The sequence below is a fragment of the Leisingera sp. XS_AS12 genome (assembly GCF_041224635.1).
Lineage (GTDB): Bacteria > Pseudomonadota > Alphaproteobacteria > Rhodobacterales > Rhodobacteraceae > Leisingera.
The window spans coordinates 1-180,293 of record NZ_JBGFGM010000079.1 but is presented as its reverse complement, the minus strand read 5'-3'; the positions used below and the strand labels follow the sequence as shown (position 1 = coordinate 180,293).

The 180,293-nt window shown below is 64.2% G+C and carries 163 protein-coding genes, 4 tRNA genes, 1 pseudogene and 2 riboswitches; of the genes and pseudogenes, 69 read left to right on the top strand and 99 right to left on the bottom strand.

Features of this window, described 5'->3' with window-relative positions:
- Positions 1 to 816 (bottom strand): NAD(P)(+) transhydrogenase (Re/Si-specific) subunit beta (locus tag AB9K35_RS07395; RefSeq protein ID WP_369925103.1); only part of this gene is annotated, 816 nt, incomplete at its 3' end.
- 13 nt (positions 817 to 829) lie between these two features.
- Entirely contained in the window at positions 830 to 2,401 is a 1,572-nt protein-coding gene (locus tag AB9K35_RS07390) for a Re/Si-specific NAD(P)(+) transhydrogenase subunit alpha (protein ID WP_369925102.1), read from the bottom strand.
- A gap of 240 nt (positions 2,402 to 2,641) precedes the next feature.
- Here AB9K35_RS07390 and cofG point away from each other — a divergent pair, with 240 nt between their 5' ends.
- From cofG to AB9K35_RS07350, 8 genes are all read left to right on the top strand, one after another.
- Positions 2,642 to 3,784: a 7,8-didemethyl-8-hydroxy-5-deazariboflavin synthase CofG gene (gene cofG, locus AB9K35_RS07385; RefSeq protein WP_369925101.1), complete on the top strand. Its 1,143-nt coding sequence runs from the start codon at positions 2,642 to 2,644 to the stop codon at positions 3,782 to 3,784.
- Entirely contained in the window at positions 3,781 to 5,064 is a 1,284-nt protein-coding gene (gene cofH / locus AB9K35_RS07380; protein WP_369925100.1) for a 5-amino-6-(D-ribitylamino)uracil--L-tyrosine 4-hydroxyphenyl transferase CofH, read from the top strand. Before cofG ends, cofH begins: the two co-directional genes overlap by 4 nt.
- Positions 5,061 to 6,029: a 2-phospho-L-lactate transferase gene (cofD, locus tag AB9K35_RS07375; RefSeq protein ID WP_369925099.1), complete on the top strand. Its 969-nt coding sequence runs from the start codon at positions 5,061 to 5,063 to the stop codon at positions 6,027 to 6,029. The genes cofH and cofD overlap by 4 nt, the downstream gene beginning before the upstream one ends.
- A complete protein-coding gene (gene cofC, locus AB9K35_RS07370) occupies positions 6,026 to 6,685 on the top strand; it encodes a 2-phospho-L-lactate guanylyltransferase (protein WP_369925098.1) in 660 nt (219 codons plus the stop codon). The genes cofD and cofC overlap by 4 nt, the downstream gene beginning before the upstream one ends.
- Entirely contained in the window at positions 6,682 to 7,455 is a 774-nt protein-coding gene (cofE, locus tag AB9K35_RS07365) for a coenzyme F420-0:L-glutamate ligase (RefSeq protein WP_369925097.1), read from the top strand. The genes cofC and cofE overlap by 4 nt, the downstream gene beginning before the upstream one ends.
- Positions 7,452 to 8,120, top strand: a complete 669-nt coding sequence (gene npdG, locus AB9K35_RS07360) for an NADPH-dependent F420 reductase (protein WP_369925096.1) — start codon at positions 7,452 to 7,454, stop codon at positions 8,118 to 8,120. The genes cofE and npdG overlap by 4 nt, the downstream gene beginning before the upstream one ends.
- 24 nt (positions 8,121 to 8,144) lie before the next feature.
- Complete coding sequence (locus tag AB9K35_RS07355; protein WP_369925095.1) at positions 8,145 to 9,146, top strand: TIGR03842 family LLM class F420-dependent oxidoreductase; 1,002 nt, start codon at positions 8,145 to 8,147, stop codon at positions 9,144 to 9,146.
- A 209-nt stretch (positions 9,147 to 9,355) separates the two neighbouring features.
- Positions 9,356 to 9,988, top strand: a complete 633-nt coding sequence (locus tag AB9K35_RS07350; protein ID WP_369925094.1) for a TetR family transcriptional regulator C-terminal domain-containing protein — start codon at positions 9,356 to 9,358, stop codon at positions 9,986 to 9,988.
- 28 nt (positions 9,989 to 10,016) lie between these two features.
- Here the strand turns inward: AB9K35_RS07350 and AB9K35_RS07345 are convergent, their stop codons facing one another.
- On the bottom strand, positions 10,017 to 10,481 hold the full coding sequence (locus AB9K35_RS07345) for an Lrp/AsnC family transcriptional regulator (protein ID WP_369925093.1): 465 nt from the start codon (positions 10,479 to 10,481) through the stop codon (positions 10,017 to 10,019).
- A gap of 162 nt (positions 10,482 to 10,643) precedes the next feature.
- Here AB9K35_RS07345 and AB9K35_RS07340 point away from each other — a divergent pair, with 162 nt between their 5' ends.
- Genes AB9K35_RS07340 through lpdA form a run of 4 tightly spaced genes read left to right on the top strand, consistent with a single transcriptional unit; the run spans position 10,644 to position 15,565 of the window.
- Entirely contained in the window at positions 10,644 to 11,879 is a 1,236-nt protein-coding gene (locus AB9K35_RS07340) for a 3-methyl-2-oxobutanoate dehydrogenase (2-methylpropanoyl-transferring) subunit alpha (protein ID WP_369925092.1), read from the top strand.
- Position 11,880: 1 nt separating this feature from the next.
- Positions 11,881 to 12,894, top strand: coding sequence for an alpha-ketoacid dehydrogenase subunit beta (locus AB9K35_RS07335; RefSeq protein WP_369925091.1), 1,014 nt, complete (start codon positions 11,881 to 11,883; stop codon positions 12,892 to 12,894).
- 4 nt (positions 12,895 to 12,898) lie between these two features.
- Positions 12,899 to 14,206 (top strand): dihydrolipoamide acetyltransferase family protein, encoded by a 1,308-nt coding sequence (locus tag AB9K35_RS07330; RefSeq protein WP_369925090.1) that lies wholly within the window; start codon positions 12,899 to 12,901, stop codon positions 14,204 to 14,206.
- The gene (gene lpdA, locus AB9K35_RS07325; RefSeq protein WP_369925089.1) at positions 14,207 to 15,565 is read left to right on the top strand and encodes a dihydrolipoyl dehydrogenase; all 1,359 of its coding nucleotides are present in this window, start codon (positions 14,207 to 14,209) and stop codon (positions 15,563 to 15,565) included. It begins immediately after the preceding gene.
- 84 nt (positions 15,566 to 15,649) lie between these two features.
- Here lpdA and AB9K35_RS07320 read toward each other — a convergent pair whose 3' ends face one another.
- The 3 genes from AB9K35_RS07320 to AB9K35_RS07310 form a co-directional block, all read right to left on the bottom strand.
- Entirely contained in the window at positions 15,650 to 17,371 is a 1,722-nt protein-coding gene (locus tag AB9K35_RS07320; RefSeq protein ID WP_369925088.1) for an OFA family MFS transporter, read from the bottom strand.
- 261 nt (positions 17,372 to 17,632) lie between these two features.
- The gene (locus AB9K35_RS07315; protein ID WP_369925087.1) at positions 17,633 to 19,582 is read right to left on the bottom strand and encodes a cache domain-containing protein; all 1,950 of its coding nucleotides are present in this window, start codon (positions 19,580 to 19,582) and stop codon (positions 17,633 to 17,635) included.
- A gap of 10 nt (positions 19,583 to 19,592) precedes the next feature.
- Positions 19,593 to 20,951 carry a sigma-54-dependent transcriptional regulator gene (locus AB9K35_RS07310; RefSeq protein ID WP_369925086.1) on the bottom strand — a complete coding sequence of 453 codons (1,359 nt, stop codon included), beginning with the start codon at positions 20,949 to 20,951 and terminating at the stop codon, positions 19,593 to 19,595.
- A 375-nt stretch (positions 20,952 to 21,326) separates the two neighbouring features.
- Between AB9K35_RS07310 and AB9K35_RS07305 the strand changes: the two genes are divergently transcribed.
- Positions 21,327 to 24,119: a bifunctional aconitate hydratase 2/2-methylisocitrate dehydratase gene (locus tag AB9K35_RS07305; protein ID WP_369925085.1), complete on the top strand. Its 2,793-nt coding sequence runs from the start codon at positions 21,327 to 21,329 to the stop codon at positions 24,117 to 24,119.
- Between the two features lie 169 nt (positions 24,120 to 24,288).
- Here the strand turns inward: AB9K35_RS07305 and uvrB are convergent, their stop codons facing one another.
- On the bottom strand, positions 24,289 to 26,487 hold the full coding sequence (uvrB, locus tag AB9K35_RS07300; RefSeq protein WP_369925083.1) for an excinuclease ABC subunit UvrB: 2,199 nt from the start codon (positions 26,485 to 26,487) through the stop codon (positions 24,289 to 24,291).
- A 205-nt stretch (positions 26,488 to 26,692) separates the two neighbouring features.
- Between uvrB and AB9K35_RS07295 the strand changes: the two genes are divergently transcribed.
- A complete protein-coding gene (locus tag AB9K35_RS07295; RefSeq protein ID WP_222456560.1) occupies positions 26,693 to 27,004 on the top strand; it encodes an ETC complex I subunit in 312 nt (103 codons plus the stop codon).
- 222 nt (positions 27,005 to 27,226) lie between these two features.
- Here the strand turns inward: AB9K35_RS07295 and AB9K35_RS07290 are convergent, their stop codons facing one another.
- The 3 genes from AB9K35_RS07290 to AB9K35_RS07280 all read right to left on the bottom strand — a co-directional run bounded on the left by AB9K35_RS07290 (position 27,227) and on the right by AB9K35_RS07280 (position 31,720).
- Positions 27,227 to 29,203, bottom strand: a complete 1,977-nt coding sequence (locus tag AB9K35_RS07290) for a tyramine oxidase (protein WP_369925082.1) — start codon at positions 29,201 to 29,203, stop codon at positions 27,227 to 27,229.
- A 26-nt stretch (positions 29,204 to 29,229) separates the two neighbouring features.
- On the bottom strand, positions 29,230 to 30,636 hold the full coding sequence (locus AB9K35_RS07285) for an aldehyde dehydrogenase family protein (RefSeq protein ID WP_369925081.1): 1,407 nt from the start codon (positions 30,634 to 30,636) through the stop codon (positions 29,230 to 29,232).
- Between the two features lie 109 nt (positions 30,637 to 30,745).
- Positions 30,746 to 31,720 carry a helix-turn-helix domain-containing protein gene (locus AB9K35_RS07280; RefSeq protein ID WP_369925080.1) on the bottom strand — a complete coding sequence of 325 codons (975 nt, stop codon included), beginning with the start codon at positions 31,718 to 31,720 and terminating at the stop codon, positions 30,746 to 30,748.
- A 325-nt stretch (positions 31,721 to 32,045) separates the two neighbouring features.
- Here AB9K35_RS07280 and AB9K35_RS07275 point away from each other — a divergent pair, with 325 nt between their 5' ends.
- Both AB9K35_RS07275 and AB9K35_RS07270 read left to right on the top strand, forming a co-directional pair.
- Positions 32,046 to 32,540: a GNAT family N-acetyltransferase gene (locus AB9K35_RS07275; protein ID WP_369925079.1), complete on the top strand. Its 495-nt coding sequence runs from the start codon at positions 32,046 to 32,048 to the stop codon at positions 32,538 to 32,540.
- 35 nt (positions 32,541 to 32,575) lie between these two features.
- Positions 32,576 to 32,652, top strand: a tRNA-Arg gene (locus tag AB9K35_RS07270).
- A gap of 50 nt (positions 32,653 to 32,702) precedes the next feature.
- On the opposite strand, the gene AB9K35_RS07265 is transcribed toward AB9K35_RS07270, so the two are convergent.
- From AB9K35_RS07265 to ectA, 5 genes are all read right to left on the bottom strand, one after another.
- The gene (locus AB9K35_RS07265) at positions 32,703 to 34,040 is read right to left on the bottom strand and encodes an adenylate/guanylate cyclase domain-containing protein (RefSeq protein ID WP_369925078.1); all 1,338 of its coding nucleotides are present in this window, start codon (positions 34,038 to 34,040) and stop codon (positions 32,703 to 32,705) included.
- A 209-nt stretch (positions 34,041 to 34,249) separates the two neighbouring features.
- On the bottom strand, positions 34,250 to 35,722 hold the full coding sequence (locus tag AB9K35_RS07260; RefSeq protein ID WP_369925077.1) for an aspartate kinase: 1,473 nt from the start codon (positions 35,720 to 35,722) through the stop codon (positions 34,250 to 34,252).
- Complete coding sequence (locus tag AB9K35_RS07255) at positions 35,723 to 36,115, bottom strand: ectoine synthase (protein ID WP_222456469.1); 393 nt, start codon at positions 36,113 to 36,115, stop codon at positions 35,723 to 35,725.
- A 7-nt stretch (positions 36,116 to 36,122) separates the two neighbouring features.
- Positions 36,123 to 37,418 carry a diaminobutyrate--2-oxoglutarate transaminase gene (gene ectB / locus AB9K35_RS07250; protein ID WP_369925076.1) on the bottom strand — a complete coding sequence of 432 codons (1,296 nt, stop codon included), beginning with the start codon at positions 37,416 to 37,418 and terminating at the stop codon, positions 36,123 to 36,125.
- A 99-nt stretch (positions 37,419 to 37,517) separates the two neighbouring features.
- A complete protein-coding gene (gene ectA, locus AB9K35_RS07245; RefSeq protein WP_222456467.1) occupies positions 37,518 to 38,048 on the bottom strand; it encodes a diaminobutyrate acetyltransferase in 531 nt (176 codons plus the stop codon).
- A gap of 215 nt (positions 38,049 to 38,263) precedes the next feature.
- On the opposite strand from ectA, the gene AB9K35_RS07240 reads away from it, so the two are divergent.
- Positions 38,264 to 38,740: a MarR family transcriptional regulator gene (locus AB9K35_RS07240; RefSeq protein ID WP_222456466.1), complete on the top strand. Its 477-nt coding sequence runs from the start codon at positions 38,264 to 38,266 to the stop codon at positions 38,738 to 38,740.
- Positions 38,741 to 38,963: 223 nt separating this feature from the next.
- Positions 38,964 to 39,431 carry an aminoacyl-tRNA deacylase gene (locus tag AB9K35_RS07235; protein WP_222456465.1) on the top strand — a complete coding sequence of 156 codons (468 nt, stop codon included), beginning with the start codon at positions 38,964 to 38,966 and terminating at the stop codon, positions 39,429 to 39,431.
- Between the two features lie 43 nt (positions 39,432 to 39,474).
- Here the strand turns inward: AB9K35_RS07235 and AB9K35_RS07230 are convergent, their stop codons facing one another.
- The 3 genes from AB9K35_RS07230 to AB9K35_RS07220 form a co-directional block, all read right to left on the bottom strand.
- A complete protein-coding gene (locus AB9K35_RS07230; RefSeq protein ID WP_222456464.1) occupies positions 39,475 to 39,738 on the bottom strand; it encodes a zf-TFIIB domain-containing protein in 264 nt (87 codons plus the stop codon).
- Between the two features lie 185 nt (positions 39,739 to 39,923).
- Positions 39,924 to 40,331, bottom strand: coding sequence for a universal stress protein (locus AB9K35_RS07225; RefSeq protein ID WP_222456463.1), 408 nt, complete (start codon positions 40,329 to 40,331; stop codon positions 39,924 to 39,926).
- Between the two features lie 130 nt (positions 40,332 to 40,461).
- Entirely contained in the window at positions 40,462 to 40,788 is a 327-nt protein-coding gene (locus AB9K35_RS07220; RefSeq protein WP_222456462.1) for an antibiotic biosynthesis monooxygenase family protein, read from the bottom strand.
- 201 nt (positions 40,789 to 40,989) lie between these two features.
- Between AB9K35_RS07220 and AB9K35_RS07215 the strand changes: the two genes are divergently transcribed.
- Complete coding sequence (locus tag AB9K35_RS07215; RefSeq protein WP_369925075.1) at positions 40,990 to 41,619, top strand: hypothetical protein; 630 nt, start codon at positions 40,990 to 40,992, stop codon at positions 41,617 to 41,619.
- Positions 41,620 to 41,642: 23 nt separating this feature from the next.
- Here AB9K35_RS07215 and AB9K35_RS07210 read toward each other — a convergent pair whose 3' ends face one another.
- Positions 41,643 to 43,931, bottom strand: coding sequence for a right-handed parallel beta-helix repeat-containing protein (locus AB9K35_RS07210; RefSeq protein ID WP_369925074.1), 2,289 nt, complete (start codon positions 43,929 to 43,931; stop codon positions 41,643 to 41,645).
- Between the two features lie 440 nt (positions 43,932 to 44,371).
- Complete coding sequence (locus tag AB9K35_RS07205) at positions 44,372 to 46,015, bottom strand: lysine--tRNA ligase (RefSeq protein ID WP_222456459.1); 1,644 nt, start codon at positions 46,013 to 46,015, stop codon at positions 44,372 to 44,374.
- 248 nt (positions 46,016 to 46,263) lie between these two features.
- Between AB9K35_RS07205 and AB9K35_RS07200 the strand changes: the two genes are divergently transcribed.
- Positions 46,264 to 46,686 (top strand): tellurite resistance TerB family protein, encoded by a 423-nt coding sequence (locus tag AB9K35_RS07200; protein WP_222456458.1) that lies wholly within the window; start codon positions 46,264 to 46,266, stop codon positions 46,684 to 46,686.
- Between the two features lie 142 nt (positions 46,687 to 46,828).
- On the opposite strand, the gene dacB is transcribed toward AB9K35_RS07200, so the two are convergent.
- Positions 46,829 to 48,316: a D-alanyl-D-alanine carboxypeptidase/D-alanyl-D-alanine-endopeptidase gene (gene dacB / locus AB9K35_RS07195; RefSeq protein WP_369925107.1), complete on the bottom strand. Its 1,488-nt coding sequence runs from the start codon at positions 48,314 to 48,316 to the stop codon at positions 46,829 to 46,831.
- A 133-nt stretch (positions 48,317 to 48,449) separates the two neighbouring features.
- Between dacB and AB9K35_RS07190 the strand changes: the two genes are divergently transcribed.
- On the top strand, positions 48,450 to 49,256 hold the full coding sequence (locus AB9K35_RS07190; protein ID WP_369925073.1) for a DMT family transporter: 807 nt from the start codon (positions 48,450 to 48,452) through the stop codon (positions 49,254 to 49,256).
- On the opposite strand, the gene AB9K35_RS07185 is transcribed toward AB9K35_RS07190, so the two are convergent.
- Positions 49,236 to 49,868: a nicotinate-nucleotide adenylyltransferase gene (locus AB9K35_RS07185; RefSeq protein WP_369925072.1), complete on the bottom strand. Its 633-nt coding sequence runs from the start codon at positions 49,866 to 49,868 to the stop codon at positions 49,236 to 49,238. The genes AB9K35_RS07190 and AB9K35_RS07185 overlap by 21 nt on opposite strands.
- A 183-nt stretch (positions 49,869 to 50,051) precedes the next feature.
- On the opposite strand from AB9K35_RS07185, the gene AB9K35_RS07180 reads away from it, so the two are divergent.
- The 3 genes from AB9K35_RS07180 to AB9K35_RS07170 all read left to right on the top strand — a co-directional run bounded on the left by AB9K35_RS07180 (position 50,052) and on the right by AB9K35_RS07170 (position 53,657).
- Positions 50,052 to 51,386 (top strand): P-loop NTPase fold protein, encoded by a 1,335-nt coding sequence (locus tag AB9K35_RS07180; RefSeq protein ID WP_369925071.1) that lies wholly within the window; start codon positions 50,052 to 50,054, stop codon positions 51,384 to 51,386.
- Positions 51,387 to 51,519: 133 nt separating this feature from the next.
- The gene (ettA, locus tag AB9K35_RS07175) at positions 51,520 to 53,175 is read left to right on the top strand and encodes an energy-dependent translational throttle protein EttA (RefSeq protein ID WP_222456454.1); all 1,656 of its coding nucleotides are present in this window, start codon (positions 51,520 to 51,522) and stop codon (positions 53,173 to 53,175) included.
- 260 nt (positions 53,176 to 53,435) lie between these two features.
- Positions 53,436 to 53,657 carry a hypothetical protein gene (locus AB9K35_RS07170; protein ID WP_369925070.1) on the top strand — a complete coding sequence of 74 codons (222 nt, stop codon included), beginning with the start codon at positions 53,436 to 53,438 and terminating at the stop codon, positions 53,655 to 53,657.
- Positions 53,658 to 53,800: 143 nt separating this feature from the next.
- On the opposite strand, the gene trxC is transcribed toward AB9K35_RS07170, so the two are convergent.
- Positions 53,801 to 54,226 (bottom strand): thioredoxin TrxC, encoded by a 426-nt coding sequence (gene trxC, locus AB9K35_RS07165; protein ID WP_369925069.1) that lies wholly within the window; start codon positions 54,224 to 54,226, stop codon positions 53,801 to 53,803.
- Positions 54,227 to 54,431: 205 nt separating this feature from the next.
- On the opposite strand from trxC, the gene AB9K35_RS07160 reads away from it, so the two are divergent.
- Together AB9K35_RS07160 and AB9K35_RS07155 are read left to right on the top strand one after the other, a co-directional pair.
- Complete coding sequence (locus AB9K35_RS07160; protein ID WP_222456451.1) at positions 54,432 to 54,998, top strand: L,D-transpeptidase; 567 nt, start codon at positions 54,432 to 54,434, stop codon at positions 54,996 to 54,998.
- A 227-nt stretch (positions 54,999 to 55,225) separates the two neighbouring features.
- Complete coding sequence (locus AB9K35_RS07155) at positions 55,226 to 55,435, top strand: cold-shock protein (RefSeq protein ID WP_222456450.1); 210 nt, start codon at positions 55,226 to 55,228, stop codon at positions 55,433 to 55,435.
- A 60-nt stretch (positions 55,436 to 55,495) separates the two neighbouring features.
- Here the strand turns inward: AB9K35_RS07155 and AB9K35_RS07150 are convergent, their stop codons facing one another.
- The gene (locus AB9K35_RS07150) at positions 55,496 to 56,137 is read right to left on the bottom strand and encodes an arylesterase (protein WP_369925068.1); all 642 of its coding nucleotides are present in this window, start codon (positions 56,135 to 56,137) and stop codon (positions 55,496 to 55,498) included.
- A gap of 49 nt (positions 56,138 to 56,186) precedes the next feature.
- Here AB9K35_RS07150 and AB9K35_RS07145 point away from each other — a divergent pair, with 49 nt between their 5' ends.
- Both AB9K35_RS07145 and AB9K35_RS07140 read left to right on the top strand, forming a co-directional pair.
- Positions 56,187 to 56,891, top strand: coding sequence for an ABC transporter ATP-binding protein (locus AB9K35_RS07145; RefSeq protein ID WP_369925067.1), 705 nt, complete (start codon positions 56,187 to 56,189; stop codon positions 56,889 to 56,891).
- A complete protein-coding gene (locus AB9K35_RS07140; protein WP_369925066.1) occupies positions 56,888 to 59,413 on the top strand; it encodes an ABC transporter permease in 2,526 nt (841 codons plus the stop codon). The genes AB9K35_RS07145 and AB9K35_RS07140 overlap by 4 nt, the downstream gene beginning before the upstream one ends.
- A gap of 27 nt (positions 59,414 to 59,440) precedes the next feature.
- Here AB9K35_RS07140 and AB9K35_RS07135 read toward each other — a convergent pair whose 3' ends face one another.
- Positions 59,441 to 59,890, bottom strand: a complete 450-nt coding sequence (locus AB9K35_RS07135; RefSeq protein ID WP_369925065.1) for an Rrf2 family transcriptional regulator — start codon at positions 59,888 to 59,890, stop codon at positions 59,441 to 59,443.
- 98 nt (positions 59,891 to 59,988) lie between these two features.
- On the opposite strand from AB9K35_RS07135, the gene AB9K35_RS07130 reads away from it, so the two are divergent.
- Positions 59,989 to 60,561, top strand: coding sequence for a gamma-glutamylcyclotransferase family protein (locus AB9K35_RS07130; RefSeq protein ID WP_369925064.1), 573 nt, complete (start codon positions 59,989 to 59,991; stop codon positions 60,559 to 60,561).
- Positions 60,558 to 61,751 carry a DUF2254 domain-containing protein gene (locus tag AB9K35_RS07125; protein WP_369925063.1) on the top strand — a complete coding sequence of 398 codons (1,194 nt, stop codon included), beginning with the start codon at positions 60,558 to 60,560 and terminating at the stop codon, positions 61,749 to 61,751. Before AB9K35_RS07130 ends, AB9K35_RS07125 begins: the two co-directional genes overlap by 4 nt.
- Positions 61,752 to 61,951: 200 nt before the next feature.
- Here the strand turns inward: AB9K35_RS07125 and gltX are convergent, their stop codons facing one another.
- Complete coding sequence (gene gltX, locus AB9K35_RS07120; protein WP_369925062.1) at positions 61,952 to 63,277, bottom strand: glutamate--tRNA ligase; 1,326 nt, start codon at positions 63,275 to 63,277, stop codon at positions 61,952 to 61,954.
- Positions 63,278 to 63,559: 282 nt separating this feature from the next.
- Here gltX and AB9K35_RS07115 point away from each other — a divergent pair, with 282 nt between their 5' ends.
- Both AB9K35_RS07115 and AB9K35_RS07110 read left to right on the top strand, forming a co-directional pair.
- Positions 63,560 to 64,501, top strand: coding sequence for an MBL fold metallo-hydrolase (locus tag AB9K35_RS07115; protein WP_369925061.1), 942 nt, complete (start codon positions 63,560 to 63,562; stop codon positions 64,499 to 64,501).
- Positions 64,502 to 64,613: 112 nt separating this feature from the next.
- Positions 64,614 to 66,164, top strand: a complete 1,551-nt coding sequence (locus AB9K35_RS07110) for a diguanylate cyclase (protein WP_369925060.1) — start codon at positions 64,614 to 64,616, stop codon at positions 66,162 to 66,164.
- Here the strand turns inward: AB9K35_RS07110 and AB9K35_RS07105 are convergent.
- Positions 66,140 to 67,471 (bottom strand): NAD(P)/FAD-dependent oxidoreductase, encoded by a 1,332-nt coding sequence (locus AB9K35_RS07105; RefSeq protein WP_369925059.1) that lies wholly within the window; start codon positions 67,469 to 67,471, stop codon positions 66,140 to 66,142. The genes AB9K35_RS07110 and AB9K35_RS07105 overlap by 25 nt on opposite strands.
- A 178-nt stretch (positions 67,472 to 67,649) precedes the next feature.
- Positions 67,650 to 69,308 carry an NAD+ synthase gene (locus tag AB9K35_RS07100; RefSeq protein ID WP_369925058.1) on the bottom strand — a complete coding sequence of 553 codons (1,659 nt, stop codon included), beginning with the start codon at positions 69,306 to 69,308 and terminating at the stop codon, positions 67,650 to 67,652.
- 183 nt (positions 69,309 to 69,491) lie between these two features.
- Here AB9K35_RS07100 and AB9K35_RS07095 point away from each other — a divergent pair, with 183 nt between their 5' ends.
- Positions 69,492 to 70,892: an MORN repeat-containing protein gene (locus tag AB9K35_RS07095; protein ID WP_369925057.1), complete on the top strand. Its 1,401-nt coding sequence runs from the start codon at positions 69,492 to 69,494 to the stop codon at positions 70,890 to 70,892.
- A gap of 103 nt (positions 70,893 to 70,995) precedes the next feature.
- Here the strand turns inward: AB9K35_RS07095 and AB9K35_RS07090 are convergent, their stop codons facing one another.
- Positions 70,996 to 71,676, bottom strand: coding sequence for a pyridoxamine 5'-phosphate oxidase family protein (locus tag AB9K35_RS07090; RefSeq protein WP_369925056.1), 681 nt, complete (start codon positions 71,674 to 71,676; stop codon positions 70,996 to 70,998).
- 105 nt (positions 71,677 to 71,781) lie between these two features.
- Between AB9K35_RS07090 and AB9K35_RS07085 the strand changes: the two genes are divergently transcribed.
- Together AB9K35_RS07085 and AB9K35_RS07080 are read left to right on the top strand one after the other, a co-directional pair.
- A complete protein-coding gene (locus AB9K35_RS07085; RefSeq protein ID WP_369925055.1) occupies positions 71,782 to 73,170 on the top strand; it encodes a PLP-dependent aminotransferase family protein in 1,389 nt (462 codons plus the stop codon).
- Between the two features lie 235 nt (positions 73,171 to 73,405).
- On the top strand, positions 73,406 to 74,992 hold the full coding sequence (locus AB9K35_RS07080) for a 2-isopropylmalate synthase (RefSeq protein WP_222456435.1): 1,587 nt from the start codon (positions 73,406 to 73,408) through the stop codon (positions 74,990 to 74,992).
- Between the two features lie 125 nt (positions 74,993 to 75,117).
- Here the strand turns inward: AB9K35_RS07080 and AB9K35_RS07075 are convergent, their stop codons facing one another.
- Positions 75,118 to 75,912, bottom strand: a complete 795-nt coding sequence (locus AB9K35_RS07075) for a 23S rRNA (adenine(2030)-N(6))-methyltransferase RlmJ (RefSeq protein ID WP_369925054.1) — start codon at positions 75,910 to 75,912, stop codon at positions 75,118 to 75,120.
- Positions 75,913 to 76,032: 120 nt separating this feature from the next.
- On the opposite strand from AB9K35_RS07075, the gene AB9K35_RS07070 reads away from it, so the two are divergent.
- The 7 genes from AB9K35_RS07070 (at position 76,033) to AB9K35_RS07040 (ending at position 83,681) form a co-directional block, all read left to right on the top strand.
- Positions 76,033 to 76,821 carry a hypothetical protein gene (locus tag AB9K35_RS07070; RefSeq protein WP_369925053.1) on the top strand — a complete coding sequence of 263 codons (789 nt, stop codon included), beginning with the start codon at positions 76,033 to 76,035 and terminating at the stop codon, positions 76,819 to 76,821.
- 242 nt (positions 76,822 to 77,063) lie between these two features.
- Complete coding sequence (locus tag AB9K35_RS07065) at positions 77,064 to 78,110, top strand: rod shape-determining protein (RefSeq protein WP_027257685.1); 1,047 nt, start codon at positions 77,064 to 77,066, stop codon at positions 78,108 to 78,110.
- Between the two features lie 59 nt (positions 78,111 to 78,169).
- Positions 78,170 to 79,111, top strand: a complete 942-nt coding sequence (gene mreC / locus AB9K35_RS07060) for a rod shape-determining protein MreC (protein WP_369925052.1) — start codon at positions 78,170 to 78,172, stop codon at positions 79,109 to 79,111.
- Positions 79,104 to 79,643 (top strand): hypothetical protein, encoded by a 540-nt coding sequence (locus AB9K35_RS07055; protein ID WP_222456431.1) that lies wholly within the window; start codon positions 79,104 to 79,106, stop codon positions 79,641 to 79,643. The genes mreC and AB9K35_RS07055 overlap by 8 nt, the downstream gene beginning before the upstream one ends.
- A complete protein-coding gene (gene mrdA, locus AB9K35_RS07050) occupies positions 79,640 to 81,586 on the top strand; it encodes a penicillin-binding protein 2 (RefSeq protein WP_222456430.1) in 1,947 nt (648 codons plus the stop codon). Before AB9K35_RS07055 ends, mrdA begins: the two co-directional genes overlap by 4 nt.
- On the top strand, positions 81,583 to 82,734 hold the full coding sequence (rodA, locus tag AB9K35_RS07045) for a rod shape-determining protein RodA (RefSeq protein WP_369925051.1): 1,152 nt from the start codon (positions 81,583 to 81,585) through the stop codon (positions 82,732 to 82,734). The genes mrdA and rodA overlap by 4 nt, the downstream gene beginning before the upstream one ends.
- 14 nt (positions 82,735 to 82,748) lie before the next feature.
- Entirely contained in the window at positions 82,749 to 83,681 is a 933-nt protein-coding gene (locus AB9K35_RS07040) for a 2-hydroxyacid dehydrogenase (protein WP_369925050.1), read from the top strand.
- 18 nt (positions 83,682 to 83,699) lie between these two features.
- On the opposite strand, the gene AB9K35_RS07035 is transcribed toward AB9K35_RS07040, so the two are convergent.
- From AB9K35_RS07035 to AB9K35_RS07010, 6 genes are all read right to left on the bottom strand, one after another.
- Positions 83,700 to 85,715 carry a M3 family metallopeptidase gene (locus AB9K35_RS07035; RefSeq protein ID WP_369925049.1) on the bottom strand — a complete coding sequence of 672 codons (2,016 nt, stop codon included), beginning with the start codon at positions 85,713 to 85,715 and terminating at the stop codon, positions 83,700 to 83,702.
- A 57-nt stretch (positions 85,716 to 85,772) separates the two neighbouring features.
- Positions 85,773 to 86,135: a hypothetical protein gene (locus tag AB9K35_RS07030; protein ID WP_369925048.1), complete on the bottom strand. Its 363-nt coding sequence runs from the start codon at positions 86,133 to 86,135 to the stop codon at positions 85,773 to 85,775.
- Between the two features lie 20 nt (positions 86,136 to 86,155).
- Positions 86,156 to 87,199: a ThiF family adenylyltransferase gene (locus AB9K35_RS07025; protein WP_369925047.1), complete on the bottom strand. Its 1,044-nt coding sequence runs from the start codon at positions 87,197 to 87,199 to the stop codon at positions 86,156 to 86,158.
- On the bottom strand, positions 87,199 to 87,654 hold the full coding sequence (gene dut, locus AB9K35_RS07020) for a dUTP diphosphatase (protein ID WP_369925046.1): 456 nt from the start codon (positions 87,652 to 87,654) through the stop codon (positions 87,199 to 87,201). The genes AB9K35_RS07025 and dut overlap by 1 nt, the downstream gene beginning before the upstream one ends.
- A 37-nt stretch (positions 87,655 to 87,691) precedes the next feature.
- On the bottom strand, positions 87,692 to 88,888 hold the full coding sequence (gene coaBC, locus AB9K35_RS07015) for a bifunctional phosphopantothenoylcysteine decarboxylase/phosphopantothenate--cysteine ligase CoaBC (RefSeq protein WP_369925045.1): 1,197 nt from the start codon (positions 88,886 to 88,888) through the stop codon (positions 87,692 to 87,694).
- A 233-nt stretch (positions 88,889 to 89,121) separates the two neighbouring features.
- Complete coding sequence (locus AB9K35_RS07010; RefSeq protein WP_222456422.1) at positions 89,122 to 90,000, bottom strand: RNA polymerase factor sigma-32; 879 nt, start codon at positions 89,998 to 90,000, stop codon at positions 89,122 to 89,124.
- Positions 90,001 to 90,277: 277 nt separating this feature from the next.
- Between AB9K35_RS07010 and cobU the strand changes: the two genes are divergently transcribed.
- The 4 genes and pseudogenes from cobU to AB9K35_RS06990 all read left to right on the top strand — a co-directional run bounded on the left by cobU (position 90,278) and on the right by AB9K35_RS06990 (position 93,751).
- Positions 90,278 to 90,796 (top strand): bifunctional adenosylcobinamide kinase/adenosylcobinamide-phosphate guanylyltransferase, encoded by a 519-nt coding sequence (cobU, locus tag AB9K35_RS07005; protein ID WP_369925044.1) that lies wholly within the window; start codon positions 90,278 to 90,280, stop codon positions 90,794 to 90,796.
- Complete coding sequence (locus AB9K35_RS07000; protein WP_369925043.1) at positions 90,793 to 91,374, top strand: histidine phosphatase family protein; 582 nt, start codon at positions 90,793 to 90,795, stop codon at positions 91,372 to 91,374. Before cobU ends, AB9K35_RS07000 begins: the two co-directional genes overlap by 4 nt.
- Before the next feature lie 58 nt (positions 91,375 to 91,432).
- Positions 91,433 to 92,116 (top strand): glutathione S-transferase, encoded by a 684-nt coding sequence (locus AB9K35_RS06995; protein WP_369925042.1) that lies wholly within the window; start codon positions 91,433 to 91,435, stop codon positions 92,114 to 92,116.
- 124 nt (positions 92,117 to 92,240) lie between these two features.
- Positions 92,241 to 93,751, top strand: a pseudogene (locus AB9K35_RS06990) (YifB family Mg chelatase-like AAA ATPase).
- Here the strand turns inward: AB9K35_RS06990 and AB9K35_RS06985 are convergent.
- From AB9K35_RS06985 to rsmI, 4 genes are all read right to left on the bottom strand, one after another.
- Positions 93,752 to 94,654, bottom strand: a complete 903-nt coding sequence (locus AB9K35_RS06985; RefSeq protein WP_369925041.1) for an alpha/beta hydrolase fold domain-containing protein — start codon at positions 94,652 to 94,654, stop codon at positions 93,752 to 93,754.
- Positions 94,654 to 95,589 (bottom strand): glutathione synthase, encoded by a 936-nt coding sequence (gene gshB, locus AB9K35_RS06980; protein WP_222456416.1) that lies wholly within the window; start codon positions 95,587 to 95,589, stop codon positions 94,654 to 94,656. The genes AB9K35_RS06985 and gshB overlap by 1 nt, the downstream gene beginning before the upstream one ends.
- 72 nt (positions 95,590 to 95,661) lie before the next feature.
- On the bottom strand, positions 95,662 to 96,036 hold the full coding sequence (locus AB9K35_RS06975; RefSeq protein WP_369925040.1) for a YraN family protein: 375 nt from the start codon (positions 96,034 to 96,036) through the stop codon (positions 95,662 to 95,664).
- A 3-nt stretch (positions 96,037 to 96,039) separates the two neighbouring features.
- Positions 96,040 to 96,897, bottom strand: a complete 858-nt coding sequence (rsmI, locus tag AB9K35_RS06970; RefSeq protein WP_369925038.1) for a 16S rRNA (cytidine(1402)-2'-O)-methyltransferase — start codon at positions 96,895 to 96,897, stop codon at positions 96,040 to 96,042.
- Between the two features lie 87 nt (positions 96,898 to 96,984).
- On the opposite strand from rsmI, the gene AB9K35_RS06965 reads away from it, so the two are divergent.
- Genes AB9K35_RS06965 through murJ form a run of 3 tightly spaced genes read left to right on the top strand, consistent with a single transcriptional unit; the run spans position 96,985 to position 102,498 of the window.
- The gene (locus tag AB9K35_RS06965; RefSeq protein WP_369925037.1) at positions 96,985 to 98,151 is read left to right on the top strand and encodes a penicillin-binding protein activator; all 1,167 of its coding nucleotides are present in this window, start codon (positions 96,985 to 96,987) and stop codon (positions 98,149 to 98,151) included.
- Positions 98,111 to 100,951: a [protein-PII] uridylyltransferase gene (locus AB9K35_RS06960; protein ID WP_369925036.1), complete on the top strand. Its 2,841-nt coding sequence runs from the start codon at positions 98,111 to 98,113 to the stop codon at positions 100,949 to 100,951. Before AB9K35_RS06965 ends, AB9K35_RS06960 begins: the two co-directional genes overlap by 41 nt.
- Positions 100,948 to 102,498: a murein biosynthesis integral membrane protein MurJ gene (gene murJ / locus AB9K35_RS06955; RefSeq protein ID WP_369925035.1), complete on the top strand. Its 1,551-nt coding sequence runs from the start codon at positions 100,948 to 100,950 to the stop codon at positions 102,496 to 102,498. The genes AB9K35_RS06960 and murJ overlap by 4 nt, the downstream gene beginning before the upstream one ends.
- A gap of 249 nt (positions 102,499 to 102,747) precedes the next feature.
- Here murJ and AB9K35_RS06950 read toward each other — a convergent pair whose 3' ends face one another.
- Entirely contained in the window at positions 102,748 to 103,434 is a 687-nt protein-coding gene (locus AB9K35_RS06950; RefSeq protein WP_369925034.1) for a rhomboid family intramembrane serine protease, read from the bottom strand.
- Positions 103,435 to 103,526: 92 nt separating this feature from the next.
- Between AB9K35_RS06950 and trpS the strand changes: the two genes are divergently transcribed.
- Both trpS and AB9K35_RS06940 read left to right on the top strand, forming a co-directional pair.
- Positions 103,527 to 104,555 carry a tryptophan--tRNA ligase gene (gene trpS, locus AB9K35_RS06945; protein WP_222456409.1) on the top strand — a complete coding sequence of 343 codons (1,029 nt, stop codon included), beginning with the start codon at positions 103,527 to 103,529 and terminating at the stop codon, positions 104,553 to 104,555.
- A gap of 295 nt (positions 104,556 to 104,850) precedes the next feature.
- Positions 104,851 to 106,266, top strand: coding sequence for a methyl-accepting chemotaxis protein (locus tag AB9K35_RS06940; RefSeq protein ID WP_369925033.1), 1,416 nt, complete (start codon positions 104,851 to 104,853; stop codon positions 106,264 to 106,266).
- A 55-nt stretch (positions 106,267 to 106,321) separates the two neighbouring features.
- On the opposite strand, the gene AB9K35_RS06935 is transcribed toward AB9K35_RS06940, so the two are convergent.
- The 4 genes from AB9K35_RS06935 to paaG are packed head-to-tail and all read right to left on the bottom strand — an operon-like array spanning position 106,322 to position 109,476.
- A complete protein-coding gene (locus AB9K35_RS06935) occupies positions 106,322 to 106,918 on the bottom strand; it encodes a TetR/AcrR family transcriptional regulator (protein ID WP_222456407.1) in 597 nt (198 codons plus the stop codon).
- Between the two features lie 18 nt (positions 106,919 to 106,936).
- On the bottom strand, positions 106,937 to 108,247 hold the full coding sequence (gene paaK, locus AB9K35_RS06930) for a phenylacetate--CoA ligase PaaK (protein WP_369925032.1): 1,311 nt from the start codon (positions 108,245 to 108,247) through the stop codon (positions 106,937 to 106,939).
- A 15-nt stretch (positions 108,248 to 108,262) separates the two neighbouring features.
- Positions 108,263 to 108,688 (bottom strand): hydroxyphenylacetyl-CoA thioesterase PaaI, encoded by a 426-nt coding sequence (paaI, locus tag AB9K35_RS06925; protein WP_369925031.1) that lies wholly within the window; start codon positions 108,686 to 108,688, stop codon positions 108,263 to 108,265.
- 2 nt (positions 108,689 to 108,690) lie between these two features.
- On the bottom strand, positions 108,691 to 109,476 hold the full coding sequence (gene paaG, locus AB9K35_RS06920) for a 2-(1,2-epoxy-1,2-dihydrophenyl)acetyl-CoA isomerase PaaG (protein WP_369925030.1): 786 nt from the start codon (positions 109,474 to 109,476) through the stop codon (positions 108,691 to 108,693).
- 127 nt (positions 109,477 to 109,603) lie between these two features.
- On the opposite strand from paaG, the gene paaZ reads away from it, so the two are divergent.
- The 3 genes from paaZ (at position 109,604) to AB9K35_RS06905 (ending at position 112,725) form a co-directional block, all read left to right on the top strand.
- Positions 109,604 to 111,634: a phenylacetic acid degradation bifunctional protein PaaZ gene (gene paaZ, locus AB9K35_RS06915; RefSeq protein ID WP_369925029.1), complete on the top strand. Its 2,031-nt coding sequence runs from the start codon at positions 109,604 to 109,606 to the stop codon at positions 111,632 to 111,634.
- A gap of 55 nt (positions 111,635 to 111,689) precedes the next feature.
- Positions 111,690 to 112,490: a PaaX family transcriptional regulator C-terminal domain-containing protein gene (locus AB9K35_RS06910; RefSeq protein ID WP_369925028.1), complete on the top strand. Its 801-nt coding sequence runs from the start codon at positions 111,690 to 111,692 to the stop codon at positions 112,488 to 112,490.
- A gap of 158 nt (positions 112,491 to 112,648) precedes the next feature.
- A tRNA-Met gene (locus AB9K35_RS06905) sits at positions 112,649 to 112,725 on the top strand.
- Between the two features lie 791 nt (positions 112,726 to 113,516).
- Here the strand turns inward: AB9K35_RS06905 and AB9K35_RS06900 are convergent.
- From AB9K35_RS06900 to AB9K35_RS06850, 11 genes are all read right to left on the bottom strand, one after another.
- Entirely contained in the window at positions 113,517 to 113,678 is a 162-nt protein-coding gene (locus tag AB9K35_RS06900; RefSeq protein WP_369925027.1) for a DUF6538 domain-containing protein, read from the bottom strand.
- Positions 113,679 to 113,739: 61 nt separating this feature from the next.
- Positions 113,740 to 113,814, bottom strand: a tRNA-Phe gene (locus AB9K35_RS06895).
- 81 nt (positions 113,815 to 113,895) lie between these two features.
- The gene (locus AB9K35_RS06890) at positions 113,896 to 114,099 is read right to left on the bottom strand and encodes a DNA gyrase inhibitor YacG (protein WP_369925026.1); all 204 of its coding nucleotides are present in this window, start codon (positions 114,097 to 114,099) and stop codon (positions 113,896 to 113,898) included.
- Positions 114,096 to 115,118, bottom strand: a complete 1,023-nt coding sequence (locus AB9K35_RS06885; protein WP_369925025.1) for a ribonuclease E/G — start codon at positions 115,116 to 115,118, stop codon at positions 114,096 to 114,098. The genes AB9K35_RS06890 and AB9K35_RS06885 overlap by 4 nt, the downstream gene beginning before the upstream one ends.
- Positions 115,115 to 115,696, bottom strand: coding sequence for a nucleoside triphosphate pyrophosphatase (locus AB9K35_RS06880; RefSeq protein WP_369925024.1), 582 nt, complete (start codon positions 115,694 to 115,696; stop codon positions 115,115 to 115,117). The genes AB9K35_RS06885 and AB9K35_RS06880 overlap by 4 nt, the downstream gene beginning before the upstream one ends.
- 190 nt (positions 115,697 to 115,886) lie before the next feature.
- Positions 115,887 to 116,105: a translation initiation factor IF-1 gene (gene infA / locus AB9K35_RS06875; RefSeq protein WP_005620785.1), complete on the bottom strand. Its 219-nt coding sequence runs from the start codon at positions 116,103 to 116,105 to the stop codon at positions 115,887 to 115,889.
- An 83-nt stretch (positions 116,106 to 116,188) separates the two neighbouring features.
- Positions 116,189 to 117,067, bottom strand: a complete 879-nt coding sequence (locus AB9K35_RS06870) for a carbon-nitrogen hydrolase family protein (RefSeq protein ID WP_369925023.1) — start codon at positions 117,065 to 117,067, stop codon at positions 116,189 to 116,191.
- A 76-nt stretch (positions 117,068 to 117,143) separates the two neighbouring features.
- Entirely contained in the window at positions 117,144 to 117,731 is a 588-nt protein-coding gene (locus AB9K35_RS06865) for a GNAT family N-acetyltransferase (protein ID WP_369925022.1), read from the bottom strand.
- A complete protein-coding gene (locus AB9K35_RS06860) occupies positions 117,731 to 118,141 on the bottom strand; it encodes a ketosteroid isomerase-related protein (protein WP_369925021.1) in 411 nt (136 codons plus the stop codon). The genes AB9K35_RS06865 and AB9K35_RS06860 overlap by 1 nt, the downstream gene beginning before the upstream one ends.
- Entirely contained in the window at positions 118,138 to 118,596 is a 459-nt protein-coding gene (locus AB9K35_RS06855; protein WP_222456485.1) for a low molecular weight phosphatase family protein, read from the bottom strand. Before AB9K35_RS06855 ends, AB9K35_RS06860 begins: the two co-directional genes overlap by 4 nt.
- Positions 118,597 to 118,599: 3 nt before the next feature.
- A complete protein-coding gene (locus tag AB9K35_RS06850; protein WP_222456486.1) occupies positions 118,600 to 119,079 on the bottom strand; it encodes a UPF0262 family protein in 480 nt (159 codons plus the stop codon).
- 125 nt (positions 119,080 to 119,204) lie between these two features.
- Here AB9K35_RS06850 and AB9K35_RS06845 point away from each other — a divergent pair, with 125 nt between their 5' ends.
- Positions 119,205 to 119,963 carry an SDR family oxidoreductase gene (locus tag AB9K35_RS06845; RefSeq protein WP_369925020.1) on the top strand — a complete coding sequence of 253 codons (759 nt, stop codon included), beginning with the start codon at positions 119,205 to 119,207 and terminating at the stop codon, positions 119,961 to 119,963.
- A 40-nt stretch (positions 119,964 to 120,003) separates the two neighbouring features.
- Here the strand turns inward: AB9K35_RS06845 and hisD are convergent, their stop codons facing one another.
- From hisD to murA, 3 genes are all read right to left on the bottom strand, one after another.
- The gene (gene hisD / locus AB9K35_RS06840) at positions 120,004 to 121,314 is read right to left on the bottom strand and encodes a histidinol dehydrogenase (RefSeq protein ID WP_369925019.1); all 1,311 of its coding nucleotides are present in this window, start codon (positions 121,312 to 121,314) and stop codon (positions 120,004 to 120,006) included.
- Positions 121,315 to 121,423: 109 nt separating this feature from the next.
- On the bottom strand, positions 121,424 to 121,900 hold the full coding sequence (locus tag AB9K35_RS06835; protein WP_222456489.1) for a DUF2948 family protein: 477 nt from the start codon (positions 121,898 to 121,900) through the stop codon (positions 121,424 to 121,426).
- Complete coding sequence (murA, locus tag AB9K35_RS06830; protein WP_369925018.1) at positions 121,900 to 123,168, bottom strand: UDP-N-acetylglucosamine 1-carboxyvinyltransferase; 1,269 nt, start codon at positions 123,166 to 123,168, stop codon at positions 121,900 to 121,902. The genes AB9K35_RS06835 and murA overlap by 1 nt, the downstream gene beginning before the upstream one ends.
- A 246-nt stretch (positions 123,169 to 123,414) precedes the next feature.
- Between murA and AB9K35_RS06825 the strand changes: the two genes are divergently transcribed.
- Positions 123,415 to 123,489: transfer RNA gene (locus AB9K35_RS06825), tRNA-Thr, on the top strand.
- A gap of 397 nt (positions 123,490 to 123,886) precedes the next feature.
- Here AB9K35_RS06825 and AB9K35_RS06820 read toward each other — a convergent pair.
- The 8 genes from AB9K35_RS06820 to AB9K35_RS06785 form a co-directional block, all read right to left on the bottom strand.
- Positions 123,887 to 125,413: a mannitol dehydrogenase family protein gene (locus tag AB9K35_RS06820; protein WP_369925017.1), complete on the bottom strand. Its 1,527-nt coding sequence runs from the start codon at positions 125,411 to 125,413 to the stop codon at positions 123,887 to 123,889.
- 34 nt (positions 125,414 to 125,447) lie between these two features.
- Positions 125,448 to 126,452: an ABC transporter ATP-binding protein gene (locus AB9K35_RS06815; protein ID WP_222456492.1), complete on the bottom strand. Its 1,005-nt coding sequence runs from the start codon at positions 126,450 to 126,452 to the stop codon at positions 125,448 to 125,450.
- Positions 126,453 to 126,464: 12 nt separating this feature from the next.
- On the bottom strand, positions 126,465 to 127,295 hold the full coding sequence (locus AB9K35_RS06810) for a carbohydrate ABC transporter permease (protein WP_222456493.1): 831 nt from the start codon (positions 127,293 to 127,295) through the stop codon (positions 126,465 to 126,467).
- A gap of 10 nt (positions 127,296 to 127,305) precedes the next feature.
- Entirely contained in the window at positions 127,306 to 128,136 is an 831-nt protein-coding gene (locus AB9K35_RS06805) for a carbohydrate ABC transporter permease (RefSeq protein ID WP_369925106.1), read from the bottom strand.
- A gap of 244 nt (positions 128,137 to 128,380) precedes the next feature.
- Complete coding sequence (locus AB9K35_RS06800) at positions 128,381 to 129,682, bottom strand: sugar ABC transporter substrate-binding protein (protein ID WP_369925016.1); 1,302 nt, start codon at positions 129,680 to 129,682, stop codon at positions 128,381 to 128,383.
- A 114-nt stretch (positions 129,683 to 129,796) separates the two neighbouring features.
- Positions 129,797 to 130,828, bottom strand: coding sequence for a LacI family DNA-binding transcriptional regulator (locus AB9K35_RS06795; protein ID WP_369925015.1), 1,032 nt, complete (start codon positions 130,826 to 130,828; stop codon positions 129,797 to 129,799).
- A 139-nt stretch (positions 130,829 to 130,967) separates the two neighbouring features.
- A complete protein-coding gene (gene adh, locus AB9K35_RS06790) occupies positions 130,968 to 132,488 on the bottom strand; it encodes an aldehyde dehydrogenase (RefSeq protein WP_369925014.1) in 1,521 nt (506 codons plus the stop codon).
- Positions 132,489 to 132,607: 119 nt separating this feature from the next.
- Positions 132,608 to 133,573 carry a GAF domain-containing protein gene (locus AB9K35_RS06785; RefSeq protein WP_369925013.1) on the bottom strand — a complete coding sequence of 322 codons (966 nt, stop codon included), beginning with the start codon at positions 133,571 to 133,573 and terminating at the stop codon, positions 132,608 to 132,610.
- Positions 133,574 to 133,748: 175 nt separating this feature from the next.
- On the opposite strand from AB9K35_RS06785, the gene AB9K35_RS06780 reads away from it, so the two are divergent.
- Positions 133,749 to 134,222: a DUF1348 family protein gene (locus AB9K35_RS06780; protein ID WP_369925012.1), complete on the top strand. Its 474-nt coding sequence runs from the start codon at positions 133,749 to 133,751 to the stop codon at positions 134,220 to 134,222.
- Between the two features lie 39 nt (positions 134,223 to 134,261).
- Here the strand turns inward: AB9K35_RS06780 and AB9K35_RS06775 are convergent, their stop codons facing one another.
- From AB9K35_RS06775 to miaB, 17 genes are all read right to left on the bottom strand, one after another.
- Positions 134,262 to 135,122: a metal ABC transporter permease gene (locus AB9K35_RS06775; protein WP_369925105.1), complete on the bottom strand. Its 861-nt coding sequence runs from the start codon at positions 135,120 to 135,122 to the stop codon at positions 134,262 to 134,264.
- Positions 135,122 to 136,000 (bottom strand): metal ABC transporter permease, encoded by an 879-nt coding sequence (locus AB9K35_RS06770; RefSeq protein WP_369925011.1) that lies wholly within the window; start codon positions 135,998 to 136,000, stop codon positions 135,122 to 135,124. The genes AB9K35_RS06775 and AB9K35_RS06770 overlap by 1 nt, the downstream gene beginning before the upstream one ends.
- Positions 136,000 to 136,911: a manganese/iron ABC transporter ATP-binding protein gene (locus AB9K35_RS06765; RefSeq protein ID WP_369925010.1), complete on the bottom strand. Its 912-nt coding sequence runs from the start codon at positions 136,909 to 136,911 to the stop codon at positions 136,000 to 136,002. The genes AB9K35_RS06770 and AB9K35_RS06765 overlap by 1 nt, the downstream gene beginning before the upstream one ends.
- Before the next feature lie 97 nt (positions 136,912 to 137,008).
- The gene (locus tag AB9K35_RS06760) at positions 137,009 to 137,911 is read right to left on the bottom strand and encodes a metal ABC transporter substrate-binding protein (protein ID WP_369925009.1); all 903 of its coding nucleotides are present in this window, start codon (positions 137,909 to 137,911) and stop codon (positions 137,009 to 137,011) included.
- A gap of 288 nt (positions 137,912 to 138,199) precedes the next feature.
- On the bottom strand, positions 138,200 to 139,759 hold the full coding sequence (locus AB9K35_RS06755; RefSeq protein ID WP_369925008.1) for an alkaline phosphatase family protein: 1,560 nt from the start codon (positions 139,757 to 139,759) through the stop codon (positions 138,200 to 138,202).
- A gap of 163 nt (positions 139,760 to 139,922) precedes the next feature.
- Complete coding sequence (locus AB9K35_RS06750; RefSeq protein WP_222456504.1) at positions 139,923 to 140,546, bottom strand: d(CMP) kinase; 624 nt, start codon at positions 140,544 to 140,546, stop codon at positions 139,923 to 139,925.
- Positions 140,543 to 141,889, bottom strand: coding sequence for a 3-phosphoshikimate 1-carboxyvinyltransferase (gene aroA / locus AB9K35_RS06745; RefSeq protein WP_222456505.1), 1,347 nt, complete (start codon positions 141,887 to 141,889; stop codon positions 140,543 to 140,545). The genes AB9K35_RS06750 and aroA overlap by 4 nt, the downstream gene beginning before the upstream one ends.
- A gap of 103 nt (positions 141,890 to 141,992) precedes the next feature.
- A complete protein-coding gene (locus AB9K35_RS06740; RefSeq protein ID WP_369925007.1) occupies positions 141,993 to 142,769 on the bottom strand; it encodes a tRNA (guanosine(46)-N(7))-methyltransferase TrmB in 777 nt (258 codons plus the stop codon).
- A gap of 149 nt (positions 142,770 to 142,918) precedes the next feature.
- Positions 142,919 to 143,611: an ATP-dependent Clp protease proteolytic subunit gene (locus AB9K35_RS06735; RefSeq protein ID WP_369925006.1), complete on the bottom strand. Its 693-nt coding sequence runs from the start codon at positions 143,609 to 143,611 to the stop codon at positions 142,919 to 142,921.
- Positions 143,612 to 143,782: 171 nt separating this feature from the next.
- Positions 143,783 to 144,964: a methionine adenosyltransferase gene (gene metK, locus AB9K35_RS06730; protein WP_369925005.1), complete on the bottom strand. Its 1,182-nt coding sequence runs from the start codon at positions 144,962 to 144,964 to the stop codon at positions 143,783 to 143,785.
- Positions 144,965 to 144,971: 7 nt separating this feature from the next.
- Positions 144,972 to 145,020, bottom strand: a riboswitch (SAM-SAH riboswitch).
- 61 nt (positions 145,021 to 145,081) lie between these two features.
- A complete protein-coding gene (lnt, locus tag AB9K35_RS06725) occupies positions 145,082 to 146,584 on the bottom strand; it encodes an apolipoprotein N-acyltransferase (RefSeq protein WP_369925004.1) in 1,503 nt (500 codons plus the stop codon).
- Positions 146,581 to 147,480 (bottom strand): hemolysin family protein, encoded by a 900-nt coding sequence (locus tag AB9K35_RS06720; protein WP_369925003.1) that lies wholly within the window; start codon positions 147,478 to 147,480, stop codon positions 146,581 to 146,583. The genes lnt and AB9K35_RS06720 overlap by 4 nt, the downstream gene beginning before the upstream one ends.
- Positions 147,481 to 147,502: 22 nt before the next feature.
- Complete coding sequence (ybeY, locus tag AB9K35_RS06715) at positions 147,503 to 148,018, bottom strand: rRNA maturation RNase YbeY (protein WP_369925002.1); 516 nt, start codon at positions 148,016 to 148,018, stop codon at positions 147,503 to 147,505.
- Between the two features lie 86 nt (positions 148,019 to 148,104).
- Complete coding sequence (locus tag AB9K35_RS06710; RefSeq protein ID WP_369925001.1) at positions 148,105 to 149,115, bottom strand: PhoH family protein; 1,011 nt, start codon at positions 149,113 to 149,115, stop codon at positions 148,105 to 148,107.
- 141 nt (positions 149,116 to 149,256) lie between these two features.
- Complete coding sequence (locus AB9K35_RS06705) at positions 149,257 to 149,562, bottom strand: hypothetical protein (RefSeq protein ID WP_222456512.1); 306 nt, start codon at positions 149,560 to 149,562, stop codon at positions 149,257 to 149,259.
- Between the two features lie 13 nt (positions 149,563 to 149,575).
- Positions 149,576 to 150,097, bottom strand: coding sequence for an OmpA family protein (locus tag AB9K35_RS06700; protein WP_369925104.1), 522 nt, complete (start codon positions 150,095 to 150,097; stop codon positions 149,576 to 149,578).
- Positions 150,098 to 150,445: 348 nt separating this feature from the next.
- Positions 150,446 to 151,768: a tRNA (N6-isopentenyl adenosine(37)-C2)-methylthiotransferase MiaB gene (gene miaB, locus AB9K35_RS06695; RefSeq protein ID WP_369925000.1), complete on the bottom strand. Its 1,323-nt coding sequence runs from the start codon at positions 151,766 to 151,768 to the stop codon at positions 150,446 to 150,448.
- Between the two features lie 128 nt (positions 151,769 to 151,896).
- Here miaB and AB9K35_RS06690 point away from each other — a divergent pair, with 128 nt between their 5' ends.
- Both AB9K35_RS06690 and AB9K35_RS06685 read left to right on the top strand, forming a co-directional pair.
- On the top strand, positions 151,897 to 152,766 hold the full coding sequence (locus AB9K35_RS06690) for a glycosyltransferase family 2 protein (RefSeq protein ID WP_369924999.1): 870 nt from the start codon (positions 151,897 to 151,899) through the stop codon (positions 152,764 to 152,766).
- Positions 152,767 to 152,864: 98 nt separating this feature from the next.
- Entirely contained in the window at positions 152,865 to 153,569 is a 705-nt protein-coding gene (locus tag AB9K35_RS06685) for a GntR family transcriptional regulator (protein WP_369924998.1), read from the top strand.
- A 32-nt stretch (positions 153,570 to 153,601) separates the two neighbouring features.
- Here the strand turns inward: AB9K35_RS06685 and AB9K35_RS06680 are convergent, their stop codons facing one another.
- Entirely contained in the window at positions 153,602 to 154,303 is a 702-nt protein-coding gene (locus AB9K35_RS06680; protein ID WP_369924997.1) for a GntR family transcriptional regulator, read from the bottom strand.
- 202 nt (positions 154,304 to 154,505) lie between these two features.
- On the opposite strand from AB9K35_RS06680, the gene AB9K35_RS06675 reads away from it, so the two are divergent.
- From AB9K35_RS06675 to AB9K35_RS06665, 3 genes are all read left to right on the top strand, one after another.
- Complete coding sequence (locus AB9K35_RS06675; RefSeq protein ID WP_222456518.1) at positions 154,506 to 155,591, top strand: TRAP transporter substrate-binding protein; 1,086 nt, start codon at positions 154,506 to 154,508, stop codon at positions 155,589 to 155,591.
- Between the two features lie 65 nt (positions 155,592 to 155,656).
- Positions 155,657 to 156,157, top strand: a complete 501-nt coding sequence (locus tag AB9K35_RS06670) for a TRAP transporter small permease subunit (protein WP_222456519.1) — start codon at positions 155,657 to 155,659, stop codon at positions 156,155 to 156,157.
- Positions 156,150 to 157,700 (top strand): TRAP transporter large permease subunit, encoded by a 1,551-nt coding sequence (locus AB9K35_RS06665; protein ID WP_369924995.1) that lies wholly within the window; start codon positions 156,150 to 156,152, stop codon positions 157,698 to 157,700. Before AB9K35_RS06670 ends, AB9K35_RS06665 begins: the two co-directional genes overlap by 8 nt.
- A gap of 53 nt (positions 157,701 to 157,753) precedes the next feature.
- Here the strand turns inward: AB9K35_RS06665 and AB9K35_RS06660 are convergent, their stop codons facing one another.
- On the bottom strand, positions 157,754 to 158,698 hold the full coding sequence (locus tag AB9K35_RS06660; protein ID WP_369924994.1) for a helix-turn-helix domain-containing protein: 945 nt from the start codon (positions 158,696 to 158,698) through the stop codon (positions 157,754 to 157,756).
- Between the two features lie 162 nt (positions 158,699 to 158,860).
- On the opposite strand from AB9K35_RS06660, the gene AB9K35_RS06655 reads away from it, so the two are divergent.
- The gene (locus AB9K35_RS06655; protein WP_369924992.1) at positions 158,861 to 160,831 is read left to right on the top strand and encodes a TonB-dependent receptor domain-containing protein; all 1,971 of its coding nucleotides are present in this window, start codon (positions 158,861 to 158,863) and stop codon (positions 160,829 to 160,831) included.
- A 74-nt stretch (positions 160,832 to 160,905) separates the two neighbouring features.
- Positions 160,906 to 161,202, top strand: coding sequence for a DUF2218 domain-containing protein (locus AB9K35_RS06650; RefSeq protein ID WP_222456523.1), 297 nt, complete (start codon positions 160,906 to 160,908; stop codon positions 161,200 to 161,202).
- A 25-nt stretch (positions 161,203 to 161,227) separates the two neighbouring features.
- Here the strand turns inward: AB9K35_RS06650 and AB9K35_RS06645 are convergent, their stop codons facing one another.
- The 9 genes from AB9K35_RS06645 to AB9K35_RS06605 form a co-directional block, all read right to left on the bottom strand.
- On the bottom strand, positions 161,228 to 162,004 hold the full coding sequence (locus AB9K35_RS06645; protein WP_369924991.1) for an ABC transporter ATP-binding protein: 777 nt from the start codon (positions 162,002 to 162,004) through the stop codon (positions 161,228 to 161,230).
- Positions 161,994 to 163,001 carry a FecCD family ABC transporter permease gene (locus tag AB9K35_RS06640; protein ID WP_369924990.1) on the bottom strand — a complete coding sequence of 336 codons (1,008 nt, stop codon included), beginning with the start codon at positions 162,999 to 163,001 and terminating at the stop codon, positions 161,994 to 161,996. The genes AB9K35_RS06645 and AB9K35_RS06640 overlap by 11 nt, the downstream gene beginning before the upstream one ends.
- On the bottom strand, positions 163,002 to 163,940 hold the full coding sequence (locus tag AB9K35_RS06635; protein ID WP_369924989.1) for an ABC transporter substrate-binding protein: 939 nt from the start codon (positions 163,938 to 163,940) through the stop codon (positions 163,002 to 163,004).
- Positions 163,927 to 164,646, bottom strand: coding sequence for a ferredoxin (locus AB9K35_RS06630; protein ID WP_369924988.1), 720 nt, complete (start codon positions 164,644 to 164,646; stop codon positions 163,927 to 163,929). Before AB9K35_RS06630 ends, AB9K35_RS06635 begins: the two co-directional genes overlap by 14 nt.
- A gap of 87 nt (positions 164,647 to 164,733) precedes the next feature.
- Positions 164,734 to 164,942: riboswitch (cobalamin riboswitch) on the bottom strand.
- 79 nt (positions 164,943 to 165,021) lie between these two features.
- Positions 165,022 to 166,278 (bottom strand): FAD-dependent oxidoreductase, encoded by a 1,257-nt coding sequence (locus tag AB9K35_RS06625; protein ID WP_369924987.1) that lies wholly within the window; start codon positions 166,276 to 166,278, stop codon positions 165,022 to 165,024.
- Positions 166,275 to 167,087 carry an ABC transporter permease gene (locus tag AB9K35_RS06620; RefSeq protein ID WP_369924986.1) on the bottom strand — a complete coding sequence of 271 codons (813 nt, stop codon included), beginning with the start codon at positions 167,085 to 167,087 and terminating at the stop codon, positions 166,275 to 166,277. The genes AB9K35_RS06625 and AB9K35_RS06620 overlap by 4 nt, the downstream gene beginning before the upstream one ends.
- Positions 167,080 to 167,847, bottom strand: a complete 768-nt coding sequence (locus AB9K35_RS06615) for an ABC transporter ATP-binding protein (protein ID WP_222456530.1) — start codon at positions 167,845 to 167,847, stop codon at positions 167,080 to 167,082. The genes AB9K35_RS06620 and AB9K35_RS06615 overlap by 8 nt, the downstream gene beginning before the upstream one ends.
- 59 nt (positions 167,848 to 167,906) lie before the next feature.
- Positions 167,907 to 168,923, bottom strand: a complete 1,017-nt coding sequence (locus AB9K35_RS06610) for an ABC transporter substrate-binding protein (RefSeq protein WP_222456531.1) — start codon at positions 168,921 to 168,923, stop codon at positions 167,907 to 167,909.
- Between the two features lie 49 nt (positions 168,924 to 168,972).
- On the bottom strand, positions 168,973 to 169,665 hold the full coding sequence (locus tag AB9K35_RS06605; RefSeq protein WP_369924985.1) for a GntR family transcriptional regulator: 693 nt from the start codon (positions 169,663 to 169,665) through the stop codon (positions 168,973 to 168,975).
- A 105-nt stretch (positions 169,666 to 169,770) separates the two neighbouring features.
- On the opposite strand from AB9K35_RS06605, the gene AB9K35_RS06600 reads away from it, so the two are divergent.
- The 3 genes from AB9K35_RS06600 to AB9K35_RS06590 all read left to right on the top strand — a co-directional run bounded on the left by AB9K35_RS06600 (position 169,771) and on the right by AB9K35_RS06590 (position 172,472).
- Complete coding sequence (locus AB9K35_RS06600; protein ID WP_369924984.1) at positions 169,771 to 170,562, top strand: shikimate dehydrogenase; 792 nt, start codon at positions 169,771 to 169,773, stop codon at positions 170,560 to 170,562.
- A 183-nt stretch (positions 170,563 to 170,745) separates the two neighbouring features.
- The gene (locus AB9K35_RS06595; protein ID WP_369924983.1) at positions 170,746 to 171,714 is read left to right on the top strand and encodes an NAD(P)-dependent oxidoreductase; all 969 of its coding nucleotides are present in this window, start codon (positions 170,746 to 170,748) and stop codon (positions 171,712 to 171,714) included.
- A gap of 5 nt (positions 171,715 to 171,719) precedes the next feature.
- Complete coding sequence (locus AB9K35_RS06590; RefSeq protein WP_369924982.1) at positions 171,720 to 172,472, top strand: class II aldolase and adducin N-terminal domain-containing protein; 753 nt, start codon at positions 171,720 to 171,722, stop codon at positions 172,470 to 172,472.
- 233 nt (positions 172,473 to 172,705) lie between these two features.
- Here the strand turns inward: AB9K35_RS06590 and AB9K35_RS06585 are convergent, their stop codons facing one another.
- Genes AB9K35_RS06585 through AB9K35_RS06575 form a run of 3 tightly spaced genes read right to left on the bottom strand, consistent with a single transcriptional unit; the run spans position 172,706 to position 177,006 of the window.
- The gene (locus AB9K35_RS06585; RefSeq protein ID WP_369924981.1) at positions 172,706 to 174,136 is read right to left on the bottom strand and encodes an aldehyde dehydrogenase family protein; all 1,431 of its coding nucleotides are present in this window, start codon (positions 174,134 to 174,136) and stop codon (positions 172,706 to 172,708) included.
- Between the two features lie 16 nt (positions 174,137 to 174,152).
- Positions 174,153 to 175,361: a mandelate racemase/muconate lactonizing enzyme family protein gene (locus tag AB9K35_RS06580; protein WP_369924980.1), complete on the bottom strand. Its 1,209-nt coding sequence runs from the start codon at positions 175,359 to 175,361 to the stop codon at positions 174,153 to 174,155.
- Complete coding sequence (locus AB9K35_RS06575; RefSeq protein ID WP_369924979.1) at positions 175,351 to 177,006, bottom strand: GMC family oxidoreductase; 1,656 nt, start codon at positions 177,004 to 177,006, stop codon at positions 175,351 to 175,353. Before AB9K35_RS06575 ends, AB9K35_RS06580 begins: the two co-directional genes overlap by 11 nt.
- Positions 177,007 to 177,174: 168 nt before the next feature.
- Between AB9K35_RS06575 and AB9K35_RS06570 the strand changes: the two genes are divergently transcribed.
- Together AB9K35_RS06570 and AB9K35_RS06565 are read left to right on the top strand one after the other, a co-directional pair.
- Positions 177,175 to 178,050: a LysR substrate-binding domain-containing protein gene (locus AB9K35_RS06570; RefSeq protein WP_369924978.1), complete on the top strand. Its 876-nt coding sequence runs from the start codon at positions 177,175 to 177,177 to the stop codon at positions 178,048 to 178,050.
- Between the two features lie 188 nt (positions 178,051 to 178,238).
- On the top strand, positions 178,239 to 180,068 hold the full coding sequence (locus AB9K35_RS06565; protein WP_369924977.1) for an OmpA family protein: 1,830 nt from the start codon (positions 178,239 to 178,241) through the stop codon (positions 180,066 to 180,068).
- A gap of 113 nt (positions 180,069 to 180,181) precedes the next feature.
- On the opposite strand, the gene AB9K35_RS06560 is transcribed toward AB9K35_RS06565, so the two are convergent.
- Complete coding sequence (locus tag AB9K35_RS06560; RefSeq protein ID WP_369923920.1) at positions 180,182 to 180,289, bottom strand: transposase domain-containing protein; 108 nt, start codon at positions 180,287 to 180,289, stop codon at positions 180,182 to 180,184.
- Positions 180,290 to 180,293 lie beyond the last annotated feature (4 nt).

Below are 180,293 nucleotides of genomic sequence, written 5' to 3'. Positions count from 1 at the left end.
GAGGATCGCACCGGAGGAGCCCACCAGCGCGCCGACCACGATGAGGAGGTCATTGCCAAGCGAGAAGCCGATCGCCGCCGCGGCCCAGCCCGAGTAGCTGTTCAGCATCGACACCACCACCGGCATGTCGGCGCCGCCGATGCCCATGATCAGGTGGTAGCCGATGAAGAGGGCTGCCAGCGTCATCAGCAACAGCGGCAGGAAGGTGCCGGAGTTGAAGTACCAGATCAGGCAGATGAAGGAGAGCGCCGCGGCACCTGCGTTCAGCGCGTGACCGCCCGGCAGTTTTGTGGCCGCCGAGGTGACCTTGCCCGCCAGCTTGCCAAAGGCAATCACCGAACCGGTGAAGGTGATGGCGCCGATGAAGATGCCGAGGAACAGCTCAACCCGCAAAAAGGCGATCTCGGCCGGGGTCTTCTTGGCGATCAGCTTGGCAAAGGTGCCGAGCTCGTCCGCCGTGCCCGCCGCCGCGGCGGCCGCCACATTGCCGATCTCGAAATGGGCGATGAAGCCGACAAACACCGCGGCGAGGCCGACCAGCGAGTGCATCGCCGCCACCAGCTGCGGCATCTCGGTCATCTGCACCTTCTTGGCGACATACATGCCGATGATGCCGCCGCCCGCGATCAGCAGGACCGACAGCAGCCACAGGCCCGAGCCGGGGCCGATGAGGGTGGCAAAGACCGCCAGCGCCATGCCCGCGATGCCGTACCAGACCGCGCGTTTGGCGCTTTCCTGGTTCGACAGGCCGCCCAGCGACAGGATGAAAAGAACAGCCGCAACGACATAGGCGGCGGTGGTGAAACCGTAATCCATGTGTCCGGCCTCCTTAGGATTTCTGGAACATGGCGAGCATGCGCCGGGTGACGAGGAAGCCGCCGAAGATGTTGATCCCGGCCATGAAGACGCTGAGCGCCGCCAGCAGGATCACCAGCCAGCTGCCCGAGCCGATCTGCATCAGCGCGCCGAGGATGATGATCGAGGAGATCGCGTTGGTCACCGCCATCAAGGGCGTGTGCAGGCTGTGCGCCACGCCCCAGATCACCTGGAAGCCCACGAAACAGGCCAGCGCAAAGACGATGAAATGCTGCATGAAGCTGACCGGCGCGAACAGCCCGACCAGCAGCAAGAGCGCGCCGCCGCCTGCCAGCATGGTGACCTGCGCCTTGGTCTGCGCCTTGAAGGCGGCCACTTCGGCGGCACGTTTTTCCTCCGGCGTCGGCTCCTTCACCTCGGGCTTCTTCTGCGCCGCGATCGCCTGCACCTTGGGCGGCGGCGGCGGGAAGGTGATCTCGCCCTGATACGCCACGGTGGCGCCGCGGATCACGTCATCCTCCATGTCATGCACGATCTGCCCGTCCTTGCCCGGCGTCAGATCACTCATCATGTGGCGGATGTTGGTGGCGTAAAGCGACGAGGCCTGCGCCGCCATGCGGCTGGGGAAATCGGTGTAGCCGATGATGGTGACGCCGTTGTCCGTGACGATCTTCTCATCCGCGACGGTCAGCTTGCAGTTGCCGCCCTTCTCGGCCGCGAGATCCACGATCACCGAGCCCGGCTTCATCGCCGCGACCATGTCCTCGGTCCACAGCTCCGGCGCTTCGCGGTTGGGGATCAGCGCGGTGGTGATAACGATGTCCATCTCCGGTGCCAGCTCGCGGAACTTGGCCAGCTGCGCTTCGCGGAATTCCGGGCTGGACACAGAGGCATAGCCGCCGGTGGCGGCCCCGTCCTGCTGCTCCTCCTCGAAATCGAGATAGACGAACTCGGCGCCCATCGATTCCACCTGTTCGGCCACCTCGGGGCGCACGTCGAAGGCGTAAGTGACCGCGCCCAGCGAGGTTGCAGTGCCGATCGCGGCGAGGCCCGCAACACCCGCGCCCACCACCAGCACCTTGGCCGGCGGCACCTTGCCCGCGGCGGTGATCTGGCCGGTGAAGAAGCGGCCGAAGTTGTTGCCCGCCTCGATCACCGCGCGGTAGCCCGCGATATTGGCCATCGAGGACAGCGCGTCCATCTTCTGCGCGCGGCTGATCCGCGGCACCATTTCCATCGCGATGACATTGGCGCCCTTGGCTTTGGCGGCCTCCATGCCCGCCTCGTTCCCGGCGGGATTGAAGAAGGAGATCAGCGTCTTGCCCTTGGTCAGCCGCTTCAGCTCGGTCTCATTGGGCTGGCGCACCTTGGCGATGATGTCGGCCGTCTTCCACAGCTGCGCCGCGGTCTTGACGATCTCGACGCCTGCCTCGGCGTAGGCGGCATCCGAAAACCCCGCCGCCGCCCCGGCCCCGGTCTCAATCGCGCAAGTGTAGCCCAGCTTCTGCAACTGACGCGCAGAGTCCGGCGTCAGCGCAACGCGCGCCTCTCCATTCGCCGTTTCCTTCGGCGTTCCAATAAGCACTTTGATGTCCTCCCGTTGCACGGTGTTCCCAGCGGGACCGGGACGCCGCGTTTGCCGGAAAGTATTTGAGCGTTTTACTTAGTAGTCAATATTTTTCCGAGATCGTATTTTTTGCAGTTTAAAAACAGCCAAGTAGTTAGGCGAATTTGCTGTTTGCGGTATTTTTTTTGATCTAGTGATAAAAAAATATTTGACAGCTGAGGCCCTCCTCCACAGTCTGAGAGCCACAGGGAGGACCCCATGAACACTGAAATGCTCAGCACAGGCACGGCCTGGGCGGAGACCGGAGATCTGCATGCCTTGATGCGGCGTGCCGCCCGGATCCGCGACGCCCACTGGGGGCGCACGGTCACCTATTCGCGCAAGGCCTTCGTGCCGCTGACCAACATGTGCCGCGACACCTGCGGCTACTGCACCTTCGTCAAGCACCCGGATTCGCCGGAGGCCAACATCATGACGCCGGAGCAGGTGCTGGCGACCGCCCGGAAGGGCGAGCGCGAGGGCTGCAAGGAGCTGCTGTTCAGCCTCGGCGAGAAGCCGGAACTGCGCTATGAGAAGGCGCGCAAAGGGCTGGAACGGCTGGGATATTCCCGACTGACGGACTACTTGCGCGACATGTGCGAGCTGGTGCTGGAGGAAACCAGCCTGCTGCCGCATGTGAACGCGGGCACCCTGACAGACGACGAGATCGACGTGCTGCGGCCGGTCTCGGCCTCGATGGGGATGATGCTAGAAACCGTCAGCCGCCGCCTGACCCGCAAGGGCCAGCCGCATTACGCCTGCCCCGACAAGGTGCCAGTGCAGCGGCTGCGCACGCTGGAGCGGGCGGGGCAGAAACAGGTGCCCTTTACCACCGGCCTCTTGATCGGCATCGGCGAGAGCTTTGCCGAGCGGATCGAGGCGCTGCATGCGATCAACGCGGCGCACGCCCGCCACGGCCATATACAAGAGGTCATCATCCAGAACTTCCAGCGCAAGCCGGATATCGAGATGGCCAACCACCCGGAGCCCTCGCTGGAGGACATGCTGCGCACCATCGCGGCGGCGCGGATCATCCTGGCGCCGGAGATCAGCCTGCAGGCGCCGCCGAACCTCAGCGCGCGCCACATCGCCTATCTGGAAGCGGGCATCAACGACTGGGGCGGGATTTCCCCGGTGACCATCGACTTCATCAATCCCCAGCATGAATGGCCGGAGATCCGCGCGCTGGCGCAGTCCAGCACCCAGGCCGGGTTCGAGCTGCGCGAGCGGCTGACCGTCTACCCCCGCTACCTGACCCGCGATCAGGACTTCATCAACCCCGCCATTCTGGCCCGTGCCGCAGGCATGGCCGGATCTGGCGGGCTGGCCCGCGATCAACGCCACATCGGAGAGACAGCATGACCCTTCAGCCCGCATCCGAGAAGTTTGCCGCCCCGCCTGCCGCTCTGCCCGCGGCCGTCGCCGGGGCCTCTGCTCCGATCCGCTCCATCCTGGAAATGGCGCTGGAAGGCGGCGAGGTGTCCGAGGCGGAGGGCGTCGAGCTGTTCCGCACCACCGGCGCCGATGCCGAGGCGGTCTATGCCACCGCGGATGAGCTGCGCCGCCGCGCCAATGGTGACCACGTCTCCTTTGTGGTGAACCGCAACATCAACTTCACCAACATCTGCTACATGGGCTGCCGTTTCTGCGGCTTTGCCAAGCGATCCGAGGACAAGGACGCCGAGTGGCTGGAGCCTGAGCAGATCGTCGAGCGCGCCCAGCAGGCCTGGGACCGCGGCGCGACCGAGGTCTGCATTCAGGGCGGGCTGCACCCCAAGATGGAAGGCACCTATTACCGGGACATCGTGCGCGCCATCAAGGCCGCACTCCCGGACATGCACATCCACGCGTTTTCACCGTTTGAGATCTGGTATGGCGCGTCCAAGACCAAGATGCCCTACCACGATTTCCTGGCGGATCTGAAGGAGGCGGGCCTTGGCTCGATGCCGGGCACCGCGGCGGAGATCCTCGATACCGAAGTGCGGATGCAGCTCACCAAGAACAAGCTGAGCGCCGAAAAATGGGTCGAGATCATCCGCGCCGCGCATGAGGTCGGCATCCCGACCACCGCCACCATCATGTACGGCCACATTGACGCGCCCGAGCATTGGGCCGCCCACATCCGGCTGCTGCGCGATATCCAGAAGGACACCGGCGGCTTTACCGAGCTGGTGCCGCTGTCCTTTGTACATACCGAATCGCCGCTCTGGGCCAAAAACCCGGACAAGGTGCGCCCCGGTCCCACCGCGCTGGAGGTCGACCTGATGCATGCGGTCTCGCGCATCATGCTGCACGGCTGGATCGACAACATTCAGGTCAGCTGGACCAAGCTGGGCGCGGCCCGCGCACAGCAGATGCTGTCACGCGGCGTCAACGATCTGGGCGGCACGCTGATGAACGAGAGCATTTCGCGCGCGGCAGGCTCGGACCACGGGCAGGAGATCACGGCGCGCGAGCTGACGCAGATCATCCGCGCCGCGGGCCGGGTGCCGGTGCGCCGCAACACCATCTATGAAATCCGCGACATCTATGATGACCACGACCCGGAGGAGCTGGCACCGCTGGTGGACCGTCGGGGCCGCAACCCGCTGGATTTCCTTGATATGTTCCCCGAACGCAGCGCGCTGGAGGCAGCGGAATGAGCGGCGCGGCGAAGCATAAGGTCACCCTGCTGGCGGGCGGCGTTGGCGGGGCCAAGATGGCCGAGGGGCTGGCGGCGCTGCCGGATGTGGAGCTGTCGGTGATCGGCAATGTCGCCGATGACGACGAATTTCACGGACTGTGGGTCTCGCCCGATATCGACACGCTGACCTACAGCTTGGCGGATGTGATTGACCGCAACCAGGGCTGGGGCGTGGCGGATGAAAGCCACCGGGCGCTGGACACGCTGACGAGGCTCGGCAATGACACCTGGATGTCGCTGGGCGACCGCGACTTTGGCCTGCATATCCACCGCACCATGCGGCGGCTGCGCGGCGAGCGGCCCAGCGTGATCGCCCGCGACGTGGCGCGCGCCTTCGGGGTCGCGGCAGAGATCCTGCTACCCACGGACGACCGGGTGCAGACCCGGGTGCGGACCGATGCGGGCTGGCTCAGCTTTCAGGAATATTTCGTGCGCGAACGCTGCGCGCCGGAGGTCCGCGAGCTGGCCTTTGACGGCATCGAACAGGCCCGCCCCACGCCCGAGGCGCTGGCGGCGATCGCCGGGGCGGATCTGATCGTGATCGCGCCCTCCAACCCGCTGGTCAGCATTGCGCCGCTGCTGGAGACCCCGGGCATCCGGGACGCGGTGCGCGCCGCGCCCGCCTTCAAGGTGGCGGTCAGCCCCTTCATCGCGGGCAAGGTGGTCAAGGGGCCGGCCGACCGGATGATGGCGGCTCTGGGGCTGCGCGCGGATGCGGCGGGCGTCGCCGAACGCTATGCCGGTGTCGCACAGACCTTGGTGATCGACCACCAGGACGAGGGTCTGGGTGATGAGATCCGCGCCCATGGCATGACGCCGATCTGCGCCCATATCCTGATGAAGGACAAGGCCGACAAGGCCCGGCTGGCGCGCGAGGTGGTGGACCTGTGCCTGGCCCCCGCAGCGGCGGAGGCCGTGGCATGAGCGCCGCGGCCCGCAGCGGCAAGCGGCTGGTGGTGATCCCGATGAAGGATCCCGCCCGCGCCAAGACCCGGCTGGACCCGACGCTGAGCCCCGAGCGGCGTGCAACCCTGGCGCTGACCCTGTTCCGCGCCACGGTGGCCCGTGCGCAGGAGGCGCTGGCGCTGCTGCCCGGCGGCGCGGTGGAGATCGCGGTCGTGACCTCCAGCCCGAAGATCACCCGGCTGGCCCGCGCCATGGGGCTGATCCTGATCGACGAGGGCGCCCCCCGCGGCCTCTCGGAGGCGCTGGAGACGGCGGCGGATTGGGCCGCGGGCCGCGGCTACGGCGCGATCTGCGTCCTGCCCGGCGATCTTGCGGCCCCGAAACCGGCCGAACTGGCCCGGCTGCTGGCACATGATCTGAGCGGCGGCCAGATGGTGCTGTGCCCGGCCGAGGATCTGGGCACCAACGCGCTGCTGGCGCCGCTGCCCTGCCCATTCCGCTTTGCCTACGGGGTGAAATCCGTGGTTGCCCACCGGCAGGCGGCCGAGGCCGCGGGCCTGTGTCCGGTGATGCTGCCGCTGGCCAGCCTGCGGGCGGACGTCGACACCGCCGATGACCTGCAGCACCTGCTGGCGGATCAGCCGCAGCTGCTGATGCAGGAGGCCGCACGATGAGCCTGTCCGTGTCCATCACCGCCATTCCCGGCATTCCCGACATCCAGAACGGCGACGATCTGGCTGCGGTGCTGGGCGACTGCATGGAACAGGCCGGGCTGGTGCCGCAGGCGGGCGACATCCTGTGCATCGCGCAAAAGGTCTTCTCCAAGGCCGAGGGCTGCATCATTCCGCTGTCCACGGTCACGCCCTCGACTGAAGCGATCAAATACGGCGAGGAGCTGAACAAGGATCCCCGCAAGGTCGAGATCGTGCTGCGCGAAAGCACCCGCGTGGTGCGCGCCTTCCGCCGCCCCGATCAGGTCAGCGGCACGATGATCTGCGAGCACCGGCTGGGGTTCATCTCCGCCAATGCGGCGGTGGATGAATCCAACTTCGGCGAGGAAGACGCCGCCATGGTGCTGCCCGCCGACCCGGACGCCAGCTGTGCGCGCATTCAGCAGGCCTTTGCCGAACGCTTTGGCGTGCAGACCGGCGTGGTGATGACCGATACCTTCGGCCGCCCCTGGCGGCTGGGCCAGATCAACGTCGCGATCGGCCTGTCGAAAGTGCCCGCCACCATCCACGAGCAGGGCAACCTGGACGCCTGGGGCCGCCCCCTGATGGTCACCGAACCGGCGCTGGCGGATGAGATCGCCGCCGCCTCGGGGCTGGTGGTGCGCAAGAACGGAAAAACACCGGCGGTGCTGCTGCGGGGGCTGGAGTGGCAGCCGACCGACAGCCGCGGCGCCGACATAATACGGAAAAAACAGGAGGATATGTTCAGATGAAAATCGCAATCATTGGCGGCACCGGGCCGCAGGGCCAGGGTCTGGCGCTGCGCTTTGCCCGCGCCGGGATCGCCGTGGCGCTGGGGTCGCGCGATGGCGCGCGCAGTGCAGGCATCGCCGCCGACCTGATGGCCAAGCTGCCCGAAGGCGCCGCGAAGATCGAGGGGCTGGACAATGAGGCCGCCACCAAGGCCGCCGATGAAATGGTGATCCTCGCGGTGCCGTTCTCGGCCCACAACGCAACGCTCACGGCGCTGAAGCCGCATCTGGCCGACAAGATACTGGTCGACATCGTGGTACCGCTGAAAGAGGGCGACCCCAAGAAGGTGGACATGCCGCCCGAAGGCTCCGCCACCGAGGCCGCGCAGGCGCTCTTGGGCGATGACATCCCGGTGATCGGCGCGCTGCACAATGTCTCGGCCACCACGCTGAACAATCTCGACTGGCCGATCAACTGCGACATTCTGATCTGCGGCAACAGCCTGCCCGCCCGCAAGAAGGTGATCGAGCTGGTCCGCGCGCTGGACGTCGAGGCCTACAACGCCGGCGACGCCGAGGCCGCCCGCTGCATCGAGGCGATCACCCCGATCCTGATCCGCCAGAACATTTCCAAGGCAGTGCCCTTTACCCACGCTGGTATCCGCATCTGTCCGCCCGAACACTAAAATTCCAACAGGGAGAAAACACACATGGAATTCGGTATTTGCTTCAAAGGCTTCGTTGAGCCCGACCGCGCCCGCGCCCTGGTCCGCCAGGCCGAGAACGCAGGCTTCACCCACTGCTGGTTCTACGACAGCCACATCCTGTGGCGCGAAAGCTTCGTCGCCATGGCGATGTGCATGGAACACACCAAGAAGATGCGCTTTGGCCCGCTGGTGACCAACCCGAACTCGCGCGAGTGGTCGGTGGCGGCCTCGCTGTTCGGCTCGCTGGCGAAACAGTCGAACGGCCGCTTCGACATCGGTTTGGGCCGCGGCGACAGCGCCGTGCGGGTGATGGGCAAGAAGCCCTCCACCATCAAGCGGATGGAAGAATTTACCCATGTGGTGAAATCGCTGATCCGCGGCGAGGAAGTGCAGTACGGCGAATGCCCCGAGCCGGTGAAATTCCCCTGGGCCCAGGGCTATGAGCTGCCGGTCTGGATCGGCGCCTACGGCCCCAAGGCGCTGGCCTCGGCGGGCAAGGTCGGCGATGGCGTGGTGCTGCAGATCGCAGAGCCCAAGATCGTCAAATGGCTGGCAGATCAGGCCAAGGCCGGCGGCGAAGCGGAAGGCCGCGACATGTCGAACTACCGCGTGATGGCGGCTGCTCCGGCGCACACCGGCCCGATCGAGGAAGGCATCGAGAAGACCAAGTGGTTCCCCGCCATGGTCGGCAACCATGTCGCTGACATCGTGGAGAAATACGGCACCGATGGCGATCACGTGCCGACCAGCCTGACCGACTATATCAAGAACCGCAAAGGCTACGACTACTCCAAGCACGGCCAGAGCGATAACCCCTACCTCGACTTCATCACCGAAGACATCGTCAAGAGCTTCTGTGTGCTGGGCACCCCGGACGAGCACATCGCCAAGATCCGCGATCTGGCCGATGCCGGCACCACCCAGTTCAACATCTATCTGGACAGCGGCGACGAGGAAAAGATCATCGCTGACTACGGCGAGAAGATCATCCCCGCTTTCCGCTGAAGTCTCTCCCTCCTGCCCGGACAGATCCCCGCCGGGCAGGGGCATCCGGCGGGCAGCCCCCACTGCCCGCCGCTTTTACCGGCCCCGGGACACCGGCAAAGATGATAGTTTAGTGATATCGCCCGCCTTCCCGGCGCAACCGCTGGCACTGGGATTTGACTTGTGCCAATAGGGCGCCACACTGATTTTTTGAAACTGGCGGATTTTGCATGGCGCGCATGGCAGCTGAAAAGCCCAAGACTCGGATCCAGCGGAAGAAGACCGAACAGATCCTCGCCTCTGCGCTGGAGGTATTTGCCCAGCACGGGTCGTCCGGCGCGTCGATCAACCTGATCGCCAAGAACGCCGGGCTGACGACGCCCAACCTGCTGTATTACTTCGAGAGCAAGGACGCGATCCGCCGCGAGCTGCTGTCGCGCACGCTGCAGCTGTGGATGGCACCCCTGAACATGCTGAGCCCGCATGGCGACCCGATCGACGAGATCCGCCAATACATCCGCCGCAAGCTGGAAATCTCCAAGAATTTCCCCAAGGAAAGCAAGTTTTTCGCCAACGAGGTGCTGAGCGGCCTGCCGCAGTCCCACAGCGAGATCTTCGGCCCGCTGAAAGAGCTGTACAACGCCAAGATCATGGTGCTGGAGGACTGGATGCGCGACGGACGGATCAACACCACCGACCCGCACCACCTGCTGTTTTCAATCTGGGCGACGACGCAGCACTATGCCGATTTCGATGTCCAGATCGAGGAAATCGCCCCCGCCAAGGCGCAGAACCGCTACGCCGAGGCCGAAAGCTTCCTGCTGGAAATGTACGGCAAGCTGCTGACGCCAACCGACACCTGACCCCCGACTGCCCCGCCCATGGGCCACGTCAGGGGATGCGGGCGCGGTCGATGAACTTGCGCAGCGCAAAGCGCGAGCGCACCGCGCGGATGCCGGAAATCCTGAGCAGCTTGGTCTGCAGGAAGATCTCGAATTCCTCCAGGCTTCCGACCACGATCTCCAGCAGGAAATCCTGCGCCCCGGTCATCAGCGTGCCGGTGATCACCTCGTCGAAGCGGCTGACTTTCTTCTGGAATTCGGCGATCTCGTCACCGTCCTGGCGCTCCAGTTCGACCGAGACAAAGGCGGTGATGCCAAAGCCCGCCGCCTTGCGGTCGATGCGCGCCATGTAGCCGGAAATCAGCCCGCTTTCCTCCAGCCGCTGCAGGCGCCGCTTGCAAGGCGTCTGCGACAGGCCGACCCGCGCCGCCAACTGCACGAGAGACATCCGCCCGTCGTCACGCAGGGCACGAAGTATCTCCCTGTCGACCTCATCCGTAGATATTTTCGCCACGCTTTTCACCTTTCGTGGTGATTTTCACTCTAATTTTGCTCTGCTACCCCCGGATTCGAGATTTTTCAACCAGCCGGGTTTGCTAATCTGAAAGGAACGGCGCAGGTGCGCGCGGTCCGCCGCGCGCCCGCCCCGGATGCATCCAGAGCAAAGAGGATCCGCATGAGTGATGACTTTCCGCCGCTATCGCTGAATGTGCCAGAGCCGGGCTGCCGTCCGGGCGACACGCCTGACTTTTCCGATTTCGAGATCCCGCGCGCCGGCGCCGTGAAGCGCCCGCCGGTCGATGTCGAACCCGACGAGATCCGCGAGATGGCCTTCTCCATCGTGCGGGTGCTGAACAAGGACGGCGAAGCGGTGGGCGACTGGGCCGGGGCGCTGACCCCCGAGGAGCTGCGCGAGGGCCTGCGCCACATGCTGACCCTGCGCGCCTTTGATGCGCGCATGCTGATCGCCCAGCGTCAGGGCAAGACCAGCTTCTACATGCAGCACCTAGGCGAGGAGGCGATCTCCTGTGCCTTTGCCACCGCGCTGCAGCCGGGGGACATGAACTTCCCCACCTACCGGCAGGCGGGGCTGCTGATCGCCGGCGGCTATCCGATGCTGACGATGATGAACCAGATCTACTCCAACGCCGAGGATCCGCTGCACGGCCGCCAGCTGCCGATCATGTATTCCTCCAAGGAGCACGGGTTCTTCTCGATCTCCGGCAACCTCGGCACCCAGTTCGTGCAGTCGGTGGGCTGGGCGATGGCCTCGGCCATTTCCGGCGACACCAAGATCGCCACCGGCTGGATCGGCGACGGCTCGACCGCGGAGAGCGATTTCCACTCTGCCATGGTCTTTGCCTCGACCTATGACGCGCCGGTGGTTCTGAACATCGTCAACAACCAGTGGGCCATCTCGACCTTCCAGGGCATTGCCCGCGGCGGCGTCGGCACCTTTGCGGCGCGCGGCCACGGTTTTGGCATCGCTTCGATCCGGGTCGATGGCAATGACTACCTGGCCGTGCATGCGGTGGCGAAATGGGCCGCCGAACGCGCCCGGCGCGGCCATGGGCCCACCCTGATCGAACACGTCACCTACCGCGCCGGCGGGCATTCCACCAGCGATGACCCTTCCGCCTACCGCGACAAGAACGAGGCCGCCGCCTGGCCGCTGGGCGATCCGATCGAGCGGCTGAAAAAGCACCTCGTCACCATCGGCGAGTGGAGCGAGGAGCGTCACAAGCAGGCCGAGGCAGAGGTGATGGACACGGTGATCGCCACCCAGAAAAAGGCCGAGGCCATCGGCACCCTGGGCGATGGCCAGGCCCCCAGCCCGCGCGACATGTTCGAGGGCGTATATGAAACCATGCCGCCGCATCTGATCCGGCAGCGCCAGGAAGCGGGGTACTGAGATGGCCAGCATGACCATGATCGAAGCCATCCGCGAGGCGCATGACGTCGCCATGGCAGCGGACGACCGGGTTGTCGTCTTTGGCGAGGACGTCGGCTTTTTCGGCGGCGTGTTCCGCTGCACCGCGGGCTTGCAGGCGAAATACGGCAAATCGCGCTGCTTTGACACGCCGATCAACGAATCCGGCATCGTCGGCACCGCCATCGGCATGGCCGCCTATGGGCTGAAGCCGGTGATCGAGATCCAGTTCGCCGACTATGTCTATCCCGCCTATGACCAGATCGTGTCGGAGGCGGCGCGGCTGCGGCATCGCTCCAACGCCGATTTCACCTGCCCGATCGTGATCCGCATGCCCACCGGCGGCGGCATCTTCGGCGGCCAGACCCACAGCCAGAGCCCGGAAGCGCTGTTCACCCATGTCTCCGGCCTGAAGGTGGTGGTGCCGTCCAACCCGCGCGACGCCAAGGGGCTGCTGCTGGCCTCGATTGAGGATCCCGACCCGGTGATCTTCCTCGAGCCCAAGCGACTCTATAACGGGCCGTTTGACGGCTACCACGACCGCCCCGTCACCAGCTGGAAGAAACACCCCAAGGGCGAGGTGCCGGAAGGAAACGAGATCGTGCCGCTGGGCAAGGCCAGCATCACCCGCGAGGGGTCGGATGTGACGGTTCTGGCCTATGGCACCATGGTGTACGTAGCCGAAGCCGCCGCCGAGGCCACCGGCGTCGACGCCGAGGTGATCGACCTGCGCACGCTGCTGCCCTTGGATCTGGACACCATCACCGCCTCGGTCGAGAAGACCGGCCGCTGCGTGATCGTGCATGAGGCGACGCGCACCTCCGGTTTCGGGGCCGAGCTGATGAGCCTGGTGCAGGAGAGCTGTTTTTACCACCTCGAGGCGCCGATGATCCGGGTGACCGGCTGGGACACGCCCTATCCGCACGCGCAGGAGTGGGAATATTTCCCCGGCCCGGCCCGCGTCGGCGAGGCCTTGAAAAAAGTGATGGAGGGCTGACACGATGGGTGTTTTTGCCATGCGCCTCCCCGATGTGGGGGAAGGCATTGCCGAGGCCGAGCTGACCGAATGGCACGTGAAGCCCGGCGACATCGTCCAGGAGGATGACATCCTTGCGGCGGTGATGACCGACAAGGCCGCGGTCGAGGTGCCCTCGGCCGTGGCGGGCAAGGTGCTGGAGCTGGGCGGCGAGATCGGCGAGATGATGGCGATCGGCTCGGTGCTGATCCGCATCGAGGTCGATGGCGACGGCAACGAAAGCGCCGATGCCGCCGCGGCGGCGCAGGCCGCCAAACCTGCCGCCGCCAAACCCGCCGACCCGGAAGAGGCCGAGGCAACTCCGGAGCCGGAGGACAAACCCGCTGCCGCACCCGCAGCCCCGGCCCCGGTTGCCGCCCCTGCGGCCAAGAAACCCGGCCACCGGCTGCCGCGCCCGGAAGGCGCCAAGCCGCTGGCGGCTCCCTCGGTGCGGGCGCGGGCGCGCTCGGAAGGGGTGGATCTGCGCCACGTGCCGGGCACCGGCCCCGGCGGGCGCATCAGCCACGAGGATCTCGACAACTGGATCGCCTCGGGCGGTATCCAGCAGGGCAGCGTCAAACGCGGCCGCAATACCGGCGTCGAGGAAATCCGCGTCATCGGCATGCGCCGCAAGATCGCCGAGAAGATGGCGCTGTCGAAACGGCAGATCCCGCATATCACCATCGTCGAAGAGGTCGAAATGGGCGCGCTGGAAGACCTGCGCGCGGCGTTGAACAAGAAGCACGCGGGCGACCGCCCCAAGCTGACGCTGCTGCCCTTCCTGATGCGCGCAATCGTCGAGGCGGTGCGCGAGCAGCCCGGCCTGAACGCGCGTTTTGACGACGAGGCCGGGGTGATCCACCGCCACGGCGGCGTGCACATCGGCATTGCCACCCAGACGCCGCAGGGGCTGAACGTGCCGGTCGTGCACCACGCCGAGGCGGGCAGCCTGTGGGACAACGCCGGTGAACTGGCCCGCCTGGCCGAGGCGGCGCGCGAAGGCTCCATCAAGCGCGAGGAGCTGACGGGCGGCACCATCACCATCACCTCGCTCGGGGCGTTGGGGGCGATTGCCACCACGCCGATCATCAACCACCCGGAGGTGGCGATCGTCGGTGTCAACAAGATGCAGATCCGCCCGGTCTGGGACGGTCAGCAGTTCCAGCCACGCAAGATGATGAACCTGTCCTGCTCCTTCGACCACCGCGTCGTCGATGGCTGGGATGCCGCGGTGTTCGTGCAGAAACTGAAAACCCTGCTGGAATCTCCGGCAATGCTGTTTGTCGAGGGCTGAATGACTGATCTGAAATGTAAACTGCTGATCATCGGTGCCGGGCCCGGCGGCTATGTCTGCGCCATCCGCGCAGGCCAGCTGGGCATCGACACCATCGTGGTGGACGAGGCCGCCCCTGGCGGCACTTGCCTGAACGTGGGCTGCATCCCCTCCAAGGCGCTGATCCACGCGGCGGATGAATTCCACAAGATCGCCCATGCGGGCAGCGGCCCGCTGGGCATCACCGCAGGCGCGCCGCAGATCGATCTGGGCAAGACGATGGCGTGGAAAGACAGCATCGTGCAGCGGCTGACCGGCGGCGTGGCCGGGCTGATGCGCAAGGCCGGCGCCAAGCTGGTCGAGGGCCGCGCGCGCTTCCTGGACGGCAAGACGGTGCTGGTGCGCAACGGCGAAACCGAGACCCGCATCCGCGCCGAGCGCATCGTGATTGCCTCCGGCTCAGCCCCGGTGGAACTGCCCTTCCTGCCCTTTGGCGGCGACATCCTGTCCTCCACCGCGGCGCTAGCGCTGACGGAGGTGCCCAAAACCCTCGCCGTGGTCGGTGCCGGCTATATCGGGCTGGAACTGGGCACGGTCTTTGCCAAGCTCGGCACCAAGGTCACCATCGTCGAGGCCGAGGGCAGCATCCTGCCCGCCTATGACAAGGCGCTGACCCGGCCTGTCGCCAAGCGGCTGGAAGAGCTGGGCGTCACCGTGCTGACCGGCGCCAAGGCCAGCGGCCATGCGGACGGCGTGCTCGCCACCAGCGCGGGCGAGGTCGCGGCGGAGAAGGTGCTGGTCACGGTCGGCCGTCGCCCCCGTACGGTCGGCATCGGCATCGATGAGCTGGCGCTGACCCTGAACGGGCCGTTCGTTCGCATCGACAAGACCTGCCAGACCTCGATGCGCGGGATCTACGCCATCGGCGACGTGACCGGCGAGCCGATGCTGGCCCACCGCGCCATGGCGCAGGGCGAGATGGTTGCGGAACATGTCGCGGGCCACGCGGTCGAATGGGACAAGCGCGCGATCCCCGCGGTCTGCTTCACCGACCCCGAAATCGTCACCTGCGGTGCGCTGCCGGGCGAGGTCGAAGGCACCAAGGCAACCGACTTCCCCTTTGCCGCCAATGGCCGCGCCATGACCACCGAGCGCGAGGATGGCTTCATCCGCGTCGTCTGGCGCGAGGCGGATCACGCGGTGCTGGGTATTCAGGCGGTTGGTGCCGGGATTTCCGAGATGTCGGCGGCCTTCTCGCTGGCCATCGAAATGGGCGCCTGCCTTGAGGACATCGGATCCACCATCCACGCGCACCCGACCCAGTCCGAAGGTCTGCAGGAAGCCTGCCTGCGCGCCTTGGGTCACGCGCTGCATATCTGACGGGGGCCGCCGCAGCCCGTCCATGATGGAAAGAGGCCGGGGCGCTGGACTGCGCCCCGGCCTTTCTTGCTTGCATAGACCCTGTTACTCGCCCGGAACCGCCTGCAGCTCCGGCTCGTCGTGATGGTGATGCGCCTTCACAGGCCGCATGAACAGGTTGGCGAAGAAGGCCACCACCAGCAGCGCCGCCATGCAGTACATGGTGGTGTTGTAGAGGCTCGGCGTCGGATCGACGGTGCCCGCGGGGGCGATCTCCATCAGCTTGGCGATGGTCACGGTCTTGGCCGCCACCAGCTGGTCCAGCTGCGTCACCGGGGCGCCGAACTTCTCGGCAAAGGCGGCGGGGTCGATCTTGGCCGCCAGGTCCTGCACCGCGCTGTTCACCGACATCTGCCGCAGCGAGGTGATCGCCAGCGGCCCCAACACGCCCGCGGTCGACCAGGCGGTCAGCAGGCGGCCGTGGATGCCGCCCACATGCATGGTGCCGAACATATCCGCCAAATAGGCCGGGATGGTGGCAAAGCCGCCGCCATACATCGAGAAGATCAGCATCGTCGCCAGGTAGAAACCGCCGAGATACAGCAGCGAGGGGTTGGCCGCCGCCGCCGAGGCGAAATAGGGGATCGACAGGTACAGCGCCGTGCCCAGCACGAAGAAGCACATGTAGGTCGCCTTGCGCCCGATGTAGTCCGAGGTCGAGGCCCAGAAGAACCGCCCGACCATGTTGAAGACCGAAATCATCAGCACGTAGGTCGAGGCAAAGGCCGCGGTCGCCACCAAAGGCATGACCGAGCCGAAGATCTCGGACATCATCGTCTTGGCGACGCCGATCACGCCGATGCCGGCGGTCACGTTGAAGCACAGCATCACCCACAGCTGCCAGAACTGCGGCGTCTTCAGCGCCTGGTCGATATGCACGTTGTTCTGGGTCACCAGCCCCGAGGCCGCGGGCTTTGGCGCCCAGCCTTCAGGGGCCCAGTCCTTGGCCGGAACCCGGTACTGGAAGGCGGCCAGGATCATCACCACGAAATAGACGATGCCCAGCGTCATGAAGGTCTGCGCCGCACCGGTGCTGCCGGTGCCGACCACATAGGCGCCCGCTTCGCCGCCGAAGGGGGCCGCCTGCGCGGCGCTGGCGATCACCACCTCGACCTTGCCTTGGGCGGTTTCGGCAAAGACCCGGCCGCCTTCGACCACGGTCTGCACCGCATCCTGCGCGCCCAGGTAGGTCGGCGCGGTGGAAAACAGGTCCAGCAGCCAGCCCTTGACCGGGGCCGCGATCATCGCCCCGCCGCCAAAGCCCATGATCGCCATGCCGGTGGCCATGCCGCGGCGGTCCGGGAACCAGCGGATCAGCGTCGACACCGGTGAGACATAGCCAAGGCCCAGCCCGCAGCCGCCCAGCACCCCGTAGCCGAGGTAGACCAGCCACAGCTGATGGCTGGAAATGCCGAAGGAGCCGACGATGAAGCCGCCGCCCCAGAGGATCGCCGCCACGACGCCGACCATGCGGGGGCCGACCTCCTCGAGCCACTTGCCCGCAAAGGCGGCCGCGAGGCCGAGGCAGACGATGGCGACCGAGAAGATCCAGACCACCGAGCCGAGGCTCCAGTCATCGGCGCTGGAGGCGACAACGCCCAGCTCGCGGGTCAGCGGCGGGTTGAACACCGACCATGCGTAGACCGAGCCGATGCACAGGTGGATGGCGATGGAAGCCGGCGGCACGCGCCAGCGGTTAAAGCCGGGTTCGGCGATGATGTGGCGTTTGTGCAGAATGCCCAGCCCGCCGGGTGATGGGTTGCTCATGTCGTGTCCTCCCTAGTGCTTGCAGCCGCCGCTGCCGTGCCCCGCGCTCTCCCAAAGCGGCATTTCAGGGACGACATGCGACAGCGTGCTGACGCTTGACAAAGGCGGGGAAGGCCCCAACATGTCAATAAATAATTTAGTTATAACAATGGCTTATCGTGACAATCCGTCCAGCGGCTAGGCCGCCGAACAGCCCCGATCGGGACATTCTGTCCCGCCGCGGATCAGCCGCCGTGCCGAATTTGCGTCAAAATGTCCGGATCAGCCCTGTTCGGGCTCTGGCAGAAAAATTTCGAAGCGACTGCCCTGTCCCGGCTCTGAACGCACGGTGATCTGGCCGCCGGCCCGACTCAGCAATTGCTGGCTGATCGACAGGCCCAGCCCGGTGCCGCGCGCCTGTTTGGTGGTGAAGAACGGATCGAAGATCCGCCCCAGCACATCCTTGGGAATGCCGGTGCCGCTGTCCTCGACCGCCATCAGTACGCCGCCACCTTCCGCGTCGCGGGCCTCCAGCCGCAGAGTGCCGCCGCCGGGCATCGCCTGCACCGCGTTGCGGATGAGGTTGACCAGAACCTGCTGCAGCTCGGTCCGCGACATCCGCACCTGCCGCTGGCTGGGCAGATCGGTTTCGACCTCGACCATTGCCTGTTCGATCTGGTGGCGGGTCAGCACTAGGCAGTCGGCCATGACCTTTGCCGGGGAGATCAGCGACGAGGCACCGGAGTATTCCTCGGGGCGGGCAAATTGCAGCAGTTTCGACACAATCACCCCGATCCGGTAGACCTGATCGTCGATCAGCCGGAACTCCTCTCCGACCGGTTTGGCGTGCTCGCCCAGCGTCATCCGCGCAACGTCCAGATTGCCCTGGATCACCGCCACCGGGTTGTTGATCTCATGCGCGACCGAGGCGGTGATTTCGCCCACCGCCGCCAGCTTTTCCGAGATCACCAGCCGCTCGGTGGTCTGTTCCAGCCGCCGGTTGGCCTCGCGCAGGTCGCGCGTGCGCTCCTCCACCTTGGCTTCCAGGCTCTCGCCCCAGTGGCGCAGCTGGCGGTCGCGCTCCTGCAGCTGGTCCAGCAGATCATCAAGATGCGCCGCCACCTGGGCGATCTCGCCGCCATCACGGGGCTGGGCATTGCGGGCGGTCAGATCGCCCTGCTCCACCCGCGCGATGGTGCGGGTCATCGCCTCCAGCGGCCGGAAGATGCGGCCCGCCCAGCGCAGGAAGATCGGCACCGACAGCGCCGCGATCAGCAGGAAGGCGGCGGTCAGGCTCAGCACCAGCTCCTGCCGGGCCTGGCGGAAGGGGGTTTCCAGAAATCCGACATAGAGCATGCCAACGCGCTCCCCCCGGCTGTCGAGGATCGGCTCATAGGCGGAGATGTACCAGTCGTTGACCACGAAGGCGCGGTCGAGCCAGATCTGCCCCTGCCCCAGCACCTGCGCGCGCACCGCGGCCGAGACCCGCGTGCCCAGCGCCCGGACGTTTTCGAACAGGCGCACATTGGTCGAGATCCGGACGTCCTCGAGGAACAGCGTGGCGGTGCCCTGGCTGCCCTCCGGCAGGCCCTGTTCGCGGTAGACCAGCGCGTTGATGGTGTCGATGAAGTCGAGGTTGCGGTTCAGAAGCTTGCCGCCCGCCAGCAGCCGCAGCTGCCCGTCCGGCAGGGTCACCGGCGCGGCGGAGTGGATCACCATGCCGCGGGTCTCTGCCGTGCGGTCCGTCGGCACCGCGGCCTCGGTCGGCACCAGCGAGATGGCGGCGCGGGCGGCAAGGCCCGGCGCCAGCGCGTCGAGCTGGGGGGCGGCAAAGATGTCCACCGCGCTGTGCCACTGCCCGTCCAAAGCGCGGCGCAGCACCGGCCAGTCCGCCGGATCAAAGCCCGCGCGGCCCTCCGGCCCGGCCAGGTACAGGAAATCCAGCCCCAGACGGAGCCGCTCCTGCTCCAGAAAGTCCTGCGCCTGGCCGGAGGCCAGCGCCGTGCGGAAACGCACCGACTGGGCCACCGCGTCCAGCTGCTCGCCCGAGGTGTCTACCAGCCGGGCCAGATACTGGTCGGCGATGGTCAGATCGCCGGTGACCTTGCTGACCAGCAGCCCGTCGACCTTGTCCGACCAGCGCCACATGGTGCCGCCCAGCAGCAAGGGCAGCAGCACCAGCATCGGCAGCAGCGCGATGACCAGCAGGCGCACCCGGACGGACCGCAGCATCTGCATGGGCCTAGAGCCCCCAGGCGGCGCATTTGCGGTCGATGGTCTTGCGCGAGACCCCCAGCTGCCGCGCCGCCTCGCTGCGGTTGCCTCCCAGCGCCTCCAGCGCCTGCAGGATCTCACGGCGCTCGACCTCCTCCAGCGGAGTGATGCCGGAGGGCGGCGGCGGGGGCGCCAGCGTGTCCAGCGGGAAGCTGCCGAAGATCAGCGAGCGTTCGATGAAATTGCGCAGCTCGCGGATGTTGCCCGGCCAGCCGTGGCGCAGCAGGGCCGATTTGACCGGCGCGGTCAGCTCCAGCGGCGGCAGCTGCATCTGGGCCGCCAGCTCGCCCAGAAACAGCTCCGCCAGCTCCAGCACATCGGTGTCGCGCTCGCACAGGGGCGGCATTTCGATCTCGACCACGTTGATGCGGAACAGCAGATCCTCGCGGAAGCGCCCCTGCGCTACCGCATCGGTCAGGGAACGGCTGGAGCTCATCGCGAAGCGCACGTCCAGCTGCACCAGCCGCTCGGTCCCGAGCGGGCGGATGCGACCGTCCTCCAGCACCCGCAAAAGCGCGGTCTGGGCGTTGGGGCTGAGCTCGCTGATCTCGTCAAAGAACACGGTGCCGCCCTGCGCCGAGGCCAGCAGCCCCTCGCGGCCCGCAGGCGCGCCGGGCACCGCGCCCGGCGCGTGGCCGAACAGCTCATACTCGATCATGTCGGCGGGGATGGCGCCGCATTGCACCGGCACGAACGGCCCGTCGGCGCGGGGGGAATGCGCGTGCAGATGCCGGGCCGCGACTTCCTTGCCGGTGCCGGAGGCGCCGGTGATCAGCACCGGCGTCATCAGCCCCTGCACCCGGCCCAGCAGATCGCGCACGCGGCCGATCGCCGCCGACTCGCCGATCAACTCCCGCCGCCGCCGCCGCCCGAGGCCGACGGTCTCCAGCTCGCGGCGCAGCAGCATGTTTTCCCGTTTCAGCCGGGCGGTTTCGATGCAGCGGCGCAGCGCGTTCAGGATCTGGTTGGAGCGGAACGGCTTGAGCACGAAGTCCGAGGCCCCGGCGCGCAGCGCATCGATCGCCGTCTGCAGGTCGGCATAAGCGGTGATCAGGATGGTGTCGGTGAACCCGCCCGCGCTGCGCTGCTCGGCCAGCCAGTCCAGCCCCTTCTGCCCCGGCATGATGTTGTCGAGTATCATCACGTCATACTGCTGCGCATCGAGGCAGGCACGGGCGGCTTCGGTGTTCTCGGCCTCGTCCACGCGCTGGCACAGGGGGTGCAGGGTCTTGACCAGGAAATTGCGCATGCCCGGCTCGTCATCGACGATCAGGATGCTGGCCTGCGCCAGCGGGTCGGTAAGCCGTGCCAAGTCTGCCTGTGTCATGCCTGTCGTTCTTTGATGGGACGACCGGGCCACGTGCCCCGCCTGCTGCGCATATTTATGAGAAGCCGAACCGGTTTCGTAAAGGTCGCACGTCACGGGCGCCCCAATAGCGTGCCGCGCCCGGAACTGGTCGCATTCGTTCAGTCCCTGTTCATCGCCACCTGCTAAGGCGGGCGGAACCGGTCCGAACAGGGCCGGACGTATCCAGCCTCTCCGCAGGTCGGCGGCCGACGCTGAGGCATCTTGCCACTGCAGGATGGCTTGCAACCCGGTCCACCATGGTATACAGCCGCATACAATCAGCTTCCCGGACCTGTCAGCCCGTCTGCGGTCCGGGGCTCAAGCTTCATCTAACGCTTACTCGCCGGGATAGCCATGAGCCTCTATACAGATTATTTGAACGAGATCGAAACGCGCAAGGAACAGGGGCTGAGCCCCAAGCCCATCGACGATGGCGCACTGCTGGAGGAACTGGTTGCCCAGATCAAAGACCAGAACAGCGAGCACCGCGACGACTGCCTGAAGTTCTTCATCTACAACACCCTGCCCGGCACCACCGGCGCGGCCGGTGTCAAGGCCGCCTTCCTCAAGGACATCATCCTGGGCAAGGAAGAGGTCGCCGAGATTTCCGTCGAGTTCGCTTTTGAACTGCTGTCGCACATGAAGGGCGGCCCCTCGGTTCGGGTGCTGCTGGACCTGGCCCTGGGCGAGGATCAGGAGATTGCCAAGCAGGCCGCCGATGTTCTGAAGACCCAGGTCTTCCTCTACGAGGCTGACACCGACCGCCTGGAAGAAGCCTTCAAGGCAGGCAACCCGATCGCCCGCGAGATCCTGGAAAGCTACGCCGAGGCCGAGTTCTTCACCAAGCTGCCCGACATCGAGGAAGAGATCAAAGTGGTCACCTATATCGCCGGCGAAGGCGATATTTCCACCGACCTCCTGTCGCCCGGCAACCAGGCGCATTCGCGCTCGGACCGCGAACTGCACGGCAAGTGCATGATTTCCGAGAAGGCGCAGCAGGAAATCGAGGCGCTGAAGCTGCAGCACCCCGACAAGCGCGTGATGCTGGTCGCCGAGAAAGGCACCATGGGCGTTGGCTCGTCGCGGATGTCGGGCGTCAACAACGTGGCGCTGTGGACCGGCAAGCAGGCCAGCCCCTATGTGCCCTTCGTGAACTACGCGCCGATCGTCGCGGGCACCAACGGTATTTCCCCCATCTTCCTAACCACCGTCGGCGTGACCGGCGGCATCGGTCTGGACCTGAAGAACTGGGTCAAGAAGACCGGCGAAGATGGCGCGCCGATCCTGAACAACGACGGCAACCCGATCCTCGAGCAGAAATACTCGGTCGAAACCGGCACCGTCCTGACCATCAACACCAAGACCAAGAAGCTGTACAACGAAGACGGCACCAAGGAACTGGTCGACGTGGCAGGCGCCTTCACGCCGCAGAAGATGGAGTTCATGAAGGCGGGTGGCTCCTACGCCATCGTCTTTGGCAAAAAGCTGCAAACATTCGCCTGCGAAACCCTCGGCATCGAACTGAAGTCGGCCTTCGCGCCGTCCAAGGAAGTCAGCCACGAGGGTCAGGGCCTGACCGCGGTCGAGAAGATCTTCAACCAGAACGCCCGCGGCACCACGCCGGGCAAGGTTCTGCACGCAGGCTCCGACGTGCGCGTCAAGGTCAACATCGTTGGCTCGCAGGACACCACCGGCCTGATGACCGCCCAGGAACTGGAAGCGATGGCCGCCACCGTGCTGTCGCCGACCGTCGACGGCGCCTATCAGTCCGGCTGCCACACCGCCTCGGTCTGGGACCAGAAGGCGCAGGCAAACACGCCGCGGCTGATGAAATTCATGAATGATTTCGGTCTGGTCACCGCCCGTGACCCCAAGGGCAAGTATCACGCGATGACCGACGTGATCCACAAGGTGCTGAACGACATCACCGTGGACGACTGGGCCATCATCATCGGTGGCGACAGCCACACCCGCATGTCCAAGGGCGTTGCCTTCGGCGCCGACTCCGGCACCGTGGCGCTGGCGCTGGCGACCGGCGAGGCGTCGATGCCGATCCCGGAATCGGTCAAGGTGACCTTCAAGGGCAAGATGGCCGACCACATGGACTTCCGCGACGTGGTGCATGCCACCCAGCTGCAGATGCTGGAACAGCACGGCGACAACGTCTTCCAGGGCCGCATCATCGAGGTGCACATCGGCACCCTCCTGGCCGACCAGGCCTTCACCTTCACCGACTGGACCGCAGAGATGAAGGCCAAGGCCTCGATCTGCATTTCCAACGATGAAACCCTGATCGAAAGCCTGGAGCTGGCCAAGCACCGCATCCAGATCATGATCGACAAGGGCATGGAGCATGAAAACGGCATGCTGCACCGCCTGATCGGCCTGGCCGACAAGCGCATCGCCGAGATCCACTCGGGTGAGAAGCCCGCGCTGGCGCCCGACGACAACGCCAAGTATTTCGCCGAAGTGGTGGTCGACCTCGACAAGATCAACGAGCCGATGATCGCCGACCCGGACGTCAACAACGCCGATGTCTCCAAGCGCTACACCCACGACACCATCCGCCCGATTTCCTACTACAAGGCGGAAAAGAAGGTCGACCTGGGCTTCGTCGGCTCCTGCATGGTCCACAAGGGCGACATCAAGATCGTCGCCCAGATGCTGAAGAACCTCGAAAAGGCCAACGGCAAGGTCGAGTTCAAGGCACCGCTGGTCGTGGCCGCGCCGACCTACAACATCATCGACGAGATGAAGGAAGAGGGCGACTGGGAAATCCTGCAGCGCTACTCCGGCTTTGAATTCGATGACTTCATGCCCAAGAGCAAGGCGCGTACCGAGTACGAGAACATCCTCTACCTCGAACGTCCGGGCTGTAACCTGTGCATGGGCAACCAGGAAAAGGCCGCCAAGGGCGACACCGTTCTGGCGACCTCGACCCGCCTGTTCCAGGGCCGCGTGGTGGAAGACAGCCCCGAGAAGAAAGGCGAGAGCCTGCTGGCCTCGACCCCGGTCGTGGTGCTGTCGGCGGTGCTTGGCCGCACCCCCACGCTGGAGGAGTACAAGGAGGCGGTCGAAGGGATCGACCTGACCAAATTCGCTCCGCCGCTGGAAATTCCGGGCACCACCCGCTCGGTCCACTTCTGATCCCGCGCGGCGGCGCCCCTGATGCGCCGCCCGCCAAGCGAACAAACGAAAACCGGGCAGGTGACACCACCTGCCCGGTTTTTTCTGCCCGTTTTTTTTCGTGCCTCGCGCCGCCGGTCGGAACCAGGTCTGAACCGGGAAGGACGCCGCGGACGGCGCCCCGGATCGCCTAGGAATACTTCTTCTGCGACTTGCCGCGGTAGGCGCGGGTGCCCGCCTTGCCCGCCGTGGAACGGCCGCGCGACTTGACCGCCGCGTCCGACGCGGCCTCGATCGCGGATTGCCGCGCCAAGGGGTCGTCGGAGATGGCGAGGTCCACCGCCTCCAGCCGCTTGATCTCGTCGCGCAGGCGGGCGGCTTCCTCGAATTCCAGGTTCTCGGCCGCCTTGCGCATCTCCTCGCGCAGCCCCGCCAGATGCGCCTCCAGGTTGGCACCATGCATCGGCTTGTCGACGGTCGCGGTGACGCGGTTCATGTCGACATCGCCCTCGTACAGGCCCGCCAGGACGTCCTCGACGTTCTTCTTCACCGTTTCCGGCGTGATGCCGTGCTCGAGGTTGTAGGCGATCTGCTTTTCGCGGCGTCGGTTGGTCTCGTTGATCGCACGCTCCATCGACCCCGTGATGCGATCGGCATACATGATGACCCGCCCCTCGGCGTTCCGCGCCGCGCGGCCGATGGTCTGGATCAGCGAGGTTTCCGAGCGCAGGAAGCCTTCCTTGTCGGCATCCAGAATGGCGACAAGCCCACATTCGGGAATGTCGAGCCCCTCGCGCAGCAGGTTGATGCCGATCAGCACGTCGAAGGCCCCAAGACGCAGGTCGCGCAGGATCTCGATCCGCTCCAGCGTGTCGATGTCGGAGTGCATGTAGCGCACCTTGATGCCCTGCTCGTGCAGGTACTCCGTCAGATCCTCGGCCATGCGCTTGGTCAGCGTGGTGACCAGCGTGCGGAAACCGTTGGCGGAGACCTTGCGGATCTCGTCCAGCAGATCATCCACCTGCATCTCAACCGGGCGGATCTCCACCTCCGGATCCAGAAGCCCGGTGGGCCGGATCACCTGTTCAGTGAACACGCCGCCCGCCTGCTCCAGCTCCCAGTCCGCCGGGGTGGCGGAGACAAAGACCGACTGCGGCCGCATCGCGTCCCATTCCTCGAACTTCAGGGGCCGGTTGTCCATGCAGCTGGGCAGGCGGAAACCGTGCTCCGCTAGGGTGAACTTGCGCCTGTGGTCGCCCTTGTACATGCCGCCGATCTGCGGCACGGAAACATGGGATTCATCCGCAAAAACAATGGCATTGTCGGGGATGAACTCGAACAGGGTCGGCGGCGGCTCCCCCGGGGCCCGTCCCGTCAGGTAGCGCGAGTAGTTCTCGATCCCGTTGCAGTGGCCGGTCGCTTCCAGCATCTCGATGTCGAAATTGCAGCGCTGCTCCAGCCGCTGCGCCTCCAGCAGCTTGCCTTCCGCGGTCAGCTGCTCGAGCCGCTGTTTCAACTCCTCCTTGATCGAGATGATCGCCTGCCGCAGGGTCGGCTTGGGCGTCACGTAGTGCGAATTCGCATAGACGCGGATCTGGTCGAAGCTGCCGGTCTTCTCCCCCGTGAGCGGGTCGAACTCGGTGATCGTCTCCAGCTCCTCGCCGAAGAACGACAGTTTCCACGCCCGGTCCTCAAGGTGGGCCGGGAAGATCTCCAGCGTATCGCCACGCACCCGGAAGGAGCCGCGCTGGAACGCCTGGTCGTTGCGCTTGTATTGCTGGGCAACCAGATCCGCCATGATCTGGCGCTGGTCGTACATCTCGCCCGCTTTCAGGTCCTGCGTCATCGCCGAGTAGGTCTCGACCGAGCCGATGCCATAGATGCAGGACACCGAGGCGATGATGATCACGTCGTCACGTTCCAAGAGCGCCCGGGTAGCCGAGTGGCGCATCCGGTCGATCTGTTCGTTGATCTGGCTTTCCTTCTCGATGAAGGTATCCGAGCGCGGCACATAGGCTTCGGGCTGGTAGTAGTCGTAGAAGGAGACAAAGTATTCCACCGCGTTGTCCGGGAAGAAGCCCTTGAACTCGCCGTACAATTGCGCCGCCAGCGTCTTGTTGGGGGCAAGGATGATCGCCGGGCGCTGGGTTTCCTCGATCACCTTGGCCATGGTGAAGGTCTTGCCGGTGCCGGTGGCCCCCAAGAGCACCTGGTTGCGCTCGCCCTCCAGCACGCCCTGCGACAGTTCGCGGATCGCGGTGGGCTGGTCGCCCGCCGGTTCAAAAGAGGTGTGCATCACGAAGCGTTTGCCGCCCTCCAGCTTGGGCCGCTGCTGCGGCGCGCGCTGGGTCATCATCGGCATCGACTTGTCGGAATGGGCATAGGGCATAAAGTGTCTCCGTGGGGCTGGCGCAGATTTTGGTCTGTTTTTGTTCCGGTTCAAGGGCCAAGTGAAGAAAACCCCGGCAAACAGCTGTGGCGCCGCTGCAAATCCCGCCAAACCGCGGCATTTGCCACCTTGCCGCAGGGCGGCTTCCAGCGCATAAATGCGCGGACATCAGGACTCACCGTTGCAGATCATCAGGAGACAGCCCATGCAAGCGCGGATCTACCGGCCAGCACGCAATGCCATGACCTCGGGCATGGCCAAGACGCGGAAATGGGTTCTGGAATTTGCCCCCACCTCGGCCCGCGAAGTCGACCCGCTGATGGGCTGGACCTCCTCCTCCGACACGCAAAGCCAGGTGCGGCTGCGCTTTGACACCAAGGAGGCGGCGCTGGAATATGCCGCCGATCACGGGATCGACGCCCAGGTGATCGAGCCGAAGACACGCAAGCCCAACATCCGCCCCGGCGGCTATGGCGACAACTTCGCCACCTCGCGCCGCGGTCCCTGGACGCACTGAGGGGCACACCCCCGGCACCGACCTGCGGCCGGATGGGCCAGAGCTCTCGGTCAGCGCAGGATCGGTCAGTGATGTCGGAATGACACGCAAGGGCGCCCAGCAGGGTGCCCTTTTTGCTGTGCAGTGCAGATCGGGCAATCCATGGCCTGACCAACGCCGCGGATGCACATACCGGAAAGGGCAGCACCGGGTGCCGCCCTTTCCTTCACGTTTCGTGGTGCCTCAGTTCCGCAGCGTGAGCGCCGGATTGTGAGCGAAGAAGTTGAACGGCATGATATGCACCGTCTTCCATTCGGTCGACATCACCGGCCAGTCCTCCATCCGCGGAATATGATGGAACCCGGCCGTGAACCACGAGACGATATCCTGCCCCATCAGCGACTTGTCTTCCTTCACCCACTCCGCCAGCGTATCGGACCCGTCGCTCTGCACCGCGTATTTGCCACCGGCATACCGCTGCTCGGGATCGTAGACCGTGGTCCAGGAGGAATACTCGATATAGGCGTTGCGCTTCATCGGCGGGTCGTTCTCGAAGTCGAAGGGACCATAGGCAAGCGAGCCGTGGTGGATCATCCAGCCCGGTGTCTGGCCCAGGTAACCTTCGCGCTGCGGGTTGGAGATATGGACATGCTTGGGTTTCATCGAGCTGAACCGGTAGCGGGCGTCCATTTCGCTGTCCGGCATCACGTGTTTCCACGTCCACATTGACCGGCGCGGGCTGTCTTCGGGCACTTCGGCGGGGACGATCTCCATTGTTCCGACCTGGTTGATCGGCTGGTCAATGTCGAAATCGATGCGGAAGTTGAAGTAGTGGTCGTGATTGGCCGCAACCAGATTGGGCGCGATCAGGGTCCCATACCGGGTGTCCTCGGCCGCGGTGGCGTCGTTCATCGAGGTCGAGGCCACGCCTTTGACAGCATCCAGACCGGTGGCTCCGATCTTGATGAAGATCTGCCCGTCCTGTTTCAGGCGGTAGTCGATGAGATAATCATAGTTGCCGACCTCCGACGCGGTGCGCACCACCAGTTCGGTTTCCGGCCGCCCCTCGGTCGGCACGAATTCCTCCGGGGTCTGGGCGAAGATCTCGAAATGCCGCCAGGCCGGGTCGCCAATGTTCCGCTCGAAGATGCAGATGGCGTCCGGGATCTCCAGCGGGTTGCCCGCGTCATCGGCAATCAAGGCAGGCAGGAAGGTGGCGTATTCGGGACAGTCCACCCCGGCCCGCAGCGGGGTCAGGAACAGGCCAAAGCCGTATTCGCCGCTGTCCATGTAGGTGCGCCAGTACCAGCCTTCGGTCGGGTCCATATAGGGCACGAAGACTTCGGACAGGTGGGTTTGGTAGATCACCGAGCGCCAGTTGCCCTGGTCGTTCACGTCCAAGTTGGAAAGCACCAGCCCGGGGCGCTTGTCGATCCGGTAGTTGAAACGCCAGATGTCCCATTCCACGTGGCTGCCGGTGATCTTGAAGTTCGGATCGCCCTCCTGAACCAGCTTGGCCGGGTTGCCTTCCGGGCGCAGCGGCAGGCGTTCCGCGACTTCCGCCTCGGTATAGCCCCAGGCGTCCTGTGGCACCGGAACAACCCCGGTGTCGACCACGTCGACCACCTCCTGCTTGCCGATGTCGTAGACCGCGAACAGACCTTCGAGGGGCTTGGCGTAGAAATTGGAGCCGGTCGGGTTCTGGTAGCAGGGTACCTTCATCAGGCGCGAGCCGTCGAACTCGGGCGTCAGGAAGTTCCCGGCGGTCAGCGGCAGGCAAAAGGCATCCTCGGGGGTGAGCCCGCGCGCGGACAGCGCTTCAGACATGTCCGGGTGGCCGAGCGCCCCTTCCAATGCGCCGATGAACTCCGCAAAGAGAACCATCGGCTGGCCGGATCCGGTGATGGCGGCATTGCTCTCGACCACGCCCTGGGTGATGTTCACGACCGCTTCGCTGAAGCCATCCTCTGTGGTGAATTGCACCGTCGCCTTACGGTCCAGCGCATCCCCCTCTTTCCACGCAAGAACCTCCGCCTTGGGCGGCTCTTTCAACTCGATGAGCGGGAACAGCGTCTCCTCGGTGACGGTGCCGCTCTCCTTCAGGATTTGATTGATCTTCTGATATTCTTCGCCGGTCAGCCCATCCAGCGGATGCGCCAGCGCGCCACCGGCGAGAAGCGCCGCCAGGGCGCTGGATGCAATAGTCTTGTTGAACGACATGTTGCCTCTCCTGTTTGAATTATTGTTCAGCTGAAAACCGTCTGAATGTCGGTGTATTCGGCCAGGCCTTCCTCCGCGAACTCGACCCCGAGCCCCGAGGATTTCACCCCGCCGAACGGCGCATTCGGCTGGATGGCACCATGCTTGTTGATCCAGACCGAGCCGCATTCCAGCTGCAGGGCCACCGCCTTCGCGGCCTCCGGGTCCGAGGACCAGACCGATCCGCCCAACCCGTTGGGACTGTCATTGGCAGCGGCAATCGCCGCGTCGACATCGCTGTAGCTGATCACCGGCAGCGCCGGTCCGAACTGCTCTTCATCGACCAGCGGATCGCCGTTCTTCAGGCCCGAGATGATGGTCGGCGGATAGAACAACCCCGCGCCCGGCGCACCCCCCAACAGCACGGTGCCGCGCTCCTTCGCATCGGCGACCAGGCGGCTCACCTTGTCGAACTGCATGCGGTTCTGCACCGGGCCGAGGATGGAAGTCTCGTCGCGCCCATCGCCAACCGGAATGTTGCGGGCAAATTCCACCAGCGCCGCGCACACCGCATCATGAATGCTTTCATGCACGTACAGCCGCTTCATCGCCGCGCAGGTCTGGCCATTGTTGATGAACGCGCCCCAGAACAACCCCTCGGCGATCGCCTGCGGGTCCGCATCCGGCAGGACGATGCCGGCATCATTGCCGCCCAGTTCCAGCGTCAGCCGTTTCATGGTCTGCGCCGCGGATGCCATGACCTTCTGTCCGGTGGCGCAAGAGCCCGTGAAGACGACCTTGCGGATGTCCGGATGCGCGGACATCGCAGCGCCGAGGTTCTCGGCCTGATCGTCGCCGGTCACCACGTTGACAACACCGGCCGGCAGCACCTCGTTGATGATCTGCACCAGCCGCAGGGTCGACAGCGGCGTGTTGGGGGAGGGTTTGATGACAACGGTGTTGCCGGTGCGCAGGGCCGGCATGATGTGCCAGATGGCGATCATTACCGGGAAGTTCCACGGCGTGATGGAGCCAACGACCCCCAGCGGCTTGCGATGCAGCTCGACCCTGCCCTCGGCATTGTCCTGCAACACCTTGACCGGCAGCGACAGGCCAGCGGTGTAACCAGCCCAGGCCGCCGCCCCTCCCATTTCCCAACGCGATCCAAGCCCGTTCAGGGGCTTGCCCTGCTCGGTGGTGATGATCTGCGCCAGTTCTTCGGCATGCTCCCCGATCTTGGCGGCGACGGCTTCGCACATGGCCTGCAACTCGGCATCGGGTTTGCGCGACCAGTCCCTGAAGGCCGTCTTTGCCGCGGCAACGGCCGCGTCCAGCTCGGCCAGTCCGGCATTCGGCGCCAATCCGGCGGCGGTGCCGGTTGCCGGGTTCATGACCTCGAAACGGCGCGCGGTCTTCACAGGCGCGCCGCCTATGGTCAGATCGAATTCGATCATCTTAGTCCTCCCTGGTGATCAGAGCCTGCGCTGTTGCAGGCGGCTCCTCAGGAGGCAGAATAACTGACCGCGCGGTCGAATCTTGAACGGGAACGCCAGAGGTTATGGCTCAGAGCGCCACGTTCTTCCGTACATCCCCCGGAGACGCGCCAAATCTTTCGCGGAAAGCCCGGTAGAAATAAGAGAGATCGTTGAAGCCGCAATCATAGGCCACTGCCGCGATGGTCTGTGTGCCCGGTCCGTCGCCGAGCGCATTCAACCGCGCCCGCGCGGTCTCGAGACGGACGGATAGAATGCGTTTGCTGGCCGTCTCGCCGATCTGGCCAAAGTGCCGCTGCAACGTCCGCGGCGAGACCTGCAACTGATCCGCAAGCTCCTGCGGGCCAAAAGCAGGATCATTGGCGTTGCGATCAATGACCGCCAGCGCGCGCGACAGGACCGAGTTGGCGGCGGCGGTGCTCTTGGCCTCCTGGTGTTCAACACAGTGGAAATAGGCACCCAGCAGGCTCAGGAAGGCGTCGCCCAGGCTGGGGGCCACGGCCGCGCTGTCCTCGGTGAAAATCTTTGCCAGCACCGCGCGCATCGACAGGAACAGGGGATCGGAGCGATCAATCCCGATCCCGCCAAGGCATACGTCACCGAATCGGTGCAGCATTTCCTCGCGCGGCAGATGGATCGAAATCTGCCGCGAATGCATGCCGTCATAGAAGAACTCGGAACTGCGCGAGCTATCCACCAGATACATGTCGCCCGGAGTCAGGAGCACGGTTTCATCGTTCTGGTGGATCCGGCACCGCCCCTTGTCCTGGATCAACAGGAACAGATGCTCGCCCGGGTCGGAACGGATCATCCGCCTGTCGCGAAAAACCCTTTGGGCGTCGAGGGATACGATCGCCGTCTCAAATCGTGACACGCGCATCGTCGAGACGTCTCCGTCCACCTGCCCCCGCGCCGCGGCAACCGGTTCAACCGCAAACCGGCCGCAAACGGTTTCGATGTCGCGCGCAAAAGACTCGACGGCGCGGGGCCTCGGGTCTGCCCGGCACAGCGGTGCATTGGAGAGGCCTGCTGTGGACTGATACATGTGGGCGTCTTCTCCTCCGCGAGCCGCTTCAGACCAAAGGTTAGCCAGCTTTTCGCCCAACGGTAAAGGATCGCGCGCGGCCACAGCGCCGCCCCTTGCATGACGCTGCCACCGGCTGCCGCCAGTTCCCGATCAAGGCTAGCGGCCTGTACTGGCGTGGTTTCCCGGCCGCGGGGGGCATGCCGGTTGATACCGCCGCCCCCAAGGCCACCGGCGGCTTCATGCCCGATCCAGGTCCGCTCGCGCCGCGGCTTGTTTCAAACCCCCATTTGCGATAGGATTTATCATTGAAAATCAATGGAAAACGCAGAAGATTGGCGCCACCTTGCCCCAGACACCCACGATGAACGGTTTCGAGATCCGCCGGGCCAGCCCGTCCGATCCCGCCGCCGCGGCGCTGATCCGACGGCACCTGTCGCAGATGGCGGCGCAATCGCCTGAAGACAGCTGCCACGCGCTGGACGCCAGCGGACTGGAAGGCCCGGATGTGCGGTTCTTCCTGCTCTACCGGGGCACCGAGGCAGTGGCCATGGGCGCGCTGAAACGGCTGGATGCCGCCAGTTTCGAGCTGAAGTCGATGCACACCGCCGCCGAGGCCCGCGGCAGCGGTGCCGGACGGGCGATGCTCACCCATCTTCTCGACCTTGCCCGCGCCGAAGGCGGCACCGACATCTATCTCGAGACCGGCTCCACCGCGGATTTCCTGCCATCTCGCAGTCTCTACGGCTCGATGGGGTTTCGCGAATGCGCGGCTTTTGGCGACTATGCGCCGGATCCGTGGTCCGTCTTTATGCACCTCGACCTGCGCGGCACCGCTTGACCCCCGCAACGCGCATGGCATAACAGGCTGCAAGCGGTCCCTTAGCTCAACTGGATAGAGCAGCTGACTTCTAATCAGCAGGTTGAGGGTTCGAGTCCTTCAGGGATCGCCAGGCTCCATTCAACTCTCAGGACGTGTGCGCCCCGACCGCATCAAGACACATCAGCCCACGGGTTTGGCTTCGGGGTCTGTGCGGATCTGCCGGGCGGGAATGTCTTCAAGATCGCCCGGATAGAGATCCGCAAACCGGGTGGAGACCACAATGTCGCTCTGCTCGGTCTTGCAAAAGCTTTCCAGCCGGGCCACCTCGTTCGCCGCGGGGCCGATGACGGTGAAATCGAGCCGCCGGTCGGTTCCGACGTTGCCGTACATCAGCGTACCCGCATGCAGCGCGACGCCGAATCTGATCTCGCTCTGCCCGTTCTGCCGCCGCGCGCGGTTTTCGCCAGAGGTGCGCGCATGCGCCTCCCGCGCCGCACAGAGGGCCGCGCGGCACATGTCCTCGGCCGGCCTCTGGCTGTCTTCAAACGGGAAAATTGCCAGCACGGCATCGCCGATGAACTTCAGCACCTCGCCTCCGTGATCCAGCACCGCCCCGGCGGTGCAATCGAAGTAGGTGTTGAGCAGCGACAGGTAGTCATCCATGCTCAGGGTTTCTGCAAGCCGGGTCGACTGGCGCAGATCGGACAGCCAGATCACGCAGTCGATCTTCCTGCCGCTGCCGCGTTCGATCAGCCCCTGCAGCACCCGCCGACTCGAATGCGCGCCGAGATAGGTCTGCAGCAGGGTGCCCGTCAGCATGTGGCGCGATTTGCTTTTGATGACCATGCTGAGCACGGTGGACAGATTGAACAGATGCGCGATCTCCCGGTCGTGAAAGCCGCTGGTGCGGCGGGTCGCGAAGGAACCGAGCGCGCCCTCCATCCCCTGCGGCAGCCCGTTCCACAGGCTGAGGTCGCGGCGCCCGAAATCCCGGTAGAACACCAGGTAATCGGTCACATTGGACGCGCGCAGCTGTTTCAGCAGAGGGTATTCCCCCGGGTCCGCCGCCTGGCTGAGACGGAAACGCTGGTATCTGATCCCGTGCAACGCGGCCTGGAAAAAGGGCGAGTTCCTGAATTCAGCCGAATCGAACTTGCTGCGCGGCTGCACCGTTTCCGTGACCCGGTCAGACTGCGAGTCCCAGGCGGTGTCAATCGCACCAAAAACCGGATGCAGAAACAGCCCGCCGGTGCTGATGCGGTGAACGGGCACGCCGCCGGCCAGCAGCCGCCGACCCAGCCCGCCAAGAATGTCGCCGAAAGCGGCATCGCCAAGGCCCTCTTCGATCAGCCAATTGGCGATCCCGTCGAACAGCTGCGACGGGGCGCAGGCCGCGGGCGCCGGAATTTCCGCGGCACGGACCTGGTCCGTCGCCGGTGCGCCCGAAAAACCGTCAGCCACGGTACCAGCCGCGCTGGCGCGGCCGTTCCCCGTCCCGATGTGTCTTTCCGCGGCCATCGGCGCCCCCGCACCTATCCGGCAGTCGTGCTGCCTCATTCTTCGGTGGGCCGCAGCGTCCGTGCGCCGCGACCTCCGCAAGCCAGCCTATCATGCAAAGGGGGATTTGTCGCCTCGTGCCCTCTCCCCGCGTTTACAGTGAGGCCGGGCCGCCGCCTGCCGCCGCGGGATGCGCCGGACGGCAGGGCAAGGACGGGACGAGTGCGGGCTCAGGCGGCCTGGTCCACCACCTGTTCCAGACCGGTGTCGACCAGCGCGCCATGCAGCACCTCAATCGCGCGGTCGGCGTCGTCGCGGGCCACCGCGAACTGGATATCGACGTTGCGCGGCGTCTGATGGGCGGCGATCACCTCGATGCCCGCGCGCTCCAGCGCCTGCAGGCCGCTGCTGAAGGCATGCAGCCCGGTCAGGTCGCGGCCGATGGCCGACACGATCGCCATGCTGCGCACGCTGATGTCGGCCGACGGATAGGTCTTCTCCAGCTCCGCCACCACGCGGCGCACTGATTTCAGCGGCGCCTCGACATAATGGGTAATGGTGTTCGCGTTCGAGGTCTTTGAGACGATCCGTACGTTGAAGCGGCGCAGCGCCTCCAGCGCGTTGGCGTCATAGCCCTTGACGCCGACCATGTCCTGCTCGAACAGCTCCAGCGCCACCACGTTGAGGCCGGTGACGATCTCCACCGCCGGGGTGTCCGCCGGGGCGTCATCGATCAGCGTGCCCGGATCATCCGGGTCAAAAGCATTGGTGACGCGCAGCGGGATATTCGCCTGGCGCAGGGTCTTGGCGGCATTCGGATGGATCGCCTCCATCCCCATGTTCGACAGCTGGTCCGCGACATCATAGTTCGTGTGGCCCAGCTTGCGCACCGCCCCCTCGCCCACCAGGCCGGGATCGGCCGAGGACAGGTGGAATTCCTTGTGGATGATCGCCTCTTTCGCGCCGGTGAAATCCGCCAGCGACGAGAAGGTGACCTCGGAATAGCCGCGGTCGTATTCCTGCATCAGCCCCTCGCGGCACTGCGCATAGCCGGTGACGATGGGCAGCTCGCGGGTCAGATCGATGCCGTCCATGGCGCCGGCGATGCGTTCCTGCAGGGTGCAGTCGGTCTCGTCGCGCCAGCCGGACAGGTCGACAAAACGCGCGTTCACGCCCTTGCGCTGCAGCAGCAGCGTGGTGACAAACGCGGAATGCGCCTCGCCCAGACCCGACAGCAGCTCGCGCACGATCTGCATATGCGCCGACAGGCGGAAATGCCCGTAGGAGCACAGGCGGCGCAGGTCGAACAGCACGCTGCGTGCGCCCTCGATGCGCTCGCGCACGAAATCCTCCGCCAGCGAGCGGTCGGCGGACTCGTCCAGCACCGCGTCATGCGCTTCGCACATGGCGGTGGCGACGCGGGTCAGCGCATCCAGCCAGGAATGGTCGTTGTCGTCGTTGTTGAACAGCGCAAAGACCCCCGGCTCGCCGGTTTTCTTGTGCTCCAGCAGCAGGTTGGTGATGCCACCAAAGGCGGAGACGACGAAGATCCGGTGATACAGATCCTCCCCCTTGCGGTCGCCGATGATCAGCGTGCCGGTCAGTTCCGACAGGCGGCTCATCGAGGTGCCGCCGATCTTTTCGACAGTATGGTCAGGTAATGTCACGGGATGTGTCCCCCGGGCCTTGCCCGGGGCCTCCATTCAGGTTTCGAGCAGCGCGTAGGAGCCGTCTTCCCGGTGCACTTCCTTGCCCGTCACCGGGGGGTTGAACACGCAGGCCATGACCAGCTGCTCTTCGGCGCGCAGGATGTGGCGGTCGTGCTCGTTCAGCGCGTACATGACGCCGGGGGTGATCTCGTGGGTCTCCCCGGTGGCCAGATCGGTGATCGAGCCTTTGCCCTGCATGCAATAGACGCTCTCGAAGTGGTTTTTGTACTCGAAGGTGTGCTCCGAGCCGCTCTCCAGCGTGGTGATGTGGAAGGAAAAGCCCATACCGTCATCGGCCAGCAGCATCCGCACCGAGGTCCACTGGGCGTCGGACACCACGCGGGACTTTTCGTTTTCCACGATCTTGTTGAAATCTCTCACGATCATCGGTCTGTTACTCCGCTGCGATTTTCTTGCTCTGGTCGGCCAGCACCTCGCGGGCGGCCTCCATCAGGATGTCGAAGCCCTTGGTGAAGGTCTCTGCCGGGGTCGTGATCGGTGCCAGCACCTTGACCACCTGGTCCTCGTTGCCCGAGGTCTCGATGATCAGCCCTTTCTGGAAGGCACGGGCGCAGATCTCGCCCGCCAGCTCGCCAGAGCCGACATCAACGCCCTGCATCAGGCCGCGGCCCTTCAGCCGCGCGCCGGGAACCAGGGCGGCCAGGTCGGACAGGCGCGTGCGCACCAGGGCTTCCTTTTCGACCAGCTCGGCCTGGAAGGCGCCGTCGGCCCAGAACTTCTCGATCGCCACGCGGGCGGTGACAAAGGCATGGGTGTTGCCGCGGAAGGTGCCGTTGTGCTCGGCGGGACCGAACACGTCATGCTCCGGGCGCACCAGCATCAGCGCCATCGGCAGGCCATAGCCCGACACCGATTTCGCCATCGTCACGATGTCCGGGGTGACGCCCATCTCCTCGAACGAGAAGAAGGTGCCGGTGCGGCCGCAGCCCGCCTGGATGTCGTCGATGATCAGCAGCGCGCCGTGGTCGCGGGCCAGCTTGGCGATGCGCTGCACCCATTCGGCGCTGGCGGCGTTCAGGCCGCCCTCGCCCTGCACGGTCTCCAACAGGATCGCGGCCGGTGCGTCGACACCGCTGGAGGCATCCGCCAGCATCGCCTCGAGGAAATCGGCCGTATCGCAACCGCCGGCCATGTAGCCGTCGAACGGCATCCGGGTCACGCCGTTCAGCGTAGTGCCCGCGCCGCCGCGGTGATAGCCGTTGCCGGTCGCGGCCAGCGCGCCCAAGGTGACGCCGTGGAAGCCGTTGGTGAAAGCCACCACGTTGTTGCGGCCGGTCACCTTGCGCGCGGTCTTGATCGCCGCCTCGACAGCATTGGCGCCGGTCGGGCCGGTGAACATGACCTTGTGGTCCATGCCGCGCGGTTCCAGGATGTGGCGCTCGAAGGCCGCCAGGAAATCGGCCTTGGTGTCGGTGTGCAGGTCCAGCCCGTGCGCCAGCCCGTCCCCGGAGATATGCTCGATCAGCGCGGCCTTCATGTCGGGGTCGTTGTGGCCGTAGTTCAGCGAGGAGCACCCCGCCAGGAAGTCGATGTAGCTGCGCCCGTCGGCGTCGGTCATTTCCGAGCCTTGCGCAGAGGTGAACACCGTGTCGAAGCCGCGGCAATAGCTGCGGGCCTCGGATTCGCGGCGTTTGAAAACAGAGATTTCGGCTGACGTGTCAGTCGGCATTTCAGATCCTTTTGGGATTGGTGAAAAGAAGGTGGGAGAGCAGGCGCCGCCGCAGCCCGGAGGGCCGCAGGCAGCACGCCGGCAGTCAGGCCACGGCCGTTACGCCGCTTTGCGCATCCGCTCGCCCAGGTCGATCGTGACCATGTGTTCGGTGTTGTGAAGTTCGCGGAAGTGCTCCGCCTTCTTGAAATGGGCCTCCGAGTCGATCGCCGCCTCGTGGCCCTTGGCAAACTTGCGGAACAACGCCCAGGAGGCGTCGTTATCGGCGGTGATGGTGGTCTGCATCCGCTTCACGTCGGCGCAGGCCTTGCGCTTGAGAAGCGCGTTCAGCATCTGCGTGCCCAGCCCCAGGCCACGGGCCTTCGGGGACACCGCGACCTGCCAGACAAACAGGGTTTCCGGGTCCTTGGGCACCAGGTAGGCGGAGATCCAGCCGACGATTTCCCCGTCCAGTTCAGCCACCACGCAGGTGTCGCTGAAATGGTCGCACTGCACCAGGTTGCAGTACATCGAGTTCTCATCAAGCGGTTTGCACGCACGCACCAGCTCCCAGATATCCGCGCCGTCTTCGGCCACGGGCGCCCTCAGGGCGGGTGCGGCTTTGCGGAACAACTCCAACGTCTTTGCCATTGGGCTATGAACCTCCAAATTGCTTTGGCTATCTAAGTAGCGAGCAATCTGAATGCTTTCAAGATCAAAGTAAAAAATATCCATAAATGGCAAAACAGGTGTGATATTTTCCTGTTTGCAAAATAAACTCAAGCATATACACATTCGATATTCAAACTACCCATATGGCGCGGCACATGTTGCCTTGCGCCCTGGCATCTGCCAATAAGACTCTCATGAACCGCGTGGACACCAGCCTGATCGCCCTCCGCCGCATCCTGCGTGCAACAGAACTGTTTGGCCGCGAGCTGGCGCAGTCGGTGAATCTGACCGCCGCGCAGTTCCGCGTGCTGCAGATCGTTGCCGATCGCGAGCACTGCACGGCCACCGTCATCTCGCAGCAGATGCGGATCACCCAGGCCACCGTCACCTCGGTGGTGGACAAGCTGGTGCGCAAGGAGCTGGTCGTGCGGGAACGCTCGCAGACCGACCGGCGGCAGACCAACATCCTGATCACCGAGAAGGGCCGCCAGACCATCGCCGAGGCACCGGATCCGCTCCAGCAGAAGTTCGTGCGCAAGTTCTCCGCCCTGCCCGACTGGGAACAGGCCGGGCTGATCGCCGCGCTGGAACGGGTTGCCGCGATGCTCGACGCCGAGGAAATCGACGCGGCCCCCGTGCTCGACACCGGCGAAATCCGCGATCCGCACTAAGGATCCGCACTGCGGCCGCCCGCGCCCACCGCCGCGACCACGACCCTTGCCCGACTCACCCCTCCTGCGTCACAGTGGAGGGACCAGACCCATCTGGGCGCCCGGCCTGCCGTCGGCTGCGCCCGTCTCCGCCGGGTCAGGGCGCACAGCCCGGTCAGGCGGCCCCGTGCGACGGGTCTCCCAGGCGGCCCTGCGGGCGCTCCGGCAATCGGAGGATCCTGCCATGATCGCCTCACGCCTGAAACATCACCTCGAGGCCCGCGGCCTGCCGTTCGAGACGGTGCGCCACCCCTATACCGCCACCGCATCGGAATGCGCCGAGGCCGCGCATGTGCCCGGTGACCACCTGGCCAAGTCGGTGCTGATCCACATGGAGGAAGGCCCGATGCTGGCCGTGATTCCCGCCAGCCACAGCGTCGACCTCCGGGCTCTTCAGTCCTTGGTCAAACGCCGCCTCGGGCTCGCCCCCGAGCAGGAGCTGACCCAGGTCTTCGACGATTGCGATCCCGGTGCCGCGCCCTGCGTCGGCGCCGCCTATCACGTGCCGACGGTGATCGACGACAGCCTGACCGGGCTGGACACCGTCTGGTTCGAGGCCGGTGACCACAAGACACTGGTGGAAATGAAAGGTAATGATTTCGACCGGCTGATGAAGGACGCCCGCCACGGCTCCTTCAGCACCCTGCACTGACCAGTTGCCGGTGACGGCCCTCAACGGGCCGTCCGCATCTGCGTCAGAAGTCGAACAGATCCTCGAGGAAGTTCTTCTTTTTCTTCCTGTAGGGTTTACCGCCAAACCGCGGGTCGTAGTCGCCGCCGCGGTCATCATAGCGGTGCGGCTGCGGCGGGACGGCCTGCACCGGCTGGGTGGAGCGCTCGATGATCTTGTCCAGCTCGCCCCGGTCCAGCCAGACCCCGCGGCACTTTGGGCAGTAGTCGATCTCGACCCCTGCGCGGTCCGCCATCACCAGCTCGCTGCCATCAACAGGACATTGCATCTGCACCTCCATTCGCGTTTCCACTCTCTCCTGCTGTTACAGGTGGGTAGGCGCGGCGGGCATCACAAGGCAGGCCGCCAAGCGGATCCGGCTCGCCGGCGGAAATCCCCCATTTGGGCACCCCCCCTGAGGCCGGACGAGGCCGGACGCCGCCCGGACCACACCGCCGGATCACACGTCAGTCGTCAGCGCACCACATGCACCGCGCAGGATGCGTGCCGCACCACGTGACCCGAGGTCGATCCCCACAGAAAATCCTGCATCGAGGGGCGATGCGAGGCGAGGATGATCAGGTCCGGGCCGTTCTGTTCCGCCCAGTCCAGAATGGTGCGGCCGGAATGCCCCTCAATCAGCTCACCCCGTGCATTGGGGAGGGTCTGCGCCAGCCCGTCCAGCTCTGCCTTCAGCGCCTTGCGCGTGTCCTTCATGAAATCGGCGGGGATGTAGGATATCGCATAGCTCGGCACTTGCTCGATCACATGCAGCAACGTCACCCTCGCACCCGGGGCCGACAGCAACCGCGCCACCTTCAGCGGGCCGGTCACATCGCGTTCGGGGTCAAAGGAAATAGGGACGAGAATGTTGTGATACATGGCTGACCTCCTTGGGGTTTTGCCCGGGCTGCGGTGACGTCACCAAACCTACGCGAGGCAGGAACCAGAAGTTCCCCCGGCCCCTGCCGCGCCTTGGCCAAACGCCCGATCCGCCCGTTCACAGCACCCGTTAGCCGTCGCCGAAAACCTCGGCGACGTCATACATCACCGGCTCGAAACTGCGGCACAACTCGTTGATCTTGCGGTTGCGGGCGCGCATCTCGGGGCTGCGCAGCATCGCCATGAAATCCTCGCGGCGACGCCACTGCGAGTAGTTCGCGATGCGGGTCTGCGCGTCATTGACGTGCAGGCCGGCGGCAATGAACCCGGGCTGCTTCGAGATGAATTCCGCATAGGCATCCTCCAGTGCTTCCAGCAGGTCCTGACAGGTGCCGGGCGTCATCTCGAATGTGGTGATAACGGTCTGAATATCAGCGGTTTTGGCGATTTGCGGCATTGGCTCCTCCGGTGACTCCCTTCCAGCCTACGCCCGATTGCGCGAAAATCGCACGATTTTTTACGCCAAGACCCTCGAAAGGTGATTTATGGAAAAATCAAATCAACCTATAATTTATTCATGCGGCGCAGATCCGACCCTTCGACACACCGCAGCGGGTGCGCAGCCTGCCGCCTCGCCCGTGGCGCCGCAGCGGCGCTGATGCTGGCGCCACCCGCCGCGGCAGGCGCCTGGCTGGAGCCGGTCGGAGCGGGTTTCACCTCGGCCAGCGCGACCTTTCGGACCCGGCAGGCGGACCCCGAACCGGAGTTGAGCTTTTACGGCGCCTACGGCCTCACGCCCGGGGTGACGCTGGGCGTGGACCTGAACAGCAACCGCGCCCTGTCCGGTCACGCAGTGCTCTTTGCGCGGCTGCCACTGCACCAGGGCCCCACGCACCGCGTGGCCGCCGAGCTTGGCCTTGGCGGCCACCGGGTGGAGGGCCGCTGGTACATGATGCAGAAAGCAACGCTGTCCTATGGTCGCGGCTTTCAGACCGGCGCGGGGCACAGCGGCTGGATCGCAGTGGATGCCAGCTATGAGCTGCGCAACAGCAGGGCGCAGCCCATATGGAAGCTGGATGGGACCCTCGGGCTGAACACCGGCGCAGCGTTCGCGCCGATGATCCAGCTGGAAACCGCCTGGCCGCAAGGGGGCCAGCCCAGCTACACCTTGACCCCGTCGCTGCGCTACCAGCTGCCCGAACGCCGCGAACTGCTGATCGGACTGGCCCTTGGCCACGAGGAGCGCAGCAGCTTCGGCCTGAAACTGGGGCTGTGGCAGAAATTCTGAGCCAGACACCTCGCGACACCGGATCAACTGTCCATGCGCAGCGTGACCTGCACCTCGCCGCGCACCGCCTCGGGCCAGCGCAACACGATCTGATCCCGCCCGGCCCCCTGCTCGACATCCGCATAGGGGGCGAGATAGCGGATGCTGTTGCTGGCACTGCGCAGGGCGCGCTGCGGCATCACGCTGTCGACATAGCGGGCATACCCCTGGAACGGCAGCTCAGCCGCCGTCTGCACCGTCCAGCTGGACGCGGCCGAGGACTGGTCATGCAGCACCCGCAGCGGGTTGGCCGATTGCACGGTGACGTTGTGGTACATGTTGCCGGTGAACAGCACGTTCTTGGCCCGCCCGTGATCGAGGTCGGAAAAGCTGGTATCGACCCGCTCGGCCCGGTCGATGTTGCCGTTGACGGAGCGGAACTTGTTGCCGGTGACCGACACGCCGTTGAGGTAATGCCCACTGCCGTAGGGTTTCACCACGATATAGCTGAACCAGGGCGCGACGTCGCCGGACAGGAACACATTGGCGTTGATCGACAGCGCGCTGAAGGAAAACCCGCCCGTGAAATCCGGCGAAGGATCACGCTCGTTGGTCCATTCGATGAAGCAATTGTCGATGTAGTTGTCGGACACGGTGGAGGTGCAATTGTTCGAGGTCAGCACCAGCCCGGCCGTGCGCACCCCGTTGGGCACGCTGTCGCCCTGAAAGAAATGGTTGCCGGTCACCGTGTTGTTGCCGCCCGCCAGAACCGCGAAATGGCGGAACCGCGTGGCGCGGTTGCTGCGCAGCTTGGCGTCATTGTTGTTGACGTTGAGACCGATGCTGACACGATCCGGCACGTCCAGCGGATCCTCGTGCGACAGGAACTGGCAGTTGTCCACCAGGAGCCCCTGGCAGCCAGTCCCGATCGAGGTGATGCCGCGATCCCTGGGGCGCGAGATGAAGCAGCTGTCGATGGAAAACACCGAGCCCGAAGGCGCCAGCCGCAGGGCGCTGCAACGGCCGTTGCACTGGAACTCGATGCCCTCGACGCAGAACTTGCTGAGCGAGCTGAAGCCGCTGAAATCCACCAGGTACTTGAAGTCGCGGAACGTGAAGACCTGGGTGCCCTCGGCGTCGTAAAGCGGCGCGTTCAACGTCAGCTCGCCCGCGCCGACGTTGCGCGATTTCACATAGATCTCGCGGCCCACGCCCGCACCCTCGACCAGCGCGCCGACGGGGATGTTGGCGACATTGGCGACATTGGTCAGCTTGCGCGAATCCGCGGCGCTGCTGTAGGTCGCCTGCGAGGTCACCACGTCGGTGTCCCAGGCGGTGCTGTCGGCGGCCTCCAGCTGGCCGTTGCGGATCAGGCGGCGGGTGGCATAGGAGCTCTTGTTGGGCACCGCCGCCGCCATGTCCAGCGGCGCGGTGATGCTGATCTTGCGCCCCTTCAGGTCCAGCGATTCATGGTCGACATTGTTGATCAGCGCCTGAAACGCCTTTTTGAACCCCAGCTCCTCGTCGCCGAAGGCCGCCGCATAGCTGGGAAAATCGAAGTTCTTGGTCATCAGCAGCATCTTGTCGTCGGGCATCGACACCGTGCCCTCGAAGCGTATCGGATTGTTCAGCGACACGGTGTCGGCCAGGTGGAATTCCCCGGCGGGCACCAGGATGCTGCGGCCATCGGCAGCGGCGTCGGCGGCCTCGAAGGCCTCGGTGCAGTCGGTGCTGCCGTTGCCGACGGCGCCATAGTCGGTGACATCCACCAGGCTCAGCATCTTGCGCAGGAAGACATGGGTTGCGTCGGTGATCTCGATATCGTCGATCCGCACCACGCCGCCATTTGCGCCGATCAGGTCGAGGCCGAAATGCCCGTAGGCCGCCAGCCGCCCCCAGGGCATCTGCACGCCGCTGCGGTAGCCGCTGCCGACCAGCGCGGTGATCTCGACCACGTCCCCATAGGTTTGCAACGCCGCCTCCGAGGCGGTCTGCGGTGCCCCCGGAATGTTGCTGCCAGTGGCATAGGCCGCGTAGCCCGCGATGCGCACCGTTGGCAGGGCGCCACTGACCGCCTTGATGCGCACCTTGATCTGCAGGTAGCAGCCCGGCTCCAGCGGCGTCTGCCCCATGAAGCGCAGCTTCTGGGTGTTGGCCGTCTTCTGCAATTCCAGACAGCTGCCGAAATCGGCATCGGCCGCCACCAGCACGGCATTAGCCGCACCATCATAGGTGTCGGAGCCGGGGGTGCCGTCGCCGCTGGACCACACATCCAACCCCTCTGCAAATGCGGGGGGCATCAGCTGCACGCCATCGGTAATCGCCTTGTTCATGGAAAACCCTTTCCTGCTACGCCTGTCGCGTTCGGGGATCAGGTTTTACCCAAGCGGCCTTAAGATCCGGCAAGAATAGCGTACGCTGCCCGCCTCAGGACGGCGGATAGCGCGCCGGGAACTCGCACCCAACCGCATGAAATTAAATGAAGATTACAGGATTAACCCTTTGCCAACCTGCCTGTTGCGGCGGCGGTTGCGCTGGCAATGGAGAGAGCCGGTACCAAAAAACACTCGTAACGGAACAAACGGCCTGCACGCCCGGCTCTCCCATGCCGTGGGAGTCAAGCTAGGCGAACATTACGCTACGTCAACAAAGTTTTTTCGCCGCCCCTGCGTGAAGCCATCATAAATTCGCGCCGCGAACAGGATGAGGAATGACAAAGGGGGCACGGTCGCCCGCGCCCCCAGAAGCGATTTCATTTCCGATGACTGGCGGATCAGGCCAGCTCGCCGGCCAGCGCCTTGTCGATCAGCGCGATGGTGTCCTCGACGCCGTAGAGCGCGATGAACCCGCCAAAGCGCGGACCCTGGCTGGCCCCCAGCAGCACTTCGTAGATCGCCGAGAACCAGGCCCGCAGCGGCTCGAACCCGTGGATCTTGCCGATCGCGAAGACCACCGATTGCAGGAACTCCTCGTCCGCGAAGTTGGCCTCGGGCAGCGGATCGTCGTTGCCGACGATCTCGTTCTTCCTGGCGATTGCAGCCAGTGCGGCCTCGGGCGATTTCAGCGCATCGGCCAGATCGGACAGCGCCGCACGCTCCTGATCGGTGGGCAGGCGGTAGGTCTTGGCCGGTTTCACGAAGTCGTTGAAATAGGCCACCGCGAAGCCCGCCGCCTGATCCATGCCCGGATGGGTCTCCGGGGTGGCGTCGGGAGCGTATTTGTTGATGAAGCCCCACATGGTCGCCTTGTCCTCGGCGCTGGAGGCAGAGGCGAGGTTCAGCAGCATCGAGAACGGCACCACCATGTCCGACTGCGGAACGTCGCCGCCGTGGATGTGCCAGACCGGGTTGTTCAGCTGCGCCTTCAGATCCTGGGTGTGATAGGCCCGCAGCTGCTGGTGGTATTCATCCACCGCCTTGGGGATCACGTCGAAGTGCATCCGCTTGGCGGTCTTGGGCTTCTGGTACATGAAATACGCCAGCGACTCGGTCGAGGCATAGGTCAGCCATTCGTCGATCGAGATGCCGTTGCCGGAGGTCTTGGAAATCTTCTGGCCATTGGCATCGAGGAACAGCTCATAGGTGAAATGCTCCGGCGGACGGTGCCCCAGCACCCGGCAGATACCGTCATAGATCGGCGTGTTGGTGGAGTGGTCCTTGCCGTACATCTCGAAGTCGACGCCCAGTGCCGCCCAGCGCGCGCCGAAGTCCGGCTTCCACTGCAGCTTCACGTTGCCGCCGGTGACCGGCAGGGTCCATTCCTTGCCGTCCTCGTCGTCGAAGGTGACGGTGTAGGTCTCGGCGCAGACCTTCTTCATCGGCACGTAGAGCACGCGGCCGGTTTCCGGATGGATCGGCAGGAAGATCGAATAGGTCTGCCGCCGCTCCTCGCGCAGGGACTTCAGCATGATCGCCATGACCTCGTCGTATTTCTCGACGGCGCGCTTGAGGATCTCGTCGAACTGACCGGATTCATAGAACTCCTTGGCCGAGTAGAACTCGTACTCGAACCCGAAGGTATCGAGGAAGCGGCGCAGCATGGCGTTGTTGTGGTGGCCGAAGCTTTCGTATTCGCCAAAGGGGTCGGGCACCGCGGTCAGCGGCTTTTGCAGATGCTCTTGCAGCGCTTCGGGGTTGGGCACGTTGCCCGGCACCTTGCGCATGCCATCGAGGTCATCGGAAAAGCAGATCAGCTTGGTCGGGATGTCCGAGATGGTCTCGAACGCCTTCTTGATCATGGTGGTGCGGGCCACCTCGCCAAAAGTGCCGATATGGGGCAGACCAGAGGGACCATAGCCGGTTTCGAACAGCACATAGCCCTTCTCCGGCGCGCCCTTGGCATAACGTTTGAGAACCCGGCGGGCTTCTTCAAACGGCCAGGCTTTGCTCTTGAGAGCTTCTTCGCGCAGATCAGACATGATGTTCTCCAACGGCGTCTGTTGTTTCGGGATCACCGGCAGGCGCAGGGGCGCGGACCGGCATGCCTCTCTATTGTGCTGATGCAGCACGAGTCAACATCACAAGCCCGGCGCCCGCTTGGTTTCACGGCGCGGCCCGACGCGGCATCGGCCGAAAAATGCCGCACTGCCGCAGCGGGTTATTGAACCGGGCGTCGGGGCCACCTATCCTGCGCAAAACCCGATTTGAACAAGCAAGGATTTCATCCATGAGTGAGCAAACCCCGCACCCGATGTCCCCGCAGGACTGCCTGGTGGCGCTGATGGTGGCGGTGTCTGCCTCTGATGAGAACATCCGCACCGCGGAACTGGTCAAGATCCAGTCGGCGGTCAACATGCTGCCGGTGTTCGCCGATTACGACATCGACCGGGTGGCGCGGATCTCGCAGACGGTGCTGGATCTGTTCGAACAGGAAGACGGGCTGGAGGCGCTGTTCGGCCTCATTCGCGGCGACCTGCCGGAGCGGCTGTTCGAAACCGCCTATGCGCTGGCCTGCGACGTGGCCGCCGCCGACGGCATCCTGGGCGAGACCGAACTGCAGTTCCTGGCCGAGGTGCGTTACGAGCTGAACATCGACCGGCTGCACGCCGCCGCGATCGAACGCGGCGCACGCGCCCGCCACACGGTCTGACCAACCGGCAGACCGTCTCGCGACGCTAGCAGGCCGCTACGTCAGGAGGCATGGGGCATGGCGCCCCATCCGGCGGCTGCCCCGATGTAACGGGTTGTAAAAGTAGCGGGCTGGAAAAATCATCAGGTCAGGGGCGTGCAGATCAACTGCCGTAGACGGCGCCCCAGCGCTCGATCAGCTGTTGCTGCAGCGCCTTGGCGCGGCGGTTCCATCCCTTCGCGCCCCGCGGTCGCTCGCGTTCGGCGCGCGGAATGCTGGCCCGGGTGGCCTCGTCGGCGCTGAAGATCGCAAAAGCGAGTTCCGTTCCGTCTGACGCCGTCATGAAACCGCCGAGACCGGAAACGAAGTTGAGGGTGCCGGTCTTGGCCGCCACCTTGATCGGGTGATCCTTGATCGGACGGCCCTTGGCATCGCGCAGATCGAAGGGTTTCAGCAGCGGCTTCAACTGCCCGCTCCGGTCCGCCGCGATCAACGCCGACAGCAGCCCAAGCGGCGTCATCCGGGACTCCTCGCCAAGGCCCGAGTGGTCGACCAGCCTGATGCCCGGCATGTCGTATCTGGCGGTGGCCCAATGGCTCATCTCCGTCGCCGACTCCTTCAGCGAGCTGGGACGACCGCTGCGGGCCGCGGTTGCCGACATGCCGATCATTTCCGCCATCAGGTTGTTGGAATACTTCAGCATCGCCTTCAGCATTTCTGCCATTGGCGGGCTCTGGTGCTGCGCCAGCAGCTGTGCCGCGGGCAGCGTGCGGATCTGCCGCGCCGCGCCCAGCTGGATGCCATGCGCCCCGGCAAGGGTCCGGAACACATCCCCCGCATAGGCCCCGGGATTGCGGACCGGCAGCCAGCGCGACCCGCCCTTGCCCAGCGCCTTGGAGGCGACGGTCCAATTGTCAGTGCCGGATTGTTCCGCGTAGGTGTAGACCGGCGTGGACCGCGTGGCGATCCGCATCCGCGCCATGCTGACCTCGGGGCGGTGCTTCTCGGTGCGGGCATCCATCGTGGTGGCCCAGCCCCCGCTCGCGGCGCGTTTCCATTCGAAATGCACCCGGTTGAAATTCAGCGCGATACCGGACACCGCCGGCGAATAGCCGAGGTGGTCGGGCTGTCCCGGATCAATGGTGCGGATGGTCGGCAATGCCGCATCCCAGACCAGGAAATCGCCGCGCACCGAGCGCACCCCCGCGGCCTTCAGCGCCGCGGCAAGCTGCGCCAGATCATCGGTGTCCAGCATCGGGTCGCCACCGCCCGCGAGGATCAGATCGCCAAGAACCACGCCGTTGGAGACACCGCCGGTGGCAAGGATGCGGGTCTCGAACCGGTGACTGCCCCCCAATGTCTCCAGCGCGTAGAGCGCGGTGATCACCTTGGCCACGCTGGCCGGCGGCAAGGCCTGGCCCGCGCCATGGGACTCCAGCAGCCGTCCGCTGTTCACATCCGCCACGGCGCAGACGACTTCCCCCGGCAGATCGGCTTGCGCCAGCAGCGCCTTCAGCCCCTCGGCCCCCGGTGCGAATATGCTGTTGCGCCGCGAAACCGGCCGCAAGGAAACCGTGGGCGCATTGGCCAGCGCGGCCGAGCCCGCCATGGCGGCGAGCCCCGAAAGTAGGAATGTCCGGCGAGACGTCATCTTGGTCTGTTTCACGGTCAGGGGCTGCTCATGTCGTTTTTGCGTTCTGCCACAGGCCGCTGCAGAAATCAGGGCTTCTGCCCCATGAGAGTTCCTGCTACCGCTTGCGCCTATGTTTCAGGCAGTGATCCTCATGTTTGTGGCCATGTCAATGATCCCGGCCGGGGATCTGTGCGGGAAGTTGCTGACCGGCAGCGGCCTGGCCACACCCGCCTTTGTCGCCTGGTCGCGATTTTCCATCGGCGCGCTGCTGATCCTGCCCTTCGTGCCGCGCCGGGCCTATGCGCTGTTGCGCGACTGGCGCCTGTGGCTGCGTGCCGCCCTGCTGACCGGGGGCATCTTTTCGATCCAGATGGCGCTGTCGACCGAGCCTTTGGCCAATGTCTTTGCCGCCTTCTTCATCGGTCCGGTGGTGAGCTACGTTCTGTCCGTGCTGCTGCTGCGCGAACCGGCGACGATGACGCGCAACGCGCTGATGGCGGTTGGCTTCATCGGCGTTCTGCTTGTGGTGCGCCCGGGCTTTGGCGGCTCGCTCAACCTGTTGTGGGCGGTGCTGGCGGGCTGTTTCTACGGTGCGTTCCTGACCAGTTCGCGCTGGCTGGCCGGGCTCGGCAGCGCGCTGGAGCTGAGCCTGACACAATTGGCGCTGAGCGCACTGCTGCTGCTGCCGCTGGGGCTGACCAGCCTGCCGGAGTTCTCCGCCTCCACCGCGGTGCTGACGGTGGGAAGCGCGGCGTTTTCGATGCTGGGCAACCTTCTGCTGCTTTATGTCTATGCGCGGGTGCAGGCGGTGAAACTGGCGCCAATGGTCTATTTCCAGCTGGTCGCCGCGGTGGGTCTGGGCTGGATGGTGTTCAACCAGCTGCCCGACGCCTGGACCTGGGCCGGGCTGGTGGTGGTGCTGTCGGCCGGGCTGGGCTCAGCCCTGCTGCGCCGCTGACCAGTCGCCACGGGCGCGCAGCTGGGTGGAGCTGACATCCACCATCGGCACGTTCACGAAACACCACGCGGGGCTGGTGGCCTGCGCCAGCAAATGGCTTTGGCCGCCCTTCAGCATCGCATGGCGGTAGATCCGGGCCGCCGGTGACAGCCGCGCGGCGATCCGGTCCCCGGGGCGCGCCAGCACCCCGACGGGCACCGTGTCGAGGATCTGCCGCCAATCCTTCCAGTGATGGAAATGCACCAGGTTGTCCGCCCCCATCAGCCAGACAAAGCGCACACCGGGATGGCGGCGACGCAGATGGCGCAGGATCTGGGCGGTATAGCGCGTGCCGAGATCCGCCTCGATGCCGCTGATATGGATACGCGGATGCTGCATCAGCGCCCGGCTGGCCGCGATCCGCCGCGCCAGCGATGCCGGCTGACGGCGCTTCAGCGGGTTGCCCGGCGACACCAGCCAGAACAGGTGATCCAGCCCGAACCGCCTCAGCGCCGCGTGGGAAATCGCCGCGTGGCCGTGATGGGGCGGATCGAATGACCCTCCCAACAGCCCGACGCTCTGGCCCGGTTGGATATGCGGCAACTTGCAAATCATCGCCGCCTTGATGCGCATAGTTTGCAGGGGAGATCAATCACATGCCCGCCTGCCCCGCCAAGCGCGGGGCTGCCGACAGGCAGGTGGCGAGGTGCAAGCGCTGCCCGTGCTGCGCACAGGACAGTACCAGTTGCAGCACCTTGCCTTCCTCGCCGGACCAGAGTTCGATACACGCATTGATTGATAGACTTGGAGCGAGCAATGCGCCTGACCGTGCCGGAACCGAGGATTGACCTCTACAAGGATGGATTTGCAAAACATGATCAACTGGGGCGCAAACAGACCGGTGATAAACTGTCGAATCTGGTAGAAACCATCGACGACCCGCTGGTTATAGCGCTGGACGGAGCCTGGGGCTCAGGTAAATCGTTTTTTCTGAAATGCTGGGTTGGGGAGCATCTGAAACGACATGGGTACACCACCCAGACCGTCTATTTCGACGCGTTCCAGCATGACTACCTAACCGATCCACTTGTTGCGCTAACACAAACAATCTGTGACCAGCTGCCACCCGGATCGAAGACCTCTCGCTTTATCCGCAAGGGTAAGAAAATGTTGTCCAAAGTAGCAATGCCCTCGGTCAGAGTGGCAGCTGCAATAGCCACGTCTGGCGCCTCTGAAATGGTCGGGACTGTAGCTGATGCCGCAATACTATCCAGTTGGAAAGAAGCAGAACGCGCGGCTGAGCAATACTGGAAGCGAGAAGCGGGTAAGTGTGCTGCGATGGGACAGTTCCGCGCTGCGCTGCAAGAATTGACGGATCCAAATGAGAACGGGGAGCCACAAAGAAAACTGGTTGTCGTTATCGACGAACTAGATCGATGTCGCCCAGACTACGCGCTGTCAATACTGGAGATCATCAAGCACTTCTTTAACGTAGACGGCGTGCATTTTGTTTTGGGGGCGAACCTGAAAGAACTGCAGAACTCAGTACGGGCGCGATATGGGAGCGCAATAAACGCAGCAAAGTACCTTCAAAAATTTGTGTCGCTTGCCGTCCGCTTGCAAGGTCCGAAAGTAGGCCTTGGCGACCAAGCAGCTTACTCTAAGCACTTCGATAATATTGGCGACTTAATTGGCCTCCCCAATGACTGGCCGCGCACCTTCGTCCGAGATTACCTGATTATGTCAAACCACCATCTCATGATCAGCTTGCGGGATGTAGAAAAATTAGCCTGCCTGCTTCAGGTTGTTCCGACGGGCGGGATCGAGACGTCGGGTGAAAGGCACGTTTTTGCCGGGCTAATCATCATGGAGGTGACCGCGCCGAACCTGATAGAGAAAGCTAGACGGGGCGATCTAGACTACTCGGATGTGGAGCCGCTTTTTCTTCTTGAAACAAGGGAGGAAGCTGATGGCCCGTTCTTTGATGCACGTGCAGCTTGGCGAGCAACAAAACCCAATCCCCCCAGTTCACTACAGATCAAAATTAGCGGTCGTGCTGATAGGTTATTTGCCCAGTCAAACCGATCCCGCATTATTCCAAATATGATCGCTGAAAGAATGGACGCGTTTGTACTTCCCGACGCCGGTTGATTACCCTGTTGAAGGTGCCGCAACTGGTGCCCGCGTGGCACCCCCTCCCCGGAGCATGCTTCCCGCATTGCCCCGCCGTCGCCCATCCGCTATCACTCCCGCCAGCGAATTTCCCCCTTAACGGAGCGATCACATGGCTTCCTACCAGTACGTCTACCACATGCAGGGGGTCTCCAAGACCTACCCCGGTGGCAAGAAATGCTTTGAAAACATTCACCTGTCCTTCCTGCCCGGCGTGAAGATCGGTGTCGTCGGCGTCAACGGCGCCGGTAAGTCGACCCTGATGAAGATCATGGCCGGTCTCGACAAGGACTACACCGGCGAGGCCTGGGCCGCCGAGGGCGCCAAGGTCGGCTACCTGCCACAGGAGCCGCAGCTGGATGAAAACCTGACCGTGCGCGAAAACGTCATGCTGGGCGTGCAGGCCAAGAAGGACATCCTCGACCGCTACAACGAGCTGGCGATGAACTACTCGGACGAGACCGCCGAGGAGATGGCCAAGCTGCAGGACGAGATCGACGCCCAGAACCTCTGGGACCTGGACAGCCAGGTGGACGTGTCGATGGAAGCGCTGCGCTGCCCGCCGGATGATGCGATGCCCGCCAACCTGTCGGGTGGTGAGCGCCGCCGCGTGGCGCTGTGCAAACTGCTGCTCGAAGCGCCCGACATGCTGCTGCTCGACGAACCGACCAACCACCTCGATGCGGAAACCATCGCCTGGCTGCAGCAGCACCTGATCGACTACAAGGGCACCATCCTGTGTGTAACCCACGACCGTTACTTCCTGGATGACATCACCGGCTGGATCCTCGAGCTCGACCGCGGCCGCGGCATCCCCTACGAGGGCAACTACTCCAGCTGGCTGGAGCAGAAGGCCAAGCGGCTGGAACAGGAAGCCCGCGAGGACAAGGCCAAGCAGAAGACGCTGGAACGCGAGCTGGAGTGGATGCGCCAAGGCCAGAAAGCCCGCCAGGCGAAATCCAAGGCCCGTATTCAGGCCTACAACGAGCTGGCCAGCCAGTCCGAGCGCGAAAAGGTCGGCCGCGCCCAGATCGTGATCCCGAACGGCCCGCGCCTCGGCTCCAAGGTGATCGAGGTGAACGGCCTGTCCAAGCACTATGGCGACAAGCAGCTGATCGAGAACCTGTCCTTCTCGCTGCCGCCGGGCGGCATCGTGGGCGTGATCGGCCCCAACGGCGCCGGTAAATCGACCCTGTTCAAGATGCTGACCGGCCAGGAGCAGCCCGACGAGGGTACTGTTGAGTACGGCGACACCGTGAAGCTGTCCTACGTCGACCAGTCGCGTGACGATCTGAACGACAATGACACCGTGTGGGAGGCGATCTCCGGCGGTGCCGAGATCATCGAACTGGGTGACGCGCAGGTGAACTCCCGCGCCTATTGCTCGTCCTTCAACTTCAAGGGCGGCGACCAGCAGAAGAAGCTGTCGCTGCTGTCCGGCGGTGAGCGCAACCGCGTCCACATGGCGCGGCTGCTGAAGGAAGGCGGCAACGTGCTGCTGCTCGACGAACCGACCAACGACCTCGACGTCGAGACCCTGCGCGCACTGGAAGACGCGCTGGTCGATTTCGCCGGCTGCGCCGTGGTGATCTCGCACGACCGCTTCTTCCTCGACCGGATCTGTACCCACATCCTGGCCTTCGAGGGCGATGCCCATGTCGAATGGTTCGAGGGCAACTTCGAGGACTACGAGGAGGACAAGAAGCGCCGCCTCGGTCCCGACGCACTGGAGCCCAAGCGTCTGAAGCACAAGAAGTTCGTGCGCTGACCCAAGCCTGTCGATGCGGCCCCTCGCGGGCCGCATCTTTCTTTGCGGCTTCCCTTTTTGTTCACGCAGCCGGGGGGCACCAGCCGCTGACGTTTTTTTCAGGCCAGGGGGCGGGCATCCGCCGACCGCCGGTCGACCAGACAGCGGCACAATTCACAAAATTAACCAAATTTGAACCAAATCTCGCGCAAGATTTCCTTGAGATCACTACCGGACGCCGGGTTATGCTGACCCGGCCAGTGCAGTGAACAGGAGGCATCATGGCTTGGGCAGGCATCATAATCGGAATGGTCGCGGGGATCTTCGCCACGGTTCTCGGCTATACCGCTGCCGGGATGCCCTTGTGGCTGAGCCTGCTGATGTATCCGGCGACCGGCACGGTCGTTACCCTGCTCGTGATTGCTGTGCTGCTGCTGCGGAACACCCCCGGCGGGCCGGCCCCGCGCCGCTTTGCCCCCCAAGGTGAAATCGCCCCGGCCTGACCTCCTGCCGCATCGCTTCTGTCGCGGCGGCTGCGGTGATTGTTATCGCCGCCCGGCAGTCCCTGCCCCGTATCTGCAATTACCCTGCCTGACCTGTGGAGCGCCAAACCGTCCGGCGATCCTTGGAATCCCACATTGGGGCGTTACCCCCGGAACCACGCCAGAATCTGCCCCTGCCGCAGCGCCCCGGACTGGCGCTTCTGTTCCTTGCCCCGTGCAAAGGCAACCAAAGTGGGAATGCCGCGCACCCGGTAGCGGGCACCGGTGGACTGGTGATCCTGCGTGTTCAGCTTGACCAGCCGGGCCTGGCCCGCCAGCGTCTTTGCCGCCTTGGCAAATTCAGGCGCCATCGCGCGACAAGGGCCACACCAGGGTGCCCAGAAATCCACCAGCAAGGGCAGCTCGTCGTGGCGGATCGCCTTCTGCAGCACGGCCGGGTCCACGTCCACCGGCCCGCGCGGCAGCAGCGCCGCGCCGCAAGTGCCGCACTTCGCCGCGGCGGCGGGTTTGTCCGCGGGCAGGCGATTCAATTGCGCGCAGCTCAGGCAGGTCAGCGTCTTGGCACCCATGGCAGCTCCTCCGTCGGTCATCTGCCGCAGACATACGCCCCCACGGCCGCCCCCGAAAGAGGCTTTGCCACGGGCAACCGGCCGCCACGCCGCGGGTGGCAGAGAGGCATCAGGTCTGCATCCGGCTCGGAGAGGGGTGGTTGACCCATGTCGTCCGGCACCGGAAGATACTCGCCACAGGCAACAAAAGATCTGGACCCTCACCATGCTTTCTCGCCGCGACTTGCTGACCACCGCCGCTGCCGCCACCGCGCTGCTTCCCCTGCCCGCGCTTGCCCGCACCCGCGACCCGGAGCCATTCGACCCTGTGCCGCAGGAGGTGCGGATCAAGAAGCAGTTCGAACCGGGCCAGATCCTGGTGCTGCCCCGCTCCTACTACCTGTATTTCGTGACCGCTCCGCGCAAGGCGATCCGCTATGGCGTCGGCGTCGGCAAGGCCGGGCTGGAATTCACCGGCCAGGCGGTCATCGAGCGCAAGCGCGAATGGCCCAGCTGGCGCCCCACCCCCGAGATGATCGAGCGCGACCCGCGCGCCTACGCGAAATTCGTGGACAACGACTACATCCAGCCCGGCGGCCCGGACAATCCGCTGGGAGCACGGGCGCTGTATCTCTATCAGAACGGGGTGGACACCTATTTCCGCATTCACGGCACCAACCAGCCGCAGACGATCGGCCATTCCGTTTCCAACGGGTGCATCCGCATGCTGAACGAGCACGTCGTGGACCTGTACAACCGGGTGCCGCTGGGGACCGTCGTCACGGTTCTGTAGGCCGGTCAGGCGCCTTCGGGCGGCCGCAAGTGTGCTGGTTTGCGCCGGTTTGTGCCTGAGCCTCCGTATTTTTCTTGCACGAAGGGGCTGTCATCCTCAATTGTGTCATGGCGACGTTACGCAACTGGCATCACTGTACCCCACAGGCATGGTCATGAGCATTTGCAAACATTGCCGAGCTGCCGCATGCGCGGGCAGAGAATTGAGACGACTTAGGAGTACAGACGATGGCCACTGGCACCGTCAAATGGTTCAACACCACCAAAGGCTACGGCTTTATTGCACCCGATGATGGCGGCAAGGACATCTTTGTCCACATTTCCGCGGTTGAACGCTCTGGCCTGACCGGCCTGGCTGACAATCAGAAAGTGAGCTACGAGCTGCGCGAAGGACGTGACGGCCGTGAATCCGCAGTGGATCTGGCGCTGGTGTCCTGACCGGCCCGCCCTGACGGCACCAGAACAGACATTCGACAGCCCCGCCCGACGGGGCTGTTTTCAGTTTCGGATCCGCGCCACCAGCTCAAGCGCGGCAGGCCCCAGCGCCGCCACGTTCAGCGCCACGCCTTCCTCGTTGGGATGGATGCCGTCGGGCTGGAAATAGACCTGCGCCGCCGCGATGTCGCCCCCCACCTTGTCGGCAATGCCCGCAAACGCGTCAGGGTGCAGCAGCGTATCGAACCGGTGGGCCAGATCCGGGTAATTCGAATCGAACTCCGCCTTGTAGTCCGGCCCGTAGTTGCCCGGCGCGACCATGCCGACCAGCAGGGTTTCGATACCGCTGTCGCTGGCCGCCTGCAGAATGCTGGCCAGATTGGCGCGGGTCTCGGCCGGCGGCAGGCCGCGCAGCATGTCGTTGCCGCCCAGCAGGACAATCAGCCCGTCGGGCTTGTCCGAGAGCGTCCACGCGACCCGCGCCGCGCCGCCCGCGGTGGTGTCGCCCGACACGCCCGCATTCTGCAGCTGCACCTCGGCGCCGTTCTCGTTCAGCCAGCGCTCCAGCTGCGGCACCAGCCCCTGGCCCTGCGGCAGCCCGTAGCCCTGCACCAGGCTGTCGCCGAAAACGGTGATCCGCAGCGCCTCCGCCGACGCGGCCCCGGACAACAGCATCAAACATAACAGTGCCAGTATCTTGCGCATCGCCGCAGAAACTCCATATCCGATAGATGGTTTCAAACAGGCAGGCCCGATGACAGACACCAACAGCCCCGTTCTCCATCTGTTAGATGCGTGTTTGACGCTGAATAGCAATACCGGCCCGGTGGAAATCCTGCATGGGATATCGCTGGAGGTCAAACCGGGGGAGACGCTGGGGCTGGTCGGCCCGTCCGGTTCCGGCAAATCGTCGCTCCTGATGCTGATGGGTGGGCTGGAGCAGGCCACCGGCGGCCAGATCCGCGCGCTGGGGCAGGATCTGACCGCGATGGACGAGGACGCGCTGGCGCGGTTCCGCCGCAACAACATGGGCGTGGTGTTCCAGAGCTTTCACCTGATCCCGACGATGACGGCGCTGGAAAACGTCGCCACCCCGCTGGAGCTGGCGGGCGAGCGCGACGCCTTTGAGCGCGCGCGGGCTGAGCTGGAGGCCGTGGGACTCGGCCACCGGGCGGACCATTTCCCGGCGCAGATGTCGGGCGGCGAGCAGCAGCGTGTCGCATTGGCGCGGGCCCTGGCGCCGCGACCGGCGATCCTTCTGGCGGATGAGCCCACCGGCAACCTCGACGAGGCCAACGGCGCGGCGGTGATGGACCTGCTGTTCGGGCTGCGCGACCGCTACGGCGCGACGCTGGTGATGGTCACCCATGCGCCGGAACTGGCGGCGCGCTGCGACCGGGTGGTGCGGCTGCGCGACGGGCGCATCGACGAGGCCGCCGCGCGCGAGGCGGCGGAATGAGCGCTGCCAGCCTGCGCCTTGCCTGGCGCTTTGCCCTGCGTGAGCTGCGCGGCGGGCTGAAGGGGTTCCGTATCTTTCTGGCCTGCCTTGCGCTGGGGGTGGCGGTGATTGCCGCCATCGGCTCGATCCGCGCGTCGATCGAGACCGGCCTGTCGCGCGAGGGCGCCACCATTCTGGGCGGCGATGCCGAGCTGAACTTCACCTATCGGTTCGCCACCGAGGACGAGCGCGCCTGGCTGGAGCAGAACGCCGTGCGCTATTCCGAGATTGCCGAGTTCCGCTCCATGGCCGTGGTGGGCGAGGAACGCGGGCTGACGCAGGTGAAGGCGGTGGATGACCTCTATCCGCTGAAGGGCGAGATGCAGCTGACCCCGCCGATGCCGCTGGCGGCGGCGCTGGACGGCGCAGCGGGTCTGCCCGGCGCGGTGATGGACCGGGTGTTGGCCGACCGGCTGGGGTTGGCGCCGGGCGACAGCTTCCGCCTTGGCACGCAGGAGTTCCGGCTGACGGCGCTGATCGCGCTGGAGCCGGATGCCGCCGCCTCCGGCTTTGAGCTGGGACCGCGCACGATGGTGCGGACGGCCGATCTGGACGCGTCCGGCCTGCTGCAGCCGGGCACGCTGTTTGACACCAAGTACCGCATGGACCTGCCCGCTGGGCATGATCTGGACGCGTTGCAGGCGGATGCCGAGGCGCGGTTTGAAAGCACCGGCCTGCGCTGGCGCGATGCGCGCAACGGCGCGCCGGGGATCACCAATTTCGTGGAGCGCCTGGGTGCGTTCCTGGTGCTGGTCGGCCTGTCCGGGCTGGCCGTGGGCGGCGTCGGGGTCTCGGCGGCGGTGCGCGCCTATCTTGCGACCAAGACCGGCACCATCGCCACCCTGCGGACCCTCGGCGCCGAGCGGCAGGTGATCTTTCTGACCTACTTCCTGCAGATCGGCGCGCTGGCGCTGCTCGGCATTGCCATCGGGCTGGGGCTGGGCGGGCTGGGGCCTGTCCTGCTGGGGCCGCTGATCGCCGCCCAGCTGCCGTTCCCGGCGGTGTTTTCGATCTACCCTTCGGCGCTGGCCGAGGCTGCACTCTATGGCCTGCTGACCGCCTTTGTCTTTGCCCTGTGGCCGCTGGCACGGGCCGAGCGGATCCGCGCGGCCTCGCTGTTCCGCGATGCCTTTGCCAGCCGCACCCGGCTGCCCGCGCCGCGCTACCTGCTGGCGACCGCGCTGGCGCTGGGGCTGCTGGTCGGGCTGGCGGCCTGGTTCAGCGGCTCGGCGCAGCTGACGCTGTGGACCGCGGGCGGGCTGATGGGGGCGCTGGTGGTGCTGCTGATCGCAGCGCTTGGCATCGGCTACCTGGCGCGGCGCGGCGCCCAGCCAGCGCGCGGCCTCCCGGCACTGCGATGGGCGCTGTCCTCGATCGGCAGCGCGCGCGACGGCGCGGTGCCCGCAGTGCTGGCGCTGGGGCTGGGGCTGACGGTGCTGGCGGCAATCGGCCAGATCGACGGCAACATGCGCCGCGCCATCGCAGGCAACCTGCCCGACGTGGCGCCCAGCTATTTCTTTGTCGACATCCAGCGCGAACAGATGCCCGGCTTTCTGAAGCGGGTCGAGAATGACCCCGCGGTGACGCGGGTGGAAAACGCGCCGATGCTGCGCGGCGTGCTGACCCGGATCAACGGCCAGCCCGCAACCGAGGTTGCCGGCGATCACTGGGTGGTGCGCGGCGACCGCGGCATCACCTATGCCGCGGCCCAGCCCGCGAACACCACCGTCACCGCCGGCACATGGTGGCCCGAGGACTACAGCGGGCCGCCGCAGATCAGCTTTGCCGCCGAAGAGGCCGAGGAGTTGGGGCTGAGCCTTGGCGACACGCTGACGCTGAACATCCTGGGCCGCGACATCACCGGCACTATCACCAGCCTGCGCAATGTCGACTTCTCGACCGCGGGCATGGGCTTTGTGATGGTGCTGAACGAGGCCGCGCTGGCGGGCGCGCCGCACAGTTTCATCGCCACCGTCTATGCCGAGGAACAGGCCGAGGCCGCCATCCTGCGCGATCTGGCCCGCGAGATGCCCAATATCACCGCGATCCGGGTGCGCGACGCGCTTGACCGGGTTGCCGACATCCTGAAACAGCTGGCCGCCGCCACCGCCTATGGCGCGGCGGCGACGCTGCTGACCGGCTTTCTGGTGCTGCTGGGGACCGCCGCCGCGGGTGAGCCTGCGCGGCGCTACGAGGCGGCCCTGCTGAAGACGCTGGGCGCGCCGCGGCGGCAGATCCTGGCCAGCTTTGCGCTGCGCTCTGCCCTTCTGGGCGCGGCGGCCGGGCTGGTGGCGCTGGCGGCGGGGATCGGCGGCGCCTGGGCGATCAACGCCTATGTGTTCGAGACCTCCTATGCGGTGATCTGGCCCAACGCGATCCTGGTGATTTCCGGCGGGGTGCTGACAACGCTGCTGGCCGGGCTGATCTTTGCGCTGCGCCCACTGGCGGCGAAACCCGCCCGCATCCTGCGCGCCCGCGAATAGGCCCAGGCGGAATTGGGCGCTTCCCCGTCACCGGGCGCTGCAGGCCATCGGTTGCAGAATCCGCAGCAGGTCATGGTTGTCACAGACCAGCGCCGCCAGCGAGATGTCATCGAGCGACGCATAAAACGCCTGCGCCGCATCGGCCAGGGCTGTCTTCAGTCGGCAGGCATCCGTCAGCGGGCAGGTGTTGTCGGCATCGGCGAAGCATTCGACCATCGGCAGATTGCCCTCCACGTCGCGAAACACATCCCCGATGCGGATCCTCGCGGGCGGTCGCGCCAGGTTCATCCCGCCGTTGCGGCCACGCTGGGTGCTGAGATAGCCCAGCTGGCTGAGCTGATTGATGACCTGCGCCAGGTGGTTCTCCGAGATATTGCAGCACTCTGCGATTTCGGCCTTGGTGACCAGCCGCTCCGCATGGGCGGCGCAATACATCAGCAGCCTGACGGCGATGTTGGTCCTTTTGGTGATGCGCATGGGTGGCTCCCGCAGCTGTGCTGCATCGGTTATTGCATAGGGGCGCAAAAACCGGTTTGACATACATCAATCAGACAAGGCGCAGAAAGGCACAGTGCATGACGGCCCCCTATTTCTTTGGCTATGGCAGCCTGGTGAACACCGCAACGCACAGCTATGGCGGCGCGCGGACGGCGCGGCTGCGGGGCTGGCGGCGGGCCTGGGTCCATACCGACCTGAGCGACGTTGCGATTCTGTCGGCGGTGCCCTGCGACGCCAGCGAGATCGACGGGCTGATCGCAGAGGTGCCGGGGGCCGACTGGGCGGCGCTGGACGCGCGCGAATTCGCCTATGAACGCCTGGCGGCCGCCGACCGGGTGACCCATGATCTGGACGGCGCGCCGGACGTGTCGGTCTACGCGGTGCCCGCCGCGCACCACCGCAAGGCGGCGCAGAAACACCCTATCCTGCTCAGCTACCTGGACGTGGTGCTGCAGGGCTATCTGCACCAGTTCGGCGAGGCCGGCGTGCAAGGGTTCATCGCCACCACCGACGGCTGGGATGCGCCCATTCTGGACGACCGCGCCGCGCCGCGCTATCCGCGCCACCAGCCGATCGCCGCGGCAGAGCGGGCCCTGTTCGACAAACTGGTCGACAGGACCGGCGCCCGGCGGATAGCGTTGGAGGCATGATCGAAAAGGCGCTTTTGCACATGGGCCGGATTGCCCGGCAGCTCTGGTTCAGGGTTGTCGTGATTTCGCTGGTGTCGCTGCTGGCGCTGCTCCTTGCCCCCCTGGCAAAACCGCTGCTGCCCGGCAGCGTCAGCGAGGATTTCGGCCGCGAGGCGGTGCTGCCGGTGCTGACGATCCTCGCCTCGGGCATGCTGGCGGTGACCACCTTTTCGCTCAACGTCATGGTCAGCGCCTACCGCACCGCCGCCTCGATGGCGACGCCGCGGGTCTACCGGCTGCTGCTGGAGGACACGGTTACCCACCGGGTGCTGGCGACCTTCGTCAGCGGCTTCATCTATTCGCTCACCGCGGTGATCCTGTTCCGCGCGCGCTATTTCACGCCGGAGGGCGCGCTGGTGGTCTTTGGCCTGACCGTCATCGTGGTGGTGCTGATCGTCGGCGCCATCCTGCGCTGGATCGATCACCTGTCGAGCCTCGGCAGCATGGACCACACCCTGCGCCTGATCGAGCGCCGCACCCGCGACAGCCTGCGCGACCGGCTGGACAAGCCCTGCCTCGGCGGGCGTTGCGCCGAAGATGCGGAAAGACCGGAAGACGCGGTCGAGATCCCCGCCGCCAAAAGCGGGTTTGTCCGCTTCATCGGCCTCGCGCGGCTGAACGAGCTGGCAAAGGACGCCGGGGTCGAGATCACCCTGACCCGGGCAGCGGGGGACTACATCCTGCGCGGCCAGCCCGTGGCCTGGGCAACCGGTGGCGACAATGAGTTCTGCAAGGCCGCCTCGGCTGCCATCGACATCGGCGACGTGCGCAGTTTCGACCAGGATCCGTCATTCGGCCTGCTGCTGCTGGCGGAAACCGCGCAACGCGCATTGTCGCCCGGCGTCAACGATCCCGGCACTGCGGTGGAGGTGATGGGCCGACTGGAGCGGCTGCTGTGGGAGAACATGCCCGCGGATGAGACCAGCGACACCCGCAAGCCGACCTATCCCCATGTCAGCGTGCCGCCGGTCACCGCCGGGCATCTGCTGCACTGCGCCTTCCCGCCAATCGCCCGCTGCGGCAGCGACTCGCCCTCGGTGATGCGCTGGATGGAAAAGTCACTGGACGCGCTGGCCAGCCATCCCAACCCGGCAATGGCCAAGGCCGCCAGAAAGATGTGCGAGGAGGTGCACGACGGCCGTTGGGGCTGACCCACGGCCACACCCCGCAGCTGCTGCGAGACGCTCCCGCCCGTTTGCGCGCATGAAATTCATGCGCCCGGCCCAACTGCAGCGGCGGCATCCCTGATGCAGCTGCGGCGGGCGGGAGTTCTCCGCAACACCATTCAGCGGCACGAAAAAGGGCGGCGCCTGCTGGCACCGCCCCTGTGTCTCTTGATGGCTTTGGGAGTTCAGCCGCGGGCGCGGACCTTTTCCATCAGCGCCAGCAGCGCCGACATGTCGGGGCCGCGCTCCATGCCGGTCACCGCCTTGCGCAGCGGCATGAACAGACCCTTGCCCTTGCGACCGGTCACGGCCTTGACCTCAGCCGTCCACTTGCCCCAGCTGTCGGCGTCATAGGGGCCCTCGGGCAGCATCGCCATGGCCTCGGCGATGAACTCCTTGTCCTCATCGGCCACCAGCGGCTCGGCGCCGTCGCGGCACAGCTCCCACCAGCCTGCCAGGTCCTTCAGCGTGGTGATGTTTTCCTTGGCCATGTCCCAGAAGGCCGCCTGTTTCTCTGCCGGCACGCCCAGCGCGTCCACGTGGGACTGCACCGCCTCGAGCGGCAGCGACTGCAGGTAGCGGGCGGTCAGCGGGTAGAGATCCTCGACGTCGAACTTGGTCGGCGCAGCGCCGAAGCGGGTGATGTCAAAGCCCTCGATCAGCTCGGCCATGTCCGAGCGCAGCTCGACCGGATCGGACGACCCCAGCCGCGCCATCAGCGACAACAGCGCCATCGGCTGCACACCCGCCTCGCGCAGGTCGCGCAGCGCCAGGGTGCCCAGACGCTTGGACAGCGCCTCGCCCTGCGGGCCGGTCAGCAGCGAGTGGTGCGCAAAGGACGGCACGGTGCCGCCGAGCGCCTCGATGATCTGGATCTGGGTGGCGGTGTTGGTCACGTGGTCCGAGCCACGCACCACGTTGGTCACGCCCATCTCGGTGTCATCGACGACCGACGCCAGCGTGTACAGGAACTGCCCGTCGCCCCGGATCAGCACCGGGTCGGAGACCGAGGCCGCATCGATCGAGATATCGCCGAGGATGCCGTCGGTCCATTCGATCCGTTCGTGGTCGAGCTTGAAGCGCCAGACGCCGTCGCCGCGCTCGGCGCGCAGGGCGGCCTTCTCGTCGTCGGAGAGGGTCAAGGCGGCGCGGTCATAGACCGGCGGCTTGCCCATGTTGAGCTGCTTCTTGCGCTTCAGGTCGAGTTCGGTCGGGGTCTCGAACGCCTCGTAGAAGCGGCCGATCTGGCGCAGGCGATCCGCGGCCTCATGGTAGCGATCCAGCCGTTCGGACTGGCGCTCCACCTTGTCCCAGGTCAGACCCAGCCATTCCAGGTCTTCCTTGATGGCATCGACGTATTCTTCCTTCGACCGCTCGGGGTCGGTGTCGTCGATGCGCAGGATGAAGGTGCCGCCCGCCTTGCGGGCGATCAGGTAGTTCATCAGCGCGGTGCGCAGGTTGCCGACGTGGATATAGCCGGTCGGCGACGGGGCAAAACGGGTGGTGGTCATCACATGTCTCCTGTTGCCGCTGGCTTGTCACATGGGCAGGCAATTGTCCAGTTTCACGCAAGGCACCCCCCGCACCGCAGAAGCGCAGGCAGGCTGTGGTGCGCCGCCCGTCAGGATGACCGCATGCAACCGGAGGCGGCCGCACCCGTTTTTGCCGGAACGCATCACAATCCGGGACCGGCGTCGGAGGCGCATCCGCCGCGCCGTTCACGCGAATGTTTGAAGAATTGCACGGTAACTGGCCTAGGATAGGCCCGATCGACCCACAAGAGAGGACCTGCCATGACTGTCTCAATGACCCGGCGCGCGGCTCTGACCGGCGCGGCCACCCTCCCCCTCGCCGGTGCCGCAACACCTGTCCTGGCGGGTTCGGAGCCGCAAGACGACGCCGGTGCCGCAATGCCGATCGCGCGCACCTTCACCCTGGGAGAGATGCCGGTCACCACGTTGCTGGACGCCACGGCCCTGCGCGAAGGCCCGAAGGAGATTTTTGGCGGCAATGTCAGCGAAGAGGAGTTCCGCAAGGTGTCCGAGGAGAACTTCATCTCGTCTGAGGCCGCACAATTCTATTTCACGCCCACGCTGGTGGAAACTGACGGCGAGCTGGTGCTGTTTGACACCGGCCTCGGCCAGGGGGGGCTGCCGCGCGCCCTGGCAGCCGCGGGGGTGACACCCGAGGCCATCGACGTGGTGGTGATTACCCACATGCATCCCGACCATATCGGCGGGCTGATGACGGATGGCGCGCCGACCTTCCCCAATGCGCGATACGTCATGGGGGCGACCGAGTACAATTTCTGGTCGGCGATGGACCCCGGCCACCGCGTCGGCGATCTCGTGGCGCAGAATGTCACGCCACTGACGGAACGCACCACCTTCATCGAGGATGGTGCCCGGGTCGCCTCTGGCATCACTGCCGTGGCAAGCCACGGCCACACGCCCGGGCACATGTGCTTCATGCTGGACAGCGGCGGGCGGCAACTGATGCTGACCGCGGACCTGGCCAACCACTATGTCTGGAGCTTTGCGCATCCGGACTGGGCGGTGAGCTTTGACGCCGACAAACCCGCCGCCACCCAGTCGCGGCGGCAGGTGTTGCGCATGCTGGCCGCGGATCGGGTGCCGATGATTGGCTACCACATGCCCTTCCCCGCCGCCGGTTTCGTCGAAACCCGCGGTGACGGGTTCCGCTATGTGCCGGTCAGCTATCAACTGATGGGGTAGACTCCTACCGCTTGAGTCAAATTTCAAGCAGATCGCCGGGCGCCATTTAGAAAGGACACACCCGCCTTTGCTACCTTGAGGCGACTGAATGCCAGTTAGCCCAGGGTTGCCCGTGAACGATCAATCGACCTTCACCCAACGACAGACATCCGGCGCCTCTGCGCCGGACGCGCCACGGCATGTCGCCGACCCGGTCCAGCCCTCGCTGGACCGCTTTCGCGATATTGTTGACCGGCTGTCGCAAGGCATTGTTGTCTGGTCCGCGGATGGCCGCTGCGAATTGTTCAACCAGCGCGTGCTGGAGGTGCTGGAATTGCACGAGACTGACCTGCGCATCGGGTTGTCGCGGGAGGACTTCTTCACCGCGGCGGTGGCACGCGGGGACGTCACCGCGGCCAGCGCAGCCCAGGCCCGGATCGATTTCCACTCGGGCAAGGATCGCTTCAGCGCCGATCGCCGCATGGCATCCGGGCGCATCCTGTCGATCGAGACACGCCGCCTGCCCGACGGCGGCCATGTCACCAGCTACACGGACGTCACCCAGTATCGCCGCGATGCGGAGGAGCTGACGAAGGCCAAGCAGAAGGCCGAGGAGGCTGAATTGACGGCCTTGCGGGCACTGGCGGCGGAACAGGCCTGGCGCAAGGAAGCCCGGCTGCTGTCGGAGCTGGACGAGTGGTTGCAAAGCTGCAAGTCGCTGGAAGAGCTGTACAAGATCACCGCCACCTTCATGGCCCAGATCCTGCCCGGCTCGGCCGGGGAAATCTATATCTACGCCAATTCCCGCGATGTTCTGGACGGGGTGTGCAGCTGGGGCAGCACCCCCATGCGCGACCATATCCTGCCGGACAGCTGCTGGTCGCTGCGGCGCGGGCGACAGTACCGATACCGTCAGGACCGGATCTCCTTTGCCTGCGCGCATGTCCAGGATCAGAGACTGCCCCAGACGCCAGAGGAATACGGCTGCGTGCCGATCGTCGCCCATGGCAACACGGTGGGGCTGCTACACGTCAAGTTCGCTCCCGATGACAGCGCCGAGCGCCGCGACGCCAGTCACCGGCTGGCCCTGCAATGCTGCGAGCATATTTCGCTGGCGATTGCGAACGTGAAACTGCGCGACGAATTGCACGACCAGTCCACCCGCGATCCGCTGACCGGTCTGTACAATCGACGCCACCTGCTGAATGCCCTGCGCGGTGGTTTGATGATGGCAGAACGGCAGATGGGACAGGCTGCAGTGCTCAGCTTTGATGTCGACCGCTTCAAGCTGTTCAACGACAACCATGGCCACGATGCCGGTGATACCGTCTTGCGGGCCATTGGCGACGGGCTGCATGGGTTGTTCACCCATGGCGAGATCTGCAGCCGCTTCGGCGGAGAGGAGTTCTCGGTCTTTCTGCCCGACACCGACAAGGAGCAGGCCTTGCACGCGGCGGAGGCATTGCGGCAGGCGATCGAGAGTCTGAGGCTGCGCTACGGGGCAGGCACGCTGCCGCGGGTCACCGTGTCGGTGGGCGTTGCCAGCTTCCCCGAGGATGGCAGCACGCCGCAGGATCTGCTGAACGCCGCCGACCGGGCGGTCTATGCCGCCAAGGCGGGCGGGCGCAACTGCATACGCGACGCCGCCGACTGCAGTGCTCAGCAGCCGGGCTGCGGGCCGTAGCGCGTACCGTCGGAAAACCGCGACAGCCGGAACGGATGCGGATCGACAACCGGGGCATCCCCGGTGACCAGATCCGCGGCCAGCTGGCCCGCCGCCGGGCCGATGCCGAAACCATGGCCGGAAAACCCGGTGGCAACAAACAGCCCCGGCAGATCATCGGCCTGCGAGATCACCGGGATAGCGTCGGGGGTGACGTCGATCATCCCGGCCCAGCTTTGCACCACATCAGCGCTGCGCAGAACCGGGAAATCCGCCTGCGCCGCCGCCCAGCCGCGTTTCAAGGCCGTTTGCGACGGGGCCGGATCCAGCACCCGGCAGCGTTCGAACGGGGTGGTCTGATGTGGCTGCCAGCGGCGCTCCTGCGCGGCCTCCTCGCGCCAGCGGTGCGACAGGCGGAACCGCAGGCTGCGCCATTCCTGCCGCAAGCTGGGCAGGAATTTCCAGCCCAGCCGGAAACTGTCCGGCACCAGGTCCACGACGTTTTCATGCGCGTCGGCAATGGTGTAGCCCCCATCGGTCCGTTTGCGCAGCCCCAGCTTGTCGGTATAAAGCGCCGGCCCTGGTCCGCCCTGCACCGCCGAGGTCCGCAGCACCGAGCTGAGCACCTTGAGCTGCGGCAGGTCGATGCCGGCATTGCCCAGAAACAGCCGCGACCAGGCGCCGCCCGCCACCACCACCGCCGAACAGGCCACGCGGCCGCGTTCCGTCATCACCCCGCTGATGCGACCGGCGGAGGTCTCGACGCTGCGCACGGCGCATTCGGTCATCACCTTGGCACCGGCCGCCTGCGCCGCCGCGGCGATGGCATGGGTCGCGAACTGCGGTTCCGCCCGCCCGTCCAGCGGCGTGTAGAGCCCGGCCCGGACCCTGGCCGGATGCCCCGGCACCAAGGCTGCAAGCGAGGTGCCGCGCACCATATGCGCCTGCTGCCCCAAACCGTCCAGGTTGCGCAGCCAACGCTCCAGCCGGGCTTCCTTCTTGGCGCTTTCGGCCGTGAACAGGATGCCCGAGCGGTGATATCCGGTATCTCGCCCGGTGCGTTCGTTCAGCCCCTCCCACAGGGTCAGCGCCCGCGCCATCAGCGGGATTTCCCGCGGGTCGCGACAGGAGATCCGCACCCACCCCCAGTTGCGCGAGCTTTGCTCTCCGGCAATCTGCCCCTTTTCGCACAGCAGCACCGAATGGCCGCGCTCTACCAGTTCCAGCGCGGTGGCCGCACCGATGATGCCACCGCCGATCACCACGGCGTCGACAGATTTTGGCAGGGCCAGATCAGATTGGAAATGGGGCAGTCGGGGTCCGGGCATGAAGGCATCTATGCCCGCTGGGAAGACACGCGTCCAGCGCCCGGATGACGCAGCCAGACGTCAACCGGCGCATTGTGATTTTTCCGCCGCATATCAGGCCGTTATCGGAAACGCCCCCGCGCAGGAACAGACCGGCGCGGGTCAAAAATGGTGCCCCTCCAAAGGGTTAACACCCGCGTCAGGAGGGGTCGCGCCAGCGGTTCACAATCGGATAGCGCCGGTCCAGCCAGAACGCCCGCGGCGTCAGCCGCGCGCCCGGTGCGGACTGGAAGCGTTTGTATTCGCTGATGTAAAGCAGATGCTCGATCCGCTTGGCGACGTCGCGATCAAACCCTGCCGCGACACAATCAGCGATTGAACCATCCCGGTCGACCAGGATCTCGAGGATGGCGTCCAACTCGGGGTAGTCGGGCAGGCTGTCGCTGTCCTTCTGGTCCTCGCGCAGTTCCGCCGTGGGCGGCTTGTCGATCACGTTGGGGCGGATCACCTCGCCCGCCGGGCCTTTCATCCAGGGGCGGTGGTTGGCGTTGCGCCAGCGGCAGGTCTCGAACACGCGGGTCTTGTAGAGATCCTTGATCGGGTTGTAGCCGCCATTCATGTCGCCGTAGATGGTGGCATAGCCGACCGCGACCTCGGACTTGTTGCCGGTGGTCAGCAGCATCTCGCCGAACTTGTTGGACATCGCCATCAGCAGCAGGCCGCGCAGGCGGGACTGGATGTTTTCCTCGGTCACGTCGGCGTCGCGACCGGCAAACAGCGGCGCAAGGGTGTTGGTGACCGCGGCGCGGGCCTCGGAAATCGGCACATAATCGTAATGCACGCCCAGCGCCTTGGCGACGGCCTCGGCATCATCGAGGGATTCCTGGCTGGTGTATTCCGAAGGCAGCATCACGCAGCGAACATTCTCCGCGCCGATCGCATCGACGGCAATCGCCGCCACGATGGCCGAGTCGACCCCACCGGACAGGCCCAGCAGCACTTTCCTGAAGCCGCTTTTGCCGAGGTAGTCGCGCAGGGATTCGACCATCACGCGATAGTCCTGCTCCCAGGCATCCGGCAGATGCGCCTTTTCGCCTTCGATGGCGCGCCAGCCGTCGTCGGTACGCTCCAGATCCAGATGCGCGTAGGCCTCGTCGAAGACCGGCATCTGCAGCGCCAGCGCGCCGCCCGGGTTCAACACGAAGGAGCCGCCGTCGAACACCTGGTCATCCTGGCCGCCCACCATGTTGAGGTAGATCACCGGCAGTTGCGTCTCCACCGCGCGCGCCACCATGTGATTGAAGCGCACCTCCAGCTTGCCGCGGTAATAGGGTGAGCCGTTGGGGATCAGCAGGAACTCGGCACCGGATTCCGCCATGGTTTCCGCCACGTCCTCGTGCCAGCCATCCTCGCAGATGGGAGACCCGATGCGGGTGTCATTCACCGAGTAAGGGCCGCCCAACGGTCCGGCATCAAAGATCCGCACCTCGTCAAAGACGGTCTCGTTCGGCAGATGGTGCTTGAGGTTGCGCGCGGCGATCTTGCCGTCCTTCAGGATCAGATAGGCGTTGAACAGCTCCGTGCCTTCGACCCATGGGCTGCCGATCGCCAACGCGGGACCGTCGGCGCAGTCCGCCGCCAGCTGTTCCACCGCGGCGATGGCGGCAGTGTGGAAGGCCGGTTTCATCACCAGGTCCTGGGCGTTGTACCCCGTGATGAACATCTCGGGCAGCGCCACCAGGTCGGCGCCCGCCTTGCGCCCCTCTTCCCAGGCTCCGCGGGCCTTGGCGGCATTGCCTGCCAGGTCGCCGACGGTGGGATTCAGCTGCGCCAGTGTCACGCGGAAACGGTCTGCCATGCTGCTTGGGCCTTCTGCAAGTTCCTTACCCCAGCCATCTATCCAGATTACCGCCCAAGGAAAAGAGCCCCGGGCCGCCGCCGGGGAAAAGACATTGCGGCCCGGGTTGCGGTAGCTTAGTTTCCGGGCGAGCAACCCAAAATGGCAGCAGCACCGTTTTCCCTGGGCAGGCAGAGGTTTTGAATGACCCGTTTCGGCACCGCACTCGCGTTTTCCACCATCCTGGCGCTGGCTACACCGGCATTGGCCCAGGAGGGCGAGGTCATCACCACTCAGGATGAGATCGGGGGCGTCTACGAGGGCACCTTCCGCAACGGATTGCAGCATGGCACCGGCACCTACAAGCTGCCCAACGGCTATGAATACACCGGCGAATGGGTCGATGGCGAGGTCCGCGGCCAGGGCGTTGCACGCTTTCCAGACGGGTCCGTCTATGAAGGTGAGTTCGCACAGGGCAAACCCCACGGGCAGGGCAAGCTGACCCGCGCTGACGGCAGCACCTACGAGGGCGGCTGGCAGGAGGGGCAGATCCACGGTGACGGCCTGTCTGTCTATGCCAGCGGCGTGCGCTACGAGGGCAGCTTCGCCCACGGCAAACGCGACGGGCGCGGTGTGATGACCTCCCCCGATGGCTACAGCTACGACGGCGATTGGGTCGAGGGGCGACAGGAAGGCAACGCCAGGATCGTCTATGCTGATGGGACCGTCTACGAAGGCGAGGTGGTTGACGGCCAGTTGCAGGGCCAGGGTCGGCTGGAGACCCCGGACGGGCTGATCTACGAGGGCGAATGGACCAACAGCCAGATGAATGGCACCGGGCGGCAGGTTCACCCCAACGGCGATGTGTACGAGGGTGAGCTGAAAGAGACCCGGCGCCACGGACACGGCAAGATGACCTATGCCAACGGCGACGTGTACGTCGGCTCCTTCGAGGACGACCAGCGCCACGGCACCGGCACCATCACTGAAAAGGACGGCTACAGTTATACCGGCGAATGGGCGCATGGCCAGATCGAGGGCATCGGCAAGATGACCTACCCCGATGGCTCGGTATACGAGGGCGCCTTCCGCGACGACCTTCCCGAAGGCAAGGGCAAGATCACCTACCCCGATGGCTCCACCTACGAAGGGGACTGGGTCGCGGGCGTGATCGAGGGAGAAGGCACCGCCACCTACCCCAGCGGCATCACCTATACGGGCGGGTTCAAGAACGCCAAGAACCACGGCCACGGGGTGATGACCTACGCCGATGGCTACCGCTACGAGGGGGGCTGGCAGGATGGCCAGCGCCACGGCCAGGCCAAGGTGACCTACGCGGACGGATCGGTCTACACTGGGGAGTTCGCCAACAGCCAGCGCCACGGCCAGGGCAAGATCGTGATGCCCGACGGATTTACCTATGAAGGCAGCTGGCAGGACGGCAAGATCTTCGGCAAGGGCGTGGCAACATATGCCAATGGTGACGTCTACGAGGGCGAGTTCGTCAACGGCAAGCGCCAGGGCCCCGGCACGATGAAATACGCCAGCGGCGAGCAGGCGGAAGGCACCTGGGAAAACGGTGCCCTGGTCAACGACACCGAATAAGACATTTACGGTCGACGGGATCGCACAACGCGGGCAAGAGCGCGCCTTCTGCACGCGCTCCTGCGTTTACCTGTGATCTCGACCCTGCTGACGCCACGACGGCTCAGCCGATGCGGATACGGCTGAGGTGATCGGGCATCGCCACAGCTTCGAGGTTGGCCGGATCGGGGACCGGCACCTGCAGTTCCATCGCCATCGGCACCACGCCGGCCCAGATCGGCAGGGCGTAGTCTTCCTCGTCATCCTTTGGCGGGCCGGTGCGGATCTTGGCCGCGCCTTCCGTGATCGGCATCCGCATCAGCGCCGTTGCCTTCACTTCCTGCTCGGTCATCGGGCGCAGGGTCTCCCACCGTCCGGGGAAGATATGCTCGACCATCGCCTGCAGGCTGGCGGCCTTGGCATCCGCATCCGTGACCCGTTCCGCCGTGCCGAACAACATTGCCGAGCGGAAGTTGACCGAATGGTGAAAGGCCGAGCGCGCCAGAACGTAGCCGTCCATGCAGGTCACGGTGAGGCAGACCTCGGCCCCGTCCATCGCGCGCAGCGCCCGGCTGGCGGCCGAGCCGTGCCAGTAGACATGATCCCCTTCGCGCCATTGCAGCGTCGGCAGCACCGAGGGCGCGCCGTCGATCTGGTAGCCGATATGGCCCAGCGGCATTGCGTCCAGCACGCGGTAGACGGTTTCGCGGTCATAGAGCCCGCGCTCATGCGCGCGGCGCAGGCGGCTGCGGTTGGTCTTCAGTTCGGCGGCGTCATCGGGGCGGCTGGTCTTGGGCTGGCTCATTGGCTGACCTCTTGTTCTGGATGTTGCGTCTTGTCTCCGGCTGATGGCTATGCGCAAACTGGTCCATAATAAATGTCCACTTTCCGAAATAATGAGCATACCAATTTGGGCAAGCTGATCGTCACCCCCGGCAAGGAGCCGCGCTATCGCCAGATTGTCACCGCCCTGCGCCAGCAGATCAGCAGCGGTGCGCTGGCGATCGGCAGCCGTTTGCCGTCCAGCCGGGCGCTTGCCCAGGACCTGGGCGTATCCCGCGCCACCGTTGTCACCGCTTATGATCAGCTGGTCGCCGAAGGCTATGCCGAGGCGCGGCGCGGCGCGGGACTGTTTGTCTGCGACGTGGCGCCGATCCGGACGCCACAGGTGCCGCCCACGGCCACCGCACCGCCGCCGCCACCGAAACCCGACGCGCTGCTGCCCGGCGCCCCCGATCCGGCAGTCTTCCCGGCGCGTTCCTGGGCCCGGTGTGTTTCACGTGTGGCACGCATCGATCCCCACAGCCTCAGCCACCAGGAAGACCCGCTTGGCGACCCCCGGCTGCGCCATGAGATCGCTGCCTACGTGGGGCGCTGGCGCGGCATAACCTGCAGCGGCGAGCAGGTTCTGGTGACCAGCGGCGCGCGCGAGGCGCTGGAACTGGCAATGGATTTCCTGGTGCAGGGCGAGGACATCGCTCTGGAGGCCCCCGGCTTCATTCCGACCCAGCGTTTTGCCAGCGCCCGTGGCTGGCCGGTGCGCTGGCTGCGCGCCGGTGCGCGCGGTGCCGAGGTGCCGCGGCAGATGGCCAAGGTCACCCTGCTGACGCCGTCCCACCAGTTCCCCCTGGGCGGCACCCTGCCAGTGCCACAGCGGCAGGCCTTCCTGCAGGCAGCCAGGGAGCGCAATGGCTGGATCATCGAGGATGATTTCGACAGCGAATTCCGTTACGCCGGCCTGCCGGTTCCGGCCATGGCGGCGCTGGATGGCGACGGACGCTGCATCTACGTCGGCACGTTTTCCAAGACGTTCTCGCATGCGCTGCGGCTGGGCTATGCGATTCTGCCCCCCGCGCTGGTGGAGCCTTTCCGCGCCCTGTTCCAGCACCCCAGCGCCGGGGCCGCCATCACCGCGCAGCGGCCGCTGGCGGAATTCATGGCCTCTGGCCAATACGACCGCCACATCCGCCGCGCCCGCCGGTTGTATGCCGAACGCTACGCGGCGGCGGCGGATGCGCTGGCCCGCTGGCCCGCCGCGCTGGGTCGGTTCGAGCGGCACAACGCGGGGATGCAGATCGCCTTTCACCTGGCCGCAGGCCCTGCGGATAAGGACATCTGCAAAACCGCCGCCAGCGAGGGCTTTGCCCTGCGCCCGCTGTCACCGCATGACCCGGAGCGCCGGACGAACGGGCTGCTGATCGGCTTCTGCCAGGGCACGGCGGAGGACCTCCCCCAGCAGATTGCCCGGCTGCAAAAAATCATCGAAGCAAGCGGGCGGGCGGAGGGCGCGATTTTCTGAACCGATGGGCTTTTCATTTAGAATTGCCTCTGTATAAATCCTTCCCATGAACTTTTGCGCAGATATCCCCCACGCCGATGCCGCCTTCCGCGGTGCGTCGCTGCGCGCCCTACTGATCCTAGCCCGCCTCTGAGCGTGCCCTTCCGGCGCGCCCGCTCAGAGGATTGCCGCATGCGCGCCAAACAAGGCTATTCCGCCCGCAACCGGGCCTAGGACAGAGACAAGAGATACCAACATGACCCATCCCTCCGCGATTTCCGGCGACAAATCCCGCGTATTGATTTTCGACACCACCCTGCGCGACGGTGAGCAAAGCCCCGGTGCCACCATGACCCACCACGAGAAGCTGGAGATCGCCGAGCTTCTGGATGACATGGGGGTCGACATCATCGAGGCCGGTTTCCCGATCGCTTCAGAAGGCGACTTTGCCGCCGTAAGCGAGATTGCCGAACGCTCGAAAAACGCGATGATCTGCGGGTTGGCACGGGCCAATTTCAAGGACATCGACCGCTGCGCCGAAGCCGTGCGCAAGGCCGCGCAGCCGCGTATCCACACCTTCATCGGCACCTCGCCGCTGCACCGCGCCATCCCGAACCTGACCATGGACGAGATGGCCGACAAGATCCACGAGACCGTGACCCACGCGCGCAACCTGGTGGACAACGTGCAGTGGTCGCCGATGGACGCGACCCGGACCGAGTGGGACTACCTCTGCCGGGTTATCGAGATCGCCATCAAGGCAGGTGCCACGACCATCAACATCCCCGACACCGTCGGCTACACCGCGCCGATGGAATCCGCTGACCTGATCAAGCGCCTGATCGAGACCGTGCCGGGCGCGGATGAGGTGATCTTTGCCACCCACTGCCACAATGACCTCGGCATGGCGACCGCCAACGCGCTGGCCGCTGTCGCGGGTGGTGCGCGGCAGATCGAATGCACCATCAACGGCCTTGGCGAACGGGCGGGCAACACCGCGCTGGAAGAGGTGGTGATGGCGCTGAAGACGCGCAACGACATCATGCCCTGGCACACCAATATCGACACCACCAAGATCATGCATATCTCGCGCCGGGTCTCGACCGTGTCGGGCTTCGTGGTGCAGCCGAACAAGGCGATCGTCGGCAAGAACGCCTTTGCCCATGAAAGCGGCATCCACCAGGACGGCATGCTGAAGAACCGCGAGAACTTCGAGATCATGCGCCCCGAGGATGTGGGCCTGTCCGGCACCTCGCTGCCGCTGGGCAAGCATTCCGGCCGCGCCGCTTTGCGCGACAAGCTGCAGCACCTCGGCTACGAGGTGGGCGACAACCAGCTGAAGGACGTCTTTGTCCGCTTCAAGGAGCTGGCCGACCGCAAGAAGGAAGTCTTTGACGACGACCTGATCGCGCTGATGCGCACGGGCAGCGACGCCGAGAACGACTACCTGCAGCTGGTGTCGATGAAGGTCGTCTGCGGCACCGGCGGCCCGGCCGAAGCCACCGTCGAGATGGAGATCGACGGCAACGACGTGACCGAAACCGCCGAGGGCGACGGGCCGGTGGACGCCACCTTCAAGGCGATCCGCAAGATCTATCCGAACTCGGCGCGCCTGCAGCTTTACCAGGTGCACGCGGTCACCGAGGGCACCGATGCCCAGGCCACCGTGTCCGTGCGGCTGGAGGAAGACGGCGTCATCGCCACCGGGGAAAGCGCCAACACCGATACGGTGGTTGCCTCTGCCAAGGCCTATGTGAACGCGCTCAACCGCGTGATCGTGCGCCGTGGCCGGGTGGGCGAAGGCGCTGACGCGCGCGAGATTTCCTACAAGGATCTGGCATAAGCCCCGCGCTGAGCCAATCACCGCTCCGCACACAACATCCGAACACAACAAAGGGCACCCGCTGCGGTGCCCTTTTTCATGTCCCCTGACAGGGCAGCGTGCCTTTGCCGCGGAGAGGCGGCGCGTCAGCGACCGGCGGCGGCAATGAACAGGGCCGATATCCGTGCGGCCTCTTCCTCGGCGCCGAAGGGCGCATTGACCACGAACATGCCGCTGCCGACCATCCGGTGGCCTTCGCGCACCGGCGGAAACGACACCTCGTGGCGCAGGGCGCCGGGCAGTTCCTGGGCCTCCAGCGCGTTCAGCATCGTCTTGTGGCTGCCATCCTTCAGGATCGGGTACCACAGGGCGATGATGCCGACATTCCACTTGCGGTGCAGCTTGGCGATGATGCCCGGGATGCGGGCATAGTCGGCCTTGATCTCGTAGCTGGGATCGATCAGCAACAGCCCCCGCCGGGGTGTTGGTGGCGCCAGAGACTGGGCCAGTTCGAACCCGTCCTGCTGGTGCACATTGGCCCGCCAGGGCGCCAGCGCCGCCCGCAGCGCGGCGTTTTCCTGCGGATGAAGCTCGGCAAAATGCAGACTGTCAGCGGGGCGCAGCAGCGAGGCCGCGATCAACGGCGAGCCGGGATAGGCCGCCTCCCCGTGCTGCTTGCGGGTCTCGGAAATGGCGTGATGCAGTGGATGATCCGCAGCCAGCGCCTGCCCTGCCAGAATGCGGGTGATCCCCTGCTCGGCCTCGCCGGTCTTGACCGCTTCGGGCGCGTCGAGCTGGTACAGCCCGCGACCCGCGTGGGTCTCGATATAGCTCAGCGGTTTGTCCTTGCGGGTGAGATACGCAAGCATCCAGGCCAGCAGCGCGTGCTTCTGGACATCGGCCAGGTTTCCGGCGTGGTATATGTGCTGATACGAGAGCATCTGTTTCCTGTAGCGACAATTGCGCGACGGCGGAAGGGGCGGCGTACGGCGGGTAAACGGAATCTCAACCCCGCTGCGGCAGACTGCCCGCTGTAGTGATGCCGCAGAACGCAGGTTCCCATGCCCCTCAGAACGAGTGCCCTTGCCCTGGCTTTGACCTTTCTGGCTGCGCTGACGTGCGGCCCGACCGTTGTCAGCGCGCAGGGCTATTCGCTGATCAACAACCAGTTCTTCCTGCAAAAGGCCTCGGCGCCGATGCCGGGCTCGGCACCTGCCGCCGCGCCTGCGCCGCAGGCCGTGGCCAGCCTGCTGCCGGACACGCTGCCCGGGGCGGACACCGGCCGCGGCGCAGTGTCCCTGAACCCGGGGGCCTCCAGCCTGTTCCGCGGCCGCAGCGGCGGCGGGCTGTTCGCGCCGATCCTGCGGGCACCGCCCAGCATCAAGCGTCTGCTGGACCTGATCGCCAGCGCCGAGGCCGGCAAAGCGCAGTATGACGCGGTGCAATACGGTGCCAGACGCAAGCCGCCCAAAAAGCCGACCCAGATGACGATTGCCGAAATCAACGCCTGGATCGATGCCACCCCCGGCCAGCCCCATGCCATCGGTCGCTATCAGTTCATTCCGGCAACCCTGCGGCGGCTGGTCCGCCACCAGGGGGTGAAACCGCAGGCCCGCTTCTCGCCCGAATTGCAGGACCAGCTGGCGCATCAGCTGATCGAGGAAGCGGGCTACAGCGCCTTCCTCGCATCCGAGATGCCCCGCAAGACCTTCATGCTGAACCTTGCCAAGATCTGGGCCGGGTTGCCGGTGGCAAGTGGCAAATCCTACTACGAAGGGTATGCCGGCAACAGCGCCAGCCTGACCTATGCCCACTTCAAGTCCGAGATGGCGCGAATTTTCCCCGGCTGATCAGGGGCCTGTCGGCCGTCCCGTCGCCGCACCCCGCTGCCGGTCAGCACCGCGACGCGGCGGCTCTGCTGCGCCCTTTGCCTGCTGAAACAGCCTTTGGCGGCCGGTCTTGGCGGAAAGGCGCTGTTTCACCATAATACGCCCTTTCGCGCTCAACCCGTGCCGCTTATAAGGTGGGAACAGGCGGCTCCGCCCGGAGTCGCCCAAGGAATATTTGGCAGCACTCACAGGATCCCTTCTACATGGCGCTTTTCGGAAACTTGGGCGGTCTGTTCTCTTCGGACATGGCCATCGACCTCGGCACTGCCAACACGCTGGTCTACGTGAAGGGCCGAGGCGTGATCCTGTCCGAGCCGTCGGTTGTCGCCTACCACGTCAAGGACGGCGTCAAGAAGGTGCTGGCCGTGGGTGAAGACGCCAAGCTGATGCTGGGCCGCACCCCCGGCTCGATCGAGGCGATCCGGCCAATGCGCGAAGGCGTGATTGCCGATTTTGACACCGCCGAGGAGATGATCAAGCACTTCATCCGCAAGGTGCACAAGCGCTCGACCTTCTCCAAGCCCAAGATCATCGTCTGCGTGCCGCATGGCGCCACCCCGGTTGAAAAACGCGCGATCCGCCAGTCGGTGCTGTCCGCGGGTGCCCGCCGCGCCGGCCTGATTGCCGAGCCGATTGCGGCCGCCATCGGGGCGGGCATGCCGATCACCGATCCGACCGGCAACATGGTCGTCGACATCGGCGGCGGCACCACCGAGGTGGCTGTCCTGTCGCTGGGCGACATCGTCTATGCCCGCTCGGTCCGCGTCGGCGGAGACCGCATGGACGAGGCGATCATCTCCTACCTGCGCCGCCAGCAGAACCTTCTGGTCGGTGAAGCGACCGCCGAGCGCATCAAGACCTCGATCGGCACCGCCCGCATGCCCGACGACGGCCGCGGCCAGTCGATGCAGATCCGTGGCCGTGACCTCTTGAACGGTGTGCCAAAGGAGATCGAGATCTCGCAGGCGCAAGTGGCCGAGGCGCTGGCCGAGCCGGTGCAGCAGATCTGCGAGGCGGTGATGACCGCGCTGGAGACCACCCCGCCGGATCTGGCTGCCGACATCGTCGACCGTGGCGTGATGCTGACCGGCGGCGGCGCACTGCTGGGCGATCTGGATCTGGCCCTGCGCGAGCAGACCGGCCTTGCGGTCTCGATCGCCGACGAAAGCCTCAACTGCGTGGCGCTTGGTACCGGCAAGGCGCTGGAATACGAAAAGCAGCTGGCCCACGCGATCGACTACGACAGCTGATACCTCTGCCATCGGGCCGCACCTGACAGGGCATCGGCCTGCAGGCAGGAAGGAGACACGTGGCAAAGGACAAGTCACAGCGCGATGATTACGCCACCCCGCTGCGGCGCCTGCTGACCGTGGTGCTGTGCCTGTGCCTGGCGGCCATTTTCATCGTCTGGCGCATCGACAGTCCACGGGTGGAACGCTTCCGCGCCCAGGTGGTCGACCGGGTCGTGCCCAGCATGGACTGGGCCATGGTGCCGGTGACGGCCACGATCAACCTGCTGCGCGACTTCCAGAGTTACCAGCGGCTGGCCGAACAGAACCGCGAATTGCGCAGCGAGCTGCGCCAGATGCGCGCCTGGAAGGAAGCCGCCTTGCAGCTGGAGCAGGAAAACGCCCGGCTGCTGGACCTCAACAACGTGCGGCTGGACCCGCAGCTAACCTATATCACCGGCGTGGTGATGGCGGACAGCGGCTCCCCCTTTCGGCAGTCGGTTTTGCTGAACGTCGGCAGCCGTGACGGCGTGCACGATGGTTGGGCCGCGATGGACGGGATCGGGCTTGTCGGGCGGATCTCCGGCACCGGTCGCAACACCGCGCGGGTGATCCTGCTGACGGATGCCGCCAGCGCGGTTCCCGCCACCATCCAGCCTTCGGGCCAGACCGCCCTGGTGACTGGCGACAACAGCGCAGCCCCCTTGCTGAGCTTCCTGGAAAACCCCGATCTGGTGCGCCCTGGTGACCGGGTCATCTCCTCGGGCGATGGATCGGTTTTCCCGGCCGGGTTGCTGATCGGCCAGGTCGCCAAGGACCGTTCCGGGCGCATGCGGGTGCGGCTGTCGGCCGACTACAGCCGACTGGAGTTCCTGCGGGTGCTGCGCCATCACGGCACCGAGGTCATCGACACGCCGGGCGCATTGGTCGGCGCAAAACCCGGCGATCCGATGCCGCAACCCCGTCCGCAGGACCTGGGTGGGGACGACGCGAGTGCTTCAGCCGGGGCGGAGAATGGCTAGCACCTCGACCGCCCGGATCTGGACCATGCGCGCGGCCTTCCCGGCGCTGGCCGTGCTGATCATGTTCTTCCACCTGCTGCCGCTGGATACCGAGCCGCGTTTCTGGGCGCCGCCGGACCTGTTGCTGCTGATCGCGCTGACCTGGTCGATGCGGCGTCCGGAATTCGTACCGCCAATATCGATTGCCCTTGTCATCCTGCTGGAAGACCTGCTGCTGTTGCGCCCGCCCGGCTTGATGGCGCTGCTGGCGGTGTTGGGATGCGGCGTCCTGAAGGCCCGTGCCGCCCCCCACCGCGAAAGCACCTTTGTCAGCGACTGGCTGGCCATCGCCGCGGTGCTGACGGTGATTGCCGCCCTCAACCGGCTGACGCTGGCGCTGTTCGCGGTCGAGCAGGCGCCCCTGGGGTTGACCGTGATCCAGGTCGTGATGACCATTCTCGCCTACCCTCTGGTCGTCTGGCTCAGCCAGACTATTCTGGGCGTACGCAAATTGTCTCCGGCCGAAGCCGAAACCCTGGTACACCGCCGATGAAACGCTCCTCCAAGGATCTTGATGCCACACATGGCAAGATGACCCGCCGGGCCCTGTTCCTGGGCGGGCTTCAACTGGCCTTTGCCGGCGGGCTGGCGGCCCGGATGCGGTTTCTGCAGGTCGATCAGGCCGATGAATTCCGCCTGCTGGCCGAAGAAAACCGCATCAACATCCGCCTGCTGCCCCCGGCCCGCGGAGAGATCTTTGACCGCAACGGGCAGATCATTGCCCAGAACTCCCCCTCCTACCGGATTACCCTGGTGCCGGAGGATGCGGGCGACGTCGAGGCGGTCATCGCCAAACTGTCGAACCTGCTGCCGCTGGATCCCGAGGATCTGGAGCGCGCCCGCGCCGAGATGCGCCGCTCGCCTCCGTTTCTTCCGATCACCCTTGCGGATCGGATCGGCTGGGAGGACATTTCCAAGGTCGCGGTCAATGCCCCGGCGCTGCCAGGCGTGACCCCCGAGGTCGGCTTGACCCGGGTCTATCCCCAGCAAGAGGATTTTGCCCATGTGGTGGGCTATGTCGGACCGGTCTCGGATTACGACCTGAGCAAGATGGACGACCCCGAGCCGGTGCTGATGATCCCCCGCTTCCAGATCGGCAAGGTCGGCTTCGAGGCCAAGCGCGAAGACATGCTGCGCGGCAAGGCCGGTGCGAAACGGGTCGAGGTCAATGCAACCGGCCGCGTCATGCGTGAGCTGGACCGCCGCGAGGGCATCTCGGGGGCCGACATGCAGCTGACCGTCGATGCCGCCTTGCAGAATTACGTGCAGGCTCGACTGGGGCGCGAGAGTGCCGCCGCGGTGGTGATCGACTGCGAGGAGGGCGACATTCGTGCCATTTGCTCCTCTCCCAGCTTTGATCCCAACCTCTTCGTGCGCGGCATTTCGGTCGCCGATTACCGCATGCTGACCGAGGACAATTACCGCCCCCTGTCCAACAAGACGGTGCAGGGCACCTATCCGCCCGGCTCCACCTTCAAGATGATCACCGCGCTTGCAGCGCTTGAAGAAGGTGTGGTGGGACCGGAGGAAACCGTCTGGTGCCCCGGCCATCTGACCGTCGCGGGACGTCGTTTCCACTGTTGGAAGCGGGCCGGCCACGGGCATGTGGACCTGAACAACTCGCTGAAACGGTCCTGCGACGTCTACTACTACGACATCGCGATCAAGACCGGCATCGACAAGATCTCGGCGATGGCCAACAAGTTCGGCCTCGGCGTCAAACATGACCTGCCGATGTCCGCGGTCGCGCAGGGGATCACCCCGACCAAGGAATGGAAGCTGCGCTCATATGGCAAGGACTGGCTGATCGGGGATACCGCGAACGCGTCGATCGGTCAGGGCTTCATGCTGGCATCGCCCCTGCAACTGGCGGTGATGACGGCGCGTATCGCCACCGGGCGCAGTGTCACGCCGCGGCTGTTGAAATCCATCGACGGGGTCGAGCAGCCCAGCGGCGCGGGCGAACCGCTGGATGTCGCGGAAAACAACCTGCGCACCGTGCGCAAGGGCATGTACTCGGTCAGCAACGACCGCCGCGGCACCGGCTACCGCTCGCGCATCATCGGCGACGGTATCCGCATGGCCGGCAAGAGTGGCACCAGCCAGGTGCGCAACATCACCGCCGCCGAACGCGCCGCCGGGGTGATCCGCAACGAGGACCTGCCCTGGGAGCGTCGCGACCACGCGCTCTATGTCTGCTACGCGCCCTACGACAACCCCAAATACGCGGTTGCGGTGGTGGTGGAACACGGCGGCGGTGGCTCCAAGGCGGCGGCGCCGATCGCCCGCGACGTGCTGCTGCAGGCGCTCTACGATGGTACCCCGCCGCTGGAAGCCTACCCGAAGGCCGATCGCAGCCGCATCAAGGCACAGCAGGAACGATTGGAGCGCGAACGCGTCAAACGCCCCCTGGGCAGCCGGAGCAGCAAGGCATGAGCTATCTGGAATACCACGCCAAATCGATGCCCTCCGGGTTTCGCAAGATCCTCTACCTGAACTGGGGTCTGCTGCTGCTGCTGGTGACGGTGGCCTGCGTCGGTTTCCTGATGCTCTATTCTGTTGCTGGCGGTTCCTTCACGCCGTGGGTCGAACCGCAGGTCAAACGTTTTGCCCTGGGCCTTGTGTTGCTGTTCGTGGTGGCCATGGTCCCGATCTGGTTCTGGCGTAACGTGTCGGTGTTGGCCTATCTCGGCGCTCTCGCCCTTCTGGTGGCGGTGGAGCTGTTCGGCTCCGTCGGCATGGGGGCGCAGCGCTGGATTGATCTGGGGTTCATGCGGCTGCAGCCATCCGAGGTCACAAAGATTTCGCTGGTGATGCTGCTGGCCGCCTATTACGACTGGCTACCGCCGGAGAAAACCTCGCGCCCCCTGTGGGTTATGCTGCCCGTGGCGCTGATCCTGCTGCCGGTGGCGCTGGTGCTGAAACAGCCGGACCTCGGCACCTCGATCCTGCTGATGGCGGCAGGCGGCGGGGTGATGTTTCTGGCAGGCGTGCACTGGGCCTATTTCGTGGCCGTCATTGCCTCGGGCGTGGGGCTGGTCAGCGCGGTCTTCCAAAGCCGCGGCACCGACTGGCAGCTGCTGAAGGACTATCAATTCCGCCGCATCGACACCTTCCTCGATCCCTCGCAGGATCCCCTGGGCGCCGGTTATCACATCACCCAGTCGAAGATCGCGCTGGGGTCCGGCGGCTGGTCCGGGCGCGGCTTCATGCAGGGCACCCAGTCGCGGCTGAACTTCCTGCCGGAAAAGCACACCGACTTCATCTTCACCACCCTGGCGGAGGAGTTCGGCTTTATCGGTGGCGTGACCCTGCTGTTCATCTACATGCTGATCATCCTGTTCTGCATCGCCTCGGCCATTGCCACCAAGGACCGGTTTTCGTCGCTGGTCATCATGGGCATCGGCCTCAACTTCTTTTTGTTCTTCGCGGTCAACATGTCGATGGTGATGGGGCTGGCGCCCGTGGTGGGCGTGCCGCTGCCGATGGTGTCCTATGGCGGCTCGGCGATGCTGGTGCTGCTGGGGGCCTTCGGCATCGTGCAAAGCGCCCACATCCACCGGCCGCGCCATTCAACACGCTGAATTTCGGAGTTCCCATGACAGTCAACGTCCTCTTTGCCGGCCGTGCGGCCAGCTGGCCCGCCTACGAACCCGAGTTGAAACGCGCCTTCGATGCGCTTGGGCTGACTGTGAACCTCGGCTGCGACTTTGCCCCGCAGGAGGTGGACTACATCATCTATGCGCCGACCGGCCCCGTCAGCGATTTCACCCCCTTCACCCGGCTGAAAGCGGTGCTGAGCCTCTGGGCCGGGGTCGAGAAGATCGTGCCCAACACCACCCTGACCGCACCGCTGACCCGGATGGTGGATGCCGGGCTGGAGCTGGGCATGCGCGAATGGGTGGCCGGGCACACGCTGCGCTATCACCTGGGGATGGACGCGCATATCCAGGGCCAGACCGGAAGGTGGGAGCCGAAGGTGCCGCCGCTGGCGCGCGACCGCAAGGTCACCATTCTGGGCCTTGGCGCCCTGGGCCGCGCCGCCGCCGAGACACTGACGGCATTGGGCTTTGCGGTAACCGGCTGGAGCCGCACGCAGAAACAGCTGAACGGCGTCACCTGCCACGCAGGCGAAGATGGGCTGCGCCGGGCGCTGGAGCAGGCGGAAATCGTGGTGCTTCTGCTGCCGGACACGCCCGCCACGACCAACATCCTGAATGCCGAAACACTGGCGATGCTGCCCCGCGGCGCCCGCATCATCAATCCGGGGCGCGGGCCGCTGATCGATGACGACGCGCTGCTGGCAGCACTGGACAGCGGCCAGGTCGGCCACGCCACGCTGGATGTCTTCCGGGTGGAGCCGCTGCCGCCGGAGCACCCCTACTGGGCGCATCCAAACGTGACGGTGACGCCGCATATCGCCTCAGAGACCCGCGAAAGCACCGCCGCCGAGGTGATTGCGGAAAACATCCGCCGCTGCGAGGCAGGTGAGCCGATGCTGCATCTGGTCGACCGCAGCCTCGGCTACTAGGGGCAGGCGCGGCGGAGCCTATTCTGCGGCCAGCCCGCGCCCTTTCAGCAGCGCCTCGACCCCCGGCAGGCGGCCGCGGAACGCAGTGTAGAGCTCTGCCGGATCAGCCGAGCCACCGGTGGACAGGATATGCTCCTCCAGCGCCTTGGCGCGTTCGGGGTCAAAGGCGCCGCCTGCCTCCTCGAACGCTGCGAAGGCGTCCGCGTCCATCACCTCGGACCACATGTAGCTGTAATAGCCCGAGGAGTAGCCGTCGCCGGCGAAAACATGCGCGAAATGCGGCGTGGCGTGACGCATGGTGATGGCATCCGGCATGCCGATCTCGGCCAGAACCTCGGCCTGTTTCACCATCGGGTCTGCCGGGGCAGCACCGTCGTGGAAGGCAAGATCCACCAGCGCCGAGGCGACATATTCCACCGTCTGGAAGCCCATGTCGAAATTCGCGGCCCCCAGCACCTTGTCCAGCATCTCCTGCGGCATCGGCGCGCCGGTTTCGGCATGGGTAGCGAATTCCTGCAGCACTTCGGGCACTTCCAGCCAGTGTTCGTAGAGCTGGCTCGGCAGCTCGACAAAGTCGCGCGCAACCGAGGTGCCCGAGATGCTCTCGTAGGTCACGTCCGACAGCATCTGGTGCAGCGCGTGACCGAATTCGTGGAACAGGGTGCGGGCGTCATCCCAGGACAGCAGCGCCGGATCGCCCTTGGCAAAGTTGCAGACGTTGATGACCACAGGCGTCTGTTTTTCCGGGAACCTGGCCTGCTGGCGCATCGCCGAACACCAGGCACCGGAGCGTTTGGAGCCGCGGGCGAAATAATCGCCGATGAAGACCGCCACATGCGCACCGTTGCGAGTCACCTCCCAGGCGCGGCAATCCGGGTGGTACAACGGCACATCCAGCGGTGCGAACTCCAGCCCGAACAGTCGGTTGGCGCAGGCAAAGGCCGCCTCGATCATCCGGTCCAGCTGCAGATAGGGCTTCAGCGCGGCCTCATCCAGGTCATGCTCGGCCTGGCGGCGCTTGGCGGCGTAATAGCGCCAGTCCCAGGGCTGCAGATCGCCGTTGATGCCATCGGCCCGCATCATCTGCGTCAGCACCTCGGCATCGGCATCTGCCTGCGCCTTGGCGGGCCCCCAGACGTCCATCAGCAGCTTGCGAACCGCCTCGGGCGTGCCCGCCATCTCGGTTTCCAGCTTGTAGGCGGCAAAGCTGTCATAGCCCAACAGCCGCGCGCGTTCCTGGCGCAGCGCCAGGATCTCGGCAGCGATCGCCAGGTTGTCGGTGTCGCCGCCATTGGCGCCGCGGGCGGCCCAGGCCCTGAAAGCCTTCTCGCGCAGCTCGCGGCGGGGCGAGAACTGCAGGAACGGCGTAATCAGCGAACGCGACAGGGTGACCACCGGGCCATCGCAGCCCTTCTCCGCACCGGCTGCGCGGGCCGCGTCGACCACAAAGGCAGGCAGCCCCTCCAGATCGTCCTCTGAGAGTTCCAGGAACCAGCTGCGCTCATCTGCCAGCAGGTTCTGGGTGAACTGGGTACCGAGGGTCGCAAGCCGTGCCTTGATTTCCTGCATCCGCAGATCGGCAGCCCCCTCCAGCGCCGCGCCGCCACGCACAAAGCCGCGATGGGTCAGCATCAGCACGCGCTGCTGCTCGGGTGTCAGATCCAGCGCGTCGCGCTGATCCCAGACCGCCTTGACCCGCGCATACAGCGCCTTGTTCGCGGTGATGGCCGAAAAATGCGCCGCCAGTTTCGGCGAGAACTCCCGCTGCAGCTCCTCCCGCCGCGGATTGCTGTCCGCGCCAGCCACGGTGAAAAAGACGCCCAGAACCTGCTCCAGCGCGCGGCACGGAGTTTCAAGCGCTTCGATCACATTGGCAAAGCTGGGCGGCTCGGGATTGGTCGCGATCTGCTCGATCTGCGCCGCGTGATCGGCCAGTGCCTGTTCCAGCGCAGGGGCAAAATCCTCGTCCGAGATTTCGGCGAAGGGGGCGATTTCAAACGGTGTGTCCCAGTTGGACAAAAGCGAGTTGGACATGGACGGATCTCCTTTGTCCGCGACGCTAGCGGCAAAGCCGGACGGCTGCAATCGGCCCTAGCCGCCCGCCCCCGGCACGCTGTCGCTATCCGCAACCAGCGCCGCCGGGATGATGCGGATCGGCACGCTTGCGATATTGGCCGCGCGCGCGATGCGCCATTCATAGCGGCCAAAGCGGCCGTCGGTATCGATCAGCACCACCACCGCCTCCTTGCCGGTGATCTCGGCGGCAAACAGCGCCTGCTGGATGCTGTCGAGGCTGCTGCGCTTGTCGAGACCGAACTCCACCACCCGCCGGGAGTTCTCGCAATCGGTGCGGATCGACGCGGCACCGCCGGGGTAGGAAAACTCATGCACGGTTTCCGCGCTGCCGCCGAACAGCGCGCCGCACAGCACAGAGATGAAGAAGGCCTCGTTCAAATCAGGGAGCTTCCGGTTTCCTAGTGGCCGGAGCCGCAAACCGGGCAATCGGCGCGCGGGGACAGGCGGATCTTGCGGGTTTCGCCATAAAGCCCGTCATAGATCAGCATCTCGCCGCGCAGCACCTGACCCGCACCGGTGATCTGCTTGACCGCCTCCTGTGCCATCATCGCGCCGATGACCCCCGGCAAGGGGCCGATCACCCCTGCCTCGGCACAGCTGGGCGCCAGCCCCGCGGCCGGGGCTTCGGGAAAGATGCACTGATAGCAGGGGCCGCCCTTGGCCGAATGGAACAGGCTGATCTGCCCCTCCCACTGCGACAGCGCGCCGGAGATCAGCGGCTTGCCCAGCGCCACGGCGTGGCGGTTGGCCAGGTAGCGGGTGTCAAAATTGTCAGTGCCGTCGAGGATCAGGTCGTAGTCCGCGAACAGATCCGCCGCGATGTCATCGGTCAGGCGGCGGTTGTAGGGCCGCACCTCCACATAAGGGTTCTGCGCGCGCATCGCGGCGGCGGCCGAGAACACCTTGGGCTTGCCGATGTCCTCGTCCCGGTGGATAACTTGGCGCTGCAGGTTGGCGTTGTCGACCACGTCATCGTCGATCACCCCGATGGTGCCCACCCCGGCCGCAGCCAGATACTGCAGCACGGGCGCGCCCAGACCGCCGGCACCGATCACCAGAACCCGCGACTGTTTCAGCTTCTTCTGGCCCGCGCCGCCGACCTCGCGCAGCACGATATGGCGGGCATAGCGGTCCAGCTCGCTGTCGGAAAAACGGCCCGCGGGCGGCGGTGCGGCTGTAGCCTGCGGCTGGGCGCGCGATTTCAGGGCAGCAACGATGCGGGCATAGAAGCCAGCCACAAGCGCAACACCGCCCAGCAGCAGCCAGGCCCCGGCAGAGCCGCCGGTGCCCTCGCGCAGGGGATGCCCGGCAGGCAGCGTCAGCTGCACCGCCAGCACCGCGGCAAACAGCACCGCCAGAACCGCAATGCGCAGGTTGCGCGGCAGGCCCAGAAACCGCCCGCCCCACCAGATCAGCGCCGCAAGGAACAGGATCCGCAGCATCAGCCTCTCCCGGTGGAGCCAAAGCCGCCCGCGCCCCGCGCGGAACTGCTGAGGGCATCGGCCAGCTCGAAGCGGGCCTGAAGCACCGGCGCCACCACCATCTGGGCGATGCGGTCACCGTGGGCGATCTCGAACAGCTCCTGGCCTGCGTTCATCACGATGACCCCCAGCGGGCCGCGGTAATCGCTGTCGATGGTGCCGGGGGTGTTGGGCAGGGTGATGCCATGCTTCAGCGCCAGGCCGGAGCGTGGACGGATCTGCACCTCGTAGCCAGCGGGGATTTCGATGCGCAGCCCGGTCGGCACCAGCGCCCGCTCGCCCGGCGCCAGCTGCAGGCGGCCGCGATCCGGCAGGTTGGCGCGGATGTCGGCCCCCGCCGCCCCCGCCGTTTCATAAGAGGGCAGCGGCACATCCCGGTCCGCGCCCTCGTCATGGATCACACGGATCGTCACCATCCCCGCTGCCCCTTCATCTTTCTGAAAATACTCAATCTCACCCGGCCAGCGCCGCGGCGATCCGGTCGGCGAGACGGGCGGCGACCTCGTCCTTGCCTATGCGCGGCCAGCTTTCTGCGCCATCTTCCGAGATCAGCGTCACCGCGTTTTCGCTGCCCCCCATGATGCCGGTCGCGGGCGAGACGTCATTGGCGACGATCCAGTCGCAACCCTTGCGCTTGCGCTTGGCGGTGGCGTTGTCGACCACGTCGTTGGTCTCGGCCGCAAAGCCGACCACCAGCGCCGGGCGTCCCGATGTCATCTGGGCGACGCCCTTCAGGATGTCGGGATTTTCGGCGAATTCCAGCACCGGCAGACCGTCCTTGGATTTCTTCAGCTTGCGGTCCGAGGCGCTCGCCACCCGCCAATCCGCCACCGCGGCGGCAAAGACGCCGGCATCGGCGGGCAAGGCGGCCTCTACCGCGGCGGCCATGTCACGCGCGCTCTGGACCGGCACCACCTGCACCCCCTCGGGCGGTGGCACCTCGGCGGGGCCGGTGATGAACACCACCTCGGCACCGCGGTCGCGCAAGGCCCGCGCCAGTGCCGTGCCCTGCGCCCCGGAGGAGCGGTTGGCGATATAACGCACCGGGTCGATCGGCTCATGCGTGGGGCCGGAGGTCACCACGATTCGTTTGCCCCGCAGCGGCCCGTCGGACAGTTTGGCTGTGATGGCGGCCACGATCTCGTCCGGTTCGGCCATGCGGCCGGGCCCGAATTCACCGCAGGCCATGCTGCCGTCATTGGGACCGACAAAGCCCGCGCCGTCCGCCTTCAGCTGGGCGATGTTGCGCTGGGTGGCGGGGTGTTCCCACATGCGCACGTTCATGGCGGGCGCCAGCAGCACCGGCGTGTCGGTGGCCAGCAGCAGCGTCGAGGCCAGATCATTGGCGAGGCCTTGCGCCATCTTGGCCATCAGATCCGCCGTCGCGGGGGCCACCACCAGCAGGTCGGCGCTGCGTGACAGCTGGATATGGCCCATCTCGGCTTCGGAGGTCAGATCGAACAATTCCTGATGCACCGGTGTCCCTGCCAGGGCCGAAACCGACAGCGGCGTGACGAACTCGGCGCCCGCTTTCGTCAGGACGGGGGTTACGCGCGCGCCCTGATCCTGCAGGCGCCGGATCAGCTCCAGCGATTTGTAAGCCGCGATTCCGCCACCGATAATCAGAAGAATATGTTTGCCAGCCAGCATTTGCGGGTCCTCTGCCACCTTCAGGGCGACTGTACTGTGCAGCGCCAGAAGTGTGAAACGCTTTTCCCGCAAGCGGGCCGCGTGACGCGGGCGGACCGAATTGCCGACGTTCGCCCGCAACGAAGGAGGCCAAGTCAGCCGTCAGCGCGCGTGTATCACCTGCGCCCGGATCCAACGGCAAAGCGCCACCGAAATGGCGGCGCTTCACCAGACACTATGACCCGTCGGGCTGGTCAGGACAGGAGCCTGTGAACCTCGCGCGACTTGTTTTCAAGGCATTTGCGCATCTTCTGGAACGCCCCGGCCTCAAGCTGGCGCACGCGTTCCTTGGACAGGCCCAGTTCCGTGCCCAGGCTTTCCAGCGTGCGGGGGCGTTCGCGCAGTTTGCGCTCGGTGATGATGAACCGCTCGCGGTCGTTCAAGGCCTGCAAGGCACCGACCAGCCATTTGCGCAGCTGGCGGCGGTCGTGACGTTGCTGAACCAGCTCTTCTGCCTGGGTGGTGTCATCCTCAAGCGCGTCGATCCATTCGCGCCCCTCATCCTCCGTCGACTGTACCGCGTTGAGGGAGAAATCGGCCCCCGAAAGACGCCCATCCATCATCTGCACATCGCGCAGCGGCACGCCAATCTCGGTGGCAATCTTCTGGTGCAGCTGGTGCTGATCCAACCGCGCCCCCTGCGCCCGGGCCTCGCGCTCCAGCTGCGCCTGAACCCGGCGCATGTTGAAGAACAGCGACTTTTGCGAAGAGGTCGAGCCGGTACGCACCATGGACCAGTTGCGCATCACGTAATCCTGAATCGATGCCTTGATCCACCACACCGCATAGGTCGAGAACCGCACACCGCGATCCGGGTCGAACTTGTCGGCCGCCTTCATCAAACCCAGCCCGGCTTCCTGGATCAGGTCGTTCATCGGCGCCCCATAGCGTTTGAATTTTGCCGCCATGGAGATTGCCAACCGCATATAGGCGTTGATCAGGCGGTGCAGCGATTGCACGTCCCGTTCATCCCGCCAGGCATAGGCCAGTCGCAGCTCGGTCTCTGCATCCAGCAGCTCTGCCCGCATGGCCTGTTTCGGCAATGGGTTTTCATGTGTGTGATCTAGTGCCATAAGATTTCCCCCCGGAAACTAATTAACAAACTGCCGTCTGGGGACTTAACTTGGAACAATTGGGGGCCCGGATCGCCCTTGGGCCAACAGCAACAGCGCATCGGGTGCAACTTTCGCCACATCCACAGGCCAAACGGGAAACGTAAAAAAGTAATTTGGCCCCTGCGCAGCCTCCCCGGTTTGGAAACATTGGAACCCCGGGCGCTGCGGTCTCTTGTCTTTACCGGGCCCTGCAGTTACCCACAGGAACGGCTTCGTACATACAGGTTAGCAAAAAATGCCTGCAAATGTAACTTTAATTCTTGGGGGCGCGGCCTCAGGAAAGTCGGCATTTGCCGAAGGCCTGTGCGTAAACAGCACAAAAGACAGAGTTTACTGGGCAACTGCACAAATTTTTGACGCCGAAATGCGCGAAAAAGTGTCCCGCCATCTCGCACAAAGAGGGGCTGGCTGGACCACTGTAGAGGAGCCGGAAACAGCCGGGCGAGTCTTGCCGGGGCTGACATGCGGGCAAATCTGCCTGATGGACTGCGCCACCATGTGGCTGACCAACCATTTGCTGGCCGAACACGACCTTGCCGCCGCCGAGTCGGAACTGATGTCCGCCATCGACGCCTGCGCGGCGGATCTGGTGATCGTGTCCAACGAGACCGGACTGGGCATCGTGCCCGAAAACGCGCTGGCCCGGAGGTTCCGGGAGGCTCAGGGGCGGCTGAACATCGCTCTGGCCGCGCGCGCAGACCGGGTGGTGCAAGTCACCGCCGGGCTGCCTCTGGTGCTGAAAGGCAGTCTGTGACCACCCGCCTGTTCCTGGTTCGGCACGGGCCGACTCACGCCAAATGTATGGTCGGTTGGTCAGACCTGCCCGCGGATCTTTCCGATTCGGCCGCGCTGGCCCGCCTGTCGGCGCATCTGCCCGCCGACGCGTTGGTGGTGTCTTCGGACCTGTCGCGGGCGGTGGCCACCGCGGATGCCATTCAAGGCAACCGACAGCGGTTGCCAAATCTGCCGGGGCTGCGCGAAATCCACTTTGGCGCCTGGGAGCTGCGCAGCTGGGCCGAGGTCGACGCCGAAGACCCGGACCGAATCCGCGCCTATTGGGATACGCCGGGGGACAGCACGCCGCCGGGGGGCGAAAGCTGGAACCAGCTCTGTGCCCGCGTGAATGCGGCGATCGACCGGCTGGTGGCCGCGCATGAGGGCAGCGACCTGATCGTGGTGGGTCATTTCGGACAGATTCTCAGCCAGATCCAGCGCGCTGCACGCCTCACCGCGCTGGAGGCCTTTGGGCACAAGATCGACAACCTTTCCGTCAGTCAGGTGTCTGTCGGCCCGGACGGCTGGATCGCCGACACGATCAATCACATTCCGTGATCATTTCCATCACAAACATTCCATTTGAGAATGTATTTTCCGCGGCTACCCTCGCCTTATGACATATGAACTCTATATTGGCGACCGCATGTACTCCAGCTGGTCATTGCGCGGCTGGCTCATGCTCGAGAAATTCAATCTGCCCCACACCGTCCACATGGTCGGGCTGTACTCCGGGCGCATGGCGGCGGATTTGGCGCATCTCGCCCCGGCGCGGCTGGTGCCGGTGTTGCGACTGCCGGACGGCACCGTGGTCGGTGAAAGCCTGGCTATCGCGGAAACCCTGGCCGAACGCCACCCCGAGGCCGGGCTGTGGCCGACCGATCCGGCACATCGCGCCACTGCGCGCTGGCTGGTGACCGAAATGGCCTGCGGTTTTTCCGCCTTGCGCAGCGACTGCCCGATGCAGCTGGGCGGCATTTACGAGGGCTTTACCCCTTCCGAGGCGGTCAGGACCGACCTCGCGCGAATCGAAACGCTGTTCGCCCACGCCCGCCTTGTGTCCGGCGCCGCGACGGGTCACCTGTTCGGGGCCTACTCTCTGGCTGATACGTTCTACACGCCGGTCGCAGCCCGCATCATCGGCTATGATTTGCCCGTCAGCGCCGAGACCCGTGCCTATTGCAAGCTGCTGCTCTCCGACCCATCGGTTCAGAGCTGGCAACAGCAGGCGCAGGAGGTCACCTACGACCCGGAGCCCTACCCGGTGGATTTGCCAAAGCGTGCCTGGTCGCTGGACTAACGGGTGCCGGGGCGGGGCGACCAGCGCCAATTTTGCGTGAATTCCAAGCGCGACCCGCCCCGCGTTAACCATTCGGAAACCATGATTGCCAAGCCTCTTTCCGACCAGAACGGGACGGGGAGAGATGACCACACGCTGTTACACGGTGGCCTTTCAGGGGGTCGATGCACGCTTGGTCGAGGTGCAATGCGCCGTCGCGCCAGGACTTCCGGCCTTTTCGGTGGTTGGTCTGCCCGACAAGGCGGTGAGCGAGGCGCGCGAACGGGTCCGCGCCGCCTTTGCCGCGATGTCGATTGCCCTGCCCTCGCGCCGGATCACCGTAAACCTGTCGCCTGCCGATCTGCCCAAGGAAGGCAGCCATTTCGACCTGCCAATCGCCTTGGCGCTTCTCGCCGCGATCGGGATCATCCCTGCTGAAAAGGCCGAGGACACCATCGCCCTGGGCGAGCTGTCACTCGACGGACAGCTGATGCCGGTGGTGGGCGCCCTGCCCGCAGCCGTCACCGCGGCTGAACAGGCACGGGGATGCTGATATGCCCCAAAGGTTCCGGCGCCGAGGCGGCCTGGGTGGATGCGGCGCAGGTTTTCGGCGTCACCACGCTGGCCGAAGCCGTTCAGCATTTCACCGGCCAGCGCCTGATCGAACCCGCCACGCCGGGCGAGGCCGGCAACGCCCCTGCAACCAAGGATCTGCGCGACGTGAAGGGGCAGGAGCAGGCAAAGCGCGCGCTGGAAATCGCAGCCGCCGGGCGCCATCACCTGCTGATGGTCGGACCACCCGGCTCCGGCAAATCGATGCTGGCGGCGCGCCTGCCCTCTCTGTTGCCGCCGCTGACACCAAGGGAGGCACTGGAAACCTCGATGATCCACTCCCTGGCCGGGCTGATCAAGGACGGTGGCATCAGCCGCGTCCGCCCGTACCGCGAACCGCATCACACCGCCTCGATGGCGGCCATTGTCGGCGGCGGACGACGGGCGCAGCCCGGCGAGATCAGCCTCGCCCATAACGGGGTTCTGTTCCTGGATGAGCTGCCGGAATTCGCACGCCCGGTTCTGGAAACCCTTCGCCAGCCGCTGGAAACTGGCGAAGTCATGGTGGCGCGCGCCAATGCGCATGTGAAATATCCCAGTCGCTTCATGCTGGTGGCCGCGGCCAATCCCTGCAAATGCGGTTACCTGGCCGATGCAAACCGGGCCTGCGCCCGCGCGCCGGGGTGCGGCGCAGACTATCTTGGCCGTATCTCTGGCCCCTTGTTGGACCGGTTTGATCTGCATCTGAACGTGCCGCCCGTCGACATTGCGGATCTGGATCTGCCGCCCTGTGCCGAAGGCTCGGCCGAGGTCGCACAGCGGGTGGCTTGCGCCCGCGAGCTGCAGCAGGCCCGTTATGCAAACCATCCCGGCATAGAGCAGAATGCCGACGCTGAGGGGCAACTGCTGGAAGACGCCGCGGCCCCCGGCCCCGACAGCCGCGACCTCTTGAGCCGAGCTGCCGAGCGGTTCGGTCTCAGCGCAAGAGGCTATCACCGGGTGCTGCGCGTGGCCCGCACCATCGCCGATCTGGCCCGCGAAGAGCGCGTGCAACGCCACCATTTCGCCGAGGCGCTGAGCTTCCGCCTGCCCGCAGCCCGGTAACTAGGTGCCGCCGCCCAGCACCGCACGGGCAAATACCGCGGCTTCTTCGAGCGCCGCCTGCCCCTCCGGCAGGTGACCTGCCATGAATTGCCAGACATGCGGCAGCCCGTGCCACAGGCGGAGCTGCACCGCGCTGCCGGCGGCCTGCAGCCGGGCCGCCATGCGCTCGGCGTCCGAGCGCAGCACCTCGCTGTCGGACACCTGGATCAGCACCGGCGGCGGGCCGGGGAAATCGGCAAACAGGGGCGAGGCCCGCGGATCGGCTGGGTCGGCCCCGGCCAGATATTGCTCCACAACCTCCGGCATCCGCCCCGTCGGGATGAGAACATCGCAGGCCCGGTTGTCGTGCAGGCTGGCCCCCGACAGCGTCAGGTCGCACCAGGGCGAAAAGGCGATCAGCCCGGCCGGGCGCTCTCCCTCTGCCAGAAGGCCCGCCAGCAGTGCCAGCGCCAGCCCACCGCCCGCACTGTCCCCGGCCAGCAGGATCCGGCCCGGCGCATAGCCGCGCTGGCGCAGGTGCTGCCAGGCCAGCAGGGCGTCCTCGTAGGCGGCGGGGAACGGGGCCTGTTGCAGCAGCCGGTAGTCCGGCACCGCAATCTCGAGACCGGCGGCCTGGGACAGCCGCGACAGCATGCCTTGGTAGGCCCGCGCGCTGCCCGCCAGATAGGCGCCGCCGTGCAAAAACAGGATGATCTGCCCCACGCGCGGCCTGCCGCAGCTGACCAGCGTCATCGGCACCGGCGCGCGCAGCGGCAGCAGGCGGGTAAAGGGCAGCGCCGGGTAAAGACGCGGCGCGGCAAATTCGAACACGCGCCGCGCCAGTTCAGGGCTGCTGGCGCGCCGCAGCACCGGTTTCATGCCATGACGCATCCACGCGTTGATGGCCCGGCGCTGCCAGCTCATCAGCTGATCTTGGCTTCGATCGCCTGCCAGACCTTCTCGGCGATGTTGACGCCGTCGAACCGCTCCAGCTCCTGAATGCCGGTGGGCGACGTCACGTTGATCTCGGTCAGGTAGTGGCCGATCACGTCGATGCCGACGAAGACCTGACCCTTTTCCCGCAGCAGGGGACCGATGGCGGCGCAGATCTCCAGATCCCGCTCGCTCAGCCCGATCTTTTCTGGGCGGCCGCCGACGTGCATGTTGGAGCGCGTCTCGCCCGCTGCCGGCACCCGGTTGATCGCGCCGACCGCCTCGCCGTCGACCAGGATCACCCGCTTGTCGCCATTGCTGACGTCGGGCAGGAATTTCTGCACGATCAGCGGCTCGCGGCTGAAGCCGGTGAACAGCTCGTGCAGCGAGGTCAGGTTGCGGTCATTGGCATCAAGCCGGAACACGCCCGCGCCGCCGTTGCCATAGAGCGGCTTCAGGATCACGTCGCCGTGCTTTTCCTTGAACGCCTTGATGGTCTGCAGATCGCGGGCGATGGTGGTCGGCGGCGTCAGGTCAGGGAAGTTCAGCACCAGCAGTTTTTCCGGGTAGTTGCGCACCCAGAAGGGATCATTCACCACCAGCGCCTTGCCCTTCAGCATGTCCAGAAGGTGCGTCGAGGTGATGTAGTGCATGTCGAACGGCGGATCCTGGCGCAGCCAGACCACGTCGAACTCCGCCAGATCCACTTCGCGCTCTTCGCCCAGCACCGCGGGGGCGCCCGCCACCCGCTGCACCGTCATGTCATGGCCGCGGGCGGTGATGCGGCCTTCCTGATAGGCCAGCTGGTCGGGGGCGTAGTAAAACAGCTCATGACCGCGCGCCTGGGCTTCCTCGGCCAGGCGGAAGCTGCTGTCGGCGTTGATGTCCACGCCCATGACCGGGTCCATCTGAAAGGCGATTTTCATTGGCAGTATCCCTTGTAAACTGGTCAGATACATGGCCCAGCGGGGCCGCATGTTCAATGGGGCAGCGATGCGTCAGCCCATACCAAAGGCGTTTTCGATCACCTCAACCGCGCCGTCGCCGTTCACAAGCGCGGCATCGAAACGGACCGGCGTCAGCTGGCCCTGCGGCTGGGTGTCCAGATATTGCCCGGCGCTGGCATAAATGCGTTCGATCTGCCGCGGTGTGAGCCGCAGGGCGGCGGCGGCGCTGGTTCTGCTGTGCTTCACCTCGACGAAAACCAGCCCGTCCGGCCCCTTGAGGATCAGGTCAATTTCGCCGCCCGCCCCGCGCCAGCGGCGCTCTGCCACGGTGTAGCCGAGGTTTGCATAATGGCGCGCCACGATGTCCTCTGCCGCCTCGCCCGCATGGTGGGCGCGAGCGCCGCGATGCTGGCGCGCGCGCGTCACCGCTCAGCCCTCCTTGGCCTGTTGCAGCGCCAGCTGGTAGACCTTGCGCCGTGGCAGCCCGTGCAGTTCCGCCACGATGGCGGCGGCGTCCTTGACCGAATTGTCCTGCAGCGCGGCCTGCAGGTCGCTTTGCAGATCGCGCTCGCTGACCTCGGCCGCCTGGGCGCGGTCGACCAGCAGCACGATCTCACCCTTCACCGGCTGCTCGGCGAGGTTCGCCGCCAGATCCGCCAGCGGCGCGCGGCGGATCTCCTCGAATTTCTTGGTCAGCTCGCGGCACAGTGCGGCCGGGCGGTTGCCCAACACGGCGGCCATATCCGCCAGCGAGGCGGCCACCCGCTTCGGCGATTCATAAAAGATCAGCGTGCCGGGGATCTCGCGGAGCTCCTCCAGCCGCCGCTTGCGCGCGGCCGAGGCATTGGGCAGGAAACCGGCAAAGAAAAACGCATCCGTCGGCAGCCCCGCCAGCGTCAGCGCGGTGGCGGCGGCGACGGGTCCGGGCGCGCAGGTAACCATGTGACCGGCTTCGGCGGCGGCGCGGCTCAGCTCGAATCCGGGATCGGCGATCAGCGGCATCCCCGCCTCCGAGGCGTAGGCCACGGATTTGCCCGCGGCGACCTCTTCCAGCAGCTTGGCCTGCGCACCACCGCCGCTGTGGTCGTGATAGGCGATGATCCGCCGCCCCGTCAGCGGCACGCCATGGATTTCCATCAGCTTGCGCAAAGAGCGCGTATCCTCTGCCGCAAGCACGTCTGCCGAGGCCAGCACGTCCAGCGCCCGCAAAGTGATGTCGCGCGCGGTGCCGATCGGCGTGGCAACAAAGTACAGCCCGGGAGCCAATTTGACATTCAGATGATTCAACGCTGGACCCGCCTTTTTGGTCGTTTATGATCCGTCCTTAAATTCACACGGTGCTCTGGCGCCGGGAGAACGGAGTTTCAAGCCATTATGTTTGCTGTTTTCAAACGGGCCCGCAAGGCAACACTTGCTGCCGCCGCAGCCCTGTCCGCCCTGACCCTTGCCGCCTGCGACCCTGCAACCATCGGCAGCGGCCCGACCATCAACACCTCCAAGCCGGTTCCGGTCGCGCTGCTGGTGCCGCGCGGGTCTGCCCAGCAGGGGGACAGCGTGCTGGCAAAGAGCCTGGAAAACGCGGCGCGCCTTGCCATTGCAGACCTCGACGGCGTGCAGATCGACCTGCGAGTCTATGATACCGCAGGCACTCCCGAGGTGGCCTCGAGCGCGGCACAGCAAGCCCTGAATGACGGGGCGCGGATCATCCTCGGCCCCGTTTATGCAGAAGCGGCCAATGCCGCCGGGATCGCGGCCCGGCAGCGCGGCGTGAACGTATTGGCCTTCTCCAACAACACGGCGATCGCTGGCGGCAATGTCTTCATTCTGGGGCCGACCTTTGACAACACCGCGCGGCGTCTGACGAAATTCGCCGCCCGCAATGGTAAGCGCAACATCCTGATCGTCGGCGGCAATGACGCCGCAGGCGTGGCCGGGCGGACCGCCATCCAGCAGGCCGCGGCAGAAAGCGGTGCCACGATCACCGGTAGCGTCGGGTATGAGCTGTCTCAGCAGGGTGTGATCAACGCCATCCCGACCATCCGCAGCGAGGCCGCCAAGGCGGATGCGGTGTTCCTGACCTCCACCACTGCCGGAGCCCTGCCGCTCCTGGCGCAGCTGATGCCCGAAGCGGGCGTCGACCCGGCCGAGAAGCAGTATATCGGTCTGACCCGTTGGGACATCCCGTCGCAAACCCTGTCGCTGCCGGGCGTTCAGGGTGGCTGGTTCGCCCTGCCCGACCAAAGCAAGGTTCAGCAATTCAGCGCTCGCTATCAGGCGACCTACGGCAATGCTCCGCACACCATCGGCAGCCTTGCCTATGACGGCATCGCCGCCATCGGGGCGCTGGTGGCCGCAGGCAAATCCGATGCGTTGACCACAGCGGCGCTGACCCAGGGTGCCGGCTTCCAGGGCGCTGGCGGCATCTTCCGGCTGCGCCCGGACGGCACCAACGAGCGCGGGTTGGCCGTCGCCACTATCCAGGAACAGAAGGTCGTAGTCATTGACCCAGCCCCAAGCAGCTTCGCCGGTGCCGGATTCTGATCCGGCCCTCGTAACCGCAGGGCAGACCGAAAGCGGCTTCCCCGCCCCGCGGGGGCCGCTGATCTGCGATCCGGCGGATATCTTCGACGCAGTCGCGGTGCGCCAGAAGATTCGCGCCGAGGCCGAAAACGTCCCGCCAACGGAGCTGCGCACCGCCGCCGTGAAGATCCTGCGGGAGGCCAATAAGTCCGGCCGTGCCGCGATTGCGGAGGCCTTTGCCGCGGCCCCCTTTTCGGCGCGCGAACTGACCCGCTCCTACACCTTTCTGACCGATGGGTTGGTGACCACTGCCATGTTCGTGGCCAGCACCCTGTTGCACCCGCTGGCCACGCCAACCCGCGGCGAGCGGATCGCGGTCATTGCCGTGGGAGGCTACGGGCGGGGGGAAATGGCACCTGCCTCGGACGTCGACCTGCTGTTCCTGACCCCCTACAAGATCACCGCCTGGGCCGAGAGCGTGATCGAATCCATGCTCTATATCCTGTGGGACCTGCGCCTGAAGGTCGGCCATTCCAGCCGCACCATCAAGGATTGCCTGCGTCTGGGCGGCGAAGACTACACCATCCGCACCGCCATGCTGGAAAACCGCTTTCTGGCCGGCCACGCGCCCCTCGCCGAGGAGTTGGACGCGCGGTTGAAGGCGGAGCTGTTCTCCCGCGACACCCGCGAATTCGTCGAAGCGAAGCTGGCCGAACGCGACGCGCGTCACCTGAAGCAGGGCCAGCGGTACATGGTTGAGCCCAACGTCAAGGAGGGCAAGGGCGGGCTGCGGGATCTGCAGTCCCTGTTCTGGATCGCCAAGTACCTCTACCAGGTGCAGGACGCGGAAGACCTGGTGCCACTGGGCCTGTTCCACCCCGAGGAGATGGAGCTGTTCGCCAAGGCCGCCAATTTCCTGTGGGCGGTGCGGGCGCATCTGCACCTGGCCACCGGCCGCGCCAGCGAACAACTGACCTTCGACATGCAGGTCGAAGTCGCGGCGCGCATGGGGTACGAGGACAAAGCCGGACGGCGCGGCGTGGAAATCTTCATGCAGGAGTATTTCCGCCATGCGACCCGTGTCGGGGATCTGACCCGGATCTTCCTGTCCAAGCTGGAGGAAAGCCACCAGAAGAGCGAGCCATTACTGGAGCGGATCTTTCGCCGCCGCCGCCGCGTCAAGCCGGGTTACCGCGTGGTGCGCAACCGCCTGGACGTCGCCAACCCCGAGGAATTCCTGGCCGACAAGGTCAACCTTCTGCGCCTGTTTGAAGAGGCGCTGCGCACCGGCATGCTGATCCATCCAGACGCCATGCGGCTGGTCACCGCGAACCTGCACCTGATCGACGACGAGATGCGCAACGACAAGGAAGCCCGGCGGATCTTCCTTGACCTGCTGCTGAAGCACGGCAACCCGGAACGCGCGCTGCGCCGGATGAACGAGCTGGGCGTGCTGTCCGCGTTCCTGCCCGAGTTCGAGCCGATCGTGGCGATGATGCAGTTCAACATGTACCACTCCTACACGGTGGACGAACACACCATTCAGGTGATCGCCAACTTCGCCGCCATTGAGCGCGGCGAACTGGAGGAGGAGCTGCCGCTTTCGTCGGAAGTGCTGCGCAAGGGGCTCAACCGCAAGGTGCTGATGGTGGCGATGCTCTTGCACGATATCGGCAAGGGCCGGGCACAGGACCATTCCATTCTGGGTGCCCAGATCGCGCGCAAGGTGGCACCGCGGCTGGGGCTGAAGCCCTCGGAGTGCGAAACCGTGGAATGGCTGGTGCGCTATCACCTGCTGATGTCGGACATGGCACAGAAACGCGACATCGCCGACCCGCGCACGGTGCGCGATTTTGCCAAGGCGGTACAGACGGTGAAGCGGCTGGACCTGCTGCTGTTGCTGACCGTCTGCGATATTCGTGGCGTCGGCCCGGACACCTGGAACAACTGGAAGGCGGCGTTGCTGCGCGCGCTTTACGGCCAGACCCGTGCTGCGCTTGAGGGGGGCATGGAAGCGCTGAATCGCGAGCACCGCGGCGCCGCCGCCAAGAAGGCGCTGCGCAAGGCTCTGCCGGACTGGTCCAAGGCCGACCTCAAGAAAGAAACCGCCCGTCACTATCCACCGTACTGGCACGGGCTGCATGTCACGGCACATGTGGATTTTGCCGAGATGCTGCGCGAGTTCGTTAGTCGCGGCAGCCCGGACGAGGTGATGATCCGTCTCTACCCGGACGAGGACCGCGATGCGACCCGCGCCACATTCGTGATGGAGGACCATCCCGGCATCTTCGCCCGCATCGCCGGAGCGCTGGCGCTGGTCGGGGCCAACGTCGTGGATGCGCGCTCCTACACCACCAAGGACGGTTACGTCACCGATGCCTTCTGGATCCAGGACGCCGACGGGCACCCCTTCGACCCCTCGCGCCTGCACCGGATGAAACAGATGATCGAAAAGACCCTCAAGGGAGAGGTCATCGCCGGCGAAGCACTGAAGTCGCGCGACAAGATCAAGAAACGCGAGCGGGCCTTCAAGGTGCCGACCCACATCACCTTCGATAACGAAGGCTCCGAGATCTACACCATCATCGAGGTGGACACCCGTGACCGGCCCGGCCTGCTCTATGACCTGGCCCGCGCGCTGGCTTCGGCCAATGTCTACGTTGCCAATGCGGTGATCGCGACCTATGGCGAACAGGTCGTGGATGCTTTCTACGTCAAGGACATGTTTGGCCTGAAGTACCACACGGCATCCAAACAGCGCATGTTGGAGAAGAAGCTGCGCGAGGCGATCTCCGAAGGGGCCAAACGAGCGGACACATGAAACCCATCAAACTGCTTTCGGGCTTCCTGACCGTCGGGTTCTGGACGCTGGCCAGCCGTGTGCTGGGCTTTGCGCGCGAGATCCTCATCGCCGCCTTCATCGGGCCGGGGCCGGTGCTGGATGCCTTCATCGTGGCATTCCGCCTGCCCAACCTGTTCCGTCGCTTCTTTGCCGAAGGCGCCTTCAACGCGGCCTTTGTCCCCGCTTTCGCCAAACGCTACGAGGCGGGCGAAGACGCCCGCGCTTTCGCCCAGCAGGCCTTCAACCTGCTGGCGGCGGCGGTGCTGACGCTGGTGGGGCTTGGCATGCTGTTCATGCCCGGCCTGGTCTGGCTGACTGCCGGGGGGTTCGTGGGTGATGCGCGTTTTGACATGGCGGTGGGCTACGGCCATATCGTCTTTCCCTATATCCTGTTCATGTCGCTTGCGGCGCTGTTCTCCGGCGTGCTGAACGCCACCGGGCGCTTTGCCGCCGCCGCCGCCGCGCCGGTGCTGCTGAACATCTTTACCTGCGTTGCGATGGCCGTCGCCGCCATCCTGGGCGGCGAGGTGATCACCTGGCTGGTCTGGACCATCCCGGTAGCGGGCGTCGCGCAGCTGGCGCTGGTCTGGGCGGCGGCGGCGCGGGCAGGCATCGTTCTGCGCCCGGGTCTGCCGCGCTGGACCCCGGAGATGCGCCGCCTCACCGCTGTGGCCCTGCCCGCAGCGCTGGCCATGGGTGTCACGCAGATCAACCTCGTGATCGGCCAGTACGTGGCCTCGGACATCGAAAAGGCCGCCAGCTGGCTGTTCATCGCCGACCGGCTGTACCAGCTACCGCTTGGAGTGGTTGGCATTGCCGTCGGCATCGTGCTTCTGCCCGCCCTGTCGCGCCGCCTGCGCGCGGGCGACAGCGCCGGCTCGCAGGACGCCCTGTCGCGCGCCGCCGAGTTCTCGCTGCTGCTGGCAGTGCCTTCCGCCGTGGCTTTCCTGACCGTGCCGCTGCCGCTGGTATCCGTGCTGTATGAACGCGGTGCCACCGGGCCCGAGGACGTCGCCGCCATCGCGCTGGCGGTTGCCATCTACGGTGTCGGCCTGCCCGCTTTCATGCTGCAAAAGGTGCTGCAGCCGCTGTATTTCGCCCGCGAGGACACCCGGACGCCGTTCCATTATGCGCTGGTGGCGATGGTGGTGAACGCGGGCCTGGCCTTTGGGCTGAAGCCGGTGCTGGGCTGGATCGCGCCCGCTGTCGCCGCATCCGCCGCGGGCTGGGCAATGGTGGCGCTGCTGGCATTTGGAGCCCTCCGCATGGGGCCCGAGGCGCAGTTCGACAGCCGCTTCCGTCGCCGCGCCTGGCGCATCCTAGTGGCGTCTGCCGTGATGGGTGGCGGGCTCTACGCTGCCGCCAGCTGGGGCAGCTGGCTGTTTCAGCTGGACTACTGGCGCTATCTTGCGCTGCTGGGCCTGGTTGTGCTGGGCGGCGTACTTTACTTCACCGTGGGCCAGCTCCTCGGGGCCTTCCGCCTGTCGGAATTCCGCACCGCCCTCAGCCGCCGCAAACAGACCTAGCACCGCGTCCTGCGCCGCACCGCGGGTCAAGGGCCGCGCCAGCGGCCGCGCTGCAGGCGCGGTTCACCCTTGAGGCGCGGTGTGGCGGACCGACACTGGACATGGCGCCTTCAGGGCAGGCCTGCCCCTGAAGCGCCTCTCAGCATCTTCCCTCTGCCGCGCGCCAGCGCGGCCCGGCCCAACGGCTGGAAATGCCCCGCAAGGGGCTTTGACAGCGGGCGGGAGCACCGCCGGGGCAGTCAGGCGGTCTCAGTCGCGGCGCACGCGGTTGCGGATCCGCGCCCAGCCGCCCGGTGCCAGGAAAAACGACAGCCCAAAGCCGGTGGCAAAGCCCGTCAGATCCGCAACCCAGTCCTTCTGGCCGCCGAACAGCAGTCCGAACAACAGCTGGATCCCCATCAGGAAGGCAATCAGCGAGAACGCCCGGCTCTGCTGGGCCCCGACCGACGCCAGCGAACGCCACAGCAGGAAGGTGAAGGCCCCGATCAGCCCGTAGACCGCCGGGAAGCCGCCAACCAGCGGAGCGCCGCCCGGGATCAGCACCGCGTAGCCCAGCGCACCCCCGGCGCCGGAGAGCAGGAATATCACCACCATCGCCAGATCGCCCATGACCTCGCCCACCATCTTGCCCATCGCCAGCACGAAGACGCAGACGAACAGCGCCTGGGTGAAGGCCCCATGCACAAAGCCGTAGGACACGAACCGCAGCAGATGCTCCGGCAGCCAGCGGCCGCTGTCCTGCATCCACCAGAAGATCTCGGGCGAGAAGGCATAGGCGTTCAGCGCCTCAAGCCGCCAGCCAATCGCTTCGGGCCCGCCCAGGATGCCGCGCGCGCCGAGCGAGAAGACCGCCTCAACCCCCATGATGACGATCACCAGCGCCACCACGGCGGCGGGCAGCGGGTTGATGGGGGCGGTATTGTTCGGGCTGCTCATCTGCTCTCCTGCGCGTGACGCGCCTGTTGACGTATCTTGGCCCCATGGGTAAGCCACCGGGGCTGCTATTTCCAGACGGGAGTTACGCCCATATGAGCGAAACCACTTTCACCCCGCGCGTGTTCTCGGGGATTCAACCCTCGGGCAACCTTCACCTCGGCAATTACCTGGGGGCGCTGAAACGTTTCGTCGACTGGCAGGCTAATGACGTGGAAACCGTCTATTGCATGGTCGACCTGCACGCGATCACCGTCTGGCAGGACCCCGCGGATCTGCGCCGGTCCACACGCGAACTTTGCGCGGGCTTCATCGCCGCGGGCCTTGATCCGGAAAAATCGATCCTGATCAATCAAAGCCAGGTGCCCGAGCACGCGCAGCTGGCCTGGGTCTTCAACTGCGTCGCCCGCATGGGCTGGATGCAGCGCATGACGCAGTTCAAGGACAAGGCAGGCAAGAACGCCCAGAACGCCTCTCTCGGGCTGTTGGCCTACCCGTCGCTGATGGCAGCCGACATTCTGGTCTACCACGCCACCCATGTGCCGGTGGGCGAGGATCAGAAGCAGCACCTGGAGCTGACCCGCGACATCGCCACCAAGTTCAACCACGACTATGGCGTCGATTTCTTCCCGATTACCGAACCGGTGATCGAAGGCGCTGCGACCCGCGTGATGTCCCTGCGCGACGGCTCCAAGAAGATGTCGAAATCGGATCCCTCCGACGCCAGCCGCATCAACATGACCGATGATGCCGACACTCTGGCCAAGAAGATCCGCAAGGCCAAGACCGACCCCGATGCCCTGCCCTCCGAGGCCAAGGGGCTGGAGGACCGCCCTGAGGCGCGCAACCTGGTCAACATCTATGCCGCGCTGAGCGATCAAAGCGTCGACCAGGTGCTGGCAGAGGTGGGCGGAAAGCAGTTCTCGGAATTCAAGCCGATGCTGGCGGAACTGGCCGTGGAAAAACTGGCGCCGATCTCGACGGAAATGGCCCGCCTGATGAACGAGCAAGACGAAATCGACCGGATCCTGGCACGAGGCGCAGAGCGCGCCCGCGCGATCACCGCACCGATTTTGCGCAAAACTTACGATATCGTCGGCATGGTTGCCCCCGTCGAAATCTAATAACAGCCTCGACTTTCAGAACGAAAGATAAATACCCGCGCCTATCAAAGGCGCGGGTATTTTCATTCAGCCACCTGAAACAAGGGGGAAATTTATTCCCCGCACAAAGCCACAGGCAGAGCGCTGCGTAAAAACCGATCACCCTACGAATGAAGTAGCACGCTTTGGTTGATTGGATTTCTATTTTTAACAACCTGGAAACGGTTGCCCCGCATGCTTAACCCAGATCGGCCGTCCAGCGTGGCCGCAGTTTGTACTTTACCTTGTTACCAAATTTCCCATGCGGAGAACGCCAATGTTCCTACGACGGAAGACACCGAGCACGGCCCAGAAGCTGAACGAGGCCGAGGCAGTTCTGGATGCCCTCGATCGCACTCAGGCTGTCATCGAATTCAAACCGGACGGCACCATCCTTCAGGCCAATTCCAATTTCCTCAGCACCATGGGGTACAGTCTGCAGGAAATTGCCGGCAAGCATCATTCCATGTTTGTCGCCAAGAGTTATGCATCTTCGCCTGAATATGGGCAATTCTGGTCAAGGCTGGCCGAGGGTGAGCATTTTACCGGCATGTTTCAGCGCTTGGCCAAGGATCGCAGCACGGTCTGGATCCAGGCCACCTATGCGCCGGTCCTGGGCCCCGACGGAAGCGTCAGCAAGGTTGTGAAATATGCCACCGATGTCACAGACGCCGCGGAGCGCAAGCAGGTGGTCGAAGACATCACCGATGGGCTGCGCCAATTGAGCGCCGGAAACCTTGGCTGCCAGGTGCCCGTGTCGGAGGTTGACGAGCTTGCCGAGTTGGGCGCGGCCTTCAATTCCGCGCTGCGGCAGCTGAATGAAACCGTCGGCACGGTCAAAGCCGTCGCCGCAACCGTGGCGTCCACGGCGGATGAGCTGAACCAGTCATCGGGCGAATTTTCCCAGCGGACAGAAACCCAGGCCGCAACGCTGGAACAGACGGCCGCCGCGATGGAAGAGCTGACGGCAACGGTCAAGGCCGCCGCCGACGGTGCCAAGGAGGTGGCGACCATCGTGACCCGTGCGCGCAAGACAGCCGAAACCAGCAGCCAGGTGGTTTCCGATGCAATTCGGGCCATGGATCAGATCGAAACCTCCGCCGGCAAGATCTCCACCATTATTTCCGTCATTGACGACATTGCCTTTCAAACCAACCTTCTCGCCCTGAACGCCGGGGTCGAAGCCGCGCGCGCCGGCGAGGCGGGGCGCGGTTTCGCGGTCGTCGCATCGGAAGTCCGCGCGCTGGCCCAGCGCTCATCCGACGCGGCCGGTGAAATCAAGCAGTTGATTACCGAAAGCTCGGCACAGGTCGCGGACGGCGTAAAACTTGTTGGCCGCACCGGCGACGAGCTGAAGGCCATCGTCGAGAGCGTCTCGACCATTTCCGACCACATCGTTGATATCGCCCGCGGCGCCGAGGAACAGTCCGTCACCCTGGAAGAGATCAACAGTGGCATGGGGGAACTGGATGGCGTGACCCAGCATAACGCCGCGATGGTGGAGGAATCCACCGCGGCCAGCCAGCGTCTGGCCAACGATGCCCGCGCATTGGCTGAGCAAGTCGCCAGCTTCCGGACCACGGCAGACGCGGGATCAACGGCACACGTGCAGATACGCCCTGTTGAGGTTGAAAAGCCCGCCGCCCCACAACCGGCGCGCATGACGGGCACCGGCGGCTGGCAGGATTTCTAGGCGCAGGCGAGGAGTAAGGGGTCGCAGCCGCCATCCAGCGCTGCGACCATCGACCTTACAGCCCCTTGATACCCTTGAGGATGAGGTCGGCTGCCAGCTCGGCATATTGCGACCTTGCGGCCGCACCGGCGCCGGAATTCCACATGTAATACCAGTTGAGCATGCCAAAGACCGACATCGTGGTCCCCCGCAGCCGCGCCGCATCCCCGTCAAAGGCATCGGGGGCAACCGCCTTGATGGCCTGGCTGACAAATTGCACCAACTCGCGTTGATAGCTGCGCAGATGTTCCTGCTGTTCCTCTGCCAGAGCTCCCATCGCACCGATCTGCACCTGGTGCTCATGGTCGGCGCCCTGGTAGGCCAGCAGGATCTCGTTGATGATGCGACGCAGGCGGTCTTCGGGACCGCAGCCATCCAGATCAATCGTGCAGACCCGGTCGCGCAGATCCCGCAGATAGGTGTCCAGCACCGCGAACAGCACCGCTTCCTTGCTGTCGTAGTAGTGGTAGATGTTGGCCTTGGAAATCCCGCACTCTCGCGCCAGCTGGGTCATCGACGCGCGGTCATAGCCTGAAACCGCAAACACCTTGGCAGCGGATTTCAGGATCTGGGCGCGTTTTTGGTCATGGTCTTTTGCGATCGTGCGGGCCAAGGCTCACCTCTCTTTTGTTCAGGTCGGGTTGCGGTTGTCGATCACGCGCTTGGCCTTGCCCTGGCTGCGCTCGACCGATCCGGGATCGCCGACGATGACCTCGCTGGACACGCCGATCATGTCCTTGATGCGCTTGGTCAACATCCGCGCCGCCGCAGTGCGGCTCAGCTCGTCAGCAGCATCCGGGGTTGCCTCGACATGCACCCGCATCGCATCCATACGACCCGATTTGTACAGTTCGATCTGGTAATAGGGTGCCAAGCCGCCGGTGGCCAGCAGCTGTTCCTCGACCTGGCTGGGGAAGACATTGACGCCGCGCAGGATGATCATGTCATCGCTGCGGCCGGTGATCTTTTCCATCCGCCGCATGCTGCGTGCGGTGCCGGGCAGCAGCCGGGTCAGGTCACGGGTGCGGTAGCGCACCATCGGCAGGCCTTCCTTGGTCAGCGTTGTGAAGACCAGCTCGCCCAGCTCCCCGTCCGGCAGCACCTCTCCAGTTTCGGGATCGATGATCTCGGGCAGGAAGTGATCCTCCCAGATCACCGGGCCGTCCTTGGTCTCGACGCATTCGCTGGCGACACCCGGCCCCATGATTTCGGAGAGGCCATAGATGTCGACCGCATGCATGTCGAACGCCTCCTCGACTTCGCGGCGCATCGCGTCGGTCCAGGGTTCGGCGCCAAAGATACCGACCTTCAGCGAGCTGTCTTGCGGGTCCAGTCCAGCCTTGTGGAACTGCTCGAGGATGTTCAGCATGTAGGACGGGGTTACCATGATCCCGTCGGGCCGGAAGTCGGTGATCAGCCCGACCTGTTTTTCGGTCTGCCCGCCCGACATCGGCACCACCGTCGCACCCAGACGCTCGATCCCGTAATGCGCGCCCAGACCGCCGGTGAACAGCCCGTAGCCATAGGCGTTGTGCACCATGTCGCCCTTGCGCAGACCGGCCGCCCGCAGGGAGCGCGCCACCAGGTCGGCCCAGTGCGAGATGTCATTCGCGGTGTAGCCCACCACCGTCGGCTTGCCCGTGGTGCCAGAGGAGGCATGCAGGCGGAGGATCTGCTCGCGCGGGACCGCGAACAGGCCGAACGGGTAGTTGTCCCGCAGGTCGTTCTTGTAGGTGAAGGGGAACTTGGCCAGGTCAGACAACTGCTGCAGATCGTTTGGGTGCACTCCTGCGTCATCGAAGCGCTGCTTGTACATCGGCACGTTGTCATAGGCGTGGCGCAGCGACCACTGCAGACGCTTCAGCTGAAGTGCACGAATCTCGTCGATCGAGGCAATCTCGATCGGGTCCAGTTCACCCTTCTTGGGGCTCAGATCTTCCATGGCGTCCTCCACACCTTATTCGTCGAACAACTGGCCTTTGATCGCGCGGGAAAAGCCCCGGAACTCCGCGATCTGCTGGCCGTCCTGATTGGTCACTGTCACGTCATAAATGCCGCTGCGCCCGGTCAGCGAAACCTCGCGCGCGGTGGCGATCAGCCGGTCACCCAGCCGCCCCGGCGCGGTGAAGCTGATCACGTTGTGCTGCGCCACCGTTGCCTGGTTGCGGCTGTTGCAGGCAAAGGCAAAGGCGCTGTCGGCCAGCATGAAGATCACGCCGCCGTGGCAGATGCCGTGGCCGTTGCAATGGTGTTGCGCTACCGTCAGCTCCAGCGTGGCCTCGCCCTCATCCACATGGGTGATCTCCATCCCCGCCCATTTGGAGGCATGGTCATCCGCCCACATGGCGGCGGCGGACTTCTCGGCGCGTTCTTTCGGGGTCATGGTCATCTGCCCTTGAACTCAGGGGCGCGCTTTTCCAGGAAGCTGGCCACGCCCTCGGCGTAATCGGCGCTTTCGCCGCAGGTCTTCATCGCATCCGCTTCCAGTTCCAGCTGATCGGACAACGTGTTGACCGCAGCCGCCTGGATGCACTGCTTGGTCAGACCCAGGCCCAGCGTCGGACCGTTTGCGAATTTCTCGGCCATGGCACGGGCCTCGGCCATCAGTTCGCCGTCCGGCAGCGCCTTCCAGATCAGCCCCCAGTCCTCGGCCTTCTTCGCAGGCAACGGCTCGGCCGTCAGCGCCAGCCCCTTGGCGCGGGCCTCGCCCAGCAGCCGGGGCAGATGCCAGCTGCCGCCAGTGTCGGGGATCAGGCCGACCTTGGAGAACGACTGGATGAACTTGGCACTTTCCGCCGCCAGCACCATGTCGCAGGCCAGTGCCAGATTGGCCCCTGCCCCCGCAGCCACGCCGTTGACGGCGCAGATCACCGGGAAATCCAGCGAGCGGATCAGCCGCACCAACGGCGCGTAGAAGCTGCGCACGGTCTTGCCGAGGTCCGGCGGCCCGTCCATCTTGCGCGGGTCGCGGTCGCCCAGATCCTGGCCCGCGCAAAAGCCGCGCCCGGCACCGGTCAGCAGCACCGCACGGGCTCCGCCGTCCCGCGCCGCCTCAAGTGCTGCGCGCAACGCGTTGTGCATCTCCTCATTGAAACTGTTCAGCCGGTCCGGACGGTTCAGGGTGATCTCCACCCAGGTGCCGTGATCCTCCACCAGAATCGTATCGCTCATCGCTCCCTCACCTTGTCAGCGGTGCCTTTGACAAATTCCTTGCATAAACCGACCGGACGGTCAATATATCTCAGCATCGGTTTCCAGACAGCCGACCCTGTGTCGGCCTGACGAAAAGGACAGCATCATGAGCCTTCTTGAGATTTCCAGCTTTGCGGCGGGTCAATGGGTCGCACCGGGCGCGGGTGCCCGCAACATCGCCAGCGCCATCACCGGCGAGGTGATCGCCAGCGCAGGCAATGACGCGCTCGACGTGCAAGGAATGCTCGACTACGCCCGCACCGTGGGCGGCCCCGCCTTGCGCAAGCTGACCTTCCACGACCGCGCCCGGATGCTGAAGGCGCTGGCAGGCCACCTGAACCAGCACAAGCAGGCGCTTTACGATCTGTCGTTCAACACCGGTGCGACCCAGTCCGACCACATGATCGACATCGACGGCGGCATCGGCACCATGTTCGTCTTCGCCTCCAAGGGTCGCCGCGAGATGCCGGATGCGCATGTCTATCTTGATGGCGATGTCGAGCAACTCAGCCGCAAGGGAACCTTCCTCGGCCAGCACATCTGCACCCCGCTGCGCGGCGTCGCGGTGCATATCAACGCCTTCAACTTCCCGGTCTGGGGCATGCTGGAGAAGCTGGCCCCCACCCTGCTCGCCGGTGTTCCCGCCATCGTGAAACCCGCCACCAACAGCTGCTACGTGACCGAGCTGGCGGTGAAGCTGATGCTCGACAGCGGCATCCTCCCCGAAGGCGCGCTACAGCTGGTCTCTGGCGGTCTGGGCGACATGCTGGACCATCTGACCATGCAGGACGTGGTCAGCTTCACCGGCTCCGCCGACACAGCGCTGAAGCTGCGCGCAAACCCGGTGATCCTGAAGAACTCGGTGCGGTTCGTGGCCGAACAGGACAGCCTCAACGCGTCTATCTTGGGCCCCGACGCCCAGCCTGCCACGCCGGAATTCGACCTGTTTGTGAAGGAAGTGCAGCGCGAGATGACCACCAAAGCGGGCCAGAAGTGCACCGCCATCCGCCGCATCATCGCACCGCAAGCACAGGTGGATGCGGTGATCGAAGCGCTGTCGGCGCGGCTTGCCAAGACCACCATCGGCGACCCGCGCCTGGAAACCACCCGCATGGGCGCGCTGGTCTCGGGCAGCCAGAAACGCGACGTTCTGGAGAAGGCCGCGATCATCGGCCAAGAGGCTGAGCGCGTCTTTGGCGACCCGGACAACTTCGTCGTCGACGGTGCCGACGCCGACAAAGGCGCCTTTGTTCCGCCGATGCTGTTCCACTGCGCCGACCCCGACAAGGCGCAGCGCGTGCATGACACAGAGGCCTTCGGACCCGTCTCCACCATCATGGGCTACCGCGATTTGGATCACGCGATCGAGCTTGCCAACCGCGGCCAGGGCTCGCTGGTGGCCTCGGTCATCACCCATGATCCGGCCGTCGCGCGCGAGGTCGCCATTGGGGCGGGCGCCTACCATGGGCGACTCTACTTCAACAACCGCGACTCGATGAAGGAATCGACAGGCCACGGCTCCCCGCTGCCGCACATGGTGCATGGCGGCCCGGGCCGCGCCGGCGGCGGCGAGGAGATGGGCGGCGTGCGCGGCGTCAAACACTACATGCAGCGCACCGCCATCCAGGGCTCGCCCGACATCCTGTCGGCAATCGGCGAGAAATGGGTCCCCGGCGGCACCGAGATCAAAGGCCCGGCCCACCCCTTCACCCGCAGGTTCGGCGAGCTGGCGATCGGTGAAACCCTGCACACCGCGCCGCGCACCGTCACGCTGGAGGATATCGAGACCTTCGCCCATTTCACCGGCGACACCTTCTATGCCCACATGGACGAAGAGGCCGCCAAGCGGAACCCGTTCTTCCCGGGCCGGGTCGCGCACGGCTACCTGCTGCTGTCCTTCGCCGCGGGCATGTTCGTGCAGCCGGACGAAGGCCCTGTGCTGGCCAACACCGGACTGGACAACCTGCGCTTCATGAAACCGGTCTCGGCCGGTGACAGCATCCAGGTGCGCCTGAGCGTCAAGAAAAAGACCCCGCGCAACGACGAATACGGCGAAGTGCGCTGGCATGTGACGCTGACCAATCAGGACGGCGACATTGCCGCGGAGTATGAGCTGCTGACCATGAACGCCTACTAAGGCCGCAAACCGCCCGGACTGGTCTAACCCGTCCGGGCGATCTATGTTGAAACTCATGAGCGACAGCAATGACATCTGGTTCGAAAGCGCGGTCCAGCAGCTGAACGACCCGCAGAATCAGCGGGTCTGGTCGGTGATCGTTTCGCTGTTCGGGGATCTGGCCCAGGACAAGGGCGCGCAGATCAGTGGCAGTGCCCTGACCCGGATCATCACGCCGATGGGAATCAAGCCCGAGGCCATCCGCGTCGCCCTGCACCGCCTGCGCAAGGACGGCTGGATCGAAAGCGCCCGCTCCGGCCGCGCCTCGATCCACTACCTTACCGAATACGGTCGCAACCAATCCGCCGCGGTCACCCCGCGGATCTATGAGCGCACCGTCTCGGCGCCGCAGGACTGGCACCTGCTGATCTGCGAGGACGGCGCAAACCCGGACGGCCTCGACGAGGTGCTGCTGCTGCCGAACTACGTGCCCGTGAACCGCAGCACGGCGTTGGGCCACGGGCCGATGCCCCGCAATCTGGAGGGGGTTCTGGCGGTGGAGGTCAAGTCCATTGCCGTCCCGCAGTGGCTCAAGACGCGTCTTTACCCTGAACACCTGCGGCAGGCCTGCGCCGCGCTGCACGGCGACCTATCCCTTGTGCCGCCCCCCCCGGGCACTCTCAACCCAGAACAGCTGGGTACCCTGCGCACCTTGATCGTGCACCGCTGGCGGCGTGTGGTCCTGCGGCACCCTGACCTGCCCCCATACTTTCATCCGTCCGACTGGGTCGGCGAGCATTGCCGTGCCTTGGTGTTCGAGCTGCTGGACCAGCTGCCGCGCCCGCCGCTCGCGGCCCTGGACGTCGCTGAGGGTTGATCCGCAGCCGCCCTGACGGGGCAAACGACCTGCGCCTGACGTGGTATTTTCCCGCTCCTGCCGGTGAATGCAAAAAACTCTACCGAGTTTTGGATTTTTCGGATTTTTCCGCTTGACCCGCCCCCCGCCATTCCGTAAATCGCCTCCACACAGCGAGCGGCGGAGTAGCTCAGTTGGTTAGAGCAGCGGAATCATAATCCGCGTGTCGGGGGTTCAAGTCCCTCCTCCGCTACCACCCCTCCCAACAATATCTTTGGCGAATGTCTTCCGATGGGGTGGTGACCATTCTGCGGAAGCCCTTTCGAGGTGGTGCAGTGTCGCAAGATTGATCGACCGCTGAACACCGCCCAACTCCATAAGCGGATTTTCTCATCAGAAGAAAGACCACAGAAACCTCTCGCAGCGGGCGACGGATTTCTGGAGAGCCCTTAGCAACCCTAAGTTCTTTTCCATTACACAGAAATAGACCGATCTCCCTTTAACATATCTGCAAGGAGGTCATCATCAGCCAGCTAGCGACACTGATCCTGAACCACCTTGAGTTCATCCGCTGGGATTGGGTCACGATCACTTCCGTCGGCCTCCCGATCGTAGCAGACCCCGCTCAAAGGATTTGTCAGGGGCTAACCAAGCTCGCTGGCCACAAACTTTGTGACCAGGTGAACGGTCCCGAACACGCGTGCTAAACTGCTGCCAGCCAATTCATGTTCGATGAGCGCCCCCCCCCCCCGGACTTACTGACATCGGCCTTGACGAAGGCATCGAGGTGTTTGCCACCGCAGGCGCCGATGACATAACTGAAAGAGCGCTCCGCTTCGCGATGGGATTCCTCTAGTCCTACACCCCTTTCAGGCGCTGGCAGACGCCAACAGCTTCGGACATAAGTACAGATGAAGAGGAGATCTCGGGAGCTTCTTTGCTGGACACAGCGCGCCCCTCTATTCGCATTCTCAGCATATGCCTTCCCGGCAGCTCCACATCCCTTGAGCGGGTGTGACACCAACATTTCCCCAACCGATCAGCGGCTCATTTGGCCCGAGCTTCGGCTATGCGCGCAAACCGCGTTCTCAATGAGTAGGCGATCCGAGATGAGGTGTAGCGCCCCTTCAAGTCTTTGGGGATGCGGCAGCTGAAGTAGAAAACGCCACCCTTCACAGGGATGAACGCGGGCGAAACGGTCTCTGACATGGCCTACGGCCCATTGCACGCGCCAGAATATGCAGAAAATACAATTTATGATCTGAATAAATGGTGCCCGGGGGCGGAATCGAACCACCGACACGAGGATTTTCAATCCACTGCTCTACCCCTGAGCTACCCGGGCACGGGAAGGCTGTTCGCCTTGGGTGTGGGCCTTCTATGCTCTGCACGCGGCGGTGTCCAGAGGCTTTTTCAAAGAAAATCACTAATGCCGCGTTCCAGGGGATTTTTCTTGCACCTCACCGAGGCGATCAGCCTCTTGCAGAGCCTTTTCAACATCTTCGGGATCCTGGCTGGGCACCGCGTAGGACCCGTTCAGCCATTTGCCCAGGTCAATATCGGCGCAACGAAGCGAACAGAACGGGCGGTAGGCTTTCTCCGTCTTGCCGCCGCAGATCGGGCAACTCATTTCAGCACCTCCGACAATGCAATACGGCCGCGCTTGCGCTGCAGCTCGTAGTGACCAAGGTTGGTCCAGCCGACCAGGACGGTTTCCTCCGGATCGGCACGCAGGGCCGCGCGCAATGCCGTCTCAAAGCTGCGACGGTCCTTCTTGGGCATGGGAGCCAGATCCAGCACGATCTGACCGCCCAGCCCCCTTACGCGCAAGGCCCGCGGCAACGCCTTGGCAGCGGACATGTTCGCCTTTAACCCCGCCGCCATCGAGGTGTCCGACCCCGTGTTCACATCTACCGCCACCAATGCGCGGGTCGGCTCGATGAACAGGAACGCGCCGCCCGGCAATGGCTCGCGGATGCTGCGCGCGGTCTCCAGCGCGTCCAGAACGCCCAACCTCTCGAACCCTCCGGGCGAGCGCTCGACGTCGGCGGGCTCCACCCAGTCGCGCCAGGCAAGAAGATGCGGGCCATCCCCTTCGGTCAGGACCTCGGTCTCGGCGCCGGTATCCTCCATCACTTGCGTGGCCATCGAGAGCATAGCGGCAATGTCTTCCGCGATCTCCTCGCTGGGCGCACCGGCGCAGGCGGACCGCAGGATCAGCCCGTAGGCGGATTCGGCCATTTCCTCATGGGCGACTTCCAGCAGGCGGTCGCGCTCGTCCTCGTCGCGGATGCTGCGCGAGATGTTCAGTCCCGGCGCCTCCGGCGTCACGATGGCATAGCGGCTCTTGAACAGCAGCTTCTGCGTGACCGGGATGGCCTTGCCCGGCTCGGCGTAGCCGGTGACCTGCACCAGGATCATCTGACCCGGCGACAGGCCCTTGACCTGGCGCAGAAAGGCCGGGCCGTCCGGGGTGGTCAGGAACATGCCACCCTGCCCCTTGACCGGCCGGTCGGCGCGGGCGCGGTAGATGGTTCCGGGCGCGGGCGCGTCGCTTTCGACCAGGAAGTCTTCCAGCTTGCCATCCACCATCAACGCCGCGGCTTCGCGGTCCTGGATGTGGTCGAGGATAATGGTACGGCCCTTCATGCGGCAGTCTCCTGATACAGCGGCAGCCCAGCGGCGCGCAAAAGATTGGCGGTTTCTGACAGCGGCAAGCCCACGATGCCGGTGAACGATCCGCTGATCCATGGGATGAAGGCCCCCGCGGGCCCCTGAATGGCATAGCCACCCGCTTTGCCTTCCCAGTCCCCAGTGGCAAGATAGGCACTCAGTTCGTCGTCTGACAGGCGCTTCATCTTGACCTGGCTGACCACGTCCTTGGCCCAGACCCGGTCCCCCCGGCGAACGGCTACGGCCGTGATGACCCGGTGGCGTCGGCCGGACAAGGCCAGCAGAAACTCGGCGGCCTCCCCCGCATCGCGCGGCTTGCCCAGGATGCGGCGCCCAAGGGCCACAGTCGTATCGGCACAGAGCACGACATCATCCGCACCGGCCGCGACTGCGCGGGACTTTTCCCGGGTCACGCGGGCACAATAGGCCCGCGGCAATTCCCCATCCAGCGGGGTTTCATCGATGTCAGGCGGTGAGACCGCATCGGGATGAACCCCCAGCTGTGCCAGAAGTTGCAGCCGCCGCGGACTGCCCGATCCCAGGATAAATGCCATTCCGTAGCCCCTTTGCCGATTTACGCCTGTCTTAAGGTGAATGCCGTCCGCTTTAAAGAGTGGCTCGCTCTTTCGCCCCTCCAGGCCCAACTGACGACAGCCGAGACGGGAGATCGCAGCGAAACAACCACCGAAAATAACAAAAGCCCGGCAGGAGGCCGGGCTTTGCATCTTTTGGCAGATCGAACGCTTACTTGAAGCGATAGTTGATCCGACCCTTGGTCAGGTCATAGGGGGTCATTTCCACCTGGACCCGGTCGCCAGCCAGAACACGGATGCGGTTCTTGCGCATCTTGCCTGCCGTATGTGCGATGATTTCATGGCCGTTTTCCAGCTCGACCCGAAACGTCGCATTAGGCAGGAGTTCCTTCACGACACCGGGAAATTCGAGCGTATCTTCCTTGGCCATGTTGTCTCCATCGTTGCGTTACCCCGCAGAACGCGGGATGTGCGCTTAAATGAGCGCATTTTCCCCGCATTTCAAGGCCTCAATCAGCATAACAGCGCTTTTGTGACCGATTTGATGCGTGGCAACTGCTCGTCCCAATGCAAGCGGTTGAGAACCCCGCCATCGGCCCGAACCTGGGCGATGGCGGCCAGATCGGCCTCGCCATAGGTCCAGCCGGGCTGGTCCATGGCGCCCTCGGCGATTACACCGGTGCCGGGGAAGCCATTGTCGGGCGGGCCGAAAATGCCACCCATGCCGGTGTTCACATCCACCGCTTCAGACCAGGTGTTGGTTCCCACGACAGAGGCCATCGCGGTGACGCACTGGCACTCCAGCGCCCGTGACATCGCCCCCAATCGCACACGCCAGTAGCCCGCAAGTGCCTCGGTGCAGGAGGGCACGAGAATCACATCCACTTCGGCCAAAGCCCGTCCCAGCAGAGGGAATTCGCTATCATAACAGATCAGCACGCCGATCTTGCCCAGCGCGGTTTCAAAGACCTTCAATGGACCGCCACCAGCGACTCCCCAGTCCTCCCGCTCGAATCGGGTCATGATTTGCTTGTCCTGGTGGTCACGCCCGCCCGTCGGGGTATAGAATTCCGCCCGGTTCACCACCTTTCCGGCATCGTCCAGCACCGGCGCCGATGCGCCCAGAATATGCACGCCGTGTTCCGCCGCGAGCTTGAGGTGCAGCGCCGCGGCGTCCTCCATCCGTTCCGAAACCGCGCGGATCGAGCCCTGCAGGTCGGCGGCCGTCTCGGCCCCTGCGAGCGTCGACAGCTCCATCGCGCCGTATTCGGGAAACAGCAACAGCTCCGCGCCGTTGCCAGCGGCCTCGGCCACCCATGAGGCCAGCTTGTCCTCGTATTGCGCCCAGCTGTCGAGCCAGTCGAGCGGATAGGCAGAAGTGGCGATTTTCATCCAAGTGTCTCCTGTTGCCGTCATGAGCCGCAGCATGGCGCTGCGATCGAAACCAGCGCAAGCCAACCGGCTGGTACTATAGGTCCCGAATCCAGAACTGCAGCGATTTTGAGCTCTCGGCGGGCTGGTCAACGTCCTTCCAGGAGAAACGTGCGGCGACATTTTCCAGCGGAGCATAGCCGCGCTTGCGCCAGAACGCATCCAGCGGCCTGTAATCTGCGGGGCGCAAGGGATGATCTGCCGGACGCTGCACGGCGCAGAAGGCCGATTTCAAATAGCCCAGCTTGCGCGCATGTGTCTCGCGAAGGTCGAAGAATGCGTGCCCCACGCCACGGCCGCGATAGACCGGCAGCAGCACCGATTCGGCGCAGTAGAACACCGTCGCTAGATCAATGCCGCTCCCGCTGAAGGCGGCTGCAAAATCATCAGCATGGTCGCTGAGCGGCGTCCCGGTTGCCACCCCAACCAGGGTGTCTCCGTCAAAGGCCCCCACGATGACAGCCTTGTCGCTGTCCCGATAGCTTTGCAGATAGCTGCGCTCATATTCCAGATTGCCATCGTAGAGGTATGGCCAGTCTCGGAACACCGTGATGCGCAAGCGGGCGACATCCTCCAGCGCGGCATCCAATGCCGCGCCGGTCAACGCCTCGATCCGCAGGCTCATCAGGCCTCAGCCCCCTTGCCGGAGACCTGCGCAATCCAGTCAGCAAGGTTGTAATAGGTGGTGACGCGAGAGATCTTGCTGTCCTTCAGCTCGAAAAACGACCCGCCGGGCAGGCGGTAGGTCTGGCCCTCGGCCTCCGGAAGGCCTTCGTCGGTCACCAGGTAGGTGCCGTTGACGATGAACTCCGCCGCCGCGCGGGTGCCGCAGGGGCTGGAAAAGATCACCATATCGGTCAGCTCTTCCTTGTAGCAGCGGCTCATATGGGCGCAGAATTCAGCGAATTTTTCCTTACCCAGACGGATCTTACCCTCGTTGACGTGATGGGCAATACCGTCGTCCAGGCAATCCAGCATGGCTGCGGTATCGCCGGAATTGAAGGCGTCGAAATAGCGCGCGATGGTCTCTGTCATAGTCTCTCCGTCGGTTCGCCCCAGCGACTTTTCAAGTGCTGGATGATCTGGTCCCGTGTTTGCCGATAACTGTCTAGCTTGGCTTCGCGCGTCTCGCCCAGTCCGGTTGGGTCCATAATTGGCCAATATTCGACATCGAGGTGAAAAAAACGGGTCAGTTCCAGCGCCCGCCGCTGGCTGGCCGGCGACAGCGCAACCACCAGGTCGAAGGAGGAGAGGTCGTCGCCCCAGCGCTCCATCTCATCGAAAGACCGCGAGCGGTGGCGCGAAAGTTCGACGTTCATCTCCTGGCAGACGGCGATACAGAAACCATCAATTTCCATGTCGTTCTTCACGCCAGCCGACTGTACGTAGGTGCCGGTGCCGTAAAATTTCTTCATGATGCCCTCCGCCATCGGAGAGCGGACCGAGTTGTGGTCGCAACAGAACAGGATGGACTGTGGCAGCTCCTCCACGCATCAGCCTCCGAAATGCAGAACGCATATCAGGGTGAACAGGCGGCGCGCCGTGTCGGTATCCACCTCGGCTTTGCCCGCCAAGCGTTCCTGCAACACGCGGCTGCCCTCGTTGTGGATGCCACGACGCGCCATGTCGATCGTCTCGATCTGGCTGGGCGGCAGGGTCTTCACCGCGGTGAAATAGCTTTCGCAGATCTGGTAGTAATCCTTGACCACCTGCCGGAACGGCGACAGCGAAAGATGGAATTCGGCAGCCTTCTCGCCCGCCTCGGTGTTGACGTCAAAGACCAGCCGCTTGTCGCGGATGGCCAGGCCCAGATGGTAGGGGCCATCGGGCATGCCACGTTCCTCTCGACCGGGCAGCGCAAAGCTGTTCTGCTCGATCAGATCATAGATCGCCACCTTGCGCTCCTGATCGATCTCGGGGGTCGGGGGCGGCAGGTTGCGGTCATCGAGTTCGATGTGACTGATACGGCTCATGGCTTTGATCTCTATATGCGCGACGGCGTCCCAACCTGACTAGCGTACGACCGCCTGCGGAGCAATGCGGCAGTGCTTGACAGCCCAACCAACTGCGCACAGCCTGAAACAAAGGAGAGGCTTGCATGACTGGACTGGATCCACTGCCGCTGAAAGGTCAGCGGGCGCTTGTCACCGGCTCTACCGACGGGCTGGGGCTGGCAGCGGCGCGGCTGCTTGCCCAAGCCGGAGCCGAGGTCTGGATCAATGGGCGTAGCGCCACACGCGTCGCCAAGGCCATGGAGAATTTCCCGGGCACCGCCCATCCCCTGGTGCTGGACATCGCCGACGAAGCCGCCGCCTGCGCCGCCTTTTCCGAGCTTGAGACCAAGGGCGGCATCGACATTCTGGTCAACAACGTCGGCCAGCGTGACCGCCGCAGCCTGCCGGAATTCACCCGCGAAGACCTGCAATCCCTATGGGACGTGGACCTGCTGTCCCCCTTCCGTCTGTGCCAGCTGGCGGCTGCCCAGATGGCACCGCGCGGATACGGACGCATCATCAATATCTCGTCCATTGCCGGTCTGATCGCGCAGGCAGGCGATGCGGCCTATACCACCGCCAAGGCCGGGATAAACGGCATGACACGCGCCTTGGCGGCAGAGCTGGGGCCAAGCGGCATAACGGTCAATGCGGTGGCGCCCGGTTTCTTCAAAACCGCGCCTAACATGGCCGCTGCCGCTGATCCTGAGGTTTCAAACAGACTGAAGACGGTAACGTCGCTCGGTCGCTGGGGTGAGCCGGAAGAGCTGGCACCGGCGATCCTGTTCCTGGCGTCCCCCGCCGCCTCCTATGTGACAGGCCAGGTGCTGGCGGTGGACGGTGGCTACACCGCCCACTACTGAGGGTCACGAGTGTAGGCGCAGGCTGCCGCGGCGATCCGCTTCAGCCTTTCTGCGTATTGAGCGCATCCAGACGCGCGGTAACCGACAACCCATGGGCCTCCAGGCTTTCACTGGCGGCGAGCGCTGCGGCGGCCGGGCCGATGGCACGCAGCGCATCTGGGGTCATCTGGCTCAACGTTGTGCGCTTCAGGAAATCCATTACCGAAAGGCCCGAGGAGAAACGCGCAGAACGCGCCGTCGGCAGCACGTGATTCGGCCCACCGACATAGTCGCCAATCGCTTCCGGCGTATACTGCCCCAGGAAGATTGCCCCCGCATGCACGGTCTTCTTGCTCAAACCCTGCGGGTCGGCGACGCAGAGTTCCAGATGCTCCGGCGCGATGCGGTTGGACAGATCCGCCGCCTCGTCCAGATCGCGCACGACAATCACCGCGCCGAAGTCACGCCAGGATGCGCCTGCGATCTCGCGTCGTTCCAGGGTTTCCAGACGCTTGTCCACAGCATCCGCCACCGCACGACCGAACCCCGCATCATCAGTGATCAGGATCGACTGCGCGCTTTCGTCGTGTTCGGCCTGGCTCATCAGGTCGAGCGCGATCCAGTCGGGGTTGTTGTCCTTGTCCGCGATCACGAGGATCTCCGAGGGGCCGGCAATCATGTCGATGCCAACCTTGCCAAATACCCGCCGCTTGGCAGCGGCGACAAAGGCGTTGCCGGGGCCGGTGATCTTGTCCACGGGCGCAATGGTTTCGGTGCCATAGGCCAGCGCCGCCACCGCCTGTGCGCCGCCGACGCGGTAGATTTCATCCACCCCGGAGAGGCGGGCCGCCAGCAGTACAAGCGGATTAATCAAACCGTCGGGCGTCGGCACGGTGATCGCCAGCCGCGACACCCCGGCCACCTTGGCCGGAATTGCGTTCATCAGAACCGATGAAGGATAAGACGCCAGGCCACCCGGCACATAGAGCCCGGCCGCCGCAACCGCCGACCAGCGCCAGCCCAATGTCGCGCCCGCCTCATCGGTCCATTGCGCGTCTTCCGGCATCTGCCGCGCATGGTAGGCGCGAATGCGCTCGGCGGCCAATTCCAGTGCGGCGCGATCCTCGGCCGACACCGACGCAACGGCCGCGTCCACCTCGGCCTCGGATATGCGCAGCTGATCGGCCTTGAGCTGCATGCGATCGAACTTCGCCGTCAGCTCCAGAAGCGCGGCATCACCCCGCGTACGGACATCCTTGATGATTTCGGCAACAACGGCGTCCACATCCGGGCTGTCCTCGCGCTTGGCCCCCAGAAGCGCGGCAAAGGCCTGTTCGAAATCGGAATCAGCGGTGTTCAGAAACTGCGGCATCGGGATCTCCTTTGTGCCCCGCATAGCGGCATCACCCGGCGGCCTCAAGAAATATGCCACCCGGCAGGTTGCTTTGCCGCGACATCAGGGGCGGGGTTAAGCGACCGGATCAGGTGCCGTGATCAGGTGCCTGACCGGACGGGGCCCGGTAGGGGCGCGTTACATCTCGCAAAGTAACCTCAAGCGCCTCGACAGACAGGCGGATGGCACCGTCTCCGGCCAGCGTCAGCAGCACGTGACCTGCACCATCCTCTGCGGGCTCAAAGGAAATCGACAGGAGCGACAGCACCAGTTCGCGGTCACTGCGGTCCACCCCCTGCGAGGCAACCGCCAGAACATTGTCCACCACAATCAGCGACTGAACCCGCTCATAATCGCGCCCCCGGCGCTCCGCCGCCTCGCGATCTTCCCAGCGGAACCTGTTCACCAGCAATACGAACTGCCGCTTTGCCTTGCGCCACCGCATCTCGGTGATGGGAAAAACCGCATCCTGAGCCAGTGACGACAGGATCTTCAGATCCTCGGCGTCCCATGCGCCGAGGTTCAAGGGAACTTCGCGACCATCTTCAAAGCTTGCGTCCTGCATCACTGATCCCGGACCCGTTCGATGCGCGCGCCGACACCGGAGAGTTTGCGCACCACATGTTCGTATCCCCGATCAAGGTGATAGACCCGGCTGACGACCGTTTCGCCCTCGGCCGCAAGACCGGCGAGAATCAGCGAAACAGAGGCGCGCAGGTCAGTCGCCATGACCGGCGCCCCCTTCAACCGCTCCACCCCGGTGACAGTGGCATGGCCTCCGTGCACATCAATACGTGCCCCCATCCGGGTCAGCTCCGGCGCATGCATGAAACGGTTCTCGAAGATTTTCTCCTCCAGTACCGACGTGCCTTCGGCGGTACACATCAGGGCCATCATCTGCGCCTGCAGGTCAGTGGGGAAACCGGGGAAGGGTTCCGTCACCACGTCCACTGCCTTGACCCGGCCATTGCGGCGGCTCACCTTCAGCCCCTTGTCGGTTTCGGTGACCTGAATGCCCGCCGCGTCGAGTTTTTCGCAGAACGCACCGACGAGATCGATGCGCCCGCCAAGCAGCTCCACCTCGCCACCGCAGATTGCCGGAGCCAGCATATAGGTGCCGAGTTCGATCCGGTCCGTCACCACCTGATGAGTCGCGCCGTGCAACCGGTCCACGCCCTGGATGGTGATGTCCGGGCTGCCGTCGCCCTCGATCTGGGCGCCCATCTTGCGCAGGCAGTCGGCCAGATCGACGATCTCGGGTTCACGCGCGGCATTCTTGATGACGGTTGTGCCCTTGGCCAAAGTCGCGGCCATCATGATGTTCTCGGTCGCCCCGACCGAAGCGAAGCTCAGCTTGATCACTGCGCCCTTCAGACCTTTGGGCGCCTTGGCATGCAGATAGCCATCCTTCAGTTCGATCTCGGCGCCCAGCGCCTCCAGACCATGAATATGCAGGTCCATTGGCCGGGCCCCGATGGCGCAGCCGCCCGGCAGCGAAACCACGGCCTGTCCCAGCCGCGCGAGCATCGGTCCCAGAACCAGGTTCGACGCCCGCATTTTGCGCACAATGTCATAATCCGCGACATGGCTAGTCAGGTCGTGGCTGGACATCGCCAGCACCTGACCGTCCTGCAGACTGGACACTTCGGCGCCCAAGGACTGCAGCAGCAGCGTCATCGTCTTGATGTCGCTCAGCCGCGGCGCGTTGGTCAACGTCAGCGGCTCCTCGCTCAGCAAGGTTGCAGGCATCAGCGTGAGACAGGCATTCTTGGCGCCCGCGATCGGAATTTGTCCGTTCAGCGGTCCACCGCCTGTTACCAGAATCGAATCCATCAGCCCTGTTCTCCGTCTTTGCCTGTTTTGGGGTCCTGCTGCACCGCCCGCGCTTTGGCCTGTGCCTTCCGGCGTGCCATATTTGCCTTCAGCGCGGCCTTCAGCCGGTCTTCGCGAGAGGCTGCGGAGCCAGCGTTTTTGGGTGTTTTCTTCTCTGCCATAAGACTTCTGTAACTTAGTGCGAAAAAACCGTCCAGAATGCTCTTGCACCCCTCCGCGTTTATGCCTAAAAGCCCCCTCACCGGCGCTGCTGTAGCTCAGAGGTAGAGCACTCCCTTGGTAAGGGAGAGGTCGAGAGTTCAATTCTCTCCAGCAGCACCAGGTTCCCCACAAAATGATGATGACCCGCCCAGCCTGTTGAAGGGCAAGGCTTTTTAGCTGTCTGCCGCAGCGACAGGATCACGCTAAAACAGGGTTTTGAACGGGTTGGATTGCGTTTTTTGCCAGTCGAAGCGCAGTTTTCCGCACTTGTATGCACGAAGTGACGCCGACGAGAGGCCCGCGCATGGCGCGCTTGCCTCACCCCAGGCTACCCGCCCCAGGCCAAGCTGTCCGATCTGCACTGGGAAATCACCGCAACCTGCGAATCGCAGTCTGCCTGTCACATCCGGAAAATTTGATTCGGGACCGAATCAGGGAATCCTCATTACCAGCAACAACGCTTTGTGAGCGAAGCGCGGGGGCACGGGTTTACCCCCCTGCCCCCCGGCGCTTGCCCTCACGACCATTTGTTATCTTCAATGCCCAGATAGCTGCGCAACGCGGCCTCACTGCCTTGCGACCAGATCATGGTCAGCCAGCGCGTGAACTCTGACACGAACAGGTCATTTTCAATCAGGTTGCCGTAGATGTGTTGTTGCTCCAGCCACGCCATGGGGCGGGACCTCGCATCTGACGCCGCGGCGGTCAGATTGTCCCAATCAGGATCATTCGGAGCGATCTCGCTGCCGTCCTCCCGCGTACCCGCACACATGCGTGCCCACAGGGCCTCTACCAGGCTGAGCCCCGCAACTGGGCCACCAGCCGCCAACGCATCCCGTAGCGCCGGGTGCACGAAGCCCGGGTGCCGGGCCGAACCGTCGAAGGCAACCCGCCTGACAGTGTCGCGAATCGCGGGGTTCGAGAATCGCTGCTCGATCAGGCCGACGTAGGCCTGCGGCGTGATTTCGGGAACCGCGGCAACACCTGGAACGATTTCTTCGTGCTGAACCTTGCGGAACAGGGCTGAAATCAGCGGATGCGCCATGCAATCGGCAATGGTCTGCACCGACAGCAGCTCCCCGGCATTCGCAAGCACTTGGTGGCCCGCATTCAGGATGCGAATCTTCATCGCTTCGTAGTCATGAACCGCAGGCGTGAACACCGCACCAGCCTTGTCCCAATCGGGCCGCCCAGCACAGAAATCATCCTCAATGACCCATTGCCGGTAGTTTTCATGGGTCACCGGCGCTATGTCCGCAATGCCCAACTCCTGTACCAGGGCGATTTCCGCCGCGCCGGTGGCGGGGACGATGCAATCGACCATGGAGTTCGGAAAGCTGCACCTCTGATCAATCCATTCCGCCAACTCCGGGTCGGACAGCCGGGCCAGAGAAACAACGGCCTGACGGGCGACTATTCCGTTTCCGCGCAGGTTGTCGCAACTCTGCACCGTGAACGGACCAGCGCCACTGTCACGTCGAACCGCCAAGGCTGCAACGATGGCTCCGAAAACCGTCCGGGGGCGGTGCGGGTTGTTCGCATCATGTTGAATATCCGGGTGGCCGATGTCCAAACCGCCGCCATCCGGATCGAGAAAATAGCCGCCCTCGGTGACGGTCAGGGACACGATGCGGATCGCCGGTTCACACATGGCACTGATCAACGCGCCATTTCCCTCCTCGATCGGCAAGTAACCCACCATCGGGCCGATCACCTCCGCCGCGACGCTCCCGGGCGACAGCTCGATCAGAGTGGTGAGACAGTCCTGCGCCAGCAACTTTTGCCGCATGTCCGCATCATAGGGCCGCACGCCAGCGCCGAGAATCGCCCAATCCTGCGCCAGCCCCTGCTGCATCAACCGATGCAGGTACCAGGCCTGATGCGCGCGATGAAAGTTGCCAAGCCCGACATGGATGATCCCCGGTGTGAGGGCGGCACGGTCATATGCCGGCCCCGAGATGCCCTCAGGCAGAGTCTGCAAGGCTGCCTGACCAAGCCTGACCGGGGAGCGTTTCGCCATATGCCGTTCCATCAGCTTCTCCATTTTTCACCTGTCCTTTTGCGGCGGAAGCGCGACGTCATGCCAACCGCAATCCATCCGCACCGAAGCGGTGGATCACGTCGGCCCGCGGGGTCATGAAAATGCGGTCGCCGTGGCGAAAGCCCACCTCGCCGTCGGCACGCACCGTGATGGTGTCCGCCAGCCCCGTTTGATGGACGTGAAAGAAGGTGTCCGATCCCAGATGCTCCGAGACACTGACAATTCCCGACCAAGTCCCCGACTCGCCCGAGACCTCGATATGCTCCGGGCGCACCCCGATCGTGTGGGCGCCATGTTTGGCCGCCTCCTCGCCTTCGATAAAGTTCATCTTGGGCGAGCCGATGAAGCCGGCCACGAACTTGTTGCGCGGGCTGTGGTACAGCTCCAGCGGCGAGCCGACCTGTTCGATCACGCCGCCTTGCAGCACCACGATCTTGTCGGCCATGGTCATCGCCTCGACCTGATCGTGGGTGACATAGATCATCGTGGTCTCCAGCCGCTCATGCAGCTCGGAGATCTCCAACCGCATCCCCACCCGCAGCGCCGCGTCGAGGTTCGACAGCGGCTCGTCAAACAGGAAGGCCGAGGGTTCGCGCACGATGGCCCGGCCGATCGCCACCCGCTGGCGCTGGCCGCCGGACAGCTGGCCCGGGCGACGGTCGAGGTAGTCGGTAAGGTTCAGGGCGCGGGCCGCGGCCTCGATGCGGCGCTCCTGCTCCTCCGCCGGGATGCCCGCCATCTTCATCGGAAAGGCGATGTTCTTGCGCACCGACATATGCGGATACAGCGCGTAGGACTGGAACACCATGGCCAGGCCGCGCTTGGCCGGCGGCACATGGGTGGCGTCCTGTTTGTCGATGCGGATCTGGCCGGATGTGACATCCTCCAGCCCGGCGATCAGCCGCAGAAGCGTGGACTTGCCGCAGCCCGAGGGGCCGACGAAGACGGTAAACTCGCCATCTTCGATGGTCAGGTCCAGGGGCGGGATGACCTGCACGTCGCCAAAGCTTTTGGAGACTTTGTCCAGAGTGATGCGTCCCATATGCGTGTCTCCTTATTTCACAGCGCCGAAGGTGAGGCCGCTGACAAGTTGTTTCTGGCTGAACCAGCCGAGGATCAGGATCGGGGCGATGGCCATGGTCGAGGCCGCGCTGAGCTTGGCGTAGAACAGGCCCTCGGGGCTGGAATAGCTGGCGATGAAGGCCGTCAGCGGGGCCGCCTTGGCCGCGGTCAGGTTGAGCGTCCAGAAGGCTTCGTTCCAGGCCAGGATCACGTTCAGCAGCAGGGTTGATGCGATGCCGGGAATGGCCATGGGGGTGAGGATAAACAACACCTCTTCGCGCAGGCCGGCCCCGTCCATCCGGGCGGCCTCCAGGATCTCGCCGGGGATTTCCTTGAAGTAGGTGTAAAGCATCCAGACGATGATCGGCAGGTTGATGAGCATCAGCACGATCACTAGTCCCAGCTTGGTGTCCAGCAGCCCCATTTTGATGAAGATCAGATAGATCGGGTACAGCACGCCGACCGCTGGCAACATCTTGGTGGACAGCATCCACAACAGGATGTCCTTGGTCCGCTTCGAGGGCACGAAGGCCATCGACCAGGCGGCAGGCACCGCGATCAGGATACCCAGGAGGGTGGAGCCGCCGGCGATGATGATCGAGTTCCACAGGAACCGGCCGTAGTCGGAACGCTCCTGCACCACCGAGTAATTCTCCAGCGTCCAGTCGAAGAACAGGAATACCGGCGGATCGGAGATGGCCTGGGCTTCGGTTTTGAAGCTGGTCAGGATCGTCCACAGGATCGGAAAGAAGATCAGCAGGCCCACGCCCCAGGCCAGGGCGGTGTTCAGGGCTTTGCGTTGCGGTGTGATTGCACGTGCCATGCGGGCCTCCTTAAGCGTCCAGGTTCTTGCCGACGATGCGCATCAGGAAGATGGCAACGATGTTGGCGAGGATGATGGCGTAGACACCGCCAGCGGATCCCAGCCCGATGTTCTGGCTCTCCAGCACCCGCTGGAAGATCAGGTAGGTCAGGGTCTTGGTGCCAAAGGCGCCCTGGGTGGTGACAAAGATCTCGGCGAAGATCGACAGCAGGAAGATGGTCTGGATCAGCACCACCACGGTGATCGCGCGCGACAGATGCGGCAGGGTGATATAGGCAAAGCGGCTGAGCGGCGGCGCGCCGTCCATCTCTGCGGCTTCCAGCTGCTCGCGGTCCAGCGACTGGATCGCGGTCAGCAGGATCAGCGTCGCAAAGGGCAGCCACTGCCAGCTGACGATCAGGATGATCGACTGGGTCGAGGCCTCGGTCAGCCAGACCAGCGGCTCGGCCCCGAAGGCGCGCCAGACGTGCGCCAGCAGGCCGTTCACCGGATCCATGAACATGTTCTTCCAGACCAGCGCCGAAACGGTGGGCATCACGAAGAAGGGCGCGATCACCAGGATGCGGACCACGCCGCGACCCCACATCGGCTGATTGAGCAGGATCGCCAGCAGCACGCCCAGCACCACGGTGATCGCCAGAACGCCGCCGACAATCACCAGCGTCGCCTGCACGCTGGGCCAGAAGGCGCTGGATGAAACGAACCGGACGTAGTTGTCAAAGCCGACCCAGCCCAGGTCACCGCCGCGCAGCGGCAGGAACTTCTTGAACGAAAAGTAGAGCGTCATCGTCAGCGGCACCAGCATCCAGCCCAGCAGCAGGATGACGGCGGGGGCCATCATCAGCCGAGCCGCGGTGCGCGCGTGCCTTGTGCCAGCCTGGTGATCCGCGGCGGCGGGCTGGGTGGCGGCCTTGGGCACCGTCGCACCGAGCGCCATTTCCTGCGCGGGTTGTTGGGGTTGCGTGGACATTGGATGTACCTCCTCCGTTGACGGCAACGGGCCGCCTTGGACGATTATGCGCTCTGGGGGATTGTTTGGGCCAGAGGGCGGCGCGGTGGCCGCCCTCCGGGATTGATCCGCGGGATCAGTAGCCTGCGGCTTCCATCTCGTCGGTGGTCAGTGCCTGCGCCTTGGCGAGGGCTTCGTCGACGCTCTGCTGACCGGCCAATGCGGCTGCAAATTCCTGGCCAACCTGGCCAGCGATGCCGGCAAACTCCGGGATCGCGGCAAATTGCACACCGACATAGGGCACCGGATCGACAGTGGGGTTGGTCGGATCAGCCGACAGGATGCTTTCCAGAGTCATCTTGGCGAAAGGGATGTCCTTGTAGTTCGGGTTCTCGTACAGCGAGCTGCGTGCACCCGGCGGAACATTCGCCCAGCCTTCGTTCTCGGCCACCAGTTCGATGTACTCCTTGGAGGTTGCCCACTGGATGAACTCCTTGGCGGCGTCCTCTTTCTGGGTGCCCGCCGGGATGGCCAGCGCCCAGGCCCACAGCCAGTTGCCGCGCTTGCCCTTGCCGGTGTCCGGCGCCAGCGCAAAGCCAACCTTGTCGGCCACGGTGGAATCCTCAGGGTTGGTCACGAAGGAGGCCGCCACGGTAGCGTCGATCCACATGCCGCATTTGCCTTGCTGGAACAGCGACAGGTTCTCGTTGAAGCCGTTGTTCGACGCGCCCGGAGGGCCCGCGTCATTCATCAGGTTCACGTAGAATTCCAGGGTTTCCTTCCACTCCGGCTGATCGAACTGGGGCTGCCAGTTTTCGTCGAACCAGCGGGCGCCAAAGGCGTTGGCGGTGGCGGTCAGGAAGGCCATGTTCTCGCCCCAGCCGGCCTTGCCGCGCAGACAAATGCCATAGATGCCGGCATCCTTGTCGGTCATCGCGCGGGCGGCTTCGGCGACGAAGTCCCAGGTCGGTGCCTCGGGCATCTCAAGGCCCGCCTGCTCCATCAGATCGGTGCGGTACATGATCATCGAACTTTCGCCGTAGAACGGCGCGGCATAAAGCGTACCATCCACACTAAGACCGCCACGCATCGCGGGCAGGATGTCGTCGGCGTCATATTCGGCCGGCAGATCGTCCAGCGGCACCAGCCAGCCGTTCTTGCCCCAGATCGGGGTCTCGTACATGCCGATCGTCATGACATCGAACTGACCGCCCTTGGTCGTGATGTCGGTGGTCACGCGCTGACGCAGCACGTTCTCTTCCAGCGTCACCCACTCGACCTCATGGCCGGTTTTTTCGGTGAAGTCATCGGTCAGACCCTGCATGCGGATCATGTCGCCGTTGTTCACGGTGGCGATGGTGATGGTTTCGGCGGATGCTCCCCCCGCCGCGAGCAACGAAACCGCCGTTGCAGCGCTCAAAGCATGTCTAGCAAACATCTTCTACCTCCCTGTTGAGATGTTGCCTACCAAGCTAGCGCCGAACCCTACCTAGCGTCAAATTAATTCTTTACGCGCGTAAAGTTTATACGCCCAGCACATCAAAACAGCACCTTACGCCGACCCCCGCATGACGAGCCGGCCATCAAAAAGCGTCTCCTGTCGCGAATCAGCAGGGCTGTCGGCATCGATGACGGCCATCAGGGTTTCGGCACTTTTCTGCGCGATGGCTTCGTAGTCCTGCGAGACGGTGGTCAATGTCGGGCAGGTATAGCGGGAGAACGGATGGTCATCGTGACCGGCAACCCGCATGGCGCAGTCATCCCCCAGACCAACGCGAATCCCAGCCTCATACGCCGCCGACAAAAAGCCGATGGCCAGACGGTCGTTGCTACAAAGGATCGTATTGGTCGTCAGCTTGCGGTCGCGCACGACACGGGAGCCCTCGCGAAATCCGATTTGCTCGAATTCCCAACCGGACCCGGATGCCTGAATGAGCTGAGGCGTGTGGTTCAACCGCTCCATCGCCTTGATATAGGCCTGACGGCGCTTGTGAGCGTTCGGGTTTGCCGGGGTCTTCATTTCAAAGAAGGCAGGCGGTTCCCCTGTGCGGCAGAGGTAATCGACAATCAGACCAATGCTCTGCTCGTTGTTTGATCCGACGAAGGCCTCACCGACAGTGCCAACGCTTGCGTCAAACAGCACCGTCGGCACGTCCTGGCAGAAGGCAGCGATCCTGTCGTGATCCGAGGTCCGTCCGAGTGGCGCCAGCAATACCCCGGCCGGTTTCAGCAGACGCAGGTTTTCCAGATTCTCGATCTCCTGCTCGGGATTGCCATGAGAGCCAAGCAAGACCGGCCGATAGCCCATGCCCAGGATATGTGCCTCGATGTTGCGGGCGATCTCGGCAAAGAACGGGTCGGCCAGATACGGCACGACAATGCCGATGTTCTTTGTCAGTCGGCGGTTCTGATTGATTGCGTACAGATTGGGGCGATAGTCATAACGATCCAGCGCCGCTTCGATGCGCTGCCTCGTCGAAGCTCTGACGCTTGACGGGTCGTTGAAGAATTTCGAGAGCGTTGGCCGCGAGATGCCGCTAAGCGCCGCAAACTCTTCCATGTTTTTTATCTTCTTGGCTGCCATGCACGCGCTCGCTTCATTACTGCGGAAATGGGCAAGGCCGATTGCGGCCTTGCCTGGGATCATCGAGCAATGATAATTTACGCGCGGAAATTTTCACAGCCCGTTTCGGGAAAAGCTGCGCGGCACCCGGCTACCAGGTTCAAAAGAAGCCCAATTTATTCGGATTGTAGCTCACCAGCATGTTCTTGGTCTGCTGATAGTGATCCAGCATCATCTTGTGCGTTTCCCGCCCGATACCGGATTGCTTGTACCCACCAAAGGCGGCATGGGCCGGATAGGCGTGATAGTTGTTCACCCAGACCCGCCCCGCTTCTATGTTTCGCCCAAAGCGATAGGCCCGCGTGCCATCGCGCGTCCACACGCCGGCGCCGAGGCCGTACATGGTGTCATTGGCTATTTCCAGCGCTTCCGCTTCGTCCTTGAAGGTCGTCACCGAGACAACCGGCCCGAAGATCTCTTCCTGAAAGACGCGCATCTTGTTGTGGCCTTTCAGAATGGTCGGCTGCACGTAGAAGCCGTTGGACAAATCACCGTTGAGCCGTGCTGCTCCACCGCCGGTCACCACCTCGGCCCCTTCCTCGACCCCGATCGTCAGATAGGACAGGATCTTGTCCTGCTGTTCCTGGCTGGCCTGGGCGCCCACCATCGTGGCCATATCACGGGGGTCCCCCTGCTTGATCGCCTCGACCCGCGCGATGCAGCGTTCGATGAAGGCTTCATAGATGTCTTCCTGAATCAAAGCCCGCGAGGGACAGGTGCAAACCTCCCCCTGATTGAAGGCAAACAGCACGAACCCTTCGACCGCCTTGTCGAGAAAGGCATCATCTTCGGCCATCACATCCGAGAAGAAGATATTCGGCGACTTGCCGCCCAGCTCCAGCGTGACCGGGATCAGGTTTTCGGTGGCCGCCTGCATGATGACACGGCCCGTCTCGGTCGATCCGGTGAAGGCGATCTTGGCGATTCGCGGTGATTTCGCCAGCGGACCGCCGACTTCCGGCCCCATGCCGTTGACGATGTTCAACACCCCCGGCGGCAGCAGGTCAGCAATGACCTCGACAAGAACCATGATTGCGGCAGGGGTCTGCTCGGCCGGTTTCAAAACGATGCAATTCCCCGCCGCCAGTGCAGGGGCCAACTTCCACGCGGCCATCAAAATCGAAAAGTTCCAGGGAATGATCTGGCCAACCACCCCCAATGGTTCGTGAAAATGATAGGCAACGGTGTCGTGATCGATTTGCGACATCGTGCCTTCCTGGCCGCGAAGTACGCCCGCAAAATAGCGGAAGTGGTCAACCGCAAGCGGGATATCGGCGGCGGTGGTCTCACGGATAGGCTTGCCATTGTCCCAGGTTTCCGCTGTCGCGATCAGCTGCAGATTTTCCTCGATCCGATCCGCGATCTTCAACAGCAAGTTAGAGCGTTCAGCAGCCGAGGTCATGCCCCAGGCCTCCCTGGCTGCATGGGCGGCATCCAGCGCCAACTCGACATCCTCGGCCGTGGACCGTGCCACTTCACAGACCTTGGCACCGGTAATCGGGGTGATGTTGTCAAAGTACTGACCTTTGACCGGGGCCACGAATTGGCCTCCGATGAAGTTGTCGTAGCGTGTCTTGAATGGCGAAATATGCTCGCCCGCGATTTGCGTCTGTTCGTTCATGGGTTCCTCCTTCAGCCCCGGTCCTCCACCGGGATGCCGAAGAAGATGCGCAGCCCAGACCGCGCAGTCAGCCCGCCCACGGCTGCTGCCGTCGCCACCTGTCTCAGAACTGAGACAGATCAGCCCTGGCGTCCGCCGATACCAAGCCGCTTCATCCGCCGGTACAGCGTTGCCCTGCCGATTCCGAGGTTGCGAGCTGCCGCAGAAACATTGCCGTTTGCCCGAGACAGTGCCCGGATGACCGCGGCCCGTTCTGCCTTCTCAAAGCCCGAGGGCCCATCCTCCCGCCCAAAGAGATCCGAGGCCGGGATGGTGGCGATTGGTCCGGAGGGACGCAGACCAAAGGCGCGGCGGGCGCCCCGGGTCGCGCCCAGTACCAGATCGTCCTGATCCACTGCCAGCAACATTGCAGATTCGCTGTCGGTGGTGTCAGCAAAGATAATCCGCGCTTTGGGAAAGGCGGCCCGGAAAGTGTCCATTTCGATCTGGCGGGCGGTCTGGGTGACCGTCGCAGAGATCAGCCGATTGAAGGCTTCGGTCTGATCCGCCCGGGCGGAAGAGACGTCCAGCGCGCCGATCAGCTCCCCCTCCGGACCAAATATGGGCGCATCCATGCAGCTCATGCCGGTGTTGCGAGCGTGAAAATGCTGATCACGGTGGATGATCACCCGACGCCCCTCCGTGAGACAGGTGCCGATGCCATTGGTGCCTTCTGATGCTTCGGACCAATCCGCCCCCGGCGTCAGCCCCCAGGCATCAAAAATCGCGACATCGCCACCAGCGATCCTTTGATCCAGCACGACGCCCTCGGCATCGGTGAGCAGCACGCCACAGCCCGACCTGCCCACAAGCTGAAACAAGGCATCGAGTTTTAACGCGGCCAGCCGCATCATCGGACCGCTGCGATCCCGTCGCTCCGCCAGCTCCTGCGCGCCAACTCTGCGCACACAGCGTTTTTGATCGGGGTTCAATCCGTGGTGATCCAACGAGCGCCGCCAGGAGGCCGCCAACCGAGATCGAGCCGCGGCTCCCGGCTGGCGAACCACTTCGATCACCCGAGCGGCATGGTGCGTATCAAAAACCAAATCAACCTTCCTCCCGCCGCCAGCATAGTCGCTTTTGCGAGAAGTCGACAAAAACCTTTGCTCCAACGCCCTCGGCAGCTGCCACCTGACTTTCCAACGCCAGGGAGAATCTGCCCTTGCAGTTTTCGTACAGATCGGTACACCGTTCTGAACGGTTAACAGATCGGTACACAAAATGACTGAACTCCCCCGCCCCCCGCTACCCCCCTTCACCCGCGAAACGGCCACCGCCAAAGTTCGCGCGGCCGAGGATGCCTGGAACAGCCGCTGCGCCGACACGGTTGCGCCTGCCTATACGCTGGATACAAATTGGCGAAACCGGGCGGAATTCCCGCAAGGTCGCGAGGAAGTGCATCGTTTCCTGACCGCGAAATGGCAGCGCGAGCACAACTACCGCCTGATCAAGGAACTCTGGGCATTTACCGACAACCGAATTGCCGTGCGCTTTGCCTATGAATGGCAAGACGCTGCGGGCCAGTGGTTTCGATCCTATGGGAACGAGAATTGGGAGTTCGACGCGAAGGGCCGCATGGCGCATCGCTTCGCCTCGATCAACGATCTGAAAATCTCCGAGGATGAGCGACTGTTCCACTGGCCGCTGGGTCCGCGGCCTGCGGAACATCCCGGCCTCAGCGCGCTCGGGCTCTGATCCTCGCCGAAAGGTCCGGGGCCGCCAGCCAGCGCGGCCTCAGCGCGTGTTTGTCGCTTCCGTGACCCGCTGCATCGACCTGCGGCGGGTCAGGGTCAACCGCCGGATCAAGGCTATGACGAAAAGCGCACTCAGGATCAGCACGATTGTCGGTGCCGGAGCGCTGTCGAGGAAGAAGCTGGCGTAGGTGCCCGCCACCATCGAAACCATGCAGACGAACACCGAAACCCACAGCATGCTGCGGAACGTCCGCACCACCAGAAAGCCAATCGCCCCCGGCGCGATCAGCAGACCGATAGCGAGGATCAGCCCCGCCGCTGACAAGGTCGCGACGATGGTCAGCGACAGCGCTGCCAGCAAGCCGTAGTGCAGGAGCGTCACCGGCAGGCCAGACGCCCGCGCCTGGGCCGGATCAAAGCTGTGCAACAGCAAATCCTTCCACTTCAGAAGCAACAGCGCCCCGACGCCGACCGAAATCACCAGCGCGGTCCACAGTTCATCCTGTTCGACCCCCAGCATATTGCCAAACAGGATGTGATCCAGATGCGCGTTGGTCTCCACCGAGACATAAAGGACGATGCCAAGCCCGAACATTCCGGAAAAGACCACGCCCATAACCGTGTCTTCCTTGACGCGGCTATTGCCGGACAGAAACCCGGTCGCAACGGCACACAGCATGCCCGCGCCGAAGGCCCCCAGTATCAGCGGGAGGCCCGCGATATAGGCCAGCACGATCCCCGGCAGCACCGCATGGCTGACCGCATCGCCCATCAGCGCCCAGCCCTTCATCACCAGAAAACATGACAGCAGCGCTGTCGGCACCGAAACGATGACCGAGATCAGAAAGGCGTTCTGCATGAAGGCGAACTGAAACGGCATCAGCAGGGTTTCCAAGTCCATCATGCGCCCTCCTGCTGGGCTTCGGGGCCGCGCCGCAGCGCCTCGCGCGCCTTGCGCCGGGCCGCCAGCAGCCCGTGTTTCGGGGCAAGGACAAAGACCGCCAGGAAGATCAGCGTCTGTAGCGTCACGATGATGCCGCCGGTGGCCCCGTCGAGGAAATAGCTGGCATAGGCGCCAAGGAAACTGGTCAGCGCGCCGATCAGCACCGACAGCAGGATCAGCCGCGGAAAACGGTCGCAGAGCAGATAGGCTGTGGCACCGGGCGTCACCACCATGGCGATCACCAGAAACGCGCCCACGGTTTGCATCGCCGCCACGACGGAGGCCGACAGCAGCACGAAGAACACCGCCTTGAGCAGCCCCGGACGCAGACCGATGGTGCGGGCGTGGTTCTCGTCAAAGAAGGTGACCATCAGGTCTTTCCATTTCGCCATCAGCACCGCCAGCGAGACAAAGCCGATGATCGCCAGCTGCAGCGTGTCCTCCGGTGTGATCGCCAGGATGTTGCCCATGGTGATGGTCTGCACCGACACCGACATCGGGCTGATCGAGACGATGAACAGGCCGAGCCCGAAGAAGGAGGTGAAGATCAGCCCGATGATCACATCCACCTTGAGGCCCGAGCGTTCGGACAGGAACAGCATCGCACCCGCCGCCAGCCCGCCCGCAATAAAGGCGCCCAGCGCAAAGGGCAGGCCCAGGATGTAGGCGCCCGCCACCCCCGGCACCACCGAATGCGAAAGCGCGTCGCCGATCAGTGACCAGCCCTTGAGCATCAGATAGGCGGAGAGAAATGCACAGACCCCGCCGACCAGCGCAGAGACCCACATCGCGTTGGTCATGTAGCCATAGGCAAAGGGTTCCAGCAGATTCTCCATCACGGCTTGCCCTTCGCCTTGGAACGGCCCTTGCTGGTCTGGGTCTTCTCACCGTACTGCACGAAGGGGCGCTCGTCGTCGGTCAGGATGGTGACCTTGCGGGTGTCGCCGTCCTCGTGCAGCGCGTCGCCGCCCAGGGTGAAATGGCGCAACACCCCGCCAAAGGCATGTTCCAGGTTCGCGCGGGTGAAGGTGGTCTCGGTCGGGCCGAAGCCCAGCACCGTGCCCTTGACCAGAACGGTGCGGTCACAGAATTCCGGCACCGATCCGAGGTTGTGGGTGGAGACCAGCATCACCCGGCCTTCGGCGCGCAGTTCGCGCAAAAGGGCGATGATCTGCTCCTCGGTTTTCACATCGACGCCGGTGAAGGGCTCGTCCAGCAGGATCACCTGCCCGTCCTGCGCCAGGGCACGGGCCAGGAATACCCGCTTGCGCTGGCCGCCCGACAGCTCGCCGATCTGGCGGTGGCGAAAATCCTGCATGTTGACGCGGGCCAGCGCCTGATCGACTGCCGCGTGGTCGGCCGCCTTGGGGCGGCGCAGGAAGCCCATGTGGCCATAGCGGCCCATCATAACCACGTCCTCGACCAGCACCGGGAAGGCCCAGTCGACCTCCTCGGACTGGGGCACATAGGCGACCAGGTTCTGCCGCAGCGCCTGCTTCACCGTCATGCCCAGAATGCGGATCTCGCCCTCGGCCGCGGGCACAAAGCCCATGATCGCCTTGAACAGGGTCGATTTGCCCGCGCCGTTGACCCCGACCAGCGCCGTGACGGTGCCGCGTGGAATGTCAAAGCTGGCGTTCCACAAGGCGGTATGACCGTTGCGGTAGGTGACCGTGACATTGCTGGCGGAAATCCCGCTGTCGGCGGCGCTGGTGTTCATCTTGAGGCTCTCGCTGGCGTCTAACATTCGGCAGTCCCGCAGAGTTACACACAGAAATCGTGCTTTGTGAAATGAAACACCCCGCGGATCGGCTCCGCGGGGTGAAAATATGCTGCAATTGACGTCAGTTGGTGACCTCCGTCAGACCTTTGACCACAGTCTGCGAGGTGACCTTGAGAAGATCGAGATAGGTCGGCACCGGACCGTCCGCCGCACTCAGTGAGTCAACGTAAAGCTCGCCCCCATAAGAGGCACCAGTTTCGCGTGCGACTTGCTGCGCCGGAGCCGTGTTGACGGTGCTTTCGCAGAACACCACGGGGATGTCATTGGCCCGCACCCCGTCGATGACGCTGCGCACCTGTTGCGGAGTACCCACCTGATCCGCGTTCATCGGCCAGAGGTACAATTCCTTCATTCCGAAATCCCGCGCCAAATAGCTGAATGCGCCCTCACAGGTCACCAGCCAGCGCTTCTCCTCCGGGATTTCGGCGATGGCACGGCGCAGCGGTTCGATGGTGGCCCGCAGCTGATCCTTGTAGGCATCTGCGTTCTTTACGTAGGTTGCCGCGTTCTCAGGATCGTGTTCGACAAATGCCTCGACGATGTTGTCGATGTAGATCAAGGCATTGTCGAGCCCCATCCAGGCATGCGGATTCGGCTTGCCTTCGTATGATCCAGCAGCGATCGGGATCGGGTCGATACCTTCGGTCAGGGTAACGGAAGGCACCCCCTCGAGGTTCGACAGAAACTGTTCAAACCACAGCTCAAGGTTCATGCCGTTCCAAAGGATCAGATCGGCGTCCGAGGCGCGCACGATATCGCGCGGCGTTGGCTCATAACCGTGAATTTCCGCCCCGGGCTTGGTCACTGAAACGACTTCCGCAGCCTCGCCTGCCACATTGGCGGCCATGTCGGCCAGAACGGTGAAGGTTGTCACCACCTTCATCTTTTCCCCGGCAATGGCAGCATTCGCAGCGAAGGTCGCCAAGGCCACCGCCGACGCTGTCTTGAGCAGATGAGTGAACATGCGATTCTCCGTGTTCTGGTGTTCTCGAAAGTATCGTTAATGCAAATCATTCTCAACTGTCAATGAAATTGAGAATGATTTGCAACTATGACGACCGAAGGAGATCAACCCACTTGGTGCCTTCTCCACCGGTTATGGGACGCCTCGGCGGCGGCCTTGTGCAACGAACAACAGGTTACAACGCCATGCTCTGCCGCAGGTTAGAAACGTAACGTCTTGCGCGCGCGCCGAACTGGTGACCCCGGCGGGCCAGACGGCTGGCCTCAATCCCCCAGCCGCTCACGCCGTTCAGACTGTTTTGGGAGCGTGACGCGGCTGCCGCTTCACCCCATCGGGCGTTACGGACATCATGGACAGCATGTGATCCGCGTTCTGCATGCGGTGCCGCAGCATTTGCCGCGTCAATCGAGCGAGATCCGCGGCATATTCGGGCCGCCGGGATACGTCCTCCAGCTCGCCCTGCCCGGCCCGATCGAACAACAGCGGCGGCAAGTCGGCCGCAAATTCCACGAGGGTGAACCTGTCATCGCGCAAAATGCCAAGGCAACTGTCACTGGCCGAAGTCCCGAGGTCCTGCTGCCAGCGGGTCGGCGCCACAGGATCTGAAAAATCCAGTTCTGAGAAGGAATACTGCCGCCAATCGGCCGGCTGCTCCCCCCGCAGCAACGGCAGCAGCGACCGGCCATCCATCGCATCAGGAATGTCCTGCCCGATCCAATCCAGAATGGTCGGGGCGATGTCGATCGACTCGGTGATCTCTGTCAGTTCGGCCCCGGCGTGGGCCTGATTGTCCGGCAACCGGATGATCAGCGGCGTGTGATAGGCCGCATCATAGACCGACATTTTGCCCCAGGCATGACGATCACCAAGCATTTCCCCGTGGTCTGCGGTTAGCACCAGCATCGTGTTGTCGTACTGACCACTGTCTTTCAGGAATTGGATGACCCGCCCGATGTGATGGTCCACCTCAGTCGCCAATCCCAGGTATACGGCCCGCAGCGTGCGGACCGCGTCATCCGTCGGCTCAAGATCCGGAAACCCCTCAACGAAGCTTGCCAAGGTGCCTGCTTGCAGCGCCGGGCCGAAAAACGGGTGCATCGCGGCTTCCTGCCCCGCCGTCTCCAAACGGACGGGCAGCGGCAAGCTGGCCGGGTCATACATGTCGTTATACGGGGCCGGAGCCACGAGCGGCGGATGCGGACGAATATAGGTGAGATGCGCAAACCAGCTGTCCTGGTGGTAGCCTGCCATCTTGCCCAGAAAAGAATCGGTCAGGAAAGCGGTGTCGCTGTCTTCTGCCGCATAGAGCGCCGGATCGTTCAACCCCGGTGCACCGCCATCGGGCGAAACCGGACGGTAGATGTCCCAGTAGTCGTCAAAGGTATATCCCCGGCGCAGCAGATGCGACCGCCAAGGATAGGACATCTCCATCCGCATCTCGGTCATTTCGTGGAACCCATGCATCAGATATTCGTAGGTTCTCAGCGCCGGATCATTGGCATCGAAGACGCGCGGATCCTGCGCAGTATCGGTGTAGCCGAAGAGCATCGGCAGGTAACCTGCCTTGCGCATCTCGGTGGCGATGTTGGGGGTGTCGTGGCGCAGCGGTGTTCCGTTGCGCACCGACCGGTGGTTCATCGCATATTGTCCGGTGAGAATGGACGCCCGTGATGGCCCGCAGGGATTGGTCACCGAAAAGTGCCGCGAGAACGACACGGCTTCCTGCATGAACTTACGGATGTTGGGCAGCGCAACGTGTTGTGCCAGCGCCCCCGAAAGACAATCAGCGCGCAGCTGGTCGATGATCACGAACAGGACGTTGCGGGGCTTTGACCGGGTGGCAGGCATTCAGGGATCCTTGCGAGCGCGAATCGAGTTCTAGTTACGCCCACAGTGAAGAAACACGTTGGAAAGACAAGGATCACCACGCGGCCTGCCCCGCAGCGTGGCTTCACCGGCAGTACCCGTCCCTGCCGCGGAATGCGGCTGACAGCCGGAAATCAGGCCTCGGTCAGTCGGACGGGTGCCTGCGCTCTTCGATCACCGCGAGCGCTGTGGCAAGCGCCTCTTCGATGCTCAGATCGCTGGTGTCGATCAGGACCGCATCATCGGCCGGTCGCAGCGGCGATTCCGCGCGGTTCATGTCCCGGTCGTCACGCGCCTTCACATCGGCCAGCACCTCATCCAGGGTGATGACCTTGCCAGCCGCGGTTAATTCCAGAAAACGCCGCCGCGCCCGCACTTCGGCGCTGGCGGTGACAAACAGCTTCACTTGGGCATAGGGGCAGATGACGGTCCCGATGTCGCGCCCGTCAAGGACGGCTCCGCCAGCCCGCCGCGCGAAGGCACGTTGGAAATCGACCAATGCCGCGCGCACCTCGGCGATCACGGCAACCTTGGAAGCGGCCTGCGCAACTTCCGGGCCGCGCAGGTCCTCGCGGGCCAGATCCTGCGGTGTCAGCGACTGCGCGGCCTCGACGGCCGGGACACCTTCCATGGTCTTGGCGCCAACCGCTCGGTACAGCAGCCCCGTGTCAAGGTGGCCGAACCCGTAATGAGCCGCGACCGCCTTGGAGATTGTCCCCTTGCCCGCCGCGGCAGGCCCATCAACGGCAATGGTAAACGTCTCGCTCATGTGCGCTCCAGCTTGGCTCCGAGGCTGCCCATCAAGCTTTCGAAAATCGGGAAAGATGTCGCAATCGGGCTGCCGTCATCGACCGACACCGGGTTCTTTGCCCCCATCCCCATCACCATGAAGGACATGGCGATGCGGTGATCCAGGAAGCTTTCACAGGTGGCGCCGCCCGGCACACCGTCGATGCCGAGGCCGGTGACTTCCCACCAGTCCTCGCCTTCTTCGACGGTGACACCATTGGCGCGCAGGCCCTTGGCCATTGCATCGATGCGGTCGCTCTCCTTGACGCGCAGCTCCTTGACGCCCGCCATCATGGTCTTGCCTTCGGCAAAGGCCGCCACCACCGACAGGACCGGGTATTCGTCGATCATCGACGCCGCGCGTTCCGGCGGAACCTCGATGCCCTTCATGTTCGGAGAAAACTTGGCGCGCAGGTCGGCAACCGGCTCGCCGCCCTCTTCGCGCATGTTTTCAAAGGTCAGGTCGGCTCCCATGTCCTGCAGGGTGTAATACAGTCCCGCACGCGTCGGGTTGAGGCCGATGTTCGGCACCAGCACGTCCGATCCTTCGGTGATCAGCGCGGCGCACACAGGGAAGGCTGCCGAGGACGGATCGCGCGGCACGGCGATCTCCTGCGGCGTCAGCTCCGGGCGACCGGTCAGGGTAATGACGCGGCCCTCTTCGGTTTCCTCGGTGGTGATCTCGGCCCCGAATCCCGCCAACATCCGTTCGGTGTGGTCGCGGGTGGCCTCCTTTTCGATCACAACGGTCTTGCCCGGCGCATTCAGCCCCGCGAACAAGACGGCCGACTTCACCTGTGCGGAGGGCACTGGCACTTCGTAGCGCACTGGAACCGGGTCCGCGGCACCGACAATCGTCATCGGCAGCCGACCACCGCTGCGCCCCACGGCTTGGGTGCCGAACAGCGCCAGCGGATCGGTCACACGCGCCATCGGTCGTTTGTTCAAGGAGGCATCGCCGGTGAACGTCGCGGTGATGGGCGATGTCGCCATCACCCCCATGATCAGCCGCACCCCGGTGCCGGAGTTGCCGCAGTCGATCACGTTGTCCGGCTCGGCAAACCCACCGACGCCGACACCGAACACCGACCAGTTGCCGCCGCCGTGGTTCACCACCTCGGCGCCAAAGGCCTGCATCGCCTTGGCGGTGTCCAGCACGTCCTCGCCTTCCAGCAGCCCGGAGATCTTGGTTTCACCCACCGACAGCGCCCCCAGGATCAGCGAGCGGTGCGAGATCGACTTGTCGCCGGGCACCTCCGCCACGCCGGTGAGCGGGCCAGAGCGGTGCGAGGTCATCGGGATGGGCGTGCCGTGTCCGGACATGGGGCTTCCTTCGTCTGTCGGTCGTTCGTCTGTTCTGTTTGCGTTATCGGTAGCGGATTGGCCGGAACCGGTCCAGCGCAATTGCCCACCGCGGCGCGGTGCCTCAGCCCAGGCGGCGGAAGGTCAGGTAATGCGGTGTGCGGCCTTCACGCAGGGCTTTCTGCTCGTATCGGGTCGAGATCCAGTCATCCCAAGGCTGGCGCCAGTCGGTGGGCCCTTCGGCCAGCCACTCGAACCCCGCCTTGGGCACCTCTTCCAGCGTCTGACGGACATAGTCTGGAATATCGGTGGCCACGCGGAAGATCGCGCCGGGTTTCAGGCAACGGGCCAGCGGCTCCAGATGCTCCTGCGTTACGAACCGGCGGCGGTGGTGACGGGCCTTGGGCCAGGGGTCCGGGTAGAGCAGGAACGCCCGCGAGATCGACTGCGCGGGCAGAACATCCATCAAATCGCGGGCATCGCCGGGATGGACCGCAATATTGTCCGCCTTAACACTGCGGATCTTGCCCAGCAGCATCGCCACCCCGTTGATGAAGGGTTCGGCACCGATGATGCCGACATCCGGGTTGCTGACGGCCTGGTGTACCAGGTGTTCGCCGCCGCCAAAGCCGACCTCCAGCCAGACATCCTTGCCGCCGAACAGCGCCTGCAAATCCAGCGGCGTGCGGTCCGGGTTCTCGTCCCACCCCACAGCACCGGGGCTCAGTTTACCCAGATCCTCATCCAGATAGCGCTTCTGGCTGTCCTTCAGCGTCTTGCCCTTGAAGCGGCCATAGAAGTTGCGCCAAGGCGCACCACTGGCGTGTTTCTCGGCCGCGTTGGTGGTGGCGGGCTGGGCTTGCGCGGGCTGATCTTGACGGGGCTTCTGGTCGCCGGACATACGTCTGGCCTCCTGTTCAGGGTGTTGTCAACGGGCTGGCCGCTGCTGTGCCGCAAGCAGGCGCGCGGGTCAACCCGGCATTGCCGGACAACCGCCCCCGTGCGCGCGCCCACACTTCCCAGGCCCCTCGCCACGGGCCTAGCGATGTTTCACTGGCTCGCGGGCAGCTCGCGCAGCACACCGGCTGCGGTCAGGCGCAGGCGACTGGGATACCACTCCGCCTGGGAAGGCGTGCGCAGCGTTTCAATCGCAAACGCCGGGTCGACCCCGCGCATCAACATGTAGGTGAGATAGTCGTGAATCTCGCGTTGGGTGTCAGAGTAGATCCACGAACCAAATTCAAAGGGAGTCGACCAGCGCTCCGCCTTGCGCTCCGCCCGGTAAAAACTGTGCACCGCTTCAGGCGGCCAGCTGCGTTGATGAAACCCGATACGAGATCCCGGCGTCATGCGTCGTTGGTTGCCAGCCAGAAAGACATCGACACAGGCACTGACGCAAATCCCGTCAACCAGCGTGTGCAACCCACGCGACAGCACCAGTTCTGCCAAGGCTTCCCCCGCATCGACACTGCCGCCGGCACTGTTCAGCTGCAACTGGGTGATTTCCGGGTGATCCGCCAGGATCCGGCGCATACGCTCCACATCTTCTTCCGATATTTCATCGGGTTCGCCCACGACACCCGTTTCGGTGTCATAAACCAGCGTGCCATCGGCCAAGCCGAACTTCTGCGGTAGGTTTTCCGCCAGGACCGCCACGCCGCTCCCCAGCCAAAGCGCAACAGCAGCGCATACCGAAATAACGCCCCTGAGACCGGGGCACGAAACAGCGAAACTCTTGAACATACCAAGCGACCTTTCTCAGAGCGAAGCTCGCAGAATCCTGTTTATACTATGGCGCAGAGTTCAGAAACGCTCCAGTCCGAAGCGCTCGCACACCGCCGCAGGACGTCGAAAAAGAAAGAGCGGACCGCGCGGACCGCTCTTCCTGCTGAATTTGGGTGCGTTTCAGGCGGTTCACACCGCCTTCTTCAGAGCCTCGGCCAGATCGGTACGTTCCCAGCTGAAGCCACCATCCGCCTCGGGTTGGCGACCAAAATGCCCATAGGCTGCGGTGCGCTGGTAGATCGGCTTGTTCAGCCCCAGGTGCGAGCGAATGCCGCGCGGGGTGAGGTCCATGACCTGATCAATCGCCTTCTCGATGGCCGCGGGCGCGACTTCGCCGGTGCCGTGGGTGTCGGCATAGATCGACAACGGTTTGGAGACGCCAATGGCGTAGGACAGCTGGATGGTGCATTTCTCGGCCATGCCCGCAGCCACCACGTTCTTGGCCAGATAGCGCGCGGCATAAGCGGCCGAGCGGTCCACCTTGGTCGGATCCTTGCCGGAGAACGCCCCGCCACCATGCGGCGCGGCACCACCATACGTGTCGACGATGATCTTGCGACCGGTGAGGCCTGCGTCGCCATCCGGGCCGCCGATCACGAATTTGCCGGTGGGGTTCACGTGCCAGACGGTGTCGTCTGTCAGCCAACCCTCGGGCAGGGTTTCGCGGATGTAGGGTTCCACGATCGCGCGGATATCCGCGGAGGTCAGGCTTTCGTCCAGATGCTGGGTCGACAGCACCAGCGAGCTGACGCCCACCGGCTTGCCATTTTCATAAACCACGGACAGCTGCGACTTGGCATCCGGCCCCAGCGCGGGCTCGGTGCCATTTTTGCGAACCTCTGCCAGTCGGCGCAGAATCGCGTGGCTGAACTGAATGGGCGCGGGCATCAGCGCATCGGTTTCGTTGGTCGCAAAGCCGAACATGATGCCCTGATCGCCGGCACCTTCATCCTTGTCGGCTGCCGCATCCACACCCTGTGCGATATGCGCGGACTGCTCGTGCAGCAGGTTGGTCACTTCCACGGTTTCGTGGTGGAACTTGTCCTGCTCGTAACCGATGTCCTTGATGCAGGCACGGGCGATCTCATCGATCTTGCCCATGTAATCATGCAGCTTGGCCTGGTCGGACAGGCCAACTTCCCCCCCGATGACAACACGATTGGTGGTGGCGAAGGTCTCGGCTGCCACGCGTGCTTCGGGCTCTTCCGCCAGGAACGCGTCCAGCACCGCGTCTGAAATGCGGTCACAGACCTTGTCCGGGTGGCCTTCGGAAACCGATTCCGAAGTGAAAGTGTAGTTCATACGGGTCATGAAAGAGTGCTCCATTGGGTTCAGCCCGCCACGCCAGGAAGCCGTTGTGGCAGGTATCAAGCCGCATAACGCGGCACGACCGCGGGGGTCAATCTATATTCGATCTACGTTAAGCAGCTATGACCACAGTGCAAGCGCCCGCATCCGCCATCCAATCCCCACCGCCGCGATAAGGCAGACCAACAGAACCGGCCAGTCTCCGGTCCGGCTGTACAATGTCGCCGCGAAAGGCTCAGGCAACCGGGCATCGATGCTGCCCGCCTTGCCGAGCGGCAGACTGTCGAGCAGCGCCCCATCCGGGCCGATCATCGCCGAAACCCCGGTGTTGGCGGCGCGGATCATGGGCAGCGCCTGCTCCAGGGCGCGCATCCGCGCCTGTACCAAGTGTTGATGGGGACCAGAGCGGGTGCCGAACCACGCGTCATTGGTGATCTGCACAAGCATCTGGGGCCGCTCGTCAGAGGCGCCCACATCCTGAGGAAAAACAGCCTCGTAGCAGATCAGCGGAACGGCTCGTCCGATGGGAAGATCCATCACTTCGGCGCCGGGCCCGGCGGCATAACCCGCCCCGGCCTGCGACGCAAAACCATGGATACCAAACCGCGCCATGAAATCGCCAAACGGCACATATTCGCCAAAAGGCACCAGATGCGCCTTGTCGTAGGTGCCGACGACTGCACCGGCCTGATCCAGAAGGACGGCGGAGTTGTAGTAGGCTCCGGCCTCCTCGCGCTGGATGCCGAGGAGAACCGGCACCCCGGCCGCACGCTCAGTGATCGCCCTCAGGGTCTCGTCGGCCCGGTTCAAAAGCAGCGGCACGGCTGTCTCCGGCCAGACAATCAGATCCGGGCGCGGGGTCACGGCTGAAAATTCCACGGCTCGGCGGACGAAATCCCAACGGTAATCTGGATGCCATTTCAAATGTTGTGGCGCGTTCGGCTGAACGATTCGCACGACAGTTTCCGTAAAGCGCGGCTCAGGTGGTGGGGGGGTGATAAACGCGGCGCACGCCACCAGGGCCAAAGGCAGCAACGCCGCCAGCAGGCGACGTTGCGCCAAGAGAGCAAGGGGCACAAAAGCCACCAGCGTCGCGAGCGCCACTCCCTGTGGTCCGATCCAGGGCAACAGGTCGGCCACCGGTGTGTCCAGCCAGAACTGCCCAAAGGCGGCCCAGGGGAAACCGGTCAGCACATAGGCGCGGGCAATCTCTGCCAGCGACCACAGCACCACCAGCATCGCAATTCGCCAGGTCCCGACGCTCAAGCGCACCGCCAACCCGAATGCCGCCCCCCAGAAAAGCGCCAAGCCCGCCGAGAGGAACAGCAATGCAAACGGCGCCATCCAGGCGTGGCGCTCCGGGTCGATCTGAAAGGGTTCGACGATCCACGACAGGCCAAAGGCGAAATACCCGAGGCCGAACAACCACCCCATCAGCGCAGCATGGCGAGCCGAAGAGGCGCGCAGCACCAGCCAGCCGGATACGGCCAGTGCGAGGGGCAGCACCGCCAGCAAATGCCACGGCGCCAGCGCCAGCGATGCCAAAGCACCATTGCCCAGTGCGAGCGCCCCGGGCAGCAAGCTGCGCGCGTGCCTGGCAGGCCGCAGCCTCAATGCGATCATGCGGCAGCGTCCGGCAACCGCACCCGCAACCGCTTGATACGGCGCGGATCGGCATCCATGACCTCGAACTCGGCGCCCTCCGGATGCTCGATCACCTCGCCACGGGCGGGGACACGGCCCGACAGCATGAACACCAGACCACCCAACGTGTCGATCTCTTCCTCGTCCACATCGTCATGACTGGTCAGCGAATGACCGGTTTCCGCTTCGAACTCAGGCAGCGAGGTCCGGGCCAGCGCGATGTAGCAGCCGGGCTTTTCCTCGAACCAGGTTTGCAGCTCGTCGGCGTCGTGCTCGTCCTCGATCTCCCCGACCACCTGTTCGATCAGGTCTTCAATGGTCACCAACCCGTCTACGCCACCGTATTCATCGATCACCAGCGCCATGTGGCGGCGCTCGGCCTGCATCTTGGTCAGCAGAACCCCGATGGGCATGGAGGGGGGCACAAAGAGCAACGGGCGCAACATCTGCGACAAATCGAAATCCGATGCGTCGCAGTTGAACCCGTGGGTCAGCGAAAAATCCTTGAGATGCACAAAGCCCAAAGGCGTGTCCAACGTGCCTTCATACACAGGGATGCGCGTGCAGCCGCTTTGGCGGAAAACGTCGACCAGGTCTTCTTGGGAAATCGTGACCGGAACCGCCGAGATCTCCGCGGCCGGAATCGCCACATCTTCAACCCTCATGCGGCGCAGGTTCATCATGCCATGCGACGCGGGGCCTGATGCAGGTGGCGGGCTTTCGGCCAGTTCCACCGGCTGCTCGGGTGTGCTTCTGCGTCCCAGAAGCCGCGCCCAAAAGCCTGGTTTTGCGGGGACAGGCGCCTCTGGTGCCCTGCCGTTGATATTGTCCAGCGCGCCATGCGCCGCGTTAGAACTGCCTTCTATGTCGCCCATCGGTCCTATCCAAAAGCCCCGTTCAGGGGGTATCCTCATCTATGATATATGGGTTCGCGATACCCATTTTGCCAAGTATCTCCACCTCAATATCCTCCATTAATGCAGCATCACGGTCCCGAATGTGATCATACCCGAGGAGATGCAACAATCCGTGAACGGTCAGATGACGAGCATGATCGGCCAGTGATTTGCCCGCCTCCTGCGCTTCACGGGCGCATGTGTCATAGGCAATGGCGATATCGCCCAGCGGAATTTCCCCGGTAAAATCGGCCTCAGGAAGCGAGGGCACGCCCCCGTCCTGCGCCGCCGCAAGCTCCTCGGCTGGCCAGCTAAGCACATTGGTCGGCTTGGCTTTGCCGCGAAATTCAACATTCAGCTCGGCAATCCGCGCGTCATCGCAACCCAACAGGGAGACTTCGCAAACCTCCGGGTCCAGTTCGAAATGGGACAGCACAACGGCGATCACCTCTTGCGCCATATGCTCCAGCCCGGCGTCCTGCCAGCGCTTGTCCTCGATGCTGATTTCCAGGGTCATCTTATGCCTGCCAATGCGGAGACCGGACGCAAACGCGCCCAGGTAAGTCGTGTCAATGGGGACCGCTCGCGCGGTCCCGTCCGGCCTCATGCCGGTTTTGCATCCGCGTCATAGGCTTCGATGATCGCCGCCACAAGCGGATGCCGCACGACATCACGGGCAGTGAAATAGTTGAAGCTGATCTTGGGGATCGTTTTCAGCAACCGTTCCGCATCCGCCAAACCGGACTGCACGCCACGAGGCAGATCAACCTGACTGCGGTCGCCGGTGATCACCATGCGCGAGCCTTCACCGAGACGGGTGAGGAACATCTTCATCTGCATGGTGGTGGCATTCTGTGCCTCGTCCAGCACCACAAAGGCGTTCGACAGCGTGCGGCCGCGCATGAAGGCAAGCGGCGCGATTTCGATGCGTTTTTCCTCGATCAGCTTGGCCAGCTGCTTGCCGGGAAGAAAGTCGTTCAGCGCGTCATAGAGCGGCTGCATGTAGGGGTCGACCTTGTCCTTCATATCGCCGGGCAGATAGCCAAGCTTTTCGCCAGCTTCGACCGCTGGACGGGACAGGATGATGCGATCCACATGGCCGGTGATGAACATGGAAACGCCCACGGCAACGGCCAGATAGGTCTTACCCGTTCCTGCAGGACCGATGCCGAACGCCAGTTCATGCTCGAACAGGGACTGCACATAGGCCTTCTGAGCCTCGGTGCGCGGCTCCACCAGTTTCTTGCGAGTCTTGATTTCCACCCGGCCGCCGCGGAACATCTGCAACTGGCCGTCCGGTTCCGCGCTGTCAGCCTCGGGGCTCATCCGCAATTCGCGGTCGATATCGCCGGTTTCGACGCTTCGGCCGGTTTCCAGGCGGTCATAAAGCGCGGTCAGCACCCCAGCGGCTTGCTCGCGTGCCGAATCCTCGCCCATCACCGACAACTGGTTTCCGCGGCGGACGATCTGCACGCCCAGTTTCTGTTCGATGTCAGCCAAGTTGCGGTCGTATTCGCCGCACAGGTCGATCAGCAAGCGGTTGTCGGGAAATTCCAGCAGCACTTCGTGGGTGGCGGTCTGGTCTTGCGCGTCATTCAGGGCACCGATGGCCAAGCTGATCTCCTTTGTCAGGGTTACAGCTTCAGTCTGCCTGCGAAGTGGAAGTTGCGCAAGATCCGGCGCGTGAATTTCACCGCGCTGAAACAAATCAGCCGCCCCGGAGGGCGGCTGGAAGACAGGCGGGAGCCGGGCTGGTTACAGCGCGTCGGCCAGGGTCGAGCCGGATTTGAACGGGCCAGTGGCCACATTGCGCGGCAGGTTGCTGTTGCAAACTGGCAGGCCATCCGGCGTGCGGCGCAGGTCGGCATAGCCCTCCAGGCCGTCGTCGATGATCCAGTGTTCACAGCCCTGCGGGTCCACCCAGATACCCGCGGTCATGTTCGACAGGTGGCTCGAGGAGCCATCGCCGAAATGCTGGTCGCGGGTCTTGTCAAAGGTTTCGGAACAGGCTGGGATCAGGGCCGCAGCCGCGAGGAGCAAAAGGGGTTTACGCATCAGCATGGGGTATGTCTCCTCAGCGCAGGCAATAGATTTCGACACGACGGTTCTGCGCCATGTTGGAGGCACTGGTGTTGGGCACCCGCGGGTCACGCTCGCCGTAGGCCCGCACATCGGCGATCCGGGCACCGGCCGAACGACCGACCTGAGCCACGGCATGAGCGCGACGTTGCGACAGACGGATGTTGTATTCATCCGAGGCGCGGCTGTCGGTGTGACCCGCCACGACGAAGGCCCGGGCCCCATTCGATCGCGCCTGCTGGAAGAATTCCGCCAGTCTCTGGCGGCCAGCGGCGTTGATGTGATGCTTGTCGGTTGCAAAGAACTGATCGGTGGGCATCACACCACAAATGTTGCCACGGCGACAAACCGGCTTGCCGTCCGGGGTGACATGGGGAGTCATATACCCTTCGGCGCCGTCATCCATGACCCAATGTTCGCACCCATCAGGATCCACCCAGATCGTGGGAACGTAACGCTCCCCCTTGATGGTTCGCTGCCCGGTCTGCGCGCTGGCAGGCGCGGCTGCGATGCTCATGGCGGCGGCCGCGGCGGCGGCCAGCGCAAGCGCCTTGTTCAGTTTGAATGTCAACACAACCAGAATTCCTTCACCTAAGTTGCCCCAGGGCATTCGCCGCATATTGACCTCGAATATCAGGCCATAAAGGCAAAACTACCTGAATCTGATGCAGTTTACCTGCTAAAATTTTTATTAATCTGCATATATTGAGCGCGATTGCAAAACACTCGCGCGCTCTTTGGGTGAATTGTTTATCAAAGCGATGCAATTCCGCCGCGCCCCTAAAATACATCAGGGGCGTCTCAGCCAGACCAAGTGGCAAAGGTCGCGAACGACACGGGATTCGCGCCCCGTGTCGCGGCGGGATCAGTCGATGAGCTCACCGGCAAGCGAATTGGCACCGGAAGACACGATGCGGACCCGCGCAAGATCACCGATCTGCCGGTCGCAATCGGCAACATGAACCGCATGCAGGTAGTCGGACTTGCCGACCATCTGCCCCGGGAAGCGCCCCGCCTTTTCAAACAGCACGCCCACCTCTCGGCCAACCATGCTGTCCTGAACTTCGCGCTGCTGCCGCGTCAGCAAAGCCTGCAGGCGCTGCAACCGATCATCAGCCGCGGCAGGATCGACCTGCGGGCGCTCGGCCGCCGGGGTGCCGGGACGGGTGGAATACTTGAAGGAGTAGGCGGTGCCGTATTTGACCTCTTCCACCAGGTCCATGGTGGCCTGGAAATCCTCCTCGGTCTCCTCAGGGAAGCCGACGATGAAGTCACCGGAGATGAGAATATCAGGCCGCGCCGCGCGGATGCGTTCGATCAGGCGGATGTAGCTTTCCGCGGTGTGGCTACGGTTCATGCGCTTGAGGATCTTGTCCGACCCTGCCTGCACCGGCAGGTGGAGGTAGGGCATCAGCTTGGCACAGGTGCCATGTGCCTCGATCAGATCATCCTGCATGTCGTTGGGGTGAGACGTGGTGAAACGGATGCGCTCCAGTCCGTCGATCTTGTCCAGTTCCCAGATCAACTGGGCAAGCGTCAGATCGCCGTTGGGACCGGCGCCGTGGTAGGCGTTCACATTCTGACCCAGCAGGGTGATTTCGCGCACGCCCCGTTCCACCAGGTCCTGCGCCTCGCGCAGGATGCGGTCCGCCGGGCGCGAAACCTCGGCACCGCGGGTATAGGGCACCACACAGAAGGCACAGAACTTGTCACAGCCTTCCTGCACCGTTAGGAAGGCTGTCGGGCCGCGCTTGGCCTTGGGACGGTTCTTCAGCTTCTCGAACTTGTCCTCCTCGGGAAAATCGGTGTCGAGAACCTTTTCACCCGCGCGCGCCTTGGCCTCCATCTCCGGCAGGCGATGATAGCTCTGCGGGCCGACGACCAGATCCACCAATGGCTGGCGCCGCATGATTTCCTCACCCTCGGCCTGGGCAACGCAGCCTGCCACGCCGATCTTCAGGTCCGGCTTTTCGGCCTTCAGCCCCTTGAAGCGGCCCAGCTCGGAATAGACCTTCTCCGCGGCCTTTTCCCGGATATGGCAGGTGTTGAGCAGGATCATGTCGGCATCCTCGGCCGACTTGGTCTCCACGTAGCCCTCACCGCCCAGCGCCTCTGCCATGCGTTCGCTGTCGTAGACATTCATCTGACAGCCATAGGTCTTGATAAACAGCTTCTTCGGAGCGCTCATGCGGGTCAGCCTTCCAGCCAGGGTGGGTAAACAGCGGCCTGCAATACAGGCAAATGCCGCCGCTTGCAATGCGCTGCCATTTACCCGATTTTGTCCACAAAGGCCAGAAAGGCAAAGGGCAGACAGGCATGATGTATTCTTCGCTGCAGGCATTCCTCAAGGAAAGCAGCCCGCTCTTGGCCAAGGGGCCGGTCGCACTGATATTCGTCGAGGATGAGGTCGAGATCGCGACCACCTTGCGTCATCACCTGCAGTGCGGCTTTGACAGCGTTGTCGTGCTGATGCCGGATGCCTTTGATCTGCCGCAGGACGTAAACGCCAAGGTTCACAGGGTGCCGTATGACTGCCGCGGCGCGGAGGCGGTTCCCCGCGCCGTCAACGCCGTCATCGCCGCCGCGCAACCGGGCTGCTGGCTCTACTACTGCTACAACGCGGAATACCTGTTCTATCCCTTCTGCGAAACGCGCAGCGTTGGCGAGATGCTGGCCTTCCACAGCGAAGAACGCCGAGATGCCATGCTGACCTATGTGGTCGACCTCTACGCAGGCGATCTTGAGGCCCACCCGAACGCCGTTTCCCTGGAGGCCGCCTACCTAGACAAATCCGGATATTACGCCCAGGCGCGAAAGGACCCTGCGACTGGCCACCCCAGAGAGCGGCAGCTGGATTTCTTTGGCGGCGTGCGCTGGCGCTTCGAGGAGCACATTCCCGCCCAAAGCCGCAAGATCGACCGTATCGCCCTGTTCAAGGCCCGGGCCGGACTGCAGCTGTTGCCGGACCACACTTTCAACGAGCAGGAATACAACACCTATGCCTGCCCTTGGCACCACAACCTGACGGCCGCGATCTGTTCCTTCCGGACAGCCAAGGCGCTCAAACGCAACCCGGGCTCCGCCTTCGAAATTGACACATTCCGTTGGCACAACTCCGCACCCTTCGAATGGCATTCCCGCCAGTTGCTGGACCTCGGTCTCATGGAACCCGGGCAATGGTTCTGACCACCCACTGAACGGTCCACCACATCAGTGCTTTGCACCACGGATGTTATGTGTATATTTATCCAGCTTAAACGACATTATTCCCCCTGAGAGGCAGCATGGCCGCACCGCGCCAGAACATGAGCTATCGCGACATCAAGAAGGTCGTTCTGGACCGGATCGAAACGCAGATTTGGGCACCGGACAGCCTGCTACCTAGCGAAACGGAACTGGCCGAGGAATTCTCCAGCACCCGCACTACGGTCAATCGCGCGCTGAGAGAGCTGGCCGAGGAAGGCTACCTTGAGCGCAAACGCAAGGCCGGCACCCGCGTGCTGAACGCGCCGATCCGCAAGGCGCAGTTCTCGATCCCGCTGGTGCGCGATGAGATCACCGCGACCGGCGCCAGCTATCGTTATGCCCTGGTCGAACGCAGCCTCATCCCGGCTCCGGCGTGGATTTCCGCGCGGCTGGAGCTGCGCCCCGACCAGAAGCTGATGCACGTGCGTTGCATGCATTACGCCGACAACGCCCCTTACCAATATGAAACCCGCTGGATCGTCCCGGACAGCGTCCCCGAAGTTCTCGACGCGGATTTCACCGAGTTCAGTCCGAACGATTGGCTGGTCAAGAAGGTACCTTTCACCAATCTTGAACTCAGCGTCATGGCGACAAAGGCCGATCAGATCGTGTCCGAATTTCTCGAAGCGCCGATCGGGGATCCGATCTTTACCGCCGAGCGCATCACCTGGTTGCGCGGAACCCCGGTGACATTGGCAAAACTCTTCTTCGCGCCCGGCTACAAGATGACCACACATCTTTAACGGTCCAACGGACGGGACGGCACCGCGCGCAATTACCCTTGGGTAAACAACTGATACCCGGGATGGGCCACCGCGCGCAGGCTGGTGATCGGGGCCTCGTCAATCCAGGTCGTGCGCTCCATCACGAATAGCGCATCCCCAACTTCACTGTTCAGCACACTTCGATCTGCGTCGGTGCCTCGCCGCGCATAGAGCCGGAGGTCGCATCGACTGTAAGGACGATTGCGGACCAGCCACTCATTCGCATTTTCCACTTCAAGATCAACCGTCTCGATCTCTGGCACGGTTTCGAGGCAGATCCAGCGGTCCTCGAAGATGTAGGGGACCTCGTCGCATAGATGCAGGGCTTCGACGCGCAGCATCCGGCGTGGCTCGGACAGTGCGAAATTGGCCATGATCGCCGGAGGCGTGTCCTGCACTGTCTTGCGGATCAGCTGATACCGGTAAGCGCAGCCTTTTTGCTCCACCTCCAGGCGTGTAATCGGAATGTTCAAAGTGGCCCGGGTCACGGGATCGCGCCGCACCATGGTGCCGCCCTTGCGGCGACGTTCGACAACACCGCTTTCGGCCAGATCGCGCATTGCCCGATGAACGGTGGAGCGGGCGCAGCCGAAACGCGCCGCGAATTCCTCGTCTCGGGGCAGCTTGTCGCCCGGTCCATAGGTCGTATCCAGGATCATCTGACGGATGCTGTCGCGGATCGATCTCCAGGAATGGCGTGGCTTGCCCGTCATGCCTCTCTCCCAACTGCATCACAAATAAGCGCGAATGCGGAATTTGTCGTCACTTGTTCACAGGTGAAACAACACCGTATAAACCGTGATTGACATTATTATGTAGCTACATATTAATCTAAAGCACCGACAAAACAAGGCTGATTCTGCGCGGCCCAGCCCCCGCGGCAACAGATGCAACAACAGACGGAGGATTGCAGAGATGCAAAGACGTGAGTTTTTGAAGGCCGGCGCCGTGGGTGCCGCAGCAACGGCCCTGGCCAGCCCCGCCATCGCCCAGGACAAGATGCAGTGGAAAATGGTCACCGCCTGGCCCAAGAACCTGCCCGGACCCGGCGTGGCGGCGCAGATGCTGGCAGACCGGATTACCACCCTGTCCGGCGGTCGCATCGAGGTAAAACTCTTCGCCGCAGGCGAGCTGGTCCCGGGACGCGGCGTGTTCGACGCCGTCTCCGAAGGCACCGCCGAGATGTATCACGCGGTTCCCGCCTACTGGGGCTCCAAATCCAAGGGCATCCTGCTGTTCGGCTCGCAGCCCTTCGGCCTGCGCGCGGATGAGCAGTTCGGCTGGCTTTACCACGGCGGCGGCCAGGCCCTGTACGACGAAATGTATGGCCGTTTTGGCATCAAGCCCTTCCTGTGCGGCAACTCCGGCCCGCAGTGGGGCGGCTGGTTCAAGAACGAGATCAACTCGGTCGAGGATCTGAAGGGTCTGAAGTTCCGCACCACCGGTCTGGCGTCGGAAATGGCATCCAAACTGGGCATGGCAGCCGAGGCCACCAGCGGCCCCGCGATGTTCCAGGGCCTACAGACCGGCGCATTGGACGCGGGTGAGTTCATCGGCCCCTGGACCGACAGCGCGCTTGGCTATTACCAGGTTGCCAAGAACTACTACTGGCCCGGCGTCGGTGAGCCGTCCTCGGCCGAGGAATGCGGCGTCAACGCCGATGTCTTTGCCGCCCTGCCCGAAGACCTGCAGCAGGTCGTGGCGCTGGCCTGCGAGAGCCTCTACAACCCGGTCTGGACCGAATACACCACCAAACACGCGCTGGCGCTGAAGAAGATGGTGGATGAGGACGGCGTACAGGTGAAGATGTTCCCGCAAGATGTCATCGACGCGATGGGCGTCGCCGCCAAGGAAGTGATCGCAGAGCTGCGCGAGGACGAGGACGAGCTGGTGCGCCGCATCACCGAGAGCTTCATTGCCTACCGCGACAGCGTCGGCGGGTACATGACCTTTGCCGACAACGGACAGATGAACGCCCGCGCCGCGGTGATGGGTTACTGATACGCTTGACTGGAACCGGCGCCCGATCCTGTCGGGCGCCGGTTTTTTGATGGGGAGGACGCAGAATGCTTTGGGTCGCTGACAGGCTGGATGGCCTCAACCGGCAGCTGGCGCGGGTGATCCGCTGGCTGGCGCTGCTGATGGTGCTGGCGCAGTTTGCCATCGTCGTCGGACGCTATGTGTTCGGGGTGAACTCGATCGCGGCGCAGGAAAGCGTTCTGTACATGCACGCCACCCTGTTCATGCTGGCGGCGGGCTATACGCTGCTGGTCGACAAACATGTGCGGGTGGACGTGTTCTATGCGGGCCTCAGCCCCAGCGCGCAGCGGCGGATCGACATCTTCGGCCACCTGTTTCTGCTGCTGCCATCGATGGCGGCGCTGCTCTACTGGTCCTGGCCCTCGGTACGCAACTCCTGGAAGATCCTCGAAGGCCCGATCGCCGTGGGCGGGATCGAGGCCGTGTTCCTGCTGAAATCGCTGATCCCCGCGTTCTGCGTGCTGGTCATGCTGCAATCCGCCGCCCTGCTGATCCGCCTGTTTGCCGAAAGACCCGCCAATGACTGAATATCTCGACGTGATCATGTTCGCCGCGCTGATGGCGGCGATCCTTCTGGGCTTTCCGGTGGCCTTCAGCATTGCCGGCACCGCCATCCTTTTTGCCTATCTCGGCTGGCTTCTGGGGGTGATGGACGTCACCCTGCTGGGGGCGCTGGGGCAGCGGGCCTTTGGCCTCATCAGCAACGAGGTGCTGATCGCCATTCCGCTGTTCGTGCTGATGGGCGCAATCCTCGAAAAAAGCCGCATCGCCGAGGAGCTGCTGGACACCATGGGGCGGCTGTTCGGGCAGCTCAAAGGCGGCTTGGGCATCTCGGTGGTGCTGGTGGGCGCGCTGCTGGCGGCCTCCACGGGCATTGTCGGGGCCACGGTGGTGGCGATGGGCATGATCGCCCTGCCCGCAATGCTGCGCGCAGGCTATGATCCGCGGGTCGCATCCGGCATCGTCTGCACCGCGGGCACCCTTGGTCAGATCATCCCGCCCTCGACCCTGCTGATCATCCTAGCCGACGTAATGTCCAACGCCTATCAGCAGGCACAATACGAGCAGGGCAAATTCTCGGTCGAGGCGCTGTCGGTGGGGCAGTTCTTTGCCGCGGCGCTGATCCCCGGACTGGTGCTGGTGGTACTGTATCTTCTGTACATTCTGGCACGCGGCTTTCTGCGGCCGCAGGACATGCCTGCCGCCCCGGCGGAGATGGCCCGACCCAGCCGACGTCAGGTTCTGGGCGCCGTGGTGCCGCCGATCCTGCTGATCTTTGCCGTCCTCGGGGCCATCTTGGGCGGCGTTGCCACCCCGACCGAGGCCGCATCGGTGGGTGCGGTCGGCGCGCTGCTGATGGCGGGACTGCGGGCGGGCGGACCTGCGCGGATTATCATGCTGGGCGCGGCGGCGCTGATCGTGCTGGGCATCCTGTCCGGGCTGCACCCGGTACGGCTGCAGCGCAGCGATCTCAGCACCACGGACTTCGCCGCAGGCATCTTCTATGCGCTGCTGACCGCGCTGGGAGCCTTTGCCATCCTCATGGCGCTGCGCAGCGGGCTGAAGAAGCGGGTTCTGCACGAGGCGGTGACCTCCACCACCACGATGACGGCGATGATCTTTGCCACCATCCTGGCCGCGGGCATGTTCTCGCTGGTATTCATCGGTCTTGGCGGAGAGGAACGCGTGGCGCATATCCTTGGCGACATGCCCGGCGGCCCGACCGGCGCGCTGCTGTTCTGCATGCTGCTGATCTTTGTGTTGGGTTTCTTCCTCGATTTTGTCGAGATCTCGGTGATCGTGCTGCCGCTGGTGACGCCGACGCTGATCCTGATGGGGCATGACCCGGTCTGGCTCGGCATCCTGATCGCGATCAACCTGCAGACCAGCTTCCTGACGCCGCCCTTCGGCTTTTCACTGTTCTACCTGCGCGGCGCGGCCCCCAGCGAGATCACCACGCGCCATATCTACCAGGGTGTAATTCCCTTCATCGGGCTGCAGGCCGTCGGGGTCTTGCTTGTCTGGCTGGTCCCCAGCTTGGCCACGTGGCTGCCTTCCGCGATCTTCTGATCGCGGCGCAGCCCGTTAAGCACGCATATTCCATGGCCGGGCTCTGAGCCCGGTCACCTTGCTGCACGTGGCGCGCGGCGCACTTGCGACGGGGCAACGCCAAAATGCCTGCGAAACGCAGTGGCAAAATTGGCCGCGGAGCTGTAGCCCGCCAGCCGTGCCGCCTGCTCAACGCTCGACTGGTCCGCCTCCAGTCTGCTGCGCGCCATTTCCAGCCGAAGCCGCCTCACATGTGTCAACGGAGCGCAGCCGTGGACGGTGTGGATCAGCCTTCGCAAACCGGACAGGCTCAGCCCGGCCTCGCGGGCCAGATCCTGAAGCGACGGCAAGGGGCCGGAGTGCCGGGCAAGCGCATCAATCCGGCGTAGCTGCATCTGCTCCCGCGCGGTAAGTCGGCAGTTCTGCTGCTGACCAGAGAGGCTGGCAAAACTTCCCGCCACCAACCCCAGCGACATCGCCTCGGCCTGCAGCCGTTCGACTGGTGTGGCAAACCCCGGTGTCCGCACCAAGGCTTCCAGCAGGCGGATATCCTCGTTGGTCGCAAGCCATTCAAAGCGCTGAAGATCCTGCCCCTGCCCTGGCAGCGTCAGCCCGTTTTCATCCAGCCACGCATGAGACATCTGGATACTGATCTTGCGCACGTAATCCTCGGGCCGCGATCGCCGCACGAACGGCTGACACTCGTCAACCGAGGTCAGCACCAGCTTGACAGGCTCCCCGGGCCGTCGCCCCAGCTTCATTGGTTTCCCTGCAAGCTCTGCGTCGGCAATTCCATCCAGAAAGCAGTGCAGGATCACCCCCGGCTTGCGATGGCTGTTCACTTCGAACTGCTGGCGTGCCGTCGCGTTCAAGGTATGCAGCCCGAAGCCCTCTCGCAGCTGAAGCGCCGTCACCACGCCGTCAAATACCCCCTGCCCCGGGCAGTCGGTCGCGCCCGACCAGTCCAGATTTCGTTCGAAATCGACTACGTTGGGAAGAGTATCTGCACGCCCGGCCATGTATGTGCTCCAGAGAGGTCATCACCCCAGTTGGCTGGGCAGCGATACTTTTACGCGTTCTGCAAAGACTTTTGAACAATACGCAAAGATGGCTGTCTGGCAGGGAACCGAAAAGCAGTCTAGCTACCCGAGTTAAATAGTCAACTACTCTAGGATAGCACCATGCCACGGATGACACTGCGTTTTTTGATGCTGGCAGGAACGGCCTTGGTCGTGCCCTTGTCGGCCTTCGGCCAAGACAGCACCCCTCTGTTGCTGGACACAATTCGCATTGAGGCGTCGGATGCACAGAGCGTATTGGGCAATGACGTGATTACCGAAGAGGAGCTGGACGCCCGCAACCCCTCCAGCACCAAGGATGTCTTTGTCGGCGAAAGCGCTGTCACCACAGGCGGCGGCGCGGCGATTGCGCAGAAGGTCTATGTGAACGGGATCGAGGAAAGCCTCTTGTCGGTCACCATCGACGGCGCGCGGCAGAACAAATCGGCCTTTCACCACACCGGCAATGTGCTGCTGGACCCCGAATTGCTGAAATCGGTCGAGATCACCAAGGGCCTGGCCCCCGCCGATGCTGGCCAAGGCGCGCTGGCGGGCTCCATCGCCTACGAAACCAAGACCGCAGGCGACCTGCTGGAAGAGGGCGAAACCTTCGGCGGCCGGGTGAAACTGGGCACCAGCGACAACGGTACCGACCTGGAAAGCGCGTTGGCCATCTTTGGCCGCCAGGGCGGATTTGAGTACCTTCTGAATGCCACCCGCCGTACCGGTAGCGACTATGAGGACGGCGACGGCAACACCGTGCTGGGCACCGGCGCTGACCTCACAGATTACGTCGGCAAGTTTGCCTATCAGTTCGACGGCGGCCACCGGTTTGAATTCGCCGCTTCGCAGACCGAGGACAACGGCCTGCGCGCAGCCCAGGCAGGTCCCGGCGGCATCCTCTTCATCCGCCCGGATTTTGCCGGGGTCGCCTCTGGCCCCAGCGTCCTGACAGAGGGGCTGTCGCGCCGGACCTCCTATACGCTGACCTATACAAATGCCCAGGCGCAGGGGATCTGGGACCCCACCATCCAGCTGAGCCACAACGAGCAGGAGATCGATGCCAGCGGCGTCTACGGCACCAACAAGAGCCTCAGCGGCACATTCAAGAACCGATTTGCCATCAGCGGCGGCTCTCTCACCGCGGGCTTCGACTTCTTTAACGAAACCGCCGAGGGCGAAGGCCGCGGGCCGGGGCCCTTCGGCAGCTCCGGGCGCGAGAAGCTGCGCAACCTGGGCGTCTTTGCTCAGGCGCGTCAGGACTTGGGGACACGGGTCTCGGTCAGCTATGGTGCTAGGTATGATGCTCAGAAGTTCACCGGTGCTGATGATGGGCCGGACGGCCCGACCAAACTCTCGGAAAGCGGCTTCAGCGCCAATGGTGCGGTCGATGTGATCCTGTCGGACAACTGGACCCTGAACGCCGGTGTGGCCTCGACCTGGGGCGGTTACGAGCTGGGCGAGGCGGCGCTGGTCAACTTTGGCACCGCCTGGAACTATGACGGCTTCACCGCGTCGCGTGCCAAGGCGGGCCGCATCGGTCTGCGCTTCGACAATGGCGCTTGGAAGGCCAGCGCAGCCGTGTTCCGCACCGATGTCGACGACATCACCGCGGTGCTGCCCACGGCCGGTGCCCGCGGAGCGACCGCCGACCTGACCAGCCAGGGCATCGATGCTTCGCTGGAATACAACTGGGGGCCCGGCTTTGCGCGGCTGAACTGGACCTATGCGGATGTGACGATGGACGGCGATGCCGTCGGCTCCACTGCCTACTACCTGGGCCGCCCGATGGGGCAGATCATCGCGCTGGAAGGCGGCTGGGCTCTGGACGACCAGTGGCAGTTCGGCGGCACCGCCGAGATCGCCCGCGAATACAGCGACGCCGCGGCGCCGTTGCCCGGCTACGAGGTGGTGAACGTCTATGCCTCCTACACGCCGCGCAGCCTCGGCAATCTGGAAGTGCGGCTCGATGTGCGCAACCTGTTTGACGAGACCTATGCCAGCCGCAGCTCCGACGGGGTGGATTCCAGTCGCGTGATCGCGCTGAATGAGCCTGGCCGCACCATCGGCCTGACCGCACGGCTGAAGTTCTGAGCCGCCGCGAAACAGTCAAGTCCCGGGGGCGGCTGCCGTCCCCCGGCCCTTCCAGCCAACGAAGGCCAGAAATCATGATCCGACAGACAGGCCGGTTTCAAACCGCCCACGCCAGCAAATACATGCGCCAGCTGTGCAAGCATTTTGCCCATAAGGTTCCGGCCGCGTGCGACAAAACAGAAGGACGCGTGCAATTCCCATTCGGCCCGGCAACCCTGCACGCCAGCGCAACCGAGCTGCAGGCCGAGATCACCGGCCCGGACAACGCCGCGTTAGAGCGGGGCCGCGCCGTGATCGACTCGCACTTGAAAACCTTTGCCTTCCGCGAAGGCTTCACACAGATGGACTGGGCGGCACCGACGGAGGGCTGACAGCTGGCCACCCGTGCCGTCTGCGTCAGGCCCGTCGCCGCTGCGACTGCTGGTGGATCGGGCCGGTGATGGACAGCACATTGCCGTGGAACTGGCCGTCCACCAGGTAATGGGTCATCAGGTTCTGCCGGTTCAGAACCTCCAGCGGGCGGCCGTGTTCGACAATGCGCCCGCCCGCCATCAGGTAGACATGATCGCAGTAGCGCACCGCCAGGTTCAGGTCATGCATCGTCATCAGCACGGTGCGGCCGCGGCGCCGGACCTCGTCCAGCAGTGCCAGCTGGTAATGCAGGTCCAGGTGGTTGGTCGGCTCGTCCAGCACATATATTTCCGGATCACAGGCCAGAAGCTGGGCGAAATAGCAGCGCTGCAGCTCGCCGCCCGACAGCTTGCCCGCGGGCTGATCCTGCTTGTCCGCAAGGCCCGCAAGCTCCAGCGCGTCCTGGCGCCGGCGGTCGAATTCGCCGTGCGGCAGCTCCAGCACCGACAGGCCGATCTCGACAATGTCACGCGGCGTCAGCCCGTCCAGCAAGCCTGCGCTCTGCACCAGCGCGCCCAGCTTGCGGGCCCATTCGTGATGGGCATGATCGCCGATTGCCCGGCCCTGCGCCCGGATCTGCCCCGCCGTCGGTGCCACCGCGCGGTAAAGACTGCGCAACAGCGTTGTCTTGCCCGCGCCGTTCGGCCCCAGCAGCCCGTGGATCTGCCCCTCGGGCACTGCCAAAGACACATCGCGCACGTAGGCAGCGCCCGCGATCTCTACCGTCAGATTGTTGATTTCCAGCGCGAACTCAGACGGCACGGCGCAGCCCTCTCAGGATGATGATGAACGGCGGCGCCGCGAACAGGGCCAGCAGTACGCCCAGCGGAAGCTCCTCCGGAGCAAGCAGCACCCGGCACAAGAGGTCAACCGCAATCAGCACCGTCGCCCCCAGCACCATGGTGATCGGCAGCAGAACCCGGTGGCGCGCGCCGACCAGCAGCCGCGCCATATGCGGCACGATGAGGCCGACAAAGCCGACGATCCCCGCCACCGCCACCGCCAGCCCGGTCAACAGCACGGTCGCCACGAAGATCATCGCCCGCAGCCGCGCGGTGCGGATGCCCAGCGCCTGTGCGCGCTCTTCTCCCAGCAGCGTTGCGTCCAGCGCATTGGCTTGGGTCAGGAACATGAGCCCCAGCGCCACCACCGCTACCGCCAGCAGCGGCACCTCCTGCCATTCTGTTCCGGCAGCGGTGCCCATCAGCCAGCCCATCGCGTTGCGGGTCGCATGCGGGTCGCCAATATAGAGGAAGAAGGCCGTCAGCGACTGGAACATCAGCGAGACGGCTACTCCCGCCAGCACCACGATCAGCGGATCCATCGGTTGCCCCCGCCGCTGGGACAACCCCATGGTCAGCGCAAAAGCGGCCGCCGCTCCGAGGAAGGCGATCAGCGGCACTCCCAGCCGGTCGGTGACCGCCGCGGGCAGCCAGATGATCGCCGCCACCGCTGCCGCCGACGCCCCCGAGGAGAGCCCCATCAGGTAGGGATCCGCCATCGGGTTGCGCAGCGCTGTCTGCATCAGCGCACCGGCCAGCGACAATCCCGCGCCGATCAGCCCGACGGCCAGCACCCGCGGGATGCGCCATTGCCACACGATCAGCGACAGGCCGCGCGGTGCGTCCTCGCTCCGGCTCAGGATCGCAAGGCGGTCCGCCCAGCCGATGTCGGCCGTGCCCCACAACACCCCGGCGACGGCTGCCAGGACCATCGCTACCAAGGCTGCCGGAAACAGAAGCGAGAAGCGGGCCTGCATTCAGCGCAACGCCGCCAGCTGCGCGTTCAGGTTTTCAACTCCGTCGGCAAAGCGCATGCCCAGCAATGTCTCGGAAAACGGCACCACCACGAAACGCCCGTTCTGCACCGCCGTCAGCTGCGACAGCACGGGATCGTTTTCCAGATACTCCCGTTTCTCCTGCGCCGAGGACCAGCCTGCCTCGATCAGCAGGATCACATCCGGGTCGGCCTCGACCACGCGTTCCCAGGCCAGATCAACCCAGGCGCCTTCGACGTCCGCACTGATGCTGGTCAACCCGGCGGTTTTGGCGACCAGTGCCGGGCCGCCGCAGCAACCGATCGAGAACGGCGTGTCGGTGCCACTGTCATAGATAAAGGCGCTGCGCCCGCCGCCCGCGGGATTGTTCTGCACCGCTTCGATGCGCGCCCTGGTCTCGGCGATCAGCGCATCCGCGCGATCCTGAACGCCGAAAATGTCGCCAATCACTTCGATGTCGCGCAGGATCGGCGCAATGGTCAGCGGCACGTCCTGAGGGTGCGCAGACCTGCACGACGCATCCACCAGATAGGTCCCCACGCCCAAGTCGTGCCACTTCTGCACCGATCCCAAATTGTCTTCCGAGAAGGCAGAGGCAAAGCCTGCGAACAGGAAGTCGGGCTCTTGGGTCAGCACGATTTCTGCAGCCGGATATTTCTCGGCCAGAACGGGGACGCTGTCGAATGCATCCCGCCACTGGTCCGGGATCTCGTCGTCGAGATAGGCGGTGCCGACCATGGCGTCCTGCAGACCGAGTGCCAGCATCACCTCGGTGGCCTGCTGGTTCAAGGTAATGGCCCGCTTCGGCGGCGTTTCGTAAGTATAGGAGCTCCCACAACTTTGAACGGTCACCGGATCGGCCTGCGCCGCACCGGCGGCCGCAACAAGGCACAGCGGCATCAGAACTCTAAGCAAATTCATGGGTTTCTCCTGATTGATGAATAAGCAGGGACTGCGGAACATCCCCCGCGCAAAGAACCCGGGCCACCAGGCTGCGCACATCCGCCAGATCGCGGACCCGGTACCAATCCCCTTTTGGATAGTGCACGATCACAGGCCCGTTGTTGCAGGGAAACAGGCAGCCGGCCGCGGTCACAAGACAGTCAGAGGCCAACTGCATGCGGCCCAACTCGGCCTTCAGCGCCGCCAACAGGTCGGGTGCATCCTTCAGATGGCAGCGCGGTCCAGTGCAGACCAGCAGGTGGTGACGATGGGGCGGAGGACTGTTCCAGCCTTTGCCCAATTCGCCGTCTGGTCTCGGTTCCACCTCCGTCAGCGGCACCTCAGCCCGCGCAACATGGCCAAGGACCGAGGTGTCAGCTTGCGGGGCCTCAGCCAGCAGAACCTTCGGGCGTGTCCCGGTCTGGCGCGCCAGCCAGGCCCCCACTGCGCCGGGCAGCCAGGCCTCTATGCTCTGCGAAAACGGGAGGCCAACCGGACGCAGTTCGATCCGCGTCGCTCCCAACGCGGTCATATCGTCCAGCGCCCGCCAAAGCCCCTCGCCGCTGGCTTCGAGCCGGACCGCCACCGCCGCACTGGGCGCCGCTGCCGCCAGCCCTTCGGCCAGGGCCTGAAAGCGGGATTGGCTGACATACGAAGCGGAGATCAGATAAATTCGGGCGTCCATGCAAGCCTCTCAAGCGGAGGCAGGCAGGCGCTGGCGCGAAGCGCTGGGGACACTGTCATCTCTTCCTCCACGGGCCCTCCGCCCGATTGGTTACGGTTTACCGATGGCAGGTCTCCTGACTTGCGGATCAAAGCGTGCCGTCCCTTCCCGGATCCGCCGGATCCAGTGGTTCTGACGGGGTACTCTCCGCTCACAGTTGCGGGGGCAGTTCTGGACTTGGGCCGCTCAGCCCGCACCAGATTCCCTTTTCATCCCATTGCCATACTCGGCCGGGAACCATCGATTTTTGTCTGCTCAAATCGGCCTGCCCTGTCAACCGCTATATGTCGCCACGCAACCAAGCCCTTCGAGCAGGGAGGATGCGTCGGAACATGATCAGGTCAGCCCCCCGAGGCGGCGCACCTGCGCGCCAACGCGCTCCCCGTCTACGGTTGCCATTGTTGCGGCGATGCCTGCGGCTTCCCCGGTGGCAAAAGCCGTCCCCATGACACGGACCGAGCCATAAGCGACAGGATCGGCCCCGATGACGCGGCCAGACACAAACAGATTGTCGAGGCCGCGCGCCCGCAGACTGTCCAGTGGAACCGAGGCGTAACCATGCCCGCCAACCGGGTGGTAGACCGGCTTGCCGGCTTCACCGTGCAACTCTGCGGGCCACGCCGCCCGGGCGATGCTGTCGGAGCGTTGCCGCCCGCAGGCGAGATCCTCGGCCGTCATCTCATACCGCGTGGCAGGGTGCCTGCTTTCACGAATGCCGATCTGCGGACCAGACTGGGCCAAGAAGCAATGCTCGAACCCCGGCACGTGATCGCGCAACATCTGCACATAGTCATTCGCCATCTCCCGCGCGCACCGCTCCGCCCGCGTAAAACTGGCGGACGTGAGGTCGGGCAGCGCCAGGTCAATGATCATCCACCACATGTCGCCAGTGCCGGGAATGCGCGTATAGATGCCGCCATCCTCGCGGCGGATCGGATAGGCGCCGGTCTTGTTGTAACGCTGGATGGCCGCCTTGATCGCCGACCTGTCAAAGGGGACCCGCGGATCCAACCCGGAAATCCGGATCGGGGCAGAGACGGCCTGCAACTGGCCGTTCATGTCGCCCTCACGCATTGTGATGCCAGACACGAGGGACAGATTGCCGTCGCCAGTCGCATCGACAAAGCCCTCAGCGATGATCCTTCGGCGGCCCTCCATCCCGGCGACGGTTACAGCCTCTATGCGGTCAGCCGTTCTGGTTGCGGCGGCGACACGAGAGTGCAGCAGCACATCAACGCCGTGATCGGCAAGCACCCGGTCGAACGCCAGCTTTGCGATCTCGGGGTTCAACAGGATGATCCAGTTGCCCGTGGTTTCGGAATTATGGGCCTCGGTATTCATTCCGCAGGCCCGCATGGCCGCCAAAACCAGATCCCCGGCCCCACCGACGGCTTTTACCGGCTCAGGCCCTTGCTGGAAAAATCCGCAGTAGGCCAGAACCTGCGACGTGGTCGCCGCGCCGCCGAGAAAGCCGTATTTTTCCACCAGGCATACCTTGCCGCCTGCGCGGGCAGCGCCGAGCGCCGCCCCGATGCCGGCAGCGCCCCCACCGGCCACGACCACATCATAATCACTCTCGGTCTTCCGGCTCATGTCCGCCAACCCAGAACGTGCTTTTCCACCAGCCCGACGGTGGTAGACAGCAGCACCCCCAGCAGCGACAGGATCGTCACCCCGGCAAACAAACGTTCAAGGTCGTACAGCGATCCGGCCTGCAGGATGTAGGCGCCGATGCCATGTTCGGCGCCCAGCATTTCCGCCGCCACCAGCAAGATGATCGCGATGGCCAAGCTGACACGCAGCCCCGACAGGATGCCGGGCATGGCACCGGGCAGCACGATCCGCAGCACCACCGTCGACCAGCGCAGGCCAAAGCTCTGGCCCATCCGGATCAGCGACCGGTCGACGTTGTCGACCGCGCCATAGGTGGCAACAACGGTAGGTGTGAAGGTGCCAAAGGCGATCAGCGCGTATTTCGACGCCTCGTCAATGCCGAACCAGATCACGAACAGCGGGAGCAGGGCGATCTTGGGGATCGGGAATATCGCCGCCACAAGGGGGACGAGCCCGGCCCGAACAAACGAAAACAGGCCAATCATCACGCCTACGGTGATACCGGCAACGGCACCGATGCTGCCGCCGACCAGAAGCCTCATCAGCGACGGGGCCAGGTTGGTCCACAAGGCGCCGGATGCGGCCAGATCCCACAATGTCAGAAATACGTCCGACGGGCGCGGCACCGTCAGCGAAGAGATAAAGCCCGCGCGCGTTCCCCATTCCAGCAAGGAAATCAGAACGATAAACACAACCAACCCCACCCAGCGGGGCGATGACGGACGGAAACCGCCGCCCCGGAATTCCACCGGGCGGACGTCTGAGGTCTCGGTTGCGCTGTCAGTCATCGATCAATTCCATATCTGCAGCCTCAGCCTCGGCGCGCATCAGCGCCCAAAGATGCTGCTGGGTGCGTTCCAGTTCAGGGTCGTTGGCGCGACGCTCTGCAAGCGGGGTGTCGATCTCGATCACCTCGTTGATAGCCCCGGGACGGCGCGACAGCACGACAACCTGATGCCCGAGGCGCACCGCCTCGGCCAGGTTGTGGGTCACATAGACCGCGGTGAAGGGCGATTTGGTCCACAGATCCACCAGATCATCCATCAGCAGTTCGCGGGTCTGGCTGTCGAGCGCCGACAGCGGCTCATCCATCAAGAGCACCGCGGGATTCACCGCCAGTGCGCGGGCGATCGCCACCCGCTGCTTCATGCCGCCGGACAGTTGCTTGGGCAGCGCCTTGCGGAAATCGCTCAGCTTGGTGCGCGCCAGAACGTCCTCGATGATCGCATTGGCCCGCTTTGTCGGCACGCCGTGGTCGGAGAGGATCAGCGAGATGTTCCCTTCCACGGTGCGCCACGGCAACAGCGCAAAATCCTGGAACACATAGGTCAACGGGTTGATGCTGTCGCTTGGCGGCTGGCCGACCTGGCTGACCACCCCTTCGGTGGGGCGTTCCAGCCCGCCGAGGAAGCGCAGCAGGGTGGACTTGCCGCAGCCGGAGGGGCCGACGATGCAGACAATGCGCCCCTTCGGGATGGAGAGGTCAATATTGCGGATCACCTCGACATCGCCATAGCGATGCGAGACCCCTTCGAGTCTGAGTTCCATAGATACTTCCGATGGCAGGGCGTCCGGCCGCCCTTGGGCGGGCAGCCGGACAATTGGGATCAGGCGCGGGCTTCGACGTAGCTCTCGTCCACCAGCGTCTCGTATTCGACGCTGGATTTCACCAGACCTTCCGATTTGAACCAGTCGAGCTGGTCCTTGACCGACGTACGGTTCAGCGACAGGCCCGGATTGATGCGCATCGCACCGTTCACGATCGGCCCGCGGGCGTCTTCCAGCGCGCGGTCGGGATAGATATGCGCGGCCAGCAACGCGATGATGGCGTCCTGCTCGTCCTGCTCTGCGGTTTTGTCGACCAGCGCGGCGTTGAAATCATCCGCACCGCGGGCCAGCGCCGCGAGGAAAGCGCGGGTCTGCTCGGTTTCATTGGCCGCGTTCTGCGCCGAGGTGAAGACCGTCGTCACCTGGTAATCGGGGATGTAGTCCGCAACCTCGCCGATGATCTTGACGGCACCGGCATCGGCCAGCGGCTTGGCAATATGCGGCACGATCGACCAGGCGTCGATCTGGCCGGACTTGATGGCGCCAATCACCGCGCCGGTCTTCTGCAGCGGTTTGAACTTCAGCTTGGCGTTCTCTGCCGCGGCAATGCGCGAGCCCATGTAGTGGAAGGACGAGCCTGCCTGGGTCATGCCGAACGTCTTGCCGTCCAGGTCCGCGGGGCTTTGCAGGCCCGCCTCATAGGCCGCGTTGGAGGCGAGGATCTTCTGGCCGGAAATGCCTTTCTCCTCCGACAGCGCGCCGCCGATCACCTTGGCAACGCCCTTGTCGGCCAGCGAGATCAGACCGCCCGAAATCGCGGTCATCGCATAGTCGGTATCGCCCGAGGCAATGGCGACTGCCATCGGCTGCGCAGCCTCGAAAAAGTCAAAACTGACGTCCAGCCCGGCCTCTTTGAAGTAGCCCCGCTCATAGGCGATGTAGCTGGGCGCGTGGCTGACAAAGCGCAGCGCGCCAAGGTTCACCGCGGTTCCGGCCCGCGCCGAGCGCACCAGATAGGGTGTCGCCAGTGCACCGCCAAGGGCGGCCAGCGTGGCGCGCCTGGTAAGAGTTTTCATCTGAGTTCCTCCTCCTCTGAAGTTTGCGCCCCGGACGGGGCGCAGCTTTTCACGTGTTGCCATTTCCCCGAGCTTGCGACGCGTCCAGCTCATGCCGGATATCGCGGATAAGATGCTCGGTTGCAGTGTCGGCATCCTTTGCAAGAATGGCCGCGACCATGCCGCTGCGCAGTCGGCTCAGCTCACGCGGATCGCAGCGCCCTTCGCGCAGCGCCGCCAGGCGAAAGCGCCGGGATTGATCATAAAGCTGGCCAAGCACGCGGATCATCCGCGGCGAACCACAGGCCGACACCGCCTCCTGGTGCAACTCCCTCGCCGCTTCGTCCCACATCATCACGGCACCATCGGGATCTTGCAGCAGGCTTTCGGTTGCGCGTTCGGTCGCATGCAGCGCGGCAACCAGCCTCCCTTCCCAAGCGATGTCAGAATTTTGCAACGACCACTTCAGGGCCAGCGGCTCCAGTTCGGCACGCAGCTTGATGATATCCTGAAGATCCGCCTGCGTGGCCGATGCCACCCGGAACCCCCGCTGCGCCGTCGCCTCCACGAGCCCTTCCGAGGCCAGCTGCGTCAGCGCTTCGCGCACGGAATGGTTCGACCCACCATAGCGGCTGCGCAGCGCTTCGATCTTCAGTTTGGAATCCGGAGCAAGATCGCCAAAGGCGATGTCCCGGCGCAGCGATGCCGCGACAACCGAAACCACGGTCTGCGAATTTGTCTTCTGAGGCTTGCGACCGAACACGCTCCACCGCCCCTTTCGTTACTTGATCCCAAAAATGTGTAACATTATTAGAATCGTTCAACAGCAGCCGTCAATAGACGTCCTGTGATCGCAGGGGGGAGCAAAATGAAGACGAACCGGAGCGCGACACAGGTGATCCCAATCCTGGGAGATCCCGTGGCACAGGTAGCAACCCCTGCGTTATGGAACGCAGTTTTTCAGGATAGAGGTCAGGACGCGATCTGCGTTCCCCTCGACCTTCCAGCCACCGGGCTTGAGCCGTTCCTTGCATGGGCAAGGCAGGCACGGAACGTGCCGGGGTTCCTCAGCACCACTCCCCACAAGGCCGCGCTCGCGCAGATGTGTGACCGTCTCTCCGAAACCGCGCGCAGTCTTGGCGTGGCAAATACCTTCCGCCTGACGGATACCGGTGATCTGATCGGAGAAATGCTTGACGGCCACGGCATGCTGGATGCGATCGAGCACAAGGGCATCAGCATCGCACATAGCGCCGTCGTGATATGCGGTGCTGGCGCAGCGGGTGGCGCTATCGCGATCGAGGCTGCACAACGTGGCGCTTACAGCATCGCCGTCATCGACATTGATCCCGTGCAGGCGTCGAATCTGACGGAGAAACTTTCCCTGGTTCTGAACGTTCCGGTTGCCACCTCTCTCCCGGCCAAGGCAGACATCGTCGTCAATGCGTCCCCTGCTGGAAGTCCCGCCATCGCCCCGCCCCCCTTCACGCGGGACCTGATTTTAAATGCGCTTTGTGTGGCAGACGCCCTGACAGAGCCGGAAGAAACCGAGTTGCTGCGTATGGCCCGCCAGGCAGGTGTTGCCGCCGTGACTGGCAGGGATATGGCGGCATGCCAGGCGAGCCGGATGCGCAGCTTTCTCGGGTTAGAGCCGACCTGAACGTCGTCCTGTTGCCCCGCGCGACTTGAATGCGCTGCAGAGGGCCACAGTCCGCTGTGGCTCACCTGGCGCGTTCTCCTGATACAACAAGAAGGGACCCTGAGCATGCGAATCCATCGCTTCTCTCAGTCCTGAAAACTTGGCACCCTTGCGCCAGATGGCATCAGCGTATGGGAGCACGACATGAAAGTTGGATTCATCGGCCTCGGCAATGTGGGAGGCAAACTGGCCGGTAGTCTCCTGCGCAACGGCTTCGACCTCACTGTGATGGACCAAAAGGCGGAATTGATGGACGATTTCGCGGCCCGCGGAGCAGGTACGGCGCAGACCCCTGTGGCGCTGATGCGTCAAAGCGACGTGGTGATAACCTGCCTGCCCTCGCCCAGCGCCTCCGCTGCCGTCATGGATGAAATGCTGCAGGAAGTCGGCCCGGGAAAGATCTGGCTCGAAATGTCGACAACGGATGAGGCCGAGATCCGCCGCCTTGCCGCTCTGGTCCAGGACAAAGGCGGCGCGGCTGTCGATTGCCCCGTCTCAGGCGGCTGTCATCGGGCCGATACCGGCAATATCTCTATCTTTGCAGGCTGCGAACGCCCCACCTTCGAGACGGTTCTTCCCCTGCTGACCTGCCTTGGCCGTAGAGTTTTGCATACTGGCCCCGTCGGCACGGCGTCGACGCTCAAGGTGATGACCAACTACCTCGCCACTGCGAATCTTCTGACATGCTGCGAAGCCTTGGTGACCATGAAGGCGGCCGGAATCGATTTGGCCACGACCTATGAAGCCATCAGGATATCATCCGGAAACAGCTTCGTGCATGAAACAGAGAGCCAGCTGATCCTGAACGGGTCGCGTGACGTGAATTTCACCATGGACCTGATCCTGAAGGATCTCGGCTTGTTCGAGGCGATCGCCCAGCGCGCCAATGTGCCGCTGGAGATATCACCCATGATTGTGGAGATCATGAAGGACGGGCAGGCTCGGTATGGCACCCGCGCCAACACCGATGACATCATTCGCCGTCTGGAAGAAGCAACCGGCCTGTCAGTCCTTGCTGACGGTTTCCCCGCCGAGCTGGTGGACGACGAACCCGAAGAACCGGGCTATGAGGTCTTCCCTCCCGGCGCACAACGTCCTGTCGCAGCGGAGTAACAACCATGCCCGACACGTCCGGATCGAACCTGAGCTATTGGCAGGAGCGCACCGATTTGGCCGCCGCCTTTCGTTGGACGGCGCGCCTGAACATGCACGAGGCGGTGGCCAATCATTTCAGCCTCGCCGTCAATGATGACGGCACCCAATTCCTTATTAATCCGAATCAGGCGCATTTTTCGCGCATCCGCGCCTCGGACTTGCTGCTGCTGGACGCCAATGATCCCGAAACCCTCAGCCGCCCCATGGCCCCGGACCCAACCGCCTGGGGACTGCACGGTGCCGTTCACCGGCGTTGCCCGCACGTGCGGTGCGTCATGCACGCCCATTCGATCCACGCGACCGTTCTGGCCTCCCTTGCAGACAGCCGCCTGCCGCCCATCGACCAGAACACGGCCACCTTTTACAACCGTGTCGTGATCGATGAGCAGTTCGGCGGGCTGGCTTTCGAGGACGAAGGGGAGCGTTGCGCCACCTTGCTGACCGACCCGTCCAAGAAGGTCATGATCATGGGCAATCACGGGGTTCTTGTCCTTGGCGACAGTGTCGGCGATGCCTTCAATCGCCTTTACTACTTTGAACGCGCGGCAGAAACCTACATCCGCGCTCTCCAGACCGGGCAACCCCTGCGCCTGATCCCGCCCGACATTGCCGAGAAAACTGCACGCGAACTCGAGGATTACCCCGGACAGGCAGCCGCGCATCTGGCGGCCATCCGCGAAATCCTCGACCATGAAAACGCGGACTACGCCACCTGACGGCAAACTCCGTCCGCTGTGCCCCCCCCCCTTGCGGGCTGTCCTCCTTCTTGGGTGCACCAAAGACGCGGTCCGCGGTTATGCCAAGGGAATTGGGAAACAAGACGGGCGGCACAGCACAAACAGCGGTGCAGCGTTCGGGTTTATGGCTTTCGCATAACTCAACCCAAGGCTCGGCGTCACCACGCCGAGCCTGTTGCGCCTCATTCCCGGCGTAAGGGCAACAGGATGCCTCAGGAGACGAATGGCGGCTGAACTTTCAGCTCCAGATAATCTTCCAACCCGAAGATGCCGCCTTCCCGACCGTTGCCTGACTTCTTGTATCTCCCGAATGGGGAGCCATATGCCGTCCCGCGCCCGTTTATCGAAATCACGCCTGCCCGAAGCTGGCGCGCGACGCGGGCTGCTCTCGCCCTGTCGCCGGTCTGAATGTAGGCCGCCAGCCCGTACTCGGTATCATTGGCGATGACGATAGCTTCTGCTTCTGTGTCGAAGGGGATCATCACCAGAACGGGGCCAAAGATTTCCTCACGCGCAATTCGCATATGGTTTTCGACATCCGCAAAGACCGTGGGACGGACATACCACCCCTGCTCCAGCCCCGCAGGCTTGCCCAGACCACCCGCCAGCAGGGTCGCCCCCTCGTCGATACCCGCCTTGATCATTTCCTGCACGCGGTAGAATTGGATCTCGTCAAACAAGGGACCGATGTGATCGCCCTCCTGTGCCGGGTCCTCCACTTTCTGCGCCTCGGCGGCAGCACGGGCCAGTTCCAGGGCGCGGTCATAGCAGGACCGTTCCACCAGCATCCGTGTCGGTGCATTGCAGGACTGGCCGGTGTTATCGAAACACTCGGCAACACCTTCCGCAATTCTCTGCTCCAGATCGCAGTCCGCAAAGACCAGGTTGGGCGACTTCCCCCCAAGTTCCAGCGTCACGCGCTTGATCCCGGCTGCCGCAGCGCGAGAGACTTCGATCCCGGCCCGCGTCGACCCGGTAAACGAGACCATGGCGACATCCGGATGCGCCGAGATGGCCGCCCCCACCACAGGCCCATCCCCGTGTACAAGATTGAAGACCCCGGCCGGGTACCCTGCTTCCTCTACGATCTCAGCATATAGATTGGCCGAAAGCGGCGTGTGCTCCGATGGTTTCAGCACGCATGTTGCCCCTGTAGCCAAGGCTGGAATGACCTTGAGAGCGATCTGATTGATCGGCCAGTTCCAAGGCGTGATCATGCCAACCACGCCAATTGGCTCGCGGGTCAGAATATCCCCATTGGGCAAAACTTCCTCTTCGGCCAACTTCTCCAGCGCCTCGATGAAGGAAACGAGATGCCCAATTCCGCTCTCGGCCTGCACGTCGTGAGACATGGTCGCAGGCGCTCCCATTTCCGTGGTGATCGCCCGGGCCAGATCCCCCTGACGGCGGCGCGTGACCTCAAGCAGGCTGCGCAACAAAGCGAGACGCTCCTCTTTGCGCGTGCGCGAGAAGCTCTCAAAGGCTTCTCTGGCTGCCGTCACCGCACGATCCACGTCCGTAACGCTTCCGAGCGTCAGCGTGCCGACCTGGCTGTTGTCGGCGGGGTTCTTGATGGGCATGGTCCGGTCTCCATCCGGAGTGACCCAGGCGCCACCGATGTAGAATTTGTCGAGCTGTTGCATCGTCTGCCTCAGTTGTTCAGGGGGTTACCGGTTGGGTTTCCATCGTCAGGTGCAAGGCGCTGTCGCAATAGGGCGATGCCGCGATGGCCGCATCGTCGAGCTCAACCCCAAGACCGGGGGCATCAGACGGGATGACATAGCCCTCCTCCCAGGTAATGCCGGTCTTGAGACAGGACATATAGGGGCCTTCAAACGTGCCAATGCTTTCCTGGATCAGAAAATTGGGACTACACGCCGCGAGTTGGATGTTGGCGGCAGCGACCACGGGACCGCAATAGAGATGCGGCGCGATCTGGGCCGACCGCGTCTCCGCCATGCCCGCGATCTTCTTGGCCTCCAATAGCCCGCCGACGCGACCAAGGTTCATTTGCAGGATCGAGGCCGCACCGGCCTCCAGCATGCGCGCGAACTCATGCTTGGTGCACAATCGTTCACCAGCCGCCACAGGGATCGACGTAAACCGGGCGACTTCGGCCATGTCCGCCGGATTTTCCGGCGGGATCGGCTCCTCGAACCAGAGCGGATCATAGGCCTCCAACCGTCGCGCCATGCGTTTGGCACCGGAGACCGTGAACTGGCCATGGGTCCCGAACAGCAGGTCGGCCCGGTCTCCTACGGCTTCGCGGATGCGTCTGCAAAACTGTTCCGAGCGGGTGAGATCCGCCATGCGTGGCTGGTGGCCATCATGGATCGTGTAGGGGCCGGCTGGGTCGAACTTCACCGCCGAAAACCCCTTGTCCACCATCTGAACCGCAACCTCAGCGGCCAGATCGGGGTCGTCGTAGACACTCGGCTCGCCCGGCGCAGGATAGACATCGCCCTGCGGTGGATAGAGATAGGTATAGCTACGCAGGCGATGGTTCACCTTGCCGCCCAGCAATTGGTGGACAGGTTGGTCCGCAGCCTTGCCGATGATGTCCCAGCAGGCCATCTCAAGCCCGCTCAACACGCCCGCGACGGTGACGTCAGGGCGCTGCGTGAAGCCCGCTCCGTAGGCCTGCCGCCACAACTGTTCGATGTGGTGGGGATCAGCCCCCTCGAACTGGCGCTGGAACATGTCCACCGCCATCGCCGCCACGAGATCCGGGCCGAATGTAGCATTGTAGATCTCGCCCACGCCGCTGATGCCACAGGCCGTCGTCAGCCGAACAAAGACAAAGTAGCGCCCGCCATGACGCGGCGGCGGATTTCCGAACACAAAGGTTTCGATCTTCTCAAGATGCATAAGATGTCCTTTTTTCGCTGGTCGCCGCGGCATCCTCGAGGATCATCTCGGCAGCGCGAATTGCCAGCATCATGGTCGGTGCATTGGTGTTGCCCGACGTCACGGTCGGAAAGGCCGAGCTGTCGACAACCCGCAGGCCAGCCACACCGTGAACGCGCAACCGGGCATCCACCACCGAATCCCGCGCGTCCCTCCCCATCCGGCAGGTCGATGTCGGGTGAAAGACGGTCGAGGCCCGCGCGCGAAAATCCTCCATCAGCGCGTCGGCGTCCTGCACGGTCGGCGCCGGTATCAGGCGAGTGCGCGTCACATCGGCCAAGGACGAGGAACTGGCGAGCCGGTTGATCACCGCGATGGCCCGGCGCGCACCGGCGCGGTCATATTCTGTTGCAAGCGAATTGGGCCGTATCAGCGGAGGGTCCTTGGGGTCGGCAGAGCGGATCATGATCTCTCCGCGACTGGTCGGGCGGCAGAGTTGCGCGCTCAGCAGGTATCCAGGTTCGCGTTCAAGCACGGGGCGCCCGTCCGGCCGGCTGACGTAGGACAGCGGGTTGCAGTAGATCTGCATGTCCGGATGTTCGCTGCCTGGGTCCGTGCGCAGGTAGCCGCCCACTTGATTGACAGGCACCGCCAGCGGTCCACGTTGGCGAACCAAGTATTGCACGCCTGCCCGGAGCCGTGGGAAAAACCGCCCCAACGTGTTGTTCAGGGTCGGTGTCGTGGCCCGGAACATATGGGATATCGCCAGGTGGTCCTGCAGACCTCGTCCCACCTCCGGCATGGCGCAGCGAACGGCCAGCCCCAGTCCCTGCAAGAGCGGGACGGGACCGATGCCGGACAGCTGCAGCAGCTTGGGCGAATTGACGGCACCGGCACACAGGATCACCTCGCGTCCCGCGGTGACATCACGGTGCCTGCCTTTGTGCCGCAGTCGCACACCGGTTGCCCGCGCCCCCTCAAAGAGGATGCGGTCGACCTGCGTGTGTTTCATGATCCTCAGGTTTGCGCGACCGCGTGCTGGCGCGAGAAAAGCATCCGCCGCGGAACAACGCAGGCCATTGCGCACCGTGCTTCGGTAGTAGCCGACGCCCTCGACCGTTGTGGTGCTCAGATTGTCGCAACGGCTCCAGCCACATTCTTCTGCAGCCGTAAGAAATCGGTTCGAGAAGGGCGACATCTGGTCCTGCAGGTCACTGACCGCCAGCAGCCCGTCACCGTGACTTCGCAGTGCACCATCCGCCCCGCGTTCCAGATGCCGTTCCATTTCTTCATAGGCCGCGCGGACCTCACTCCACGCCCATCCCGCGGCCCCCGCACGGGCCCAATCGTCGAAATCATGCGGAAGCCCACGCATGTACGCCATCGCATTGATAGAGCTCGACCCGCCGATCACCTTGCCGCGCGGCCAGTAGACGCGGCGACCATTCAAGCTGTCGTCCGGCTCTGCGTGGTAGCTCCAATTGAGGCGCGGATTGGCAAAATTGACACCATAGCCGATCGGCACCTTGATCCAGAAACGCCGATCCGATCCACCTGCCTCGATCAGCAGCACGCGCGTGCGACCATCTCGCGTCAGTCGCTCAACCAGCGCGCATCCAGCAGACCCGGCACCAACGACAATGTAATCATACGAGGGGGAAGACATCCCGATACGCTCCCTTGCGATACCCGCTCGTTTTGGGGGATCGCGGTGGGCGGTGACAAACAACGGATCTTTCGCCAAAGGGGCGGTTCAATTATCGGGTCACGCTATCCACATTGCTGCCGGGGTGTGCATGATGAAGAAATCACCCCGCAAGATGGAAGCCACCCCATGCGATTGCCTCATGTGACCTGGCTCAGAGCCTTCGAAGCCGCCGCCCGGCACAGCAGTTTCTCTGACGCCGCGGTCGAATTGAACCTGACCCCAGCCGCTGTCAGCCAGCAGATCCGTCTCTTGGAGCAATACCTGAGCGTCCCCTTGTTTCGCCGCCTGCCACGAGGGGTCGAACTGACGGACATGGGACAGGCCTACGCGCTGCCAATTCGCAAGTCTTTTGCCGAGATGAAGGACGCGACTGAGGGATTGTTCACCGTCAGCCGCAAGCGCAAGATCCGCATCCGGGCGTCGATCAGCTACGCTGCCCTGGTGCTCGCGCCGCGCCTGAAGGCCTTCCACGACTTGCACCCGGAAATCGAGGTGGTCCTGTCCACCGCCGTCTGGTCCGATCGGATGGATCCAGAAGCCATTGATATCGATATTCGCTATGGCACGGGCCATTGGAACGAAACTGACCTCTGGAAACTGGGAGACGAAGTGGCAACGCTGGTTTGCCACCCCGAACATTTGCGGAGCTTTGGGGATTCACCCGATGTGCGGGACCTTCTTTCCGCAGGGACCGTTCCTGTTCTCGGCTCCGAATTGGAATGGCGACGGCTCTCGGACCGCTTCGGCCTGGACTGCCCCGAGCCTCCGGTCTGGCTGACGGCGGACTCGTCCCTGATTGCCCTGCAAACAATCACCGCAGGGTTTGGAACCGCGCTCATCCACAAAAGCTTTACGAAACCATTCGAGGCGCGCGGCGTTCTGGTCTCCCCATTTGAATACAGCCTGCCGATCCGCGAAGCCTACTACCTTGTCATGCGCGATGGCCCCGCCGGACGAGCCGAGATGGAAACCTTCCGCCAGTGGCTGATGAATGAAACCTAATCTCGGGGGCGACACCTCTCCGGCCCCACTGTTCGATCGGAAGTCGGCGTAAGATATCGGGTTGCCCAGTCCGAAATGAAGTGCGCGCGGTAGCAAAACTCCGCGCATTTCATAGCAGTGATGCAACCTATCCCTCGCTCGGGCGTTGTCTCTCAAACTCGAACTGCGTGTTCATGAAGGGAGCAAACATGAAGACCGGACCTTTCAAATCGACCACCGCCCTCGCGGTTATGTTGTCTCTTGCGGCGCCCGTGCCTGCCATCTCGCAAGGCAAACGCGCGCCAATCGACATCTCGGCGATGACCGAAGCGGAAATCTCGGACCTGGTTGACAAGTGCAAGAAGCGGGCGGATCGTCGCGAGCGCAAGCTCGACGCAGGTGAGGAGGTCGCGCAGAAACGCGGGCCGATCGCCCAGTTTTGCGAGACCTACGGCAACGGCGCTTTCGATGAGCTCCTGCCGGAAAACCTGCAGTCCGCCGCTGTTTTGGGCGCAGATGCAGACGCAACAGCCGAAATCCTGGAAGAGGAAGGTGCCGCCTCCGACGCCCAAGTCGAAGCAGAAAACTCGACTGATACCGGAGCCGAAGCCACCGCGTCGAACGACGACACCACGTCGGCAACACAACAGACTGACGCACAGACCCAGGTAGGCGAGAACACCACAAGCGAAGCAAATGCGGCTTCGGCAGAGACTGAGACTGAGACTGAGACTGAGACTGAAGTCGAAGCGGAAACAGAAACCGAATCCACTGAAACGACCGAGACTACAGGGGCTTCCGAGCAGTCCATCGAAGATGCCGAGACAGCCGACGCAGGTGAGGCGCAAGCCACAGACGCTTCGCAGAACGAAGGCGAGATGAAAGTCGAGCAGTCGGAAACGGACGCCCAGGAATTGCAGCCCGTAGACAGTCAAGCCCAGGCAGACGCGGTCGCGGCTGCGTCTGAAGCCGCCGCAGCCGCAGCGGCGACCTCGTCCGAGGCAGACACCACCGCCGAGGCCGAGGTTATCGAAGAAACCGTGACCGAAGAAAACTCGCGCAGCTCTGACGAGGAGTTCGAAACGTCCGTCAACGAATCTGCCGCGCCCAGTGCGTCCGCTGCCGCACCTGCAGAAGACGACGAGGGACTGTCGGACATCCAGCGTGCTGCCCTCTTGGGTCTTGGAGCCCTCGCTGTCGGCAAATTGCTCAATTCCGGTGAGAAGGTGGTCAGCAACTCCGGTGACCGTGCCGTGGTGGAGCAGAATGGGCAATACAGGGTGCTGAAGAATGACGACGCACTTCTGCGTCAGCCCGGTTCGGAGGTCACCACTTACCGTTACAAGGACGGCTCGACCCGCACGGTGGTGGAACGCGAAAACGGCGCCAAGGTCGAAACCATTCGCGCCGCCGATGGCCGTGTCCTGCGTCGCACCCGTATTCTGCCGGACGGGCGCACGGTCGTGTTGTTCGACGACACGCAGCGCGTCGAGGAGGTGGTGGTCGAAGATCTGCCGCAACGTGACACGACCGAGAAGAAGGTCATCAATTATCGCAGTGTCGATGCTGAGGACCTCGCCGCCGCTCTCGCCGCCGAAGAAGCCGCGACGGCCCAACGCCGGTTCTCCCTCTCGCAAGTCCGGGGTATCGACGCAGTGCGGCGCCTGGTGCCTGAGATCAACGTGGATTCCATCAACTTCGAAACCGGCTCGGCCGTGATCCGCCCCGAGGAAGCCCGGGAGCTCGCGGCGCTGGGGAACGCGCTGCGGGACATGATCGACCGGAATCCGCGTGAAGTCTTCCTGATCGAAGGCCATACCGATGCCGTCGGCGCTGCGTCCTATAACCTCGCGCTGTCGGATCGTCGGGCAGAAACCGTCGCGTTGGCACTCAGCGAGTATTTCGAAGTGCCGCCGGAGAACCTCGTCGTACAAGGCTATGGTGAAACGGATCTTGCGGTCCAGACAGCCGCCGCAGAACGCGCCAACCGCCGGGTCGCCGTTCGCCGCATCACCCCGCTGCTGCATGGCGAGCAGTGAACCGCGACGACCTGGCAACTCTTTGAGTTGCAATCAAAATACTTCAGGGCCCTGTAACAAGCAGGGCCCTGTTGGCGCATTATTCGTAAGCGCTGTCTGCGCCCCACGCGGGATCAGCTTGACGTGGTGAAGTTCCAGGGCAGCAGCTCGTCGATCTTGCTGGCCGGGTGACCGGAGGCGATCGCTTCGAGGGTCGCCTTGAGGTAGGCGAAGGGCTCCACGCCG

Coding starts and splice junctions, on each gene's coding strand:
- cofG (WP_369925101.1), top strand. CDS start 2,642: ATGAACACTGAAATGCTCAGCACAGGCACGGCCTGGGCGGAGACCGGA.
- cofH (WP_369925100.1), top strand. CDS start 3,781: ATGACCCTTCAGCCCGCATCCGAGAAGTTTGCCGCCCCGCCTGCCGCT.
- cofD (WP_369925099.1), top strand. CDS start 5,061: ATGAGCGGCGCGGCGAAGCATAAGGTCACCCTGCTGGCGGGCGGCGTT.
- cofC (WP_369925098.1), top strand. CDS start 6,026: ATGAGCGCCGCGGCCCGCAGCGGCAAGCGGCTGGTGGTGATCCCGATG.
- cofE (WP_369925097.1), top strand. CDS start 6,682: ATGAGCCTGTCCGTGTCCATCACCGCCATTCCCGGCATTCCCGACATC.
- npdG (WP_369925096.1), top strand. CDS start 7,452: ATGAAAATCGCAATCATTGGCGGCACCGGGCCGCAGGGCCAGGGTCTG.
- AB9K35_RS07355 (WP_369925095.1), top strand. CDS start 8,145: ATGGAATTCGGTATTTGCTTCAAAGGCTTCGTTGAGCCCGACCGCGCC.
- AB9K35_RS07350 (WP_369925094.1), top strand. CDS start 9,356: ATGGCGCGCATGGCAGCTGAAAAGCCCAAGACTCGGATCCAGCGGAAG.
- AB9K35_RS07340 (WP_369925092.1), top strand. CDS start 10,644: ATGAGTGATGACTTTCCGCCGCTATCGCTGAATGTGCCAGAGCCGGGC.
- AB9K35_RS07335 (WP_369925091.1), top strand. CDS start 11,881: ATGGCCAGCATGACCATGATCGAAGCCATCCGCGAGGCGCATGACGTC.
- AB9K35_RS07330 (WP_369925090.1), top strand. CDS start 12,899: ATGGGTGTTTTTGCCATGCGCCTCCCCGATGTGGGGGAAGGCATTGCC.
- lpdA (WP_369925089.1), top strand. CDS start 14,207: ATGACTGATCTGAAATGTAAACTGCTGATCATCGGTGCCGGGCCCGGC.
- AB9K35_RS07320 (WP_369925088.1), bottom strand. CDS start 17,371: ATGAGCAACCCATCACCCGGCGGGCTGGGCATTCTGCACAAACGCCAC.
- AB9K35_RS07315 (WP_369925087.1), bottom strand. CDS start 19,582: ATGCTGCGGTCCGTCCGGGTGCGCCTGCTGGTCATCGCGCTGCTGCCG.
- AB9K35_RS07310 (WP_369925086.1), bottom strand. CDS start 20,951: ATGACACAGGCAGACTTGGCACGGCTTACCGACCCGCTGGCGCAGGCC.
- AB9K35_RS07305 (WP_369925085.1), top strand. CDS start 21,327: ATGAGCCTCTATACAGATTATTTGAACGAGATCGAAACGCGCAAGGAA.
- uvrB (WP_369925083.1), bottom strand. CDS start 26,487: ATGCCCTATGCCCATTCCGACAAGTCGATGCCGATGATGACCCAGCGC.
- AB9K35_RS07295 (WP_222456560.1), top strand. CDS start 26,693: ATGCAAGCGCGGATCTACCGGCCAGCACGCAATGCCATGACCTCGGGC.
- AB9K35_RS07290 (WP_369925082.1), bottom strand. CDS start 29,203: ATGTCGTTCAACAAGACTATTGCATCCAGCGCCCTGGCGGCGCTTCTC.
- AB9K35_RS07285 (WP_369925081.1), bottom strand. CDS start 30,636: ATGATCGAATTCGATCTGACCATAGGCGGCGCGCCTGTGAAGACCGCG.
- AB9K35_RS07280 (WP_369925080.1), bottom strand. CDS start 31,720: ATGTATCAGTCCACAGCAGGCCTCTCCAATGCACCGCTGTGCCGGGCA.
- AB9K35_RS07265 (WP_369925078.1), bottom strand. CDS start 34,040: ATGGCCGCGGAAAGACACATCGGGACGGGGAACGGCCGCGCCAGCGCG.
- AB9K35_RS07260 (WP_369925077.1), bottom strand. CDS start 35,722: ATGGAGGCCCCGGGCAAGGCCCGGGGGACACATCCCGTGACATTACCT.
- AB9K35_RS07255 (WP_222456469.1), bottom strand. CDS start 36,115: ATGATCGTGAGAGATTTCAACAAGATCGTGGAAAACGAAAAGTCCCGC.
- ectB (WP_369925076.1), bottom strand. CDS start 37,418: ATGCCGACTGACACGTCAGCCGAAATCTCTGTTTTCAAACGCCGCGAA.
- ectA (WP_222456467.1), bottom strand. CDS start 38,048: ATGGCAAAGACGTTGGAGTTGTTCCGCAAAGCCGCACCCGCCCTGAGG.
- AB9K35_RS07240 (WP_222456466.1), top strand. CDS start 38,264: ATGAACCGCGTGGACACCAGCCTGATCGCCCTCCGCCGCATCCTGCGT.
- AB9K35_RS07235 (WP_222456465.1), top strand. CDS start 38,964: ATGATCGCCTCACGCCTGAAACATCACCTCGAGGCCCGCGGCCTGCCG.
- AB9K35_RS07230 (WP_222456464.1), bottom strand. CDS start 39,738: ATGCAATGTCCTGTTGATGGCAGCGAGCTGGTGATGGCGGACCGCGCA.
- AB9K35_RS07225 (WP_222456463.1), bottom strand. CDS start 40,331: ATGTATCACAACATTCTCGTCCCTATTTCCTTTGACCCCGAACGCGAT.
- AB9K35_RS07220 (WP_222456462.1), bottom strand. CDS start 40,788: ATGCCGCAAATCGCCAAAACCGCTGATATTCAGACCGTTATCACCACA.
- AB9K35_RS07215 (WP_369925075.1), top strand. CDS start 40,990: ATGCTGGCGCCACCCGCCGCGGCAGGCGCCTGGCTGGAGCCGGTCGGA.
- AB9K35_RS07210 (WP_369925074.1), bottom strand. CDS start 43,931: ATGAACAAGGCGATTACCGATGGCGTGCAGCTGATGCCCCCCGCATTT.
- AB9K35_RS07205 (WP_222456459.1), bottom strand. CDS start 46,015: ATGTCTGATCTGCGCGAAGAAGCTCTCAAGAGCAAAGCCTGGCCGTTT.
- AB9K35_RS07200 (WP_222456458.1), top strand. CDS start 46,264: ATGAGTGAGCAAACCCCGCACCCGATGTCCCCGCAGGACTGCCTGGTG.
- dacB (WP_369925107.1), bottom strand. CDS start 48,316: ATGACGTCTCGCCGGACATTCCTACTTTCGGGGCTCGCCGCCATGGCG.
- AB9K35_RS07190 (WP_369925073.1), top strand. CDS start 48,450: ATGTTTGTGGCCATGTCAATGATCCCGGCCGGGGATCTGTGCGGGAAG.
- AB9K35_RS07185 (WP_369925072.1), bottom strand. CDS start 49,868: ATGCGCATCAAGGCGGCGATGATTTGCAAGTTGCCGCATATCCAACCG.
- AB9K35_RS07180 (WP_369925071.1), top strand. CDS start 50,052: ATGCGCCTGACCGTGCCGGAACCGAGGATTGACCTCTACAAGGATGGA.
- ettA (WP_222456454.1), top strand. CDS start 51,520: ATGGCTTCCTACCAGTACGTCTACCACATGCAGGGGGTCTCCAAGACC.
- AB9K35_RS07170 (WP_369925070.1), top strand. CDS start 53,436: ATGGCTTGGGCAGGCATCATAATCGGAATGGTCGCGGGGATCTTCGCC.
- trxC (WP_369925069.1), bottom strand. CDS start 54,226: ATGGGTGCCAAGACGCTGACCTGCCTGAGCTGCGCGCAATTGAATCGC.
- AB9K35_RS07160 (WP_222456451.1), top strand. CDS start 54,432: ATGCTTTCTCGCCGCGACTTGCTGACCACCGCCGCTGCCGCCACCGCG.
- AB9K35_RS07155 (WP_222456450.1), top strand. CDS start 55,226: ATGGCCACTGGCACCGTCAAATGGTTCAACACCACCAAAGGCTACGGC.
- AB9K35_RS07150 (WP_369925068.1), bottom strand. CDS start 56,137: ATGCGCAAGATACTGGCACTGTTATGTTTGATGCTGTTGTCCGGGGCC.
- AB9K35_RS07145 (WP_369925067.1), top strand. CDS start 56,187: ATGACAGACACCAACAGCCCCGTTCTCCATCTGTTAGATGCGTGTTTG.
- AB9K35_RS07140 (WP_369925066.1), top strand. CDS start 56,888: ATGAGCGCTGCCAGCCTGCGCCTTGCCTGGCGCTTTGCCCTGCGTGAG.
- AB9K35_RS07135 (WP_369925065.1), bottom strand. CDS start 59,890: ATGCGCATCACCAAAAGGACCAACATCGCCGTCAGGCTGCTGATGTAT.
- AB9K35_RS07130 (WP_369925064.1), top strand. CDS start 59,989: ATGACGGCCCCCTATTTCTTTGGCTATGGCAGCCTGGTGAACACCGCA.
- AB9K35_RS07125 (WP_369925063.1), top strand. CDS start 60,558: ATGATCGAAAAGGCGCTTTTGCACATGGGCCGGATTGCCCGGCAGCTC.
- gltX (WP_369925062.1), bottom strand. CDS start 63,277: ATGACCACCACCCGTTTTGCCCCGTCGCCGACCGGCTATATCCACGTC.
- AB9K35_RS07115 (WP_369925061.1), top strand. CDS start 63,560: ATGACTGTCTCAATGACCCGGCGCGCGGCTCTGACCGGCGCGGCCACC.
- AB9K35_RS07105 (WP_369925059.1), bottom strand. CDS start 67,471: ATGCCCGGACCCCGACTGCCCCATTTCCAATCTGATCTGGCCCTGCCA.
- AB9K35_RS07100 (WP_369925058.1), bottom strand. CDS start 69,308: ATGGCAGACCGTTTCCGCGTGACACTGGCGCAGCTGAATCCCACCGTC.
- AB9K35_RS07095 (WP_369925057.1), top strand. CDS start 69,492: ATGACCCGTTTCGGCACCGCACTCGCGTTTTCCACCATCCTGGCGCTG.
- AB9K35_RS07090 (WP_369925056.1), bottom strand. CDS start 71,676: ATGAGCCAGCCCAAGACCAGCCGCCCCGATGACGCCGCCGAACTGAAG.
- AB9K35_RS07080 (WP_222456435.1), top strand. CDS start 73,406: ATGACCCATCCCTCCGCGATTTCCGGCGACAAATCCCGCGTATTGATT.
- AB9K35_RS07075 (WP_369925054.1), bottom strand. CDS start 75,912: ATGCTCTCGTATCAGCACATATACCACGCCGGAAACCTGGCCGATGTC.
- AB9K35_RS07070 (WP_369925053.1), top strand. CDS start 76,033: ATGCCCCTCAGAACGAGTGCCCTTGCCCTGGCTTTGACCTTTCTGGCT.
- AB9K35_RS07065 (WP_027257685.1), top strand. CDS start 77,064: ATGGCGCTTTTCGGAAACTTGGGCGGTCTGTTCTCTTCGGACATGGCC.
- AB9K35_RS07055 (WP_222456431.1), top strand. CDS start 79,104: ATGGCTAGCACCTCGACCGCCCGGATCTGGACCATGCGCGCGGCCTTC.
- mrdA (WP_222456430.1), top strand. CDS start 79,640: ATGAAACGCTCCTCCAAGGATCTTGATGCCACACATGGCAAGATGACC.
- rodA (WP_369925051.1), top strand. CDS start 81,583: ATGAGCTATCTGGAATACCACGCCAAATCGATGCCCTCCGGGTTTCGC.
- AB9K35_RS07040 (WP_369925050.1), top strand. CDS start 82,749: ATGACAGTCAACGTCCTCTTTGCCGGCCGTGCGGCCAGCTGGCCCGCC.
- AB9K35_RS07035 (WP_369925049.1), bottom strand. CDS start 85,715: ATGTCCAACTCGCTTTTGTCCAACTGGGACACACCGTTTGAAATCGCC.
- AB9K35_RS07025 (WP_369925047.1), bottom strand. CDS start 87,199: ATGCTGCGGATCCTGTTCCTTGCGGCGCTGATCTGGTGGGGCGGGCGG.
- dut (WP_369925046.1), bottom strand. CDS start 87,654: ATGGTGACGATCCGTGTGATCCATGACGAGGGCGCGGACCGGGATGTG.
- coaBC (WP_369925045.1), bottom strand. CDS start 88,888: ATGCTGGCTGGCAAACATATTCTTCTGATTATCGGTGGCGGAATCGCG.
- AB9K35_RS07010 (WP_222456422.1), bottom strand. CDS start 90,000: ATGGCACTAGATCACACACATGAAAACCCATTGCCGAAACAGGCCATG.
- cobU (WP_369925044.1), top strand. CDS start 90,278: ATGCCTGCAAATGTAACTTTAATTCTTGGGGGCGCGGCCTCAGGAAAG.
- AB9K35_RS06995 (WP_369925042.1), top strand. CDS start 91,433: ATGACATATGAACTCTATATTGGCGACCGCATGTACTCCAGCTGGTCA.
- AB9K35_RS06985 (WP_369925041.1), bottom strand. CDS start 94,654: ATGAGCTGGCAGCGCCGGGCCATCAACGCGTGGATGCGTCATGGCATG.
- gshB (WP_222456416.1), bottom strand. CDS start 95,589: ATGAAAATCGCCTTTCAGATGGACCCGGTCATGGGCGTGGACATCAAC.
- AB9K35_RS06965 (WP_369925037.1), top strand. CDS start 96,985: ATGTTTGCTGTTTTCAAACGGGCCCGCAAGGCAACACTTGCTGCCGCC.
- murJ (WP_369925035.1), top strand. CDS start 100,948: ATGAAACCCATCAAACTGCTTTCGGGCTTCCTGACCGTCGGGTTCTGG.
- AB9K35_RS06950 (WP_369925034.1), bottom strand. CDS start 103,434: ATGAGCAGCCCGAACAATACCGCCCCCATCAACCCGCTGCCCGCCGCC.
- trpS (WP_222456409.1), top strand. CDS start 103,527: ATGAGCGAAACCACTTTCACCCCGCGCGTGTTCTCGGGGATTCAACCC.
- AB9K35_RS06940 (WP_369925033.1), top strand. CDS start 104,851: ATGTTCCTACGACGGAAGACACCGAGCACGGCCCAGAAGCTGAACGAG.
- paaK (WP_369925032.1), bottom strand. CDS start 108,247: ATGGAAGATCTGAGCCCCAAGAAGGGTGAACTGGACCCGATCGAGATT.
- paaI (WP_369925031.1), bottom strand. CDS start 108,688: ATGACCCCGAAAGAACGCGCCGAGAAGTCCGCCGCCGCCATGTGGGCG.
- paaG (WP_369925030.1), bottom strand. CDS start 109,476: ATGAGCGATACGATTCTGGTGGAGGATCACGGCACCTGGGTGGAGATC.
- paaZ (WP_369925029.1), top strand. CDS start 109,604: ATGAGCCTTCTTGAGATTTCCAGCTTTGCGGCGGGTCAATGGGTCGCA.
- AB9K35_RS06910 (WP_369925028.1), top strand. CDS start 111,690: ATGAGCGACAGCAATGACATCTGGTTCGAAAGCGCGGTCCAGCAGCTG.
- AB9K35_RS06900 (WP_369925027.1), bottom strand. CDS start 113,678: ATGTCAGAGACCGTTTCGCCCGCGTTCATCCCTGTGAAGGGTGGCGTT.
- AB9K35_RS06890 (WP_369925026.1), bottom strand. CDS start 114,099: ATGAGTTGCCCGATCTGCGGCGGCAAGACGGAGAAAGCCTACCGCCCG.
- AB9K35_RS06885 (WP_369925025.1), bottom strand. CDS start 115,118: ATGAAGGGCCGTACCATTATCCTCGACCACATCCAGGACCGCGAAGCC.
- AB9K35_RS06880 (WP_369925024.1), bottom strand. CDS start 115,696: ATGGCATTTATCCTGGGATCGGGCAGTCCGCGGCGGCTGCAACTTCTG.
- infA (WP_005620785.1), bottom strand. CDS start 116,105: ATGGCCAAGGAAGATACGCTCGAATTTCCCGGTGTCGTGAAGGAACTC.
- AB9K35_RS06870 (WP_369925023.1), bottom strand. CDS start 117,067: ATGAAAATCGCCACTTCTGCCTATCCGCTCGACTGGCTCGACAGCTGG.
- AB9K35_RS06865 (WP_369925022.1), bottom strand. CDS start 117,731: ATGAGCCTGCGGATCGAGGCGTTGACCGGCGCGGCATTGGATGCCGCG.
- AB9K35_RS06860 (WP_369925021.1), bottom strand. CDS start 118,141: ATGACAGAGACCATCGCGCGCTATTTCGACGCCTTCAATTCCGGCGAT.
- AB9K35_RS06850 (WP_222456486.1), bottom strand. CDS start 119,079: ATGAGCCGTATCAGTCACATCGAACTCGATGACCGCAACCTGCCGCCC.
- AB9K35_RS06845 (WP_369925020.1), top strand. CDS start 119,205: ATGACTGGACTGGATCCACTGCCGCTGAAAGGTCAGCGGGCGCTTGTC.
- hisD (WP_369925019.1), bottom strand. CDS start 121,314: ATGCCGCAGTTTCTGAACACCGCTGATTCCGATTTCGAACAGGCCTTT.
- AB9K35_RS06835 (WP_222456489.1), bottom strand. CDS start 121,900: ATGCAGGACGCAAGCTTTGAAGATGGTCGCGAAGTTCCCTTGAACCTC.
- murA (WP_369925018.1), bottom strand. CDS start 123,168: ATGGATTCGATTCTGGTAACAGGCGGTGGACCGCTGAACGGACAAATT.
- AB9K35_RS06820 (WP_369925017.1), bottom strand. CDS start 125,413: ATGGAGAAGCTGATGGAACGGCATATGGCGAAACGCTCCCCGGTCAGG.
- AB9K35_RS06815 (WP_222456492.1), bottom strand. CDS start 126,452: ATGGGACGCATCACTCTGGACAAAGTCTCCAAAAGCTTTGGCGACGTG.
- AB9K35_RS06810 (WP_222456493.1), bottom strand. CDS start 127,295: ATGGCACGTGCAATCACACCGCAACGCAAAGCCCTGAACACCGCCCTG.
- AB9K35_RS06805 (WP_369925106.1), bottom strand. CDS start 128,136: ATGATGGCCCCCGCCGTCATCCTGCTGCTGGGCTGGATGCTGGTGCCG.
- AB9K35_RS06800 (WP_369925016.1), bottom strand. CDS start 129,682: ATGTTTGCTAGACATGCTTTGAGCGCTGCAACGGCGGTTTCGTTGCTC.
- AB9K35_RS06795 (WP_369925015.1), bottom strand. CDS start 130,828: ATGGCAGCCAAGAAGATAAAAAACATGGAAGAGTTTGCGGCGCTTAGC.
- adh (WP_369925014.1), bottom strand. CDS start 132,488: ATGAACGAACAGACGCAAATCGCGGGCGAGCATATTTCGCCATTCAAG.
- AB9K35_RS06780 (WP_369925012.1), top strand. CDS start 133,749: ATGACTGAACTCCCCCGCCCCCCGCTACCCCCCTTCACCCGCGAAACG.
- AB9K35_RS06775 (WP_369925105.1), bottom strand. CDS start 135,122: ATGGACTTGGAAACCCTGCTGATGCCGTTTCAGTTCGCCTTCATGCAG.
- AB9K35_RS06770 (WP_369925011.1), bottom strand. CDS start 136,000: ATGGAGAATCTGCTGGAACCCTTTGCCTATGGCTACATGACCAACGCG.
- AB9K35_RS06765 (WP_369925010.1), bottom strand. CDS start 136,911: ATGTTAGACGCCAGCGAGAGCCTCAAGATGAACACCAGCGCCGCCGAC.
- AB9K35_RS06760 (WP_369925009.1), bottom strand. CDS start 137,911: ATGTTCACTCATCTGCTCAAGACAGCGTCGGCGGTGGCCTTGGCGACC.
- AB9K35_RS06755 (WP_369925008.1), bottom strand. CDS start 139,759: ATGCCTGCCACCCGGTCAAAGCCCCGCAACGTCCTGTTCGTGATCATC.
- AB9K35_RS06750 (WP_222456504.1), bottom strand. CDS start 140,546: ATGAGCGAGACGTTTACCATTGCCGTTGATGGGCCTGCCGCGGCGGGC.
- aroA (WP_222456505.1), bottom strand. CDS start 141,889: ATGTCCGGACACGGCACGCCCATCCCGATGACCTCGCACCGCTCTGGC.
- AB9K35_RS06740 (WP_369925007.1), bottom strand. CDS start 142,769: ATGTCCGGCGACCAGAAGCCCCGTCAAGATCAGCCCGCGCAAGCCCAG.
- AB9K35_RS06735 (WP_369925006.1), bottom strand. CDS start 143,611: ATGTTCAAGAGTTTCGCTGTTTCGTGCCCCGGTCTCAGGGGCGTTATT.
- metK (WP_369925005.1), bottom strand. CDS start 144,964: ATGACCCGTATGAACTACACTTTCACTTCGGAATCGGTTTCCGAAGGC.
- lnt (WP_369925004.1), bottom strand. CDS start 146,584: ATGATCGCATTGAGGCTGCGGCCTGCCAGGCACGCGCGCAGCTTGCTG.
- AB9K35_RS06720 (WP_369925003.1), bottom strand. CDS start 147,480: ATGGGCGACATAGAAGGCAGTTCTAACGCGGCGCATGGCGCGCTGGAC.
- ybeY (WP_369925002.1), bottom strand. CDS start 148,018: ATGACCCTGGAAATCAGCATCGAGGACAAGCGCTGGCAGGACGCCGGG.
- AB9K35_RS06705 (WP_222456512.1), bottom strand. CDS start 149,562: ATGCTGATGCGTAAACCCCTTTTGCTCCTCGCGGCTGCGGCCCTGATC.
- AB9K35_RS06700 (WP_369925104.1), bottom strand. CDS start 150,097: ATGAGCATCGCAGCCGCGCCTGCCAGCGCGCAGACCGGGCAGCGAACC.
- miaB (WP_369925000.1), bottom strand. CDS start 151,768: ATGAGCGCTCCGAAGAAGCTGTTTATCAAGACCTATGGCTGTCAGATG.
- AB9K35_RS06690 (WP_369924999.1), top strand. CDS start 151,897: ATGATGTATTCTTCGCTGCAGGCATTCCTCAAGGAAAGCAGCCCGCTC.
- AB9K35_RS06685 (WP_369924998.1), top strand. CDS start 152,865: ATGGCCGCACCGCGCCAGAACATGAGCTATCGCGACATCAAGAAGGTC.
- AB9K35_RS06680 (WP_369924997.1), bottom strand. CDS start 154,303: ATGACGGGCAAGCCACGCCATTCCTGGAGATCGATCCGCGACAGCATC.
- AB9K35_RS06675 (WP_222456518.1), top strand. CDS start 154,506: ATGCAAAGACGTGAGTTTTTGAAGGCCGGCGCCGTGGGTGCCGCAGCA.
- AB9K35_RS06670 (WP_222456519.1), top strand. CDS start 155,657: ATGCTTTGGGTCGCTGACAGGCTGGATGGCCTCAACCGGCAGCTGGCG.
- AB9K35_RS06665 (WP_369924995.1), top strand. CDS start 156,150: ATGACTGAATATCTCGACGTGATCATGTTCGCCGCGCTGATGGCGGCG.
- AB9K35_RS06660 (WP_369924994.1), bottom strand. CDS start 158,698: ATGGCCGGGCGTGCAGATACTCTTCCCAACGTAGTCGATTTCGAACGA.
- AB9K35_RS06655 (WP_369924992.1), top strand. CDS start 158,861: ATGCCACGGATGACACTGCGTTTTTTGATGCTGGCAGGAACGGCCTTG.
- AB9K35_RS06650 (WP_222456523.1), top strand. CDS start 160,906: ATGATCCGACAGACAGGCCGGTTTCAAACCGCCCACGCCAGCAAATAC.
- AB9K35_RS06640 (WP_369924990.1), bottom strand. CDS start 163,001: ATGCAGGCCCGCTTCTCGCTTCTGTTTCCGGCAGCCTTGGTAGCGATG.
- AB9K35_RS06635 (WP_369924989.1), bottom strand. CDS start 163,940: ATGAATTTGCTTAGAGTTCTGATGCCGCTGTGCCTTGTTGCGGCCGCC.
- AB9K35_RS06630 (WP_369924988.1), bottom strand. CDS start 164,646: ATGGACGCCCGAATTTATCTGATCTCCGCTTCGTATGTCAGCCAATCC.
- AB9K35_RS06625 (WP_369924987.1), bottom strand. CDS start 166,278: ATGAGCCGGAAGACCGAGAGTGATTATGATGTGGTCGTGGCCGGTGGG.
- AB9K35_RS06620 (WP_369924986.1), bottom strand. CDS start 167,087: ATGACTGACAGCGCAACCGAGACCTCAGACGTCCGCCCGGTGGAATTC.
- AB9K35_RS06615 (WP_222456530.1), bottom strand. CDS start 167,847: ATGGAACTCAGACTCGAAGGGGTCTCGCATCGCTATGGCGATGTCGAG.
- AB9K35_RS06610 (WP_222456531.1), bottom strand. CDS start 168,923: ATGAAAACTCTTACCAGGCGCGCCACGCTGGCCGCCCTTGGCGGTGCA.
- AB9K35_RS06600 (WP_369924984.1), top strand. CDS start 169,771: ATGAAGACGAACCGGAGCGCGACACAGGTGATCCCAATCCTGGGAGAT.
- AB9K35_RS06595 (WP_369924983.1), top strand. CDS start 170,746: ATGAAAGTTGGATTCATCGGCCTCGGCAATGTGGGAGGCAAACTGGCC.
- AB9K35_RS06590 (WP_369924982.1), top strand. CDS start 171,720: ATGCCCGACACGTCCGGATCGAACCTGAGCTATTGGCAGGAGCGCACC.
- AB9K35_RS06585 (WP_369924981.1), bottom strand. CDS start 174,136: ATGCAACAGCTCGACAAATTCTACATCGGTGGCGCCTGGGTCACTCCG.
- AB9K35_RS06580 (WP_369924980.1), bottom strand. CDS start 175,361: ATGCATCTTGAGAAGATCGAAACCTTTGTGTTCGGAAATCCGCCGCCG.
- AB9K35_RS06575 (WP_369924979.1), bottom strand. CDS start 177,006: ATGTCTTCCCCCTCGTATGATTACATTGTCGTTGGTGCCGGGTCTGCT.
- AB9K35_RS06570 (WP_369924978.1), top strand. CDS start 177,175: ATGCGATTGCCTCATGTGACCTGGCTCAGAGCCTTCGAAGCCGCCGCC.
- AB9K35_RS06565 (WP_369924977.1), top strand. CDS start 178,239: ATGAAGACCGGACCTTTCAAATCGACCACCGCCCTCGCGGTTATGTTG.